The sequence below is a fragment of the Thermodesulfovibrio thiophilus DSM 17215 genome, assembly GCF_000423865.1.
In the GTDB taxonomy this organism is placed as follows: Bacteria; Nitrospirota; Thermodesulfovibrionia; order Thermodesulfovibrionales; family Thermodesulfovibrionaceae; genus Thermodesulfovibrio; species Thermodesulfovibrio thiophilus.
Genome location: NZ_AUIU01000011.1, coordinates 1 through 230686, shown reverse-complemented (window position 1 = coordinate 230686; position 230686 = coordinate 1). Strand labels below are relative to the sequence as shown.

Annotated in this window: 245 protein-coding genes and 2 tRNA genes (1 of these 247 cut by a window edge); 123 read left to right on the top strand and 124 right to left on the bottom strand. The window is 34.4% G+C overall.

The genetic code is table 11. The features are described 5' to 3' along the window. The 15 genes from dnaB to dksA form a co-directional block, all read left to right on the top strand. Positions 1–205, top strand: partial view of a replicative DNA helicase gene (gene dnaB, locus G581_RS0102355; protein ID WP_028844438.1) — the end only. It extends 1178 nt beyond the left edge of the window; 205 of the gene's 1383 nt are visible here — the last part of the coding sequence; its start codon lies off the left edge, out of view; it ends in the stop codon at positions 203–205. A gap of 1 nt (position 206) precedes the next feature. Then, on the top strand, positions 207–1016 hold the full coding sequence (gene amrB, locus G581_RS0102350; RefSeq protein WP_038064672.1) for an AmmeMemoRadiSam system protein B: 810 nt from the start codon (positions 207–209) through the stop codon (positions 1014–1016). Position 1017: 1 nt separating this feature from the next. After that, the gene (gene mobA, locus G581_RS0102345) at positions 1018–1608 is read left to right on the top strand and encodes a molybdenum cofactor guanylyltransferase (protein ID WP_169368354.1); all 591 of its coding nucleotides are present in this window, start codon (positions 1018–1020) and stop codon (positions 1606–1608) included. Beyond that, a complete protein-coding gene (locus G581_RS0102340) occupies positions 1596–1784 on the top strand; it encodes a twin-arginine translocase TatA/TatE family subunit (RefSeq protein ID WP_028844435.1) in 189 nt (62 codons plus the stop codon). The genes mobA and G581_RS0102340 overlap by 13 nt, the downstream gene beginning before the upstream one ends. A 2-nt stretch (positions 1785–1786) precedes the next feature. Further along, positions 1787–2899 carry an alanine racemase gene (gene alr / locus G581_RS0102335; protein ID WP_028844434.1) on the top strand — a complete coding sequence of 371 codons (1113 nt, stop codon included), beginning with the start codon at positions 1787–1789 and terminating at the stop codon, positions 2897–2899. Next, entirely contained in the window at positions 2896–4086 is a 1191-nt protein-coding gene (locus G581_RS0102330; RefSeq protein ID WP_028844433.1) for a pyridoxal phosphate-dependent aminotransferase, read from the top strand. Before alr ends, G581_RS0102330 begins: the two co-directional genes overlap by 4 nt. After that, a complete protein-coding gene (era, locus tag G581_RS0102325) occupies positions 4083–4952 on the top strand; it encodes a GTPase Era (RefSeq protein WP_028844432.1) in 870 nt (289 codons plus the stop codon). Before G581_RS0102330 ends, era begins: the two co-directional genes overlap by 4 nt. 1 nt (position 4953) lies before the next feature. Next, the gene (locus G581_RS0102320) at positions 4954–5406 is read left to right on the top strand and encodes a bifunctional nuclease family protein (RefSeq protein ID WP_028844431.1); all 453 of its coding nucleotides are present in this window, start codon (positions 4954–4956) and stop codon (positions 5404–5406) included. Between the two features lie 3 nt (positions 5407–5409). Continuing rightward, on the top strand, positions 5410–6108 hold the full coding sequence (gene recO / locus G581_RS11510; RefSeq protein ID WP_028844430.1) for a DNA repair protein RecO: 699 nt from the start codon (positions 5410–5412) through the stop codon (positions 6106–6108). A gap of 70 nt (positions 6109–6178) precedes the next feature. Beyond that, complete coding sequence (locus tag G581_RS12010; protein WP_156875165.1) at positions 6179–6343, top strand: hypothetical protein; 165 nt, start codon at positions 6179–6181, stop codon at positions 6341–6343. Continuing rightward, positions 6344–6934 (top strand): MarC family protein, encoded by a 591-nt coding sequence (locus G581_RS0102305; RefSeq protein ID WP_028844429.1) that lies wholly within the window; start codon positions 6344–6346, stop codon positions 6932–6934. Beyond that, positions 6935–7447 (top strand): cob(I)yrinic acid a,c-diamide adenosyltransferase, encoded by a 513-nt coding sequence (gene cobO / locus G581_RS0102300; protein WP_028844428.1) that lies wholly within the window; start codon positions 6935–6937, stop codon positions 7445–7447. Next, positions 7447–8085 (top strand): histidine phosphatase family protein, encoded by a 639-nt coding sequence (locus tag G581_RS0102295; protein ID WP_028844427.1) that lies wholly within the window; start codon positions 7447–7449, stop codon positions 8083–8085. Before cobO ends, G581_RS0102295 begins: the two co-directional genes overlap by 1 nt. After that, positions 8072–9067: a tetraacyldisaccharide 4'-kinase gene (lpxK, locus tag G581_RS11505; protein WP_051178722.1), complete on the top strand. Its 996-nt coding sequence runs from the start codon at positions 8072–8074 to the stop codon at positions 9065–9067. Before G581_RS0102295 ends, lpxK begins: the two co-directional genes overlap by 14 nt. Before the next feature lie 39 nt (positions 9068–9106). Further along, positions 9107–9481, top strand: coding sequence for an RNA polymerase-binding protein DksA (gene dksA, locus G581_RS0102285; RefSeq protein WP_051178720.1), 375 nt, complete (start codon positions 9107–9109; stop codon positions 9479–9481). Here dksA and G581_RS10315 read toward each other — a convergent pair. Further along, on the bottom strand, positions 9468–10295 hold the full coding sequence (locus tag G581_RS10315) for an N-acetylglucosamine-6-phosphate deacetylase (protein ID WP_051178718.1): 828 nt from the start codon (positions 10293–10295) through the stop codon (positions 9468–9470). The two genes, dksA and G581_RS10315, sit on opposite strands and share 14 nt — an antisense overlap. 15 nt (positions 10296–10310) lie before the next feature. Between G581_RS10315 and G581_RS10310 the strand changes: the two genes are divergently transcribed. Then, positions 10311–10997: an N-acetylmuramoyl-L-alanine amidase-like domain-containing protein gene (locus tag G581_RS10310; RefSeq protein WP_051178716.1), complete on the top strand. Its 687-nt coding sequence runs from the start codon at positions 10311–10313 to the stop codon at positions 10995–10997. An 8-nt stretch (positions 10998–11005) separates the two neighbouring features. Then, positions 11006–11884: a cation diffusion facilitator family transporter gene (locus G581_RS0102270; protein ID WP_028844425.1), complete on the top strand. Its 879-nt coding sequence runs from the start codon at positions 11006–11008 to the stop codon at positions 11882–11884. Here G581_RS0102270 and G581_RS0102265 read toward each other — a convergent pair. From G581_RS0102265 to G581_RS0102225, 9 genes are all read right to left on the bottom strand, one after another. Continuing rightward, the gene (locus G581_RS0102265) at positions 11881–12195 is read right to left on the bottom strand and encodes an HNH endonuclease (protein ID WP_028844424.1); all 315 of its coding nucleotides are present in this window, start codon (positions 12193–12195) and stop codon (positions 11881–11883) included. The two genes, G581_RS0102270 and G581_RS0102265, sit on opposite strands and share 4 nt — an antisense overlap. Continuing rightward, positions 12195–12473 carry a DUF507 family protein gene (locus G581_RS12305; RefSeq protein WP_028844423.1) on the bottom strand — a complete coding sequence of 93 codons (279 nt, stop codon included), beginning with the start codon at positions 12471–12473 and terminating at the stop codon, positions 12195–12197. Before G581_RS12305 ends, G581_RS0102265 begins: the two co-directional genes overlap by 1 nt. Continuing rightward, on the bottom strand, positions 12470–12751 hold the full coding sequence (locus G581_RS12300) for a DUF507 family protein (protein WP_028844422.1): 282 nt from the start codon (positions 12749–12751) through the stop codon (positions 12470–12472). Before G581_RS12300 ends, G581_RS12305 begins: the two co-directional genes overlap by 4 nt. Positions 12752–12757: 6 nt before the next feature. Then, positions 12758–12991 carry a 30S ribosomal protein S18 gene (gene rpsR / locus G581_RS0102250; protein WP_028844421.1) on the bottom strand — a complete coding sequence of 78 codons (234 nt, stop codon included), beginning with the start codon at positions 12989–12991 and terminating at the stop codon, positions 12758–12760. 13 nt (positions 12992–13004) lie between these two features. After that, a complete protein-coding gene (locus tag G581_RS0102245; protein WP_028844420.1) occupies positions 13005–13391 on the bottom strand; it encodes a single-stranded DNA-binding protein in 387 nt (128 codons plus the stop codon). Position 13392: 1 nt separating this feature from the next. Then, on the bottom strand, positions 13393–13755 hold the full coding sequence (rpsF, locus tag G581_RS10305) for a 30S ribosomal protein S6 (protein ID WP_051178713.1): 363 nt from the start codon (positions 13753–13755) through the stop codon (positions 13393–13395). A 98-nt stretch (positions 13756–13853) separates the two neighbouring features. Continuing rightward, positions 13854–14759, bottom strand: a complete 906-nt coding sequence (locus tag G581_RS0102235; RefSeq protein WP_028844419.1) for an AAA-type ATPase lid domain-containing protein — start codon at positions 14757–14759, stop codon at positions 13854–13856. A gap of 4 nt (positions 14760–14763) precedes the next feature. Continuing rightward, entirely contained in the window at positions 14764–15384 is a 621-nt protein-coding gene (nadD, locus tag G581_RS0102230; RefSeq protein ID WP_028844418.1) for a nicotinate-nucleotide adenylyltransferase, read from the bottom strand. Next, entirely contained in the window at positions 15381–16637 is a 1257-nt protein-coding gene (locus G581_RS0102225) for a glutamate-5-semialdehyde dehydrogenase (RefSeq protein WP_028844417.1), read from the bottom strand. Before G581_RS0102225 ends, nadD begins: the two co-directional genes overlap by 4 nt. Before the next feature lie 89 nt (positions 16638–16726). On the opposite strand from G581_RS0102225, the gene G581_RS0102220 reads away from it, so the two are divergent. Next, positions 16727–16909: a ferredoxin gene (locus G581_RS0102220; RefSeq protein ID WP_028844416.1), complete on the top strand. Its 183-nt coding sequence runs from the start codon at positions 16727–16729 to the stop codon at positions 16907–16909. A 40-nt stretch (positions 16910–16949) separates the two neighbouring features. Here G581_RS0102220 and G581_RS0102215 read toward each other — a convergent pair whose 3' ends face one another. From G581_RS0102215 to extKL, 6 genes are all read right to left on the bottom strand, one after another. Next, positions 16950–17510: an NUDIX hydrolase gene (locus G581_RS0102215; RefSeq protein WP_028844415.1), complete on the bottom strand. Its 561-nt coding sequence runs from the start codon at positions 17508–17510 to the stop codon at positions 16950–16952. A 12-nt stretch (positions 17511–17522) separates the two neighbouring features. Beyond that, positions 17523–17858, bottom strand: a complete 336-nt coding sequence (locus tag G581_RS0102210; protein ID WP_028844414.1) for a histidine triad nucleotide-binding protein — start codon at positions 17856–17858, stop codon at positions 17523–17525. Between the two features lies 1 nt (position 17859). Continuing rightward, a complete protein-coding gene (gene hisI, locus G581_RS0102205) occupies positions 17860–18192 on the bottom strand; it encodes a phosphoribosyl-AMP cyclohydrolase (protein WP_028844413.1) in 333 nt (110 codons plus the stop codon). Then, positions 18193–19776, bottom strand: a complete 1584-nt coding sequence (gene cimA / locus G581_RS0102200) for a citramalate synthase (protein WP_028844412.1) — start codon at positions 19774–19776, stop codon at positions 18193–18195. A gap of 509 nt (positions 19777–20285) precedes the next feature. After that, a complete protein-coding gene (locus G581_RS11500) occupies positions 20286–20672 on the bottom strand; it encodes a hypothetical protein (protein ID WP_051178711.1) in 387 nt (128 codons plus the stop codon). Between the two features lie 27 nt (positions 20673–20699). After that, a complete protein-coding gene (extKL, locus tag G581_RS10295) occupies positions 20700–21404 on the bottom strand; it encodes a multiheme c-type cytochrome (seleno)protein ExtKL (protein ID WP_273040250.1) in 705 nt (234 codons plus the stop codon). 274 nt (positions 21405–21678) lie between these two features. Here extKL and G581_RS0102180 point away from each other — a divergent pair, with 274 nt between their 5' ends. From G581_RS0102180 to G581_RS0102165, 4 genes are all read left to right on the top strand, one after another. Then, positions 21679–22152, top strand: coding sequence for an SH3 domain-containing protein (locus G581_RS0102180; RefSeq protein WP_028844411.1), 474 nt, complete (start codon positions 21679–21681; stop codon positions 22150–22152). Positions 22153–22272: 120 nt separating this feature from the next. Continuing rightward, positions 22273–22521: a hypothetical protein gene (locus G581_RS0102175; protein WP_028844410.1), complete on the top strand. Its 249-nt coding sequence runs from the start codon at positions 22273–22275 to the stop codon at positions 22519–22521. A gap of 24 nt (positions 22522–22545) precedes the next feature. Then, entirely contained in the window at positions 22546–22707 is a 162-nt protein-coding gene (locus tag G581_RS12190) for a hypothetical protein (RefSeq protein ID WP_204365487.1), read from the top strand. A gap of 288 nt (positions 22708–22995) precedes the next feature. Further along, positions 22996–24420 carry an SLC13 family permease gene (locus tag G581_RS0102165; protein WP_028844409.1) on the top strand — a complete coding sequence of 475 codons (1425 nt, stop codon included), beginning with the start codon at positions 22996–22998 and terminating at the stop codon, positions 24418–24420. Positions 24421–24491: 71 nt separating this feature from the next. Here G581_RS0102165 and G581_RS0102160 read toward each other — a convergent pair whose 3' ends face one another. After that, complete coding sequence (locus tag G581_RS0102160) at positions 24492–25739, bottom strand: tRNA nucleotidyltransferase/poly(A) polymerase-related protein (RefSeq protein ID WP_028844408.1); 1248 nt, start codon at positions 25737–25739, stop codon at positions 24492–24494. Positions 25740–25742: 3 nt separating this feature from the next. Further along, a complete protein-coding gene (gene dtd, locus G581_RS0102155; RefSeq protein ID WP_028844407.1) occupies positions 25743–26183 on the bottom strand; it encodes a D-aminoacyl-tRNA deacylase in 441 nt (146 codons plus the stop codon). 20 nt (positions 26184–26203) lie between these two features. On the opposite strand from dtd, the gene G581_RS0102150 reads away from it, so the two are divergent. Beyond that, positions 26204–27268, top strand: a complete 1065-nt coding sequence (locus G581_RS0102150) for an HD domain-containing phosphohydrolase (RefSeq protein WP_028844406.1) — start codon at positions 26204–26206, stop codon at positions 27266–27268. A gap of 3 nt (positions 27269–27271) precedes the next feature. On the opposite strand, the gene panC is transcribed toward G581_RS0102150, so the two are convergent. Next, entirely contained in the window at positions 27272–28114 is an 843-nt protein-coding gene (gene panC, locus G581_RS0102145) for a pantoate--beta-alanine ligase (RefSeq protein ID WP_028844405.1), read from the bottom strand. Between the two features lie 177 nt (positions 28115–28291). On the opposite strand from panC, the gene G581_RS0102140 reads away from it, so the two are divergent. Continuing rightward, the gene (locus G581_RS0102140; RefSeq protein WP_028844404.1) at positions 28292–28999 is read left to right on the top strand and encodes a YdcF family protein; all 708 of its coding nucleotides are present in this window, start codon (positions 28292–28294) and stop codon (positions 28997–28999) included. 17 nt (positions 29000–29016) lie between these two features. On the opposite strand, the gene G581_RS11495 is transcribed toward G581_RS0102140, so the two are convergent. Then, a complete protein-coding gene (locus G581_RS11495; RefSeq protein ID WP_051178706.1) occupies positions 29017–30630 on the bottom strand; it encodes a methyl-accepting chemotaxis protein in 1614 nt (537 codons plus the stop codon). A 306-nt stretch (positions 30631–30936) separates the two neighbouring features. On the opposite strand from G581_RS11495, the gene G581_RS0102130 reads away from it, so the two are divergent. Both G581_RS0102130 and G581_RS0102125 read left to right on the top strand, forming a co-directional pair. Continuing rightward, positions 30937–32550 (top strand): acyl--CoA ligase, encoded by a 1614-nt coding sequence (locus G581_RS0102130; RefSeq protein ID WP_028844403.1) that lies wholly within the window; start codon positions 30937–30939, stop codon positions 32548–32550. Position 32551: 1 nt separating this feature from the next. Beyond that, positions 32552–33544: an NAD(P)H-dependent glycerol-3-phosphate dehydrogenase gene (locus tag G581_RS0102125; RefSeq protein WP_028844402.1), complete on the top strand. Its 993-nt coding sequence runs from the start codon at positions 32552–32554 to the stop codon at positions 33542–33544. A gap of 47 nt (positions 33545–33591) precedes the next feature. On the opposite strand, the gene G581_RS0102120 is transcribed toward G581_RS0102125, so the two are convergent. The 3 genes from G581_RS0102120 to G581_RS0102110 form a co-directional block, all read right to left on the bottom strand. Beyond that, positions 33592–34431 (bottom strand): universal stress protein, encoded by an 840-nt coding sequence (locus G581_RS0102120; protein WP_028844401.1) that lies wholly within the window; start codon positions 34429–34431, stop codon positions 33592–33594. Continuing rightward, positions 34428–34733 (bottom strand): MTH1187 family thiamine-binding protein, encoded by a 306-nt coding sequence (locus G581_RS0102115; RefSeq protein WP_038064662.1) that lies wholly within the window; start codon positions 34731–34733, stop codon positions 34428–34430. Before G581_RS0102115 ends, G581_RS0102120 begins: the two co-directional genes overlap by 4 nt. Before the next feature lie 66 nt (positions 34734–34799). Continuing rightward, positions 34800–35558 carry a TIGR02757 family protein gene (locus G581_RS0102110; RefSeq protein WP_028844399.1) on the bottom strand — a complete coding sequence of 253 codons (759 nt, stop codon included), beginning with the start codon at positions 35556–35558 and terminating at the stop codon, positions 34800–34802. 77 nt (positions 35559–35635) lie between these two features. On the opposite strand from G581_RS0102110, the gene leuC reads away from it, so the two are divergent. Beyond that, positions 35636–36901 carry a 3-isopropylmalate dehydratase large subunit gene (gene leuC / locus G581_RS0102105; RefSeq protein ID WP_028844398.1) on the top strand — a complete coding sequence of 422 codons (1266 nt, stop codon included), beginning with the start codon at positions 35636–35638 and terminating at the stop codon, positions 36899–36901. Here leuC and ybeY read toward each other — a convergent pair. From ybeY to ileS, 18 genes are all read right to left on the bottom strand, one after another. Next, positions 36890–37375: an rRNA maturation RNase YbeY gene (ybeY, locus tag G581_RS10285; RefSeq protein ID WP_028844397.1), complete on the bottom strand. Its 486-nt coding sequence runs from the start codon at positions 37373–37375 to the stop codon at positions 36890–36892. The genes leuC and ybeY overlap by 12 nt on opposite strands. After that, the gene (locus G581_RS10280; RefSeq protein ID WP_051178704.1) at positions 37372–38886 is read right to left on the bottom strand and encodes an HD family phosphohydrolase; all 1515 of its coding nucleotides are present in this window, start codon (positions 38884–38886) and stop codon (positions 37372–37374) included. Before G581_RS10280 ends, ybeY begins: the two co-directional genes overlap by 4 nt. Then, on the bottom strand, positions 38855–39742 hold the full coding sequence (locus tag G581_RS0102090) for a PhoH family protein (protein ID WP_239639014.1): 888 nt from the start codon (positions 39740–39742) through the stop codon (positions 38855–38857). The genes G581_RS10280 and G581_RS0102090 overlap by 32 nt, the downstream gene beginning before the upstream one ends. Before the next feature lie 62 nt (positions 39743–39804). Then, complete coding sequence (locus G581_RS0102085) at positions 39805–40434, bottom strand: SPOR domain-containing protein (protein WP_028844395.1); 630 nt, start codon at positions 40432–40434, stop codon at positions 39805–39807. Beyond that, positions 40431–41468 carry a tRNA preQ1(34) S-adenosylmethionine ribosyltransferase-isomerase QueA gene (gene queA / locus G581_RS0102080; protein ID WP_028844394.1) on the bottom strand — a complete coding sequence of 346 codons (1038 nt, stop codon included), beginning with the start codon at positions 41466–41468 and terminating at the stop codon, positions 40431–40433. The genes G581_RS0102085 and queA overlap by 4 nt, the downstream gene beginning before the upstream one ends. Continuing rightward, on the bottom strand, positions 41455–42450 hold the full coding sequence (locus G581_RS0102075; RefSeq protein ID WP_028844393.1) for a SpoIID/LytB domain-containing protein: 996 nt from the start codon (positions 42448–42450) through the stop codon (positions 41455–41457). The genes queA and G581_RS0102075 overlap by 14 nt, the downstream gene beginning before the upstream one ends. After that, positions 42447–42662 (bottom strand): DUF2905 domain-containing protein, encoded by a 216-nt coding sequence (locus tag G581_RS0102070; protein ID WP_028844392.1) that lies wholly within the window; start codon positions 42660–42662, stop codon positions 42447–42449. Before G581_RS0102070 ends, G581_RS0102075 begins: the two co-directional genes overlap by 4 nt. After that, the gene (locus G581_RS0102065) at positions 42655–43200 is read right to left on the bottom strand and encodes an epoxyqueuosine reductase QueH (RefSeq protein WP_028844391.1); all 546 of its coding nucleotides are present in this window, start codon (positions 43198–43200) and stop codon (positions 42655–42657) included. The genes G581_RS0102070 and G581_RS0102065 overlap by 8 nt, the downstream gene beginning before the upstream one ends. 1 nt (position 43201) lies before the next feature. After that, complete coding sequence (gene ruvB, locus G581_RS0102060) at positions 43202–44179, bottom strand: Holliday junction branch migration DNA helicase RuvB (RefSeq protein WP_028844390.1); 978 nt, start codon at positions 44177–44179, stop codon at positions 43202–43204. Beyond that, positions 44169–44741, bottom strand: a complete 573-nt coding sequence (ruvA, locus tag G581_RS0102055; RefSeq protein WP_028844389.1) for a Holliday junction branch migration protein RuvA — start codon at positions 44739–44741, stop codon at positions 44169–44171. The genes ruvB and ruvA overlap by 11 nt, the downstream gene beginning before the upstream one ends. A gap of 26 nt (positions 44742–44767) precedes the next feature. After that, positions 44768–45265, bottom strand: a complete 498-nt coding sequence (ruvC, locus tag G581_RS10275) for a crossover junction endodeoxyribonuclease RuvC (RefSeq protein ID WP_038064655.1) — start codon at positions 45263–45265, stop codon at positions 44768–44770. Continuing rightward, positions 45262–45867, bottom strand: a complete 606-nt coding sequence (locus G581_RS0102045) for a D-sedoheptulose-7-phosphate isomerase (RefSeq protein ID WP_028844388.1) — start codon at positions 45865–45867, stop codon at positions 45262–45264. The genes ruvC and G581_RS0102045 overlap by 4 nt, the downstream gene beginning before the upstream one ends. Continuing rightward, positions 45867–46352 (bottom strand): HIT family protein, encoded by a 486-nt coding sequence (locus tag G581_RS0102040; protein WP_028844387.1) that lies wholly within the window; start codon positions 46350–46352, stop codon positions 45867–45869. Before G581_RS0102040 ends, G581_RS0102045 begins: the two co-directional genes overlap by 1 nt. Next, a complete protein-coding gene (locus G581_RS0102035) occupies positions 46349–47101 on the bottom strand; it encodes a uracil-DNA glycosylase (RefSeq protein WP_028844386.1) in 753 nt (250 codons plus the stop codon). Before G581_RS0102035 ends, G581_RS0102040 begins: the two co-directional genes overlap by 4 nt. Next, positions 47086–47937: an NAD(+)/NADH kinase gene (locus tag G581_RS0102030; RefSeq protein WP_028844385.1), complete on the bottom strand. Its 852-nt coding sequence runs from the start codon at positions 47935–47937 to the stop codon at positions 47086–47088. Before G581_RS0102030 ends, G581_RS0102035 begins: the two co-directional genes overlap by 16 nt. Beyond that, complete coding sequence (gene tsaE, locus G581_RS10270) at positions 47938–48345, bottom strand: tRNA (adenosine(37)-N6)-threonylcarbamoyltransferase complex ATPase subunit type 1 TsaE (protein WP_051178698.1); 408 nt, start codon at positions 48343–48345, stop codon at positions 47938–47940. Next, positions 48342–48785, bottom strand: a complete 444-nt coding sequence (gene lspA / locus G581_RS0102020) for a signal peptidase II (protein ID WP_038064650.1) — start codon at positions 48783–48785, stop codon at positions 48342–48344. The genes tsaE and lspA overlap by 4 nt, the downstream gene beginning before the upstream one ends. Next, positions 48769–51516, bottom strand: coding sequence for an isoleucine--tRNA ligase (ileS, locus tag G581_RS0102015; protein ID WP_028844383.1), 2748 nt, complete (start codon positions 51514–51516; stop codon positions 48769–48771). Before ileS ends, lspA begins: the two co-directional genes overlap by 17 nt. Positions 51517–51739: 223 nt before the next feature. Between ileS and G581_RS0102010 the strand changes: the two genes are divergently transcribed. The 4 genes from G581_RS0102010 to G581_RS0101990 all read left to right on the top strand — a co-directional run bounded on the left by G581_RS0102010 (position 51740) and on the right by G581_RS0101990 (position 56235). Continuing rightward, positions 51740–53032 (top strand): sigma-54-dependent transcriptional regulator, encoded by a 1293-nt coding sequence (locus G581_RS0102010; RefSeq protein ID WP_028844382.1) that lies wholly within the window; start codon positions 51740–51742, stop codon positions 53030–53032. Between the two features lie 363 nt (positions 53033–53395). Then, the gene (locus tag G581_RS0102000; RefSeq protein ID WP_028844381.1) at positions 53396–54655 is read left to right on the top strand and encodes a sulfite exporter TauE/SafE family protein; all 1260 of its coding nucleotides are present in this window, start codon (positions 53396–53398) and stop codon (positions 54653–54655) included. Position 54656: 1 nt separating this feature from the next. Then, positions 54657–55403, top strand: a complete 747-nt coding sequence (locus G581_RS0101995; protein WP_028844380.1) for a hypothetical protein — start codon at positions 54657–54659, stop codon at positions 55401–55403. 1 nt (position 55404) lies between these two features. Continuing rightward, positions 55405–56235 (top strand): universal stress protein, encoded by an 831-nt coding sequence (locus G581_RS0101990; RefSeq protein WP_028844379.1) that lies wholly within the window; start codon positions 55405–55407, stop codon positions 56233–56235. A 108-nt stretch (positions 56236–56343) separates the two neighbouring features. Here the strand turns inward: G581_RS0101990 and uvrB are convergent, their stop codons facing one another. The 3 genes from uvrB to G581_RS0101975 are packed head-to-tail and all read right to left on the bottom strand — an operon-like array spanning position 56344 to position 59659. Then, positions 56344–58353 carry an excinuclease ABC subunit UvrB gene (gene uvrB, locus G581_RS0101985; RefSeq protein ID WP_028844378.1) on the bottom strand — a complete coding sequence of 670 codons (2010 nt, stop codon included), beginning with the start codon at positions 58351–58353 and terminating at the stop codon, positions 56344–56346. A gap of 10 nt (positions 58354–58363) precedes the next feature. Next, the gene (hemB, locus tag G581_RS0101980) at positions 58364–59335 is read right to left on the bottom strand and encodes a porphobilinogen synthase (RefSeq protein WP_028844377.1); all 972 of its coding nucleotides are present in this window, start codon (positions 59333–59335) and stop codon (positions 58364–58366) included. A gap of 3 nt (positions 59336–59338) precedes the next feature. Then, on the bottom strand, positions 59339–59659 hold the full coding sequence (locus tag G581_RS0101975) for a HesB/IscA family protein (protein WP_028844376.1): 321 nt from the start codon (positions 59657–59659) through the stop codon (positions 59339–59341). A gap of 88 nt (positions 59660–59747) precedes the next feature. On the opposite strand from G581_RS0101975, the gene fdhD reads away from it, so the two are divergent. Together fdhD and G581_RS0101965 are read left to right on the top strand one after the other, a co-directional pair. Then, positions 59748–60509: a formate dehydrogenase accessory sulfurtransferase FdhD gene (gene fdhD / locus G581_RS0101970; RefSeq protein ID WP_028844375.1), complete on the top strand. Its 762-nt coding sequence runs from the start codon at positions 59748–59750 to the stop codon at positions 60507–60509. A 139-nt stretch (positions 60510–60648) separates the two neighbouring features. After that, complete coding sequence (locus G581_RS0101965; RefSeq protein WP_028844374.1) at positions 60649–61197, top strand: hypothetical protein; 549 nt, start codon at positions 60649–60651, stop codon at positions 61195–61197. On the opposite strand, the gene G581_RS0101960 is transcribed toward G581_RS0101965, so the two are convergent. From G581_RS0101960 to G581_RS0101935, 6 genes are all read right to left on the bottom strand, one after another. After that, on the bottom strand, positions 61168–62625 hold the full coding sequence (locus G581_RS0101960; RefSeq protein ID WP_028844373.1) for a DegQ family serine endoprotease: 1458 nt from the start codon (positions 62623–62625) through the stop codon (positions 61168–61170). The genes G581_RS0101965 and G581_RS0101960 overlap by 30 nt on opposite strands. Next, positions 62622–63281 carry a fructose-6-phosphate aldolase gene (gene fsa / locus G581_RS0101955; RefSeq protein ID WP_028844372.1) on the bottom strand — a complete coding sequence of 220 codons (660 nt, stop codon included), beginning with the start codon at positions 63279–63281 and terminating at the stop codon, positions 62622–62624. Before fsa ends, G581_RS0101960 begins: the two co-directional genes overlap by 4 nt. Further along, positions 63278–64099 (bottom strand): YkgJ family cysteine cluster protein, encoded by an 822-nt coding sequence (locus G581_RS0101950; protein WP_028844371.1) that lies wholly within the window; start codon positions 64097–64099, stop codon positions 63278–63280. Before G581_RS0101950 ends, fsa begins: the two co-directional genes overlap by 4 nt. Then, on the bottom strand, positions 64077–65246 hold the full coding sequence (locus tag G581_RS0101945; protein WP_028844370.1) for a (Fe-S)-binding protein: 1170 nt from the start codon (positions 65244–65246) through the stop codon (positions 64077–64079). The genes G581_RS0101950 and G581_RS0101945 overlap by 23 nt, the downstream gene beginning before the upstream one ends. A 102-nt stretch (positions 65247–65348) precedes the next feature. Then, the gene (locus tag G581_RS0101940; protein WP_028844369.1) at positions 65349–66851 is read right to left on the bottom strand and encodes an Rne/Rng family ribonuclease; all 1503 of its coding nucleotides are present in this window, start codon (positions 66849–66851) and stop codon (positions 65349–65351) included. After that, complete coding sequence (locus G581_RS0101935; RefSeq protein WP_038064646.1) at positions 66848–69277, bottom strand: TIGR03936 family radical SAM-associated protein; 2430 nt, start codon at positions 69275–69277, stop codon at positions 66848–66850. Before G581_RS0101935 ends, G581_RS0101940 begins: the two co-directional genes overlap by 4 nt. A gap of 126 nt (positions 69278–69403) precedes the next feature. Between G581_RS0101935 and G581_RS0101930 the strand changes: the two genes are divergently transcribed. Further along, positions 69404–70162, top strand: coding sequence for a phosphocholine cytidylyltransferase family protein (locus G581_RS0101930; RefSeq protein ID WP_028844367.1), 759 nt, complete (start codon positions 69404–69406; stop codon positions 70160–70162). A gap of 181 nt (positions 70163–70343) precedes the next feature. On the opposite strand, the gene G581_RS0101925 is transcribed toward G581_RS0101930, so the two are convergent. After that, a complete protein-coding gene (locus tag G581_RS0101925) occupies positions 70344–71723 on the bottom strand; it encodes an MFS transporter (RefSeq protein ID WP_028844366.1) in 1380 nt (459 codons plus the stop codon). 189 nt (positions 71724–71912) lie between these two features. Between G581_RS0101925 and G581_RS0101920 the strand changes: the two genes are divergently transcribed. Then, positions 71913–71986: transfer RNA gene (locus tag G581_RS0101920), tRNA-Met, on the top strand. Between the two features lie 76 nt (positions 71987–72062). On the opposite strand, the gene G581_RS0101915 is transcribed toward G581_RS0101920, so the two are convergent. Beyond that, positions 72063–72569: a hypothetical protein gene (locus tag G581_RS0101915; protein ID WP_028844365.1), complete on the bottom strand. Its 507-nt coding sequence runs from the start codon at positions 72567–72569 to the stop codon at positions 72063–72065. 193 nt (positions 72570–72762) lie between these two features. Next, on the bottom strand, positions 72763–73713 hold the full coding sequence (locus G581_RS0101905; protein WP_028844364.1) for a permease: 951 nt from the start codon (positions 73711–73713) through the stop codon (positions 72763–72765). A gap of 933 nt (positions 73714–74646) precedes the next feature. On the opposite strand from G581_RS0101905, the gene G581_RS0101900 reads away from it, so the two are divergent. After that, positions 74647–76521, top strand: coding sequence for a sensor histidine kinase (locus tag G581_RS0101900; protein WP_169368352.1), 1875 nt, complete (start codon positions 74647–74649; stop codon positions 76519–76521). On the opposite strand, the gene G581_RS0101895 is transcribed toward G581_RS0101900, so the two are convergent. Continuing rightward, positions 76513–76890, bottom strand: a complete 378-nt coding sequence (locus G581_RS0101895; RefSeq protein ID WP_028844362.1) for a response regulator — start codon at positions 76888–76890, stop codon at positions 76513–76515. The genes G581_RS0101900 and G581_RS0101895 overlap by 9 nt on opposite strands. Before the next feature lie 79 nt (positions 76891–76969). Here G581_RS0101895 and hemL point away from each other — a divergent pair, with 79 nt between their 5' ends. The 6 genes from hemL to G581_RS0101865 are packed head-to-tail and all read left to right on the top strand — an operon-like array spanning position 76970 to position 80873. After that, entirely contained in the window at positions 76970–78253 is a 1284-nt protein-coding gene (gene hemL / locus G581_RS0101890) for a glutamate-1-semialdehyde 2,1-aminomutase (RefSeq protein ID WP_028844361.1), read from the top strand. Then, positions 78250–78774: a TorD/DmsD family molecular chaperone gene (locus G581_RS0101885; RefSeq protein WP_028844360.1), complete on the top strand. Its 525-nt coding sequence runs from the start codon at positions 78250–78252 to the stop codon at positions 78772–78774. Before hemL ends, G581_RS0101885 begins: the two co-directional genes overlap by 4 nt. Continuing rightward, a complete protein-coding gene (locus G581_RS10265) occupies positions 78771–79025 on the top strand; it encodes an AtpZ/AtpI family protein (RefSeq protein ID WP_051178694.1) in 255 nt (84 codons plus the stop codon). The genes G581_RS0101885 and G581_RS10265 overlap by 4 nt, the downstream gene beginning before the upstream one ends. Beyond that, positions 78994–79368: an ATP synthase subunit I gene (locus G581_RS0101875; protein ID WP_028844359.1), complete on the top strand. Its 375-nt coding sequence runs from the start codon at positions 78994–78996 to the stop codon at positions 79366–79368. The genes G581_RS10265 and G581_RS0101875 overlap by 32 nt, the downstream gene beginning before the upstream one ends. A gap of 36 nt (positions 79369–79404) precedes the next feature. Further along, entirely contained in the window at positions 79405–79548 is a 144-nt protein-coding gene (locus G581_RS12000) for a hypothetical protein (RefSeq protein WP_156875162.1), read from the top strand. A gap of 2 nt (positions 79549–79550) precedes the next feature. Then, a complete protein-coding gene (locus tag G581_RS0101865) occupies positions 79551–80873 on the top strand; it encodes a glucose-6-phosphate isomerase (RefSeq protein ID WP_028844358.1) in 1323 nt (440 codons plus the stop codon). Between the two features lie 124 nt (positions 80874–80997). Here G581_RS0101865 and G581_RS0101860 read toward each other — a convergent pair whose 3' ends face one another. The 4 genes from G581_RS0101860 to infB are packed head-to-tail and all read right to left on the bottom strand — an operon-like array spanning position 80998 to position 85407. Then, positions 80998–81768 (bottom strand): ParA family protein, encoded by a 771-nt coding sequence (locus G581_RS0101860; RefSeq protein ID WP_028844357.1) that lies wholly within the window; start codon positions 81766–81768, stop codon positions 80998–81000. A gap of 13 nt (positions 81769–81781) precedes the next feature. After that, positions 81782–82768, bottom strand: a complete 987-nt coding sequence (locus G581_RS0101855; protein WP_028844356.1) for a DHH family phosphoesterase — start codon at positions 82766–82768, stop codon at positions 81782–81784. Continuing rightward, a complete protein-coding gene (rbfA, locus tag G581_RS0101850) occupies positions 82765–83121 on the bottom strand; it encodes a 30S ribosome-binding factor RbfA (RefSeq protein WP_028844355.1) in 357 nt (118 codons plus the stop codon). The genes G581_RS0101855 and rbfA overlap by 4 nt, the downstream gene beginning before the upstream one ends. Further along, on the bottom strand, positions 83122–85407 hold the full coding sequence (gene infB / locus G581_RS0101845; protein ID WP_028844354.1) for a translation initiation factor IF-2: 2286 nt from the start codon (positions 85405–85407) through the stop codon (positions 83122–83124). Positions 85408–85494: 87 nt separating this feature from the next. Between infB and rpmB the strand changes: the two genes are divergently transcribed. The 6 genes from rpmB to G581_RS0101815 are packed head-to-tail and all read left to right on the top strand — an operon-like array spanning position 85495 to position 87453. Next, a complete protein-coding gene (gene rpmB / locus G581_RS0101840; RefSeq protein WP_028844353.1) occupies positions 85495–85683 on the top strand; it encodes a 50S ribosomal protein L28 in 189 nt (62 codons plus the stop codon). 2 nt (positions 85684–85685) lie between these two features. Further along, entirely contained in the window at positions 85686–86162 is a 477-nt protein-coding gene (locus tag G581_RS10260; protein WP_038064641.1) for a DciA family protein, read from the top strand. Further along, complete coding sequence (locus G581_RS0101830; RefSeq protein WP_028844352.1) at positions 86155–86502, top strand: hypothetical protein; 348 nt, start codon at positions 86155–86157, stop codon at positions 86500–86502. The genes G581_RS10260 and G581_RS0101830 overlap by 8 nt, the downstream gene beginning before the upstream one ends. Next, positions 86495–86758, top strand: coding sequence for a glutaredoxin family protein (locus G581_RS0101825; protein WP_028844351.1), 264 nt, complete (start codon positions 86495–86497; stop codon positions 86756–86758). The genes G581_RS0101830 and G581_RS0101825 overlap by 8 nt, the downstream gene beginning before the upstream one ends. Then, positions 86748–87065, top strand: a complete 318-nt coding sequence (locus tag G581_RS0101820) for a ferredoxin-thioredoxin reductase catalytic domain-containing protein (protein ID WP_028844350.1) — start codon at positions 86748–86750, stop codon at positions 87063–87065. Before G581_RS0101825 ends, G581_RS0101820 begins: the two co-directional genes overlap by 11 nt. A gap of 16 nt (positions 87066–87081) precedes the next feature. Then, positions 87082–87453, top strand: coding sequence for a DVU0772 family protein (locus G581_RS0101815; RefSeq protein ID WP_028844349.1), 372 nt, complete (start codon positions 87082–87084; stop codon positions 87451–87453). Positions 87454–87457: 4 nt separating this feature from the next. Here the strand turns inward: G581_RS0101815 and G581_RS0101810 are convergent, their stop codons facing one another. Further along, positions 87458–88111, bottom strand: coding sequence for an HAD-IA family hydrolase (locus G581_RS0101810; protein ID WP_051178692.1), 654 nt, complete (start codon positions 88109–88111; stop codon positions 87458–87460). Continuing rightward, positions 88098–88676 (bottom strand): hypothetical protein, encoded by a 579-nt coding sequence (locus G581_RS0101805; protein WP_028844347.1) that lies wholly within the window; start codon positions 88674–88676, stop codon positions 88098–88100. The genes G581_RS0101810 and G581_RS0101805 overlap by 14 nt, the downstream gene beginning before the upstream one ends. A gap of 82 nt (positions 88677–88758) precedes the next feature. Between G581_RS0101805 and bioD the strand changes: the two genes are divergently transcribed. Continuing rightward, complete coding sequence (bioD, locus tag G581_RS0101800; protein WP_028844346.1) at positions 88759–89481, top strand: dethiobiotin synthase; 723 nt, start codon at positions 88759–88761, stop codon at positions 89479–89481. Positions 89482–89484: 3 nt separating this feature from the next. Here the strand turns inward: bioD and panD are convergent, their stop codons facing one another. The 11 genes from panD to G581_RS12135 are packed head-to-tail and all read right to left on the bottom strand — an operon-like array spanning position 89485 to position 99679. Continuing rightward, complete coding sequence (gene panD, locus G581_RS0101795; protein ID WP_028844345.1) at positions 89485–89868, bottom strand: aspartate 1-decarboxylase; 384 nt, start codon at positions 89866–89868, stop codon at positions 89485–89487. A gap of 2 nt (positions 89869–89870) precedes the next feature. After that, positions 89871–90164: an Asp-tRNA(Asn)/Glu-tRNA(Gln) amidotransferase subunit GatC gene (gene gatC / locus G581_RS0101790; RefSeq protein ID WP_028844344.1), complete on the bottom strand. Its 294-nt coding sequence runs from the start codon at positions 90162–90164 to the stop codon at positions 89871–89873. A gap of 3 nt (positions 90165–90167) precedes the next feature. Beyond that, positions 90168–92267, bottom strand: coding sequence for an ATP-dependent helicase (locus tag G581_RS0101785; RefSeq protein ID WP_028844343.1), 2100 nt, complete (start codon positions 92265–92267; stop codon positions 90168–90170). A gap of 35 nt (positions 92268–92302) precedes the next feature. Next, positions 92303–94123: a glutamine--fructose-6-phosphate transaminase (isomerizing) gene (gene glmS, locus G581_RS0101780; protein WP_028844342.1), complete on the bottom strand. Its 1821-nt coding sequence runs from the start codon at positions 94121–94123 to the stop codon at positions 92303–92305. Continuing rightward, positions 94123–95493: a bifunctional UDP-N-acetylglucosamine diphosphorylase/glucosamine-1-phosphate N-acetyltransferase GlmU gene (gene glmU / locus G581_RS0101775; protein WP_038064767.1), complete on the bottom strand. Its 1371-nt coding sequence runs from the start codon at positions 95491–95493 to the stop codon at positions 94123–94125. The genes glmS and glmU overlap by 1 nt, the downstream gene beginning before the upstream one ends. Positions 95494–95501: 8 nt before the next feature. Further along, positions 95502–96113, bottom strand: a complete 612-nt coding sequence (locus G581_RS0101770; RefSeq protein WP_028844340.1) for a DUF502 domain-containing protein — start codon at positions 96111–96113, stop codon at positions 95502–95504. A 2-nt stretch (positions 96114–96115) separates the two neighbouring features. Then, the gene (locus G581_RS0101765) at positions 96116–96871 is read right to left on the bottom strand and encodes a YebC/PmpR family DNA-binding transcriptional regulator (RefSeq protein WP_028844339.1); all 756 of its coding nucleotides are present in this window, start codon (positions 96869–96871) and stop codon (positions 96116–96118) included. A 57-nt stretch (positions 96872–96928) separates the two neighbouring features. Then, complete coding sequence (locus G581_RS0101760) at positions 96929–97681, bottom strand: YkgJ family cysteine cluster protein (protein ID WP_028844338.1); 753 nt, start codon at positions 97679–97681, stop codon at positions 96929–96931. Further along, positions 97678–98280, bottom strand: a complete 603-nt coding sequence (pyrE, locus tag G581_RS0101755) for an orotate phosphoribosyltransferase (RefSeq protein WP_239639010.1) — start codon at positions 98278–98280, stop codon at positions 97678–97680. The genes G581_RS0101760 and pyrE overlap by 4 nt, the downstream gene beginning before the upstream one ends. 37 nt (positions 98281–98317) lie before the next feature. After that, positions 98318–98749: a glycine zipper 2TM domain-containing protein gene (locus tag G581_RS0101750; protein WP_028844336.1), complete on the bottom strand. Its 432-nt coding sequence runs from the start codon at positions 98747–98749 to the stop codon at positions 98318–98320. 21 nt (positions 98750–98770) lie between these two features. Further along, a complete protein-coding gene (locus G581_RS12135; protein ID WP_083962543.1) occupies positions 98771–99679 on the bottom strand; it encodes a GGDEF domain-containing protein in 909 nt (302 codons plus the stop codon). A 161-nt stretch (positions 99680–99840) separates the two neighbouring features. On the opposite strand from G581_RS12135, the gene G581_RS0101740 reads away from it, so the two are divergent. The 13 genes from G581_RS0101740 (at position 99841) to ispD (ending at position 113941) form a co-directional block, all read left to right on the top strand. Continuing rightward, positions 99841–99912 (top strand) — tRNA-Gly (locus G581_RS0101740). A gap of 17 nt (positions 99913–99929) precedes the next feature. After that, on the top strand, positions 99930–100715 hold the full coding sequence (locus tag G581_RS10250) for a tRNA (adenine-N1)-methyltransferase (protein WP_038064637.1): 786 nt from the start codon (positions 99930–99932) through the stop codon (positions 100713–100715). Then, on the top strand, positions 100712–102016 hold the full coding sequence (locus G581_RS0101730) for a B12-binding domain-containing radical SAM protein (RefSeq protein WP_028844335.1): 1305 nt from the start codon (positions 100712–100714) through the stop codon (positions 102014–102016). The genes G581_RS10250 and G581_RS0101730 overlap by 4 nt, the downstream gene beginning before the upstream one ends. 121 nt (positions 102017–102137) lie before the next feature. Then, positions 102138–102728, top strand: coding sequence for a SurA N-terminal domain-containing protein (locus tag G581_RS0101725; RefSeq protein ID WP_028844334.1), 591 nt, complete (start codon positions 102138–102140; stop codon positions 102726–102728). A gap of 11 nt (positions 102729–102739) precedes the next feature. Next, complete coding sequence (gene cdaA / locus G581_RS0101720; protein ID WP_028844333.1) at positions 102740–103507, top strand: diadenylate cyclase CdaA; 768 nt, start codon at positions 102740–102742, stop codon at positions 103505–103507. Then, complete coding sequence (locus G581_RS0101715; RefSeq protein ID WP_028844332.1) at positions 103504–104157, top strand: CdaR family protein; 654 nt, start codon at positions 103504–103506, stop codon at positions 104155–104157. The genes cdaA and G581_RS0101715 overlap by 4 nt, the downstream gene beginning before the upstream one ends. Next, positions 104154–105515, top strand: coding sequence for a phosphoglucosamine mutase (glmM, locus tag G581_RS0101710; RefSeq protein WP_028844331.1), 1362 nt, complete (start codon positions 104154–104156; stop codon positions 105513–105515). Before G581_RS0101715 ends, glmM begins: the two co-directional genes overlap by 4 nt. 17 nt (positions 105516–105532) lie before the next feature. After that, positions 105533–107809, top strand: coding sequence for a DNA internalization-related competence protein ComEC/Rec2 (locus G581_RS0101705; protein ID WP_028844330.1), 2277 nt, complete (start codon positions 105533–105535; stop codon positions 107807–107809). Between the two features lie 9 nt (positions 107810–107818). Beyond that, positions 107819–108430 carry an imidazole glycerol phosphate synthase subunit HisH gene (hisH, locus tag G581_RS0101700; protein ID WP_028844329.1) on the top strand — a complete coding sequence of 204 codons (612 nt, stop codon included), beginning with the start codon at positions 107819–107821 and terminating at the stop codon, positions 108428–108430. Beyond that, a complete protein-coding gene (gene selB / locus G581_RS0101695) occupies positions 108427–110301 on the top strand; it encodes a selenocysteine-specific translation elongation factor (RefSeq protein ID WP_028844328.1) in 1875 nt (624 codons plus the stop codon). Before hisH ends, selB begins: the two co-directional genes overlap by 4 nt. Before the next feature lies 1 nt (position 110302). Further along, the gene (locus G581_RS10245; protein WP_051178685.1) at positions 110303–111733 is read left to right on the top strand and encodes a DegQ family serine endoprotease; all 1431 of its coding nucleotides are present in this window, start codon (positions 110303–110305) and stop codon (positions 111731–111733) included. Then, positions 111730–112734 (top strand): PIN/TRAM domain-containing protein, encoded by a 1005-nt coding sequence (locus G581_RS0101685; protein WP_051178682.1) that lies wholly within the window; start codon positions 111730–111732, stop codon positions 112732–112734. Before G581_RS10245 ends, G581_RS0101685 begins: the two co-directional genes overlap by 4 nt. Then, on the top strand, positions 112703–113941 hold the full coding sequence (gene ispD, locus G581_RS0101680; RefSeq protein ID WP_169368350.1) for a 2-C-methyl-D-erythritol 4-phosphate cytidylyltransferase: 1239 nt from the start codon (positions 112703–112705) through the stop codon (positions 113939–113941). Before G581_RS0101685 ends, ispD begins: the two co-directional genes overlap by 32 nt. Positions 113942–114029: 88 nt before the next feature. On the opposite strand, the gene nrfD is transcribed toward ispD, so the two are convergent. The 8 genes from nrfD to G581_RS0101630 all read right to left on the bottom strand — a co-directional run bounded on the left by nrfD (position 114030) and on the right by G581_RS0101630 (position 124285). Then, positions 114030–115205, bottom strand: coding sequence for an NrfD/PsrC family molybdoenzyme membrane anchor subunit (nrfD, locus tag G581_RS0101675; protein ID WP_028844325.1), 1176 nt, complete (start codon positions 115203–115205; stop codon positions 114030–114032). After that, a complete protein-coding gene (locus tag G581_RS0101670) occupies positions 115198–116169 on the bottom strand; it encodes a 4Fe-4S dicluster domain-containing protein (protein WP_028844324.1) in 972 nt (323 codons plus the stop codon). Before G581_RS0101670 ends, nrfD begins: the two co-directional genes overlap by 8 nt. 242 nt (positions 116170–116411) lie before the next feature. Further along, on the bottom strand, positions 116412–117992 hold the full coding sequence (gene hmcA / locus G581_RS0101655) for a sulfate respiration complex hexadecaheme cytochrome HmcA (protein WP_028844323.1): 1581 nt from the start codon (positions 117990–117992) through the stop codon (positions 116412–116414). Further along, complete coding sequence (locus G581_RS0101650; RefSeq protein WP_028844322.1) at positions 117989–119317, bottom strand: (Fe-S)-binding protein; 1329 nt, start codon at positions 119315–119317, stop codon at positions 117989–117991. The genes hmcA and G581_RS0101650 overlap by 4 nt, the downstream gene beginning before the upstream one ends. Positions 119318–119325: 8 nt before the next feature. Next, positions 119326–120003, bottom strand: a complete 678-nt coding sequence (gene tmcC / locus G581_RS0101645) for a TmcC family electron transfer complex membrane anchor subunit (RefSeq protein WP_038064634.1) — start codon at positions 120001–120003, stop codon at positions 119326–119328. Continuing rightward, positions 120003–121256, bottom strand: coding sequence for an electron transfer complex subunit TmcD (gene tmcD, locus G581_RS0101640; RefSeq protein ID WP_038064631.1), 1254 nt, complete (start codon positions 121254–121256; stop codon positions 120003–120005). The genes tmcC and tmcD overlap by 1 nt, the downstream gene beginning before the upstream one ends. A 139-nt stretch (positions 121257–121395) precedes the next feature. Beyond that, a complete protein-coding gene (locus tag G581_RS0101635; RefSeq protein WP_028844319.1) occupies positions 121396–123030 on the bottom strand; it encodes a class I adenylate-forming enzyme family protein in 1635 nt (544 codons plus the stop codon). A gap of 4 nt (positions 123031–123034) precedes the next feature. Then, the gene (locus G581_RS0101630; protein ID WP_028844318.1) at positions 123035–124285 is read right to left on the bottom strand and encodes a beta-ketoacyl-[acyl-carrier-protein] synthase family protein; all 1251 of its coding nucleotides are present in this window, start codon (positions 124283–124285) and stop codon (positions 123035–123037) included. A gap of 173 nt (positions 124286–124458) precedes the next feature. Between G581_RS0101630 and G581_RS0101625 the strand changes: the two genes are divergently transcribed. The 6 genes from G581_RS0101625 (at position 124459) to hslO (ending at position 128685) form a co-directional block, all read left to right on the top strand. Further along, entirely contained in the window at positions 124459–124791 is a 333-nt protein-coding gene (locus tag G581_RS0101625; protein ID WP_028844317.1) for a hypothetical protein, read from the top strand. A 157-nt stretch (positions 124792–124948) separates the two neighbouring features. Next, positions 124949–125422, top strand: a complete 474-nt coding sequence (gene greA, locus G581_RS0101620) for a transcription elongation factor GreA (RefSeq protein WP_028844316.1) — start codon at positions 124949–124951, stop codon at positions 125420–125422. Continuing rightward, positions 125415–126161: a dihydroorotate dehydrogenase electron transfer subunit gene (locus G581_RS0101615; protein WP_028844315.1), complete on the top strand. Its 747-nt coding sequence runs from the start codon at positions 125415–125417 to the stop codon at positions 126159–126161. Before greA ends, G581_RS0101615 begins: the two co-directional genes overlap by 8 nt. After that, positions 126158–127072 carry a dihydroorotate dehydrogenase gene (locus G581_RS0101610; protein ID WP_028844314.1) on the top strand — a complete coding sequence of 305 codons (915 nt, stop codon included), beginning with the start codon at positions 126158–126160 and terminating at the stop codon, positions 127070–127072. Before G581_RS0101615 ends, G581_RS0101610 begins: the two co-directional genes overlap by 4 nt. Then, the gene (locus tag G581_RS0101605; protein WP_156875173.1) at positions 127053–127829 is read left to right on the top strand and encodes an SAM hydrolase/SAM-dependent halogenase family protein; all 777 of its coding nucleotides are present in this window, start codon (positions 127053–127055) and stop codon (positions 127827–127829) included. The genes G581_RS0101610 and G581_RS0101605 overlap by 20 nt, the downstream gene beginning before the upstream one ends. Continuing rightward, positions 127822–128685, top strand: a complete 864-nt coding sequence (hslO, locus tag G581_RS0101600) for an Hsp33 family molecular chaperone HslO (protein ID WP_028844312.1) — start codon at positions 127822–127824, stop codon at positions 128683–128685. Before G581_RS0101605 ends, hslO begins: the two co-directional genes overlap by 8 nt. Here hslO and G581_RS10240 read toward each other — a convergent pair. After that, positions 128645–129088 (bottom strand): DNA polymerase ligase N-terminal domain-containing protein, encoded by a 444-nt coding sequence (locus G581_RS10240; protein WP_051178677.1) that lies wholly within the window; start codon positions 129086–129088, stop codon positions 128645–128647. The genes hslO and G581_RS10240 overlap by 41 nt on opposite strands. 402 nt (positions 129089–129490) lie before the next feature. Here G581_RS10240 and G581_RS0101590 point away from each other — a divergent pair, with 402 nt between their 5' ends. The 6 genes from G581_RS0101590 to G581_RS0101565 are packed head-to-tail and all read left to right on the top strand — an operon-like array spanning position 129491 to position 133995. Continuing rightward, complete coding sequence (locus tag G581_RS0101590; protein WP_028844311.1) at positions 129491–130618, top strand: carbohydrate porin; 1128 nt, start codon at positions 129491–129493, stop codon at positions 130616–130618. 16 nt (positions 130619–130634) lie between these two features. Then, the gene (locus G581_RS0101585) at positions 130635–131405 is read left to right on the top strand and encodes a DUF4198 domain-containing protein (protein ID WP_028844310.1); all 771 of its coding nucleotides are present in this window, start codon (positions 130635–130637) and stop codon (positions 131403–131405) included. After that, a complete protein-coding gene (cbiM, locus tag G581_RS0101580; RefSeq protein ID WP_028844309.1) occupies positions 131405–131998 on the top strand; it encodes a cobalt transporter CbiM in 594 nt (197 codons plus the stop codon). The genes G581_RS0101585 and cbiM overlap by 1 nt, the downstream gene beginning before the upstream one ends. Continuing rightward, positions 131995–132603 (top strand): hypothetical protein, encoded by a 609-nt coding sequence (locus G581_RS0101575; protein ID WP_028844308.1) that lies wholly within the window; start codon positions 131995–131997, stop codon positions 132601–132603. Before cbiM ends, G581_RS0101575 begins: the two co-directional genes overlap by 4 nt. After that, a complete protein-coding gene (gene cbiQ / locus G581_RS0101570; protein WP_028844307.1) occupies positions 132593–133336 on the top strand; it encodes a cobalt ECF transporter T component CbiQ in 744 nt (247 codons plus the stop codon). The genes G581_RS0101575 and cbiQ overlap by 11 nt, the downstream gene beginning before the upstream one ends. Then, a complete protein-coding gene (locus G581_RS0101565) occupies positions 133333–133995 on the top strand; it encodes an energy-coupling factor ABC transporter ATP-binding protein (RefSeq protein WP_038064627.1) in 663 nt (220 codons plus the stop codon). The genes cbiQ and G581_RS0101565 overlap by 4 nt, the downstream gene beginning before the upstream one ends. Positions 133996–134000: 5 nt before the next feature. Here the strand turns inward: G581_RS0101565 and ffh are convergent, their stop codons facing one another. The 4 genes from ffh to aroE form a co-directional block, all read right to left on the bottom strand. Continuing rightward, entirely contained in the window at positions 134001–135323 is a 1323-nt protein-coding gene (ffh, locus tag G581_RS0101560; RefSeq protein WP_028844305.1) for a signal recognition particle protein, read from the bottom strand. Between the two features lie 3 nt (positions 135324–135326). Then, the gene (locus G581_RS0101555; protein WP_028844304.1) at positions 135327–135827 is read right to left on the bottom strand and encodes a peroxiredoxin family protein; all 501 of its coding nucleotides are present in this window, start codon (positions 135825–135827) and stop codon (positions 135327–135329) included. 3 nt (positions 135828–135830) lie between these two features. Next, positions 135831–136163 carry a thioredoxin gene (trxA, locus tag G581_RS0101550; protein ID WP_028844303.1) on the bottom strand — a complete coding sequence of 111 codons (333 nt, stop codon included), beginning with the start codon at positions 136161–136163 and terminating at the stop codon, positions 135831–135833. 66 nt (positions 136164–136229) lie between these two features. Further along, positions 136230–137048, bottom strand: a complete 819-nt coding sequence (aroE, locus tag G581_RS0101545) for a shikimate dehydrogenase (RefSeq protein WP_028844302.1) — start codon at positions 137046–137048, stop codon at positions 136230–136232. Positions 137049–137576: 528 nt separating this feature from the next. On the opposite strand from aroE, the gene G581_RS0101535 reads away from it, so the two are divergent. The 4 genes from G581_RS0101535 (at position 137577) to G581_RS0101520 (ending at position 142379) form a co-directional block, all read left to right on the top strand. After that, the gene (locus tag G581_RS0101535; protein ID WP_028844300.1) at positions 137577–138614 is read left to right on the top strand and encodes a Gfo/Idh/MocA family protein; all 1038 of its coding nucleotides are present in this window, start codon (positions 137577–137579) and stop codon (positions 138612–138614) included. 65 nt (positions 138615–138679) lie between these two features. Next, the gene (locus G581_RS0101530) at positions 138680–139816 is read left to right on the top strand and encodes a DegT/DnrJ/EryC1/StrS family aminotransferase (RefSeq protein ID WP_051178674.1); all 1137 of its coding nucleotides are present in this window, start codon (positions 138680–138682) and stop codon (positions 139814–139816) included. A gap of 1 nt (position 139817) precedes the next feature. Then, a complete protein-coding gene (locus G581_RS0101525) occupies positions 139818–140735 on the top strand; it encodes a glycosyltransferase family 2 protein (RefSeq protein ID WP_028844298.1) in 918 nt (305 codons plus the stop codon). Between the two features lie 21 nt (positions 140736–140756). Then, complete coding sequence (locus G581_RS0101520; RefSeq protein ID WP_038064624.1) at positions 140757–142379, top strand: phosphohexomutase domain-containing protein; 1623 nt, start codon at positions 140757–140759, stop codon at positions 142377–142379. Here the strand turns inward: G581_RS0101520 and G581_RS10235 are convergent. From G581_RS10235 to mqnE, 7 genes are all read right to left on the bottom strand, one after another. Further along, positions 142368–143153 (bottom strand): menaquinone biosynthetic enzyme MqnA/MqnD family protein, encoded by a 786-nt coding sequence (locus G581_RS10235; RefSeq protein WP_051178671.1) that lies wholly within the window; start codon positions 143151–143153, stop codon positions 142368–142370. The genes G581_RS0101520 and G581_RS10235 overlap by 12 nt on opposite strands. Continuing rightward, positions 143150–144598, bottom strand: coding sequence for an RtcB family protein (locus tag G581_RS0101510; RefSeq protein ID WP_028844296.1), 1449 nt, complete (start codon positions 144596–144598; stop codon positions 143150–143152). The genes G581_RS10235 and G581_RS0101510 overlap by 4 nt, the downstream gene beginning before the upstream one ends. An 81-nt stretch (positions 144599–144679) precedes the next feature. Further along, on the bottom strand, positions 144680–145090 hold the full coding sequence (locus G581_RS0101505) for an archease (RefSeq protein ID WP_028844295.1): 411 nt from the start codon (positions 145088–145090) through the stop codon (positions 144680–144682). Beyond that, a complete protein-coding gene (locus G581_RS0101500) occupies positions 145087–145494 on the bottom strand; it encodes a HEAT repeat domain-containing protein (RefSeq protein WP_169368349.1) in 408 nt (135 codons plus the stop codon). Before G581_RS0101500 ends, G581_RS0101505 begins: the two co-directional genes overlap by 4 nt. A gap of 4 nt (positions 145495–145498) precedes the next feature. Beyond that, entirely contained in the window at positions 145499–146440 is a 942-nt protein-coding gene (locus G581_RS0101495; RefSeq protein ID WP_028844293.1) for an NAD(P)/FAD-dependent oxidoreductase, read from the bottom strand. A 45-nt stretch (positions 146441–146485) separates the two neighbouring features. Then, positions 146486–147529, bottom strand: a complete 1044-nt coding sequence (gene mqnC / locus G581_RS0101490; protein WP_051178669.1) for a cyclic dehypoxanthinyl futalosine synthase — start codon at positions 147527–147529, stop codon at positions 146486–146488. Further along, the gene (gene mqnE, locus G581_RS0101485) at positions 147517–148596 is read right to left on the bottom strand and encodes an aminofutalosine synthase MqnE (RefSeq protein WP_051178667.1); all 1080 of its coding nucleotides are present in this window, start codon (positions 148594–148596) and stop codon (positions 147517–147519) included. The genes mqnC and mqnE overlap by 13 nt, the downstream gene beginning before the upstream one ends. Before the next feature lie 121 nt (positions 148597–148717). On the opposite strand from mqnE, the gene accC reads away from it, so the two are divergent. The 15 genes from accC (at position 148718) to G581_RS0101410 (ending at position 164883) form a co-directional block, all read left to right on the top strand. After that, a complete protein-coding gene (gene accC / locus G581_RS0101480; protein WP_028844290.1) occupies positions 148718–150133 on the top strand; it encodes an acetyl-CoA carboxylase biotin carboxylase subunit in 1416 nt (471 codons plus the stop codon). Between the two features lie 116 nt (positions 150134–150249). Next, positions 150250–152049: a sodium-extruding oxaloacetate decarboxylase subunit alpha gene (gene oadA / locus G581_RS0101475; protein WP_038064744.1), complete on the top strand. Its 1800-nt coding sequence runs from the start codon at positions 150250–150252 to the stop codon at positions 152047–152049. After that, on the top strand, positions 152049–152705 hold the full coding sequence (locus G581_RS0101470; RefSeq protein WP_028844288.1) for a site-2 protease family protein: 657 nt from the start codon (positions 152049–152051) through the stop codon (positions 152703–152705). The genes oadA and G581_RS0101470 overlap by 1 nt, the downstream gene beginning before the upstream one ends. Before the next feature lie 11 nt (positions 152706–152716). After that, positions 152717–153703 carry a tryptophan--tRNA ligase gene (gene trpS, locus G581_RS0101465; RefSeq protein WP_028844287.1) on the top strand — a complete coding sequence of 329 codons (987 nt, stop codon included), beginning with the start codon at positions 152717–152719 and terminating at the stop codon, positions 153701–153703. Further along, positions 153691–154410, top strand: coding sequence for a HesA/MoeB/ThiF family protein (locus G581_RS0101460; RefSeq protein ID WP_028844286.1), 720 nt, complete (start codon positions 153691–153693; stop codon positions 154408–154410). The genes trpS and G581_RS0101460 overlap by 13 nt, the downstream gene beginning before the upstream one ends. Before the next feature lie 5 nt (positions 154411–154415). Then, the gene (locus G581_RS0101455) at positions 154416–154871 is read left to right on the top strand and encodes a hypothetical protein (protein ID WP_028844285.1); all 456 of its coding nucleotides are present in this window, start codon (positions 154416–154418) and stop codon (positions 154869–154871) included. Between the two features lie 9 nt (positions 154872–154880). Beyond that, positions 154881–156245, top strand: a complete 1365-nt coding sequence (bioA, locus tag G581_RS0101450; RefSeq protein WP_028844284.1) for an adenosylmethionine--8-amino-7-oxononanoate transaminase — start codon at positions 154881–154883, stop codon at positions 156243–156245. 43 nt (positions 156246–156288) lie between these two features. After that, positions 156289–157275 (top strand): NHL repeat-containing protein, encoded by a 987-nt coding sequence (locus G581_RS0101445; protein WP_028844283.1) that lies wholly within the window; start codon positions 156289–156291, stop codon positions 157273–157275. Positions 157276–157292: 17 nt separating this feature from the next. Continuing rightward, positions 157293–158102 carry a 3-deoxy-8-phosphooctulonate synthase gene (gene kdsA, locus G581_RS0101440; RefSeq protein WP_028844282.1) on the top strand — a complete coding sequence of 270 codons (810 nt, stop codon included), beginning with the start codon at positions 157293–157295 and terminating at the stop codon, positions 158100–158102. Between the two features lie 125 nt (positions 158103–158227). Beyond that, positions 158228–159286: a radical SAM/SPASM domain-containing protein gene (locus tag G581_RS0101435; protein WP_028844281.1), complete on the top strand. Its 1059-nt coding sequence runs from the start codon at positions 158228–158230 to the stop codon at positions 159284–159286. Next, entirely contained in the window at positions 159283–160302 is a 1020-nt protein-coding gene (gene hemE / locus G581_RS0101430) for a uroporphyrinogen decarboxylase (RefSeq protein WP_028844280.1), read from the top strand. The genes G581_RS0101435 and hemE overlap by 4 nt, the downstream gene beginning before the upstream one ends. 2 nt (positions 160303–160304) lie before the next feature. Further along, entirely contained in the window at positions 160305–160955 is a 651-nt protein-coding gene (gene purN, locus G581_RS0101425) for a phosphoribosylglycinamide formyltransferase (RefSeq protein WP_028844279.1), read from the top strand. Next, positions 160952–161467, top strand: a complete 516-nt coding sequence (gene rsmD / locus G581_RS10230; protein ID WP_051178664.1) for a 16S rRNA (guanine(966)-N(2))-methyltransferase RsmD — start codon at positions 160952–160954, stop codon at positions 161465–161467. Before purN ends, rsmD begins: the two co-directional genes overlap by 4 nt. Beyond that, the gene (gene coaD / locus G581_RS0101415) at positions 161464–161946 is read left to right on the top strand and encodes a pantetheine-phosphate adenylyltransferase (protein WP_028844278.1); all 483 of its coding nucleotides are present in this window, start codon (positions 161464–161466) and stop codon (positions 161944–161946) included. The genes rsmD and coaD overlap by 4 nt, the downstream gene beginning before the upstream one ends. Before the next feature lie 513 nt (positions 161947–162459). Further along, complete coding sequence (locus G581_RS0101410; RefSeq protein WP_028844277.1) at positions 162460–164883, top strand: Lon protease family protein; 2424 nt, start codon at positions 162460–162462, stop codon at positions 164881–164883. Here the strand turns inward: G581_RS0101410 and G581_RS0101405 are convergent. From G581_RS0101405 to G581_RS0101365, 9 genes are all read right to left on the bottom strand, one after another. After that, positions 164876–165679: a metal ABC transporter permease gene (locus G581_RS0101405; protein WP_028844276.1), complete on the bottom strand. Its 804-nt coding sequence runs from the start codon at positions 165677–165679 to the stop codon at positions 164876–164878. The genes G581_RS0101410 and G581_RS0101405 overlap by 8 nt on opposite strands. Further along, entirely contained in the window at positions 165672–166385 is a 714-nt protein-coding gene (locus tag G581_RS10225; protein WP_051178662.1) for a metal ABC transporter ATP-binding protein, read from the bottom strand. The genes G581_RS0101405 and G581_RS10225 overlap by 8 nt, the downstream gene beginning before the upstream one ends. A gap of 2 nt (positions 166386–166387) precedes the next feature. After that, on the bottom strand, positions 166388–167239 hold the full coding sequence (locus tag G581_RS0101395) for a metal ABC transporter solute-binding protein, Zn/Mn family (protein ID WP_038064614.1): 852 nt from the start codon (positions 167237–167239) through the stop codon (positions 166388–166390). 59 nt (positions 167240–167298) lie between these two features. Then, positions 167299–168393 (bottom strand): molecular chaperone DnaJ, encoded by a 1095-nt coding sequence (dnaJ, locus tag G581_RS0101390; protein WP_028844274.1) that lies wholly within the window; start codon positions 168391–168393, stop codon positions 167299–167301. Next, positions 168390–170288, bottom strand: a complete 1899-nt coding sequence (gene dnaK, locus G581_RS0101385; RefSeq protein ID WP_028844273.1) for a molecular chaperone DnaK — start codon at positions 170286–170288, stop codon at positions 168390–168392. The genes dnaJ and dnaK overlap by 4 nt, the downstream gene beginning before the upstream one ends. A gap of 14 nt (positions 170289–170302) precedes the next feature. Further along, positions 170303–170908, bottom strand: a complete 606-nt coding sequence (gene grpE, locus G581_RS10220) for a nucleotide exchange factor GrpE (protein WP_051178660.1) — start codon at positions 170906–170908, stop codon at positions 170303–170305. A gap of 12 nt (positions 170909–170920) precedes the next feature. After that, positions 170921–171967: a heat-inducible transcriptional repressor HrcA gene (hrcA, locus tag G581_RS0101375; RefSeq protein ID WP_028844272.1), complete on the bottom strand. Its 1047-nt coding sequence runs from the start codon at positions 171965–171967 to the stop codon at positions 170921–170923. A gap of 69 nt (positions 171968–172036) precedes the next feature. Further along, positions 172037–172873 carry a polyamine aminopropyltransferase gene (gene speE / locus G581_RS0101370; protein ID WP_028844271.1) on the bottom strand — a complete coding sequence of 279 codons (837 nt, stop codon included), beginning with the start codon at positions 172871–172873 and terminating at the stop codon, positions 172037–172039. A gap of 10 nt (positions 172874–172883) precedes the next feature. Continuing rightward, positions 172884–174002, bottom strand: a complete 1119-nt coding sequence (locus G581_RS0101365) for a type III PLP-dependent enzyme (protein ID WP_028844270.1) — start codon at positions 174000–174002, stop codon at positions 172884–172886. 39 nt (positions 174003–174041) lie between these two features. On the opposite strand from G581_RS0101365, the gene pheA reads away from it, so the two are divergent. From pheA to G581_RS0101310, 11 genes are read left to right on the top strand one after another with little or no spacing between them, the layout of a single operon-like run. Beyond that, on the top strand, positions 174042–175115 hold the full coding sequence (gene pheA, locus G581_RS0101360; RefSeq protein WP_028844269.1) for a prephenate dehydratase: 1074 nt from the start codon (positions 174042–174044) through the stop codon (positions 175113–175115). Positions 175116–175132: 17 nt separating this feature from the next. Next, positions 175133–176242: a histidinol-phosphate transaminase gene (hisC, locus tag G581_RS0101355; RefSeq protein ID WP_028844268.1), complete on the top strand. Its 1110-nt coding sequence runs from the start codon at positions 175133–175135 to the stop codon at positions 176240–176242. Between the two features lie 4 nt (positions 176243–176246). After that, positions 176247–177272, top strand: a complete 1026-nt coding sequence (aroF, locus tag G581_RS0101350) for a 3-deoxy-7-phosphoheptulonate synthase (RefSeq protein WP_028844267.1) — start codon at positions 176247–176249, stop codon at positions 177270–177272. A gap of 2 nt (positions 177273–177274) precedes the next feature. Then, the gene (locus G581_RS0101345; RefSeq protein WP_028844266.1) at positions 177275–178126 is read left to right on the top strand and encodes a prephenate dehydrogenase; all 852 of its coding nucleotides are present in this window, start codon (positions 177275–177277) and stop codon (positions 178124–178126) included. A gap of 4 nt (positions 178127–178130) precedes the next feature. After that, positions 178131–179462, top strand: coding sequence for a 3-phosphoshikimate 1-carboxyvinyltransferase (aroA, locus tag G581_RS0101340; RefSeq protein ID WP_028844265.1), 1332 nt, complete (start codon positions 178131–178133; stop codon positions 179460–179462). Continuing rightward, positions 179459–180124 (top strand): (d)CMP kinase, encoded by a 666-nt coding sequence (gene cmk / locus G581_RS0101335; protein WP_028844264.1) that lies wholly within the window; start codon positions 179459–179461, stop codon positions 180122–180124. The genes aroA and cmk overlap by 4 nt, the downstream gene beginning before the upstream one ends. 23 nt (positions 180125–180147) lie before the next feature. Beyond that, the gene (gene ispH / locus G581_RS0101330; protein WP_038064610.1) at positions 180148–180996 is read left to right on the top strand and encodes a 4-hydroxy-3-methylbut-2-enyl diphosphate reductase; all 849 of its coding nucleotides are present in this window, start codon (positions 180148–180150) and stop codon (positions 180994–180996) included. 14 nt (positions 180997–181010) lie between these two features. Beyond that, the gene (locus tag G581_RS10215) at positions 181011–182615 is read left to right on the top strand and encodes a 30S ribosomal protein S1 (RefSeq protein WP_038064728.1); all 1605 of its coding nucleotides are present in this window, start codon (positions 181011–181013) and stop codon (positions 182613–182615) included. Further along, complete coding sequence (gene sppA, locus G581_RS0101320; RefSeq protein ID WP_239639008.1) at positions 182599–183462, top strand: signal peptide peptidase SppA; 864 nt, start codon at positions 182599–182601, stop codon at positions 183460–183462. The genes G581_RS10215 and sppA overlap by 17 nt, the downstream gene beginning before the upstream one ends. Positions 183463–183477: 15 nt before the next feature. Further along, positions 183478–183756 carry an HU family DNA-binding protein gene (locus G581_RS0101315; RefSeq protein ID WP_028844261.1) on the top strand — a complete coding sequence of 93 codons (279 nt, stop codon included), beginning with the start codon at positions 183478–183480 and terminating at the stop codon, positions 183754–183756. Between the two features lie 4 nt (positions 183757–183760). Next, positions 183761–184681: an ABC transporter ATP-binding protein gene (locus tag G581_RS0101310; RefSeq protein ID WP_028844260.1), complete on the top strand. Its 921-nt coding sequence runs from the start codon at positions 183761–183763 to the stop codon at positions 184679–184681. On the opposite strand, the gene G581_RS0101305 is transcribed toward G581_RS0101310, so the two are convergent. From G581_RS0101305 to G581_RS10205, 8 genes are read right to left on the bottom strand one after another with little or no spacing between them, the layout of a single operon-like run. Next, complete coding sequence (locus G581_RS0101305; protein ID WP_028844259.1) at positions 184673–185923, bottom strand: SufB/SufD family protein; 1251 nt, start codon at positions 185921–185923, stop codon at positions 184673–184675. The genes G581_RS0101310 and G581_RS0101305 overlap by 9 nt on opposite strands. After that, positions 185914–186642 (bottom strand): ABC transporter ATP-binding protein, encoded by a 729-nt coding sequence (locus G581_RS0101300; protein ID WP_028844258.1) that lies wholly within the window; start codon positions 186640–186642, stop codon positions 185914–185916. Before G581_RS0101300 ends, G581_RS0101305 begins: the two co-directional genes overlap by 10 nt. 43 nt (positions 186643–186685) lie before the next feature. After that, positions 186686–187576 (bottom strand): radical SAM/SPASM domain-containing protein, encoded by an 891-nt coding sequence (locus G581_RS0101295; protein WP_028844257.1) that lies wholly within the window; start codon positions 187574–187576, stop codon positions 186686–186688. Beyond that, positions 187569–188144 (bottom strand): flavodoxin family protein, encoded by a 576-nt coding sequence (locus tag G581_RS10210; RefSeq protein ID WP_051178658.1) that lies wholly within the window; start codon positions 188142–188144, stop codon positions 187569–187571. The genes G581_RS0101295 and G581_RS10210 overlap by 8 nt, the downstream gene beginning before the upstream one ends. A 45-nt stretch (positions 188145–188189) precedes the next feature. Beyond that, positions 188190–188684 carry a rubrerythrin family protein gene (locus tag G581_RS0101285; protein WP_028844256.1) on the bottom strand — a complete coding sequence of 165 codons (495 nt, stop codon included), beginning with the start codon at positions 188682–188684 and terminating at the stop codon, positions 188190–188192. 14 nt (positions 188685–188698) lie between these two features. Further along, a complete protein-coding gene (locus G581_RS0101280; protein ID WP_028844255.1) occupies positions 188699–189913 on the bottom strand; it encodes an FprA family A-type flavoprotein in 1215 nt (404 codons plus the stop codon). A 3-nt stretch (positions 189914–189916) separates the two neighbouring features. Further along, positions 189917–190333 carry a ferritin-like domain-containing protein gene (locus tag G581_RS0101275; protein WP_028844254.1) on the bottom strand — a complete coding sequence of 139 codons (417 nt, stop codon included), beginning with the start codon at positions 190331–190333 and terminating at the stop codon, positions 189917–189919. A gap of 29 nt (positions 190334–190362) precedes the next feature. After that, positions 190363–190881, bottom strand: a complete 519-nt coding sequence (locus tag G581_RS10205) for a Fur family transcriptional regulator (protein WP_038064607.1) — start codon at positions 190879–190881, stop codon at positions 190363–190365. A 102-nt stretch (positions 190882–190983) separates the two neighbouring features. Between G581_RS10205 and G581_RS0101265 the strand changes: the two genes are divergently transcribed. The 4 genes from G581_RS0101265 to G581_RS0101250 are packed head-to-tail and all read left to right on the top strand — an operon-like array spanning position 190984 to position 194343. Continuing rightward, on the top strand, positions 190984–192327 hold the full coding sequence (locus tag G581_RS0101265; RefSeq protein ID WP_028844253.1) for a class II fructose-bisphosphate aldolase: 1344 nt from the start codon (positions 190984–190986) through the stop codon (positions 192325–192327). A gap of 9 nt (positions 192328–192336) precedes the next feature. Then, positions 192337–193572: a diphosphate--fructose-6-phosphate 1-phosphotransferase gene (gene pfp / locus G581_RS0101260; protein WP_028844252.1), complete on the top strand. Its 1236-nt coding sequence runs from the start codon at positions 192337–192339 to the stop codon at positions 193570–193572. Further along, positions 193559–194017: a toprim domain-containing protein gene (locus G581_RS11485; RefSeq protein ID WP_051178657.1), complete on the top strand. Its 459-nt coding sequence runs from the start codon at positions 193559–193561 to the stop codon at positions 194015–194017. The genes pfp and G581_RS11485 overlap by 14 nt, the downstream gene beginning before the upstream one ends. Beyond that, positions 194005–194343, top strand: coding sequence for a YraN family protein (locus tag G581_RS0101250; RefSeq protein WP_028844251.1), 339 nt, complete (start codon positions 194005–194007; stop codon positions 194341–194343). Before G581_RS11485 ends, G581_RS0101250 begins: the two co-directional genes overlap by 13 nt. Before the next feature lies 1 nt (position 194344). Here the strand turns inward: G581_RS0101250 and G581_RS0101245 are convergent, their stop codons facing one another. The 3 genes from G581_RS0101245 to G581_RS0101235 are packed head-to-tail and all read right to left on the bottom strand — an operon-like array spanning position 194345 to position 197486. Further along, a complete protein-coding gene (locus G581_RS0101245) occupies positions 194345–195454 on the bottom strand; it encodes an LptF/LptG family permease (RefSeq protein WP_028844250.1) in 1110 nt (369 codons plus the stop codon). A gap of 8 nt (positions 195455–195462) precedes the next feature. Beyond that, positions 195463–196518 (bottom strand): LptF/LptG family permease, encoded by a 1056-nt coding sequence (locus tag G581_RS0101240; RefSeq protein WP_028844249.1) that lies wholly within the window; start codon positions 196516–196518, stop codon positions 195463–195465. Further along, entirely contained in the window at positions 196518–197486 is a 969-nt protein-coding gene (locus G581_RS0101235) for a KpsF/GutQ family sugar-phosphate isomerase (RefSeq protein ID WP_028844248.1), read from the bottom strand. Before G581_RS0101235 ends, G581_RS0101240 begins: the two co-directional genes overlap by 1 nt. 134 nt (positions 197487–197620) lie before the next feature. Here G581_RS0101235 and G581_RS10195 point away from each other — a divergent pair, with 134 nt between their 5' ends. Beyond that, a complete protein-coding gene (locus G581_RS10195) occupies positions 197621–198427 on the top strand; it encodes a ribonuclease H-like domain-containing protein (protein ID WP_051178653.1) in 807 nt (268 codons plus the stop codon). Then, on the top strand, positions 198393–199277 hold the full coding sequence (gene xerD / locus G581_RS0101225) for a site-specific tyrosine recombinase XerD (RefSeq protein ID WP_028844247.1): 885 nt from the start codon (positions 198393–198395) through the stop codon (positions 199275–199277). Before G581_RS10195 ends, xerD begins: the two co-directional genes overlap by 35 nt. Before the next feature lie 82 nt (positions 199278–199359). Here xerD and vorB read toward each other — a convergent pair whose 3' ends face one another. Genes vorB through G581_RS10190 form a run of 4 tightly spaced genes read right to left on the bottom strand, consistent with a single transcriptional unit; the run spans position 199360 to position 204517 of the window. Then, complete coding sequence (gene vorB, locus G581_RS0101220; RefSeq protein WP_038064603.1) at positions 199360–200430, bottom strand: 3-methyl-2-oxobutanoate dehydrogenase subunit VorB; 1071 nt, start codon at positions 200428–200430, stop codon at positions 199360–199362. A 38-nt stretch (positions 200431–200468) separates the two neighbouring features. Beyond that, positions 200469–201218, bottom strand: a complete 750-nt coding sequence (rlmB, locus tag G581_RS0101215) for a 23S rRNA (guanosine(2251)-2'-O)-methyltransferase RlmB (RefSeq protein WP_028844521.1) — start codon at positions 201216–201218, stop codon at positions 200469–200471. Then, on the bottom strand, positions 201197–202642 hold the full coding sequence (gene cysS / locus G581_RS0101210; protein ID WP_028844245.1) for a cysteine--tRNA ligase: 1446 nt from the start codon (positions 202640–202642) through the stop codon (positions 201197–201199). The genes rlmB and cysS overlap by 22 nt, the downstream gene beginning before the upstream one ends. Before the next feature lie 21 nt (positions 202643–202663). Continuing rightward, on the bottom strand, positions 202664–204517 hold the full coding sequence (locus G581_RS10190) for an ASKHA domain-containing protein (RefSeq protein WP_083962533.1): 1854 nt from the start codon (positions 204515–204517) through the stop codon (positions 202664–202666). 16 nt (positions 204518–204533) lie between these two features. Here G581_RS10190 and G581_RS0101200 point away from each other — a divergent pair, with 16 nt between their 5' ends. Next, positions 204534–205340 (top strand): glycosyltransferase family 9 protein, encoded by an 807-nt coding sequence (locus G581_RS0101200; RefSeq protein ID WP_028844244.1) that lies wholly within the window; start codon positions 204534–204536, stop codon positions 205338–205340. Here the strand turns inward: G581_RS0101200 and G581_RS0101195 are convergent. Together G581_RS0101195 and G581_RS0101190 are read right to left on the bottom strand one after the other, a co-directional pair. Continuing rightward, positions 205335–206510 (bottom strand): sensor domain-containing diguanylate cyclase, encoded by a 1176-nt coding sequence (locus G581_RS0101195; RefSeq protein ID WP_028844243.1) that lies wholly within the window; start codon positions 206508–206510, stop codon positions 205335–205337. The genes G581_RS0101200 and G581_RS0101195 overlap by 6 nt on opposite strands. A 62-nt stretch (positions 206511–206572) precedes the next feature. Next, complete coding sequence (locus tag G581_RS0101190; protein ID WP_028844242.1) at positions 206573–207268, bottom strand: SapC family protein; 696 nt, start codon at positions 207266–207268, stop codon at positions 206573–206575. 170 nt (positions 207269–207438) lie between these two features. Between G581_RS0101190 and G581_RS0101185 the strand changes: the two genes are divergently transcribed. From G581_RS0101185 to G581_RS10185, 6 genes are all read left to right on the top strand, one after another. Next, positions 207439–209820 carry a heavy metal translocating P-type ATPase gene (locus G581_RS0101185; protein WP_028844241.1) on the top strand — a complete coding sequence of 794 codons (2382 nt, stop codon included), beginning with the start codon at positions 207439–207441 and terminating at the stop codon, positions 209818–209820. Between the two features lie 236 nt (positions 209821–210056). Next, positions 210057–210911, top strand: coding sequence for a hypothetical protein (locus G581_RS0101180; protein ID WP_169368346.1), 855 nt, complete (start codon positions 210057–210059; stop codon positions 210909–210911). Between the two features lie 13 nt (positions 210912–210924). Further along, the gene (locus G581_RS0101175; protein ID WP_083962529.1) at positions 210925–212217 is read left to right on the top strand and encodes an ammonium transporter; all 1293 of its coding nucleotides are present in this window, start codon (positions 210925–210927) and stop codon (positions 212215–212217) included. Between the two features lie 20 nt (positions 212218–212237). Next, the gene (locus G581_RS0101170) at positions 212238–212576 is read left to right on the top strand and encodes a P-II family nitrogen regulator (protein WP_028844238.1); all 339 of its coding nucleotides are present in this window, start codon (positions 212238–212240) and stop codon (positions 212574–212576) included. A 117-nt stretch (positions 212577–212693) separates the two neighbouring features. Then, positions 212694–214214 (top strand): sigma-54 interaction domain-containing protein, encoded by a 1521-nt coding sequence (locus G581_RS0101165; RefSeq protein WP_028844237.1) that lies wholly within the window; start codon positions 212694–212696, stop codon positions 214212–214214. A gap of 11 nt (positions 214215–214225) precedes the next feature. Further along, positions 214226–214915 (top strand): type 1 glutamine amidotransferase, encoded by a 690-nt coding sequence (locus tag G581_RS10185; RefSeq protein ID WP_051178648.1) that lies wholly within the window; start codon positions 214226–214228, stop codon positions 214913–214915. 110 nt (positions 214916–215025) lie between these two features. Here the strand turns inward: G581_RS10185 and G581_RS0101155 are convergent, their stop codons facing one another. The 5 genes from G581_RS0101155 to G581_RS0101135 all read right to left on the bottom strand — a co-directional run bounded on the left by G581_RS0101155 (position 215026) and on the right by G581_RS0101135 (position 222951). Continuing rightward, entirely contained in the window at positions 215026–216834 is a 1809-nt protein-coding gene (locus tag G581_RS0101155) for an aldehyde ferredoxin oxidoreductase family protein (protein WP_028844236.1), read from the bottom strand. Further along, on the bottom strand, positions 216831–217553 hold the full coding sequence (locus G581_RS0101150) for a 4Fe-4S dicluster domain-containing protein (protein ID WP_028844235.1): 723 nt from the start codon (positions 217551–217553) through the stop codon (positions 216831–216833). Before G581_RS0101150 ends, G581_RS0101155 begins: the two co-directional genes overlap by 4 nt. A gap of 232 nt (positions 217554–217785) precedes the next feature. Beyond that, on the bottom strand, positions 217786–220206 hold the full coding sequence (locus G581_RS0101145; RefSeq protein ID WP_051178646.1) for an FAD-dependent oxidoreductase: 2421 nt from the start codon (positions 220204–220206) through the stop codon (positions 217786–217788). Continuing rightward, positions 220196–221863 carry a glutamate synthase-related protein gene (locus G581_RS0101140; protein WP_028844233.1) on the bottom strand — a complete coding sequence of 556 codons (1668 nt, stop codon included), beginning with the start codon at positions 221861–221863 and terminating at the stop codon, positions 220196–220198. Before G581_RS0101140 ends, G581_RS0101145 begins: the two co-directional genes overlap by 11 nt. Continuing rightward, entirely contained in the window at positions 221842–222951 is a 1110-nt protein-coding gene (locus G581_RS0101135; protein ID WP_028844232.1) for a class II glutamine amidotransferase domain-containing protein, read from the bottom strand. Before G581_RS0101135 ends, G581_RS0101140 begins: the two co-directional genes overlap by 22 nt. 465 nt (positions 222952–223416) lie before the next feature. On the opposite strand from G581_RS0101135, the gene G581_RS0101130 reads away from it, so the two are divergent. The 6 genes from G581_RS0101130 to G581_RS0101105 all read left to right on the top strand — a co-directional run bounded on the left by G581_RS0101130 (position 223417) and on the right by G581_RS0101105 (position 229569). After that, positions 223417–223758: a cupin domain-containing protein gene (locus G581_RS0101130; protein ID WP_028844231.1), complete on the top strand. Its 342-nt coding sequence runs from the start codon at positions 223417–223419 to the stop codon at positions 223756–223758. A gap of 109 nt (positions 223759–223867) precedes the next feature. Then, positions 223868–225448 (top strand): FMN-binding glutamate synthase family protein, encoded by a 1581-nt coding sequence (locus G581_RS0101125; RefSeq protein ID WP_028844230.1) that lies wholly within the window; start codon positions 223868–223870, stop codon positions 225446–225448. A 176-nt stretch (positions 225449–225624) separates the two neighbouring features. Continuing rightward, on the top strand, positions 225625–226692 hold the full coding sequence (locus tag G581_RS0101120) for a 4Fe-4S dicluster domain-containing protein (protein WP_028844229.1): 1068 nt from the start codon (positions 225625–225627) through the stop codon (positions 226690–226692). Continuing rightward, the gene (locus tag G581_RS0101115) at positions 226674–227510 is read left to right on the top strand and encodes an FAD/NAD(P)-binding protein (RefSeq protein ID WP_028844228.1); all 837 of its coding nucleotides are present in this window, start codon (positions 226674–226676) and stop codon (positions 227508–227510) included. The genes G581_RS0101120 and G581_RS0101115 overlap by 19 nt, the downstream gene beginning before the upstream one ends. After that, a complete protein-coding gene (locus G581_RS0101110) occupies positions 227510–228256 on the top strand; it encodes an NADH-quinone oxidoreductase subunit B family protein (RefSeq protein WP_028844227.1) in 747 nt (248 codons plus the stop codon). The genes G581_RS0101115 and G581_RS0101110 overlap by 1 nt, the downstream gene beginning before the upstream one ends. Beyond that, positions 228253–229569, top strand: a complete 1317-nt coding sequence (locus G581_RS0101105; protein ID WP_028844226.1) for a Ni/Fe hydrogenase subunit alpha — start codon at positions 228253–228255, stop codon at positions 229567–229569. Before G581_RS0101110 ends, G581_RS0101105 begins: the two co-directional genes overlap by 4 nt. 77 nt (positions 229570–229646) lie before the next feature. Here G581_RS0101105 and G581_RS10180 read toward each other — a convergent pair whose 3' ends face one another. Next, positions 229647–230372, bottom strand: a complete 726-nt coding sequence (locus G581_RS10180; RefSeq protein WP_051178644.1) for an MBL fold metallo-hydrolase — start codon at positions 230370–230372, stop codon at positions 229647–229649. 8 nt (positions 230373–230380) lie between these two features. Further along, positions 230381–230686 (bottom strand): P-loop NTPase (locus tag G581_RS0101095; RefSeq protein WP_028844225.1); only part of this gene is annotated, 306 nt, incomplete at its 5' end.

The following is a 230686-nucleotide window of genomic DNA, read 5'->3' as shown; positions in this document are numbered from 1 at the left end:
AGATGCTGATGTAATAATTTTCCTTTACAGAGATGAAGTATACAACAAGAAAAATACAGCAAATAAGGGAAAAGCAGAGGTCATTGTAGCAAAGCAGAGAAATGGCCCAACTGATACAATATATCTTACATTTCTCAGTGACTATACGAGATTTCTTGATTATACTGATAAGTATATGGGAACTGAAATAGAAGAAGAAATATAAAATGATTAAAAGACGCGCGGTAGTTGCAGGATATTTTTATCCATCAAATTCAAAGGAACTACTTCAGGAATTAGAAGAGTATATGCCTGTAAGACCTGCAATAAATGCGTACGGAGCAATATGTCCTCATGCAGGCTATGTTTATTCTGGACATGTTGCTGGAGATGTATATTCAAAACTTAAACCAAAAGATGTATTCATTCTGATTGGTCCGAATCATACCGGTTATGGCTCTAATGTTTCTATGATGACAGAAGGAGAGTGGGAAATTCCTCCTGGCAATATTAGAATAAATGAAAAGCTTGCTCAAAAAATTATTGAAAAAGTTCCTTTTGTTTCAGATGATATTCAGGCTCATATTTATGAACATTCACTGGAAGTTCAACTTCCCTTTATTTATAAGCTCAATCCTCAGGCTACAATTGTACCTTTAACATTAAAAATACTTTCCCTTAAAGAATGTCTGATTCTGGCTCAAGGTATTGCCTCTGCTACAGAAGAACTTGAATTGTCAAACAATACAATCATAATTGCAAGCACTGATATGAGCCATTATTTACCTGATGATATGGCAAGGAGGGTTGATTCTCTTGCAATTGAAAAAATCAGAAAGTTTGATCCAGAAGGAGTATACAATACAGTTTTAGAAAATAAAATATCAATGTGCGGTTTTATTCCTACTGTTATAACGCTTTATGCAACAAAGTTTCTCGGAGCAAAAGAAGTTCAACTCATACAATACGCTACCTCAGCTGAAGTAAATAGAGACTATGATAAAGTAGTGGGATATCTTGGTGCCATTATCATCTAAATTGCCTATTTCAGCAGCCATACTTGCTGGTGGAAAATCTTCCAGAATGAAGATACCTAAATGTTTGATTGCACTCGAGAATAAAAGACTCATTGAGATTCTTATATCAAATGTTAAAAAGATATTTGACGAAATTTTTATTGTTACAAACTTTCCAGAGCTTTATTTTTATAATGGCATGCCTCTTATTGGAGATATATACCCTTTTAAGGGTCCAATGGCAGGCATCCATGCTGCTTTAAAAAATTCTGAATATGATGTATTTGCATTTGCCTGTGATATGCCCTGTGTAAAAAAAGAAATTATAAAAGTTCTAAATGAAAAACATATTACTGGCACCAGTGCTGCTACTGTCGCTTCATTGAACAACAAAATCTATCCTCTGCCTGGAATTTACTCAAAAAAACTCATAAATGAACTGCAAAGACTATTGATTGAGGATAAAGTGAGCATAAAGAGATTTCTTGATGATATAAATGCTCAAATTATTGATGTTGCAAATTTAGATAAAGAAGGATTATCTTTTATTAATATCAATACAGAAGAAGATTTAAAAATTTTTAAAAACGGAGGAAAAACATGTTTGGATTAGGAACACAGGAATTAATGATTATTCTTATAATAGTCGTTATCCTTTTTGGAGCAACAAGACTTCCCCAGATTGGGAAAGGCATTGGAGAAGCTATAAAAAATTTCAAAAAAGCAACAAGTGAAAAAGATGAAATTGATGTAACACCAAAAAAGGATAACACTGAAGAAAAGAAGTAGATGTGAGCAGATTTTTACAGGCAGAAATTAACTTAAATGCGCTAATTCATAATTTTTTAACTATTAAAGCTCTCCTGAACTTTAATAGTTTAAATCACAAGATAATTGCAATTATAAAAGCAGACGCATACGGACATGGAGCAGTAGAGGTTGCTCGTGTTCTTGAAATAAATAATGTTGAATATCTTGGTGTTGCATTTTTTGAAGAAGCTGCCATATTAAGGGAAGCAGGTGTAAAATCCAGAATTCTTGTTCTTTTTGATAGAGAAGTTGAAGGATTGTTTCGATATAATCTTACTCCTGTTGTGTTTGATTTTAAACAGGCTGAAGCCCTGTCCAATGAAGCCAGCAAAAGAGGAAAAACCCTTCCAGTTCATATAAAAGTTGAAACGGGTATGGGAAGACTCGGGATATATGAAAATTCATGTGAGACAATAAAAAAAATTGCAGGTCTACCAAACTTAAAAATCGAGGGAGTTATGAGCCATCTTTCTCAGGCTGAAGATTCTGAATGGACAAATGAGCAAATAAAAAGATTTATCGAGATTAAAAACTGCCTAAATAAGGAGGGATTTAACTGCGTGTTCCATATAGCAAGTTCGGCAGGACTTTTCTATCCGCAGGCTTTATTTGAAGCTGTTAGACCTGGACTCATGCTTTATGGATATAGCTGTCAAGAAAGTGAGAATCACTTAAAACCCTGCATGACTGTTAAGACAAAGCTTATTGATATAAGAAAGATACAAAAAGGAACACCTATCAGCTATGGGAGAACATTTATAACAAAAAAAGATAGTCTGATAGGAGTTATTCCTGTTGGATATGCTGATGGATATTTCAGAAAATTAAGTAATAAAGCATGGATAATTGTTAGAGGTAAAAAAGTCCCTGTGGTTGGAACAATCTGTATGGATCTGACCATGTTAGACCTTACAGATATTCCTGATGCAAAGATTGATGATGAAGTTATTCTGCTTGGAAGTTCAGGTAAAGAAAAAATTACAGCATGGGATATAGCAACATGGGCGGAAACAATACCTTATGAGATACTCACTTCATTTGGAAGTAGAGCAAGAAGAAAATACATTAACGACATAAAGGAGAACAAACAATGATAGCTGAAAGAGCAACAAAAGTTAAGCCATCACCAACACTTGCTGTGGACTCAAAAGCAAAACAACTCAAAGCAAAAGGTATGGATGTTGTGAACTTTGGAGTTGGAGAGCCAGATTTTGACACTCCTGAACATATTAAAGAGGCTGCGATAAAAGCAATCAAGGATGGATTTACAAAATATACACCAGTTGGAGGAATTGATGAACTAAAAGAAGCAATCATTGAAAAACTCGAAAAAGACAACAAGTTAACATACAACAAAGAAAACATTGTTGTATCATGCGGGGCAAAGCATTCTCTATATAATATTGCTCAAGCTTTATTCGGCCCAGGTGATGAGGTTATTATACCTTCTCCATACTGGGTTTCATATCCAGATCAGGTATTGCTCAACGACGCCATACCGATTATTGTAAATACTTATGAAGAAGATGAGTTCATGCTCCGTCCAGAGGTTTTAAAAGAAAAGATTACATCACGTTCAAAGGCACTTATTTTAAACTCCCCATCCAATCCAACAGGATTTATATATACTGAAAATGCTCTTAAAGAAATTGCAGAGATAGCACTCAAACACAATCTTTATATTATTTCTGATGAAATATATGAAAAACTTATTTATGATAATGAAAAACATATAAGTATTGCTTCTCTGAGTGAAGAAATAAAAGAAAAAACCATTGTTGTAAATGGATTAAGTAAAGCCTATGCAATGACAGGCTGGAGAATTGGTTATGCAGCAGGACATACTGAAATCATAAAAACAATGACAACAATACAGAGCCAGTCCACATCAAATCCAACATCTATAGCCCAGAAAGCAGCAGTAGCAGCTTTACGTGGTAATCAGAATTGTGTTTCTGAAATGCGAAAAGAGTTTGAAAAAAGAAGAAATTTTCTTGTACAAGAACTAAACAGGATTCCTGGAGTATCATGTAAGATGCCAAAAGGTGCTTTTTATGTCTTTCCAAATATAAGTAATATTTTCGGCAAAAAGATAGATAAAAACATTATAAATTCTTCAATGGATTTAAGCATTTACCTGCTTGAAAAAGCCCTTGTTGCACTTGTTCCTGGTTCTGCTTTTGGCGCAGAAGGTTATATAAGAATATCCTATGCAACAAGCATGGAGAATTTATCTAAAGGAATTGATAGAATTAGTAAAGCTCTGGAACAACTTATATGAAATGTGGATATGTTGCAATAATTGGTAAACCAAATGTGGGAAAATCAACACTTCTTAATACAATTCTTGGTGAAAAAGTTTCAATTGTAACGGAAAAACCGCAAACAACACGTAATAAAATAATAGGGATAAAAAATTTTCCTGATGCTCAGATTATTTTTATTGATACACCAGGAATTCACAGACCAAAACATAAACTTGGTCAATTTATGGTTAAACAATCGTACGAAGCAATGGATATTGTTGACATAATTGTTTTCATGGTAGAACCTGAACCTCTGAAAGAAGCTGAACTGTTGATTATTGAAAAACTTAAAAAATTCAATAAACCTGTTATTTTAGTAATCAATAAAATTGACACAATCGCAAAACAGAATCTTCTTCCATTAATTGATATCTATAAAGATTGGTACCCATTCAAAGAAATTATTCCCATTTCCGCGCTCAAGTCTGACGGAGTTCAGAATTTGCTTGAAATCATCATATCATATCTTCCAGAAGGTCAAAAACTTTATCCTGAAGATATGCTTACTGACCAGATGGAACGTTTTATGGTCAGTGAGTTCATCAGGGAAAAAATCATGAAATACACCATGGATGAAATTCCATACTCGGTTGCTGTTCAGATTGAAAGATGGGAAGAGACTAAAAAGTTGATTAAAATATCAGCAAATATTTATGTTGAAAGAGAAGGTCAAAAAATTATTATAATAGGTAAAAAAGGCGAACGTCTCAAAAAAATAGCCACTGAGGCAAGGCTTGAGCTTGAAAAATTTTTAGGAACAAAGGTCTTTCTTGAAGTGTGGGTAAAAGTGAGAAAAAAATGGAGACAAAAAGATATGTTATTAAAGGCATTAGGGTACTAAAATGTTAATTGAGATGAAAGTTGAAGGACTACTTTTCGATCCAAGAAGTGGAATGTATATTTTACTTCTTCAGCAAGTTGACGGAGATGAAACACTTCCTATATGGATTGGTAAACCAGAGGCAGATTCAATAGCTCTTGCACTTGGGAAAGTGCTTACTCCAAGACCTTTAACTCATGATCTGATAAAAAATATACTTGAAGAACTTGAAGTACATATAACAAAAGTTGTTATTACTGATTTAATTGACAATACTTACTATGCTTTAATTTACACTCACGATGGAATAAAAGAAAGAACAATTGATTCACGGCCTTCTGATGCAGTTGCCATTGCTTTAAGAGTTCAGGCACCAATATTTGTTGAAGAAGGAATTTTTGAACTAAGAAAAGCTGATGAACTTGAGGAATGGCTTAAAAATCTCAAACCTGAAGACTTTGGCAATATCATGTAATTAATGATTTACTCCACTGAAGCTGTTGTTCTCAAAAGCAACCCCTATGGTGAAGCAGACTTAATAGTCACATATTTTACTAAAGATTACGGTCTACTCAATCTTTTTGCAAAGAGTCCGAGAAAAATCAAAAGTAGATTCGGTAGTTCTTTTGAACCGTTGACTTATGCTAAAATAGCCTTCGTTGGAAACAATGAAAAGCTTCAGAAGATAATTCAGTCTGATATAATTCATTCTTTTCATCCCATAAGAGAAAACTATCATGTTTTTATGGCTGTAGGAGAAGTATTGCGATTTTTATTAATGATTATACCCAGAAAAGAACCACATGAAGAGTTATTTTCTCTTTTTATTAGTAGCCTTGAATTCATAGAAAAAGAGAAAAAAACAGAAAATGCTCTCCTTTCATTAAAAATAAAGAGTTTGAGAATTCTGGGATATCTTCCTGATTTTAAGCATTGCGGAAAATGTAAAGATAAACTAAATGGAGAATTTTTTTATTCTGATGGTTTTATTTTATGTAAAAAATGCATTTCATCTCATTCAAAACTTATTCTATCTCAGGGAGCTGCCAAGCTTCTTAATGATATAAATGGATGGCAGTTGAAATATCTATCAAGAGTCAAAATAGCACCTCAGCTTTTCAGAGAGCTGGAAGAATTTATAAAAAAACACATTCAAAGTATTTTAAGTTATAATTAAACGAGCAATAAGTATATTTGGATAATTATATGAGGTAGCAAAAATTTCATAAGCAATCAGGAGGATAAAAATGACAGGACAACAACCAATGTGCATTATCTGCGCATGGAGATCAACATGTCAGAAACAGTTTTCACTTAAAGCAGGACAAAAATGCCCTGATTTTGTAAAAGATGTCACAGTAAAAATTAAAAATAATGAAGAAAAACAACAAAATGATGAAAAAAAGAGTTGAATGGATATATTAAAAACATTTTTACTTACATTTATTCCTCTTTTTGTTGCAATTGATGCTCCGGGAATTTTACCTCTTTATATTTCCTTTATTGAAGGGATACCACATACCGAGAGAAAACATATTGCCAGGCAGTCAGTAATAACAGCATTCCTAGTTGCGATTTCGTTTCTTCTTCTAGGAAATGTTATATTTTATCTGCTTGGAATAAATCTTGAAGACTTTATGATTGCTGGAGGAATTCTTCTTTTGATTCTTTCAATATCAGATATTTTGAGAGTAAAAGAAAGAGAAATAGAAATGAGTGATACTCTTGGAGTTGTTCCAATTGGCACTCCTTTATTAGCAGGTCCTGCAACGCTTACAACTGTGATTATTCTTTCAGGGACACATGGATATCCTATTGTAATTTTTTCACTTTTTTTGAATCTCTTGATTGCCTGGATTATACTCGACAAAGCTAACTTTGTGATAAAAATAATGGGTATTTATGGAATAAAAGCCTTTGCTAAAGTCATGGCTCTTCTTTTAAGCGCAATTGCTATAAGCCTTATCAAAAGAGGACTGATAAAAATTTTAGGAGTAAGTTAAATGCCAGGATTTATTCATGTCTATACTGGTGAAGGGAAAGGTAAAACAACATCAGCAATTGGACTCACTGTAAGAGCAATCGGTAGTGGATTGAAAGTTTTATTTGTTCAATTTATAAAAAGTGCCTCTACTGGTGAACTAGAAATATTGAAAAAATTTCCAGAACTTGTTGAAATTTACAGATGCAGTACTGGTTTTATTCAAGAAAGTCCTGATGAAACTCAGATACAATTGGTGAAACTGGCTATTAAAGACATCGAGGAAAAGCTTAAAACAAAGCATTATGATATGATTATTTTTGATGAACTTTCAGTGGCAATAAAAAAAGGGCTCATTTCGCAACAATCAGTTGAAAGACTTATTAATCTTACACCAGAAAATACAGAACTGATTATTACAGGGAGAGATGCTCCTGACTGGCTTATTGATAAAGCAGATCTGGTTACAGAGATGAAAAATGTGAAACATTATTTTGATAGAGGTATCCATGCAAGAAAGGGAATTGAGTACTGATGATACCATCATTAGTAATTTATCTTCTCAGACACGGTGAAACAGAAGGACATAAAAAAGTTTATAAAGGACATATTGATGTTCCATTAAGTAAAGAAGGTGAAAGACAAGTTGAAAAAGTTGCCCGTTTTTTAAAAAAATATTCAGATAAATACAACTTTAAACGTGAAATTATTTATTCTTCACCCTTAAAAAGAGCCATTACAACAGCAGAGATACTGAACAAAGAGCTTTCTTTAAGAATTAAATCTACTGATGATCTCAAAGAACGGAGTTTTGGGAAATGGGAAGGGTTGAGTATTAATGAAATATTATCTCTTTATCCAGAAGATTTTGAAAAATGGAGAATGAATCCAGCTATATTTTCACCTCCTGAAGGTGAAAGCACAATTGATGTAAGTAAAAGAGCTAAAAAAACCATAAAAGAAATCTTAAAAAATCATGATAAAAATCAGGTATTCATAGTTGCCCATGGAGGTATAAACAGAGTTATTTTATGTAACATTCTTGGTATTCCTCTTGAAAACATATTTCGCATTGAACAGGATTTTGCATGTGTAAATATAGTTGAGTTTTATGAAGATGTTCCTGTTGTGAAACTAGTAAATGGAGTTTTCTGGGCAGATGAATCTTTTTGAAAAGATTTATTTATTTTGCTATTTGAGAAAAAAAGAAAAAGCTTTAAAAAATCAAAAAAAGCTTCCTTTTCCTGTAATAAGTGTTGGCAATCTAACAGTAGGAGGAACAGGTAAAACACCTTTCACAATATCCCTGACAAATGAATTAAAAAAAAAGGGCTACGAACCTGTAATTTTAACTCGTGGATATAGAGGGAAAATTAAAAAACCTGTGATTGTTACAAAACAGCATACTGCTAATGAAGTTGGTGATGAACCATTAATGATGGCTCTTGAAGGGTTCAGAGTGATAAAAAGCATTGATAGATATCATGGTGGATTATTCGCCATTAACGAATTCAGGTTTAATCAATCAGATAAAGTCATATTTATTATAGATGACGGATTTCAGCACTGGAAGTTATACAGAGATCTGAACATAGTTTTAGTTGATGGAATCAGAGGCTTTGGAAACGGTAGATTCATTCCTTTTGGTCCGCTCAGGTCTCCTATTGACGAAGTTATTGAGGCGGATATAGTTTTTATCACAAAAAGAAAAAATGAAGAACTCTATAAAAAACTTACTGACTCAGGAATTAAAAACATATATTTTGCTGACTTGAAAGTAAAATGCATTAAACATGGAGATGGAGAAGAAATAAAACCTTCAGGACAGAAAGTTTTTGCATTTGCAGGAATTGGAAATTTTCAGAGTTTTTTAGAGCTTCTTACCAGTCTTGATTTAAAAATTACAGGATATCAACAATTTATTGACCATAAACAATATAATAAATGTAGTATTAAAAAAATTCTAAAAGCATCAAAGTATGCAGAGCTACTGATAACAACAAAAAAAGATTTCATAAAACTAAAGCAAAGTTATTTCAATAAAAAATTATTTTATCTTGATATATCTATGCAAATAGAACATATTGAAGAACTACTTATGAATTTACACATAAATCTTGACACTCCTCATGATGCAAAAAATTTGACTGCTTAATGCATTTTCTGATATTCTATAGTGTTGAAATTTAACACTATGAAGAAAAATGAATCAAGACAAAAAAGAATTTTAGCGATTAAAAAGAAACTTTTACAACAAAAGCAACAGATTCTTATGGATGCCGGTGTAATGATTTCAAATCTTCCATCAGAAAATAATTTGTCTGAGATTGGAGATATAGCCTCTCAGGAAATTGATAGAAGCTTTCTTCTGAGACTTAGAGATCGAGAAAGGAAACTTCTTAAAAAAATTGATAAGGCAATAGAAAAAATAGACAATGATACTTATGGAATATGTTCATCCTGTGGAGCAGAAATCCCAATTGAAAGACTTGAGGCAAGGCCTGTTACAGATCTGTGTATTGATTGCAAAACTGAACAGGAAGAAACAGAAAAGCTCAAGGAAACCTGATTCCAAGTACTCTATGAGGATTTTGCTCTACTGCAAGTTTAAGTTTGTCTTCATCAATATTTAATTTTTTAAGTCTGTGTATTATAGCACTCAGGCTCATTGAACCACCTTGAAGTACATTAATCTCTTTCTTTTCCTTAACCATATCTGAAATCAGAATAATTCTTTCAGAATTTTTAATCTGAAATACCCATTTTAAAAGTTCATCACTCAGATGCCTGCCATCTGCAATTAGTTCAACATAAATCTCCTGATTAATCAGTCCAAAGCCTGCTATACCTGGTTCTCTATGATGAATTCCTCGCATTGCATTAAATAAATGGGTTATAAGTGATGCTCCTGCCCTGAATCCTTCAAAAGCTTCTTTATAGGTAGCATCTGAATGTCCCATGCTTACAACTATGCCAGATTCTCTACATTTTTCAATAAGTTTTAATGCTTCGGGCATTTCAGGTGCAACAGTTATTACTTTAACAATATCTTCTACTCCTTCAATCAAGTGATGTAATACATCAATCTGCGGATTAATAAAATATTGAGAATTCAGCGCACCTGCTTTTTTAGAATTCAAAAATGGCCCTTCAAGATGCACACCTAATATCTTAGCTCCATCAGTTTGAATGCTCATAGCTTTTTTGATATTCAAAAGAGTTTTTTTCATATAACTAATTTCAGAGGGATAGACAGTAAGTAAAAATCCATCAATACCACTTAAACCATACTCATGAGCAATTAAGAGAATATCTTCAGGATTATCTACTTCTCTACTATCTATTTTTTCTGTCCCGTGAAAGTGGATATCAATTAAAGACATGTTTTATCATAACATATGCTATTTAAACAAGGGAAAATCAAGATAGATAGCCTGCTAAGCAATATTCAACGTTTTTCTCCTGGAATACAAATTGCTGAGATATCAAAAAATTTTCTTGGAATTCCTTATAAAAAAAATTCGCTCATTGGCAATGCGTTAGAGAGAGAAAAACTGGTTATAGATTTTGAAGGAGTTGACTGCATGACTTTTCTTGAATATGTTGAAGCATTGAGGTTATCTAGAGATTTTCATTCTTTTATTGAAAATTTGAAATATGTTAGATATTTTGATGGAATTATAGATTTTAAAAAAAGAAGACATTTCTTCACAGACTGGAATGAGTTAAAAACATTGAACGATATCACAGTCACATTTGGTGATAGTTTTACCAAAACTGTTGTGAAAGAACTTAATAAAAATGGACAACATTTTTGGATAGAAGGGTTACAGGTTAAAAAAAGAATTATACATTATATTCCATCAGACTATATAAGAAAAATTAGTTCTGAACTCAAAACAGGGGATTATTGTGGATTTTATACATCTAAAGAAGGGTTAGATGTTATGCATGTTGGCATTATAATTATTGATAAATATGATATAAAACTCAGACATGCCTCTAGTATAAAAGGAATGATAACAGATGAAGATTTTTTTGAATATACAAAAAACAAAGAAGGTATTATGATTTTTAGAGCATAGGAAAGATAATGATAGAGCATGCTGATAGAAAAAGGTCAATACAAAAAGTTCTGCTTATTACACTCTTTCTTAATATTTCTGTTTCCATTGCAAAAATAATATATGGAGGGTTAACAAATTCTGTAGCAATTTATTCGGATGGATTTCATTCACTTTTTGATGGTATATCAAATATCGGCGGATTAATAGCCATTTGTATAGCAAGTCATCCACCAGATAAAGAACATCCTTACGGTCACAGGAAGTTTGAAACAGTCTTTACAATTTTCATAGGTGTTTCAATGTGTCTTGTGGCTTTAGAAGTAATCAGAAATGCTTACGAAGCTTTAATTAAACTAAAGCAGCCTGAGATAGATGAAAAAGCTTTCTTTATCCTCTTTATTACTCTTATGGTTAACATTTTTGTTGTTAGATATGAACGAAAAAAAGGTAAAGAATTAAAGAGTGAATTCCTCATTGCAGATTCTGCCCATACAAAGACAGATATTTACATCACAATAGGGGTAATAATAAGTGTAATAATAACAAAGCTTGGATATCCAGTTGTGGATCCAATAGGAGGCTTAATTGTAGCTATTTTTATTGCCAAAGAAGCAATTAAGATTATAAAAGAATCAGCAAATGTTCTTGCAGACAGAACTGTTATAGGCGAGGAGAAAATAGCCAGTATTCTTAAAACATGCAATGGTATCAAAGCCTACAAAGACATAAGAACAAGGGGAACAAATGGGCAGATCTTCGTCGATTTAAAAATTTTTGTAACTCCTTCAATTTCTGTATCTGAAGCTCATGATATTGCTGAAAAAGTTGAAAAAATTATCAAAGATGAATTTCCTGATGTAATAGATGTGATGGTTCATATTGAACCTTTTAAAAAGAAAAATTAAACAATGTTCTCAGAGTCAAAAGAATTTATGGATCGCAAATAATGCTCCCATTCAATTGGAAGCATATATTTCTTTTTGTTATTGCATTCTTTACATGCAGGCACTATATTGCTTTTTACTGATTTACCGCCTCTTATAAGAGGTATAACATGATCCATTGTTAACTCTTTTTCAGGAACTTCTTTACCACAGTAATAACATTTTCTTCTGGAAATTTTTCTGCGCCACCATGTAGTATTTCGAAGAATTCTAGCTTTCTGTTTTTGTATTTTAATTTCCTCGTCACTTACATAAGAAATAAATTTTTCCATTAAGAACCAAAACGCTTTTTTTCTTCTTCTTCAAAAAATTTCTTATATAGAATATTCCATTCAGAGCTGCCTTCAACCACTTTTTTCGAAAAAGATTGAAGCTTTCTTCTCACTACCTCATCAATTGACTCTCCAATCTTTAATGCCTGTATAAAACTTCTTTTTATTTCTCTTCTTACTTCCTGTTCTTCAGTTTTGAGTTTAATTAAACCTTTATTTATCAATCCATTGAATAAAATATGCGAGGTATGAGTGATTTTTTCATCTGAAAGCATCATAAGACCAAATTCCTCTGCTTAACAAGCTTCTGTTTTGTCATTTCAAAAAGTTTTCTATAATCAACCTTACTTTTTTCTATTTCACTTTCATATTTTTTAAGAAGGCCTCTTATTTCTTCATTGAGTTTATCTTCAACCATCAGTTCATCGAGTATTAATTTTTCAGCTTCTTCAAGAAGCTGTTCTTTAGATACCACAAGCTCAATCATGTCTTTTTTCAATAAATTTTCAATAATATTATTTGCAATATATGGTATCCAGTTTTTTGGTATCCTCATATTCTTTTAAAGCTCAATATAGGGCAGTAAAGCAACAGATCTTGCTCTTTTTATTGCTACAGTTAACTGTCTTTGATGCTTTGAACATGTTCCTGTTAGTTTTCTGGAAAGTATTTTCCCTCTCTCTGTCATAAATCCTCTTAGAAATTTAGAATTTTTGTAATCAATAAACTCAATTTTTTCAGCACAGAATTTACAATATTTTTTCCTAAAGAATCTTCTTTGTGTAGACTGTTGCATATTATATCCTCCTTTAAAATGGCTCTAAATCTGTATATTCTTCTGGAGGAACCTGCTTTGTATCATCTGATTGTACAGGTTCTCTCTTTGGAAAAAATCTTATATTATTAGCAATTACTTCGAATTTATTCTTTTTTTGTCCTTCATATTCCCACCTTCTTTCCCGTAATCGGCCTTCAATCAAGACAGTTCTTCCTTTATTAAGATATTGAGTGCAAGTTTCTGCCTGTTTACCAAAGACTACAGCATCGATAAATAAGGTCTCTTCTTTTAGTTCCTCGCCCTGCTTATATCTTGAATTAACTGCAATAGGAACTGTAGCGACTGCGACTCCTCCTGGAGTGTATCTTATTTCAGGGTCTCTAGTAAGGTTTCCTATGAGTATTATTTTATTAAACATCTTACACCTGAGATACTAACTCTGAAGGTTCTACGGGGATTCCTTTTATTTCAGGCGGTAAACTGGCAATTTGATGCTTCGTAAGTTTGATAACCATGAATTTAAAAATAGGGTCATAAACTTTATAAAACTCTTCTATTTTTTTTATTACAGAAGAAGGAGCTTTAAAAACAAACAACACATAATATCCCATAGTCTGTCTATTAAGCTTATAGGCAAGTTTTCTTTTACCCCAGTTATCAATTTTTAAGATTTCTCCTCCATTTTCAACAATGAAAGATGAAATCTTTTTAACTGCATCCTGTACTTCGTCTTCTGAGAGCGTTGGCAGAAGAAGCACCAATTGTTCATAAAAATTGTTCATAACATAAACCTCCACATGGATTTTACAGCCCTTACCCTCAAGGAAAGAGCATGGAGTAAACAAAAGTTACACCTATTTTTATAACACATTTATTATTTTTAAATCAAATTATAATGTTTTAATTTTTTATTTAAAGTATTCCTATTTATTCCCAGAATTTTTGCAGCTTTTACCTGATTGCCACCGGTTTCATTAATAGCAAGCATAAATAAGGCTTTTTCAACTTCCTGAATAACTGTTTCATATAAATTGGAATTTTCAATATTTCCAAAATCTTTTAAAAGATTACCGATTTTTAATTCAAGAAAATTTTTTATCGACAGCTGATCACTGTATTCACCGAATAAATCTTTTGCTGTAATTCTTTGATGTCTTGTCAAAATGTAAGCTTTCGTTAAACATCTTTTCAGCTGATAAGTATTCCCTGTCCAGGAAAAATCTAAAAGAGCATCCTGAGCATCTTTTGATAATTTTTTTTCAGACAGTTTTAAAAATTCTGAAATCTCCTGAAGGAAAAACATTGCAAGAGGAATAATATCCTGTTTTCTCTCTCTGAGTGGTGGAATATAAAACTTCCGCGACTTTAGTAAAATCTCGTATAATTCAAAACCTATCGCACCATTTCTGTAAAGTTCCTCATAATCAACATCAGATACAAATATAGCGCATTTAAAATATTCTTCAGAGTCAAAAAGGAATGAGGCATTAAAATCTTCAAGATAGTTCACAATATAAACTAAATTTTGTTTCTTTGATAAAATTATTTTTTTATTTAAATTTTTAGGCACCTCTACAATGGTTGGTTGATTTATATATCTAAGAATTATATCAATCAAATAATCTTTTTCTGTTCCATGTTCGCCATAGATAAAAAGCATTGAATTCTCAAAAGAACTATTTTTTATGTCTTCTAGAATTGTTCTCATTACATTACTCTTGTATACTTTGGCAAATGACGATGCTGTTACATTGCTATGTTTCATTTCTAAGATACCATGATTCATAACTCTACTCCCTGTAAAGTTTGTTTTCATCAATATATTTACGAATTTCTTCGGTCACCAGATAGCGAACACTTCTTCCCTCATGAATCATTTCTCTCAAAACCCTGGAGGATATCCAGTAAGGTGAAACTGCTAAATAAAATAGTTTTTTATCTGAATTTTTAAATTTAAAACAATTCTTCGATTCTCTGTATTCAATAAACTCAGAATTTTCTATACTGTTAAATCCAGGTCTCGACATAACAATAAAATCAACCATCCTTAATAAGTCTCTATATCTATACCATAATTTTAATTCCAAAAAAGCATCAATACCCATTATAAAAAAAAGCATATCTTTTTCGTAAACTTTCTTAAAATATGCAACAGTATTCACTGTATAAGAAGGTTTGTTTTGTTTAACCTCAAAGTCTGAAACTTCAAAATGGGGATTATCCTGTACTGCGAGTTTTGTCATATTTAATCTATGCGTAGCTTCTGTTAAATCGTATTTTTTTAAAGGTGGAACTCCCGCAGGGATAAAAACAATTTTATTAAGTAAAAAATATTCCCTCACTTCTTCGACTGCTCTTAGATGTCCAAGATGAACGGGATTAAAAGTACCCCCAAAAAGTCCTATTTTCATTGTCTGATCTGTCCATTACCTAAAACTATAAATTTAGTGCATGTAAGCTCTTCAAGACCCATAGGACCACGGGCATGTATTTTGTCTGTAGAAATTCCTATTTCAGCACCAAGACCAAATTGATAACCATCGTTAAGTCTTGTTGACGCATTAACAAAAACAGATGATGAATCCACTTCTCTTAAAAATCTCAAAGCCTTATTATAATTTTCTGTAATAATGGCATCTGAATGAGCAGAACCATATTTTGTTATGTGTCCTATTGCTTCATCGATATCTTTTACAACTCTAATATTAAGTATCAAATCAAGATATTCTCGATAATAATCCTCCTCAGTTACATCTTTAACATTAGGATATATTTTTTTAGTTTTAGAACAACCTCTAATTTCAACTCCTGTGTCTTCAAATCTTTTTAACATTTTTGGCAGAAACTTTTTTGCTATATACTCATCAACAAGCATTGTTTCCATAGCATTACAGGTTGCAGGTCTCTGAACCTTGGCATTAAAACAAACTTCTTCAGCCATTACTAAATCAGCTTCTCTATCAACAAAAATATGGCAAACACCTTTATAATGCTTTAATACCGGAATTCTCGAATTTTCAGTAACTGTTCTTATAAGCCCTTCGCCTCCTCGAGGAATAATTAAATCAATTAATCCCTCAAGCTTGATCATTTCAAGAACAGCTTGTCTTTGTGGAATATCGATATATGTTACAACGCCATCATGCATTTTTTCATCTTTCAAAGCCTTTTTTAAAATTTTTACCAATGCAATATTTGAATTTATAGCTTCAGAACCACCTCTTAAAACTACCGCGTTACCAGCTTTAAGACATAATCCTGTTACATCAACAGTAACATTTGGTCTTGCCTCATAAATTACTCCAATTACTCCAATAGGAACTCTCATCTTTCCAACTTGCATTCCATTCGGTCTCAACCACATTTTTGTTATTTCTCCAACAGGATCAGAAAGAGCCACAACTTCCTCAAGTCCTTTTATCATCTCAGCAATTCTTTTTTCTGTTAAAGTAAGTCGATCAATAAGAGCCTTTGAAATTCCCTTTTGCATCGCCTTTCTAACATCAACTTTATTTGCTTCAATTAGCTCATCTTTTTTCTGTTTCAGATAATCAGCCATTCTCATAATTATCTGATTTTTTAAATCTGTTGATGCTTTTGCAATAAATCTGGAAGCCTCTTTAGCTTCTCTGGCTTTGTTCAAAATTAATTGTTTTATTTCCATTTTTACCCCCTTTGAAAAATTTCTAATTGCATATTTTAACTTTTTTTGTTATATTCTATAAAAATAAAATTAAACAAGGAGGAGAGATTATGCCAACACCAGTAGTTGATTACGATCTTTGCGTAGGATGCGGAAGCTGCATTGAAGTATGCCCTGAAGTTTTTGAATTGAGAGATGACAAAGCATGGGTGATTGGTCCTGATAAGTGTTCTACCTGTGATTGCCAGCAGGCTGCAGATCTCTGCCCATCTCAGGCTATCAGATTCGAGTAAAAAAATTTGAGGGTGGAGTCTTATTCTCTACCCTCAAATTTTAATTTATAAATTTTCTTGCAAGCTCTAAAAAACCAAAGATTTTTAAATCTAAATAATTTCCCTGATTTTTTAGTTCATTAAGTTTATCCAAGGCTTTATTTATAGGAATCTTAAAAACTTCTATAGTTTCGCTTTCATCTGGTGGATAAAATTTTTTTAATTTTTCAGAAGCTTCTTGAACATTTTTTGCAACAAATACTGTTAAAACCTCTGTTGACAGTCCGGAGGACACAGGACCTTCAGCAAGAAAAATTATCTCCTCAGAAAACAATCCTGTTTCTTCAATCAATTCTCTTTTTGCAACATCTATTAACTGCTCCTGCCTATCATTCAGCCCAGCTGGAAATTCCACAACATACCCGCCTAGAACAGGTCTGAATTGCCTGATAAAGATAACTTCATTATTTTCTGTTATAGGAATTACAACAACAATGCCCTTGCAATTGACTCTTTCAACAGCTTCCCACTGCCGTATATTGCCATTGCTATCCTGATAATAAAGCAATATAACTCTTAAATATTTTCCCTGCCAGACTACTTCTTTTTTAAGAATTTTCATTTGAATTAGACATCATCCAGGAGGCCAGTGCATCTTCCTTCCTGCTAAAAGGTGAAAATGAGTATGATAGACTGTCTGCCCTGCTTCAGAATTACAGTTCATAACAACTCTGAAGCCTCTTTCATCTACACCTCTGTCTTTGGCAATTTTTTTTATCACCATAAAAATATGGCCTATAAGTTCTTTATCATCCATATCAACTAAATTAGAAAAGTGTTTTTTCGGTATAACAAGGATGTGAGTTGGTGCCTGTGGATTGATATCCTCAAAAGCCAGAACTTTGTCATCTTCATAAACAATTCTGGAAGGAATTTCTTTATTTATAATTTTACAGAATACACAATTCATTTTAGTTACCCTTTTTAATAGAAATTTTTCTATAAAAGCATGTTCTGTGTCCAGTATGACATGCTCCACTCCCATGCTGTTTGACCATGATTAAAAGCGTATCAGCATCACAATCATAGTAAATCTCTTTTACTTCCTGAACATTTCCTGATGTTTCTCCTTTTTTCCAGTAAGTTTTCCTTGAACGGGACCAGAAATGAGTATAGCCCGTTTCAACTGTTTTTTTTAAAGCCACCTCATCCATATAAGCAACCATTAAGACTTCTTTTGTATCTATCTCCTGCACTACAACAGGAATTAAGCCTTTGTCGTCAAATTTAAGATCTGGAAGCAATTATATTTCTCCTTTTTTTAATTTTTCTCTGCAAAGTTTATACTCAATGCTATCAACAATAGCCTGCCATGATGCTTCAATTATGTTTTCAGATACTCCCACAGTGCTCCATACACTTTTTTCATCACCTGACTCTATAAGAACTCTGACTTTTGAAGCAGTACCTTTACCTGAATTAACTACTCTTACTTTGTAATCTTTAAGTTTTACTTTTTTCAGTTCAGGATAAAATTTCTCAAGGGCTTTTCTTAACGCATTATCAAGTGCATTAACAGGACCATTTCCTGTAGCAGCAGTATGTTCAATTCTTCTACCAACCTTTACCATTATTGTTGCTTCACTTGGAGTAAAATAATTATTACTTCTTTTTTCATCTATGACTCTAAATCCTATCAAATCGAAAAATTTTCTTTTTAATCCAAGGGTTTTTCTGAACAATAGTTCAAGCGATGCTTCAGCACTTTCAAATTGATATCCTTCATTTTCCAATGTTTTCACAGCATTAACAATTGCCTGTACTTCAGGAGAAATTAGCTGTAAAGGAATACCGAGCTCTTCTGCTTTTTTAAGAATATTACTTTTTCCGGCAAGATCAGAAACCAGTATTCTCTGGCGATTTCCAACCAATTCTGGCTTAATATGTTCATAAGTCTCTGGTCTTTTGCTTACCGCACTTACATGAACACCACCTTTATGAGCAAAAGCACTTTCTCCAACAAATGGTTGTCTTTTAAATGGATTAAGGTTGGCTATTTCATAAACAAATCTTGAAACCTCTGTAAGCTTTTTTAAATTCTCTCCATCAATGCATTTATATCCAAGTTTAAACTGTAGATTCGGAAGCACAGAACAAAGATTTGCATTCCCACATCTTTCACCAAATCCATTTACAGTACCCTGTACATGAGCAGCTCCATTTAAAACTGCAACAATGCTATTAGCAACAGCACAGTCAGAATCATTGTGAGCATGAATACCTATGGAAACATTTAATGAACTTTTAACCTCTCTTATGATTTTTTCAACATCATTGGGAAGAGTTCCTCCGTTTGTGTCGCATAAAATAATACAGTCTGCCTTTGCATCTTCAGCACTTTTTAAACATCTCAGAGCATACTCGGGATTATTTTTATATCCATCAAAAAAATGTTCAGCATCAAAAAATACTTTCTCAGAATACTTTTTTAAAAAAGTAATTGTATTAAAAATCAACTCAAGATTTTCTTCAAGCGATACTTTAAGTGCCTCTGTTACATGAAAATCCCATGTTTTACCAAAAATAGTAAAAATTTTTGTTTCAGATGCTATTAGAGATTTAACATTCGGGTCATTTTCAACTTTTATTTTTGGTCTATGTGTGCTTCCAAAAGCAACTATAACTGCATTGTTGAGCTGAAGCTTTTTAACCTTTTTAAAATATTCAGCATCTTTTGGATTTGAACCAGGCCAACCACCCTCTATATAATGAATACCGAGTTCATCAAGTTTCTCAGTAATTTTCAGTTTATCATCTACTGAAAAGGATATATCTTCTGCCTGTGAACCATCTCTTAATGTTGTATCGTATATTTCGAGGTTATTCATATTAAAATAATATTATATTATGTACTTTAAAGGCAAGGCATCAACTTACCTTTAAAAATCAAGAATAATAAAAAATTTTAAAACAAATATAGCAGATGATTGCTATCAGCAGTTTCGTAATAATCACTGAATTCGGTAGAGTAAAATATTTTGTGTAAAATTGAAGAGATGAACAAAAAGGGTGTATCCTGTATTGTTCAAACAACAGTAAAGTAAAGAAAAAAGGAGGATACACCCAAGAAAGAGAAAACACTTGTAGAGTTACGGTTATCAGATTTATGGAAAGAATTCAAGCAAAATTTTTATGAATCATTCTGGGAAGAGATGAAATAGGAGATGAAGTTAATGAAGAAGAGTGTAGTAGTCCTTCTTCCAGCCAGATATGTCATCTCTTCTGGCAGTTGTCAATAAAAATCTGAATTAACGATAAATTAAATTGTCAATTTTCAATGAAACAATCACATTAAACCGTGGCAACAGATCATAGTCGCCACGGTATTCATTTTAATTTACTGTATATAAGAATCTCTTGGTTTTAGCTTTATATTTTTAGTTGTCTCATAAAACAAAAACTGAGTTTTTCCTGGTGTTCCAAGTTTTGGATCACCTCCAATCGGTAGATACCACAGCTGAATTGTCACATTCATTTCTTCATATTTAACTATTCTTTGCTTTTTACCATCCTTTTCTAAGACTTCAAGAGGAAATGGAATCTCAAAGGTTTCTATCCTGGTTTGTAAAGGCTGAAGTGAGGTGTCTCTAATAATTGCGCTTTTCCAACCCCGGTAAGCTCCATCAGACCACATGAAATTGCCCCGTCCATAACTTAAAGCCTGTGGCATATAAATTTTTGATTCACGGAATATCTCTTTCCCATCCTTTGTTTTTGCGGTCACATCCAGGACCAGCCGATTCGGAGTGGGTCAGCCATCTGGAATTCTGTGCCCGGCATTACAAGTCATGCGAACAGTTACAACCGCAAGTGGTGTCCACTCAAAAGCCTTTGGATGAAAATAATACGCAAGCGTTTCTACGTCCACTCTTACTGCCTTTTTAGCCATATCACTGTCACTATAAGCTGACATAAAGTGTCCCTTTTCCATGTGACAGTCCTGACAGGTTTTTGTTCCTCCGCTTGGAATATATGCATTAAGATAGCTTCCATACAACATGGCACAGTGGACAGGATTTGGATAATGAAAACCAGGCCCCAGACCATGACACTGCCCGCAGAAGATGGACTCCTGAAGAACCGGACTCTTTTTAATCATGCTGTAATATGAAACACCTTCATGCTTTCCTGATTTATTACCGTATATGACATTGTCCTCTGGAGGGCCATCAACCCATTGATGAATAATTGCCTTATCATGGTGGCATACAAGGCAGTTTATGGAAAGCTTGCTAAGGGTGTTTAAATCACCATTAACCGCAGCTTTTGCTATTTCCACCGCCACATCATCTGTTGCAAACTTAGTCTGAGGAAGGTGGCATTCAAGACAGGGCATAAGATGTTCTATTTTGATATCTTCAATTTTCTTTACCCCTGCATACTTCCATTGATCGCTGAGAAGATAGTTCTTAATCATTCTGCTGAATGCATCTAAAGTTCTTGGTGTTCCTATTATTGATCTTGCGTATAGTAGAACTTATGATCAGGATTAAGTTTTACCTGTAATATTTAAATTTCCTATTATTGTCATTAATTTAAAAAAGTGGTTGCTAAGACTACACTCTGGACTAATGCTGCCATAATCCAAGTTGATAAACTCAATTGAATTCTACTATTATACTTTTAAATTACATATAATCTGACCATTTTATCTTGAAATATTTTTCTACTAATATTAAACAATTATTTTCAAACTTTTGTTGAAAAATCTATTTGCAGTAGGAGGAGTGATGTTAACAAACTATTTTTCAACTTCAAAGCTTATAAACATAAAAACTTTATTGATAGTTATAACTATTTTTGTTTTTACAAACTTTTCTGAAGCTCTGTGTATAAAAACAGAGTCGGCAAATATAAGATTATGTCCTAGCACGAGCTACAAAAAAGCATGGACAGTTGGTAAATATATGCCTCTTGTTAAAGTTGGACTGAGTTTAGATAGAAATTGGTATGCTGTTAAAGATGTGGATGGAGATGTTAACTGGGTTCATAGAAGTCTTGTGTCAGATCAGATAAAATGCGGAGTTGTCAAAGCAAAAAAAGTCAACGTAAGAGGCGGACCTTCCACAAAGTACTCTAAATTAGGTTTTGTAGAAAAATATTATTCCTTTAAAGTAATAAAAATTCAAGGAAACTGGGTAAAATTTCAAGATCAGTGGGGTGACTCAGGGTGGATTCATAAAAGTTATTTATGGATACCATAATAAATTATTTGAGTTTTGATCATAATTGTATTGAATTTGTTAACTTCTTTTTTATCTGGCAAAAGATATTTTTTAAAAAACCGATTAAGGGATTGTATCTAAAAAAGCGTATTTTGGTTCATGAAGGGCAACTACCACATCAGCCATATTCTTTTTACATTAAGCACGATATCAAGGGATGGATATGAATCTCAGGAAAGATTTCTTTGGATATTATGTATATTGGGGATCAGAGAAGAAAGGGGACTGGCTAAAAATACTTTAAAAATACTTAATGACTTAATTGGAAGGGGATTAAAAAGGCTGCTACTCATAATCTCTACAAAGGAAAATGTCTCCAGATTTAACGAAGAAACAGGATCAAATTAATCAACAACTATGAGGAGGCAGTGAATGCATTTGAACCCTTATGCAGTCAATCATGGTGGATATTTTCAGTCAGTTAAAACAGCTGAGATTTCTATCTATGTTATTGTAAACAGAATAACCCTGGGTATATGGAGAAAACCCTTACTGTATCAAAAGAGGTGCTATATGAAATTAGACAGATCCTGAATTCCAGATTTAGAGAATAAATACAATTTTATTGACAACTGCCTTATAACAATAGTTCGACTCCCCTACCGTCCACCAAGTAAAATCATCATTTCCATAGCCATATGGCTCAATAGCTCCTGAGCAGTTCTCACGTTAAATTATTAATTGCCCTTAATATGCTCATCTAGAAATATTTTAAAATTTTAAATCTCTCAACTCTATACTACATTTGACATAGCAAAAATCAGAGAATTATATTACAAAATAAAAGGCGAATATTTATTATTCACATATAAAAAATTTGCAATGAATTTAAAATGCATTAATAAAATAAGTAATTACAAAAATCTGATAGGCTGGACAGTTTCAACAACAGTGCTGATTATTTTTTGCTTTATTCCTGTTGGATTACCTGAATTAGATGCTCGTATTTTCGGGATTATTTTATTTGTAGTTGTTATGTGGATTTTTGAGCCTATTCCACCTTTTGCCTCTACGTTGTTAATAATGCCTTTTATGTACTTTGCCGGAGTTCCTGTTACAGATATTCTCGGAGGATTCAGTAGTCCAACCTGGGTTGCTGTGATAGGGATTTTTATGTTTGGACTCGCAATTCAGGTATCCGGGATTGGGCACCGTCTTTCACTGTTATTGCTTTCACATATCTCTGCAACTTACAGCAGTCTTATCCTGGGATTTTTGCTTGTTGGTTTAGTCCTTACTTTTATAATTCCGTCTTCAGTAGCTAAATCAGTAATTTTATTACCAATAGCTTTAAGTATTGGAAAAGAGATGGAAAAACAGAAAAATGGACCAGCTAAAGCTGGCCTGACATTAAGTGCCATGTTTGGTGGATGGACAACAGCAGGTCTGCTTCCAACAGGTTCAGTTGCCAACATAATAATACTTGGTGTGCTAACCAGATCAATGCCTCAATACAACCACTATACCTCTTATGCTGGCTGGTTCATTCTAATAGGAGCAATATCAATCTTAGCAACATTGATTACATGGCAAATAATAATACATATGTTCAAACCCAGAAATAAGGTTATTTCAAAAGATGTTATTCTTAAAGAGCTTAAAGCTTTACCTCCAACTTTAACAGAAAAAGAAAAGCGTATTTTAATACTAGCAGTAATTGCAATTTTGCTCTGGGCCACATCAAGCTGGACTAAAATTCCCCTGTGGGTGAGTTGCATTTTTGTAGCATCTTTAATGGCTTCACCCGGGATTGGTATTTTAAGCTCAGCAGATATTAAAAAACTTGATTGGCCAACTATTATCTGGATGGGCGGTATTCTAACCATAGCCAGTTTGATGAGTAAATACGCAATTGCTAAATGGATAACTGATATGCTGATTCCGATAATATACCCAGTAACCGGAAACCTTTATCTCCTAAGCCTGGTTGTTACAGTGTTATTTTTTTTACTGGCAATAGTTATTGTAAATCCCTATATTTTAGCTGCTGTCTTATTACCATCCCTCGTGTCACTTTCCAATAATATCGGAGTTAATCCAACATTGTTTGTTGCTTTGTTTTTGTTATTGTTCCGATATTTTATATTCCCATATCAGTGTCAACCAGCTGTGATAGTTTATGGTATGACAAAGGGTGAGGGGTTTACGCTTAAACAACTTACAAAAGTAGCACTGGTACAAACTATAACTGCTATTCCAGTTGCCCTTTTTTCTGTGTTTTACTGGTCTATTATCGGAATATTATAAACTCTTTGAGATATTTAAATTAATTAGCTCTGTTTAAATTTTTTAAACAGTAACATATACAAAGTTAATAACTACTCTTGTCTGGTTAAAAGATATCTCTTTTTAATTTCCTGTATTGCCTGTTCTTTATTAAATATTTTTCCTGCAAGAACAAGGGTCTCTATTCTTTCAAGAATCTCTCCAACAATGGGAGAGGGCTCAAACCCTAGTTTCAGAATCTCATCTCCTTTAATAATAGGTAGTTTCTTCTTATTTTTTAAATAAACTTTTCTGTAAAAATCTTCAATCCTTCTGTAAAACCATGATCTTGCATATCCTAATGGGTCTTTGCTGATTCCATATATAAGAGCAGGATATAGTATTTTTTCAAAATCTCTTATAAATCTCACTTTATCAACCAAAGTCTCTATATTTCTTATTCTGATATGAGATTCAATCAGGCTTTCAACAAATCGCTGCTCTTTTTTTGAAGGTTTAAGTTGCTTGATCATTTCAGAAACTTGGAAATCAAAAATTGCTGCAAATTTCAGACAGATATAAATATATTGTTTCTGAATAATTTTATCCAATGAAACAGAAAACAACTTTTCAGGTTCTTTCAAAATCATCTCCATGAGTTCAAACGCTTTTATATCAGATATTATTTGAAGATGTTCCGATGGCTTAAAAATAGCTTTAAATATCTCATCTTCAACCATAAGCCTTACTGTTTTCAGGCTATCAATCACTGACAGTATTTTCCAGAGTTCATCCTTTAATCTTTCCCTTGCAGTAAGTTTCATCAAATAAGCATTTCTTTTCAACGCCTCATGGGTCATGTTTTCGATTATAAAATCTAAAGTTGCATGAAATCTGTATGCTCTTAAAACTCTCAAAGGGTCTGCTTTTAAATTTTCTTCATTTACCATTTTTATGAGCTTGTTATTCAAGTCTTTAATGCCTTCAAAGGGGTCTATAATTTTTTCTAAAGATAAAGGAACAGCCATTGAATTTATCGTAAAATCTCTCTCTCTTAAATCGGCTTCAATACTACCACCTCGTAATTCAGCAAAATCAATTGTAATATCATCTTTTACAACTCTACCAATTGAAAAAAATTCATCAAGAAGAACAAAGCTACCATTAGTTTGTCTTGCAAATTCTCTTGCAAGCTTTATTGTATCAGCCTTTATAGCAAAGTCAATATCCTTTAATGGTTTTTGTAAAAGCAGATCCCTTACGCTACCTCCAACAAGATATGATTTTTCATATAGGTTTTCCTGTTTTAAAAAACTTACAATCTCTCTGAAATATTTATTCTCCCTTAAACTATCAAACATTCCTCACCTCGTATTGAGTATAAATGTTACAGGACCTTCATTAATAAGAAAAACATGCATAAAACTTCTGAAAGCACCTTCTTTTATTGGAATTCCTGTTTTTTTCATCAATTCTACAAATTTACTATAAAGCTTCTCAGCCTCATCTGGTGGCATTGCTTTACCAAATGATGGTCTAAGTCCTTTTTTGCAATCACCTGTAAGTGTAAACTCTGAGACAATCATAATTTCGCCTTTTATATCCTTGACTGAAAGATTCATCTTTGAGTTATCATCTTCGAAAATTCTGAGGTTGACTATTTTATTTATCAAATATTCGATATCTTTTTCCGAATCCTCTTTTTCCACGCCAAGAAAAACAAGAAGGCCTCTCTTAATTTCTGAGATTTTTTCGCCATTAACGCTCACTCCTGCCTGGCTTACTTTCTGCAGTAGCGCAATCATTTATGTTAATATATCATACTATGTTTAAAGAAGTCTCTCAGCTTCTAGTAATTGATGATGAAACTTTAAATCTGGAATTAATATCATCTATTTTTTCAGAGTTTCCAAACATAATAGTTCTGACAGCTAATAATGGTTTTGAAGCAATTGAACTTTTAAAAAATCATGCGATTGACCTTATTGTCCTCGATATCAGAATGCCCGGAATTAATGGGATAGAAGTTTTAAATATCTTGAAATCCAATCCTTCAACAGCACATATTCCTGTTGTTGTTCTGTCAGGAGATGAACAGGAAAGGAAAAATGCATTAAAAATGGGAGCTAATGATTTCGTAGCAAAACCATTTGATACGGAAGAATTAAAACTCAGGGTTATAAATAATTTACAGCTTAAAAAATATAACGATTTAATAAAAAATATAAATGAAATTTTACAGAAAGAAGTATCCAAAAAAACAAAAGAATTGCGAGAAGCATTGGAGCTTTCAAAGGAAGCAGAGTATGAAATGATTATAAAACTGGGAATGATCTCTGAATTCAGAGATGAAGAAACAGGTCAGCATATCAGAAGAATCAGTCATTATGCCAGATTACTTGCCAGGCTATATGGTTTATCAGAGCAGGACCAGAACTATATTTTTTATGCAGCTCCACTCCATGATGTCGGGAAAATAGGCATTCCAGACAAAATTTTAAAAAAACCTGGCTCATTGACTCCAGAAGAATTCGAGATAATAAAACTTCATACAACAATTGGATCGAAAATATTAGAATCTGATCCAAGGTTCAAAACACTTAAAGCAGGAAAAATCATAGCAGAACAGCATCATGAAAAATGGGATGGTTCTGGATATCCTAAAGGACTTAAAGGAGAAGAAATTCACGTTTTTGCAAGAATTGTTGCCATCTGCGATGTCTTTGATGCTATGACTTCAGATAGAGTTTACAGACCTGCCTTTTTAGTAGAACAGGCAATCAATATTATGAAAAAAATCTCACACATTCATTTTGATCCTGAATTATTTGAAATTTTCATAAATAACCTTGAAGCATTTATAAATATCAAACAAACATTAAAAGACTGAAACTCACTCAATAATAATATTATCAATTAATCGAGTATCACCAATCTTTACTGCAATTGCAAGAAGATACTTGTCCTGTTTTTCTCGTAACTCATCAAGTCTGAATGGGTCAAAAACTCCTGTATATTGAATTTCACTAACAAGAGGTTCGTTTTCAAGAATTTCCTTCATTTTTAAGCTTACCTCTGATGGATTAACACCTTCCTTTAAAAGTTGTTCTCCCTTTTTTAAAGCTTGATAGATAATTATTGATGCTTTTCTTTCTTCATCACTAAGATATAAGTTTCTTGAACTTATTGCAAGTCCATCATTTTCTCTTATAGTGGGACAGATAATAATTTCAATGCCGAAATTTAAATCCTCAACCATTCTTTTAACAATCAATGCCTGTTGATAGTCTTTCTGTCCAAAATAAGCTCTAGTTGGTTTTATGATATTGAAAAATTTGCATAATATTGTAGCCACTCCACGAAAATGACCTGGTCTGAATTTTCCACATAGTTTATCACTTAAGCTTTCAACTGTGACATAAGTACTGTATCCATGAGGATATAAAGAAGTTACATCAGGCAAAAATATGTAATCAATTCCTATTTTTTCTATTTTTTCTTTATCGCCTTCAACATCTCGTGGATATCTGTCATAATCTTCTCCCTGTACAAATTGAGTGGGATTTACAAAAATACTAACCACTGTATAATCATTCTCATCCCTTGCTCTTTTAATTAAAGAAAGATGCCCTTCATGAAGTGCTCCCATGGTTGGAACAAAACCTATGGATTTCCCTTTAATTATTAAATCCTTTGCTATTTCTCGCATTATGCTAGGAATTCTTATTATTTCCATTTTGTCTCCTGTCCTCCATATATTTTATAACTCTTTGCAAACTCAAAATTATTATATAATTGTTACATTTTACATATTGTAAAACATTTATGTAATTCTATTGAAATAAAAAAACATATTGGTTATTGACAAAAATAGAATTTGCACAGACCAAATAACTCTGATATACTTAATTTCATGTTTCTTCTAAAAAAACTGCTTACATCCTTGATTTTGCCACCAGGTATTTTAATAATTATATTTCTTTTCATTGCATTGATAGAGAAAAAGAAAAAATTTATCTGCTTTTTATCTGTTTTTTCAGCTTTATTTGTCTATTTGATATCTATTGAACCAGTGAAAGATTTGATATTATATCCACTGGAAAAAAGTTATACTATTTCTGAAAAATTAAATGCTGATGCTATTGTCATACTTGGTGGCGGAGTTTACAGTTCAGGCTCTATGACAGAAGACACATCAAACAGGTTACTTACAGGTTATTTGGTTTATAAAAAAACAAAACTCCCTGTTATTGTTTCTGGTGGTGCTTTTGAAGGAAAAATTTCAGACAGTAAAGCAATGACAGAAATTCTAAATGAATTTGGCATTGAAGAATCCAATCTTATTGAAGAAAATAAAAGCAGAGATACCTCTGAAAATGCTCTCCATGTTTCTCATATATGCAAAGAAAGAGCTTTTAAAAAAGTAATACTTGTCACTTCAGCATATCATATGAAAAGAGCAGTTAAACTTTTTAAACAAACAGGGATAGAAATTATACCATATCCAACAGATTTTAAACGAAGTAATTATTACAATATATACAGCTTTTTGCCCAAATTTAGTAATTTCTCTCTTTCATCAAAAGCCATAAGAGAACATATCGCCTTAATAGTAAGCTAATTTTTATTAAAAATATCTTAAGCTTGAACTCCTTTAATAGATTCTGTAAGACTTTTAATTACTACATGAAGGCTTTCAACTTCCTTTGCAACTTCCTCTGATGTAACCTTTACATCCTGTGCAAGTGAACTTGAATGTTCTGCAGAACGGGCAACTTCATCACTGGCAGAAGACTGTTCCTCAGTTGCAGTTGCTATCTGTGTTATCTGGTCTTTTACTTTCAGAGAATGTTCAGCAATTCTGTTAAGTGCTTTTTTCACTTCATTCAGCGCTTTAAGTGCTTCAGCAACTTCACGGGCAGTTGCATCCATGTTTTTCAAAGACTCGCGGGATTCGTCCTGAACAGCTGATATTTTCTGTGCTATTTCATCAGTTGACTTAATGGTCTTTTCTGCAAGCTTTCTCACTTCATCTGCAACAACTGCAAAGCCTCTTCCCTGCTCTCCTGCCCTTGCTGCCTCTATTGCCGCATTTAAAGCAAGCAGATTTGTTTGATCAGCTATGTCTTTTATCACTGTTAAAATATCTCCAATTTCTTCAACCCGTTGATTTAATGCATCCATTGTTTTTTTCAATTCTACAGTTGAACGATTTGCAGATTGCACTATGTTTGTCGCTTTATCTGACAGTACTACCCCTTCCTGAGCAATATTCATGCTTTCTGTAGCTATTTCTGATGCACTTGCAGTATTTCTGGCAATATCCGTAATTGTCTGAGACATCTCCTCTGAAGCAGTTGCAATCTGGTGTGATTGTGAAGTTTGATCCCCCGCCTTAGTTTTAAGTGTTACAGTATTTCTCTCAAGAGAGTCAATTACAGATTGGATGGTTAACAGAGAATTTTTAACATTCTTAACAACGCTCTGCGTAAATTCTTCTACCTTCATTATACTTCTTGCAATAAGCCCTATTTCGTCTTGTCTGCTTTCATATTCTTTATAAAATTTTGCGATATCTAAATTACCTCGGGCTACACCTTTTGCAATTTCTTCAAGTTGACGTGCCATAGATGGAATAACCTTTATAGACTTATTCATAAAATATAGAAATACATTGATAACAATTGCTGAAATAATAAATATTCCAGCAAAAAAAGTGAAGTTTCTCTTCATTTCCTCTGACATATTCTCTTTTGCCTTTGAAAACTTGAGTTTTTGCGCATCAGTAAGATTGAAAGTTATTTCTCTTGCCTGTCTGAATCTACCTGTAAGTTCTCCTGATTTTTTTATTGCTTCTTCTTTTTTGCCCTGTTCAGTAAGCTTTATTATTTCAGTTATTAAAACATGGTTTTCTTGCCACATTTTTGTTAGCTTATTAAGATCACCCTGCATATTAGATGGAGCAATTTTCATTGCGTTATCAAGTGTTTTAATCAGTTCTTTATAGTACTTCTCAGCATTTTTCTTTGATTCATCGTCATTGGTTGCCAGAACATTTCTGATCGATGCCAATGTTTGCGAAGCATGGCCGTAAATATCTTTTAATCCAATAAGAAGTTGAAGGTCTTTATCAACAAGTTCTTGAACATGACTCTGGGAAGTTTTTCCAGTAAAATAAAAAACAATAAAAAGCAATACAAATGTGCACAGAGTAGTAATGCTGACCAGCCTGACAAGTTTCGAAATTGTCATATTTATCCCTCCTGTTTAAATAAAATTATGGACTCTTATATTTCAAAAACTTCTCATGATAATGAATGATCAATATGATTCTGTATAATTATGTTGTTCATTATATCATTTTTTTATAAATTATTAATTTTCATTTGTATAATAATTGTTCCAGAATTTTGAGTATAGTTGTTTTGATGGATAAATTCATTAAAAATTTCTGTGAGAGTCTAGTCAATATGTTTAAATTAATTCAATGGTTAAACCTTGATAAATATATATTTTTTATTTTATGATTTTAAATTATGCAATTGTTAGGAGGAATTAATGCAAGAAGCCATGAAAAGATATTATGAAGAAATTCAAAAATTCAAACTCAATGTTCCAGAAAAGTTTTCATTTCCTCTGGATGTTTTTGACAGATGGGGAAATTCTACAGCACTTATCTGGACAGATGGCATTGATTTAAAAAAATTCAGTTTCAATGAATTAACCATTCTTTCAAGTAAATTAGCAGGTGGGTTGAAAAGACTTGGAATAAATAAAGGAGACAGAGTTTTAATATTGCTTCCTAACATATATGAATGGTGGATAATTCTTCTTGCAATTATGAGAATCAATGCAGTGGCAATTCCTGGAACAACTCTCTTAACCGCAAAAGATATCGAATATAGACTGAAAGCTGCAGACATTAAAGCCGTCATATCTAATTCTGAAAACGCCCAGAAAATTGAAGATGCAGAGAATAGTTCAGGGAAAGATGTGCTTTTAATAAATTTAGATAAACGTGCAGGATGGAAAAGCTATGAAGACCTGCTTAACAGTGACGCATTTATAGGTGAAAGGACTTTTGCAGATGATCCTGCTTTCATATTCTTCACATCTGGAACAACAGGTCTTCCCAAAATGGTTCTTCACACTCAGGTGAGTTATCCAATTGGTCATATAATAACCGGCAAATTCTGGCTTGACCTAAAGCCAGGAGATATCCACTGGAACCTGTCTGACACTGGTTGGGCAAAGGCTGCATGGTCAAGTTTTTTGGGTCCGTGGAATATGGGAGCAACAATATTCAGTCTGTACAGAAAAGGTAAGTTTTCACCATCTTTAATTGTGGAAACTTTGAAAAAATACGAAATCACAACCATATGTGGTCCTCCAACTGCTTACAGGATGATTGTTAAAGAACTGCCCCTAAGTGAGCTAAAATTTAAAACAGTCAGACACTTCGTTGCAGCAGGAGAACCACTGAATCCTGAAATAATCAATATCTGGAAGGAAGTAACTGGAGAATATATTTACAATGGATATGGTCAAACAGAAACAGTGAATACAATTGCGATGTTAAGATTTTTCCCCATTAAAGCCGGCGCAGCAGGCTTACCAACACCTGGATATAATATAGATATAGTAGATGATGATGGAAATCCTCTTCCTCCAAATACAGAAGGAAACATAGCAATTAAAGTAAATCCTCAAAAACCTGTTGGACTTTTTAAAGAATACGTGGGAGATAAATTGGAGATGTCTGCTGTATTCAGGGGTGAATGGTATTATACCAGAGACCGTGGTTATAAAGATGAAGATGGATATTTCTGGTTTGTTGGTAGAGAAGATGATGTCATAATAAGTGCGGGATATCGAATTGGACCTTTTGAAGTTGAAAGTGCTCTTATTAAGCATCCTGCTGTTAAGGAAGCAGCTGTTGTTGCCAGCCCTGACGAAGTAAGAGGTGAAGTGGTTAAAGCATTAATTGTTTTGACTCAAGAATATGAACCTTCTGATTCACTTGTTAAAGAGATTCAAGAGTTTGTGAAAAAAGAGACCGCTCCTTATAAATATCCAAGAAAAATAGAGTTTGTTGATGAACTTCCAAAAACAATAAGTGGTAAAATAAAAAGAAAAGAACTTAAGTTTAAAGAGTTTGGGAAATTACAATAATATGCCATATATAGCTATTATAGGTGCAGGGAGCTGGGGAACAACTCTTGCCTGTCTTCTTTCAAAAAAGAGATTTGATGTAATAATCTGGGCAAGAGAAAAAGAAATTGTAGATGCTATAAATAATAAAAAAGAGAATCCCTTGTATTTACCGAATATTAAATTGCCTGATGATTTGATTGCTACGGATGATATATTTGAAGCGACAAAAAAAGCTAGATTTATTGTAAATGCAGTACCAACACAGCATATTAGAAGTGTTTTTATTTCTTTACAGGATAAACTAAATTATGAAACTATTATTGCAAGCGCATCAAAAGGAATAGAAAAAGGCACTCTTAAAACTCCTTCAATGATCCTTGAAGAACTATTGAATAAAGAAGCGTATGTTCTTTCAGGACCAACTTTTGCTCTTGAGGTTGCTCAGGAAAAACCTACTGCAGTAACTATTTCTGGCAAAGGAGAACAAGAAAGATTACTTTTACAGGAACTTTTCAGCACATCTTATTTTAGAATTTATGAACATGATGATCCAATCGGTGCTGAAATTGGAGGAGCTATAAAAAATGTCATTGCCATTGCTTCTGGAATCTGTGATGCCCTTGAACTCGGCAATAATGCAAGGGCTGCTTTAATTACACGAGGGCTTCATGAAATCATGAGACTCGGTAAAAAAATGGGGGCTAAGGAAATAACCTTTTCAGGATTAAGCGGGCTTGGAGATCTTTTTCTTACATGCACATCCACTCTCTCAAGAAATTACACTGTTGGATACAGGCTTGGCAGAGGAGAGAGCTTCTCTGAAATTTCAACAAGCATGCGGGCAATTGCAGAAGGAGTTGAAACCAGTGTTTCAGCTATGGAACTTTCAAAAAAACTTGATATAGAAATGCCAATTACATCAGAAGTATATCAGGTTATTTATGAAAATAAAAATCCCAAGCAAGCAGCACAGGATTTAATGAACAGAACTTTAAAGCCTGAGTTTTATTAAAATTATCAAAGATTCTCAAAAACACTATTTGTAGTATGTTAAGAAACTTAAGGAAAAAATAAAATCGGTTTATTGGAATTCTTTATAATTGCTTCACTAACACTGCCAATTATTAATGCCTCTGTGTAAGTTCTCCCTTGAGAACCAATTATAATAAGATCCATATCTTCAGCTTTTTTAAGAATCTCATCTGAAGGGATTCCTGAAAGCACCTGATAATGCATTTTTTTATCTATTTTCTGAAATTTTTCAACAGCTTCCTCTTTTAAATAATCAATATATTTATCTATTACTTCAGCGTCTTGAATAATATTCCTGATTTTTTGTTCAGGTACCACATACAGAATTGTAAGATTAGAATCGCATTTTTCTGAAATCTCCTTAGCCAAATCTAAAGCCCTTAACGAATTTTCTGAAAAATCAACAGGGCAGAGAATATTTTTTATCTTAATCCATTCAGGATTAATTTCTTGAAAACTCTCTCCTTTTACAATAAGTATCGGCACTTTTATCCCTTTAAGAATTCTTTCAGAAGTAGAAGGCCTTGTAATATGTGTTTTAAAGCCTATTACTGCAAAACTTCTCTCTTCATCTATAACTTCCCTGATGCCATCAATAAGCCTTCCAAATACAACCCTGGAATCAATATTGAGCTGGAATTCTGTCAGCTTTGTTGTCAGTTCTTTTAAATTCGTTTCAACTTTCTTCTTTTCTTTGATAATATAAGGCATTAAATAGGCCGGAGGAGTCATCGCATATTCCATAATATGAAAAAGAGTGATACTGCTACAATCAACAACCCGTGAAAGCCAGACTGCATAGGAAAGTACTGTATACGTAAATGGTTTAAAATCAACAGCAACGAAAATTTTTTCTGAAGTAATCATTTTTTTAAAGACCTGCCTAGTTTTTCTTCAACGGATTTAATTTTTTGCTCTATTCTTCCAGTTGTTCCTTTTCTATCATCAATTTTTATATCAATTATAACCCGTTCTACCTCATTCATTAATGTATCTCTACATTTTTTTATAAGATTCATTATCTGGTCCCACTCTCCCTCTACAATAGTACCCATTGCATGAAATCTGTAAGGAAGCCCACTTTCATCTACTATCTTGATAACTTTTGCCACATATGAACTTACACTGGCTCCCGCCCCTAAAGGAACAATACTAAATTGTGCAATCATTATATTTCTCCCAAAAGAACTTTTAAAATATTACCATAAATTGAAAATTTTTAAAAAGCCTGGATTTTAATTTTTCATATGTGAGTGACATAGAACAAAATCATATTTAAGAGGATCCTCTGAATTTATCTTTTTAAGAAACTCTGTTATTTCAATTGCTGTTTTTAAATTTTTATTGATTTTTTTAGTAAGCCCTAGCTCTTTTGAAACTTTCCATATATGAACATCGAGGGGAATAATTAAATCTGAGGGTTTTATATTTTTCCATAAACCAAAATCCACATCTTGGTCTCTCACCATCCATCTTAAAAAAAGATTAATTCTTTTGCACGGACTCAGCTTCGCGGGATGGGAGAAAAAATGTATTAAGCCTCTTGTTTTTATATCTCTTCCATAAATGGCAGTTAAATCAATTGCTAAAGCTCGACTTACAAAATTCGAAATTCCATTCACAATAGAATTTGAAATAAAGTAAGATTCAAAACTGCTTTGCTGTAAAAGAGACTTAATAATAAGCAGCAATGCTGCAATATCATGAACTGAGTTAAAACGATACTTTTTATCTAATTTTTCCATAAACCTTCCAGCATTGAAATTCATTAAAAAATCAAATGGAGACTGTCCCATTATCATAAAAAGTGTTTCAAGAAATCTACAAAAAACTTTGATACTACCGTAAGCAAATGAAGAAGCTACGAATGCAGAAACTTCTATGTCCTCTTTTTCTGTATATTTTTTAGGAAATTTAATCGGATCATTCTGGACAGCCTCTTCAAAATTAAAACCACTATAGAGATTTTCAAGCATTTCTTTGAGATTATTCATTCTATTATTTTTGATTAAATGCTTTTTTTTATGCAATAATAATTTCTTATAAAACTTACTTTCGGAGGAAGAAATTTATGGGAATGACAATTGCTGAAAAAATACTCGCAGCACATTCAAACAAAAAAGAAGTAACACCAGGTGAAATAATAAATGCCAACCTTGATATTGTTCTTGCAAATGATATTACAGCTCCCATTGCTATAAAAGAGTTTGAAAAGCTCGGCGTTAATGATGTCTTCGATAAAGAAAAAATAGCTTTAATTCCTGACCATTTCACTCCTCAAAAAGATATAAAAGCAGCTGAACAATGCAAATTACTAAGGGAATTTGCATTGAAATATAAAATCAAATACTACTACGAAGTTGGAAGAGTTGGAATTGAACATGCTCTTTTACCAGAGGAAGGCATAGTGTTACCAGGCGATCTTGTCATCGGAGCAGACAGCCACACATGCACTTATGGCGCTCTTGGTGCGTTTGCAACAGGTGTTGGCTCAACAGATGTTGCAATTGCTTTTGCCACAGGAGAATGCTGGTTTAAAGTTCCAGAATCAATAAAGTTCATCTATTATGGAAAGCTAAAAAAGTGGGTAAGCGGAAAAGACTTAATTCTTTATACCATTGGAGATATTGGAGTTGATGGAGCATCATATATGGCAATGGAATTTTCTGGAGAAACCATTGAAAGCCTTCCAATGAGTGGAAGAATGACAATGTGTAACATGGCAATTGAAGCAGGAGCAAAAACCGGCATTATAATTCCAGATAAAATTACAGAGGAATATGTCAAACCGCGTGCAAAGAGAGTGTATAAATTTTACACATCAGACCCAGACGCATATTATACAGAGATAAAAGAGTATGATTGTTCACAAATTTCACCAATGGTTGCCTGTCCACATCTACCTTCAAATGTAAAGCCTGCCAGAGAATTGAGTCATGTAAAAATTGATCAGGTTGTAATTGGTTCATGCACCAATGGAAGACTTGAAGACCTCAGAGAAGCCGCAATGATACTTAAAGGGAAAAAGGTTCATCCAGAGGTAAGAATGATAATAATTCCTGCAACTCAGAAAATTTATATGCAAGCCTTGAAAGAAGGCTTAATAGAAATATTTATTGAGGCTCAAGCTGCTGTATCAACTCCTACATGTGGCCCATGTCTTGGCGGACATATGGGAATTCTTGCCAGGGGTGAAAAAGCAATAGCAACAACAAACAGAAATTTTGTTGGGAGAATGGGACATCCAGAAAGTGAAGTTTATCTAAGCAGTCCTGCAGTTGCTGCAGCAAGTGGAATTCTTGGAAGAATTGGTACACCTGAAGAATTAGGATTGTAAATAGTTTAAAATTTTCTCCTCAACATCTTGCATCTTCTTGGTTTGATAGCGATTTCTTTCATGGTCATATCCTATTATATGAAGGAAACCATGAATCAAGACTCTTGTAATCTCATGCCAAAATGATATATTGTATTGTTTAGCCTGATAGTTAACTCTTTCAGGATTAATAAAAATTTCTCCAAGGAATAAATTACCTGAAAAATCATTTTCAAAATAAACAAAAGACAGAACATCAGTTGTCGCGTTTTTACCTCTGTATTTGCAGTTTAGTTCTTTCATTTTTTTATTTCCAATAAATATTACAGAAATAGATAGAGATAAACAGTATTTTTTTTTATTTAAAATTTTAATGAGGTTTTTATCCTGTAAATTATATAAAAAATTAAAAATCTTATTAACCGTTACAGACACTCTTTTTAATGAAATTTTAATCTTTCTCTGTCGGTTAATGACTTCTATATAGAGTTTCATGCCATCTTTTCTTTTTTCTGAATTTCTGGGTATGAAATTCTACGATGAAATATTCCTGTAAGGGTATATTCAAATTTATTCTTTATTTCACTTAAATCTTTTAAAGTAATTTCACATTCATCAAGTTGACCATCAAGAAAAATATTTTTAATTATCTTATCTATTAAGCCAGAAATTCTTGCTGGTGTTGGATCATCCAGTGTTCTTGATGAGGCTTCAACAGCATCAGCAAGCATTATCAAAGCTGCAAGCTTTGTCTGAGGTTTTGGTCCCGGGTATCTGTAATCCTGTTCTGAAGGAGGATTTTCTGATTCTTTTAAAGCCTTCTGATAAAAGTATGTAACAAGAGATGTTCCGTGATGCTGCTGAATCACATCTCTAATTATTTCGGGCAAATGAAACTCTTCTGCAAGTTCAACCCCATCTTTAACATGAGCTATTATAATCATGCTACTTAAATGAGGACTCAACTTTTCATGTTTACTTATATAATCTTTCTGATTTTCAACAAAATAATCTGGCATTCTTACTTTACCTATGTCGTGGTAATAGGAAGCTACTTTTGCGAATAACGGGTTAACACCGACAACCTCTGCAGCTCCCTCTGCAAGACTTCCCACTATCATACTGTGATGATACGTACCTGGTGCTTCCATTGATAGTTGTTTCATCAATGGATGGTCAATATCTAGCAGTTCAATAAGACTTACTGACGTAGTGATATTAAATAATCTTTCCAGAGATGGAAGAATCAGAAAACAAAGAGCTGAAATAGTGAATCCATTAATAATTGAAAAAATCACTGAAAAATAAACTGAGTTAAAACTGAACTTATCTATTATTAAAAGAATAGCAATTGAACAAACTATATTTGCTATGGCTACTGATATTCCAGCATTAATTACATCACTTCTTTTTTTAAATTTAAGAAGACTGAAAGCACCAATAAGACATCCTATAAAAACATAGATAGGTAGCAGAGAAATTTTTAACCATATACCAGTCATCAAACTGAGGATTAAAGAAAATATTATGGCAGTATGAAAATCAAATAGAATAGCAACCATTAAAGGACCGATGGCAAACGGTATTCCAAATGTATGTATAATTGCACTTTCCAGCCCCAATCCTCTAGAAAATACAAAAAATATATGTTCAAACAGCCTTGCTGTAATAAGGGTAAAAATCATCAGACTGCAGAGTAAAACCATCATTTTTTTCTTTTTAAGATAAGAAGGCTTGTATCTTTTAATATCTCTATAAAAAAAGAGATGAAATAGAAAAATAATAACAAAACTTCCTATAAGGGATTGAATCCCTGATTTAAAATCATAAAGCAAACAAGAGTTCAATAACGATAAAATACCAACAGGAAGTAATATCTCTTTTTCAATAAATGCCCTTCTTTCTCTTCCATTTTGAGGAGTTTTAAAGTTTTCGATAAATTTTCTTAAATAAGATCTATCTGGAGTGATAGGCTTAAGCTGTGGATTGTCTTTCATGTTTTTCATAAGCCTTTATAATTTTCTGAACAAGTCTATGTCTTACAACATCCCTGTCAGTGAAATAGATAGTTTTTATTCCTTCTATATCTTTAAGAATTTTTAATGCTTCTACCAATCCAGAAACTTTTTGAGATGGAAGATCTATCTGAGTAATGTCTCCGGTTATTACTGTTTTTGAGCCAAATCCAAGTCTGGTAAGATACATCTTCATCTGTTCAGTGGTGGTATTCTGTGCTTCATCAAGAATTATAAAGGCATCATTCAATGTTCTGCCTCTCATGAAAGCAAGAGGAGCTATTTCAATTGCTCCTTTTTCAATGAGTTTAGATGCCCTATCAAAGTCTAACATATCATAAAGTGCATCATACAAAGGTCGCAAATACGGGCTTACCTTTTCTTCAATAGCTCCTGGAAGAAACCCCAGTCTTTCTCCTGCTTCAACAGCAGGCCTTACAAGAACAATTCTTGAAACCTGCCTTGTAAGCAAAAAATGAATTGCCATTGCCATTGCAAGATATGTTTTGCCTGTTCCAGCAGGACCTATTCCAAACACTATGTCATACTTGAACATTGCTTCCATATATTCCTTTTGAGTTTCTGTTTTGGGAATAATAACTCTTTTTTTGGAAGGAAGAGGAATGCCTCCTTGAAAAAGCCCGAGTACTGATACAGGTTTGCCTTCCTTAATCCCTTGAATAGAATGCATGATATCTTCGGGTTTTACTATATATCCTTCCCTATTAACTGCTCTTATTTCTTCAATTATTTGTTCTGTTCTTTCTATGTCTATGTCATCCTCTCCGTGAATGATAAGTTTATTGCCTCTAATAGTTAGAGTAACATTAAGAGTATCTTCAATCAATTGAAATATCTTATCAAGCCCTCCATGTATAAAAGGATATTCTCTTTCTTCGTCAAGTTCAATTATGCGTGCGATGGAGATCCTCCTTTTAACTTTTGAGTTGTTTTTGTTATAAAATTGTCAAAACCCTTTGCCCTTAGAAATTCTGATGCTTTTTTTGCATCTTTAAATCTTTTATAATAACCTGCTTTGACCTTGTATAACTTCTCTTTAACCAGAGTAGCATTAAATCCAGCATCTCTAAGTTTTGTAACTAAAGCCTCTGCATTACTTAAATCTGAAAAAGCTCCCAATTGAATAGTGTATACAGCTTTTTTAGAAGTTGCTTTCTTTGAAGTATACACCTTCGTCTCAGCTTTTTTCTTATCCTCTATTTTCTTCTCACTCTGAGTTTTTTCTATTGTTTCAACTTCTTGAACTACCTTAACATCCTCTTTCTTCTCTGGCGTATTTATATGTGGTTGGTTTGCCTGAGCAACATTTTCCGGTTTTTTAGCAATTACAGATTCTGATGTGGAAGGTAAAACTGTTTTTTCAGTCTCGCTGGTTTTTTGAACATAAACTTCCTTTACAGGTGTTGTAATATAACAAAGTGTATAGCCTGCTAAAATACCTAAAATAGATATCGCTGCTACTATTAAAAAAAATGTTTTCTTATGCAATACTAAAAGTTCCTCACTGTTCTTTTTCATATGATTAACATAGCATCACCATAAGAAAAAAATCTATATTGTTTCTCTATGGCTTCTGTATAAGCTTTTTTTACTTTATCAATATCGCAGAAAGCATAAACCATAGCAAGAGGAGTTGATTTTGGCAAGTGAAAATTTGTAATGAATGCATTTATCATTTTAAATTCATATCCAGGATAAATGAAAATATTAGTTGTTCCTTTAATTTTATTTTCATCAGAACCATTGTCTTCATACTGTCCTGAAGCATATCCTTCAAGTGCTCTTGTTGTGGTTGTTCCAACAGAAAAAACTTTTTTACCTTTTTTTCTGGTTTCGTAAGTTTCGTTGAGAACTTTTTTATCTATTTCAAAATACTCAAAATCCATTTCATGTTCCTGTAAATTTTTAACTTTAATTGGTTTGAAAGTTCCAACTCCAACATGAAGAGTAATTTCTCTTAATATAACTCCTTTGTCTTTAATCCTTTCAAGAAGCTCTTCTGTAAAATGAAGCCCTGCAGTAGGAGCTGCAATAGAACCATTGAATCTTGCATAAACTGTCTGATAATTTTCTTTATCACTCTGTTCAGGTTGCCTTTTAATATATGGAGGCAATGGCATAGATCCTTTTGCTTTAATGAAATTCCTAACGTCTTCATAAGACATATTTTTGAAAACAAGTTCTCGTCCATTACAATTTTTTCTAAGTTCAATAATATATTCATCAATTAAAATATCACCTTCATAACTTCCCTTTGTCATTACTTCCCAGACTACCTCTTTTGGGGAAGATTTTTTTTCTCGAATTAATAAAACTTCGATTTTACCACCAGAAGCTTTTTTGCAAAAAAGCTTCGCTGGAATGACTTTTGTATTGTTAATCACAAGCATATCGCCTTTATTGAAATATTCAACAATTTCAAAAAAAAGTCTATGCTCTATCTGTCCTGTATCTCTGTGTAAAACAAGCAAGCGAGCCCTGTCTCTTTTAGACAAAGGACGCTGGGCAATTAAATCGCATGGTAATGAATAATCAAGCTTAGTTATTTCCATTGAGAGTTGTTATTTCTGTTCCCGGATAAAAATACTGCAAAATTTCTTTATAACTCTTACCCTCCTGTGCCATCTGAAAAGCACACCACTGACACATCCCAACTCCATGACCATAGCCACTTCCTTCAAAAATCACTCCATCCTTCTCAATTTTGATAGATTTTATCATTGTACTTGGCAAAACTGACCAGTTCAAAAGCCTCCTTAACTCAGTTGCTTTCACTATTTTTTCATTCTTACCATCACTGAATCCAAGTTCCTTTACTCTATTTGTTTTTGTATTGCTTATTATTCTGATGTCTTCTATTTTCTTCATTGATAAAGCCTTCCCAAGCATTTCAAAGCTGATTTTCTTTTCCCAAAGTGTATATGGAGAAGGCGTAGATGGGACATTAACAGGTTTTAAATAGGGAACTTCTCTTCCAAAAACCTCTTCGGGATCTTCTGTACTACCAACACTGCAAGCATGATAGAAAGCAATTACAGGTTCTCCATTATAACTCAGTATCTGTCCTTTTGTTTCTTTAACAGCTTTCTCAGTTTCCTCTGTTGACTCATCTCCTCTGTAAACCTGATGAAATACAGAAGATGTAACATCATAAAAATTTCTGGTTCTATTTCGAATAATATGAGTAATAGCATAGGTTCGTGCTAAAACAGCCTGAGCTTTTAAGGCTTCTTCTGGCCAGTGAATTCCAACCTCTGATGCAACTACTCCCTTTACATAATCTTCCAGTTCAACCACATCTATTAAAAAATATCCATCTTTTCCTTTCCAAATCTCAATTTCGCCCTGATAAATTGACCCATTGACAATTGCCTTTGCTGATATTTTTTTTATTTTTTCAAGCTCATTTGAAGTAGGTCTTCTATCTCCTATGAGAACTCTTATATAAGAGTTCTCATTATTATCCATAGGATAAACTTGTGTGAAAAAAAATAAACTGACAATTATTACAAATATAAATCTTATTAGTTTCATCTTTTACTCAAGAAATAAAATACAAAACTAAGTATAATACTTAACAGTATTGATGTTGCAAGTGGGAAATAAAAAACAAAGTTCTTTTTTTTAATTACAATATCCCCAGGAAGTTTACCAATAAAAGAAAGTTTATCAGCAGCTATCATCAATAATCCCATAATAATTATAATTATTCCAATAACAATTAAGACTTTTCCAATTTCATTCATAATTTATTGTTTTTAAATATCTTTCAGCTTCTGAATATATACATCCGCAGTATTTCTGTCTGTAAAGGTTAAGTTGTTTTGCTGAGAACATCGATTTTCTAAAGCCTTCTCTGAAGTCCTCAACAATGAAATTAATCCCGAAATATTTACCAGTCTCACTACCTATTTCTACTATTTTATCAAAATTCTGATAAGGACTTACCAGTAAAGTGGTCGTAAAACTCTCAATACTGAGCTGTTTTGCCTGTTCAGCAGTCTTTTCAAGTCTCATTTTATAACATACCAGGCATCTTTCTTTTTCCCTTCCGACAATTATTCGTAGAAATTTATAAAATTCTCTGTAATCTTCGTCATATATAGCATTGATATTTGCTAATTGCTGAAACTTTTTCAGAGACTCAAGTCTCAATTTATATTCACTAAATGGATGAATATTGGGATTATACCAGAAAAGAATTATCTCAAACCCTTTATTTTTAAGAACTTCAACTGGATAGATTGCACAGTTACTGCAACAGGCATGAAGCAGTATTTGCATTCTAAAACAACCTCTCAGGGCTTTTCTTTTTTAAAACCTCATAAGCAAGTCGTGTTGCCACCCTGCCTCTTGCTGTTCTTTCAATAAAGCCCTCCTGCATAAGATATGGCTCATAGACATCTTCAATTGTATCTTTATCTTCCCTTAATGATGCTGCTATTGAGTCAATACCTGCAGGACCACCATTGAATTTTTCAATAATTGTGAGAAGAATTTTTCTGTCCATTTCATCAAGACCATAATCATCAACATCCATAGCAAATAAGGCTCCCCTGGCTGTATTCAGGTCTATTGTATCTTTATCCTTTACCTGAGCAAAATCTCTAATTCTTTTAAGCAATCTGTTTGCAATTCTTGGTGTACCACGAGACTTTCTCGCAATCTCCATAGCTGCATCGTCGTTTATAGAAATCCCGAGTATTTTTGATGATCTTGATACTATTTCTTTGAGTTCATCTGGATTGTAAAACTCCAGTCTGAACACAACTCCAAATCTATCTCTAAGAGGCGATGTAATCAAACCTGTTCTTGTTGTAGCACCAATAAGAGTAAATCTTGGCAGATTAATCTTGATAGATCGGGCGGAAGGTCCCTGCCCAACTATTATATCAAGTGTAAAATCCTCCATTGCAGGATATAAAATCTCTTCAACCACTCTTGGAAGTCTGTGAATTTCATCAATAAAAAGAATATCTCTATCTGAGAGATTTGTTAAAATTGCTGCAACGTCACCTGCTCTTTCTAAAACAGGGCCTGATGTACTCTTTATATTAACGCCTAATTCATTGGCTATAACTGTTGCAAGAGTTGTTTTTCCAAGCCCTGGTGGCCCACAGAAAAGAACATGGTCAAGAGGTTCCTGTCTGATAAGTGCTGCTTTTATAAAAACTTCAATATTCTCTTTAATTTTTTTCTGCCCTATAAATTCTCTTAAACTTCTAGGCCTTAGGGTTATATCTAAAATTTCATTATTTTCCATCTTTACCCGAAAGAATGCTCAAGGCCTCTCTGATTATTGTTTCCTCAGTTTTATCTTTTTGATAAATTTTTTCTAAAACTTCCTTTGCATCCGTTCTTTTGTAACCAAGATTAATAAGGGCAGAGAGGATATCTTCATATTTTAGGTCTTTCTCATAATCTAAAGAAGGCAAAACACCTTTTAGTTCAAGAAAAATCCTTTGAGCCGTCTTCTTCCCAATTCCTGGAATTTTACTGAGTGATTTTATATCTTCCTCTTCAACTATCTTATAAAGAGTTCCCCTGTCATAGGCTGAAAGAATATTCATTGCTGTTGTAGGACCAATTCCAGAAATTTTTATTAATTCCTCAAAAAGATGTCTTTCTGATGTCTCTAAAAAACCATAAATATTTATGGATTCTTCTTTTAAAACCAGCGAAGTATAAAGCAGAATTTCATCATCTGTATTAATATCTCTGGAAACTCTAAGCGGTATTTTTATTGAATAACCAAATCCGCCTGTTTGAACAATAACCCTGTCTAATTTAACAGCAATAATCTTACCTTTTATAAAATCAAGCATCTATATATTTTAACACTTTTAAAATATTAGTTTCTTTTGATGTTGTTTTGAAAAAAATACTCAACATTCTTTGAGTTTATGTGACATATTGCAACAGCAAGTGCATCAGAACAGTCATAGGAAATACGATTATTTATATTTAAAAAGTTATGTACCATGCTTTTAACCTGAATCTTATGAGCCCTTCCATATCCTGTCAGCGCTTTTTTTATCTCTGTTGAACTATACTCATAAACAGGTATTTCCATTTGAGCCGCAACTAAAAAAGCTATTGCTCTTGCATATCCAAGAATAAATGAAGAAGGAATCTTTTTACCTGCAAATATTTTTTCAACAGCCATTTCATCAGGCATATACGTTTTAACTATATCTGTAAGAATTTCATAAATAGATTTCAATCGTTCAGGAAGGTTCAAACTATGGGAAATATTAATAGTGCCTCCATAAATCAACTTCATTGATTTTGACTCAATCAATCCATATCCAAAATGTCTGCTTCCAGGATCAATGCCTATAACTGTCATTGTTTCAGTTTCTTTTTGGTTGTCGGTATTTCAAATAATATATCCTCAACAAGTTCGCATAAAATATGAGCAAGTGTGATATGTGTCTCCTGAATTCTGGGAGTCTCTTCTGATGGAACTGAAAATGCATGGTCTACCTTTGATATCAGTTTTTCGCCTTTTGTGCTTGTAAATGCTATTGTTTTAAGCCCTCTTTTTCTGGCCGCTTCAACCGCCTTTATAACATTTCTTGATGCCCCTGAGGTACTGATTCCAATAGCAATATCACCGGACTGTCCAAGTGCCTTAATCTGCTTTGCAAATACTTCAGAGTAATCATAATCATTTGCTATTGCAGTAAGTACAGCCATATCTGTGTTCAATGAAATAGCAGGAAGACCCGGTCTTTCCCTTTTAAATCGATTTACAAACTCTGCAGCAATATGTGATGCATCTGTAGCACTTCCACCATTTCCAAATATAAAAATTTTGCCTCCCTCATTAAGTGTTTTCGCTATCAATTCAGCCACTTCTTTAATGAGAGGTATATTTTCTCTGAAAAACTGCTCCTTTACTCTTATTGAGTCCTCAAACGCTTTTCTAATCTTGTTGTCTATCTCCATTATTCTTCCTCCTTAAAACACGGATACAGTTTGTCATAAGTTGCAAGGATATGCTCGGGAACTACACGAATATCCTCAAGAATTGTCATAAAGCCAACATCTCCTGCCCATCTCGGAACAATATGCCAGTGAAGATGCTCATCAATGCTTGCTGATGCCACAACACCGATGTTTAACCCCACATTGAATCCGTCTGGATGGAGCCTTTTTTTAAGACACTTCAAACACTTAACTGTAAGAATCATACATTCTGTAAGTTCATCTGTATTGAGTTCTTCTAGACTCTGCACATGTCTATAAGGAACAACCATGAGATGACCTGATGTATATGGATATTTATTCATAATGATAAAAGCAAGTTTGCCCCTGTACAGAATCAAATTATCCCTGTCCTTGCTGTCATTTGGCTTTTCACAGAATATGCATCCTTTTTCCTTCTCTCCAGAAATATATTCAATTCTCCATGGTGCCCATAGTACTTTCATTTAAGCCTCCTTAGAGCCTGCTGTGCATCCTCCCATGTAAGCCATTTATCTTTTCTGTTTCTGAGCAAATAAGCAGGATGAAAGGTAGGAATAACAGGAATATTATTGTAATAAAACATCTGTCCTCTTATTTTAGAAATATGAATATCCCTGATTTTTCCTTTCGCTCCCATCAATGCAAATGTAGCAACCTTACCAAGAGTCATTATAACCTTGGGTTTAACTATTTCTATCTCTTTTTTCAAATAGTCGAAACAGGTTGATATCTCACTTTCAAATGGCTCTCTGTTCTTTGGAGGATGACATTTCACAGTATTTGTTATATATATATCTTTCCTTGTAAATCCTATTTTCTCTATCAGACTAGTTAAAAGCTTCCCTGCTTCACCAACAAAAGGTTTTCCCTGCAAATCCTCTTCAACTCCTGGTGCTTCACCAACAAACATTATATCTGAATTTAAATCACCTTCACCGCATACTGGATGTGTCCGTGAATTGCTTAATGTACACTTTATACAATGTTTAATCTGCTTATTAAGTTCATCCATTACATCAGTCAAAGAATCCTTATCAGTAAATCTATTTTTCTCTTTCAGAATTTCGCTTCCGCTTTGATTTGAAATGATATTAGTTGAACTATATTGAATTGAAGGAATAAGAGACTGAAAGAAATTAATAGGTAACTCCCTGAATCCAAGAGCTTGATAAAAATTTAGAATCTCGACAATATTAGTTATCTCTCTCCCCATCTAAGCTTTTCTCTTAAAACTCTAAAATAGTCTCTTCCAACAGGTGCAATTAAATAAGTCTTTTCATCAGCAACCCTGCATCTTACTCTATCATTTATCTTAAGAGGAAATCCAATCTGTCCGTCTATGGTTAAAAATATATCCTTAACATTTGAAGATATAACCAGATCAATTATAAAATTGTCAGGAAGAACCACAGGCCTTACACTTAAAGTATGAGGACATATTGGTGTAAATACAAGACCTTTAAGGGTTGGGAAAAGAATCGGACCTCCAGCTGAGAGATTATAGGCTGTTGAACCTGTAGGAGTGGATATTATTATACCATCTGCCTTTATTGTTGATACATACATATTGTTGATGATTAATTCAAAATCTGAAATTTTAGCCATAATACCCTTACCGATTACAAGGTCATTAAGTCCAAGATACTCATTAATTGTCTCTTCATCCCTGAATACCTGAGCATTTAGCATGCTTCTTTCTTCAATATCATAACTACCAGAAAATATCAACTCTAAGCTCTTCCATAAATCAGTTCTCTGAATCTCGGTTATGAATCCAAGAGTTCCCATATTTATTCCAATTATTGGAATTTTTCTTCCATTAATAATTCTTGATGCTGATAGCATTGTACCATCTCCACCAAGAACTATCACCGCATCAGAACTCTGAATTGCCATTATTTCTGAATGATTAAATGATGAAAATGCTCCCACAGAATGAAAAAGCACACATTCAACATTTTTATTTTTCAGCCATTCCTGAACCTTCATAGCTGTTTCAATAGCTAAATTATCATTTTCCTTATAGAGAATTGAAACTTTCCTGAACATTTAAAGCTCCATTTCCATAACTCTTATTTTTTCATCAACTAAATTTATTGTAATCTTTAATGTTTTTTCAGGCAAATCATTTAACCTTTCTGCCCATTCTACCACACATGTACCGTGTTCAAAATATTCCCACAAATCAAGTTCTTCTTCTTTAATATTATCAACTCTGTAAAGATCAATATGATAGAAATCGACTTCTGGATATTGAGATACTATCACAAAACTAGAGCTTGCAATATCTTTCTCCTCAATACCAAAAGCAGATGCAATACCCTTTGTCAAAACAGTTTTGCCTGCTCCCATTTCTCCATAAAGAGCTATAACATTAATCCCTGAATTTTTAATGTATGTTCCTATCATCTTACCAAAAGTTTTGGTTTCCTGTTCTGAATATGTAAAAACTTTCATTTTTTAAAATTTTTGTAGAGAAACAAAACAATCCCTATACTTATTGCAGTATCCGCAATGTTGAATGCTGGCCAATGAACTGTGCCTATATGAAGATCAACAAAATCTATAACATATCCATAAATTAATCTATCTATAATATTTCCAAGTGCTCCAGCTATTATTAAAGAATAAACAAACCAGTTTTTAGAATCTTTTAAATACAAATAAACAAGAAATAATGTTGCAAGTACAGCAACAAAAATAAAAAATCCAGAACCCAGGAATTTAAACATTCCAAAAGCAGTTCCTGTATTTTCAACATAAACCAGATTAAAAAATGGAAGTATTCTAACTATTCCATACGGAGATAAAAATTTAAGAGCAGCATATTTTGCAATCTGGTCAACTAAAAGAATAATGAAAATTAAAGACAGAGATTTTTTAAGTCTTGAGGACATGATAGCATCTTGGGCATACGTCTTGAATTTCAAGTTTTCCCACCATTGGCGAGTAATTCCAACATCGCTGACATTTTTGTCCCTCAGCTCTTTCAACATTAATTATAAACTCTTCATCCAATTGATCGGATAAGTCTTTAATTTCTACCTGAGAAACTATAAAAAGAAATGGAAGAAAATCAACATATTGGCTTAAAAATTTCTTTAATTTTTTATTTACCTGAAGAACAATTTTTGATTCAAGAGAGTTTCCTATAAACTTTTCCTGTCTTTTTAACTCAATAGATCTGTTAACCTTATCTCTCAGTTCAATCAATTTCTCCCACTTTGCTTCAAGCTCATCATTTATAAAACTCTCATCAAGTTCTGGAAGCCTGTCCAGAAATACACTTTCAGTTTTTTTGAATGGCAGATATTGCCATGCCTCTTCTGCAGTGAATGAAAGAATCGGCGCAATTAGTTTAATAAGGGAATCCGCTATGTTATATAGAACCCACTGGGCTGCTCTTCTGTCTAAAGAATCCGCCTTAAATGTATAAAGTCTATCTTTAAGAATATCAAGATAAAATGCACTCATATCTGTTACACAGAAATTATGAATTGCATGAAAAACCTGATGGAATTCAAAATTTTCATAAGCTGTTTTTACTTTTTTTATCAACTTCTGAAGCTTCATCATTGCCCATCTATCTATTTCTAACAGATGAGCTTGGTAGTCTTTGCCATCATAGTCATATACGTTTCCAAGAAGATAACGAAGGGTATTTCTGATTTTCCTGTAAGCCTCTGTAAGCCTTGAAAGAATCTCCTGTGAAAGCTTTATATCATCTCTATAATCTTCAGCTGATACCCAGAGTCTGACAATATCCGCACCATTTGACTTAATAATCTCCTGAGGAGCAATTACATTGCCAAGAGACTTCGACATCTTTCTTCCCTGTCCATCAACTGTAAATCCATGTGTAAGAACAATTTTATACGGAGCCCTTCCTTTATTACCAAGTGATGTTATAAGTGAACTCTGAAACCATCCCCTGTGCTGGTCACTTCCTTCAAGATACATATCAGCAGGCCAGCCAATCATAGGATTTCTTTCAAGAACTGCCGCATGACTAACACCTGAGTCAAACCATACATCCAGAATATCCTTTTCTTTATTAAAATCTTTTGAACCGCATTCTGGACATGAATAATCAGGAAGAAAATCATCAAGATTAAGCCTGAACCATACATCTGAGCCCTTTTTCTCAATAAGCTCCCCGATTTTACTAAAAAGCTGTTCATCTTTTATTATGTATCCACACTTTTTACACACAAATAACGTAATGGGGACTCCCCACGCTCTCTGTCTTGACAAACACCAGTCAGGCCTTTTCTCAACCATTGAATATATTCTCTCCCTACCCCATGAAGGAATCCATCTAACTTTATCTATCTCTTGCAGTGCACGATGACGTAGATCTTGATGATTCATTGAGATAAACCATTGAGTAGTTGCCCTAAAAATAACAGGTTTTTTGCATCTCCAGCAGTGAGGATATGAATGAGTTATATTTCCTTCCCAGATAAGCGAGCCATTTTCTCTCATATGCTCTATTATTAGTTTATTTGCTTTAAAAACATTTTCACCGCTAAAATAAGGAACTTCTTCAATAAATCTGCCTTTAGCATCTACTGGAGCATAAATGTCAAGCCCGTATTTTAATCCAACCTCGTAGTCTTCCTCACCGTGTCCGGGTGCAATGTGAACAATACCTGTACCTTCTCCAATTTCAATAAAGTCAGCCAAAACAACTCTTGATACCCTATCTATAAAAGGATGCCTTGCAACCATACCTTCAAGCTCTGAACCTTTTATCTCAAATAAAGGAGTTTCATCAATATCAATCTTATCCTTCAAATTTTTAATAGCTTCTTTAACCAGTATGAGTACACCCTTTGAAGTTTTCACTCCAACATAATTAAAATCAGGATGAACAGCCAGAGCAAGATTTGCAGGTAGTGTCCATGGAGTTGTTGTCCAAATCACAATATAAACTGGTAGACCTTTAATTGATAGCTTTTCTTGCTCTATTACCTCAAATGCCACAAAGATTGATGGAGATTCCTTATCAGCATACTCCACTTCAGCGTCAGCCAGAGCTGTGACACAGGAAGGACACCAGTAAACAGGCTTTTTACCTCTGTATACATATCCATTTTTTACAAAACTGAAGAATTCTTTTACAATAGTGGCTTCATAATCATTTGACATTGTGATGTATGGATTATCCCAGTATCCAAAAATACCAAGCCGGATAAACTCATCTCGTTGAATATTTATAAATTTCTCAGCATACGCTCGACAGAGCTGTCTTTTTTTAAATATATCAACATGTTCTTTTTCTTTGCCCAACGATTTATCCACCTGAAGTTCAATTGGAAGTCCATGACAATCCCATCCTGGAATAAAAGGGCAATAATGACCAAGCATTGAGCGATATTTAACAATTATGTCTTTAAGAATCTTATTAAGTGCATGCCCTATATGAATATGGCCATTTGCATAGGGAGGACCGTCATGAAGAATAAAACGTTCTCCACCAAGAGCTCTATTGTTATCTACAAGATTTTCATATACTCTGTGTTCTTTCCAGAACTCAAGCATAGCAGGTTCTCGTTCGGCAAGGTTCGCCTTCATTGAGAAATCAGTTTTGGGTAAATTAAGTGTCTCTCTGTAATCACCAGGCATAAATAACAAAATAACACAATATTTTGTTAAAAATCAAATTTGAAGCCTTTTTTTATTAACTTAACCCTACTAATGAATCTAATCTTCTATAGAAAATACTAAAATTAATATAAAATAAAATTTTTAATCATAAAAAGTATATTCCTATATCAATACAAAAATATGGGCTTTTAATTTAAGTACTTCTTGACATCTAATAGATAAATATTCTATGTTAACTACAATGGTTTTTTTACGATCCTTCAGTGTTCTTGTTATCTCTGATGAAGCAGACAGGATTTATAAAATTTTTAATTCTGTTGGTATCTCAATTAGAAAGTCTCGCAAAGCAAATCCTGGATCTATTCATGACTTCTCTAATTATGACATAGCATTTCTTGATATTGACTCTGAGGGATGGCAGAAGAGACTTAATGAACTCAAACAGTATATGCCTGTTATTTCATTTGGTAAACCAGATATTAAAAAAGCAGTTGAATCAATGAAACTCGGCGCCACAGATTTTCTGCCAAAGCCTTTACGTGACGATTTAGTGGCATCAGTATTTGAAAGATTTAAAGACCAACCGAAAGTTGATATTCCTGATTTAATAGGGGTTAGCCGAATCATGGAGGATGTTTATTGCGGTATTCGCAAAGCTGCACTTACCGATAGTAATGTCTTGATTACTGGAGAGTCAGGTACAGGTAAAGAACTTGTTGCAAGGGCAATTCATAACCTGAGTGAAAGAAAAGATAAACCATTTATTGTTATAAACTGCACAGCGATTCCAGATAGTTTACTTGAGTCAGAACTTTTTGGTTTTGAAAAGGGAGCTTTTACAGGTGCAAATTATACAAAAAAGGGACTTATTGAATGGGCTCATGAAGGTACAGCTTTTTTTGATGAAATTGGCGATGTATCACCTCTTTTTCAAACAAAAATTTTAAGGGTTATACAGGAAGGAGAATTTACAAGAATTGGAGGTAATTATCCAATAAAAATAGATGTTAGATTTATCGCTGCTACAAATAAAGATCTGGTGAAAGCCTGTAAAGAAGGCACATTCAGAGAAGACCTCTTTTACAGACTAAATGTAATTAATATAGAACTTCCTCCATTAAGAACCCGCAAAGAAGACATTCCTGTCCTCACTGATTTCTTTATAAAAAAGCACGGTAATAAAAGAAAAGATCTTGTCGTGAAAGGTATAACTGACAAGGCTCTGGATATTTTAATGAACTATTCATTTCCGGGCAATGTTCGTGAACTTGAAAACATTATTGAAAGAGCAATTGCATTTACCAATTCTACAGAGATAACTGTAAAAGATCTGCCAGCCTATTTATTAAAAAATTCAAATTCAAAAAAGATTCATCAGGGAAGCCTCAGACAAGCAGTCAGTACCTTCGAAAAGGAGCTCATATGGTCAGCCTTACAAAAAAGCAAAGGCAACATTTCAAAGGCAGCAGACCTTCTTGGTATTCATAGACAACAACTTCAGAGAAAACTGAAACAATTCAAAATTGCAACATAATTATTTGATGCAGTAAAAAGTTTCATTCAAATTTAAAAATTTCAAGAAAAAATTTTACAATTAAATTAAAACGCAATTATATGTTGCAGCGTTGTATTGCTTAATCCATTTTTGCTTTATTTTTACTGTTTCTATTTTCTGGCATCTCCATTGCATATATCATTCAATAATGAAAAAGGTCTGGAAAAAAATGAAGAATCTACTGGTTTCCATAACATTTTCCAAACCAAAAGAGTTTGATAGGCTCAGCAAAAAAACAGAAAAAAACAAAAAGAAGGGAGGTGAAAAAAACAAGCCTTTGAAAAAAGTTTTATAAGAGTTTTAACCAGCAAAACAACAACCTTTAAAGGAGGAGGATGTGGGATGAGTAAACTTAGAAAAGTTTATGATTTGATGATGGCAGGGGCTGTAGCCCAGGCACGATGGGAAAAGCAGATGTCAGATAATATTCTGAAGAACAAAAAACGACTGATTATTCTGCTTGCATTAATTACTCCAATATTTCTGATTTCGATTCTTGGTGCTGCTGATATTCTTGGTGGGAAAAGTGCTTATGCACCATCCCATTACACAACAACTGTATTTGTTGCTTCAATTGCTGTTGGACTTGCTGCAGGGCTTATTACAGGATGTATAGGTGCTGGCGGTGGTTTTATCATTGCACCGGCATTGATGGCAGCAGGTGTTAAGGGAATTCTAGCAGTTGGAACAGACCAGTTTCATATTTTTGCAAAAGCCATAATGGGAACAGTACTCCACAAGAAACTCGGTAATATCTCTGTAGGGATTGCTGTTGCTTTTGTTATCGGTTCTGTTTTGGGTGCTACTACAGGTGGTTATATTCAGAGAGCCATATACAGTGCTGATCCTGTATTAAGTGAAGCTTTTATCAGCATAATTTATGCTATTATACTTGCAATACTTGGATTTTATGGATTGGCTGATTATATAAAATTAAGCAGAGCCAGGAAAAAAGGTGTGACACAGACAGATGCTCATGGTGGTGGAGCACCATTAACAACAACAAAACTTGCACTAAGTATTCAAAAAGTCAAAATCCCTCCAGTAATAAAGTTCGATCAGGATTTCGGTGGAAAAACAATATCCTGGATATTCGTTACAAGTATAGGATTTATTGTTGGAATCCTTGCATCTGTTATGGGAGTTGGTGGTGGATTTGTTACATTTCCTCTTTTTGTCTATGTTTTAGGAGTTTCCACTCCTACGACAGTTGGAACTGATATATTACAGATAATATTTACAGCAGGCTACTCATCAATTACTCAGTACGCAATTTATGGTTATGTATTTTATACTCTAGCAATGGGTCTTCTTCTTGGTTCTCTTATAGGAATTCAAATTGGAGCCCTCACTACAAAGGTTGTGCCAGGAATGCTTATAAGAGGCTTCTGGGTTATGACAATTCTCGCAGGCTTTGCAAACAGAGCTAGCGTTGTCCCTGATAAATTAAGAAGTCTTAATCTATGGAAAATTTCACAGGGAGCATGTGATATCTTTATTCTTGTTGGAAACATTGTTTTCTGGGGAGCGATCGGCATGTTTGCTATATGGGTATTAGGAACGTTCTTTAAGAATCTCAAAGCATTTAAAGAGGAGGGATAAAATGGCTGTTGACAAAAAACATTTATCAATGGGCTTAACTCTGCTTATTAGCTTTATTGGTGTTTTGATTCTAATATTTGCACCAATATATGGAGAGGGGTTGAATGGTCTTGAATATTCTGATGAGCTGTTTAATAAATTAGCAAAGGGTTCTGCCTATTTTATACCAAAAGTTACAAAAGATATTGAAAAATTTAAGGGTAAACCCTTTGATGTGACTATTGATGTAAAAAAGGCAACAGATAAACCAGGTGAAGGCGAAAAAAGGGCGGAAAATGTAAAGAAACTTTATACTACAAATGGTGCACAGGTTGAGGTTAATGGCACAAAGGTTCATATAACAGGTGATTTTGCAGCAATACTTCTTGCAGCTCTTGAGGATTCGCAGCAGATGTATAATAACAATGGTGACTATATTAAAAATAAATACGGAGTTACAGATGATGACAAAATGAAACAGATGTTTAGGCAGTGGCATAATTCATTATCAGCAATTAGCAAAAAATTTACTCTTGAGAAGAAAGTTAATGAATCAAATATTATTAAAACTGTTTTAACAAAGGCAATAGAGCCAGCTTATAATTTCTATGGTATTGAGGCTGAAAAAGTAAGTGAAAAAGCTGGTGTGTTGACTGGTTTATTAGCATTTTATGTTTTATATACTGTCTGGTATGGATTTGGTATGCTTTATCTTTTTGAAGGATTAGGATTTTCTACCAAGAAAGCAAAAGTAAAGAAGGAGGTATAATATGGCAATTGGAGCTTGTCCGTTAACAAAAGTTGATAAAATACTCGTAGCTACCGATGGTTCAGAGGCAGGTAAATTTGCTGCACAAGCTGCAATTGAACTTGCAAAACCCTGTGAAAGCACAGTTTATGCTATCTGTGTTGCAGAAGTGCCAGTTTTTGCTGCAGAATTTGTGGAGACTCTGCCTCAACTCATAGACAGCCTTGAAAAAAGGGCAAAAGCAGCCCTTGATGAAGTTAAGACTCTTTCTGAAAAAAATGGCGTAAAATGTGAAACAATCAGTTATACAGGACCTGATCCATTCAAATACATAATTGACGAAGCAATAAAAAACAGAGTTGATTTGATAATTCTCGGTAAAAAGGGTGTAATGCTTGGTGCAGTGGGTACAAAAGTTATAGCCAATGCACCATGCAAAGTCCTTGTGGTTCCTGTTGGTGCCACTTTGAATTTTGACAGAATAGTTATAGCAACAGATGGATCTGTTTACAGTCAATTAGCGACATCTGAAGCAATCGGCATGGCAAAAAGATTTGGCAGCGAACTCATTATTGTATCTGTTGCAAAAAAAGACGAAAATATCTCTTATGCTGAAGAAGCAGTAAAAATGGTAAAAGAAGTTGCTGAGCGTGAAGGGGTTAAAGTTCAAAGCGTTATTGCAAAAGGAGAAGCATTTGAACAAATTGTTGATACTGCAAATAAGAATGCAGCTGGATTAATCGTTATGGGAACATACGGAAGAACAGGCATTGAAAAATTCTTTATGGGGAGTATAGCTGAAAAAGTTATCAGTACATCAGCTCGACCTGTACTTGTTGTAAAAAAGAAGTAAAATTTTTAAATTAAAAGGAGGAGGTCAACCCCTCCTCCTTTTAATTTTTTAATATCTATCATTTGTTGTTGTTATTATTTAATGAAAAATGAAAAAATGAGACTGTCTTCAAACTGAAATACCCAGTTGTATCATCTTATCCTTTATCTTAACTATCTTATCTCTTATCTGAGCTGCTTTTTCAAACTCAAGATTTGCCGCAGCATGCTTCATTTCTGCTTCAAGTTTTTTCAAAGTTTCTCCATTAATCTCATATTTCTCGTCTTTTTCTTCAAGAACATCTACAGTGAAGTAATCCCTTTCATAAATTGATGCGAGTATATCTTTTATTTTACTTTTTACTGTCTCTGGAACAATTCCCATTTTTTTATTATACTTTTCCTGAATTCGTCTACGTCTTTCTGTTTCCTCAATTGCCTTTTTCATTGAATCAGTGATTGTATCAGCATAAAAAATTACAATACCATTTACATTTCTTGATGTTCTCCCAGCTGTCTGAATTAAAGACCGTTCTGAACGCAAAAATCCCTCTTTGTCCGCATCAAATATTGCAACAAGAGACACCTCTGGAAGGTCAAGTCCTTCCCTTAAGAGATTTACTCCAATAAGCACATCAAAATTTCCAAGCCTCAGGCCTCGCAAAATTTCAACTCTCTCAAGGGTATCAATATCTGAATGAAGATACTTTGCTTTTATCCCAAGAGTTGTATAGTAATCAGTTAAGTCTTCTGCCATCTTTTTTGTCAGGGTTGTAACAAGAACTCTTTCGCTATTTACTACCCTTTTTTGAATTTCCTCAAGTAAATCCTCAACCTGAGAAGTTGCCGGACGAACCTCAATCTTTGGATCAACAAGTCCTGTTGGTCGTATAATCTGTTCAATAATTCTCCCCTGAGATTTTTCAATTTCATAATCTCCAGGAGTTGCTGAAACATATATCACATAATTAACTCTGTGCTCAAACTCTTCAAACTTTAAAGGACGATTATCAAGAGCAGAAGGAAGCCTAAACCCATAATTAACAAGAGTCTGCTTTCTTGAACGATCTCCTTCATACATTCCTCCAATTTGCGGTACAGTAACATGGCTTTCATCAATAACCGTTAAAAAATCACCCTTTGAAGGACCGGCATATATATAATCTATCAACGTAAATGGAGGTTCTCCTGGAAGTCTACCACTTAAATGTCTTGAATAGTTTTCAATTCCATGACAATGTCCGAATTGGCTCAGCATCTCCATATCAAAACGTGTTCTTCTTTCAATTTTTTCTGCAAACAGATCTTCTCCTCGTTCCTTAAAGTAGAGTATTCTTTCCTCGAGTTCTTCTTCAATGGTCTTTAAGGACTGCTGAAGTCTTATCTCAGGAGTAACCCAGTGACTGCTTGGTGGTATAAAGATTCTCTCAAGTCTTCTTAATCTTTTGCCAGTCATGGGGTCTATTTCATATATAGCATCAATTTCATCGTCAAAAAATTCGACTCTGTAAGCTCTTTCAAGACAATGTGATGCATAAATATCAACAACATCTCCCCTGACTCTGAAAGATCCTCTTCTGAATTCATTTTCTTCTCTTATATAGAGAATTTCAACAAGTTTCTTCAAAAGTGCATCTCTGTCAGTGCGCATTCCTTCTTCAAGATTTATATGCATTGATAGATAGTCATCTGGAGAACCAATACCATAAATACATGATACAGATGCTACAACTATAACATCTTTTCGTGTAAGAACAGATAACGTTGCAGAATGTCTCAGTCTGTCAATATCATCATTAATTAAAGAGTCCTTTTCAATGTAAGTATCTGTTTCCGGGATATAGGCTTCAGGTTGATAGTAATCGTAGTAGCTTACATAATATTCAACTGCATTGTATGGAAATAACTCTTTCAGTTCTCCATAAAGCTGCGCTGCAAGTGTTTTATTATGAGCAATAACAAGGGTTGCTTTGTTAACTCGAGCAATCACATTGGCAATTGTGAATGTTTTACCAGAACCTGTAACCCCAAGTAAAACCTGATGCCTGTGTCCCTTTTTTATACCATCAGTTAGCTGTTTAATTGCTTTTGGTTGATCTCCCTTTGGCTTAAAGGAGGTATGAAGTATGAATCTGTCCATCGGGATTATTTTAACGTTGAAGTAGCCTAGCTGCCTCTCTGGCAAAGTAAGAGAGAATTATATCTGCTCCTGCGCGTTTTATTGATGTAAGTATTTCCATCATTACTGTTTCTTCATTAAGCCATCCAAACTGAGCCGCAGCTTTTATCATTGAGTATTCTCCACTTACATTGTATGCAGCAACCGGAACATTAAAAGATTGTTTAACATCGGATATAATGTCTAAATATGATAAAGCAGGCTTTATTATAACCATATCAGCTCCTTCTTCAATATCAAGAGCAACTTCTCTTATTGCTTCCCTTCGATTTGCTGGATCCATCTGATATGAACGTCTGTCTCCAAATGCAGGAACAGATTGAGCTGCTTCTCTGAAAGGTCCATAAAAAGCTGATGCATACTTTGCAGCATAGGAAAGGATTACCACATCTGTAAAACCTTCTTCATCGAGAGATTTACGGATTTTCCCTACCCTTCCATCCATCATATCTGAAGGAGCTACAATATCAGCACCTGCACGTGCATGAGAAACAGCTTCAAGCGCTAATACCTCAAGCGTAGCATCGTTATCGATTGTTCCATTTTTTATAATTCCACAGTGTCCATGAGATGTATATTCACATAAACAAACATCGGTTATAATAATCAGCTCAGGAATGAAATCTTTTATTGCTTTTATTGCCTGCTGAACAACACCATTGTCTTTATAGGCATCAGAGGCTTTTTCATCCTTATTTTCAGGAATCCCAAAAAGTATTATAGCTGGAATATTCAGTGAATATACTTCCTTAGCTGTTTTTACTGCTTCATCAATACTTTCCTGGAAACACCCTGGCATTGATGAAATAGAATTTTTAACTCCTTTTCCCGGAACAACAAACATTGGATAAATAAAATCCTGAGGAGCGAGGGTTGTTTCCCTCACCATTTTCCTCAGGATATCTGTTTTTCTTAATCGTCTTAAGCGTTGAACTGGAAACATCGCTTATACGCCGCAGGACCCTCCGCAACCAGAACCGCAAGAAGGCATTGGTCCTTTAAGCACAAATCCTTCCTGTTCCTCATCTTCATAGTAGTCAAGTTCAACATCATTTAACATGTCAAAGGTTTGTTTAGTCATATAAACCTTTAATCCATCTTTCTCGATTACCTCATCACCTTCTTGAAGCGTTTCATCAATATCAAGACCAAATGATGGACTGCAGGATCCTTCTGTTGAGAATATCCTCAATCCCCAGCCTTCTTTACCCTCGTTTTTAAGAATCACTTTTGCCTTTTCGGCTGCTTTTGCACTAATACTAAACACATCTACCTCCCAAAATTTTTTCTAATTTCAGAATAGCAGTTTTTGAAGAGAATTTGCAAGAAAAAAATTTATAGGCTAAAATACTGATATGCAACCACTTGAGAATAAAAAAATTACAAAAATTGAGCGCAAAGAGATTTTAAAAATTGATGATATTGTAGCTGTTGAACAGAAAATAAAAATTTATGTAAATAATGAAGAAATAGTTTCTTTAGCAGCATCTCCTTTTCAGGTAAAAGAACTCGTAGTTGGCTTTCTTATGACAGAGGGAATTCTTAAAGGTGATTGGTGTCCGGAAAAGATATATATTGAAGAAACACGAGATAACACTGAAGTCAAAGTTGAACTTGAGGGATTTGTATCTTTAGACGGTAAAACAATAACCTCTGGATGTATGGCTGCAGTTAGCTTTCTTAATGATGTGAAAGGTTATACTGATGATAGCTTGCGGATTGAACCTGATAGACTTCTCAACCTTTTTAAACAGTTTCAAGCTAAATCAACTCTTTACAGAACAACAGGCTGTATCCATGCAGTGGCAATTGCGGATTTGGATAATATTTTATTTATTGCTGAGGATGTTGGCAGACATAACGCTGTCGACAAAGCCATTGGCTGGGCTTTACTTAATAAGGTGCCATTTAAAGGCAAGATAATGCTTGTAAGCGGAAGAATTTCTTCTGAGATGATATTAAAAACTGCAAAATGGAAAATTCCTATAATTGTAAGTAGAACTGCACCAACATCTCTTGCTGTTGAGCTTGCTGATAAATCTGGGCTGACAGTGGTTGGATTTTTAAGAGGTCAAAGATTCAACATTTATACCCATCCTGAAAGAATTATTATTTAGGTTCTACTGCCTGATGTCAGTTTAAAACTGACATTGTACTTAAAATAAAAATTTTAATCTGTGCACTTTTTTCTTACTTCACGCATCTGATATAATTGCTCATAGGTTATTTAATAGCTTCTAATCAGGGGATATTTTAATGAACAATTTTTGCTTTATAAAGAGGGGAGAAATAGATTTATGGAATAACATTAATGAGCTTCAAAAACTTATAAATCAAATTGATTCTTTTTTTACAAATTTTCCTGAAATTTTTAAAGAAACAATGATTCTATCAATAGAGATTAAAAATATTCTATTAAAGATTGACCCATTTATCGACCATAATGCAAGAAAAATTTGCTCGCATTGTACCAATATCTGCTGTCAGCATAAAAACAGCAGATATGAATATGATGACACTATTTATATTCTTGCATTGCGAGAAAAATTTCCTCTTCCAGACCGAAATCTTAAAGAAAAAGAACCCTGTTACCTGCTTACAGAAAAAGGATGTAAAACACCACGATATCTCAGACCGTTAAGATGCAACTGGTATCTTTGTGAAAATCTTCTAAAAGAAATGGAGTCAGCACCTGCCAGAGTATTCAGAGAATTTTCAAATAATTTTAAAAATATGCTTTATATCAGAGAGCAGATGCTGAACTCATTTTTTAAATCACTGTCCTACCTTAAGGGTAATATATGATACTCTTCCATCTCTAAAAAACCAGATTATAGCATCATTTTTAACTTTCTTTGATACTCTGACAAAATCTTTAACACTGTTAATTTTTTCATTATTAATTTCCATAATCACATCACCTCTCATCAATAATCCATCAGCAGGTGAGTCTGGATCAATGGATGATATAATGACTCCGTTAATTTTTTTAGGAATATGTAACTGACTTCTTATCTTAGAAGTAAGATCTTCAACATAAATACCTGCCAGAACAGACTCTGATTCAGAAACCATTTGTTCTGCACCCAGTTCACCTATGGTCGCAGTTATAGTATAGCGTTTACCTCCTCTTATAATCTCCATGTTTACTGTTTTGCCTGGCGGAGTACTTACCACAAGATTTCTCAGATGAGCAGCGTCTTCAACTTCTTTACCATTAAAACTAATTATGATATCCTTTCTCATGAGACCTGCTTTTTCAGCAGGGCTTCCATCTTGAATATCAGTAACAACAGCGCCTTTTATCTCCTTAAGTCCGGATGCCTTTGCCATCTCTGTATCCAAATCCTGCACTGTAACACCAAGCCATCCCCTGATTACCTTCTTATTCTTTATAAGACTATCCATAACTACCTTTGCCATATTGCTCGGAATGGCAAAACCAATACCCTGATATCCTCCTGTTGTACTGAATATTGCTGTATTTATACCAACAAGCTCACCACTAACATTAACCAGAGGACCTCCAGAATTACCTGGATTAATGGCTGCATCTGTTTGAATGAAGTCTTCATAGTCCGCTATCCCAACATTTGCCCTGCCTGTAGCACTCACTATTCCTCTTGTGACAGTTAGATTTAGTCCATACGGATTTCCAATAGCGATAACTGTTTCACCAACCTTGAGTTTATCAGAATCTCCCCATTTAATTGCACGGAGCCCATTTGACTTAATCTTTATCACAGCAATATCTGTCTTAGCATCATAACCAACCAGTGTACCGTCAAAAACTTTTTTATCATAAAGCTTTACCTTGATTTCATCAGCACCTTTAATTACATGATAGTTTGTAAGTATATACCCCGAAGGGTCAACAATAACTCCTGAACCAAGTGCTGTCTGAGTAAATTCTTTCGGTCTGTTAAATAGTCCACCAAACTCATCATCAAAAAATCTTCTGAAAAATGGGTCGTTAAAAGGAAAAGGAATCCCCTGTCTTTTAATCTTTTTTGTTGTGTAAATGTTTACAACAGAGGGTCTAACAGCTTGAATAACTTCTGCCATTGCGTTACCAATTTTTGATAACAACTCTTGAGATTCTTTTGAAATCTGATAATCCTCAGAAAATCCTTTGGTCTGAAAATCAAACTTTGAAGAAATAACCAGACCTATGGTAACTCCTATCAAAAGCAGAAGAATTCCGGATATGATGAACTTTTTGTTTTTTTTCATTTCCTCTCCTCCTTATTGTGAAGTTTTTCCCAATCTTTGAGAAATTTTTCAATACCAATGTCTGTTAAAGGATGTTTAATTATCTGCTTAATTACTGAATATGGAATTGTAGCAATATCAGCCCCGATCTTTGCTGCGTCAAGAACATGAAGAGGGTTACGAATGCTGGCAACAATTATTTCAGTTCTAAATGAGTAGTTCTCAAAAATTATCTGAATATCCTCTACCAGATTCATACCTGAATGACTTATATCATCAAGTCTGCCAACAAAAGGACTGACATATGTAGCACCAGCTTTTGCAGCTAAAAGAGCCTGGGTTGGAGAAAAAATAAGCGTTACATTTGTTTTTATTCCATCCTGAGCAAGTTTTCTCACAGCTAGAAGTCCATCTTCAGTCATGGGAATCTTGATTACAATATTCGATGCAATTTTACTCAGTTCAATTGCTTCTGCAACCATACCATCAAAATTCAGAGATACAGCCTCCGCACTTACAGGACCATCCACAATTTTACATATTTCTTCAAGTAATGATATCGGATCTCTGCCTTCCTTAGACAGAAGCGAAGGATTTGTTGTAACACCATCAATTAATCCCAGTTCCCATGCTTTTTTAATCTCTTCCAAATTAGCTGTGTCAATAAAAATTTTCATCCCTTATCCTCCATAACTTTAATTATAAAGTTTTCCCCATCTCTTTCTATTAGTAGTCCATAAAGCGGAGCTATTTCAAACAAAGTTTTACCAAAAATCAAAGAAAAAACATTACTATCAATCTCCAGCTTATCTCTTGCCCAGTCTCTTATAGCAGTATCATATAAAATCATATTAACAATTGCTTCAAAGTTTTCCTCTTTACCAGAGATAAATTCCTCAACTATTTTATTAAATTTTTCAAGCGAACATCTTTCATCATGCTTATTTATAGCTTCTTTTAAAACATCAACACTACCGAATAAATCTTCTCTTGTAAGCCTCCTTTTTTCAAGTCCTGTTATAGTTATGTTCTGACTCCAGCACTCATATTCTCTGCATACAGTTGGCCTGTTTTCATAGATTGTGCAACCAATCTCTGGATCATAAAAAAGACATGTAGAGCTACCAAAAATAGGACGCAATTTTATCAATTCCATTGATGAATAATATGTATCTCCATCTATTGAAGAACGAATTTTTTCACCTTCTCGTATTGCATAAATATCGTTCTCTGAAATAATTCCATTTGTCAGCAAAGAAATATCTTCTTTGAGAATCACTGGAGTATCTCTCATACAGCATTCTCCACATCTATCACAGTCTTTTTTCAAACTGAACTTCATTTTTTTAGGCTTCCCATCTGGATCGTAGCCCTTAACTGTATGGTCATTTCTGTCAGGGCTATAAACAGTTCCATCAGGGAAAACTATTTCAAAATTAGAACTACTCTCATTAAGATTCTTATCCGAAGGATTAGAATTTGATTGTTCTTCCATCCTTTTCTCCTTTTAATAAAATTTTATTGATTACTTCTACATAATGAAATATTTTTTTGTCTTTCATGGCAAATTTAAATTGAATCAAACAGTTTGGGCAAGAACTGATTATCATATCCGCTGTTTCGTATTCTAAAACTTTTTTTCTGAGAATATCCATAGATTGTTTTTCAAATAAAAAGGAAAAAAGTCCTGCAAATCCACAGCATCCCTCTTTCTTCTTAATATCAGCAACACCAAGTTTTTTAAGCACGTTTATTGTTTTATCAGCATCTTTAACATAGTTCAAGGAATGGCATGAAACATGAAAAAATGCAGATGATTCCACAATAGCCTTATCCTGAGAGTTAATTGAAAAATTAAAATCTTCAAAAAGGTCTGCAATGTTTAATACAGAAATCCCCTCTCCAGTAAGTTCTTTATAAACATTTTCGATAAAATGTGCACAGGTAGGGCAGGTAGTTATAACTCCCTCAATGTTAAATGATTTATATGTTTTCAGATTTTTTTTGGCAAGTTTTATTGCATCTTTCTTAAAACCTGCAGCTAGTAGAGGAGCACCGCAACAGTACTGTTTGGGCACAATAACTTCAAAGTTTAGTCGGTTAAGAATATAAATTAACGATCCTGTTATTGATGGAAGTAAATAATTTACCGAGCAGCCTGAAAAAATTGCAATCCGCCCTGCAGGTTTCAATTTTGTGTAAACCTGTAAGAAATCCTGTTGTTTTTGTTTAACAGACACAGTTAAAAATCTATGTAAAAATGTTAAGCGTGGATAGTTTAAAAGAGATTTCAAATGTTTTGAACTATTTAAAAGTTGCAAAACTGAAAAAAATAATCCAGGATAAAATGAAAAATATTTGAATAGATACAGTAAAAACCCCTTTTTCATTTTTGCTCTTGTTTTATATATGAAGTTGCAAACATCTATATTAAGAGGGCAGTTATTTTCACATGCTCCGCAGAGAAAACAACTAAATATCCTCTGTTTCAATGCATTACCTGGCATTACTTCATTTTCTGCCAACGCTCTGACAAGCCTCAGTCTGCCTCTTGGAGAAAATGATTCATTAAGAAAGAGTTCATAACTCGGGCATATTTCTTTACATTTTCCACATTTTGTGCATTCTGTAAGAAAATCCATTTATATATCCTCTACAAAAATTGCAATATTAAATTTAACAATGCCATCTATTTATAATTTTCCTACTGACAATCAAGATTCTATTGTAAAAATATAAGCAGATTATGGAGTATTTTCATAAATGTGATAGATTTCCTGATGAAGTAAAACATCCTTTTTAATTATGATTCGTATTTTTTTAGCATCTTCAAATTCTTCTATGGAATCTCTCTCCTCATCAGTTAATAAATCAGCCACATATGGATTTGTTATAACGGTAAGTTCTGTACCTTGAGGAACAGCTATCGATTTAAGCTTTCTTAAAATTTCATAGGCAACAGTTCTTATACTTTTTACTCTTCCCTTCCCTTCACAATATGGACAATTATCACAAAGAATCTGTTCAAGGCTTTCTCTTGTTCTCTTCCTCGTCATCTGAACTATTCCAAGCTCTGTAATATTATAAATAGTTGTTTTAGCTCTGTCTTTTTTCATTGCCTCTGTCATGGCATTTATAATTTTTTGTTTGTTTTCTTCTTTTTCCATGTCTATAAAATCAATCAATATAATTCCTCCAAGATTTCTGAGCCTTATCTGATAGGCAATCTCTTTAACAGCTTCAAGATTTGTTCTGAGAATAGTGTCTTCAAGATTTTCCTTGCCGACAAACTTTCCTGTGTTCACGTCAATAACAGTCATTGCCTCTGTCTGGTCAATTACAATGTATCCGCCTGATTTAAGCCATACTTTACGTTCAAGAGCTCTATCAAGGTCAACTTCTATACCAAAAGCATCAAATATAGGTTCTTCACCTTCATAGAACTCTATTTTATCAGCAATTCTAGGAAAATAAATCTGGGCGAATTCTTTGAGCCTCTGCCATTCAATATGGTTATCAATGATCATACGGTCTACATTTTGTGTCATAAAATCTCTTAAACTTCTCAATACAAGGTCAAATTCGCTGTGAATAAGAGAAGGTGCATGAACCTTGTCTTTCTTTTTCTGAATGTTATCCCATAGAAGAAACAGAAAGTCTATATCCTTTTGAATTTCCTCTTCTGTTGCATCCTCGCTCACAGTTCTCATAATAAGCCCAAATCCAGCAGGCTTAATTCTTGTTGCAAGATCTTTAAGCTCTTTTCTTTTGTCTTCATCTTCTATTTTTCGCGAAATGCCAATATGTTCCATCACCGGCATAAGTACAACATATCTGCCGGGCAGTGTTATTCTTGATGTAACTCTGGCACCTTTTGTTCCAATGGGATCCTTGGCAACCTGCACAAGTATTTCCTGACCTTCCTGGACAAAGTCTTCTATAGAAACATCCTTAAAGTCAGGCTTCGGTATAATATCTGTTTCTTCTTCGCCTTCCAGAAAAGGATAAACCTCTTTAATCCCACCTTTAATGTCATCAACATAAAGAAAAGCAGCCTTATCAAGTCCTATATCCACAAAACATGCCTGCATTCCTTTTAAAACTTTAACAACCCTGCCTTTATAAATATTGCCAACAAAACTTGCATCTCCTTTCCTCTCAATATAAAACTCAACAACCTGTCCCCCTTCAAGCAGGGCAACACGGCATTCCTGTCTTGTAACATTTATTAAAAGTTCATTGCTCAAGGTTCTATCCAGCCTCCTTCATATCCATACATTGCAACTCTTTTTATTTTTAAGTCTTTCAACGACTTACAGAAAACCGCTTCAACAATTTCAGAAACTCTTGCATTTTGAGTTCCATCTCTCACTATTATACATGCTTGCCTGTCATTAATTTGAATTTCTTCCAGAAAATCTTTAAGAAAAACTGTTTTTTCATTCCTTTTTATAGTGAGACTTTCTATAAAATTTTTATCAAGTTGAAATTTATCTTCAAGATCAACAATGTATTTATATCGTTTGACAAATGAGTTAAGAGATGGAATTTCTGAAGAAATTTCTCTTGCTATAATTATTTTTAATCCGTCAGGTAAAATGCTATTCAATCTTTCAATATATTCATTTTTTAGAGCACCATAAATTTTTAAATCAAAATATTCTTTCTCACTTTCAATACCCACTGAGAGAGAAGGACCAAATGAAATCTCAGGCTTTGGATGGAATCCATGAGAAAGCACAAAAGGAATTTCAGCCATTCTCAAAGCTCTTGTAATGAGACCGCTCAATTCAAGCTGGGACAGATATTTCATCAAGCCTGTTTTTGCATGACAAAATCTTACTGTTGTGATTGTATGTTCTTCTTGTTTCGAAGAATAATTGTTTGCAACAGGGGTTTTAAATGTCTCCGATGCAATACTATCTGAGTTATTCGATTGCAAAAAGTGACACTGTAGAACGCCGCAACCAGAACATTTCATAGTACAATCAGATGTCTGTTCAAGATTTAGAGCTTTATAAAACTCTTTTTTCAGGAACTCATTATTTATGCCTATATCAATAAAACTCCATGGAAGCTTATCATCAAGGCTGTACTGCTTTTGAGCATATTCAAAACAGTCAATGCCTGTTTCCTCCATTGCCATAAGCCATCTGTTAAAATCAAAAAAATCAGACCATGCAGACAACCTTTCTCCATTGAGCCAGGCTTTCTCAATAAGATTGCCAATTTTTTCATCACCTCTTGAAAGAACAGCTTCAAGAAGACTCATCTCTGGATTATGTCCTTTATAATGTATTCTGCTTTTTTGAAAAGAGCCTTTTAGAAAACCGAGTTTCCCTATCATATCCTCAAAGCAAATCTGACCGCTCCACTGAAAAGGAGTATGTGGTTTTGGAATAAATGGAGATACTGTAACATTTATCTCAACGAATTTTTTTGTATATAATTTTGCAATTTTTATTATTTTTTTTGCCAGGTTAACAATTTCTTCAATGTCTTCATCTGTTTCAGTAGGTAGTCCAATCATGAAATAAAGTTTAATATTTTGCCATCCCTCTTCAAAAAGAAAGCCACATGCTCTTTCAATATCTTCATTGGAAATCTTTTTATTAATAACTCTGCGAAGTCTCTCCGTAGCGGCTTCTGGAGCCATGGTGAATCCTGTCTTCCTCACTGATTTAATATCCTGTAACAACTCTCTAGTTACTTTATCAGCTCTGATTGACGGAAGTGATATCGCAACTGCCTTGCCTTGAAAATATTGATTAAGTATTTTAATCAGTTCTGTTAGATAAGGATACTGTCCTATGCTGAATGACATAAGAGAGAGTTCTTCATAGCCTGTGTTTTTTATTGACTCTTTTGCTATTTCAAAGATTTTCTGAGGACTGCGTAATCTTAAAGGTCTGTAAATAAAACCTGCCTGACAGAATCTGCATCCTGAAGGACATCCTCTTGATACTTCAATAGCACATCTGTCGTGAACAATTTTTGCATATGGAACTACTGGTGCTACAGGGAAGGTGGTAGAGTCAAGGTCTTTTATAAATCTCCTTTTGACTGATTTTTTGTCAGCATAAGGGACATAAAAGCCTTCTATATCAGATATTGCTTTTAATAAATCTTCTCTATTAGGGGCAGAGGCTTTCCATTGTTTGTAAAGGTCTATAAACTCTAACACCGCTTCTTCTGCCTCACCAACTAAAAAAGCATCAACAAAAGGAGACATCGGTAGAGGATTTACCGTGCATGGTCCTCCAGCAATGATAAGAGGATGTTTCTTGTTCATTCTATCCTGCCATCTAAGAGGAATTCTTCCAAGCTCAAGCATATTAAGAACAGTTGTATAAGAAAGCTCATACTGAAGGCTAAAGCCAATAATATCAAACTCATTTAAAGGAGTTTTCGTTTCAAGTGAACTAAGTACTATGTCATGTTCTCTCATGTAGTCCTGCATATCAATCCATGGAGAAAATACTCTTTCAGCATAAACATCTGGATGGTTATTGAGAATTTTATAAATAATCTTTAAACCGAGATTGGACATTCCAATTTCATAAATATCTGGAAAGCATAGCGCAAACTTTATAAGATTTTTGTTTTTTTTATGAATTGCATTAATTTCCTTATTTATGTATCTTGTTGGCTTTTCAAAATAAAGAAGATTCATAATTCATTATGATACTAAAACAAAAATTCCGGCAAGTAAGAATCAAGAATTTGACAAAAATAACAATTTTTTTTTATTTTTTTATACAATTAAAGAAGAAGTTATTTTTTAAAACAAGGAGTAATTATGAAAGCTATCATCTTAAGTGCAGGCCAGGGCAAGAGATTGTTACCTATAACAGAAGACACTCCAAAGTGCTTATTACGTATTGATGATCAAACAATAATTGAATACCAGATCAATACTCTCTCCACAATAGGGATTGAACATATTGTCGTTGTTACAGGTTTCAAATCTCTTAAGGTTGAAAATTACTTAAAGGGAATATATAAAAATACCAGTTTAGATATGAAATACTACTACAATCCTTTTTATGCTGTATCGGATAACTTAGCCACATGCTGGATTGTAAGAGAAGAATTTGATAGAGACTTTTTTATAATAAATGGCGATGATTTATTCGAAGGTGCTCTAGTTAAAAAATTATTAGAAACAGACCCATACCCTGTAACTGTAGCAATGAATATAAAATCAACATACGATACGGATGATATGAAAGTGGTTTATAATGAAAAAACAGGGAAACTTCAGGAAGTAAGCAAACTTATTGATTGCAATAAAGCAAAGGCTGAAGCCATAGGAATCCATCTATTTAGAGATGAAGGAGTAAATCTATTTAAAAATACTGTGGAAGAACTTATGAGAGAGCCTTCTGGATTAAAAAAATGGTACCTATCAGCTATAAATGCCCTGGCAAAAAAAGATGCTGTAAATGTATGCAATATAACCGGTTTTAAATGGATTGAAGTTGATTACCCCGATGATTTAGTTAAAGCAAAAGAATTAATAAAAGATATTATAGTCCCTACCTGCAATGTTGTGTAAAATGTTAAATTGTGAAATAGCGATTTAACTTAATTTTTTATTATATATCTAAGCATCATCATTTAAAATATTTTCAATTCGTTCAGATAGTCTCTGTTATACAACTCCCCAATTATATGAAATAACATAATACAAACAGTTTTATTTAGAACAAAAAATTTTCTGTCCTAAAAGTTTTAAATTATCTATGCTCTATTACTTCTTTGCTTTTATGAATTTTGCCTCTTTTTAATGAAAAGAAGATGCCGGCAAAAGAAAGCAAAGAAAAAATTACAAAAGCAGTTTTGATGGATTTCAAAATTAATTCTGGATTTTCATTTAGTGTTTTATCAGCCATATAGATTGAAATAATCAACGTTGAAATTCCCATTGAAAGAGACTGTCCTATAACCCTTGATGTTGCAAGTATAGCTGATGCCCGGGAATAATCCCTTTTTGATACAGAGCTCATAACAGCATTAGTATTTGGCGAAGAAAACAGACCAAATCCAATGCCTGCTACTATAAGTATCAGAACTATATAGGAAATTTGAATATCTGAATTGATAAAAACAATCATTAATAAAGATACAGTTGTCAGTAACATCCCAATTGAAGCTATTATATGCGGTTCTGTATTATCAGATGATTTTCCTGCAAATGGTGAAATAATACTCATTATAATCGGCTGAGTTAAAAGTATCAAACCCGCATCCTTTGGAGTTAAATTGAATGAAGTTTGCAGATATATGCTTAAGAAAAACGTTACAGCATTTGTTGCAGTGTAGTTTATAAGGGCTGCAATATTTGAAAATATAAAAACATTATTTGTAAAAAATTTTTTTATATTTATCAGAGGATATCTAAAACTTTTTTCCATATTTATCAAATAAAAGAGCAAAATTATGGATAAAACAAAAATCATTACTCCAGATAATTGATTTAATATTGAAAGCCCGTAAATGAAAGATACGATAAAAAAGATGTACACTACTGTTTCACCAAGATTGAGCTTAGTTTTCTTTTTTATATCATCAAATTTCATTTTGTAATATGCAAAAATAATTATCAGTATATCTATTGCTGCAGTTATCAGAAAAATTTTATTCCATCCATACCTTGTTGTTATAAATCCACCTATTAAAGGACCCAGTGAAAGGCCCATATATACGCAACTTACATTTATGCCTAAAACCTTTCCCCTTTTCTCTTTTGGGAAGACAAGTGTCAGAATTGCAGTTCCAGTGGCTAAAAACATTCCACCACCTATTCCCTGAAGAATTCTTGATATTAAAATAAGCGTAAAATTTTCTGATATACCACATAAAAAAGATGATATACCAAATATAAACACTCCAATAATAAATATTCTCCTTTTTCCAAATATATCTGCTAATTTGCCCGATGGTAAGAGGCTTATAACAGTTGAAAGCATGTAAGACGTTATAATCCAGCTTGTGAGTGTTGATGTTATCCCGAGTGTTTTTTCTATCTCTACTATAGCTATATTTACAGAGGATATCATGAAAGGGTTAATGAATGCTGTCAATGCTATTAAAAAAAGTATAATTCTCTGGTTCATGGTTGTAATAATAAATATTATACAAAGATAGACATGTTATTCATATAAAACTATTGTTTCAAAAATCACGTCAGAGATTTACCTAGAATTTTTAAGATTTAAAGAACACATGTTATACAACATCCAATTAATTGAAATAACGCATAATTTGCCATAAAAGAATAAATTTTGATATAGTAAAATTACGCTGGCGGCGTAGCTCAGTTGGTCAGAGCAGACGGCTCATATCCGTCATGTCAGGGGTTCGAATCCCTTCGCCGCCATTGATTACCTAACGAGGGCAAATCACTGGTTATGAATAAATTCAGCCTGTCAACTATAATTTGGAAATAAGAACTCTTATCGCCATCTCATTGGATGAGAATCGTCATCATATACCTGTCTTCTTACTCGTGGATGTAAATGTATGTAAATTGAAATTGTGTTTCCTTCTTTTCTATACACTGTTTGTAGTGGCTCCATTATGCCTCTGAACACCCAAGGATGATAAATTGGTTTAATCTCATAACCAAATATTGTTCCTTCATCTCTTATGGGGGAGCATCTTAAGAAGTTTACAAAAGCTTTATCCAGTAAAACTTCATTGGCAATTTTTAAAGCCTCATTCCCATTTACGTTTTCAATTGTTCTGTAATTGAAAGAAGGTGCATATGGACTGATGGTAACATTGTCGTTAACTTTATCAAGCACTATAAAAGTTTCAGGATCATTGATAAAGGAGTTTGAATAAATGATAACATTGTATGAATCTTCACCGTCTGTTATACCACAGTTCTCCACTGTAGCAGCGAATAAGTTTAATGGGATAAAAACAAGCGAGACTAAAATAAAAATTAGTTTACTCATTGACTTATTATATCGTAAATATTAGAATTCAACAACTTAACATATAAGTTCGGTTTTATAAATCCAAAATCATAAACATTTATATCAGTTTTTAATCTTTAAATTAAAGATTGTTTTTTTTGATATTCTGTTTTTGTGAATTCTAAAATTTCTCAGGTATTTGAGCATCTGATAATTAGGAGAAACAATCCTCTTATAAAAAAGCATTAAACAGATAACCCACAGCTATAATTGTTACAGTCATTATTCCTATAAATACAGCCAGAAGCTGAATTTTCAGAACCTTTCTTAAAATTATCATCTCGGGAAGTGAGAGCGCTGTCACAGCCATCATAAATGCAAGCACAGTCCCTATACTCAACCCTTTTTCCATTAGGGCATATACAATTGGTAAAATACCTGCTGCATTCGAATAAAGCGGAACTCCTAATGCTACCGCAATCGGAACAGCGAACGGATTCCCTTTTCCTGCATAATTTACAAGAAGATCCTGAGGCACATAACCGTGTATAAAACCACCTATAGCTATAGCTATTATTATAAATAACCATACTCTCTTCAGTATATCTACTGTATTCAATTTTGCATACAAAAGTCTCTCTTTTAATGTTTGCTTTATCAGTTCCTTCTTCTGCCCAAAGTTGAACTTATAAACATACTCTTCGACCCATTTTTCAAGTTTGAGTTTGCCTATAATAAATCCTCCAACAATAGCAACTAAAAGCCCTGTAACCATATATATCGCTGCAATCTTCCATCCAAAAAGTCCCCAGAGCAAAACAACAGCAACTTCGTTTATCATTGGAGAAGAGATTAGAAATGAAAATGTTACACCAAGAGGTACACCTGCTTCTATAAAACCTATGAAAAGAGGGACTGCCGAGCATGAACAAAAAGGCGTAAAAATACCAAGCAATGCAGCAAGAATATTACCTATAAACTCTTTTTTATTCGAAAGAATTTTTTTTGTCTTCTCAGGCGAAAAAAAACTTCTGATAAACGACACTACAAAAATAATAATTGCAAGAAGCAAAAATATTTTGATTGTATCATATATAAAAAATTCTATGGCATCTCCAAGTTGTGAACCTCGTTCAAGATGCATAAGACCATAAGTTATATAGCTTGCAAAATCTTTTAACATTCTCCCCTCCTTAATGGTTTATGCAGATAAATAAACAAATTTTGATATGTTTTGTCAAGATTTATTGTGTGTAATCATTTATGGAGTAAAGCAGTAAGTGTTTGAATATTTCGATAATCTTGATTCTTTTGATATAACAGAAAAATCACAACAATTTAAAATTTCTATCCGACAAATTGGATGAATTGTGTACAATATTAAATGATGAATTTTTTAAAAATTTCTCCTGATTTGTTTGACTAAAATGATTAAATGACCAGCCAATTTTTAGATAGTTTATTTAATTTCTTAAGAACATCTTTTCTTTTATTTCATTTAGTAATTTTTTATTACTTAATTTTCTGGAATTCAAAAATAAATTTACAAATACAAAAAAAAACTGCTTACTACTTTTTTATAATTATTTTTCTCAATGTTATCTTGAATTTTATAATCTTTTTTAAAGGTTCTAGTGGAGAAGTTTATATATTTTTAATTGCAGTCAATACCGCTTTAATTGGAGCAGTACTTTTTTATGGATACAAAAGTACTCTTAATTTTAAAATATATTATCTTTTATTCCCAATTATTTTAGTTGCTGTTCTGATATTTAAAAAAGATACTCTTTTTATATTTTTAGGACTTTTTTTCATAAGTATCTCATATTTTCATATTTATTCTAAAGAAAAGTTTTCAAAGTTCAAACCATCCAGAGTTACACCGTTATTTATAAAGAAAGGTATGTTTTTACCTTTTATTTTTTTTGGCTTATACACTTTAGCTCTTTCATGTTATATATTAAAACAATCAATATTCTGCAATATTTTTTCAACAGTTTTTGTTTTTTTAAGTTTGACATTCAGAGTAAATGCAATATATAAAGGACGATTCAAGACTTATATTTTTTACATTTTGCTATCTACTATTATTTTCTCAGTTTTATCTTATTTTTTTATGAAATATATTGAAGATATTAAGAATATAGCGATTTCTAATAAAAAAACAACTCTTGAAAGGCTTGCCCTTGAAATTGAAGATAAAATAAATTCTTATAGTGATTTTATTAAACTTCTAACTTCTTCTGAAGATATTAAACGTAAAATTAAAAATGGTAACAATGAATTAAATAACTATCTCTCATATCTTAATCATTCGCTTGATACAGTACTCATATTTTTCGCTGATAAAAACGGAAAAATACAGGCATGTTCTGCTGAATATAGCAGTATAATGCTTCATCAAGACATAAGTTTCAGACAATATTTTAAAGAATCAATGGATGGAAAGCTTGCAATTTCTATGGCAAGGGGAATTTATACATCAAGAGATAATCTAAAAATTTCTTATCCTGTATATGACAAAAATCGTATTATAGGGGTGCTAGTTTTTCAAATTGATATAATCAATGATTTAAAAAAATATATCAATATTGAAAATGCTTTTATTATGCACTCTTCTGGAGCAGTTTTAGCAGAAAAGCCTGATTTACGCAATAAATTAATTTTAAATCCAGCACAGAACGATCTTAATAAAATTTATAAAGAATGCATATTTGCTAAGGACAGAATTACAAAATCGGATTTTAGACAGATTGGTAACGATATCTTTGAGGATTCCGCACACAAACAATGGCTTTTACTGAGGGAAGAATTTATGCCAGATTGGTTTATTGCAAGTTTCCTTGATTCCTCAATGTATAACAGATATCAGGATCTTTTCTATATTACTGTATTTCTTTTTGTTTTTATTTCACATTCATTTGCAATAAAGTATCTTGAGAAATTAAGAGATATATTCATAAATCTTGCTAAGGAATCCGAAGAAAAAAAACTTGCATTAGATGCAATGAACGTAGGTGTAATTTATACTGATTTTCTGGGGAAAATCAAATATCTTAACAAAGAAGCAAAAAGACTTACAGGAGCCTCAGATCAAGAAGCTATTAGTAGAAGTTTAAATGAACTTTTCACTCTTAAAGAACATGTGAACTCTGCCTATAAAATTCTTCAAAGCAAATCTGGAAATGTATCTATAGTTTATAACGAAAAGCCGATAGTAATTGATAACATAAAATTTGGAGATTTAATAATTATTCAAGATGCCAGTGAGATAATTCAAAGGAACGAGCTTACCAAAAAATTAGAAACAATGGATACAATTGCACAGATATCAGCAGGAATTACCCATGATTTTAATAACTATCTTACTGTTCTTACTGGTAATCTTTCTTTGCTTAAGGGGAAGGATCTTACAAAATCCATGAATAATACAGAAATGATTGAAAAAATGCTTGAAACAACAAAAATTATGAAACAAATAGTTGAACAGCTAAGTGACCTAAGCCCTGACTTAGGATTAAAAAGAGAAAAAATAAGTATAGATGAAATTGTAAAAAATTCAGCCATATTTGTTTTAAATAATACGAAGATAAAACTTACTATTGAATCAGAGCCTTCTTTATTTCCTGTTTATGCCAACAGTGCACAGCTTTATAGATTATTTCAAAATCTTATAATAAATTCAAAACAGGCAATGGATAATGAAGGCAATATTACTATAAAGCTTCAAAATTATATCAATAACGGGAAATTAAAAGATTTGCCCGCCGCGAAATATGTTTACATAGAAATCACAGACAATGGACCCGGTATTCCTGAAGAATATATTGATAAAATATTCAACCCTTTCTTTACAATGAAAAAAGGAGGTAGAGGACTTGGGCTGAGTATTGTAAAAAGTATTATAGAAAAACTTGACGGTAAAATAGAGCTTGAGAGCAAATCAGGTTTTGGAACAACATTTAAAATTTATATCCCCGCATCAGATTAAACTCAATTGCTTTAAAACATCTTCGAGTTCTTGAAGTGTATAAGGTTTATTAAGCATACCTTTAAATCCTGCATTTTCATACATTGCAATTGAAGGGTCATTAGAATATCCACTTGATACTATAGCTTTTATTTCAGGATTAATTTCTTTGAGTTTTTGCATAACTTCTTTTCCTGACATTCCTGGTAGCACAAGATCAACAAATACAATATCAAACGAGGTATTTAATTTCATTTGAGAGATAAATTCTTCAATTGCTCTTATTCCATTGTCAAAAACAACTACTTCAAAATTAAAAAATTCAAGCATTGTTTTAAGCGTTTCTGCAACCAGCTCATTATCCTCAATAACAATAGCTCTTTTAGGCATAAATGTAATTATATCATAATTTGCTATTTTAGCATTTTTTCTGATATTTTTATTGAAATAAACAATTCTGGAGGCAGATATGAAAATTAAAAAATCCCAGAAACTTTATAAAAAAGCCGTTACCCTTATGCCTGGAGGTGTCAATAGCCCTGTAAGGGCATTTAAAGCAGTCGGTGGAACTCCATTATTCATATCAAAGGCAAAAGATTCAAAAATCTATGATGTTGATGGAAATGAATATATAGACTATGTTCTTTCATGGGGTCCGCTCATTCTCGGACATGCGCACTCAAAAGTTGTTAAGGCTCTGAGAAAGGCTGTACTTTCTGGAACAAGTTATGGAGCACCAACTCCAATGGAGATAGAGCTTGCGGTTCTGATAAAAAAAGCAATGCCTTCCATTGAAAAAATTCGCATGGTTAACTCTGGAACAGAAGCTACAATGTCAGCAATAAGATTATCAAGAGGCTTTACAAAAAGAAACAAAGTGATAAAATTTGAAGGATGTTATCACGGCCATGTTGATGCATTGCTTGTAAGTGCTGGTTCAGGAGGTGCAACTTTTGGTATTCCGGACAGTCTGGGTGTGCCCGCCTCATATGTTGCAGAAACAATTATTCTTCCCTTTAATGATAAAGAAACATTCAAAAATGTGATAAATGAGCACTGGAAAGACATCGCCTGTGTAATAGTTGAGCCTGTTGTTGGAAATATGGGATGTATCCTGCCAAAAGAGGATTTTTTAAAAACACTGAGAGATGAAACAGAAAAATATGGAATTATCCTTATATTTGATGAGGTTATGACAGGATTCAGAGTTTCATCTGGTGGCGCACAGGAATACTACAGAATAAAACCTGATTTAACATGTCTTGGAAAGGTTATTGGAGGCGGACTTCCTGTTGGTGCATACGGAGGAAAAAAAGAGATAATGTCACTTGTTGCACCAGAAGGAGGAGTATATCAGGCTGGAACACTTTCAGGTAATCCACTTGCAATGACAGCAGGGATTGAAACATTAAAAATTCTTTTAAAATCAAATACATATAAAAAACTTGAAAAAAAGATGCTTCAACTTGAGGAAGGGTTAAAAGACGCAGCAAAAAAACAGAAGATATCCGCAAAATTCTATAGAGCCGGGACAATGTTTTGCACATATTTTACTGAACAGGAAGTTGTTAATGCCCAAACAGCAAAAACATCAGATATTGAAAAGTTTAAAAAATTTTTATGGGGAATGCTGAATAGAGGCATTTATATCGCACCATCACAATTTGAAGCAGGTTTTATATCAATTGCTCACAGTGAAAAGGACATAGAAAAAACAATTAATGCTGCCTATGAAACATTTAAAGAGCTATGAATTCTTTTGATCCGACTGAGCAGGAAGAAAGGGCTGAAATCTACAGACTTTTTGCATATCTTTTAATGAATATTCCAGATGTTGAACATATTGAAGAATTTGAGGACTATGCTCAGGTTGAAGTTCGGGACACTTATGAAGAAATAAGCAATGATTTCATCGCTTTATTTATAGATAATAATCTGCCAAACTATGAAGCCTACTATAAGGGAGATCTCTACAAAGACATTCCAATTAATCTTCACCTCAATGATGTTCAGCATTTTTACTGGGCAGCAGGAGTTGCCATTGATGAAGAGTTCGACCTTCCACCTGACCATATCTCAATGGAGTTACTGTTTATGAGCTATTTAATTAATCAGAACTTGAGAGAATTGCAGATTGATTTTTTAAGAAGGATCTATGAATGGATTCCTTTATTTTGTGATGCACTATATGCAAAAGCAGAAACTGATTTTTATAAAGAGGTTGCATATTCGCTTAAAGAGTTTGTATTATCAGAGTGTGAGGGCAAAGTATGACTGAAGAAGATACAAAACAATCTATCTTCAGGGTAATTCTGAATGCTTCAGCGTTAGGAATTAATTTTGTTCTGTGTGTAGTAATCGGAGCCATAATTGGATACTTTATTGATAAAGTTTTACATAGTTTTCCATGGTTTTCAATAATTTTTTTAATTGCTGGATTTGCCGCAGGAATAAAAGAGATTTTCAGATATATAAGGAAGGTAAATAAAACTGATGGACAGGGAAGTAATAAAGAAGATCAATAAGCAAACCTCAATTTTAGTGCCAGTTTTAGCAGCATTAAGCTATATAATATGGCAAAATGAGATAGTTGTTTTTAATATAGCTCTCGGCGGGTTTATTAGCTGGTTAAATTTAAGAGAACTTGCATGGGCTATAAAAAAATTTTTTGGGAAACCCATGTTCCAGCTTACAGTAATAGGATTGAGTTATCTTAAGCTCGGTCTAATTTTTCTATTTCTCTGGTTTATTGCAGCCAGAGGATGGTTTAATGTTAAAGGACTATTAATAGGCTTCATAGTCATTCTTATTGTGTCTATAAAAGAAGCATATATTTATGTAAAAAGACAAAAATTAGAGGAGTTTTAAGCTCAGTATAGCAAATCGCATATTAAGGAGAGATATATGAGCTGGCAGTTTTATCTTCTTTTAGCACTGGCACTTCTTGTAATTATGGCATTTAAACTTACAAAGGTTCTTGCAACGATTGTTATTCTATCAGTAGTTATAATATTTGTTGTTGCCTATTTTTCCAAAAAAAGGAGATAAATATGATAATGCTTGATTTTTCAAATATTCTTACAAAAGAAATAGGTAATAATGGAGTTTTAATCGATGAAATTGAAAAAAATGCACAAAAAGCTATCAAGCTCATATCAGAAAAACCATATAAAGAACTAAATTTTCTGGAATTACCAGAACAGGATTTAAAAGAACTTAAAGAGATTGGCAAAAGAGCACGAGATTATGAATATTTTATCATTCTGGGAATCGGTGGAAGTGCGCTTGGTCCGAAAGTTATTCTTGAAGCATTAAGTCCTTTGCACAACTTGAGGAAAAAACCAAAAGTTTTTATTTATGACAATGTTGATCCCACGACATTCAAACATATTATCGAAACTATTGATTTAAAAAGAACGCTTATTAATGTAATATCTAAATCTGGTAGCACAACTGAAACACTCGCTGCATTTTTAATTTTCTGGAGAATGATACGGGAGAGAAAACTTGAGGTTAAAGAGCATTTTGTTTTTACCACAGACCCTGAAAAAGGTAATTTAAGAATATTAGCAGAAGAATATGAGATTCCAACACTTGTTATTCCAAGAGATATTGGAGGAAGGTATTCTGTATTAACTCCTGTGGGACTTTTTCTTGCAGAGGCATTAGGAATAAAAAGCGAAGAATTGCTTGAAGGCGCCAGGGAAATCTCATACAGAGCATTTTCTGAAAAATTAAATCAAAATCCAATGGCAATTCTCGCATCTTCTCTTTATCTCACGGATATACAAAAAAATAGAAAAATTGTTGTTTTTCTACCGTACTCTGATAGGCTTAAAACTTTCTCAGAATGGTTCTGTCAGCTATGGGCAGAAAGTCTTGGTAAAGAAGGCAAAGGCACAACACCATATCCATCCTTGGGCACAACTGATCAACATTCCCAACTTCAACTGTGGATGGAGGGACCAGAAGATAAATTAGTTTTATTTGTCTCAGTTGATAAGCACGAATTTCAGGAAGAGATTCCAGAAGAGTTTCACGATATTGAAGGATTGAGATTCATTGGAGGACATACCCTTGAAGAACTTATTAATACAGAACAGCTTGCCACTGAAATGGCTTTAACAATGAGTAAAAAACCAAATATGAAACTAGTTCTGCCAAAGATTGATGCTTATTACCTTGGACAGAGTTTCCAATTTCTGCAGGTGGTAACTTCTATGGCTGGGTTGCTTTATGGAATAAATCCATTTAATCAGCCAGGAGTTGAGCTTGGCAAAAGACTTACTTTTGGTGCATTGGGAAAGAGAGGATTTGAAACCGAAGGTGAAAAAGTAAAAAACTACTTAAAAAAACAGAGATTTATCATCTAGTCTTTTTTAATTTATCCATTATATTATTGGAGACTGTTTCTATCGGAATTAATAAGATAAAATAACAATTATACCAACTTAATTAATATGATTTTCTATAATTCCTATATGATGAATTTAATTTTTAATATTGTTCTGTCAGAAGAATTATTTCCTGAGCAAGCTCTTTGTAGGCAACACTTCCCGCAGCCTCAGGAGCATAAAATATAGCAGGTATTCCATTCATAGATGCTTCAGCTAACGATATGTTTCTCGGTATTACTGTTTCAAAAGTTTTTGAGCGAAAAACTCTTTTTATATCCTCAGCAATCATTCTGCTTAGAGTGAGATGTTTACTGAACATTGTAAGAAGGATGCCTTCAAGTTCAAGGGTTTCATTAAAATTTCCTTTGATTCTCCATAAAAGTTTTATAAATATTCTTAAAGCTTCCAGTGCAAACTGTTCACACTGAACAGGAATTATTACAGATTCAGAAGCTACAAGAGCACAAAGAGTAAGAAAGGAAAATGAAGGAGGGCAATCTATCAATATATAATCAAACTCTTTTTTATATCTTTCAATTAAACTTTTAAGGGTTTGTTCTCTTTCTTGTGTTGTAAATATTTCAAGTTCTGCCATAAATAAATCTATTCTTGCAGGTATTAGATGAAGATTTTCTAGAGGTTGAACTAGTACGTCCTCCAGTGTTGTCCTCCCAGTATACAGTTCATATAGTCCTTTTATTTTTTCTCCATTTTTTCTTATACCCAGACCAAAGGTAAGGCTTGCCTGAGGATCTGAATCTATTACAAGAGTTTTTTTACCACAGACTGCTAAAGCTGTGGCAAGATTGATAGCTGTCGTTGTTTTACCTACACCACCTTTTTGGCTGGCTATTGCAATTATTTTACCCATCAAAATACTGTATTCAGTATAGCATATTATGAGCTTTTAATTTTTCAATAAGCTTTTGTTGTGCTTCTTTAAGAGATCCATTAGTTCTATAACCTGAAGCATTTTTATGTCCACCGCCTCCAAATTCTGCTGCAATCTTGCTTACATCAAAATCTCCTTTAGAGCGAAGGCTTACTTTTAGAAATCCTGCATGGATTTCTCTAAAAAGTGCAGAAATATAAATATCTTTTAAAACTTTCAAAAACTCTACAAATCTTTCAGTATCAGATTCCTGAGTTTGTGTTTCATCAAAATCTTTCTTTGTAATATAAGCTATAGCAAGTGGCGGTATTACACTTACAGTATTTAGCATCCTTTTAAAAAGTGCAAATCTGTTGTCACTCCATGATTCAAAGGCTTCCTGATAAATATAAGATGGTCTAGCTCCTGATTGAACAAGTTCTGAGGCAATCCTTAAGACTTCATGAGTAGTATTGTCAAACTGGAAATTTCCTGTATCAATAATGATTGCAGTATAGAGATTTGTTGCAATTTGAGGAGTTATATCTCCTCTTAAAGCTTTTATAAGGTAATAAATCATAATACCTGTTGCAGCTTTTTCAGGGTCAATCCATTTTACACATTTAACATCATTTGAAATATTGACCTCGATATGATGGTCAATAATAAGCTTATTACCTGAAAAAGTTTTAATCTTATCAAGAATTTCTTTTTCATAACTAACTCTTGAAATCTTGTTACAGTCAACTAAGACTAAAATATCAAACTCATTCAACTTTATAAAATTGATATTCTTTATAGAATTGATTCCTGGCAGAAACTGATATTGTAAGGGTATAGGATATTCTGTATAAATTTCAGCTTTTTTACTGAATTGTTCAATTAAGAATTTTAAAGCCAGACAGGAACCAAAAGCATCTCCATCAGGAGTTGTGTGGGTCAGTATTAAAAATGAATTTTCTTTTCGAAAAACATCGATTAAAGCCTTCGGTGGTTTCAACCCTCCTCCGAAGTTCTCTTTATTTCCTTTAAAAGTTGATCAATTCTAAATCCACGCTCAATAGATTCGTCATAAACAAACTCAAACGTGGGTATTATTTTTATTCTTAATCTCTTTGCAATCTCTGTTCTTATAAAACCCTTTGAATTATTTAAAATCTGAAGTGTTATCTCCCTGTCTTCTGTTTTAAGAACAGATACAAAAACCCTGGCAATTCGCAAATCATCTGAAAGTTCAACATCAGTTACAGTAATAAACCCCAATCCTGGATTTTTGATTTTATGAAAAATTATATCCGCTACTTCTTCTTTTAAGAGCACTCCAAGTCTTTGAGATCTTTTGTATGGATGCATTTATAAACCTTTAACAGGAACTTTCTCAATGATATAGTTTTCGATTATATCACCTTCTTTTATATCATTAAAGTTGTCTATAGTTATACCACACTCATATCCTGCCTGCACTTCTCTTACATCTTCTTTAAATCTCTTAAGAGAGCTAATTTTACCTTCATAGACAACAATATTATCTCTGATTACTCTTATTCCATCACTTGCTCTTGATATTGTTCCATTTAAAACATAACAACCAGCTACTGTACCAATCTTGGAAATTTTAAATACTGCTCTTACTTCTGCTCTGCCAAGTACTTTCTCCTTGACCTCTGGCTCAAGCATTCCTGTTAGCGCTTTTTTTACATCTTCAATTACTTCATAAATAATGCCGTAAAGCTTCATGTCAACACCAAGCTGTTCGGCAAGTTCCTGAGCCTTTGTTTCAGGACGAACATTGAATCCTATTATTATGGCATTTGCAGTAGATGCAAGATTTACATCGGACTCTGTGATACCTCCAACAGCTGTATGTATAACCTTAACTTTAATCTCTGGATGAGTGATATCTTCTACAGCTTTTTTCAATGCCTCAACTGAGCCCTGAACATCGCCTTTTATGATTAAATTAAGCTCTTTTACTTCTCCTTCCTTAATTTTTTCATATAAATCCTGAAGTGTAAGTTTTTGAGCTTTCTGTATCTCAGCAAGTCTTTTCTTCTGAGCTCTTGCATTAGCTATCTGACGGGCTACTCTATCATTTTCAACAACTATAAAACTATCTCCTGCCTGAGGAACCTGTTCAAACCCTACAACTTCAACAGGAGTTGATGGCAAAGCTTTATTGATTCTTTTTCCCGTATCATCAATAATTGCCCTTACTTTACCATATGTTACTCCAGCAACAAAAGCATCTCCGACCTTCAGCGTTCCATTCTGTACAATTACAGTTGCAACAGGACCACGACCCTTATCAAGGCGTGATTCAATGATTGTCCCTCTTGCAGGTTTATTGGGATTGGCTTTAAGTTCCATTATCTCTGCCTGAAGAGCTATCATTTCAAGTAAATTTTCTATACCAATTCTTTTTTTTGCAGAAATTTCAACGAATATATTCTGTCCTCCCCAGTCTTCAGGAATAACTCCGTAATCACTGAGTTGTGTTTTTACCCTTTGGGGATTTGCCTCTGGTTTATCTATTTTATTGACTGCTACAACTATTGGAACACCTGCTGCTTTAGCATGATTAATAGCTTCAATTGTCTGAGGCATTACGCCATCATCAGCGGCAACAACCAGAACTACAATATCTGTAACTTTAGCACCTCTTGCTCTTAGAGCTGTAAATGCTTCATGTCCCGGAGTATCAAGAAATGTTATATCCTTACCCTGCACTGTTACTTTATATGCACCTATATGCTGAGTTATTCCTCCTGCTTCCTGTTCTGTAACCTTCGTTTTTCTAATTGCATCAAGCAATGAAGTTTTTCCATGATCTACATGCCCCATAACAGTTACAATAGGAGGTCTTGGCTGAAGTGATTCAGGAGAATCTTCAACCTCCTCTATCACATCAACCTCCTGTGCTTGGGCAATTTCCACTTTGACTCCAAAGCCTTCCGCCACAAGTTGAGCAGCATCCGTATCAACAGGCTGATTAATTGTTGGCATATAGCCAAGTTCCATAAATTTTTTTATTACATCTGGAACTTTCTGGCTGATAAGTTCAGCAAATTCTTTAACTGTTGTACCTTCTTCTATCCTGATGGATTTTTTTCTCGGTGCTGTTGAAGGGGTTGTAGAAGGTTCTTCTTTTTTTACTTTATCTTTAATCTTTTTTTGTTCTTTTATATCCAGCCATTTCTGAGGTTCAAATTTTTTAGGTGCGATTTTTGTGGATACAGGCTTAGGTTTTATTTTCTCAATCTTTTCAAATGATATTTCTCGTCTGAATTTCCCTAGAATGGTAATCTCTTCTTCTTTTATCTCTTCGTCACTAATCGTTGGTGATGATATTTCTTGTTTATCAGTTACTGTTTGTTCTTCAGTTTTCTTTAGTTCTGAAGGTTTGGTTTTTTTCTCTTCTTCCTTTTTTTCTATCTTTTTTTCTTTTTTTTGCTCAGGCTGACTTGTTTTTTGAAACTTTTTTATTATTTCTTCAACTTCTTCAGGCTCTATTTTAATGTTTGTGGTTCTTTTTTTAAATTGAATGTTTCTTATTTCCCCAACACATTCCACAATTTCTGAAGGTTTTACACCAAGCTCTCTGGCTAATTCTATACTGGTTCTGCCTACTTTATCTGACATAGATCAACCAACTCCTCCCTTGTCTCTAAATCAATAAAATGTTATCATAAATAAATCAGTATATGCAAATTAAAGGAGGATAATAAAATGGCAAGCTGCTATGTCTGTGGCAAGAAAAAAATGGTGGGTAATAATGTAAGTCATGCAAACAACAGAACAAAAAGATATTTTTTCCCAAATCTTCAGAAAATGAAGATCATTACTGAAAAAGGCCCGAAAAAAGTTCATGTTTGTACGAGATGCCTCCGTTCTGGTTTAATAAAAAAAGCAGTCTAGGTATGCAAAGAATTGGACAAATTTTACCCTGTCTATTAAGCGATTGCGGCATAGAAAATGCTGTAACGTTAAAATTTTTAAGGAAAAACTGGAATAGCATATTCGGTTTTCCTATAGCAGAACATGCCTTTCCTAAGGAGTTTAAAAATGGTATTCTTTTTGTAACAGTTAATTCACATTCCTGGCTTACTCAGTTAAATCTGTTAAAGGATGAGTTTATAGCAAAACTTCATGCCTACAAAGTAAAAGATATTGAATTCCGTTTTGGACGAATTTATATAAATCAAAAAGAAAAAATATATAAGCAACATAATCTAACCCTGTCATCAGAACAGGAACTATGGTTACGAGATATTACAAAAAATATAAAAAATAATGATATAAAACAAACAATGGAAAGTTTGATACAAAAGTATCTTTTGTTTGTAAACCAGATTAATGAAAATATCATAAAAAATCAAGGAGAACACCATGTCTGATTTCAATTTTGTTTTCAAAGAGTATTCTGACGAGGACAATAAAATTTATGAAGATGTAATGAAAAAAATAATGCAGAATATAAAAAATGGGATGTCTTTCAGAGAGGCTGTTGATAGTATTGACATAAAAGATAATGAATTAAAAGGTTTTATAGAAGATGATGCTTTGAAAATACTTATTGCTGAGCTATGTTATGTATCAAAAATACCTTTTGAAGAATTGGCAGATATGTTAAAGCTTCCGCTGGACACAATAAGAACAGCAAATCTTGAAATGCTTGAAGATATAGCATTGACTCTCAACAACAGTTTCAATAAAGAAAGGAGTGGAAATGCTTAGAAGAGTCAGATTATACTCCTTAAGCACATGTCCTACATGTAAAAAAGTTAAAGAGTTTCTTAAAACTCATGCTATTGACTATGAGATAATTGAAGTTGACACTTTAGATGGCGGTGAACAATGGCTTGCTATGAAGGAGTTAAAAAAAATCAATCCTGCTGCAACTTTTCCAACACTGATAGTTGAAAATGCTGTTGTTGGCTTTGATGAATCAAATCTTAAAAAATTACTCGGAATAGGTCAGAGTGACTCCTGATAAACTTTATGAAATTTTAAATAAATATGCCATATCAAAAGGGTTAGAGTTAAATAAGGATACAAACTTTGTTTTTGAACTTATTAATGGATTATTAAAAAATGAACAACGTTATGGATATAGATCATGTCCCTGTAGATTGGCTTCTGGTAATAAGGAAAAAGATTTAGATATCATATGTCCATGCATCTATAGTTTAGATGATATAAAGAAGTACGGTAGATGTTACTGTGGACTTTATGTATCAAAAGAATATAATGAAGGGAAAATCCCTGAAAAAGTAGTTCCTGAAAGAAGAAAAAAATAACCGGGAGGCGTAGAATATGATTTTCAGTGAATTAATAACGCTTAAAGAATTAAAGGAAGACCCATATTTTGTAGAACATATGTTATGGAATACTCAACCACAGGAGATTATGGCACCACGATGCTCAAAATCTGGAGACAAGGTGGTTTACAAAAGTTCAATTAAAGGTTACATCCCTTATATTGATACAACTGACGAAAAGCCTGTGCTTTTTATAATGAGGCATACTGAAATGGATTATGGAGAAACAATAGCGAGAATAGACGAAATTCCAGCAGAGATGCTAAATGAAGCAGTGAACGAAAATAAGGATAAAATATACTTTGGTATGTGCCCTATTAATGAAAAGATAAAACAATGGCTTAAAAAAGAGCTCGGAATTTTATAAACAACTAAAACTTAATAAGTTCCCGAAAATTCATTATTGTTAAAAATGTTTTTGATTTTTTGGGAAGGGATTGAGAGCTTGAAGTTGCTCTCAAAATAGGAAGTTTTATACCTGAAAGTTTAGCAGTATAAAGAATATCTTCTGTATCATCTATAAAAATTGCTGATTCAGATTCAAAGGGAATAGTTTCTTTCAGTCTATCCCAAAATTCTATTTTTTCTTTTGGATATCCAAGATCAAAAGATGTGAAAATATCATTGAAATATTGATTAAACCCAGTTTTATTAAGTTTAAGATCTACTACTTTATTATGAGCATTCGTTAAAAGATAAACCTTTTTGCCATTTGAAGTTATAACTTTTAGAAACTCTTCAGCGTCTGGATGAGGACTTATGAAATGAGCCAGTTCTTTTTTCAGTTTAAATATATCAAGCCCTGTCCTCAATGACCAGAAATCAATATCAGTCCAGTTAAGTTTGCCTTCTTCTGCTTTATACATTGAAAAAAGTCTTTTCTGAGCCTCTTTAAAACTTAATCCTTCTTTTTCAGAATATTTTTGAGGAACATAAACCTCCCAGAAGTAATCATCATAGTACTTGTCAAGTATTGTTCCATCCATATCCAAAAAGACGGTTTGAATCTCATCAAAAGCTATCATCTTCATCTGCTCTATACCATGAAATATCAATATAAAACTTCATTCTGTCATAAATTTTTTGCAAAATATTACTCAGTTCAAAAAACATTTCCTCATAAAACTGCAGATCTTTCAGTTCTTCTCCTCCAACCATATAGGAATAAACAATTTCATATTCCCCACCCTGCACTAAATCTTTTCTGAAGAATTCTTTTTTTATTAAAATAGGGTCTAAATCAGGATATTCGTTAACTATTTCTTCAAAAAGCTCTCCTAACTGATTATATTCTTCAATAAAAGGGAGATTAATCACCACTTCAACTTCTACCATATTGTCGAAATGTTCTTCTTCATCTTCAACATCATCTTCATCCAGAAGAATTGAAAAACTTGTTTGATGAGCATTATAGGAAAATGAAACCGTTGCACTTATGGGGTATGGAGGTTTAATTTCTGGCAAAGTCATAGAAAGTTTGCTTTCTTTATTTAAAGAGTACTGTTCAATCAACGTAGCCATATCAAATACATCAAGATAATTTTTGGCTGCATCCATTATTTTCATCTGTAATTCTTCAAACCTGATCACATTGCCTCCTTAACGAGTTGCCTTTAATCTATACAACATTATACCATATAACGATAAGATTCTTTTAAAAGGAGGATTCGCTATGAAGACTGGATATTTTATCACGGGAACAGACACAGGAGTTGGCAAAACCATTGTTGCCGCTGCAATATTGAGAAGTTTTATAAAAAAGGGGTTAAAGGTTGGAGCTATGAAGGTTATTGAAACAGGCTGTCTTAATAAAGATGGGATACTTCTTCCAGGTGATGGAATGCTTTTAAGAGATATGGCTGAAATGAATGATTCACTGGATTTGATTACTCCTGTTAAGCTTGAAAACCCTGTAAGCCCCCTTGTTGCCTCCAAACTTGAAAATATAGAAGTTGATATTGAAAAAATTTTTAGATGCTTCGATACTCTTAAGAAAAAATATGACTATGTTTTAGTTGAAGGAATCGGTGGGTTAATGGTACCAATTACTAAAGAAGAAAAGAAAAAATCAACATTTTACTTTGTCAGAGATTTAATAAAAGATCTGGGCTTATCAGTCATAATTGTAACTAGACCAACTCTTGGAACAATTAATCACACGCTCCTTACGCTGGAAGCATTAAAAAGCAAAAAAATTCCTGTTAAAGGTTTTATTATTAATTTTTCAGAACCTGCTAAAAAAGATATTGCTGAAAAAACAAATTCTCAGGTTTTAAAAGAATTGGTTGACGCCCCATGTCTGGGTGTGCTGCCATATTTAACAGAATTAAGCAAAGATAAAATAGGAGAAACAGCGCTAAAAAATTTTAATATTGAAGCGTTAATTTCTCAATAAAAACTATAAAGAATCCGAATATATTGAAGCGGAATAAACTTTTACAGGATTATTATTCTCATCTAATATTACAATTCTTGGCTTATGTGAGGAAATTTCATTTTCCGTTAGATAGCCGTAAGAAAAAATAACAATTCTATCTCCTGGAGAAGCTTTTTTGGCTGCAGGTCCATTAAGACCTATTGTTTTTGTACCTTTTTTAGCAGGTATAACATAGGTATCAAATCTTTCTCCATTGCTCATATTGCTAATCCAGACCCTTTCATAAGGTAAAATTCCAGAAAGCTCGAGAAGATTCGTGTCAATACTTACAGAGCCCTCATAAAATAAATTGGTCTCTGTCACCTTCGCCAGATGTAATTTTGCTCTTAAAAAACTTCTCAACATAATTACTCTGTTTCTATGATTTTAGGAACTCTAAAAAATTTATCTGTTGATTGTGGTGCATTTTTTAAGGCTTCTTCTCTTGATAGAGATTTCGTTACCTCATCTTCTCTGAATACATTACTTAATTCAATCACATGTGAAGTGGGTTCTATTGCTCTGGTATCTATTTCACTCAGTTTTTCAACATACTCAAGAATTCTACTTAACTGGTCCTGATAAATGGACAGTTCTTTGTCATCAAGCTCAAGTCTACTGAGCATTGCTATGTGCCTTACCTCATTTGTTGAAATTTTCATTTTTTATACCCTCTCTAAGTTTACAATTTTTGGTGCTAATTTTTTAACTCCTATGCCTGGAAAGTTAACAACCACTTTTAAATCATCTCCTTCACCATAACATTCTCTAACAATCCCAATACCCCATGTTGGATGTTTGACTTTACAACCTATCACAAAAGGTGGTTTTATTTTGGCTCGTTCAGGTTCTTTTTTTACAGGTGCAAATGTGGAGTAATCTTTTCTCATACAAGTGCAATACTCCGGAGGAATATCTTTAATAAAGCTAGATGGTTCCTGTTTCTGAACTTTTGAATAAAGCTTTCTCTGCCTTGCTGATGTAATGAACAGAAGATTCTTTGCTCTTGTCATTCCTACATAGAATAATCTTCTCTCCTCCTGTAATTCTGATGGATTATCAAGAGCCTTAAAGTATGGCAGGATTCCTTCCTCACAACCCACTATAAAAACAACAGGGAACTCAAGTCCTTTTGCAGCATGCAAGGTAAGAAGCGAAACATAGTTTTTATTGCTCTCCCATGTATCTACATTTGAAAACAGTGCAATTTTATCAAGAAAATCTCTAACAGGCATTTTTTCAGCAGAACTGAGGAACTCTAAAACATTTTGAATTCTGTCTTCCTCAATTTCTTCAAGATAGCCTGTTGCATTTAATATATCTTTAATCATTGATGCGGAATCTTTATAATCTTTTACGGAAAGCTCATCAATCAATGTAGTAAAAGATAAAAGCTTTTCCTTAAAACCTGCCGATACTGTATCATCTTTTATCATTCTTTTTATGGCTTCGTAGTTTGATATCTTCTGTTTTTGTGCTTCATTTTCAATTTTTGTTATTGCTGATGCTCCAAGCCCTCGTGGCGGTGTATTTATTATTCTCATAAGGCTCACATTGTCTTCTTTGTTCAAAATAAAACGCATATAAGCAAGCACATCTTTTATTTCTTTACGATGATAAAAACTAACTCCACTGACAACCTGATATGGAATTTCTTCTATACGCAAAGCCTCCTCTATTGCTCTTGCCTGAAGAACTAATCTGTAAAGAATAGCAAAATCTTTATACTCATATTTACCTTTAAGATAAAGTTCTCTTATATTTTTTGCTATATATTTGGCTTCATCTTCTTCATTATTTAATTGACAATAGAAAACTTTGTCTCCCCAATCTCTATCTGTCCATAGGCTTTTTGGTTTCCTATCTGAATTCTTTGAAATCATAGCAGTAGAAGCAAGAATAATATGTTTTGTGGAACGATAATTCTGTTCAAGTTTAACTACCTTAGTCTGAGGAAAGTCTTTTTCAAACTCCAGAATATTATAGACATTTGCGCCTCTAAACTTGTAAATACTCTGGTCGTCATCGCCAACAGCACAGATATTTTTATGATATTTACAGAGTTGATGCAGTAGCATATACTGAGATTTATTTGTGTCCTGAAATTCATCAACAAGAATATATCGGAATTGTTCAGAATATCTTTTAAGTAGGTCTTCATTTGCATTGAATAACGCTATGACACACAGTATTAGATCATCAAAATCCAGAGCATTATATTTCTTAAGCTCATTCTGATAGCGCATATATATTCTGCCAAGTCTTTCTTCAAACTCATAACCCTCAGTATTTGCAATATAATGTTCAGGAGTTATTAAATTTGATTTCAAATTACTTATTTTTGTTACAACACACTTACATAAAGCTTCGTGCATGTTCATATCTTTCAAAATTCTCTTTACAAACCCTGCCTGATCATCTTCATCGTAGATTATAAAGTCTCTTTTATAGCCAAGACTGTCAATATGAGCTCTTAAAATTCTTACACATAGAGAATGAAAAGTTCCTATCCAGGTATTTTTCCAATTGCCATTACACATCTTGAAAATTCTTTCCTTCATCTCGTTAGCTGCCTTATTGGTAAAGGTTACAGCAAAGATTGAGGCTGGATGAAAACCCACTTCTTTAGTGAGATAGGCATACTTATAAGTTATTACTCTTGTTTTTCCACTTCCCGCACCTGCAAGCACAAGAAGTGGTCCTTCACAATAAACTACTGCTTCCTGTTGAGCCGGATTTAATTCCGACAGGGGGAAATCTTTCATGGCCACACCCCTTTATATTTTTATTTTAAATCAAACTATTCAACAGTAACACTCTTCGCAAGATTCCGGGGTTGATCCACATCACATCCCCTTAAAACAGCAATGTAATAAGCAAACAACTGAAGCGGAACTGTAAAAATAACAGGGTTTAAATAAGGATTTGATCCCTCAATATATAACAATTTATCTGATAGACGATTTAAAAGCCCTTTATTAGTATCTGTAATGGTTATTACAAAACCATCCCTCGCCTTTATTTCCTGAATATTTGAAATGGTCTTCTCCAGTAGACTACCATGTGATGTAATAAAAACAACAGGAAAATTTTCTTCAATTAAAGCGATAGGACCATGTTTCATCTCACCTGCTGCATACCCTTCTGCATGAATATAAGATATTTCTTTGAGTTTTAAAGCTCCTTCTAAAGCAACAGGATAGTTTATTCCTCTGCCTAGATACAAAAAATTCGGTTTTCTATAGACTTCCTTAACAATAGTCTGTATATCCGCATCAAGTTTCAACGTATCTTCTATCTTTCTTGGTAGAGCCATTAAATCTATAACCAAATCCTGAGCCATTTCTTTGCTAATTTTGCCTCTTGATAATGCAAGTGCAAGACTGAGTATATAAAAAGCTACTACTTGGGATGTGAAAGCTTTTGTTGAAGCAACACCTATTTCAGGACCTGAACGTGTATAAAAAATATAATCAGACTCACGTGAAACCGTGCTTCCAATGACATTACATATACTTAACGTCTTGATTCCGCTTTTTTTTGCATACCGCAAAGCTGCCAGAGTATCTGCTGTTTCTCCTGATTGAGTGACAGCAACAAAAAGAGAATTTTTACCAAAAGGTACTTTTCTATATCTAAACTCTGATGCAATATCAACTTCTACAGGAATTTCGCACATTTCTTCAATCATATACTTACCAATAAGACATGCATGATATGAAGTTCCACAGGCTACAAGATAAAGTCTTTCAAACTCTTTCATATCCTGAGGCATTAATCCCCATTCTTCATAAACAACCTCTCCATCTGACAAAACTCTTCCTCTTATTGTATCCGCAATTGCTCTTGGCTGTTCATATATCTCCTTGAGCATATAATGTTTAAAGCCATCTTTTTCTGCCATTGATGGTGTCCATGCTATAGTGTGTACTTTTTTTTCTTTCTCTTCTCCATTAAGATTGTAAATCTTAAAACCTTCTTTACTCAAAAGAACCATCTCTCCATCTTCAAGGAAAACTACATTCCTACAATAATTCAAAAAAGCTGGAATATCAGATGCTATAAATCTTTCTTCATCCGATACTCCAATTACAAGAGGGCTTTCCATTCTGACACCTATAAGCATATCAGGTTCATTTCTATCTATTAAAACTATTGCATAAGAGCCTCTGAGCCTCAGACACGCTTTTCTTACAGCATCTACAAGAGAGAGTTCCTTCCTGTATTTCCCAATTAAATGTGCAATGACTTCTGTGTCTGTTTCAGAATTAAACTTATATCCTTCTGCTTCCAGTTCTTTCTTAAGCTCGATATAGTTCTCAATGATTCCATTATGAACCAGAGCAATTGAACGTGATGTATGAGGATGGGCATTTTCATTTGAAGGCTTTCCATGGGTTGCCCATCTTGTATGCCCAATTGCAGATGTGCTGAAAGTAGCTGGTTTTATTAAACTTTCAAGATTACTAATTTTCCCTTTGCACTTTACAATCTCAATCTGAGAATCGTTTACAAATGCAAGACCTGCAGAATCATAGCCTCTATATTCAAGTTTTTTCAAACCTTCAAGTATGATATTTATTGCATTTTTATTTCCTATGTAACCTATAATCCCGCACATTACTTTTGCTTTCTCCTTTTCTTTGCCCAACCTTCTATGTTTTTTTGCGGAGTTCTGCTTATTGCAAGAGCATCAGAAGGAACATCATCAACTACTGTCGAACCAGCAGCAATGTATGCTCCTTTGCCAACTTTTACAGGAGCCACAAACTGAGAATCACTCCCAACAAATACATCATCCTCTATTATTGTTTTATTTTTTTTCTTGCCATCATAGTTGCATGTAATTGTTCCAGCTCCAATATTTACATTACTACCTATTTCAGCATCACCAATATAACTGAGATGGGCGGCTTTTGTACTATCTCCGATAGTTGATTTCTTAAGTTCAACAAAATTGCCAATTCTACATCCTTTACCAATAACAGTTTCAGGCCTTATATGAGCGAAAGGACCAACTGTTGAACCTGAATTAATATGAGCTTTTTCCACTACTGTGCAGTCTTTTATCTGAACATTATCTTCAATAATGCTGTTTTTAACTCTAACGCTTTGATAAATAATACAATTCTGCCCAATTATTGTATCTCCTTCAAGAAAAACATTTGGATATATTACAGTATCTTTGTCAATCTTAACTGAAGGAGACACCCAGACTGTTTCAATATCATAAAATGTAACTCCGCTTTCCATCAACTGTTTGACAACTTTATCTCTTAAATGCTTTGTTGCCAAAAAAAGCTCATATCTTGTGTTTATACCAATAAGTTCATCTTCTTTAGCTATTGGATATGCCTGAGCTGCACATCCTTTTTCTACTGAAATCTCAACAATATCAGTCAGATAGAATTCCCCTTTTTTGAGATTTTTCTTTATATTTTTAACAAGTTCCAGAATTTTTGCATTCATTATATAAATTCCACTGTTTGCTTCTTTTATTGATTGTGAATCCGATGTCATATCTGTATTCTCTATAATTTTTTTTATATTTCCCTTATTATCTCTAAGAATTCTTCCATAAGAATGATCTCTTTCAGGATAAAAAGAAAGAATCGCCAAATCGACTTCATTGTTTTGAAAAATATCGATGAATTTTAGAAGTGTTTCTGGTGTTATCAGTGGTGTATCTCCATTAACAACAAGTACATTATCACTCATTAAATAAGGCATAGAGCATAAAATAGCATGAGCTGTTCCCTTTGGCTCATCTTGAAAAACTATTTTCACATTATAATTTTTTAAATGCTCAACAACTCTATTCATTGAAGGATTTATAACTACAAAAATATTTTCTGGATTTAATTTTCCTGCACATTCAATTACATAATCTATTATTGGTTTATCAAAAATTTTATGGAGCACCTTTGGTTCAGATGACTTCATTCTTGTTCCAAGTCCTGCAGCAAGTATTACAACATCCAGCTTTAACATATCCTCAATCACTTCCTACAAGTTATTGTTTGTGGTGCTGTTATGCCAGCAGAAAGTATTATTTTTATCCCTTCCTGAACAGATATATCTGTATGAAATACACTATCCTCTTCAAACAGAACAACTTCACCGAGATATAAATTATTTGTGGGGATATAAACCGTTACAAGTTTTTTCCCCATATCATTGTCCTTTAAAATACACTCTTTTGTCTGAAATCCGAAAACAAAACTTCCTTTTCTCGGATACTCAACAATCACAACCCTTTGAAATGATGCTTTATTTTCTGGTGAAAATGCATCAAATAGTTGTTTCAATGAAGAATAAAGGCTTTTAAAAAGCGGGATTTTAAGAAAAAGTAACTTTTCAATACTATCCAGCAATTTTTTCCCGAATACATTTGTGGATATAAAACCAACAACAAAGACTACAATTAGAGCGGTAATAAAACCTAATCCTGAGATATGTCTACCAAAAATGAAATCATATACAGGACTTAAAAGACCATCAACAATTTTGAAAAGCTGAAATACTATGAAAATGCTTATAGCTATAGGAATTGTTACTATTAGACCTGCAATAAAATTTCTTTTAAAAGTTAGTCTAATAGATGGTTCCATTCCTAAGCTACAGCCTTGTTCATTGCCTCATCTGGAATATCAAAATTTGCATATACATTCTGCACATCATCATGCTCCTCCAGAGCATCTATGAGTTTTAACATCTGATCAGCAACATCTCCCTCTACAGAAACATAATTTTTAGGTAACATCGTAACCTCTGCCAGTGAAACCGGAATACCAGAAGCCTCAATATGTGATTTTACTGTGTTTAAATCTTCAGGAGACATTATAATTTCATAGTTATCCTCTGTAGGGTCATTTTTCACATCTTCAGCACCTGCCTCAAGTGCAAGTGAAATTAAGGTATCCTCATCAACTGCTTTTTTATCAATAAGAATATATCCTTTTTTGTCAAAAATCCACGATACACATCCAGATTCCCCTATACTTCCGCCATGTTTTGTAAGAATATGTCTTATGTCAGACACGGTTCGATTTTTATTATCAGTCATGGCTTCTATTAAAAGCGCTACACCCCCAGGACCGTATCCTTCATAAACTATTTCTTCGTAGGAAGTTCCTGCAAGCTCTCCAGTTCCCTTCATTATTGCTCTTTTTATATTATCCATTGGCATATTGACTTCCCTTGCCTTGTCAATTGCGACTCTTAAACGAGGATTTTTTTCAGGATCTCCACCTCCAAGACGTGCTGCTACAGATATTTCTTTTACAAGTTTCGTAAAAATCTTACCTTTTTTTGCATCTACATGAGCTTTTTTATGTTTGATCTGTGCCCATTTGGAATGTCCAGCCACGCTAACCTCCTAAAAAGGTGGAATATTCTTAATAATAATAAGATATTTAATATTCTGTCAAATTCTCAGTTGCTCTATAGTATTTAATGCATCAATGAATAAAGAGTTTTTCATGCCCCTGAATGTTAATTCTTTTACAAATAAGGATTTTTGAGCTCTTAAAAACTCAACTCTATCCAAAATCCCTGTAATACTGCATATTTCATCAACAAACTCTGGCAGAATAGGAACTTCAAAGAAGCCATCACCGGTCTGTATGAATTTTTTTAGAAAAAAATTACCTTCCAAACTTATAAAAATTTTTTCTACTATATCCCGTTGAAACATTAAATGTTTCTTTAAAATGTCAAAATTCTCTTTTAAAGATTTATCAATAAATTGTCCATCCCATATTAATGGAGCATCAGCATAAAAGCCTTTACAGTTCTTAAAAGATCCCCTTTTTTTGTCTACTATTACCAGATCTTGCAGAACTTCAGGAAATGTTACAGAAAATGGAATAACTCGACATTGAAGCGGTTTTAACTGATTATGGATTGTACACAGAGAATTTTTAAGTAATCTGCATCTTTTTTTAAATCTGTTACCACCAATAAAATCTCCAGCTATGTAAAATCCTCTATATTTGATACTAATATCATCCAGATAAACTTTGTGTTCTGCGTTAAATGGTTGTATTTTTCGAAATCCTAAAGTAATAGGGAAAAATTTAAAAAGTTTTACTATTTCTTTCAGAGTTAGAATTGTTGCTCCTCCGCAACATATGGAGGAGCAATCTGTAACACATTGAAATTTTATTGGCTTATTCACATTCTATAAAGCTTCATCACTTCATCTCTTGAAATTATGGCCTCTAAATCAGGAGGAAATCCACAATCTGATAAAAAATTAAAAATATTTTCCTTCCCTCCTTCCTGTCTGTCAACAAGAACAATAACCTTTTTAACAAAAATGCCCGCATCCTTAAACCTTGTGATCGCCTGAATTGTTGAGCTTCCTGTTGTAATTACATCATCAATTACAACAACACTATCACCAGCTTGAATATTTCCTTCAATCCACTGCATTGTTCCATGCTCTTTAGGCTTCTTACGAACAACAAGGGCTTCAACAGGCTTACCTTTAAGATATGAAGTGTATGCAACTGCCATAGCTATTGGATCTGCACCCAGAGTAAGTCCTCCTATTCCTTTTATATCTGAATCTGCAATCATATCATAAATAATATTCCCGATCAAATAAAGTCCCTCTGGTGATAGAGTTACTGCTTTACAATTAAAATAATAATTACTCAATTTACCAGATACTAGCTTAAAACATGGTACTTCACTGTATCTAAAAGCTTTCTCGTAAATAAGCTTTATCAGCCTCTCTTTCATCTGCTGTCGTTCTGTATAGCTGTATTTCACAATATTTACCAATGCCTTAATACAAACAGCAACATTATTAGTAAATTCTTTCCTGTTTTTCAGACTCGCATATCTCTTTTACAGTATCTTTTACAAGCTTCCCATCTTCCCAAACCTTTTCGCTAACCTTTCTGCATTTTGTTGATGGATCTTTATAGTAATAGTCACTTGCAGGCTCAGCTTTGTAATACCCTCTTCCATCTTCTGTTTTATATTCAACAGGTCCCCCACTTTGATAGGCTTCACGAGAACCTCTTACTGAGATATCAGCTAAGGTTGCACCGAAGAGAGCTCCAAGTCCTGCTCCGATAACTCCACCACGCCATCTATTGTGTTTATCAAGAAGTACTCCTGCTGCACCACCAACAACTGCTCCAGTTCCAGCTCCTTCGTAATGATACTGACTGAGTTGTCCGCAGGCTACACTAAAAACCATCAACAAAGCTAACATTAAAGCTAAAACCTTCATGACTCCCTCCTGCTTTTTCTTTTATTTTAACCCAGAAGGCTCAAAAAATACTCTATTTCTTCCAGACTGTTTTGCTTTATATAATGCCTTATCCGCATTCTGAATTATTTTATCCACAGATAATCTTGCTTCATCAGCGTAGGTTGTATATCCAATGCTTACAGTTAATTTTATTTCCTGACGGTTAACAGTCTGAAATACCGCATTTTCAACAGTCTGACACAACTTTTCACAGAGATGCTCTGCCTCATTTTGGTCTGTTGAAGGCATTAGCAAGCAAAACTCCTCTCCTCCATATCGTCCTACTGTAACTTTATGTGGAAGAGTTGCCAGACATAAGCCAACAAGTTCCATCAACACCCTATCTCCAGTCAGATGTCCAAAAGTATCATTGATTTTTTTAAAAAAATCAATATCAAGGAGAGCTACACTTAAAGGTTCTTTATATATATTACACCAGTTCAATTCTTCATTGATTCGTTCAATTAAGAAACCTCTATTGTATGCACCTGTTAAAGGGTCTTTTGTTAAGAGTTTATCAAAATCTCTTTTAATTTCAACAATTTGCTGTGCCTTTTGAATTTTCATCATAAGTTCACATTTCATAAATGAATCTGCAATATAGTCAAAAACTTCAAACTCATAAAGCTGATGAAGAATAGAAGGTGTTCGTTTTTTTATTATTGTAATTAAAGGAATTTCTCTAATAGATGGTGCGGTTGTAATTGTCTCAATTAAAGATCGATGTAACTTTGAAAACTTGTAAAGGTCAAAAAGAATAATCTCTGGTTTTAATTTATAAACATGATCAATAAATGCAGTGTCTATAGGAAATATATTACATTCTGAAGCTTCATCTGTTAAAAAATCTTTAACTTTTTTTGCCAGTTCTGATCTATTTGTTCCAAAGATCACTCGCATAGACAGCATTATTCCAGAGTATATTCCATTTTAAATTTCCATGTAAAGAGAATTATTTTACTTACTGAAAATATGCTCCATCATTTATTTTAAATACTTCAATGCTACTTTAAATTTTTATATCAAATTTGACATCTTTTTAATCTCAATGATATAAAAATATATAGTTTGCGGGCGTAACTCAGCGGGAGAGTGTCAGCTTCCCAAGCTGAAGGTCGCGGGTTCGAATCCCGTCGCCCGCTTTTTTATTGGAGGGAAGTTGTCAGCATTCAAAGAAGGAAATTTAGCTCTCTTAATTGATTCAAAGGGAAGAAAATATCTTATCACGTTGAAAAAAGATGCATCTTTTTCTTTTCATAAAGGTAATGTAGCATTAAATGATATAATAGGTAAGCCTGATGCTATTAAAGTACTGTCAACGCATGGAGAACCTCTTTTGGTTTTTAAACCCTCTCTTGAAGATTACGTTCTTAAAATGAAAAGAGGTGCCCAGATAATCTATCCAAAGGATATATCAAGACTTCTAACACTTATTGATATATTCCCTGGTGCAAAGGTATTTGAAGCGGGAACTGGATCTGGAGCTTTAACTCTTCATCTTTTAAGAGCTGTAGGACAGACTGGCAGAGTTGTTTCATGTGAAAAAAGAAAAGAATTTTATGAAACTGCAAAGACAAATATCGAAAAATTCATAGTCAATGAACCATCTGGAGAATTAACTCTCTTAAATAAAGACATTTCAGAAAAAATAGATGAAAAGGATTTTGATCGACTGATTTTTGATCTTACTGAACCATGGCTTTTTCTTGATAAAGCCGTTGAAATGTTAAAACCCGGAGGACTTATTGGCTGTTATCTTACAACGGTTCTTCAAATTTACAGTCTAATGGAAGAATTTGAAAAGAATTTTTCTAAGAGTCTTTACAAAATCGGAATTTTTGAACTTCTTGAAAGAAAATGGGAAAAGGAGGGCTTAAGTCTCAGACCAGCATTAAGAATGGTCGCCCATACTGGATTTATTGCTGTTTTTAGAAAGCTTTCATGAAATTCAAATGTCTTCTTATAAATCCTTGGATTTATGACTTTGCTGCCTATAATTTCTGGGCAAAGCCTCTTGGATTATTAAAGGTTGCTGAATTCCTAAGCCAGTTTAACGTAGAGCTCTTTTTAATCGATTGTTGTAATTCATTCAAAATTAAAAAATACGGAACAGGAAAATACAGAGCAGAAGTTGTGGAAAAACCCGAGATTCTAAAAAAGATTCCAAGAAAATATAAAAAATATGGAATTTCAACTGAAGAATTCATTGCAAATTTAAAGAATCTGGGCTCTGTTGATTTCATATTTGTAACCTCAATAATGTCTTACTGGTGGTATGGAGTGAAAGAAGTTATCGAAATTTTAAGAAACTATTTTATTAATACACCAATAATTCTCGGTGGAATTTATGCCACACTGTATAAAGAACATGCAGAAAAACAGATAAATGCTGATTTTATTTATAAAGGACATATTAATATAGGAATAATAAATGAACTCGAACGAATTGGGTTAAAGCTTGAACGGATTACTGATAAACCGAAATATTGGTGGCAGATGGGATTTTACAGAGAACTGCCTTACGCTCCGATTTTAACATCAACTGGATGTCCTTTCAAGTGCTCATATTGTGCATCCTCCATTTTATATGAGTCATTTGGACAGAGATTGTTAAATGAAATTATGGAAGAAATTGAAGAATTACATTTAAAAGGAGTTAGAGATTTTGCCTTCTATGACGATGCTCTTCTTTATAAATCTGACATACACATAAAACCATTGCTTAAAAAAATCATTGCAAAAAATCTGGATCTCAGATTTCATACTCCCAATGGAGTTCACGCTCGTTTTATAGATAAAGAACTTGCTCAACTTATGAAATACTCAGGATTTAAAACACTAAGACTAAGCCTTGAAACTGTTGATATAAAAAGACAGTTAGAAACTGGAGGAAAGGTAACAAATGATGAACTTGAAAAAGCAGTTTATTCTTTAAAAGAAGCAGGTTTCGCATCTCAGGACATTGGAGTCTATATAATGTATGGACTTCCAGGACAGAGTTTTGATGAGTTAAGGGCAGGAGTTGATTTTCTTAAAAATTTAAAGGTTCGTATTCACTTGAACGAATTTTCACCAATCAAAGGAACTTATTACTGGCAGGAGTTTGTAACAAAAAATATTATTACTGATGAATTAGACCCCCTTTTAACAAATAACTCAATTTTTGCAGAAATTTTTGCTGGATATAACAGAGAAGATATTAAAAAACTGAAAATTGAAGTTAACAACTTTAATTTGATATTATAAGTCTCAGTATTTTTACAAAAGCTAAGATGCAGCTACTCTGTCCTTGCAGGTGTAATTATATGAGCAAGATCCGTGTATATTGTATAATTTATAACAAATTTTTCATTGCAGGAGGCTTAATGTGATAAAAACACTCAGAAAAAATGCGAAATATTTTTATTTTTTGTTTTTTCTTGTTATTATTACCTTTGTTTTCTGGGGGGTTGGAACAGTAGATAAAAAACATACGGACGTTATAGCAGAAGTGGCCGGACAGAAAATTACAGCAGAGAGATTCTGGAGAAACTACGAAGAAACAAGAAGAGTTTATAGAGAAGTTTTTAAAGAAAAGGCTACTGAGATGGAACAGGGACTGAAAGAAAGAATTCTTGAAAATTTAATAAATGAAGAAGTTATGCTTTATTTTGCAAAGAAATATGACATAGAAGCAACAGACAGAGAAGTTCAAGATGCTATCCTGAATGATCCTCGGTTTAAAAGAAATGGAGTGTTTCAGCGAGATGTGTACTTTCAAATTTTAAAACTAAACAGAATAACTCCTGCACAATACGAGTCTTCTTTAAAACGAGATATAACTGTTGGGAAAGCTCTGCAGGTTATTGCATTAGCAAACGACAGCAGTGATATATCTGACGAAGCTTTTATTAAATCCTTTTTAAATGCATTTAAATCAAATATTCCTGTAAAAATTAATAAAGAAGCTTTATCATGATTTAAGAGGCTATGGAAAAATTTTTTGATCAGATAAGATGGCAGGATTTAGTTGATATAGCTATTGTTTCTTTTATTATCTACAAAATTTTTATCCTCGTTAAAGGAACCCGCGCAGCAAGAATGCTTGTTGGAGTTGGTTTATTGCTGGCAATCTCTTTAATTTCAAGATTTTTTGAGCTATATACTCTTGACTGGCTTATTCAGAACTTCTGGGCTCAGATAGTAATAGTATTGATAATTCTTTTCCAGCCTGAGATAAGAAAAGCTCTTGCTCAGATGGGAGAGACTCCTTTATTTCACAGGTTTAGTTCAGCAGAAGAGATGAAAACGATAGAAGAAATAGTTAAGGCATCCCAATCACTTGCTAATAAAAAAATAGGTGCATTAATTGTTTTTGAAAGAGATGTCACTCTATCCGAATATATAGAAATCGGAATACCCCTTGATGCAAAGGTTACTAAGGAATTATTAATAAGTATTTTTCATCCAACAAGTCCTATTCATGATGGTGCTGTTATTATAAAGGGAAACAGGGTAGTTGCTGCTGGATGCTTTCTTCCTATAAAGCTCGGTGCAGATTTAAGCAAAGCCTATGGAACAAGGCATCGAGCTGCTCTAGGCATTACAGAAGAAACCGATGCTGTGGCAATTATAGTTTCAGAGGAGACAGGTTCAATTTCACTTGCAGTAAATGGACGACTTGAAGGCAATCTTGATATGGAAAAATTAAGACAGAAGTTAACAAATCTATTCACAAAAGATAGAGAAAGAAAATGAATAAAATTTTGAAAAATTTTTTAACAGAAAATCTGACATTTAAGTTAATATCCATTGCTTTAGCCTTATTTTTATGGTTTTTTGTTACATTTAGAGGTCAGACAGATACAGTCATTGATGTTCCTTTAGAATTCAAAAATACCCCATCAGAAATGGAAATTTTAAAACAGAGCGCGAAAAAGATAACACTTGCAATTTCAGCAAGAGAAAGAATTTTAAAAGAATTAGCACGAAATAATATAAGGGTAGTAGTTGATCTGTCAAATGTCAAAATTGGAGAAAATTCAATTGCTATAACAAAATCTTCTGTAAAGATTCCAAGAGGTATTGAGATATTAAGAATAGATCCCTCTCAAATTAAGATATATATGGATCAGAAATCTCATAAAGTAGTTCCTGTAAGAGTTGTACTGCTAGGAAATCCAGCGAAAGGTTTTAGTATCGTATCAGTAACGTCAAATCCTGCTAATTTAAAAATAGAAGGAGCTAAAAAAGAACTTGACAGAATTCGTGCTATTAAAACAGAACCGGTTGATATAGAAGGTCTTAATGAAGACTTAAGAGTTCAAGTCAAAATAGACCCTGAAGGAAGAATTTTCAGAACAGAGAAGGACATAGTAGAAGTAAATGTTAAAGTAAAGAGAAAGTGATGGAACTATTTGGAACAGATGGCATCAGAGGAACAATAAACATTTATCCAATGATACCTGAATTATGCATGAAAGTAGGAATGGCTTTATGTTTTATTTTGAAAGAAAGGATCCCCCATAAACCAAAAGTACTAATAGGCAAGGATACAAGAATATCAGGATATGTAATAGAATCAGCTTTAACAGCAGGGATTACATCAATGGGAGGAGATGTTTATCTGGCAGGACCTATTCCAACTCCAGCAATTGCTTTTCTGGTTAAAAGCATGCGTCAGGATGCAGGAGTGGTAATTTCAGCATCGCATAATCCATTTCATGACAATGGAATTAAAATATTCTCACATGATGGATTCAAATTTTCAGAAGAACTTGAGAATAACATTGAAAGACTTTTGCAGGATTCAGAATTTCCAATGAATAGACCTTTGGCTCAGGATCTTGGTAAGGCTTTCAGAGTTGATGATGCTGTGGGAAGATATATAGAATTTGTTAAGTCAACCCTGCCTAAAAACTTCAGTTTTGAAGGACTCAAAGTGGTTATAGATCCTGCAAATGGAGCAGCTTACAAAATCACACCAATACTTTTCAGAGAACTTGGTGCTCAGGTTATAACAATCAATGATAAACCTGATGGATTGAATATAAACAGAGGATGTGGGGCTCTCTATCCTGAAGGATTAATAAAAAAAGTTAGAGAAACAGCTTCTCAGCTTGGAATTGCCCATGATGGAGATGCAGACAGGACAATTCTTGTGGATGAAAAAGGTAACGTTGTTGATGGTGATTTGATTTTAACTGTCTGGGCAGATGAATTAAAAAAAGAAGGAAAACTTAAGAAAAATACTATTGTTGGAACTGTTATGACAAATTTGGGAATTGAAAACTATCTTAAAGAAAAAGGAATAAAAATGATAAGAACAAATATTGGTGATAAATATGTTGTTGATGAGATGCTTAAATGCGGATATAATCTTGGAGGAGAACAGTCAGGACATATAATATGTCTTGATTATTCCTGTACTGGCGATGGTGCTATTACATCTGTTCAGATGGCATATATAATGATGAAAAATAATAAAGCTTTAAGCGAGTTAATACAAAATATCCATAAATATCCACAGGCTTTAAAAAATATAAAAATTCCTGAAACTTTTTCAAAATATGAAGTTTTGAAAAGACTGGAGGCCTTGAGTTCAGAAATCGGGAAACTTCAAAAACAAATAAAAGGAAGAATACTTATAAGACCTTCAGGCACAGAACCAAAAATCAGAATTATGGTGGAAGATGAAGACAATGAAAAAGTGCAAAACATGATAAACAAAATTGAAGAACTGATAAAACAGAAACTTACAAGTTAATAACCTCTTCTAGTTAAATGCCTGTTATTTTAAGTCTACTGTTTGGAATAGTTCTTGGACAGATTTTCATCTATTTCCCTTTAACAGTAACATTAGTTTCATTGGTCATTTTTCTATCTTTCCTGAAACGAAATAAATTTTTAGCAATTCTGATAGTTTTATCCTTAGTTTCAGGAATTAGTTACAGCAACCATATCAATTCAAATAAACAACAGAAGTTCAGAGATATAACTGCAATAGGATATATAAAAAATGCAAACCAAAACATCTATAATTTTCGGATTGTTGAATCTAATAAAACAGAGTTAAAAAATACAAACCTGAAAGTTTATTCCAGAGAAACTCTTCAGGAAGGAAAAAGCTATTTGATTGAGTGTGTCTATGGTAAAACATATAAAAATCCATATCAATCTGAAAATCCAATATGTTATGTTAAAAACACACAATTACTAAGCAAGTCCTATAAAACACGCTTTGATGAACTTAGAGGCAGAATAAACACAAAAATAGAAGAAACAATCAGCGAAAATCTATCCGGAAGTCTTATTGCCATGACAACCGGTGAAAGGGTATCAATTCCTGATGAGATTAAAGACGATTTTCGAAAAACAGGACTGATTCATATTTTAAGTATTTCAGGAGCACACTTCAGTCTTTTATTTACAATATTTTTTATTGTATTCAAATTTATTTTCAAACGACTTCCTTATACATTGCTTGTAAGACTTACAATTTATATTAAACCTTCTCAATTGAGCATTCTTTTTTGTTTTCCTGTAATTTTGGGTTATTATCTGATTGTTGAACCCAACTATCCATCAACAAGATCATTTATTATGGCAACTCTTTTTATGACAGGTGTTCTTTCAGAAAGAAAATCTATATGGATTTTTACAGTAAGTTTTGCATGTCTTATAATTTTGATTTTCCAGCCAGATGCAATAAAGGATGTTTCTTTTCAGCTAAGCTTCCTTGCAACAGCTGGCATTGGTTTTATTTCTGATATCTACAAGCATTTCAAAGACAAAATACATAATAAAGTTTTAGCATATATTTTATTAAGTTTTCTTGTAAGCGTTTCCGCAACATTGATAACAGCACCTGTTATAATTTATAAGTTTCATTATCTCTCCCTGATAGGATCTGTAGCAAACCTTACAGCAGGATTATTGATAGGAATGGTTCTTTTCCCTTTGCATATCTGCTTTGTAGCATTTTTTTTAATTACAGGTACCTATCCTTTACCTGAATTAATCGATTTTATCGGCACTGTATCATTCAAACTGATGCATGTTCTTGCATCTTTCAACTATTCTTCAATATTAATCCCTCCAGTTTCTCAGGGAGTAGTGGTTATATTTTATCTCTCAATATTTATTGTTTTATTGAGTTACTACTGCTTCAAAGGAAAATTAATGAAACTTTGCTATGGACTGTCAATTCTTTTGTTTCTCAGCTCAATTCTGATACCAATAGCAACGTTTATAAAAGAAAAGGAAAATTTAAAAATGACATTTCTTGATGTTGGACAAGCAGAGTCAACTGTTTTGGAAACACCATCAGGAGTTTTTTTAGTAGATACAGGGAAAACAGGATGGGAAATAACTCAGTTTCTTAGAGCAAAGGGAATTAATGAGATTAATGCTTTAATTATTACACATGAGCAAAAAGACCATGCAGGTGGATTTGAAAGAGTTATTAAAAATTTCAAACTGAATGAAATCTGGGACAATGGATATATAGAGTATAATAAACAAATTCTTCCAGATAAAATAGTAATCAGACATCTTGCAAGAGGTGATATCTTGCAGATTGATAACTGCAGTTTCACAGTGCTTCATCCATACAGCGAGTTCTGGAAATCTTCTTTGTCAAGATATAGTAATGAACTAAGCCTTATATTCAAGTTTAAATGCTTTAACAAAAACTATCTCTTTACATCAGATGCAGGGAAGCAATCCATTAAGACTTTGCCAGTTCAGTATCTAAAAACAGATATTGTTAAAATTCCCCATCACGGAAGTAAATATTCACTTTTAAGAGAATTTTACGATAATGCAAAGCCTGAGTTCTGTATAATTTCTACAGGCAAAGATAATCCCTACGGACATCCTCACAGCGTTGTAATTACAGCGTTAGAAAAACATTGCAACATATTCAGAACTGACAACGATGGAGCAATCCAGATAAAAGAAAAGAAAGATGGGACCCTTACGATTCAAACAATGAAAAGCCTTGAATTCAAACCTTACAGAGACTGGGAAAATTTAAAAAAACTGTTTATTTTATGGTAGAATTAACGCATGATAGCTCTTATTGACTATGGCATGGGAAATATAAAAAGTGTTTCAAAAGCTCTTGAAACAACAGGAACAGATGTAAAAATCACTCAATCTCCTGAAGATATCAGGAATGCGAAAGCCATTGTTCTTCCAGGAGTGGGAGCTTTTAGAGATTGCATGAAAAATCTCTCAAAGCTTGAACTTATTTCAGTTATTAAAGAACAAATACTGAAAGGTAAGCCCTATCTTGGCATATGTCTTGGAATGCAAATACTCTTTACAGAGTCTGAAGAATTCGGACTCTGTAAAGGTCTTGATATATTTAAAGGCAAGGTTGTCAGATTCCAACTTTCTCAGGGATATAAAATTCCGCACATGGGATGGAATACTGTTAAATTTCATAAAAAAAGCAGATTATTAGAAGAAATTAAAGATAATTCTTACTTTTACTTTGTCCATTCCTACTATGTGTCCCCAGAGGATTCAAAAGTTGTTGCAGGTGTAACTGATTATGGTGTAGAGTTTACATCTATGATAATTCACGAAAACATTTTTGCAACACAGTTTCATCCTGAAAAATCCCAGAAAACAGGCCTTACTCTTTTAAGAAATTTCATCAAGATTATCCAATGAAAAAAGTCATTCTGGGCACAGCAGGTCATATTGACCATGGTAAAAGTTCTGTTGTAAAAGCTCTTACAGGAGATGATCCAGACAGATTGAAAGAAGAAAAGGAAAGGGGAATCACAATTGACCTTGGCTTTGCCAGTATCGCTTATCCTGATTTAGTTGTTGGAATTGTTGATGTTCCAGGACATGAAAGACTTATTAAAAACATGCTTGCAGGAGTTGGTGGAATTGATATGGTCATGCTTGTTGTTGCAGCTGATGAAGGAGTTATGCCTCAGACAAAGGAACATCTTGCAATATGTGATTTGCTGAAGATAAAGTCCGGATTGATTGCTTTAAACAAAGCTGACCTTGTTGATGAAGAAACATTAGAACTTGCAAAAGAAGATATAACAGATTCAGTTAAAGGAACATTCCTGGAAAATGCTGAAATAATCCCTGTTTCAGCCAGAACAGGCTACAATATAAACGTTCTTAAAGAAAAAATTAGAGAACTTGCTTTAAAAGTTGAAGAAAAATCAACAGGTGGTATATTCAGAATGCCTGTTGACAGAGTTTTTACTCTTAAAGGATTCGGAACAGTTGTGACAGGAACAGTCCTTTCTGGAAAAATTTCAGTTGACTCATCTGTTGAAATTCTTCCAACACGTATTAGCTCAAGGATAAGAGGGCTGCAGAGTCATGGACAACAACTCAAAGAAGTTGTTGCAGGACAAAGGGTTGGGATAAATCTTCAAGGAGTTTCGAAAGAAGATTTAAGACGAGGAGATATTGTTACAATTCCAGGCAAACTCAAACCAACATATATGATAGAAGCAAAAATAAAACTATTAAAAGATGTTAAACCCTTAAGAAATAGTTCGCCTATTCATTTCTACCTTACAACATCTGAAACTACAGGGAAAATAAAACTTTTTGGCAAAACTGAAATTCTTCCTGATGAAGATGCTTTTGCTCATATTAAATTGAATGAACCTGTAGTTGCAATGGCAGGAGACAGATTTGTTATCAGAAGATTTTCTCCACTTGAAACTCTTGGTGGAGGCATTATTCTTGATCCTGATCCGCCTAAAAAAAATAGGGAATTAGACCACGCACATCTTGATATTCTCTACAGTGGAGAACTATCAGACAGAATAGAGATTAAAATTAAAAGAAAAGGATTTAAAGGCATATCAATCTCTGAACTTGAAGGCTGGATAAATACTGACATAAAGTTTATAAAGACTGCTGTCCAACAGCTTATAGAAAAGAAAAAAATTATAAAAGCTGAAAATCATCTTTTTCATATGGATATTTTTAATGATTTCAGAATCTCTCTTTCTAACCTGCTCAAACAATTTCATGAAAATAATCCACTTAAGGAAGGTTTGCCTAAAGAAGAGCTAAAAGCCAGACTTTCTCTGGGAAGGTCTCCTGAACTTTTAATGCTGTTAAATCATGTTGAAGAGATTTCAGTTGAAGGTAACCTTGTAAAGTTAAAAACAGCAACAAAAGAAAAAGTTGATGAAAAATTAGAAAATAAAATAATTAAAGACCTTAAAAACAATGAATTTCAACCACCTCTGAAGGATGAACTTGCTCGTAATCTCTCAATTGCTGAATCAAAACTAAGTGATATATTAAAATTAATTGCTAAATCAGGTAAAATAATTCGAATAAATGACTCACTATATCTTACCGCTGAAAGTTATACAAAAATGATAGAACTTCTTAAAGAATTTTTTACCAAAAAAGATGTGATGGCAGTTTCTGAGTTTAGAACACTGCTTAATACAACAAGAAAGTATGCAATTGCATATCTTGAACATCTTGATTCACAGAAAATAACTCTTCGTGTTGGAGAGTTCAGGAAACTGGTAAAAAGAGGATAAGATGACTAAAAGAAAACTCAGTCTCATTATTTTAACTTTCCTTATTGGATGTCTGGCCGGAATAACTATTTTTTACCTTATAACAACTCCCAGACAGTCAATTCCTATCTATAAAGATATTATTGAACCAGTAAAAAGCTTTTCTGAAATTGTCAAAGCTGTTTCTCCCTCTGTTGTAAATATATCAACAACAAGGACAGTGCAATCTCCACCCACTCTTGAAGACCTCTTTGAATTTCTCCCTCCATACGGCAATTCCCAGGGTAAAAAATGGAAAGAGATGAGTATGGGTTCAGGGGTAATCGTTTCAAATGATGGATACGTATTGACCAATTATCATGTAGTTGAACAGGCAGATGATATAAGAGTGACCCTTTATAACAGAAGAACATTTAAAGCTTCAATAATAGGCGCTGACTCCAAAACAGACCTTGCTGTCATTAAAATAGACGTAAAGGATTTACCAGTTGCTCCATGGGGTGACTCTGACCAGCTTCAGGTTGGAGATTTTGTTCTGGCAATCGGGAATCCCTATGGGCTTACTCATACAGTTACTATGGGAATTATAAGCGCTGTTGGACGAGCAGATGTTGGCATAGCTGATTATGAAGATTTTATTCAGACAGATGCGGCAATAAATCCGGGTAATTCAGGAGGACCACTTGTAAACATAAAAGGTGAAATCATAGGAATAAATACTGCCATTTTCTCAAGAACAGGAGGATATCAGGGAATAGGTTTTGCTGTTCCCAGTAATATGGCGCGTATTATCAAAGATAGTCTGATAAAGGAAGGAAAGGTTGTAAGAGGATGGATAGGGATCATGGTTCAGGATTTAACAGCTGAGCTGGCTGAAAGATTTAACTTAAAAGAGCCATATGGAGTTATCATTACCGATGTAACCAAACAATCACCTGCTTACAGCGGTGGACTTAAAAGAGGCGATATCATTCTTGAATATGACGGGAAACAGGTAACAGAGAGTGCTATTTTAAAAAATCTCGTAGCACAGAGTAAAGTTGGTTCAGTTGTGAATCTGAAAATTTTTAGAGATGGGCAGGTTTATACAATTTCAGTTACTATTGCTCAACTTCCTTCAGAACAGTTTCAAGAGATAAAAACATTAAAGAAAACAGCAGATAAAACTGAAAATCCCCTCAAGGGACTATCAGTAATTGATTTTGAACCATCTATGGCAAAACAGATTGGTGCTGACCCGGATGACAGAGGCGTTGTTGTGTATAAAATTGAGCCCGGTTCGCCTGCTGAGAACACAGGTTTAAAAAAAGGAGATTTAATAATGGAGATTGAAAGACAGAAAATACAATCAGCATCTGATTTTCAAAAAGCCATACAGAAAATTTCAAGGTCAGATATACTTGTTCTCATAAACAGAGGTGGTAAGAAATTTTATATGATTCTGTCATCATGAATCTGTTAATTTTAATTTTTGCTATAACATTATTTACTGTCACTTTTATCCAATTACAGATTGAAGATTTTGCACTACAACATTCTCTTAAAGGAATTATAGTTTTCGCAGGCACCATTTTTCTAACTCTTTTTGCTTATTTAAAATTAAAGAGAATGAACATTTCTCAGATTATATTTGGAATTGCAGGGCTTTTTTCAGGAATCTTTACAGGTATACTGTTAAGTTTACCTTTATTGATATTTTCTTTAAATCTTAAGCCTGTTGCATTTATTTTCATAACTGGTTTTGGATATGCAGGAGCTGTATTTGGTTTAAAAAAAGCTGAAACCATCAAAATTATAGAGATATTGAACTTCATGAAAAAAGAAGCTATATGGGAAGAACCAAAAATCCTTGATACCAATGTTCTTATAGATGGCAGAATTGCTGATCTTATTGAACTTGGATTTATAAAAGGTACTATTTTAATTCCTGGATTCGTTCTGAGAGAGATTCAATATATTGCCGATTCTCCAGACCCATTAAGAAGAGCAAAAGGGAGAAGGGCACTGGATATATTGCAGAAAATTCAGAGAACAGAAAAAGTAAAACTTGAAATTATTGAAAAGGATATTCCTGAGATAAAAGAAGTTGACATAAAACTTCTGGAACTAACAAGAACCCTAAGAGGAACACTTATTACAAATGATTTAAATCTTATAAAAATTGCTCAACTAAGAGATGTGCCTGTTTTAAATCTCAATGAACTCGCTCAGGCAATGAGACCTCCTGTACTTCCAGGAGAAGTTTTAAAACTTTTTGTAGTAAAAGAAGGGAAAGAACCTGATCAGGGCGTTGCCTACCTGGATGACGGAACAATGGTTGTTGTTGAAGAAGGAAGACAGTATATTGGCAGAACAATCGACATTGTGATTCATAGTGTGCTTCAAACATCAACTGGAAGAATGATTTTTGGAAGACCAAAAAGTGAAGATTTTTCAATACAAAAAGAAGAATGATATGAAATGCATTGCTGTAATAGTTTCTGCAGGCATTGGTAAGAGATTCGGTTCATCAGACAAAGTATTCGCTGAAATTTTCGATAAACCTCTTCTGATATGGGCAGTTCAGGCATTTGAAGATATTAATTTGATTGATGAAATATGGATTGTAACCAGAAAAGAGCTTTTTCAAAGAGCAAGAGAGAATCTTGAGAAGTTTAATATTAAAAAAGTTAAAAAAATCATTGAAGGAGGAGGTCAAAGACAAGATTCAGTTTACAATGCTCTTAAGGAATTATATGAAAATACAGATATTGTTTTAATTCATGATGCAGCAAGACCAATGGTAAGTAAAACATTAATAAAAAAAATTCTTAATGCAATGAATTCTGAGATTGATGGAGTTATCCCTGTAGTTCCTTTAAACGATACAATCAAATGGATAAAAAAGGAAAATATAGTTGGTGGAACCCTTAATAGAGACATCCTTAGAGCAGTCCAAACACCACAGGCATTCTGGTTTAAAAAACTACTGCAGGCATATAAAAAAGCATATGAAGAAGATTTTTACGGCACTGATGATGCTTCACTTATAGAAAGATACGGAGGCAAGGTCTTAACAATAGATGGAGAAGAGAAAAATATCAAGATAACTACAAAACAAGATTTGCAAAAACTTTCAGTTCTTGCAGGGATGAATAATTTTTCTAACCATGAGTCATATAGAGAGCAAAAAAATAACATCAGTTTAAAATCAATAAGAATTGGTATGGGATATGATAGTCACAGATTTATGGAAGGCAGAAAACTAATCATTGGAGGAGTTGAGATTCCATACAGTCATGGCCTTTATGGACATTCAGATGCTGATGTCCTTATTCATGCAATAATTGATGCAATACTTGGATCAGCAGGAGTTGGAGATATAGGAACACATTTCCCAGATACAGATCCATTATATAAAGATATTTCAAGCATGGAGTTACTGAAGAAAACACTCAATCTTGTAAAAAATTACGGAGTAGATCCAGTATGGATTGACTGTACAATTTTTGCAGAAAAACCAAAGATGTTAACTTATATTCCAGATATGAATAAAAACTTACAGAAACTTGGATTAAATGTAAATATTAAAGCAAAAACCAACGAAGGCATGGGATTTATAGGAAGATGTGAAGGAATATCTGCTCAGGCAGTATGTCTTAGCATCAAGTTTAACCTCTGAATATATTGCTGAGCATGCTTTAACAAACAATCAAAATTCAATTTAACTATTTGATTTATTATGTTTTTTATATATCTATCCATGCATTCTAAGAGAGAATAGACATTCTTCTTACAATAAATCTGTAAAACAATACTATCAATGTTACAACACCAAGAGACAAAGCAATTTCCATCCATGTTGGATAGTATTTCTCTTGCAATGGAATATACCAGTTGTAAGCAATAAGACTTACATTGAAACGATTAAGAATTACTCCAGTAACAACCCAGAATGTCGTAAACCGAACAAGTTTTACCTTTTTATTTTTTACTGAATTTATTAAAACCAAAGCCGGAGCTAAAACAAAGCCAACAACTTCCAATAGATACCAGTATCCATACTCACTTTTCAAATAATGCCAGTTATTATAATGTGTAAGATCAAGAACTTTTAAAATCAGATAAACAAAAAGTATAATAACCAGAGCTTTTGCAAGTCCCAATGTTTTATTATCAAAATCTGCCCGATCAAAAGTCTTCAATTGATCCCTGAAAACTTTATGAGAGATTGTACTTTCAATTATTACCATTGAAATTCCGGCAAAAAGCGCTGAGACGAGAAAAAAAAGCGGTAACAAAGCTGAATACCAGAGAGGATGAATTTTTGTTGGAGCTACAAGGAATAATCCTCCGAGAGCTGACTGATGTCCACCTGCGATTATTACACCAAAAACAGTTGCCCAGATACCAAGTTTTGAAAAGAAATTTTTTGCCTTTTCAATCCCAAGCCATTCAAAAAATGCCGGAAACCATTCAATAAGACAGATAATGATATATAAAAAGAAATGCCAAGCAATTAAAAATAGTATAGAGTTTAATCCCCATGACCATCCAATAACATAAAAAACTCTATAATACCTACCAAGGTCAAACATAAGCGCAAAAACAGCAAATATATATCCAAGAAGACTTGAAAGAATAGCAGGACGGGCAAAGTGTTTATAATCCTTTGCCCCAAATAGATAGACCACTGTTCCTACTGTGAGTCCTGGTGCTGCAAGAGCTATACCCGCCAGTATATCAAAGCTTATCCAGAACCCCCACGGATAGGTATCTGAGAGATTTGTTGCTGGTCCAAGTCCGTAAATTAACCTGTAAGCCATTGCATAAAAGGAAAAACACAGGATAATCAAAGCCATAAAATTCAATAAAGTGGCATGCTTTGAAATATATTCTCTACAATTCATACCAAGAAGGATTTTTTCATTAAACCAGTTACTCATCTTTCTTGCCTTCTTTTTTGCTTCTATTTTTTGAAATCATATAGTATGCGCCCCATACAAGAGGTGCAGCAGCAACCACTTCAAGTACTTTAACTGTGAAAAGAAAACTTTTACTGTGAGCAGGTATCGGGGTTTTATCAAGTTCTGGAAATCCGAGCTTCTCAAACGGAATCTGCGAAATATAAAGCCAATTAGTTCCTCCTGCTTCATGCTCTCCATATACATGGTTGATATATCTCTCCGGATTTTTATTTATTGTGTTATAAGCAAGTTTGAGCATTTCACTCCTTTTTCCAAAAATTAAAGCATCTGAAGTACATGATTCCACACACGCAGGTACTTTCCCATCTGTGACTCTGTCAAAGCACATTGTGCACTTTGTTATCTGGGGTGTGAGTGCATTATAGTATTCATAGGCAGGAATGTCAAAAGGACAGGCAATCATGCAGTAACGACATCCAACACATAAAGAAGGATTATAAAGAACCGCACCCTGCGGAGTTTTCTTAAAAGCATCCACAAAACATGCATTCAAGCACGCTGCTTCAGCACAATGCATACACTGTTTTTTTACATAAACAGGCTTGTTTTTACTATGAAATCTGTTTACAACAGTAAACTCACCTGCATGAGTTCTGCGAACTCTGTCAAAAACCGATGGTTTTTCATCCTTTGATGCTTCAAACTCTTTAACTGGCCTGTTTGGATTTTTATTCCATTCATTACATGCCCACTCACAGCGTCTACAACCAATACACTTTGTAATGTCAACAAGTACTGCATATGACTCATCAATTTGTGAATTTGTTTTCTTTAGCTCTTCAAATTTTTCCCAGTTTTTTTTATTTGCCTTATTTTGAGTTGAATAAACAGATAAAGGTTGATCAGAAGCATTTGAATTTCTGGCTATCAATAGACTGCCAGCAATTGTTAAACTTCTTTTAAAAAACTCTCTTCTATTCATTTACAACCTCTAATATTTTTTCTTCTCTCCAAGCATTGAAAAAATCACTATAAAAGCGAAGACTGATAACGCAGCAATCACATATTCATATCCATGATTAGAAAAAAGTTGTTCAAATATATACATTTTAAACCTCTTCAATTGATTTTGAAACACTGTATGTCAAAACAACACAATTTCTAGCTTCTGAAAAGAATATGAATGTTGTGCCAGCACAGGGAAAAAACCAGTATCCTAACGATTTAATTTTTCTTTCTTTCATGACACTCAGTACATTTTTTGGGTTTCTCAAGTTTCATATTTTCATGACATTTAATACACATCGTATGATATGCTGATTCAAGTCGTGGTCTTCCAAGTGCGTTTGAGTCAAATGAAACACTGTGACAGCTTACACAAATTGGAGGATTGTCTTTTTTTGCTTCAGCATCCTGCTTGCTTTTATGATGACAGCCTCTGCATATTGTCGTGATATCTCTATGAAAATAAGTAGCGAGTTTGCTCTGATTCGATACATCAGTAAGCTTTTGAATCATTTTGTAATGAGGCATTTTGGTTGCTTCAAATTCTTTTTCAATATGTTTTATTACCACCGCTTTTTTCACTCTCTCAGATGGAATAGTTAATAAAGACACTTTCTCTATTTCCTTTTTACCTGTGTGACAGCGTTTACAGACTTCTTTATTTGCTATCTCTGTTGTAACAGGACTGATAAAATAATGGCAACCATAACAATCATTTTTATTCATTGCAGTTCTATGACATCCCTGACAGCTATTCTTAGAATTCAGGGAATGGTAGGCAGTCAGAAGATTAACAAAACCACCTTTTTCATCACCTTTAACTGTGTGACAATCTTTACATGCTCTAAGTGTTTCATGATGGCATTCTCTGCATGTTTTATTGTTTTTTTCATGAAAAGAATGGTCAAAAGCAACACCTTTCATCTTTGCATCTTCAATATTTATAAAAGCTTTCTGTGGTTGCTCTCTTTCCGGTCTTGGTATATCTTTAAGATCTTCTACTGTTTTATACTTCTCTGTGTGACATTTTGAGCAAACCACAGGTCCTGCTTGTTTTCCCTGCTCTTTATTGGACAGATGACAGTTTAAGCAAAGAGTATGGCATGCTCTTTCCATGTTTAAATCTCGTTCCTTTGCTATTTTTACTATTTTCGATAGTTCAGGACCTCTCTTCTGATTTAAATCATGACAGTAATGGCATGACTGTTCAGTTCCCTTTTCATAGAAAAGAGCGAGTTCCTTGTTTTTCTCCTCAACATCATAAATATGATGACAGAGGCTACAGTCTTTGTTATGTTTTTTTACATGTTTATCATGCAGTGCAAAATCAAACTCAAATACAGAATACTTGATTTCTGTTTTTTCATAATCTTTTTTATGACAGTCTCTGCAGGAAAGGATTGTAGGCCCAGATTTCTGTTTTTGAATGTTTAATTTTTGATGACATTTTAAACACTCTTTATGATAGGCATTTTTGAGTGATTCAGGATTTTTCCTGTCCACATCTTTTGGAAAATCAAAGATAAAATCGCCATATTTATTCTGAGAATGGCATTCACTACATATGGAACTGTCAGATTTTTTAAGGACTTTACTTAATGAATCTATATGTTTTTGATGTTCAAAAATAACTCTGCCATACTCAAGACTACCAAATACTTCCTTATGGGCAATGCTGATTTTATTTGCCGGACTCTTGATGGTTTGAGGTTTTTCTTTAACAGAATATATGTTTCTTGCCTGAACCAGAATTAAGCCAGATAGGACAAATACAATTATTATGAAAATTGAACGTTTCATGCTCTAAGCTCTTCAGGTATCTCCATTGTTTCTGCAATTACATCAGTTAAAAACTTAACATGCACGCCGAGTTTGTAGTAATCATTCAGATCCTCAATACCTTTATGACATGTATGACATGGAGCTATAACAATCTTTGCTCCTGTATCCCTTATCTGGTCTGCTTTAACCTTGCCTCCTTCAATTCTTGCCATTTTCCATGGTGGTCCAGCATCAACCATACCTCCACCTGCAGAACAGCAGTAGTTGTATTCATATCCCGGATTAATGTCAATAAAGTTCTCGCAGGTCTGTCTGATTATATATCTGATCATATCTCCCATTCCCCTGTATCTAACTATATTGCAGGGATCTTGAACAGTTACAGGTTCTTCAATTTTTTTTGCTATTTTTATCCTGCCTTCCATGAAAAGTTCATAAAAAAACTGAACTCCATGAATATATGGAATTGGTGATTCTTTCCATCCTAAAAATCTCACACCTTCATAAATGCCGGTTCTGAAAGCATGACCGCATTCACCCATTACAATTCTTTTTACTCCCAGATTAAAAGCATTTTCATAATGTCTTCGTACAACCATACTCATTGTTTCATGGTCCTGCGCGTAGAATGCCTTGTTTGTGTAGTCCCATCCATCTGTATCAGGCATTGTCCAGTCAATTTTAGCAACATTCATTATTTTTGCCATATTTGTCAGAAGTCCTGTCATGTATTTCGCTTCAAGTCCATGAGCGAGATATAAAACATCAGCGTCTTTTTTACCAAGTGGAATTCTTGCATTTTTAATTTCAGCTCTTAGTTCATCCTCAAGCCATTGAACTGTATCAAGCCATTCATCCTGTCTGAACCATAACATATTCGTTGTCTGCATATGGCTTAAAGCCTGATCCTGAATATACTGGGGTACAGTCCCTATAAGACAGCATATTCTCCTTACAAGAGAGATTAGATAAGCAATATCTATTCCAAATGGACAAAACTGAACGCATCTTCGGCATAAGTTACACTCTGTAAAAGCAATTCTTGCATACTTTTTAATATCTTCTTTACTTACATTTCCATCCTTATCCAGCATATCCCATACTGTTTGCTTCACTTTTGCAGCAGGAGCATAAGTTGGATCATTATCATGGCTAATGTAGTGATGACATGAATCTGAGCACATTCCGCATCTGACACATGTCTGAACAAATGTCTTAAGACGTGCTGACGCTTCAGCTTTTAAAACCCAGTCAATTGCTTTTTTTATTTTTACTTCATCGACATGTTTAAGTGTTTCGTCAATCCCTATATCTGTAACAGATTTTCTTTCAAATGTTGCCATATTTCACCTCAATAGTCCTTTGAATGTCTTACTGCACCAAATTCACTTCCTGTATGAGCTCTTGTAAGCCAGAAGAAAAACATATGGCTCAGCCTTGTAAAAGGAATGGACATAAGCATAATTTCACCTGTGATAAAATGGATTGTGAGCATAACTCTAGACTCAAGCAATAATTCATTATGGGCAAGAAATCCTGTTAGAAAAGTCATAAAAACAACTGTAAGAGCAATGTAATCTCCAGAAGAACTTAAAAATCTAACATCTGACTGGAATATTCTACGAACTATAAGAATAATTATACAGCTAATTACCACCATGGTCATTGAATCCGCAACTGAAACAGGCAATTCGCACCAGCTTACTCCCCATGATTCATGCCAGAGTTCAATATGTCCTGCTAAAAATATGGGTGTGACAATGGCACATATATGAAAAATAAAAGTTATGGATGTAAACCACGGATGTTTTCTCATGCTTATACTTCCATATGGAGTAAGCCAGTGAATTAGTGAACGAAGAGTATACTTCAAACTTAGATATGGATATATAACTCTTTCACTCTTTGCCATTTTTAACATGGATGTGATTTTGTAAAGCATTCCAGTAAAAAACACAATAAATGCAAGCCACACAAGTGGTCCTCTTGCAAGGGTATAAATTGAAGGGTCTTTTAAAAACTGTTCCATTATCCTAAAATTTCTCCAGCAGTGCAAACTTTTCTAATGTATTTACCATTGCTTACTGCCCTTATTAAAATCTTCTCTCCATCAGGGCTAAAAACAGGGTCCCATAACATATCAAAAATTTCTTTCCCTGCTCTACCATCAAGGACAATAAAAAATTTACCTTCTTTTTCTGCTTTTACTGCAATGTGATTCCCCTGAGGACTGAATTGAGGCATCCATACTCTATCAAACCATTCCTGCCATGGCTTACCATCAACAGCTACAGTCCATTTATTGTTCTCTCTCACCAATGCTGCAACTTTTGCCCCGTCAGGGCTAAACACCGGAGGCAGGACTGCCTGAGAGAATGTTTGTCTCCAGATTATTCCATCAACAACTATACTCCATCGTCCAAATTCCGGAGCAGCCACTGCTGCAACCTTCTTTCCATCAGGACTTATTCTTTGATTCCAGAGCTGTACAAAATATTTATTCCAGATTGGTTTTCCATTTAAAGCCATTGTCCATCCTTTTGACAATTTAACAGGTACCATAACATCTGATTTATTGATAAATATAGGTTCCCATACATAAGAAAATATCTCATCCCAAAGATTGCCATCCACTGAAACAGTAAAATCCTGCTGATCAAGTCTTACTGAAGCAGCAACTTTATTGCTGGCCCGGTTAAAAGTTAATCCAAAAACAGAAAGAAAGTTTTTATCCCACGCCTGTCCATCAATACCTGCTGTCCATACTCCTTCTTTAAAACTGAAAATATCAAGAAGTGGAGGATTCTTTGTTCTTACATAGCAGGCTGTTCTGTTACCATCTGGAGATATGAATAAATCTCTTGCATCAAAAAATAGATTTTCCCATATTTTTCCGTTTACGCAGACTCCATATAAATCACCCTTTTTTATATTAAAAGCAATCGTATGTCCATCATCACTGAATTGAAGATTCCATGCGTAATCAAAGGTTTCTTCAAGAACTGTTTCTTCAACAGAAAGAGTCCATTCATAATTTTTAAGGATAAGACAGACAATTCTACTGTCAGGAAGAAATCTCATAAAACAAACCCTTTCAAATGTATCCTGCCATGTTTTACCATTTATGCAAACAGTAACCTTTTTATCTTCAAGCTCAACGGGTGCTGATATTTTTTCTCCATCAGGACTGACAATAAATTCATGAATAAGAGAAAACTTTTTTCTCCATTCATTTAAATCGCTTACGAGCTTATCTTCTATTTCCCAATTCCAGTCGAACATGTCAATCGCTATCTATTAAAAAACAGACGTTTAAAAAAGTCAAGCTATTTGCTTGACCTACATGAGCAGTATTAATGTTCTTATACTGAATTTCAATTCAGTAAGCTTCAATTCTGCACATTTTGAAAATCAGAAAAGATTAGCGTAAAAGTAAGCCCTTTTTTAAATCATCAATTGCCTGCTCACGAAGCTTATAGTGCTGTGTTTTGCCTGTAGCTGTTATGGGAAGAGAATCTACAAATCTCCAGTATCTAGGTCTTTTATAAGCAGGAAGCATTGGATGTTTTGAAATAAATTTTTTAAGTTCCTCAACACCAAGAGAATCATCTTTTCTAACTACATAAGCCACAGGAACCTGCCCTCTTTCTTCATCAGGAACTGCAACAACAGCACAATACCTAACCTTTGGATGGTCCTGAACAACCTCTTCAATCTGAATTGGATAGATGTTCTCTCCTGCTTCAATAATCATATCATCTTTTCTTGAAACAATTGTTATATATCCCTGTTCATTCCATGTGGCAAGGTCACCTGAATAAAACCAGTCTTTGTTAAATTTTTTCTCTGTTTCCTCAGGCCTGTTATAGTAGTCATATGCACATGTAAGCGTCCTTATAATTACCTCGCCAACTTCTTGATTGTTTTTCTCTACCAGTTCATCTGGTTCGGCAAGTTTATCTTCATAAACTTTAACAACCCTTACATCATCAGAAAAGACTGCTCTGCCAGCAGTTCCAGCCATTTGAGGAAGATCCTCAGGGATTAAAAGCGTATTCTGGAATGTTTCAGATGTACCGTATCCATTGAAAATATTTGGCGTAAAAATCTGCTGCATTTCAATACATAAAGAACGATCAAGTGGAGACCCCATACTTACAACTCCACGTAAGGAACTTAAATTGTAATGATATTTTTTTTGATCTTCAATCATTACTTTATACATGGTTGGAACGCCAATGATGAATGTAATTCTGTATTTTTCTATTGCCTCCAGAGCAGGCTTTGGATAAAACCTTCTGATTAATGCAATGGTTGCACCAATATAAAGTCCTGGATTCGGACCTCCAAAATGTAGCCCTCCCCGGTGAAACAATGGAGAAAGATTCATTAAAATATCATTTTTATTAAGCCCGAGATTGATGATTATATTAAGAGCAGTTAAAACTTCGTTGATATTGTTTAACGGAATTCCCTTTGGTCGTCCAGTAGTTCCAGAAGTATATAAACGCGTCACTTCTGCAAAAGCATCTTGAGGAGGATTCATTGGTTCATCCACCGATTGGCCTTTAATATAAGAATCGTAGGAAATCGCAAAATCGCACTGTCCCTGACCAACTGAGATAATTCTTCCTGGTTTATGTCTACTGAGTTTCAATGCATATCTTACATTTTCCTCAAGAGATATATCAAAAAGGAAGACAGCAGGTTTAGAGTCATCTATTGTATAGGCAATCTCTCCAGCAGACAGTCTAAAGTTAATGGGGCTGTTAATAACACCAATTTTCTGACATCCCAGATATATAAATGCAAACTCAGGAACATTCATCAACTGATACATGACAACATCGGATTTGTGAACTTTGTCTTTTAATAACGCATGCGCAAAAAGATTTGCCTCTTCATTTAGTTCTTTATAGCTCCATGTTCTTGTATGGGAAGTATCAATAAGTGCGGGTTTATCAGGAAACTTTTCAACATTCCTTAAAAAACCCCTTATGTAGGTAAAATTCTTACCAAAAATATCCTGAAATCTCTGGATATTATAATTACTCATGGATTTATCTCCTTATGGATTTGATTATTAAAGATGCATTAATTCCCCCAAAGCCAAATGAATTTTTTAAAACCACATCAACATGTTTTTTTCGCGCTAGATCAGGCACATAATCAAGATCGCATTCTGGATCAGGATTTTCACGATTTATTGTTGGTGGAATAACTCCTTCAAGAATAGTTTTCACCGAAAATATTGTTTCAACCACTCCGGCAGCACCCCACATATGTCCGATCATTGATTTGTTTGAAGATACCGGAATTTTATATGCAGCATCTTTAAAAACTGTTTTAATTGCCTTAGTTTCTGTTAAATCATTTAAAACTGTTGATGTTCCATGAGCATTTATGTAGTCAACATCTTCTGGCAAGACCCGAGCATCTTTTAAGGCAGATTCTATGCATCCAACAATACTTAAAGCTTCTGGCTCGGGAGCAACCGGATGATAGGCATCGCAGGTTGCCCCAAATCCAGCAATCTCTGCAAAGATATCCGCACCTCTTTTTAATGCATGTTCATATGATTCAATGATTATGCATCCTGCTCCTTCTGAAGCAACAAAGCCACATCTAAGTTTATCAAAAGGTCTTGACGCTTTCTCAGGTTGATTGTTATATATTCCTGTGACAACTGCTCCAAGATTTTCAAGCCCTGCGATGACCATTGGTGTGATTCCAGCATCTGCTCCAATAACCATAGCAATATCAATCATATTCAGCTCAATAAGTTTTGCAGCTAGTCCAATTGCTTTTGTGCCTGCTGAACAAGCTTCCTGAAGAAAGTATTGAGGACCTCTTGCATTGAAAATTTTTGCAACCATTCCAGCAACCGGGTTTGAAGCAATATTTATTATATAAAAAGGAGAAACCTTTCTAGGACCACCTGACTGAATCGCACTTAAGTTAGATTCAAAACTAGCTGGTGAGCCAATAGCACTTGCTCCAATTATTGAAAATCTAAATGGCTCTTTCACATGTTCTGGCTTAAATCTGAAGTTATGAGCAGTAAGAAGAGCAACTGAAATAAAAAGATGAAACATTCTGTCATATCTTGAGATTGTTTTTTTATCCAGAAAATCCTCAGAACTAAAATCTCTGCACTCGCCAGCAATTTTACATTTGTGAAATTCTGGATTGAACAGGGTTATTTTATTAATCCCTGATTCTCCATTGATTAATCTCTTCCAGCATTTATCAAGACCAATGCCCAAAGGAGTGATAATTTCCATGGCAGTTATTACTGCTTTAGGGTTCATCTGGGATTACATCATAAAAAAAGAATACCTTTTTTGTCAATTGTGACATTATTTCACAAAAAATACATACATAATTTAAAAGTGCAGGAAACGATTTATACACAATAAAAATATTTTTATTGTAAAATACAAAAATATATCAAAATTTCATAACTATCTTCTAGAAAATACAAATGCAAGCTTTAATCATTGAAAACAAATGGCTTATATTATTTATACTTGAGTTTCTCGCATGGGCAATGACATTTTTTATGCTTTATACGAGATATAAAATTCAGTCTGCATTCTGGTTTAAAATTGCATTAATACTTTTTACACTTACAGGTGTTATTCCACAACTTTTATTGGGAATTGTCAATTTTATAAAATTTAAAAAAATCGACTTATTTACACTTGTAATAATATTATTAATCATCTATAGTTGCACTATAGGTAAAAAATATCTCCAAAAACTGGACTCCTGGGCAAAGGAAAAATTTTCCAGCAATAAAAAAAATATCCGATAAATGCTGTTCTTAGAATAAGCTCAAACCCTAATCTCATTTATATTGGTCTGATATTATGAGTTTTAAAATTTGTTATGACTGCTTTAGCAAACTTTACTGATTCTGTTTAATTTTGCTAAATTAAAGAATAACGTAATTTACAGAGGAGGCGAAGCTGATGGATAGAATTCCCATAACTCCTGCGGGTTATGAAAAGCTTCAAGAAGAACTTGACAGACTTATTAAAATAGAGCGTCCAGCAATTATAAAAGCAATTGCAGAAGCAAGGGCTCATGGAGATCTATCTGAAAATGCTGAATATCATGCGGCAAGAGAGAAACAATCATTTATTGAAGGAAGAATACAGGAACTTCAGGCAAAGCTTGCACGTCTTGATGTCATTGATCCATCCAAAATTAATCAAAACAGAGTTGCTTTTGGTGCAAAGGTAAGAATTATAGACCTTGAAACAGATGAAGAAAAGGAGTTTCATCTTGTTGGACCTGATGAAGCGGATGTAAAAAATGGAAAAATTTCAATAACATCTCCTGTTGGTAAAGCACTGGTTGGAAAAGAGGTTGGAGATCAGGTTACTATAAAAGCTCCTGCAAGAACTTTTAACTACGAAATCATTTCAATTAGCTTTGAATAAAGTTACTCAGGCAAAAATAGTAGATAATGAATCCCTAACAGATGATATTTTTCTAATTTCTCTTGAGATTCCTGAGCCAATAGAGTCAAAGCCTGGACAGTTCTGTATTTTAAGAATGAATGAAAGGCTGGATCCTCTTCTTGGTCGACCTTTCAGTATTTTTGATTACGAGGGCAATATAATCAATTTTTTATACAGAGTAAAGGGTAAGGGAACAGAAATTTTAAGCAAAATGGACAAAGATCAGAATGTATTGCTAACTGGTCCGCTTGGAAGATGGTATCCTTATCCTGAAAAAGATTTTGTGGTCATAGCAGGAGGCATTGGACTTGCATCGGTTTATTATTTAATGAAAAAGTTTAGAAACAGAGCTTACTTTTTCTGTGGTGGAAGGTCAGAACAAGAAATACTTTTTTACAATGAAGTTAAAACATTTGCAAAAGAAGTTTATATATCAACAGAATCCGGCACAACTGGCTACAAAGGCGTTGTAACTGATTTATTTAAAGAAAAAGGATTGATGCTGAACCTTCCAGTTTATGCTTGCGGACCCATGGTTATGTTGAAAGAGCTTAAAAGAATTGTTCAGGGAAGTTCTATCCCGTGTTATGTTGCAGTTGAAGAGAGAATGGCCTGCGGAATTGGTGCCTGTCTTGGTTGTGCTATTGAGACCAGGGAGGGATTAAAAAGAGTATGCACGGATGGACCTATTTTTGAACTCAAGGAGCTTATGCTGTGACACATTCTCTTGAGGTTCAAATCAGTAGCCTGAAGCTCAAAAATCCTGTTATTACCGCTTCAGGGACTTTTGGTTATGGACTTGAATATTCTCAGTTTATTGATCTCAATTTAGCTGGCGCCATAACAGTAAAAGGACTCTCTCTTAACCCAAAACAGGGAAACCCTCCGCCACGTATATATGAAACACCCTGCGGTATGATTAATTCCATAGGGCTTCAGAACATAGGGATTGATGCTTTTGTTGTCGAAAAATTGCCATTTTTGAGAAAGTTCGATACAAAAATTATAGTTAACTTTTTCGGTGAAAACCTCGATGAGTATGTGGAAATGGCTTCAAAGCTTGATGCTACTGATGGAATTCATGCTCTTGAGATGAATGTTTCCTGCCCAAACAAAAGTAGCGAATGGAGGAAAATGGGGCTTGAAGCAGAACTTTTAAGAAAGGCAGTTAAAGAAGTAAGGGCTGCTACATTGAAACCTTTGATAGTAAAGCTTTCACCTCAGGTAACTGATATAACAGTTATGGCAAAAATCTGCGAAGATGAGGGAGCAGATGCAGTTTCATTAATTAATACAATTCCAGCAATGGTTATTGATATAAAAAGCCGTAAAAGTATTATTGGAACTACTACAGGAGGACTTTCAGGACCCGCTATAAGGCCTGTTGCGGTTAGAATGGTTTTTGAAGTTTCAAGAGCTGTGAAAATTCCTGTAATAGGAATGGGAGGCATAGTAACAGCTGATGATGCTTTGCAGTTTTTGATTGCAGGAGCTAGGGCTATAGCTATAGGAACCGCAAATTTTATCAATCCACATGCTACATTGCAGGTAGTTGAAGGAATTAAAAAGTTTTTGTTTGAAGAAAACATTAAAGATATAAATGATCTCATTGGAAGCTTCAGAGACTAAAATAATAACACTCATCACTGACTTTGGATATAAAGATCCATTTGTGGGACAGATGAAGGGAGTGATTTTATCAATAAATCCTGATGTCCGAATTGTTGACATCACTCATAACATTGCTTCTCATGATATCGAGGAAGCAGCATTTGTTTTACTTGAAAGCTTTCAATACTTTCCAGAAGGCAGTATTCATATGGTTATTGTTGATCCAGGAGTTGGCTCAAAAAGAAGGGCATTGATAGTTTCTGCAGATGGACACTATTTTATCGCACCTGACAATGGGTTACTGAGTTATATAATAAAAGATAGAACATTCAAGGCCTTTTGTCTTGAAAATGAAAGGTATATTTTGAAAAAGGAAAGTCCAACTTTTCAGGGAAGAGATGTTTTTGCTCCTGCATCTGCATGGCTTTCTAAAGGAGTCCCTGTACATGACTTTGGAAATAAGGTCATTGATCCTGTTGTTCTTGATACGTTAACTACCAGCCTTGATAAAAGCAGGATTATCGGGAAAATTGTTTACATTGATAAGTTTGGCAATGCAATAACGAATATTAAAGTAAAAGCAGAGAAGATTAAAGAAGTAAAAGTTAAGCAATTAATTTTACCGGTTGTAAGTTGTTATGCTCACTCTGAGAATAGGCTAGCAGCATTGGTAAATAGCAATGGTTTTGTTGAGATATTTATTTATAAAAATAACGCTGCTCAGCTTTTAAACCTTAAAAGGGATGACACTGTCGAGGTATTACTTAATGGATGAGGTTATAAAAGCTCTTATAAAAGATGAGCATGTCCTGGCAGTTGCCACTATTTGTACTCAAACAGTTGATTATGCCCGCAGGATTCATGATACATGGCCAACTGCAACTGCAGCTCTGGGAAGAGTCATGGCAGGTTCCATTCTTCTTGCCTCCACATTGAAGGACAATCAGAAAATAATGATGCAGGTAAAAGGAGATGGTCCTTTGAAAGAAATATTCGCTGAAGCAGACTGGAAATATAGAGTGCGTGGTTATGTTAAACGACCTCACATCTATATGGGTCTTAAAGGAGAGAAAATCGATGTTGGAAGAGCTGTTGGAAAAGGTTTTTTAAACATTATCAGAGATCTTGGTTTGAGAGAGTACTATCAAAGCAGTGTAAGTCTGCAAACAGGAGAGATTGCTACCGACCTTGCCTATTATTTGAATGTTTCCGAACAGATTCCCTCTGCTGTATCTCTTGGAGTTTTTGTTGATCCTGACAATTCCGTTAAGGCTGCTGGTGGATTTATGATTCAGACAATGCCTGAGACAAATATAGAGATAATTGAGTTTCTGGAAAGAAAGCTTTCTCATGTCAAAGCAGTTTCATCAATGATTCTTCAAGGCATGAATCCCCTTCAAATTCTCGAAGAAGCTGTTGGTTTACCAGTTGAAGTGCTTGACCGTAAAGAAGTAACATATTTCTGTCCGTGCACAAAGGAAAGAGTTCTAAATGCCATCGTTACACTCGGAAGGGACGAAATTCAAAAAATGATTGAAGAAGAGGAAATAATTAAAGTTGAATGCTACTTTTGTAACAAAAAATATGAAGTTACTGTGGGAGAGTTGAAGAACCTGAATTCCCTCCTTTAAGTTTCAGTTTAAAGCCGTAGTCAGCAAAATTATCCTTCTTTTTTATGAAAAACCACTGTTCCGGTCTGCCTTTGATTTTTAAAAAAACAAAATTTCCTTTGAGAATCTCACCTTCCATGAAAATCTCCCACTGTCCCTCTTCAAGGGAGCCTTTTACAGTGCGATACTGTCCTTTATCCCAGATGTAAACTGTGCCAGCTCCATAATGACCTTCCGGGATTACTCCTTCGAAATTGCCATATTCAAGGTCATGGTCTTCAACCATTATTGCAAGCCTTTTGTCCTTTGGATTCATTGAAGGTCCTTTCGGAATTGCCCATGATTTAAGAACTCCGTCCTTTTCAAGTCTTAAATCAAAATGAAGATGTTTTGCATGATGCTCATGCACAACAAAATAAGGCATCACGACCTCCTTATTCCTTTTTTATAAAATAAATCTTACTTATTTTACGATAATTGCTTATGAAAATATAATTTTTTCACTATTCTTTTCTGCCTTTTTCCGTGAGCGCACCATTCTCCTTCAAAGACATTAAAATCACGGGACAGATAGTTATACTGGATTTTCACGTATCTAATATTATTTGAAACACCTTACAAAAAAATGATAGATCACATATTAAACTTGCATTAGGTGATGCTTTAAGTGAGTTTGCAGGCTGTATTTGATTACAATTCACTTTTTTCTTAAGTTGACATAAAAGTATTCTGTCTGTTAGAATTTCTTCCAAGCCACGAAGGCTGAGTAGGTTCAGAAGAGCCAAAGCTTTCGTGGCTTTTTTTATTTTTAAAAAGGAGGCTATGCATGAACAAATATCTTATTGTTTACTTAATTTTATTTTTACCCATATCAGGATTTGCAGCAGACATTACAGAGAAGTTATCGATTTCAGGGACAGAGACAACAGTTTACCAATGGCTTGATAAGTCTCAGGGAGATGTTCCTAACAAAGACCGTGGTTCAACTGTCATTGATTTCAACGTATCATTTAGACCTACTGACAATGACGAATTTTTCATAAGGGCAACTTTTGCAAAGGGCAGTGGATTTCACTCTGAAAGCTCACTTTATCCCTTCACACTAAATCCCAATGCAGATGACCTCTTTGTTGACTTGCACAACATTAACGGACACAGCAGAGACCATCTGCAGGAACTCTGGTATGCCCATAAATTCAACATAAAAGAGGATATATCTCTGAAACTCACTGCTGGAATAATAGACTCAACAGCATTCATTGATGACAATGCCTATGCAGCTGATGAAGTTAGTCAATTCATGAATGAAACATTTGTTCACAATCCTCTTGCAAACCTTCCAAGCTATGATGCAGGAGTGGCTGCTGAGTTTGAAACAGGAGATTTTCATATAAGAGCAGTTGGTATGAACTCAAAGAACGACTATGATAGAGATTACAACTACTTTGCTTTACAGTTAGGATATAAGCTTGACACAGAAATTGGTGAAGGTAATTACCGTATTTATGGATTTACAACAAACAAAAAATTTGATAAATGGCAGAAAAGCGAAGATGAAAGGCTAAACAAAGGTAGTTTAAAAGGAATCGGATCATCATTTGACCAACAACTAATAAAAGATGTTCTTGGAGCGTTCTTTCGTGCAGGCTGGCAGGATGACTCTGCCCAGATTGACTACAACAAAATGGTTTCATTTGGATTGAATCTGAATGGTTCTGTATGGGGGAGAAAGGATGATGAAGTAGGGATTGGTTATGCTTATTTAAAAAGTCCCTCAAAAGCACAGTTAAAAAGAACCAATGTGTTTGAGTCCTATGTGAAGTTTAAACTCTTCAGTTATAACGTATTAAACTCTGACATAACTCTTGATTATCAGTACATTCAGGATAAATATCCTCAAGAAGAAACAAAAGCAGGTCATATATACGGACTGAGATTTAATGTCAGTTTCTAAAAAAGGAGGTTAAGCTATGAAAATGTTTTCAAATGTTTTGACTGGTTTAATTTTAGTAATACTTATAACAGGTACAGCTTTCGCTCATTTTGGTGTGATTATGCCATCTGAGGACATAGTTGAGCAAAAAGATTCCAAAAAGATAACACTTAAAATCTACTTTATGCATCCCTTTGAACAGCAATGGTTAAATATGGAAAAACCAAAAATCTTTGGGGTAATGTTCAATGAAGAAAAAACTGACCTTTTGAATACCCTTATTAATAAAAAAGTAAAAAGTAAAAATACATGGGAGACTCAATTTACAATAAAACGTCCTGGAGATTACATATTTTATCTTGAGCCTCAACCATACTGGGAACCAGCTGAGGATAAATTCATAGCTCACTATCCAAAAGTTGTAGTTCAGGCATTAGGAAAAGAGGAAGGATGGGATAAAGAAGTAGGTCTTCCAGTAGAAATTGTTCCTCTTACAAGGCCTTATGGAATCTGGGCTGGAAATGTATTTCAGGGAGTTGTCAAACTAAATGGAAAGCCTCTTGCTTTTGCAGATGTTGAGGTCGAATACTTTAATGAGGGTGGGAAAGTTAAAGTACCTAAAGAGCCATATATAACACAGATTATAAAAACAGATGCTAATGGAGTTTTCACCTATGCCATTCCACGTGCAGGATGGTGGGGATTTGCAGCACTTCAAGAAGCTTCATATAAAATTAGAAAAGATGGTAAAGAATATCCTGTTGAAATCGGAGGAATTATCTGGATTAAAGCAAGGGAGATGAAATAATGCATATATCTGAAGGAGTTCTTTCTACGTCAGTATTGTTTACAGGAGCGATTTTATCTATTGCAGGACTTGCTCTTGGACTTCGTAGAATAAGAAATGCTGATATACCAAAAGTTGCGGTGCTTTCAAGTGCTTTTTTTGTTGCATCATTGATTCACATTCCTATTGGTCCGAGTTCTGCTCATTTAGTTTTAAATGGACTTGTTGGAGTGCTTCTTGGCTGGGCAGCTTTTCCTTCCATATTTGTTGGTTTGATACTTCAAGCGCTTGTTTTTCAATTTGGAGGATTAACAACACTTGGGGTGAATACATTTGCCATGGCAATGCCAGGAGTTGTAGTATATTTTGCTTTTAAAAAATTTATTAAGAAAGGCAGAAATACCGCATTTATTGGTGGAGTACTTGCTGGAGCATCTGCGATAATTCTCAGTGCAGTATTAATAAGTATTGCCCTTCTTGAAACAGAAAAAAGCTTTATTGGAATTGCAGGAACATTTCTTGCAGTGCATCTTCCAATTGCCTTAATTGAGGGAATAATCACTGGATTTGTTGTAGTTTATCTTAAAAAAGTTAAGCCGGAGGCGCTGGGATGAAAAAAACTCTTTTTATTATTTTATTTGTCTTTATTTTTCAGAGTTTAATTGTCTTATTTTATTCAGTATCAACAGAAGCTCATAAAGTAAGTGCTTATGTTTATAGAGAAGGAGATAAAGTTATCGGTGAGTGCTACTTTGTTGATGGCGCACCATGTAAAAACAGTAAAGTTGAAGTATATGATAAAGAAGGCAGAAAAATTGTTGAAACTGTAACTGATGAAAAAGGGAATTTTAGTTTTAAAACTTCAAATAAAGATGAACTAAAAATAGTTATTCCAGCAGGAGAAGGACACAGAGCAGAATACACTCTTGCAGCATTAGAACAGGTAACAGCAAAAAATGAAATAAAAAAAACAGGTACTCAACAATCCAGGCAAGCACAGGAATTAAAACTACCGGAGAGTTTAATAAATAAAGATGAACTAAGACAGATTATTAATGAAGCAATGGATTCAAAGTTACAGGGATTGCAAAATGAAGTTAGAAATATTAGAAAACAACTTGATACCATTAACTACAGAGACATAATCGGAGGAATCGGATATATCTTTGGAGTATGGGGATTAATAATGATGCTTAAAGGGAAGAAAAATGCATCTTGAAGAGTTTGCAGAGGGTAGTTCTTTTTTACATAAAGCTGATCCAAGAGTAAAGATTATAATTTTTTCTTTGTTCAGCATTTTATGTGCTACTGCAACAGACCTTAAAATACCATTGTACTATCTCATTTATTCTGTATTTTTGCTTTTTATTGCTGATTTAAAAATAAAGCCTTTTCTTTCAAGAATTTTTGTTGCAAATTTTTTCATTCTCTTTATATGGATTTTTATTCCTCTTAGCTATCATAGCAATCCTTATACAACAGTAGGTATGTTTAAAATAAGCCACGAAGGATTAAGATATGCCTTATTAATCACAGTTAAGTGCAATGCCATCATTATAGCAACAATAACACTTCTTTCAACATCTTCGGTTTTTTCTCTTGCCCATGCTATGCTTCATTTGAAAGTTCCCCAAAAGCTTGTAACAATATTTTTTCTTTTTTATAGGTACATTACTGTAATTCATGAGGAATATCTGAAAATAAGACAAGCTGTTATGGTTCGAGGATTTACTCCAAGAACAGATATTCATACCTATAAAACATATGCATATATGATTGGCGGAATGCTTATTAAAAGCTATGAAAGAGCAGAAGAAATTTATAGAGCAATGCTCTGTAGAGGTTTTCACGGGTTTTTCCCTTTGTTTGAGCATTTTCACACAAGAAAAAATGATATAATATTCGGTATTATTTCATTGTCATCTTTTATTTTATTCTGGACTATAAAGTGAAAAAGCCAATTATAAAACTCAGAAATATTTCATTTCACTATGACAGCATAGAAGTTCTCAAAAATCTTAATCTTGAAGTTTATGAAGGTGACAGAATAGGTCTTATCGGTCCAAATGGTTCAGGTAAAACCACACTTCTATATATTATAATGGGACTTTTAAAACCAACTTCAGGAACAGTTGAAATATTCGGTAAACCAAGACATACGGAAAAGGATTTTATCGAAATAAGACAGAAAATAGGTCTTCTCTTTCAGGATTCAGACAGCCAATTATTCTGCCCCACAGTAAAGGAAGATATAGCATTCGGCCCTCTAAATCTTGGCAAAACAAGGGAAGAGGCATTTAAGATTGTAAATGAAACCTGCGAATTGCTCGGACTGAAAGGATTTGAAGACAGAATTACATATAAGCTTTCTGGAGGAGAAAAAAAGCTTGTTGCTTTTGCAACTGTAATGGCAATGAACCCGATATGTTATTTGCTGGATGAACCTTCTTCAGGACTTGATGAAGAAACAACAGAGAGACTCCTGAATTATTTAAGAAATAATGCACAAACTTATCTCCTGGTTTCGCATGACAAAGATTTTATTAACAAGGCAACTGATAAAATTTTTGTGCTTGAACCTAACAAAATATCTATACTTGAAAAATTATAAAAGACTTAAAAAGGAAATATTTTCGGAAGCTTCAATCCTTTCCCATGTTTCATCTGCTTCATAAGCTTTCTCATCTCATTAAACTGTTTAATAAGCCTGTTTACTTCTGTAACAGTTGTTCCACTTCCTTTAGCAATGCGTATTCTTCTGCTTGCATTCAAAATTTTAGGATTTGTTCTTTCTTCAAGAGTCATTGAGTTAATTATTGCCTCCACTCTTATGAACTCCTTTTCATCTATCTTAATGTTTTTAAGCATTTTATTAGCGCCTGGAATCATGGAAAGAATGTTTTCAAGAGGACCCATCTTTCTCATTTTTCTTATCTGTTCTTTCAGGTCATCAAAACTAAACTCATTTTTTTCAATCTTTGTTTTTAGTTTCTCAGCCTCTTTCTGATCATAGGCCTGTTGCGCCTGCTCAATAAGAGTTAAAACATCTCCCATTCCAAGAATTCTCTTTGCCATTCTATCAGGATAAAACTCTTCAAGAGCATCAATCTTTTCACCGGTTCCAATAAACTTTATTGGTTTGCCAGTTACCTCTTTTATTGATAATGCTGCGCCACCACGAGCATCACCATCCATTTTCGTAAGAATGACACCATCTATGCCAATTTTTTCATTGAAACTCTTTGCAATATTAACAGCATCCTGTCCTGTCATCGCATCAGCTACAAAAAGAACTTCTTTAGGTTGAAGAATTTCTCTCACATCCTGAAGCTCCTTCATGAGATCCTCGTCCACATGCATTCTTCCAGCAGTATCAACAATCACTGGATCCATTCTGTCAATTACTGATTTCTTTAAAGCTTCCCTGCACAGTTCTCTCGGATCCTTAATCTCATATGAATGAAAAACAGGAATATCTATCTGTTTACCAAGAGTTACAAGCTGGTCAATGGCTGCTGGTCTCTGAAGATCTGCTGCAACAAGCATTGGGCGGCGTCCCTGCTTTTTAAAAATCCTCGCTAATTTTGCTGAAGTGGTAGTTTTGCCAGAACCATGAAGTCCTACCATCATAATTACAGTTGGAGGGTTAGCATTTAGCTGAATTTTTGAACTACTTCCTCCAAGAAGTTCACAAAGTTCATCGTAAACAATCTTTATTACCTGTTGTGCTGGTGAGAGACTTTCAAGAATTTCTTTTCCTATCGCCTTCTGTCTTACTCTTTCAATAAATGATTTAACAACCTTAAAATTGACATCTGCTTCAAGTAAGGCAATCCTTATTTCTTTTAAAGCAACATCTACATCGTCTTCTTTAAGAATTCCTTTTCCTTTAAGCTTTTTAAATATTATTTCAAATTTATCTGTCAATGCTTCAAACATTGTTTACCTCCTCAAAAGCTTTTCAGTTTCTTTATTGAGCAATCCAAACATATCATTCGTTATACCTCTGTATATCTGAACAATCTTTTTTTTATCATTCAGAATAAAAAAGTTTGGAAAACCAAAAATATTGTAGAGTTTCTTTGTTTTGCTATCACTTATAAAAACAGGATATTTAATTCCTCTGTGTTTTTTAAATTCTCTTAACTTTTCAGGATTTTCTATTTCATTGTTGAACAAAACTCCAATTATTTGAACAGCTTCACCGTTAAATTTCTCATAAAGCCGGTTGATATCAGGAATTATATAGTCACAGGCAAAACATTTTGTTGATAAAAATTCGATAATTATAACTTTACCATTAAATTGATAAAGATTTACGATTTTATCATCTATTGTAATAAGGGAAAAGTCAGGAGCAGAGTCCTCTTTTTTGATTGTACTCTGCCCTATCTGAGGAATTAAAAAAAAAGTAAAAAAAATTAAAATTAAAACCTTTTTCACAAATTAACTGCTAAGAAGGGTATCCAGTTTGCTTTTTAAAATAGATTTCGGAACAACACCAACAATCTGATCAACTCTCTGGCCATCTTTAAAAAACATTATTGTTGGAATTCCCATAATGCCATAGCGCGTTGCAATATCAGGATTTTCATCTGTATTAAGCTTCCCTACTTTGATTTTCCCTTCATACTCCTTGGCAAGCTCTTCTATTGTAGGAGCAATTATTCTACACGGACCACACCATGGAGCCCAGAAATCTACCATTACTAAACCTTTAGCATTTAAAACTTCAGTTTCCCATTTAGAGCTAGTAAGCTCTAGAATACCTTCAGCCATTTTTACCTCCGGGAAATTTTGTGGATAACTTCTTTAAAATAAATCTTCCTCCACTGTTTTGTCAATCTACCTAATTTTTAAAGTTTTTTTCATAATCTCAATCGGCGCCTGCATCCCTGTCCATATTTCAAAGGCAAATGCAGCCTGCCACACAAGCATCCCATATCCTCCAATTACCTTACATCCAATTTTTTTTGCCTTTTTCATCAATGTAGTTTCAGGATAAACAAGATCACAATAAGTATGCTCTGATGTTAATAAATTAGGATTTAAGGGTGGTGGGTCATCTTTTTTTAATCCAAGTGATGTTGCATTTACTATAATATTGATCTTTTCAGCAACAAATTTGTTAATGTTTTCAATAATTTCAATAAAACCAAGATTGCTGAACTTTTCTTTTATTGCTTGAGCTTTAGTAGAGGTTCTATTAAAAATATAAACCCTTCCACCTTCTATTAAAATTCCATAAACCACTGCTCTGGCAGCACCTCCTCCTCCAATGATTAAAACATTTTTGCCTTTAATGAAAAATCCCTCTTCCTTAAGCGATGAAATAAAACCTCTAACATCAGTATTGTATCCTTTTAAAACTCCTTCCATGTTTACAATTGTATTGACCGCTCCAATTTCTTTAGCCTCATCAGAAACTATATCAAGATACTTAATGACTTCTTCTTTATGAGGAACTGTTATATTTACACCTTTTATATCCAAAGCTCTGATTCCTTCAACAGCTTCTTTCAATTTTTCTCTCTTTACATGGAATGGAACATAACAGTAATCAAGCCCAAGATATTTAAAAGCCTCATTATGAATCAAAGGAGAAAGCGTATGTTCTATAGGATCTCCAAATATACCAATGATTTTTGTTTTTCCTGTAATCATAGCTTATATCTTAACAGAGATTTCAACATTTATTAAAAATTCTTCACATTAGAACATAACTGATATCCATTAAATTTTACATTCAATAATTAATTTATGCTATATTTAATGAATTAACTAATTATGGCGAGGATGCATAAAACTCTGTGGCCGTAGTTTATGTGGAATGTAATTTGGGCTGATATGAAAAATACAGATGCAGAATAAATGGTTTAATAATATTAAAAGAAATTACATAGATATTCAAAATACAAACATTCAATTAATATGTAAAAGTCTTATTAGCTGGTATTTTTTGAAATTTTATTCAAAAAAATATTTTAAAAAAAATCTTTTGAATGAAATTCTATTTTGCTTTATACAAGATAAAAAACAAAATAGTAATTTATATAAAACAATTAACATTGTCATAACAATCTCTCATTTTTTAGTTGAAAAACCCGATTTTTTAGGAAAAAGTTGTCGGGTTGTTGTTAAGAAAAATATAAAGACTCTTAATCGCAGTCAATAATTAATCAGGAGGAATATATGAATAAATTGAAAATTGCTGTATTTGGTGGAGGATACTGGGGTAAGAATTTAATCAAAAACTTCTCCAACTCCGCTATGGGAGAGGTAAAAATAGTATGCGATTTAAATCAGGATGTGTTATCAGAAATTGCCTCTCAGTTTCCTTTTGTTGAAGTCACTTCAGATTTTCAGAGAATTATAAAAGATACTCAGATTGATTGTGTGGCGATTGCAACTCCTCCCAGTCTTCATTATCCTGTAGCCAGGGAGACTTTACTGGCTAAAAAGCACACATGGGTAGAAAAGCCTCTGGCAATGCATATTGAGGAAGGAGAGGAATTGGTTCAAATCGCTAAAAATAATAAGTTGGTTCTTTTTGTCGATGAAACTTTTCTTTATGATCCGGCATTGAGGATGGTTAAGGATATTATTGATTCAGGAAGAATAGGCAACATTTATCATCTTCTTTTTCAAAGGCTTGGTATGGGCAGGGTTCGTTGTGACTCAAATGTATGGTGGAATTCTGCTCCTCATGACATTTCCATTCTCAAGTATCTTATTCCCAATACAGTTAAAGAGATAACCTCGAAAAACTTCTGTTACCTTCAAAAAGATATTGCAGATGTGGCATGGTCTTCTCTGGAGTTTGTCGATGGAATTTCCGCATGTATCAACTTAAGCTGGTTTTATCCTATAAGCACCGCAAGCGTTACTGTTATAGGCAGTAATGGAGCCATACACTATGAAGGCAGATTTAAAGCGCGCAAAGTAAGTGTTTATAAATTCAATATTGGTTCACCACCTGAAAAGAAAGTAAACGGAGTTCCATCACCGAATTTTATTCCAATTAATGCACAGTTAGAAGAGGAAATCACTGATTTTGGAACTCTCACGCCACTTGAAATTGCATGTCAGCATTTCCTTAGTTGTATAATAGAAAACAAAGAACCATTAAGTAGCGGAGCAAAATCTTTAAAAGTTGTAAGGCTCATGAATGCAGGAGAGCTTTCAAATCAAAAAGGTGGTATTCCAATTAAAATGCCAGAGGAATTATAGCATTAAAGATATGTTTATAATAAATCATTATTCAGAATACTAATTAAGTAACTAGGGAGGTTTTAATGAATTCAGTATCAACAAATACTGTGGAGAAAAAGATTCCATTGCTGGATTTACACCGTGGGTTTGAACCTTTAGAAAAAGAAATTAAAGAAGAGTGGGATAACATTTTAAAAAGTATGAAACTTCTTAATGGTAATAACTTGAAAAAATTTGAAGAAAGTTTTTCTAATTACCTGGGAGTTCGTTATGCATATGGAGTTTCATCAGGAACTGCCTCTCTAATGTTAGGAGTGATTGCCAGCAATATTGGTAGTGGTGATGAAGTTATATTGCATCCTAACTGTTTTATGGCTGCTGTAGAGGCCATTAAAATAGCGGGAGCAAAACCAGTACTGGTTGATACTGAAAAAGAAGGTTTTGGTCCTGATCCTGACCAGATTGAGAAAACAATTTCAGAAAAAACTAAAGCGATACTTATTGTTCACATGTATGGACATCCAATAAATGTAACCCCAATTCTGGATATCTGTAATAAACATGGACTAAAGCTTATCGAAGACTGTTCCCACGCGCATGGGGCTGAATATAAAGGCCGTAAAGTAGGAAGCTTCGGACATGTTGGATGCTTTAGCTGTGGAATAGTAAAAAACCTTAATGCTTATGGTGATGCAGGGGTTGTTGTTACAAATGATGAGAATACAGCATTTCGTTTGAATTACTTACGCGTTCACGGTCAGGTGAAAAAGAACAATCATGTTTTCTATGGATTTAATAGCCGACTGGATGAACTTCAGGCTGCTGTACTGAGAATAAAGCTTAAATATCTTGATGAAAAAAATGCAAGACGAAAAGAAATAGCCCGGCGATATTGTGAAGCTTTGGCAGATATTAAAGATATTACATTACCTCAGAAAGATGAGATTAATTGCCGAAGTGTCTATCATCAATTTGTAATTAGAACATCACAGCGTGACTCATTGGCAGCACATTTAAAGTCTCACGGAATTGATACAGGTGTTCATTATCCAATTCCATTACATCTACAAACTCCATGGAAAGATAACAACTTTGGTACATATAATCTGCCAAGAGCTGAACGTCTTGCACAGGAAATTCTTTCCATTCCTGTTTTCCCTGAACTAAGGGATGATGAAATTGATTATATTATTGAGTCAATAAAGGAGTTTTTTAAATAAAATGGCAAATGATTTTCCTGCTCTGTCTTTGATAATTCCTCTACACAATGAAGCAGGTACTCTTGTATCCCTATATCAGGAAATTAAAGAAGTGCTTGACGGACTGGGAATAACCTATGAGATTATTTTTGTCAATGATGCAAGCACAGATGACACTCCAGAGATTCTAAGACAACTAAAAACTATAGATTCGCATATAAGAGTGATTGAACATAAAAAAAATTATGGAGAAGCTGCAGCTCTTTCCGCAGGATTTAAAGTTTTTCGTGGTGATATTGTTATTACTATGGATGGTGATGGACAGAATGATCCACACGACATCCCGCAAATGGTGCAAAAGATAAAAGAAGGTTATAAAGCAGTGACAGGCTGGCGAAAAAAAAGACAGGAAAAATATTTAACCCGTATTTTACCCTCCATTATTGCAAACAGAATAATTTCATTTGTTACAGGAATTCCTTCTCATGACAATGGTTGTGGACTAAAAGCATATCGGGCAGAACTGGTCAGGAATTTTATTGTTCCTCATGGTTTTCACAGATTTCTTCCAGCGGTACTCGGTGTCAAGAGTGAAGAAGTAGCTGAAGTGAAAGTTAATGATCGAAGAAGAACATACGGAAAATCTCACTACGGCCTCTCCCGTACCAAGGAAGTAATCAGAGAATTGCTTACCATACAGTTCATGATTCATAATCCCAAAATATGGCTTCCACGTTTTCGGCTTTTATATATCACTTTTTCAGGGATAACACTAGTATTATTAGTTGTCTCCATATCTAATTCAAAAACTTCAGTACTGCTGATAACCTGTTTATCTCTTATCCTAACCATTGTTTTTAGGATAATTTTTAAAAACTTAGATCGTGTTATTAATATCAGAGAAAAAATGGAGTTCCAGAGGGAAGAATTGTTAATATAATAAAAAATCAAGGAGTTCTTTATGAACGCATCTGAGTTATGGAAGGAAATTTTAGATAATCCAGCGACTAAAAAAAACCTTCTCAAAGATATTGAAAAGCTCGCCAAAGAAAATAATAATCCAGCAGAGATTCACTTTGGAACATCAGGCTGGCGCGGAGAAATAGGCTCTGATTTTACAATGCATAATGTAAGGATTCTTGCTCATGCAATAATTGAAGCTGTTAAAAGTGAAGATAAAAGCATTTTAAAAGCAATAGGAGTGAATTCTTTTAATGAGTTTAAAAAAAGAGGAGTTATTGTTGGACATGACACTAGGATTCTAGGCAGAGAGTTTGCATATGAAATAATTGGAGTTATTCAGTCAGAAGGAGTAAAGTGCTACTATGCTGGAGAGGCAACCACTCCTGAGTTTTCTGCTGGAATTGTTGAACTTGGTGTGGCAGCTTCCATAAATCTAACACCAAGTCATAATCCGCCAAATTATGGTGGATTCAAACTAAATCCATCTGATGGAGGTCCGGCTCCTGAAGAACTTACAAAACCAATTGAAACCATTGCAAATGAACTTATGAAAAAAGAAACAAAAATCAAGATTGCTCATACAGAAATTGTTGAACATATTAATCTCACAGACCTCTATACTGCATTTCTCAAAAAAAGAAATGTGATTGATTTAGAAAAAATTACAAAGTTCATTGAACGTTATAAACCATCAATAGCAATTGACCATATGTATGGTACAAGTCGAGGAAAACTTGCAAAAATACTTTCGTTAAAACCAGGAACATTCATATGTCTTAGAAAGGATGATGATCCTCTTTTTGAAGGACTTTCACCTGAACCAAGTCAAGCAAATCTCAATCTCGCTCTATCAAAACTAAGAGAGCAAAGCTCCTCAAAAGATATTTTAGGTTTTGCTGCAATAATCGATCCCGACGGAGATAGAGTTCGTTTTGCTGATTTAAAAAGACAGATACCCATGAATTATTTTGGTGCAATGGCATTTCATTTTCTTTACACACATAAAAATATGCGGGGAGTTGTTGCAAAAAGTGTAGGTACAAGTAATTTTGTAAACGCAATAGCTTCAGAACTTGGAGTTGATATTGTTGAAACAAAGGTTGGATTCAAACATTTTAGACCATATCTTCTACCCAATGCCAGAACTAAAACAATAGTTGCCTTTGAGGAATCCGATGGAATATCAGCTCAAAGGCATGTTTTAGAAAAAGATGCAATTTTTGGAGTTCTTCTTGCTATTGAGATGCTGGCCACTTTGAATAAAAATCTGAGTGATTATCTTGAAGAAATCGAATCCCTGTATGGAACATATTTCCCTGACAGAACCGGGATAGAACTTCCAAGAGAGAAATTCGGTCCACATATAAAGAAAAAGGTACAGGAATTCGCAAAAAAATTTAAAACAGGAGATAATTTTGAAATAGGAACTCTGAAAAAAAGCATCTCTGACATTATAACCATTGACGGATTGAAAATAGTTTTTAAAGATAACTCATGGATAATGATTCGTCCATCAGGAACAGAACCAAAAATAAGAATTTATGTTGAAGGCAAATCCGAAGAAGAAAAAAATATTTTAATAAAAGAAACCAAACAACTGGTAATACAATTATGCCAGTGAATTAATATATTTTTCAAAAAGTTTTAAACTTTCTTTGTGTTTATCTGTTAAATTGTAATCCATGTTTTCTGTCCAGTAATAAACTATTTCATCTTTTGTCATAAACTCTGTTAAATAGTAATCTTTTACCATCTCATTGAAATATTTGCTATAACTGTTTTTTGCATGGAGAAGTTTTTCTCGGAATTTCAGATATTCTCTATAAACTTCGCAATCTGGTCTGGTTACTTCTTTCCTTACAATCCAAAGAGCAAATACAAATGGCAATCCTGTATATTGATACCACAAATTTGCAAGGTCATAGACCTTTTTAGTTTTATTTAACTTACTGTATTTAAGAGCATCGTCTCCTATTAATAAAAAAGACTCTCCAGTATATGGAGCTGCTGAGATATCGTATTCTGGCTTTACCTGAACAAATTGTTCCAGAATTACTTTTAAAAGTAAATGAGAAGTGGCAGACTGATCTGTAAGCAAAATCTTCCTGCCATCAAGAGCTTTTATGTCATAATTACTAAAAAAAAGCACACTCGCAACATACTCTTTCGCACTTATGCAAATTTCATCAACATAATCATAAATTTCTTGATTTAGTAAATACTCCACTGAAGAAGAAGGGCTCACATCTATTAGACTGTTTCTTAATGCCCAGTTAAGTTGAGATGGCACACCTTTTACAAGGTGAATATCATCAGTCAATAATTTTTCCCTTTCAAGAACGTAAAATATTGGATAAACATTGGCATATTGAATCCAGCCAACTTTTAACTTCATCCCTTTATTACCCCCAGTGGTTTTAATTTGACTACTTTTTTTGCAATTCCAGCATTGTGAACAACATCAACAACATTTGAGATATCCTTATATGCATCTGGCATCTCCTCTGCAAGAGTCTCTTTCCCTGCTGCTCTAACAATTATACCTCTTTCAGCCATTTCTTGCTTTATTGACCTTCCCTTTGCCTGTTTGATTGCCTGATTTCTACTGAGAACTCTTCCTGCACCATGGCAGGTTGAACCAAATGTCTCCTGCATTGCCTTCTCTAATCCAACCAGAACAAAGGAAGCTCTTCCCATATCTCCAGGAATGATTACTGGTTGACCAATATCTTGATAGCAATCCGGCAACTCAGGGTGATTTTTCGGAAAAGCTCTTGTTGCACCTTTTCTATGAACAATTAAACGCATTTTTTTGTTATTTACTGTATGCAGCTCTTCCTTTGCAATGTTATGAGCAACATCAAAAACAACTTTCATTCCAAGTTCTCTTGGAGAGAGTTTAAAAAGCTTTAAAAATACTTCTCTTGTCCAGTGCATAAGGCACTGTCTATTTGCCCATGCATAATTTGCAGCTCCCTTCATCGCAGAGAAATATCTCTGTCCTTCTGGACTTTTAAATGGAGCACATGCAAGCTCTCTGTCAGGAAGTTCTATCCTGTATTTTTTAGATGACTGCAACATAAATCTTACATAATCATCACATATCTGATGCCCGAATCCTCTTGAACCACTATGAATCATCACTGTGATTTGACCCTTGAAAAGTCCCATTGCTGTTGCAACTTCTGGTTCATATACATCAGCAACATATTGAACTTCAAGAAAATGGTTGCCTGAACCAAGAGTACCCTGCTGAGCCTTTCCTCTTTCATACGCTTTTTGGCTGATAACATCCGGATCAGCACCTTCAAGGCATCCGTTTGATTCAATTCTCTGAAGATCATCTGCCTCACCATATCCCTGCTCAACAGCCCATATTGCACCCTTACGCACAACATCCTCTGCATCCTTTGGTGCTAGCTTTATCTTTCCTGTTGAACCAACTCCGGAAGGTATATGGGTATAAAGAAGATTGGCCAAATCCTCAAGTTTTGACTCAACATCTTTACGCGTTAAATTACTCCTGAGAAGTCTTACTCCGCAGTTTATATCATAGCCAACACCACCTGGAGAGATAATTCCTTCATCTACATTGAAAGCAGCAACTCCGCCAATAGGGAATCCGTATCCTGTATGAATATCAGGCATTGCCAGCGAATTACCAACAATTCCTGGCAAGGTTGCAACATTGGCCACCTGACGCACTGAGTCAACTTCCAGTTCTTCTTCCAGAATTTCATCAACGTATACTATGCCGTCTGTTCTCATACCTGAAACAAATCCTTTTGGAATTTGAATTCTGTATGAATCTATTCTTACTGTTCCATCTATTTTCGGCATATATACCTCCTATCCTGCCATATCAACAAATCTTCTTTTAATTCAATCCATTCATTACAAATCTCTAAAATTATTATATCTTTAAATATCAAAAATTATCTCTGCTATCCAGTGATTGTTTTCCTGTTTGACAACGAGGTTATGGTATGTTGCTGCTTTTACCAGAAGTCTTCTTTCATGTTTTTTAGGATCAAAGACCTCTCCATGGATTTTGACTTTAATGATGTTATTTTCGATATCAACTTCAATTGAATTTCCAATAAATCCGGAAGTATCAAAAATAAAAATCAGTTCATTAAGAAAACTTACAAGCAGGTCTTCAAGTGTTTCTGCTGATAGTTCAAACTCTTTTGTTTCTTTTTGTTCTATAAGATTTAAGTCAGTTATAAGACTGTACAATCCCAATCCAGCATTTATAAAACATTCTTCACAACTTCTTCCTTCTGCCCTGAGTCCAACATCTCCCAAAACATCTATTACCTGATAACTCATGTTATGCTTTTAAGAGCATCTTCGATAAATTCTCTAACCTGAGTATCTTGTTCTTTGTTGAGTGCTTCTAAAAGAGCATCTCTTGAGTCAGGATCAGCTATTATCTCAAGAGCATAAGCAGCATCACCACGAATATTTTTTTCTGATGATTCAAGCAAATCAATTAATGAAGGAACAATTTTTTTCAAAACTTCAGGATTTTTCTCTTTTATCTCTTCAATTATCGCAATTGCTCCCACTTTAATTCTAATTCTTTCATCTTTTATCATCTTTGGAATTAAATAAATTTGCTCTGGATCATGCTCAAAAAATGTAATGATGTTTTCAAGGTAGCCATTGTCAAGATAATCAAAAAGCATCTCTTCAAAAGCCTGCCCTCTCCAGTTATCGCCATTTCCTTTCATGCTATCAACCATGCCAGTCTGATTTTATATTTTTTCTTCCTCTTATATGCTTTTCAGCACTGAGTGCAGCTATGGCTCCCTGAGCACAGGCAACCACAACCTGCCTCACATGAGGACTTGCCACATCGCCTGCAGCGAAAACTCCCTGGATAGATGTCTGCATGAATTCATCCGCCACAATGAATCCTCTTTCATCAACTTTTAATGCCTCTGCAAGAAAGTCTATTACAGGCTGAGATCCCGCTATATAGACAAAAACTCCTGATAAATCAATAATTTTTTCATTACCATCTCGATCTTTCAAAACAATTCCTGTAACAGAATCAGTTCCTGAAATCTCCTTGATAGAGTGACCTTTGAGTATCTGTATTTTTTCATTGGAGTAAATGGGATGGCCTGAGTCAACCTTTAAAGAAGTTGAAGGAGTGATTAAATAACAGATATCTACAAATTCTGTTAAATACAGCGCTTCTTTTACAGCTTCTTCACTGTCTCCAAGAACAGCAACCTTTTTACCTCTAAAAAAGGGCGCATCACATACAGCACAGTAACTTACACCTCTTCCAAGAAACTCTCCTTCTCCTTTTATGGATGGTTTTCGTCCCATAGCACCTGTTGCTATTATTACAGCTTTTCCCGAATAAGAACTCTGCATGGTTATTATTTCCTTTGTTTCTGAAATCAGATTTACACCTATAACCTGTTCTTCTCTGTATTGAACGCCAAAAGATAAAGTCTGAGTGTGCATTCTCTGAAGAAGTTCCATTCCTGAAAGAGGTTTTTCAAGTCCTGGATAGTTTTCAATTAAGGATGCATGGGCGAGTGCTCCTGTAGTTTTTGATTTATCAATAATTAATGTTTTCAAATTCGCTCTTGCAGAGTAAATGCCTGCTGTAAGCCCTGCTGGTCCTCCTCCGATAATAATTACATCAAAAAGCTCACTCATAAAATCCTCCTAATCCAAAACATTATTAAAACTTCATTTATTTAATTATAAAAACTTTAAAATATTGTAAAATGTATCCCTCTGGCATGGCTTGAATCCTGCTGAACGTATTGCCTGAATCAATTCGTCCATGCTAACTCTATAGCAAACACCTGCTGCTTTGACAACATTTTCCTCAAGCATGGTTGAACCGAAATCATTTGCTCCAAAACGAAGTCCAACCTGAGCAATCTTGACTCCCTGAGTGACCCAAGAAACCTGAATATTTTTGACGTTATCAAGATAAATTCTACTTAATGCAAGAACCTTTAGATATTTTATAGCACCTGCTGGCATAAGCTCTGAGTTTTCTTTTTTAAGATCTGTATTCCATGGTTGAAAGCTCCATGGAATAAATGCTGTAAATCCGCCTGTCTCATCCTGAAGACTTCTCACGGCTTCAAGGTGTTCAACTACATCTTCATCTTCATCCAAACTGCCAAACATCATTGTTGCCGAGCTTTTCATGCCCAGCACGTGAGCCTCTCGCATCACATCAAGCCACTGTTTGGAATTAATTTTATTTGGTGATTGTCTCATTCTTACTCTATCACTTAAAATCTCAGCTCCACCTCCTGGAATTGAGTCAAGTCCTGCATCCTTTAATCTTTTAAGGATTTCTCTTATTGATAAACCTTCCTTCTGAGAAAGGAAATAAATCTCAGGAGGAGAGAAACCGTGAACATGAATTTTAAAATTTTCTTTTATAAACCTGAGCATCTCAATATAAAAATCCAATCCTAAATCAGGATTAACACCGCCCTGAAGTAGTATCTGAGTGCCTCCTTGATCAATTGTTTCTTCAATTTTCCGGGCAAGCTCCTGTTTTGATATTACATAGGCTTCTGGATGGTCTTTAGTCCTCCAGAAAGCACAAAAAAGACAGTGATTAATGCAGATATTTGTATAATTAATGTTTCTATCAACAATAAATGTAACAATACCCTGAGGATGCAGTGTTTTTCTCACAGTATCAGCTGTTTTACCGAATTCAAAAATTGATGCTTCTTTAAGCATCTGTATTGCTTCAGACTTATTTAATCTTGCCATATTCGCAAAATATTGTAAAATGTATCCCTTTCTGCAGGTATTCTACCTGCTTCTTTGATTGTATGAACAAGTTCATAAACTGAAACTCCATGCTTTGACCGGGCGCCTGCAAAATGAGCAACTTTCTCATCTATAACAGTTCCTTCAAGACAGTCTGCGCCAAAGAGCAAAGCAACCTGGGCAAGCTTTTCTCCAAGCATTATCCAGTAAGCCTTTACATGCGGAATGTTATCAAGAACAAGCCTTGATACAGCAATTGTTTTAAGGTCATCTATTCCAGATGGATATGGAACTTTTATATCATTATTTTCAGGTTGGTAACTCAATGGAATAAACGCAAGAAACCCCTCTGTCTCATCCTGAAGACTTCTGAGCCTGAAAAGATGTTCAACTCTGTGTTCGTAAGACTCGAGATGTCCGTAAAGCATCGTTGCATTGGTTTTTATTCCAAGAGCATGCGCAGTTTTTATAACTTCAAGCCATCTTTCGCCCGATATTTTTTCAGGACATATCCTGTTTCTTACATCTTGATTAAAAATCTCAGCTCCGCCTCCTGGCATTATATCAACACCTGCTTCTTTGAGCCTTAAAAGAGTTTGTTCAAGAGTTAATCCAGAGAGCCTTGCAAAATAATCAACTTCAACTGCTGTGAATGCCTTTATTCCAATAGATGGAAACTCCTTTTTAATTGCCGAAATTATATTAAGATAATCTTCGAAACTCCATTCAGGATGTAACCCAGAGACAATATGAACCTCTGAAATATGTTGAGAACTCTGTTCAGCCTCTTTAAGGCGTTGTATAATATCTTCAATGCTCATCTCATATGCTCCAGGCTCACCTTTAGAACGAGAAAACGCACAGAAACGACAGCGATTAATGCAGATATTGGTTGGATTTATATGCCTGTTTATAATGAAGTAAACTCTATTATGGTTAATTCTTTTTGAAACTTCGTCAGCAAGCTGACCTATTATGTGAATTTCATCAGAGTTGAAAAGAAATATGGCCTCTTCTTCGTTAATTCTTTCTCCATTCACTATTTTTCGCTCAATTTGTGCCAGCATCAGTTTTATTATACATTGTCATTGATTTATTTTAAAAATTCATTTAAAATTTTAATAATTTACCTTTGAACCCGGCTTCTTTGTTTTCAGGTTCAGGGTAAAATTAAAAATAGGTGAAAATATGTTTAATAAAGTGTTAATTGCAAACAGAGGTGAGATTGCATTAAGAATTATCAGAGCCTGCAAAGAGCTCGGAATAAGGACAGTTGCAATATACTGCGAACCTGATGCAACTGCAAGATATGTTAAAAAAGCTGATGAAGCCTATCTTGTAACTCCAGGACCTCTCAGGGGTTATTTAAATATTTACGGTATTGTCGAGCTTGCAAAAAATGCTGGTTGTGATGCAATTCATCCTGGATATGGATTTTTATCTGAAAATCCGCAGTTTGCAGAAGCATGCCTTGATGCTGGAATTGCATTCATAGGTCCAAATCCTGAATCAATTAAAAAAATGGGGTTAAAAGTTGAAGCAAGAGCGCTTGCAAAATCAATCGGCATTCCTATTTTACCAGGTACACAGCCAATAAAAAACATTGAGGATGCAATAAAACTTGGTAAAGAAATAGGCTTTCCTCTGATGATTAAAGCTACTGCAGGAGGTGGAGGCAGAGGATTAAGAATCTGTTATGATGAAGAATCCTTAAAAAGGCAGATTCCGGTTGCCATGTCAGAAGCTAAAAAAGCATTTGGGGATGAACGTATTTTTCTTGAAAAATTTCTTGAAAGACCTCACCACGTAGAAATCCAGATTGTTGCTGATAAGTATGGAAATGTTATATATCTTGGTGAAAGAGACTGCTCAATTCAGAGAAGGCATCAAAAGTTAATAGAGATTGCACCATCGCTTTTACTAAAAAAAGAAGTAAGGCAACTAATGGGAGATGCAGCTAAAAAACTTGCCAAAACAGTTAATTACGATAATGTTGGAACAGTTGAGTTTCTTGTAGATGAATCACTAAACTTCTACTTTCTTGAGATGAATACAAGAATACAGGTTGAACATACAATAACAGAGGAAATAACAGGAATTGACCTCGTTCAGACAATGATTAAAATTGCAGCAGGTCAGCCTCTTACAATAAAGCAGGAAGATGTGTGTCTTGATGGCTACTCAATACAATGCAGAATTAATGCTGAAGATCCATTAAATGATTTTTTGCCATCTACAGGAGTCGTTACCTCATACTATTCGCCAGGAGGTTTTGGCATAAGAATTGATGGACATGTGACAGAAGGATATAATGTCCAGCCATATTATGATTCTCTTTTAGCAAAACTTGTTGCATGGGGAAAAACCTGGGACGAAGTTGTAAGAAGAATGCACCGAGCGTTAAGTGAGTATGTTATAAGAGGCGTTAAAACAACTATTCCGTTATATATAAAAATAATGGAGGACGAAGACTTCAAAAAGGGTAACTTCAGTACAAAATATATTGAAGAAAAATTAAACAGTCTACTTTATACAGAAGAAAAAGACCCCTTTGATTTATCTGTAATTTTATCTGCTGCAATTGTTGCTCACAGCAGAGTTTAAGGAGGAGACTCTTTAGATCTTCAATAATTTTTTTGTTCTGAATTTTTAAATCTGAAAGCAGGCTTGATATAAAGGGAGGTATTTAAAAAGTGTTACAAAGATCAGCAGTTAAAATAATGGATACAACTTTCAGGGATGCCCATCAGAGCCTTCATGCCACAAGACTTAAACTTGAAGATATTGCTCCTATTGCTGAAAAAATGGACCAGGTAGGCTTTCATGCCCTTGAGGTATGGGGAGGTGCTACTTTTGATAGTTGTTTGAGATTCCTCAGAGAAGACCCATGGGAAAGATTGAGAACAATCAGAAAACTTGTTAAAAAAACAAAGCTTCAGATGCTTCTCAGAGGCCAGAATCTTGTAGGGTACAGACATTATCCTGACGATGTTGCTGAAAAATTTGTAGAAAAAACTATTGAAAATGGAATTGATATTTTAAGAATTTTTGATGCTCTAAATGACCTAAGAAACATGGAAAAAACTATCGAAGCCACCTTAAAATATGGAGGTACTGTCGAAGCATCCTTATGTTATACAATTGGTCCAATCTATACAATTGACTACTTTGTTGACATTGCTAAAAAACTAAGAGACATGGGAGCTCATATAATATGCATAAAAGACATGGCAGGTCTTCTTACTCCATATACCGCTTATGAACTCGTGAAAAGGCTCAAAGCAGAAATAGATTTGCCAATTCATCTGCACACTCATGATACTGCTGGAATGGCTGTAGCAACAACAATTAAAGCAATTGAAGCAGGTGTAGATATTGTTGATACTGCAATTTCAACAATGGCTGGAGGAACATCTCAGCCACCGCTTGAAACAATATCTCATATTCTTAAAGAAACAGGCAGGGATCCGGGGTTTAATATGCAACTTCTTGATGAGATTGCTGATTATTTTTACGAAGTCAGGAAAAAATACAGACATCTTGAAAGCGAATACACAGGCCCAGATCCTAAAGTAATTGTATACCAGGTTCCCGGTGGAATGTTGAGTAATCTTGTTAATCAACTAAGAGAACAAAATGCTCTGCATAGAATAAAGGAAGTTATGGAAGAGATTCCAAGAGTAAGGGAAGACTTCGGTTATCCCCCTCTTGTCACTCCATCAAGCCAGATTGTTGGCACTCAGGCAACCCTGAATGTTCTCACAGGTGAAAGATACAAAATGGTAACAACAGAAACCAAAAATTATTTCAAAGGCCTTTATGGAAAACCTCCTGCACCTGTTAATGAAGAAATACGCAAAAAGATTCTTGGAGATGAAGAATTCATCACAGTAAGACCCGCAGATTTGCTGGAACCAGAGTTTGAAAAAGCAAAGGCTGAGCTTAAAGACAAAGCCCGTTCAGATGAAGATGTTTTAAGTTATTGCCTATTTCCAAAAATATTCCTTGAGTTTCTTGAAGCAAAGGAAAAAGGAATTAAAGAGGAAGTAGTTGAACCAGTGAAGGAAGAGGTTAAAACTACGACAAGTCTTGCTCCAACTGAATTTATAATTAATCTTTATGGTGAATCATATCATGTAAAAGTTGGAGGCAAAGGACATAAGGTAGATGGTAAAAGACCATATTTTCTTTATGTGAACAATCAACTTGTAGAAGTCATTGTTGAACCTCTTCAAGAGGTTGTTCCAAGCGAGGAAGGCAAGGTTGAACTCAAACCAAAAGAATCAGTAAGGCCAAGACCTTCTCAGCCAGGAGATATAACATCACCAATGCCCGGTACTATTATCAAAATAACAGTCAAAAAAGGTGATACAGTAAAAGCAGGTGATACAGTTGTCATTGTTGAAGCTATGAAAATGGAAAATGAGATTCACTCACCAGTTGATGGCATGGTTGAAGAGATTTATGTAAAAGAAGGTGATATGGTCAACCCTGATGAAGTAATTATAAGGATAAGATAATGGATTTTGGCGTGATTTTACGAGAAATATTAATTTCAGCACCAGCAATACTAATTGCTATTGTGTTCCATGAACTTGCACATGGTTGGGTTGCTTATAAACTCGGGGATAACACAGCAAAGTTTTCAGGAAGACTTACTCTTAATCCCATCTCCCATATTGATCTTTTTGGAACAATCATCATGCCTTTTCTTCTTCTTGTTCTCACAAGTGGACAATGGGTTTTTGGGTATGCCAAGCCTGTGCCTGTTAACCCATATAACTTTAAAAATCCAAAAATTGGTATGGCTATAACAGCCGCGGGAGGACCACTTGCCAATCTATTGCTTGCAATTGCATGTACAATTATTTTGAAATGGGTTCTTTTGCCTTTTATGGGAGCAATTCCTAATTTTATTTTTGAACCTTTAATCTTAATTTTTAAAGCCACTATTATGATAAATATTGTTCTGGCCGCATTCAATTTAATTCCAATACCACCTCTTGATGGCGGTAGAATCATAATAGGAGTTCTACCTGTAAGATATTCAGAGATGATGGAAAGAATCGAACCGTTTGGTTCTTTAATTGTTATACTTATGATTGTTACAGGCTTAACCAGCGTATTTGTATGGCCGCTGGTTAAGCTTTTTTTCAGTATTATTTCATTTTTCTAGGAGGCATTTGAATGGATAGAGTTTTAAGCGGAATACAACCAAGTGGACCGCTTCATCTTGGCAATCTAATAGGTGCACTGTCAAACTGGATAAGACTTCAGGATAAATATGAATGCTACTTTTTTGTGGCAGACTTGCATGCCCTCACAACAGGATATGGAAATCCTTATCAGATAAAAGAATATACAGTTGACCTCCTTATGAATTTCATTGCAGCAGGTCTTAACCCTGAAAAATCAACAATTTTTATACAATCTCAGATTCCTGAGCATTCAGAGCTCCATGTATTTTTGAGTATGATAACACCTCTGGGATGGCTTGAAAGAGTACCAACTTATAAAGAGAAAAAAGAACAGATAAAAGATAAAGATCTTGATACATATGGATTTCTGGGATATCCTGTACTTCAAACTGCTGATATTATAATTTACAGAGCTAAATATGTTCCTGTTGGAGTTGATCAGATTCCGCATCTTGAATTATCAAGAGAGATAGCGAGAAGATTTAACTATCTTTATGAAAACGAGTTTTTTCCTGAACCTGAAGCACTTCTTACAGATTTCCCTAAAGTTCCCGGCACAGATGGACGAAAAATGTCAAAAAGCTATGGTAACGCCATATATTTAAGCGATAATCAAACAATTGTAACAGAAAAAATCTCAACAATGGTAACTGATCCTGCCAGAAAAAGAAGAACAGACAAAGGAGATCCGGCAAAATGTCCTGTATTTGACCTCCATAAAATATTTTCAACTGAGGATGAAAAAAAAGAAATTACCATAGGGTGTACAACTGCCTCAATTGGTTGTATTGATTGTAAAAAGATATTAATAAAACATGTTATTGAAACTTTACGGCCTATCTGGGAAAAACGGCAGGAACTGATAAATAATCCATCACTTCTCATTGATATTGCCCATGAAGGCTCAAAAAAAGCAAAAAAAGTTGCAGGTGAAACGCTTAAGGAAATGAAGGAGGTAATCGGGTGGATTTTTTAAGATATAGCCGTCAAATGCTTATAGATGGCTGGGGAGAGGAAGGACAGAGAAAACTTAACAACTCAACTATTTTCATAGCTGGTGCCGGTGGACTTGGAAGCCCTGTCTCAATCTATCTTGCGGTTGCAGGCGTGGGTAAAATAATTATCTGTGACTTTGACAGTGTTGAAATAACAAATTTAAACAGGCAGATACTACACAGCCATACAAGAATCGGGATAAACAAAGCATTATCAGCCAAAATAACTCTGACTGCAATAAATCCTGATGTAGAAGTTATTGCGATTACAGAGAAAATAACCGATGAAAATGCTTCAAAACTTATAGGAAATGCAGTAATAATAATGGACTGCATGGATAATCTTGAAACAAGATATATTTTAAATAAGGTTGCAATAAAAAACAGAATCCCTCTGGTTTTTGGAGCAATTTATGGAATGCAGGGAATGTTAAGTTTCATTCAACCACCTGAAACTCCATGCCTTAAATGTCTTTTCCCCGAAGCACCACCCAAGGAGACTTTCCCTGTGTTAGGAGTAACTCCTGGAGTGATTGGTGCACTTCAGGCACTGGAAGCAATAAAATACATTGTTGGAATCGGAAAAAATTTAAAAAATAAATTACTTGTGTGGGATGGAATAAGCTGCGATTTCAAGAGTTTCACTGCTCGTAAAGATCCTCATTGCATTATCTGTAAGGATATATAGTATTTATGGAATTCATTAATGAATTTGTTTATTTTGTTATAAAGCCATTTGATGGTGATAAACATCTTTACTGCTCTGGAGTTAATATAAACAGGTTTTCGGCAATTACAAAAGGAAGACACAGGCTCGGACAGAATCCCGCGGTGAAAGGGTTACAGACACTCAATAACGATATAAGAGCACTAATTATATCAAATAATGCTACTCCGGAAACTCTTAAAAATTTATCATGTCAACATGTTAATCCTCTCAAGGATGAACTATGGTACTCAGAGTCCTTTATAATTTATAAGTATATAGAAACTTTAGGTGAACAGATAAAAAAATTTGCTCCGTCAGAGCTTTTAAAAAAGATTTTCAGAGCAATGCTTTTAAATGAAACAGTCCCTGAAAATCTTTCCTCTGGAGAATTTGTAAGATATTTATATGAAGTTTCCAAAAAACTATCAACCAGTTTGTGAGGAGTATAAATGGACAAAAAAACATTGATTGAATGGGATAAAAATTATATCTGGCATCCATTCACACAGATGAAATACTGGCTTGAAGAAGAACCAGTGATAATCACCGAAGGAAGAGACTGTTTCATAAAAGATATTGATGGGAAATGGTATCTTGACGGAGTATCATCACTGTGGGTTAACATTCATGGACATCGCAAATCAGAGATTGACGAAGCAATAAAATCACAGCTTGATAAAATCGCGCACTCAACACTGCTTGGACTGTGCAATGAACCAAGCATTATTCTTGCAAAAAAACTTGCTGACCTGCTTGTTAGACATCTTTCATCGGGTGATCCACTCATAAAAATATTTTACTCTGACAACGGTTCTACAGCTGTGGATATTGCTCTCAAAATTGCCTACCAATACTGGACAAATCTCGGTATAAAAGGAAAGGATACCTTTGTAAGCTTAAAAGAAGGCTATCATGGAGATACAATTGGTGCAGTTAGTGTTGGTGGAGTTGAGCTTTTTCATAAAGTTTATAAACCACTTCTGAATAGATCAATTCAGGCATCTGCTCCATACTGCTATCGTTGTGAGTTTAAGCTGAGCTTTCCATCCTGTAACTTTGCCTGTCTAAATGAAATGGAACAAATTCTCAAAGAAAATAGAGAAAAAATAGCTGCGGTTATTATTGAACCTCTTGTGCAATGTGCTGGTGGAATAATTGTGTGGCCTGAAGGTTACCTAAAAGGATTAAAACAGCTCTGCACTAAATATGAAGTCCTACTGATTGCTGATGAAGTTGCAACAGGTTTTGGCAGAACAGGAAAAATGTTTGCCTGCGAGCATGAGGAAGTAACACCTGATATTATATGTCTGAGCAAGGGAATAACAAACGGTTATATGCCACTTGCCGTGACAGTTGTGAGAAAAAAAATATTTAATGCGTTTTTAGGTGATATTGAAGAGAGAAAAACATTTTATCACGGTCATTCCTATACTGGAAATCCTCTGGCCTGTGCAGCTGCTATAGCAAATCTTGATATATTTGAAAAAGAAAGAACCATTGAAAATCTATCAGCAAAAATTGAACTTTTAAGAGAAAGACTTAATGAAATAGCACAGCTTGAAAATGTTGGAGATGTAAGACAGAAAGGATTGATAGCTGGAATTGAACTTGTAAAAGATAAGAAGACAAAAGAACCTTTTTCGTATAAAGAGAAGGCTGGATTGAAAGTGGTCAGACTGGCAAGAAAATACGGAGTATGGCTCAGACCTCTTGGAGATGTGATTGTTATTATGCCACCTCTTGTAATTTCTGTTGACAATCTTGACAGGTTGCTTAATGTAATAAAAAATTGTATAATTGAAACAATTTCATAATTAATGTATAATTAAAAAAATTTTTTCTAAATCAGGAGCTAAGATGTTTAGGTATCTAATTTTAATAATGATTTTATCAATAACTTTAGCTGGTTGCACAGAACAGGTAAAAGTGGATATGCAAGGTGCTGGAGAAACAATCCCAACCGGATCTACAGGTATTGCCTTTGATGGGAAAGACCTTTTAGTTGCCAAAGAAGGGTTAATTGCATTTATAGATAACATTGATACCGCCACTGCTGGCTCAATTTATGGCTACGAAGGTCATTTCTATTTTGACAGATATCCTATAACAATCACTTCCAAAGAAAACAAACCTTACATAACGGGACTTGCATGGCAAAATACAGCAGGTAATACCGGATTTATCTGGGCTTCAGATGAAGCAAATAGAAGAATTCTTAAAATTAGCCCTCAGGGAGATGTCATTACCAGAATTCCATTAACTAAAATATATCCAGAAGATATAACTTTTGATGGTGAGTATCTCTGGGTTGTTGATTCTAAAAGGAAAAAAATATTTAAACTCTCAACAGAAGATGGTTCAATTGTTTCAGAGTATCTTTCTCCAGTTCCGGTACCCACAGCTCTTGCATGGGATGGAAAAAATTTAATTGTTGGAGGATTAAAAAATTTGAATAATCCTGCGCCATCTCCTGATAATGTGCAAATTATAAAACTCGACCCTGTAAGTGGAAACGTCATGGAAAATGTGGAAACATCACGATATCTTACCAGTCCTGCAGGAATGGTCTGGATTAATGGAAAACTCTGGATATCTGATAGAAACTCAGGTAAAATTGTTATAATCAGTGACAAGGGAGAGCCTTCAACAGACATAAGAAGTTATAAACTTCCAGCAGTTGCTCCTGTATTGAAAAAAGTAGAAGCAAAGGAAGACAAAAACAAGACCGCGCAAGATGTAGATGAGGCTAAAAGAGCTGCTGAGGAAGCCAGAAAGGCTGCTGAAGAGGCAAAGAAGGCAGCAGAAGCTGCTAAAAAGGCTTTTGAACTGCAACAGAAAAAATAGTGTTTTCTGTTGCCAATATGAAGATACAGAAAAATCAGCTTTTTCTTATAGCAGGGCCATGTGTTATAGAAACTAAAAATATAGTTTTTGAGACTGCTTCAGTTTTAAAAGAAATTGCTGAAAATCTCAGAATTCCATTTATTTTTAAAGCTTCTTATGATAAAGCAAATCGTTCATCAATTAAATCATATAGAGGACCGGGCATAGAGAAGGGAGTTGAAATTCTCTCCGAAGTCAAAGAAACATTCAATATTCCAATTATAAGCGATGTTCACTCTGTTATAGAAATAAAAATTGCAAGGGATATACTTGATGTTATTCAAATTCCTGCATTTTTATGCAGGCAGACTGATTTACTTATAGAAGCTGGAAAAACAGGAAAACCTGTAAATGTAAAAAAAGGTCAGTTTATTGCTCCATGGGATGTATCAAACATTATTGAAAAACTTAAATCAACTGGTAATAAACAAATAATGATTACAGAACGCGGAACATGTTTTGGTTATAACAACCTTGTTGTTGATTTTCGTAGTTTTCCAATAATTCGCTCAATGGGAGTTCCAGTTATTTTTGATGCAACGCATTCTGTTCAGCTTCCTGGAGGTGCTGGAACTTGTTCATCAGGGCAGAAAGAGTTCATCCCTTATCTTAGTAGAGCCGCAGTTGCCTGTGGTATTGATGGACTATTTTTTGAAGTCCATCCACAGCCTGATAAAGCACTCTGTGACGGACCAAATATGATTCCTCTTAAGGAGTTTAAAAATCTTATTGAGTCTTTAGTTGAAATTCATAAAACAGTAAACAAATTTATCGATATTCCTCCTTAAATTAAATTTTTTATACATAACATTTTCTTTATTTCAGAGACTATCCTTTCACGACAGTTTGTAACCACCTTTCGAGTAGAGTTCAGTGGCAGAAGTTATATAGCTTAAATAAGTTATAATAAAAAATGCAGTTTGAGCCTAAATGGATAGCATGGGAAATAACTCGAAGGTGTAATCTTCACTGCATTCATTGCAGGTCATCATCAGAAGAAGTTGCTCATAACCATCCTGACCCATCCACAGAGGAATGCAAGGGAATCATTGATAATATAACATCCTATGCCAGACCTGTTATCGTTCTTACAGGTGGAGAACCACTTTTAAGAGACGATTTTTTTGAGATTGCTGAATACGCAGCCAAAAAGGACTTGAGAGTTTGCCTTGCCACAAATGGCACTCTTGTTAATGATGAAATATGTAAAAAATTAAAAGATGTGGATATAAAAATGGTTTCGCTCAGCCTTGATGGACATAATGAAAAAGTTCATGATAATTTTCGTCAGCAAAAAGGTGCTTTTCTGGGAACAATTAATGCAGCAAGGCTTTTTAAAAAATACGATTTACCTTTTTTGATAAATTCATCCTTTACAAGGAGAAATCAGGATACAATCCCACAAGTTTATAAACTTGCAAAAGAACTTGGCGCAACAGCATGGTATATGTTCATGATTGTTCCAACAGGAAGAGCTGAAGAATTACTTGAAGAACTTATAAACGAAGAAGACTATGAAAAGATACTCAACTGGCATTATGAGATGGAAAAAAATGAAAAGGACATGCTTGTAAGACCAACCTGTGCACCTCAGTATTATAGAGTTATATTTGAAAATGCAAAGAAGGAAGGCAAAAAATTTGAAAGAAGATCACTAAAGTTTTCAACAGGAGGCGCAAAAGGATGTGTAGCAGGCCAACTAATCTGCCTTATAAATGTTGATGGAGATGTAATGCCATGCAGCTACTTTCCAGTGTCAGCTGGTAATATAAAAAAACAGTCACTTAAAGAAATATGGGAGAATTCAGAACTTTTTCAATCTTTAAGAGATTTCGCATCATACAAAGGTCGCTGCGGAGTCTGTGAATATGTAAAAGTCTGTGGAGGATGTAGAGCGAGAGCATATTGTCTTAAAAATAATTATCTTGAAGAAGATCCGTATTGTAGATATACACCGAGGAGATTTCAATGAAAGATGTATTCATTCAGGCATGTCGAGGAATAAAACCTCAGTATACTCCTGTATGGTTTATGAGACAGGCAGGACGATACATGCCCCAGTATCAAAAAATAAGGCAAAAATATGATTTTCTTACAATGTGCAAAACTCCAGAGATTGCTGCAGAGGTTACAATGCAGCCAGTTAAAGTTTTAAATGTTGATGCAGCAATTCTTTTTTCCGATATTCTGATTCCTCTTGAAGCAATGGGTCTTAAAATAGAGTTTATCGATGAAAAAGGACCAGTGGTTTCTCCTGCTATCCGAACAATAGATAACTTAAAAAAATTGAAAAATATAGAGCTTAACGCTGTAGATTTTGTCTTTAAAGCAATTAAAATTTTAATAAAAGAACTTGATGTTCCTCTCATAGGATTTTCAGCATCGCCTTTTACTCTTGCAACCTATGTTATTGAGGGAAGCTCTTCGAAAGATTTTTTTCATACCAAAAAATTCATGTTCTCAGATTCCTCAGGTTTTCATCAGCTCTTGAGTAGTCTTACTGAATCTACCATAGTCTATCTGAACGGACAAATAAAAGCAGGAGTTAATGCAGTCCAGATATTTGATACATGGGCTGGAATTCTCTCTCCATATGATTATGAAATATTCTGCAAGCCCTATGTAAAAAGAATTCTTGAAAGTTTAAAACAGACTGTGCCTGTTATATATTTCAGTTCTAACACATCAGGTCTTGCAAAACATATTAATGATTCAGGAGCAGATGTTGTCAGCCTTGACTGGAGAATTGATATGAAAGATGCCTGTCATCTGTTTGAATATAAACCACTTCAAGGCAATCTTGACCCTTTAGCACTTTTAGGTCAGGAAATGGAAATCTTTAAAAGAGTAGAGAAGATTTTAAATGCCGGTAAGTCAGCAAAAGCTCATATCTTTAATCTCGGTCATGGTGTAAACATCAACACCCAGGTTGATACATTGAAGAAAGTGGTAGATTTTGTCCATGCATTTAAATCTGTGGAGGATTGAGAATGCTTAAAATCGGAGTTTTAGCATCAGGAAGAGGTTCAAACTTTCAGGCAATAATTGATGAAATCGAGACTGAAATACTTCCTGCCAGCATAGAGATTTTGATAGTTGACAACCCTGAGGCTTATGCAATCGAGAGAGCTAAAAAACATGGCATAGCCTATCTTTATATTAACCCAAAGAATTTTCCAACAAAAGAAGCTTTTTATGAAAAAATCAGAGATGAACTACTTTTAAGAGAGGTTGAACTTGTTATCCTGGCAGGATTTATGAGAATAGTTAAAAAACCCCTGCTTGATGCTTTTCCAAATAGAATTATGAATATACATCCAGCCCTTCTTCCTTCTTTCCCGGGATTACATGGACAGAAGCAGGCAGTTGACTACGGCGTAAGAATAAGTGGATGTACTGTTCATTTTGTTGATGAAAGTGTTGATTCAGGTCCTGTCATAATTCAGGCAGCTGTGCCTGTTCATCCAGATGATACAGAAGAAACCCTCTCTGAAAGGATTCTTAAACTTGAGCATAGGATATTTCCAGAAGCAATAAGGCTTTACGCAGAGGGAAGACTTAAAGTTGAAGGAAGGAAGGTAAAAATTTTAAACTATAAACTTCCAGACACATATTTTACCAATCCAGAGATAAGGCAATGAAAGCAAATTCCAACATTAAAAAACAAACAGTAAGACCAACCTCGGCAGTGGTTAGAAAGGCTATTTTTGATATTCTGCAAAATATTGAGAGCAAAACCTTCATTGACTTATACGCTGGTAAAGGCTTTGTTGGCATGGAGGCATTAAAAAAGGGAGCAGATGAAGTCATATTTGTAGAACAGGATCCTGTTTTATGCGTTTTTATAAAAAACTCAGCACAAAAAAAGAAACTCTCCGATAAAGCAAAAATTCACAACACAGATGCAGTGAAATTCCTTCAAAACTGTTCAGCACAATTTGATATAATTTTTGCAGATCCGCCTTATGAATCAGGAGAAATTGAACGAATTTTTAAAGTGCTTGAGAAAAAAGACTTACTAACTGAAGATGGAGTTTTAATCTTACAGCATCATAAAAATGAGTCATTAAGGGAAAACCTTAAAGGAGTGAAAATATACAAATGCTATAGATATGGCGATACTCTTTTAACTGTTTACAGGAGGCAAGAGTGAAAAAAATAGGAGTTTATCCAGGAACATTTGATCCGATAACAAATGGACATCTCGATGTTATAAAAAGAGCTCTTAAAATTTTTGATGAATTGATAGTAGCGGTGGCTGTTTCAAGTTATAAAAAATCACCAATCTTTAAAATTGAAGAAAGACTGCATTTTATTCATGAAACAACAAAGTACGTTCAAAATTTGAAAGTCGAATCTTTTGATGGTTTACTGGTGGACTTCATCAAACAAAAGGAAGCTGTAGCCATCATAAGAGGGTTAAGAGCTGTATCAGACTATGAATTCGAACTTCAACTTGCACATGCAAATAGAAGGCTCTTCAGAGACATTGAGACTGTTTTCCTAATGCCAAGTGAGGAATACTCTTTCCTCTCATCAAGCCTTGTTAAAGAGATTGCCTATTTTAAAGGCTCTGTAACAAATCTTGTTCCTCCAATTGTAGAAAAGGCTTTAAAGGAAAAGTTTAAATAGCGGATAATTTTTTACTTTTTTTATCCTTTGTTTTCAACAACTCTTATTTCATCATCCGTTAAGTTGTAAAGTTTATATATTAGCCTGTCTGTGCAACACTCTTAATTTATGCCCATCAGGCAAAGATTCTACCCTATCTCAAAAAATTAAACAGCTTCTTTCAACAGAATATTTTGTTTATTTCATAACTATACGCCGTTTCATGAATTAATACTTATTTATCCTGTTTCAAAAACAGAGCGCAGACTAATTAAGATACTTAAAATTTTTATAAACCAAAAACTTCTTTAATGCGGAAAATATTACATAATATTTAAATTTTGTTGACAAATAGTTTTTGATAACAAAACTTATCAAAAAAAAGTATCTGCAAAAAAATTTTGTAATCCAATGTGTTACATAAAAGGAAGAATAATAAAATACTTGATTTAATTACAGCAACTCCTCAAGATTCAATTTAAATTTTAAATGGTATAATATTAAGATTAACAATCCAAAAGGAGGGGAAAGTAAATGGCAAAAAAGCTTCAGGCAGATGAGGTATATAAAAAGTGTGACGAAAATGTATTTGAATTTGAAACCATTATGGAACTTCCACCCCTTACAGGAACAATCGGACAGGACAGAGCAATAGCATCTCTGGAGTTTGGCTTAAATTTATCTGCAAAGGGATTTAATATATATGCTCTTGGCGCACAGGGCACGGGTAAAATGCGTGCCATAAGGGCTTTGCTTTCTGAAAAAATAAGAACAGAGCCTGTACCACCCGACTGGTGTTATCTTTATAATTTTAAAAATCCTGATGCTCCAATAGCTGTTAGTCTGCCTCCAGGAAAAGCTACTGAGTTTCAGAAGGATATGGAAAATCTTATTAGTACATTAAAAGTTGAAATTCCAAAAGCTTTTGAATCAAAAGAGTATGATAAACAAAAAAATAAGATTCTGGAGGATTTCCAACAAAAACAGAAAGAATGGTTCTCAGCTGTAGAAGAAGAAGCAAAGGAAAAAGGTTTCGCAATTCGAAAAGCTCTTGCAGGTCTCATAATAGTGCCGATAAAAAGAGATGGAGAACCTCTTACAGAAGAAGAATTTCTGGCCCTTGATGCTGAGACACGAAAAAGAATTGATGAAATGGGGAAAATACTTCAGGAAAAACTTGATGATGTTGTCAGAGCGGTAAAAGAAGCAGAAAAGATTGTGAAAGATATGCTTACCAGGCTGGAACGCCAGATTACCCTCGATGTAATAGAAGAACCAATAGAAAAACTTAAACGAAAATACTCTTTTAATGAAAAGCTTGTTGATTATCTTGCTACTTTGAGAGATGATATTCTTAACAATCTCCAAGACTTTAAAATATCAGAAGAAGCTGTTCCACCAGTACCTCCTTTTATGAGAGTTCAGAGAGAGGTTTCTTTTGCTAAATACAGTGTCAATGTTCTTGTTGATAATTCAGGCAGTCAGGGTGCTCCTGTAATATACGAACCCAACCCAACATATCTTAATCTTTTTGGAAGAATTGAATATAAAATTCAATATGGTATGGCAATGACAGATTTTACTATGATTAAAGCTGGCTCACTTCACAGAGCAAATGGTGGATACCTTGTAATAGATGCACTTGCATTAATGAAAAATCTTTTTTCTTATGATTCATTAAAAAGAGCTCTTAAGGGCAAAGAAATACGCATTGAAGATGTATGGGAACAATACAGACTCATAACCACAACTACATTGAGACCCGAGCCAATTCCTTTAAATGTCAAAGTTATTCTTACTGGCACTCATTTCCTTTATTACATTCTTTACAACTATGATGATGAATACAGAGAACTTTTTAAGGTCAAGGCAGACTTTGATACAAGAATGCCAAGAAATGAAGAAAACATAAAAAAATATGCTCAGTTTATTCGTCTCTGTCAGGCAGAAGAAGAGCTTCTTCCTTTTCATAAATCAGCTGTTGCAAGAATTGTTGAATATGGCTCAAGACTTGCTGAGCATCAGGAAAAGCTTTCTACACAGTTCAGCAGTATTGCAGACCTTATAAGGGAGGCAAACTTCTGGGCAAAAAAAGATGAAGGAAAGATTGTCTATGCCCAGCATGTTAAAAAAGCTCTCGAACAGAGGTTTTACAGGTCTGCAAGCATAGAGGAAAAACTGAGGGAGCTGATTCTTGAGGATGTTTTGATTGTTGACACATATTACAAAAAAATCGGACAGATTAATGGATTGGCTGTTATTGATCTTGGAGATTACAGTTTTGGCAAGCCATCTCGTATTACTGCAAGGACATATCTTGGGAAAGCTGGAATTGTCAATATCGAGCGTGAAATTAAGATGTCCGGACGGATTCATGAGAAAGCTGTAATGATTCTTTCAAGCTATCTATGGAGTAAATATGCAATAAAAAAACCAATAAGTCTCAGTGCTTCCCTGACTTTTGAACAGCTATATGAAATGATAGAAGGAGATAGTGCAACCTGTGCTGAACTTTATGCAATTTTAAGCAGTATTGCTGATGTTCCACTAAAGCAGAGCTTCGCAGTAACAGGCTCTATGGATCAGAGAGGAGAGGTTCAACCTGTTGGTGGAATCAATGAAAAAATTGAGGGATTCTTTGAATTATGCAGAATTCGAGGACTTGATGGCTCTCATGGAGTAATCATTCCAAGAAGGAATGTTAAACATCTTATGCTAAAGGAAGACATACGAAAAGCGATTGAAGATAGGGCATTTCATATTTATGCCATTGATTATGTGGATGAAGGGCTGGAAATTCTTACAGATATGAAATCAGGTGAATTACAACCTGATGGAACATATCCAGAAGGAACAATAAACTATTTTGTAATGAAAAAGCTTGAAGAAATGTCAGAAGCACTTCAAAAGAAGGAAAAAGAGGAAGAGATCAAAAAGAAGGAAGAAAACTCTATTTAGAGGATAAAGATTGTATGATAAATGAAACTGTAAATAAAACAATCAGTATTGTTGATATTGCCGCGCCAAGAGGAATTCCGGAGTAAAAGGATAGAAAAATCCCTGCATAGGCTGAAACAAAAGCAAATACAACTGAGACAATCGCTGTGGTTTTAAGAGTTCTGCAAATCTGCATCGCACTCAGAGGAGGAATTATCATGAGAGAGCCAATTAAGAAAGCTCCCATTGTCTTAATTGATATTGAGATGGAAAGCGCCACTGTAACTGCAAAAAATATCTTAATCAATGATGTGTTTATTCCTCCTGCACGGGCAAGCTCTTCGTCAATGCAGAGATTAAGCAATTTTTTATGGTACTTTATTAAAAAAACTCCGCAAAACAATGCTCCTAAAATGATTAAAAATGTATCTTCTTTTGTTACAGTTGAGAGACTTCCAAATAGGATACTCATTATAGAGCCAGTGTTACCTGAAAACGTTATAAAAAGCACTGAAAGTGCCACCCCTGCATAAAGAAAAAATGAAAGCGAACCCTCTGCAGGAAGCTTTTCTTTAGAACGCAGTTGTTCAACAGAAAGGGATACAGCTATGCTCAGTAAAATAAGCACTAAAAGAGAATTAATCTTGAAAAAAAGACTCAGTGCAAATGCAAGAAAACCAACATGTGCAAGAGTATCTGCAAAAAAGGAATATCTGCGTAGGAGTAAAAAAATGCCAAATACAGGAGCTATGGGTGCTATAAGACTTACAACGAAAAAAGCTCTTCTTATTATGTTTAGTTCAAAGATATCAAGCATGATTGTGTGGAAAAACAGTGTGTTCTGGATATAACATACCCATATATTCATCTTTGAGAATTTTCTGCGGATCGCCAAAACAAACAACTTTTCTGTTCAAGCAGAGGATACATCGTGCTTCATGTGCAAAAGTGCCTATATCATGAGTAACTGTAAGAATTGTAATACAAAAATCTCTGTTAAGAATTTCAAGTATTTGAAGTAATTCATCTCTTGAGTTAGGGTCTATACCTGTTGTCGGTTCATCAAGAAGAAGAATTCTTGGTTTTGAGGCAATAGCTCTTGCAAGAAATGCTTTTTGACGTTCTCCACCAGAAAGTTCTCTCATTGTTTTTTTTCTTAATTGAGAAATCCTGAAAACATTCAGTGCCCATTCAAAATTATCTTTGCTTATTTTGTCATATCCGCTTCTAACAAGCTCCTCAACTGTGATTGGAAATTCATAGATTGTTTGAGATATTCTCTGTGGAAGATATCCCACTGATTCTTTTTTTAAATAATCTGCAGGGTTTTGACCGTAGAGTAAGACCTGTCCTCTGTTAGGTTTTATTATACCTAAAATTAACCTGAGCAGTGTTGTTTTCCCTGCTCCATTTGGTCCAATAATTCCAAGATAGCATCCTTCATTTATTTCAAGATTGATGTCTTCAAGTATGAAACTGTGATTGATGAAATAATCAACATTTGATAGTGTAATAGCATTCATGATTATTTACAATTTAAAGCAGTTTTTAATACTCTCAGATTTTCCCGCATTGCATGGAAATAATCCTGAGAGGTTTTAATGTGAAATGTATTGAAGTTTAAAATCAACGCGTTTGTTTCTTCTGCTAAAGCTCTGGCAGTTTTTTGTCCTTCCACCTCTGAAATAACATATTTAATTGAGTTTTGTTTCATTAAGTCTTTAAGTTGTTTAATTTTTTTTATAGAGAGTTCTTCTTCAGGTTCATGAACAATAAAACGAGTATTTAATCCATATCTTACACTAAAATAGTTTAAGAATTCATGTGTAACAATTACATCTCTCAGCGAACAATTAGACAGAGCTTGTTTAAAATCATTATCAAGTTCTCTGAGCTTTGCCTCATATTTTAAAAAATTCTGTTCATATATATCTTTTTTATCCGGGAAAGAGTGTACTGCCACATTTTTTATTGTTTTTATTATCTCTAATGTCAACAAAGGGTCTAACCATACGTGTGGATCTATCTCATTGGCTGATAAATAGTTTTTCATTGGAATATAATCCTGAAGCCTGATAACTATAACACCCTTTTTCATCAGTTCATTTTTTATTCTGTCAAGCCATCTATCAACATCAGTATCTCCAAGATAGATAACCATATTTGAGTTATAAAGCTCCTGAATGTCTTTCAGAGAAGGTTCGAAATTGTGAGGATCACTCTGGGCAGGAATTAAACTGTGAATTTCTGCATTAGAGATTATCCATTTGGCAAAATGCTCAAGGGGATAAAGACTTGTCCAGAGTTTAATAATATTACAACTTTGTTGTTCTTTTTTAATTTGGCTGTTATCAGATTCGTTAGAACAGCCATTCATTATAAAAGTCAAACAGATGAGAAAAAGGAAGATAGTTTTATTTTTTTGCATATTCAGTTTTACATTGAGAATATATCTTTTAACTTATCTTTTAAACCTCTGGAACTTTTTTTTATTTCTTCTCCTGATACTTGAGCGAATTCTTCAAGCAACTCTCTCTGACGTTCTGTAAGTTTTTTAGGAACTTCAATATAAACTGTTACAATTTGATCTCCTCTATGACTGCTACCAACTCTTGGAAGCCCCTTGCCTTTAATTTTAAAAACTCTACCAGATGGAGTACCTGCTGGGATTTCTATTTTTTCTTTTCCATCAAGAGTGGGAACTTCAATTTCTCCACCAAAAACTGCTTTAACAAAAGATACTGGAGCAGAACAATAAAGATTTTGTCCCTCTCTTTTGAAAATATCATGTTCTTTCACATTTATGAAAATATAAAGATCTCCATGAGGTCCTCCGAATTCTCCAATTTCACCTTCACCACTTATTTTAAGCTTGCTACCTGTATCAACCCCCGGAGGAATTTTAATTGATAACTCCCTGTCTACTCTTATTTTGCCTGCGCCAGAACAATCCGTGCAGGGATCTTTAATAATTTTTCCCTTCCCACCACATTTTAAACAGGTTTTTGAAACAGAGAAAAAGCCCTGATTATATCTTATATGCCCACTACCACCACAGGATGGACATACAATTGGCTCTGTTCCAGGTTTTATCCCAGAACCATTGCATGTTTGACATTGTTCCCATCGAGGAAATTTAATTGTCTTTTCCACACCAAAGGCAGCTTCCTCTAGAGTAATTGTAAGGTCATATCTTAAATCAGCACCCTTTGAGGGTCTATTTTTCTTAAATCCAAAGCTTCCAAAAAAGCCTTCAAAAATGTCTTCGAAGATATCTGTGAATGTTGTTTCAAAACCATAGCCATTCCCGGCAGGTCCTTCTGCTGTACCATATCTGTCATAGTTTGCCCGTCGCTCAGGATCACTAAGGCATGAGTATGCTTCATTTAGTTCCTTGAATTTTTCTTCTGATTCCTTATTGCCATGATTTAAATCAGGATGATATTTTCTTGCAAGGCGCCGGAACGCCCTTTTGATTTCTTCCGGTGAGGCATCCCGGCTTACTCCAAGAATGCTATAGTAGTCTTTCATTTATTATCCTTATCCTCGACCTCAGCTTCTATTACATCTTCCTCTTTTTTGGCTTCTGAAGAAGGACCAGCCCCTGGCTGTGAAGCACCTGCTTTTTTATAAAGCTCCTCTGCAATTCTGTGTGAAGCCTTCGCAAGTTCTTCTGTGGCAGATTTTATTTCATTTATATCACTGCTTGTATCTTTAATCTGACGACATTTTTCCAGTGCTTCTTGGATTCTCTTTTTCTCATCATCAGAAATTTTATCACCCATCTCGCTTAGAGTTTTCTCAACTGTATAAATCATGTTATCAGCCTCGTTTTTAGCCTCTGCAAGCTGTTTCTTGCGCCTGTCTTCCTCTGCATGAGCCTCAGCTTCTCTAACCATTTTTTTAATCTCTTCCTCTGAAAGACCGCTTGAAGCGGTGATTCTGATTGACTGCTCTTTACCTGTTGCAAGATCTTTTGCAGAAACATGAATAATTCCATTTGCATCTATATCGAATGTAACCTCAATCTGGGGAACACCTCTGGGAGCAGGAGGAATTCCAACAAGTTCAAATACTCCAAGAAGTTTATTGTCTGCAGCCATTTCTCTTTCACCCTGATAAACCTTTATTGTCACAGCTGTCTGATTATCAGCTGCAGTTGTAAATATCTGGGACTTCTTGGTAGGTATGGTTGTGTTACGCTCAATAATCTTTGTGAAAACACCACCTAATGTTTCAATTCCAAGTGAAAGAGGTGTAACATCAAGAAGCAGAACTTCCTTTACCTCTCCTTTTAGAATTGCTCCCTGAATTGCAGCTCCAACAGCCACCACCTCGTCTGGATTAACTCCTTTATGAGGTTCTTTCCCAAAGAACTCCTCAACAACTTTCTGAACTTTTGGTGTTCTTGTTTGACCACCAACAAGAATAACCTCATTTATCTGATTTTGAGATAATCCTGCATCAGAGAGAGCCTTTTTACACGGTTCAAGAGTTCTTTGAATTAAATCATCAACAAGCTGTTCTAATTTAGCACGACTTAGTTTCATTAGAAGATGCTTTGGTCCTGATGCATCTGCAGTAATAAATGGAAGATTTATCTCTGTTTCCATTGCAGAGCTGAGCTCTATCTTGGCTCTTTCTGCAGCCTCTTTAAGCCTCTGAAGAGCCATCCTGTCTTTTCTCAGGTCAATACCTTCCTGTTTTTTAAACTCATCGATAATCCAGTCCATAATTTTTATATCAAAATCATCACCACCAAGAAAGGTATCTCCATTGGTAGATTTCACTTCAATGACACCTTCTGCAATCTCAAGAATAGAGATATCAAAAGTTCCACCACCTAAATCATATACCGCTATTTTTTCCTCTTTCTTTTTTTCAAGACCGTAAGCTAAAGCTGCAGCAGTAGGTTCATTTATTATTCTGAGCACATTAAGACCAGCAATTCTTCCCGCATCCTTTGTTGCCTGACGCTGACTGTCATCAAAATATGCCGGAACAGTAATAACTGCCTCTGTTACTGTCTCTCCGAGATAGTCTTCTGCAGCCTGTTTTAGTTTTTGAAGTATCATTGCAGAGATTTCAGGTGGAGAGTACATTTTGCCCATTATCTCAACATGAGCATCTCCATTTGATGCTTCAACAATCTTATAAGGCAGTCTCTTTTTTGCTTCCTGAACTTCCCTGGAATTATATTTTCTTCCCATTAATCTCTTTATTGAAAAAATAGTGTTTTCAGGATTTGTTATTGACTGCCTTTTTGCAACCTGTCCAACAAGCCTTTCACCTTTATCAGTAAAGGCAACTACAGATGGTGTTGTTCTCTGTCCTTCCTGATTTGGTATAACAACCGGTTCTCCACCAACAACAACTGCTACAACTGAATTCGTTGTTCCGAGGTCTATTCCGATAACTTTACCCATGGTTAATCCTCCTTTTAATTTTTTTCATCCTCAGCACCCGACGGGTGCGAAGTTTCAGACTCTGAAGACGGTTTCGGTTTTTTAGAAACAGTGACAAGCGGTTCTCTTAACAGTTTATCTTTGTATAAATATCCTTTACGCAACTCTTCAACGATTATATTATCATCCATATCTTCTGTTTCAAATGTAGAGACAGCATGATGAACTTCAGGATTAAAAAGCTGTCCTACTGTTTCAATTGGTTTAACTCCATACTTTTCTAATATACGCAAAAATTCTTTCAATGTATTTTCAATGCCTTGTTTCATGCTTTCAAGCCAACTAGAATTCAATTCACCAACTGAGTGTTTGATAGCTAACTCAAAATTATCTATAACAGGAAGAAGATCTTTGATCAATTTTTCATTTGCATAATTTATCAATTCCTCTCTTTCTTTTTGGACCATTCTTTTGTAATTTTCAAATTCAGCATACAATCTAAGATATTTCTCTTTTTGCTGATTTAACTCATTCTGAAGATTTTCCACAACATCTCTCGGTTTATCTTCAAGAGCTGAACCCTCATAGGAGAGTTCCTCTTTTTCTTGTTCATTGGATATATCTTTTTTTATTTCTTCCATATCAAATACCTCCTAATCTGATAATGTTCTGGTTAATGACCTTGCAAATGCATCAATTAACATAATTGCTCGTTGATAGTTCATTCTCTTTGGTCCTACAAGTGCAATAATACCTGCTGATTTATCTTTTTCCCTGTATGGAGAAGCAATTATACTGAAGTTTCTGAATTCCTCCACAGGATTCTCCTGCCCTATTATTACCTTAACTTCATTGTCCTGTGAGATATTTTCAAAAAGTTTTACTAAAAGATGTTGATCCTGTAATGTCTTCGTTACTTCCCTGAGTTTTTCAATATCAGAAAAATCCGGAAGATGCATTATATGGTAAAGACCCGATACATACACGTCTTCCTGAGAAAAATATAATGCTTCCTGACACATCTTGAAAATTTTTGATATCAATTTATCCCAGAAAATCTTTTCTCTTTTTATTCTTTTAATTAAGTCTTCTCTTATTTCGTCAATAGCTTTCCCATGATAGTTGCTGTTAACAAAGTCTGCGAGACTGTTGAGCTCATGCTGGGTTATTTCTGGATAGGTTTTTATAATTTTATTTTTCACAATACCTTTATCATTTACAACAACAGCTATTACAAGGTCATCTTTAAATTTTATAAAATCAACTCGATGCAGAGCTGTCTTGTCTGGTGATGGTAAAAAAGCCAAACCGAGATATTTACTAATCTGAGACAAACTCTGAGTAGTTTCCACAAAAAGTAAATTCATATTGTTTTTCAATCTTTTCAACTTCTTTGTCAAATTTTCTATAAATTTTTTAATCTCATTTGATTGATAAGACAGAACTTCTTCAAATATATAGTCAACATATAATCTATAAGCTGTATCGGTTGGAATCCTGCCTGCTGAAGCATGAGGCTGAAACAGTAATCCCGCATCTTCCAAATCAGACATTATATTTCTTATTGTAGCCGGGCACACATCAAAACCATATTTCTTCATTATATAACGAGAACCCACAGGTTCAGGCTTTTCAATATAGCTTTCCACTACTGCATATAATACTCGTTTTGTTCTTTCATCCATTATTATATTTTTCATTTTAGCACTCCTCATACTTAAGTGCTAATATTCTAAAATTATCATTCAAGTCTAAAAAAAGTCAACAGGTTACCAGATAAGTTCTTTATTTAAGAGTTTTTTATATATGTCAGCTGGTAAAAAACATGATCTGTGCAAGTCAGAGGTATAAAGTTTTGTATTAACTGTTACATTTTTTCTGATCTGTCTCGGATCTAATGATTTTGAGCCAACAGAAAAGCTCCACCAGTTTCCTGCATATGTAGCTATGCTTGCAGTATAAAGGTCTACTATCGGGAATATAAGCTTCATCGCATTCTGTACTTCATAAACAAGGTCTTTATGGAAAATAAGAGATTCAGAAAGTGTAACAAACATTCCGGTTTCAGTAAGAGCATCCCTCACTGACTTAAAAAACTCCACTGTAAACAGACTTTTTGCAAAACCTATAATATCAGTTGAATCGACAATTATAACATCAAGAGCATTCTTCATCTCTTTTATAAATTCTGCTCCATCCATACACCTTAACTCTACTCTCAGATCATCTACTGAAGATGACACAGTTGGGAAAAATTTTTTTGAAACATTTACAACCTCTTCGTCAATTTCGATAAAATATAATTTTTTAACACTGTCATGCTTTAGAACCTCTCTAACAGCTCCACCATCGCCACCTCCTATAACAGCAACAGTCCTGGCATCTGGATGAGCATGCATTAAAACATGAGTTAACATCTCATGATAAATGAACTCATCTCTTTCAGTAAGCTGGACAACTCCGTCAAGAACAAGAATTTTCCCAAAATAAGAATTTTCTAAAACCATTATATCCTGAAACTTGCTTTTAGCTTTGTATAGGATATTGTCCACATTGTATACATACTTTATCGGTGCATAAGGGTCCTGTTCAAAAAATTTAATCATAGCAATCCTCCTAAATTAAAAAAGTTTTTGGAATTGAAAAACCATTAAATTCAGATGCATAGGATATTGTATAGGCTCCAGCAGAAAGTATAAGAATTAGACTACCAACATCTGGCTCAGATAATAGCACGGATTTATCAAGAACATCCATGCTATCACAGCTTGGTCCAGCTACAGTCCATTCTTTTTCTTCCAATCGGCTTCCGACAATATACTGATATCTTATACCTCCAATGCTCTCCATCAATCCATTAAAAACCCCCACATCAATATAAAGCCAGTTCTCATTGCCTCGCTTTGCTTTTCCAATTATTTTTGACACAAAAACCCCTGCATCTCCTATCACAGCCCTTCCAGGTTCAATAAAAATTTCCGTCTCAGGGAAATACTCCTGAAGAAGACTATTAATTTTTAACTCTATTGTTTCTATGTCTGGAACTTTCTTTAGATATTGAATCGGATAACCACCGCCTATATTGAGCATTTTAATTTCTATACCTTCCTTAAATGCCTGTTCTTTTACCTGATGCGCCTTATCTATTGCAATATGCCAGTTATAAACATTACTGCATTGAGAACCTACATGAAAAGTAATTCCTACAGGATCAAGTCCTTTTTTTCTTGCATAAATAAGTAGCTTTACAGCTTCTTCTATCTCAACTCCGAATTTTTTACTTAATGGCCATTCACTACCCTCGTTTGGAACAGATAACCTCACATAAACCTTTTTACCGGGTAGATACTTTGCAAGCTTATCAACTTCAGCTACTGAATCAAAAGCAAAATAATCAATTCCATATTCAGCAGCTTCTCTAAGAAATTTGAATGTTTTTATTGGATTGCTGGTTATAATACGTTCAGCCTCAATATTCAACTGTTTCAGAATTGCAAGTTCGCCCTCTGATGCTATCTCAAAACCTATTTGAAAACTACTCAGGTATTTAATAACCTCTATATCTGGATTAGCCTTGACCGCATAGAATACTCGTGAGTTTTTAATTCCTCTGCCGATTAAAGAAATTTTCTCTTTTAAAATCTCTCTATCAACAAGAAGAAATGGAGGTTCGTCATCATGACAGGCTATCCAGTTTAATATTCTGTCCATAAGGCTGTTTTTCATATTTCCCATAATTTTAGAATTTTATCATATTCTATGATAGAATAAAAAATGGAAAATGAAAGATTAGCTAAATTAAGAAAAAACATTGACAACATTGATAAAAAAATACTCAAACTTCTAAATCAAAGAGCAGAACTTGCTATACAGATAGCAGAAATAAAAAAAGCAGAAGGGCTTTCTTTTTATGATTCTGTACGAGAGAGAGAAGTTTTAAAAAATCTCGCTCAACTGAATGAAGGACCTTTTTCAGATAAAACAATAAAAACTCTTTTCAGAGAAATTCTTTCAGCCACTCTTTCTTTACAGGAATCACAGAAGATTGCTTATCTTGGCCCTGAAGGCACATTCACGCATCTTGCAGCGATAAAGTATTTCGGTAGCTTTGCGCAATTTGAACCTAAAGATAACATTAAAAATATCTTCGAATCCGTGGAAAAAGGAGTAACAAAATTTGGAGTTGTACCCATTGAAAACTCAAATGAAGGAACTGTTACCTATACCCTTGATATGTTCATGCAATATAATGCAAAAATCTCTGGTGAGATAACAATTCCAATTTCACATCACTTACTTTCTCTTACAGGAGAGAAGAGAAAAATAAAGAAGATTTATTCTCATCCTCATGCAAAAGCTCAATGTAAAGAATGGTTACAGAAAAATATGCCCGGAATTCCTGTTTATGATGTTGCTTCAACTGCAGAAGCAGCAAGACAGGCTTCACATGATGAAGAAATTGCTGCTATAGCAAGTGAGTTTGCATCTACTCTTTATGGCCTTAAATTCGCGGCAAAGCATATTGAAGATTATTCTAATAACTATACAAGATTTTTCATTCTATCGAAGAATTTTTCTGCCAAAACAGGTTCTGATAAGACCTCAATAATGTTTTCACTTCAAGACAAGCCAGGAGCACTTTACAATGCATTGAAACCATTTAAAGATTCTAATATAAACCTCACAAAAATAGAGTCCCGTCCTGCGAAGATGCGTAAGTGGGAATATATATTTTTTGTTGATTTTATCGGACATATTACAGATGAAATAGTTCAAAAAACCTTAGAATCGGTAAAACAATACTGCACAGAAGTTGTTCATCTTGGGTCATATCCAATATTTGAATAAAGGAGGATTTTGCATTTATGATTAAACCGCTGTCCTATGTTGAAAAAATCCAGCCCTATATTCCAGGAAAGCCAATTAAAGAAGTTGAACGAGAGATAGGGATAAAAGAGTGCATTAAACTTGCCTCAAATGAAAACCCTGTAGGTCCCTCTCCAGAAGTTATTAATGCAATCAAAGACTTTCTATCAAAGCCTGTAGAACTTGGAAGATATCCTGAGGGAAGTGGGTACGAACTTAAAAACGCTCTTTGTGAGCTATTTTTAAAGAAGGGAATACAATTAAGCCATGATGAAATAATTCTCGGTAATGGATCAAATGAACTTTTAGATATCGCTGTAAGAACATACATTGGTCCTGGTGATGAAGCAATTATGGCCCAACCATCCTTTGTTGTTTATTCTATGAGTGTAATAGCCCAGGGTGGTATAGCATGTGAAGTTCCTCTTAAAGATTACAGACACAACCTTGAAGAGATGTTAAAAAAAGTCACAGATAAAACAAAAATTATTTTTATTGCCAATCCAAACAATCCTACAGGCACTATTAATTACAAAAAAGAGTTTGGTGAATTCATGAAAGCAATACCAGATAACATTCTTGTTATCATAGATGAAGCCTACTATGAGTATGTAAGAGAGCCTGATTATCCTGACAGTTTAGAACACTTTAAAGATGACAGGGATATATTAATTTTACGCACATTTTCAAAGGCTTATGGACTTGCCAGTCTCAGGATTGGTTATGGAATTGCTAAAAAGGAAATAATCACAGAAATAAATAAAATAAGACAGCCTTTTAACACAAATACAATAGCCCAGATTGCGGCCGAAATAGCAGTTAAAGACGACGAACACTTAAAGAAAGTAATTGAAATCAATGAAAATGGCAAAAAATATCTTTACAGTGAACTTGATAAAATCTCAGAGATTAAATATATTCCAACACAGACTAACTTCATCTATATAATATTGCCTGATAAAATGAGTTCAAAAGAAGTTTTTGATACTTTGCTAATACAGGGTGTGATAGTAAGACCTGTTGGCCCAGCAGAAATCAGAGTGACAATAGGCTTACCTGATGAAAATAAAGCATTTATCAGTGCGTTTAAAAAAATTTTTGGAGGTTAATTATATGGATATTATTGTATTAAAACCTGATGTAAGCGATGAACAAATTGAAAAAATCGTTAAAAAGCTTGAAGTAAAAGGTCTTAAACCGCATATCTCAAAAGGTACTGAAAGAACAATAATTGGAGTTATAGGAGATACATCTAAAATAACCGAAGATGAGGAAAATGCAATAAAAGCAATCCCAGGAGTTGAGGATGTTGTAAGAATTCTCAAACCGTACAAACTTGCAAGTAGGGACTTTAAAAAGACAGATACAACCATTCAGATTGATAATCTGGTTATTGGTGGCAAACAAATACATATTGCTGCAGGTCCCTGTGCAGTTGAAAACAGAGTTACTCTATTTGAAATTGCTGAAAAAATAAAGTTGGCTGGTGCTACTTTTTTAAGAGGTGGAGCATTTAAACCCAGAACTTCTCCATATTCTTTCCAGGGACTTGGAGTGGAAGGACTTCAATATTTAAAAGAAGCAAAGGAAAGAACAGGACTTCCTGTTATCAGTGAGATAATGGATCCACGAGACATAGATATTATGATAGAGTATGTTGATATTCTTCAGATTGGAACGAGAAATATGCAGAATTTTAAACTTTTAATGGAAGTCGGGTCTGTTAATAAACCTGTTTTACTTAAAAGGGGAATGTCTGCCACAATAAAAGAACTTCTCATGGCTGCAGAATACATACTTTCAAGAGGAAATGAAAAGGTTATACTCTGTGAAAGAGGAATAAGAACATTTGAAACAGCTACAAGAAATACGCTGGATTTGAGCGCTGTTCCGCTCTTAAAGTCATTGAGTCATTTACCTGTTGCTGTTGACCCAAGTCATGGAGTTGGCAAAAGGGAACTTGTTGTGCCAATGTCAGTTGCTTCAGTTGCAGCTGGTGCTGATATGCTATTGATTGAGGTTCATATAAATCCTGAGGAAGCTCTATCAGATGGCGAACAATCTCTAACTCCATCACAGTTTCAAGAAATGATGCAAAAGATATCAGCAGTTGCAAAGGCTATTGGTAGGGAAGTTTAATAATGGAGGATGGATTCACCACTGTTTCAATTATTGGTGTTGGTTTAGTTGGTGGTTCCTTAGCATTAGCCTTAAAGGAAAAGGGATTAGCAAAAAAAATTATAGGTTATGGAAGAAATCATCAGAGACTTAAAGAAGCTTTAAAGCTAGGAATTATAGATCATTACACAACTTCTCTTGAAGAAAGTGCAAAAGCAGACCTCATTGTTCTGGCAACTCCTGTTGGAGTTTTTGAAGAACTGACAACCCAGCTGGTTAGTTATTTAAAAAAAGGAACAGTTGTTATTGATGTGGGAAGCGTAAAAGAACATGTTGTCAATACACTTGAAAAAATTTTTCCTGATGGAATTCAATTTGTCGGTACACATCCAATTGCAGGTTCAGATAAAACAGGGTTTGAATATGCAAGAGCAGACCTATTTAAAGAAGCAAAAGTTATCATCACACCTACTGACCATACAGACATTAAAACAGTTGAAAGGATTATGAGATTATGGCAGTCAACAGGTGCTGTTGTGGAGTTTATGGATGCTGCAGAGCACGACAAAATCTATGCTTTGATGAGCCATCTGCCTCATCTAATTTCATTTTGCCTTGTGAATACAGTAGCAGAGATTGATACGAATTTTATAAAATATGCAGGTTCCGGATTTAAAAGCTCCACAAGAATTGCCAAAAGCTCTCCAGAGTTATGGAAAGATATTTTCATGATGAACAGGGAAAATATCTTGCATTGTCTTGATGTTTTTATCAGGAAACTTGATGAGATAAAAACTTTAATGTCCAGTGAACCAACTGAAGAACTAAAAAAATTCATGGAAAAAGCAAAAAAATTAAGAGAGAGTATTGACTGAATCTATGGAAAGAATGATTAAGAAAATCAGACATCTCAGAGGTGAGATAACACCTCCTGCTGACAAATCTATCTCTCACAGATCAGTGATGTTTGCATCTTTAGCAAAAGGGCAATCGAGAATAAAAAACTTTCTCTGGGCACAGGATCCAATTAACAGCCTTAATGCAATGAAATCTCTCGGAGTTGAGATAGAAATAATGGATTCAAAGGAAATCATCATTAATGGAAAGGGACTGCAATCTTTAAAAGAGCCGGATAATGTTATTGACTGTGGTAATTCCGGGACCACAATAAGGCTTTTGAGTGGAATAGTTGCAGGACAGCCATTTTTAACAGTACTTACCGGAGATGACTCTTTAAGGCAGAGGCCCATGAGACGAGTTATTGAACCATTAAGACTTATGGGATCAAATATTTTTGGAAGACTGAACGATAGATTTCCTCCTCTTGTAGTAAAAGGAAACTATCTTAAAGGAATAAAATATATTATGCCTGTGGCAAGTGCTCAAGTAAAAAGTGCTATTTTACTTGCTGGAATTTATGCAAATGGTGAAACCGAGGTTATAGAACCTCACAAAAGCAGAGACCATACAGAGAGAATGCTCAAAAATATGGGAGCAGAAATACAGCTGAATGCGATTACAAAAAAAGCCTCTAAGGAACATAATAACGAGGCTTATTCAATAAAAATTAAACCACCACAGGATGAGTTAAGCTCAATTGATATGACAATACCAAATGATTTTTCATCAGCTGCTTTTTTTATTGCTGGAGCCTGTTTGGTTCCAGGGTCTGAAATATTAATCAAAAATGTGGGACTTAATCCAACAAGAACAGGCTTTCTTGATGTTCTGATGCAGATGGGTGCAAATATAGAAATTTTAAATGTGAAACAACAAGGAGGCGAACCTGTTGGAGATATTGTATGTAAAACCTCAAATAAATTGAAAGCCGTTACAGTCCAGGGCAGTTTAATTCCAAGACTCATTGATGAATTTCCAGTTTTGTGTGTTATGGCAACTCAGACAGATGGCAAAACCATTATAAAGGATGCCAAGGAGCTAAGGGTAAAAGAATCTGACAGAATAAAAGCTATGGTAACAGAATTAAAGAAAATGGGAACTCCAATAGAAGAGTTTGAGGATGGAGTTATAATAAATGGACCATGTAAACTCAGAGGCGCTGAAGTTTACTCCTATAAAGACCACAGAATCGCAATGGCTTTAACCATTGCTGGATTAATTGCTGAAAGGCCGACTCTCATTAAAGAAGCTCAATGCGTTGATATATCATTTCCTCAATTTTATGAGCTACTTGAGATGCTTCAGAAATGAAGAAAGTTATAGCCATTGATGGACCATCTGGTGCAGGAAAAAGCACAATAGCTCGAGAAGTTGCAAAAACTCTTGGATTTCTTTATCTTGATACAGGAGCTCTATACAGGGCTATTGGATACTATTTTTTTAAAAAGTATAGCAACTGTAATGTTTCAGCCATAACAGATCAAGAGATAGAAGAACAACTAAAACAAATCAATATTGAATATGAAGATGGTAGAGTGTTTCTCTCAAGAAAAGATATTTCTACTGAGATAAGAGCACCTGAAATTGGTTATATTACTTCAGTGCTTTCTGCTAAAAAAGTTGTAAGAGACTTTTTGTTGCCTGTTCAGAGAAGATTCGCTGAAAAATATGATATTGTTGCTGAAGGCAGAGACATGACAACAGTTGTTTTTCCTGATGCATGGAAAAAGTTTTATCTTGATGCATCTGCAAAAATAAGAGCAATCAGGAGATTTGAACAACTAAAAATTTCTAACATTAACACCACTTTCGAGGAAGCCCTGCAGGATGTTATGAACAGAGATATACGGGATTCATCCAGAGAAAATGCGCCGTTAACAAGAACTAAAGATGCATTTTATATTGATACATCAAACCGTTCCAAAGAAGAAGTTATATCGATAATTTTAAAAAAAGTTGCAGAGGATGATTGATATCTTGTATTATCAAAAACAGTATGCAAAAAAATATTGTTCTGGTAGAAGGTGCAGGTTTTTGTTTTGGAGTAAAAAGAGCAATTGATATAGCATTTGATGTTGCCAGGAATTATAAAGAAAGAGTTTTTACTTTAGGTCCTATAATTCATAATCCTCATGTTGTTGAAAAACTTAAGGAATTAGGAGTTTATCCTTTAGAAGAACTTTCTAAGGAAAAATCAATAAAAACATTGATAATCAGAGCACATGGAATTCCAAAAGAAAAATTTAATGAGATCAAACAAAAAGATATGGAAATTATAGATGCCACATGTCCCTTTGTAAAAAGGGCTCAGAGTCTTGCTGAAAAATTAGCTACTGAGGGATATCAGGTTGTAATCATAGGCGATAGAGAACATCCAGAGGTTCAAGGAATTTTCAGCTATGCTGGTCCTGATGCTATTGTTATTAATTCTTCTGAAATTCCCATATTAAATAAAAAAATTGGTATAATTCAACAGACAACGCAACCATTAACGAAAGTTAAAGAGATAATGAATGAATTAATAAACTCTCGTAATGAATTCGAAGAAATAAGAATCTTTAACACGCTATGCAATTTTACCTCTAAAAGACTGCAGGCAACTGAAAAAGTTGCAAGAAATGTTGACTTAATGATTGTTGTAGGAGGTAAAAATAGTGCAAACACCACCCAGCTTGCCAGACTCTGTAAAAATATGGGGGTTAAAACCTATCATATAGAAAATGCACAGGAAATTAACAAAGAATGGATTGAGTGCACTACCACAATAGGCATAACAGCTGGAGCATCAACTCCTCAGTGGATAATTGATGAAGTTATTGATAAAATTAAAGAGTTTATAAATTAAGGAGGAACAGGAACATGCAGAATCAGTTGAGCGAAAAGCAAGAATTAGAAAGCTTGTATGAAGGTTCGCTTTCTCATCTGGAAAGAGGAGAAATAATAAAAGGTAAAATAATGACAATAAGAAATGATGGTGTCGTAGTGGATGTTGGATATAAATTTGAAGGAATTATTCCACTTAAAGAGTTTTCCGAGAAAGAATTGGAAAACATAAAGGAATCAGATGAAATAGAAGTTTTTATTGAAAAAATAGATGATGCTCAGGGTGTAATATCTCTATCAAAAGACAGAGCATTGAAAATCAAGGGATGGGAAACTCTTATTGATGCCTATGAAAAAGGCACTCCCGTTGAAGTTCAAGTTACTGGTAAAACAAAGGGAGGCGTTTTAACATCTTTTTATGGAATCAATGGTTTTATACCCGCTTCACTGCTTGAACTCAGAAAACCCAGAAATCTGGACGAATACGTAGGTAAAACTTTAAAAGTAAAAATAGAAAAAATCGAGCCACCAAAAAATCTTTACGGACAGTGGAAAAATCTAAAAACTTCTCTAATTTTTTCAAGAAAAGCCTATCTGGATGAAGAGAGAGAAAACCTCAAAAAAGAACTTTCTGAAAAAATTCAAGAAGGGCTAAAAATAAAAGGTACTGTAAAAAATATAACCAATTATGGTGTTTTTGTGGATTTAGGAGGATTGGACGGCTTTCTTCATATTTCTGATATATCATGGGGAAAAATCAAACATCCCTCACAGGTTTTTGAAATTGGAAAGGAATATGAATTTATAATATTAAAAGTTGACCCGGAAAACGAAAGAATAACGCTTGGATATAAACAGAAAAAGAGCGATCCATGGGAGAGTATTGATAAAAAATATCACCCTGGAATGAAAGTTAGGGGAAAGGTGACAAGGATTGAAGATTTCGGTCTTTTTGTTGAGCTTGAAGAAGGAGTAGAAGGCCTTGTTCATATAAGCGAACTAGACTGGACAGTTTCAAAACACCCATCATATTATGCAGAAATTGATGACTGGATAAATGTAAAAATTCTTGATATCGACAAGGAACATAAGAAAATTTCTTTAAGTCTTAAACAACTGAAGCCTAAGCCATGGGAATTTGTAGCTAAAAAATACAAAGTTGGTGACAGAATTACTGGTAAAGTTAAAACAATAACAGATTTTGGAGTATTCGTCCGATTACCGGAAGGAGTTGATGGACTTATTCATATATCCGACATATCATGGACAAAACATATTGAACATCCATCGCAACTTTTTAAGAAAGGGCAAAAGGTCGATGCAGTCATTTTAAATCTTGAACCTGAAAAAGAAAAACTTTCTCTTGGAATAAAACAGCTAAGTGAAGACCCCTGGCTCAAAGAAATTCCTGAGAAGTTCAAAGTCGGAGAAGTCTACAATGCCAGAGTAATTAGAAAAACAGAGCATGGATTATTTGTTGACCTTGAAGGAATTGCAGAAGGACTTGTTTATAATTCTGAAATTGAGAAGAATGTACCTGTAAAAGAAGGAGATGAAATAAAAGTGATTGTTGTCAAGGTAGATCCGGAAAAAAGAAAAATTGGACTTAGCATGAAAAAAATAGATGAAAATGAAGAATAAAAAACTTAAAATTTTCCTGATCATTATAGGTGTGATAGCTTTAATAAGTTTTTTTATGACAATTATGGAAAGCAGTATGTCTGCTGGTAAAATAGCCATTGTCAATGTGAAAGGTATTATTGTTGATGGAACTGCAATTATTGATGAAATGAAACAATACAGAAAGGATAATGCAATAAAAGCGATCATTTTAAGAGTGGATAGCCCTGGAGGTGCGGTTGTTCCTTCACAGGAAATATATGAAGAAATTAAACGAACGGTTAAATTTAAACCTGTTATCGTTTCAATGGGATCAGTTGCAGCGTCAGGAGGCTACTACATTTCCTGCCCCGCCACAAAAATTATTGCAAATCCAGGGACACTTACAGGTTCCATAGGAGTAATAATAGAAATCCCAAATGTAAAAGGACTGCTTGATAAAATAGGAGTAAAAGCAGAAGTTATAAAAAGCGGTAAATATAAGGATATTACATCTCCTTTCAAATCGTTACAAAGTGAAGAGAAAGAAATCTTGCAGAAATTAACAAATGATGTTCATGATCAATTCGTTAAGGCTGTTGCTGAAGGACGAAAAATTCCTTTAGAAAATGTTAAAAAAATAGCAGATGGAAGAGTATTCACAGGATTAAAGGCAAAAGATCTTGGGCTTGTTGATGAAGTTGGCGACCTTGACTATGCTATTAAAATAGCTGCACAGCTTGGTAACATAAAAGGTGAACCAGAGATAGTAATAAAAAAATCACCATTATTGATTAATTTTTTAAAAGGAGATGCTGAGTCATTGCTGAAAAAGATTTTACCTTATATGCAAGTATATTACTTATATTTACCAACACCACAAAATTAAAATTGAGGAGGAACCATGAAAAAGTCAGAATTAGTTGAACGAGTTGCTCAAAAAGTAAATATTTTAACAAAAAAACAAATTGAAATAATCATAGATATGATTTTTGATTGCATGAAAGATAGTTTATCAAAAGGTGAAAAGATTGAAATCAGAGGCTTTGCCAATTTTAAACTTAAACAAAGGCAGGAAAGAATTGCAAGAAATCCCAAAACAGGTGAGCAGATTAATGTTCCACCTCAAAAAGCAATAAATTTTAAAATGAGCAAAGCTCTGAAAGAAGCTTTAAACAAGTAGTAACGTGCTGTTACAGGTTCAAAACCTCAGTATTCAATATAAAAATTCAACCTATATAGATAATGTTAATTTTCATATTAATACAGGTGAGATTTTCTCTATTGTTGGAGAAAGTGGTAGTGGAAAAACACTCACAGGATTATCAATAATTAATCTATTGCCGGATTATTTCTTAATTAATGGCAAATTAATATTTAAAAATCAAAATATTTTAACTCTTTCTTATAATGAGATTATAAACATTCGAGGAAGACAGATTGCCTGTATATTTCAGGATCCAATGGCTTCATTAAATCCTGTTCTTAAGATAGGATATCAAGTTGCAGAAATGTTCATTTATCATAATAAATTATCAAAAAAAGAAGCATTGGAGCAAACAAAACAGTTATTGCAGAAGTTTAAAATAGCTCATACAATCAATAGCTATCCACACGAACTATCTGGTGGAATGAGGCAGAGAGTAATGATAGCAATGGCTGTAGCATGTGAACCAGACCTTATCATTGCTGATGAGCCTACAACCGCGCTTGATGTGACTGTACAGGAAGAAATCCTCGATCTTCTGTACTTGCTTGTAAAAAAAGAAAATAGAGCTTTAATTTTGATAACACACGATATAAATATCCTCGGTGAGTATGCAGACAGAGTTATGGTTATGTATGCAGGAAGAATTATGGAAATGGCTTCAGTGGAAGAAATTTTCAAAAATCCTTTGCATCCATATACCAGGGCTCTATTAGATTGTGTACCTGGGGAAAAAAAGAAGATAGAAGGTATCCCTGGAAATGTTCCTGATTTTAAACAGTTACCACAGGGATGTGTATTTCATCCAAGATGTAAATATACAGGGAAGGATTGCATAAATAAGTCTCCCTCCCTGTATGAAGTTGCACCTGGACACATGGTCAGCTGTTTTTTACATTGATTCCTTTGATGTAATCTGTACTACTTCTTTAATATGTTTATCTATAATTTCTGGCAGAAACGGGATATCAAGATTTAAAAAACCACTAGTAATAAGACTGGTGGCTTCATCTTTTGTCATTCCTCTTGCCATAAGATACTCAACCTGTTCCTCCGAGATAGGACCAATCGAAGCTTCATGGGATAGGTCTGCTCTGTCTGCTCCGTAGGAGATTAACTGAGGTATAGCATATATTGAAGCTTCTTGAGAAAAAATAATGCCTCTACAGTCAAGCCTGCCCATGCAGTAGTTATTAGTTTTTGCAATTAAATCACCTCGTGAATAGATCACGCTTGTATGGTCAGCAATTGTTCGTGCTATAGACTCGCCTTTTGTATCTTTACCTTCAAATATTATTTTTGAACCAAGGTCAATGTATGATTCTTCCAATCCATATATTACTGTATTAAACCTCGCAGAAGATCTATCTCCTTTTAAGTAAACAACTGGAAAGGATTGTATTGATTTTACAGGTTTAAGCAAAGCATAGTTATTTACATAAACACCATCTTCTTCAACTAAAACCGCTGTTCTGGGTCTAACGTAAAAGTTTTCTGCCCAGTTATGTATCATTGTGAAAAATAGTTTGCCTCCCTTTTTAACGTAGAATTCTGAAATACCAAGGTGAATTCCAGTAGCATCAGACCGAGAAAGTGTGCATCCAGTTATTACATTAAGTTCTGCTCCTTCTTCAACAATTATTATATTATGAACATTCTGACTTATGTATCCCTCTGCAATCATAAGACAGGTCTGTACAGGATATTCAAGCTTCTGTCCAGGCAGAATTCTAATAAAATAGCCATGCGTTGGATTTAATGCAACCTGAGCTGTGTATTTATCAGTGTCTGGCTGAACAATTCTCCAGAAATAGTCTTCAAGCCAGTCATAAGTCTCTACCGCCTCATCTGTGCTCATTATTTCAACTTTACCTTCATAAAGTTTGTTGAGTCTTTTGTATACAACAGAATGATCCATCTGAACATAAGAGCCTGAACGCTCTTTTTCCTCAACATCCACACCAGCCATCACTGCTGCTTCTTTTACAAGTTCAGGAAGAAGTTCTAGACTTTCAATTTTACCTCTTTCAATATATTTTTGAAATTTTGTTAAATCTATGTCATCTCCATAAATAGCAGGCTTATTTATAGCTTTTTCTGCTTTTAAATTAATCTCTTCTATATATTTTTTGCTTACTGGCATGTTGCACACCTCCTGTAACCATTTTTCTTTATTTCAGTAAGTATATCTCTTGGATTTCCCTTACACATAAGCTTTCCATTAAAAAGTATATAACCTCTATCAGCATTAATGTACTCAAGAATATACCCTGTATGCGTTATCACTATTGCGCTTTTTTTGGGATCTTTTATTCTCTGCCCTCTTCCAAGAAGATGATTTGTCATTTCACCAATTAACACAATATTTTCAAGGTCTACCCCTGATTCTGGTTCATCAATAAAGACAAGATCAGGATTTTGCATGAGTAATTGTAAAAGCTCAGCTCTCTTTACCTCTCCTCCTGAAAATCCATCATTTACATCTCTATTTAAATGCCCTAAAAGGTTAAGCTTTCCGGCAAGTTCCATTAGTTGTGAATCACTTTTACCGTTGGAAATAATGGTTAATAATTTTTTCAGGGTTACACCTCTTACAACTGGAGGGCGCTGGAAAGAAATTCCCATTCCAAGCTTTGATCTCTCAGAAACATCCATGTGCGTTATATCAATACCGTTAAAATAAATTCTTCCCTGTTCTACCTTATACTTTGGAAAACCCATTAATGTCATGATAAAAGTTGTTTTCCCTGCTCCATTTGGCCCAAAAAGAACTGCTATTTCTCCATAATCTATAGAAAAATTAATATCTTCAAGAACCTTCCTTCCTTCTACAGATACATGGAGATTTTCAACTCTTAACATCTCTCCCATTTTTATTCCTCCTATTTTTAAATATTGTATCATTTTAAATGACTCCCTTACATCTTGGATCCGGTTTATCATATGTTTTATAGTGAATAATGCTATGAGCCACGCATCCTCCATTACAATCATTTTTTAAATGACATGATGAATTAGTGCATACTGCATTATAAGTTTTAAATATCTTGAGTTTGTCGGAATTTAAAATTTCATTAATACAATCTTCAAAGATATTACCGAGACAAAACTCTTCAAATCCTGCCAGAAGATAACAGGGATATACTGATCCATCAGGCATTACAGTTATTTTTTCTGTTCCTGCAGGACAACGATATTTAGCATAGCTTCCTGTAAATCCTCTACAGAAAACAGGCTGAATGTTTGGATACAGAAATCTTAATTCTTCTATAAATGTAATAAATTCATAAAAAGGCATTGATTGTTCCAGATCTTTCACTGTTACTGCATCCATGTAAAGAAGATAATAAGGAATTCCAAATTTTTTTGCAAATTTAAGAAGTTCTTCTGAGATACCTCTATTAAATATACTTTTAATCCAGAGTCTATATTTTTTTATGAGATTGAAAATTTCAGGGTCAGCGTCATAATTAATTGAAACACCGATTTTGATTTTTTCATTTCTAAAAATATTAACAAAACTTTCTATTTTTTCAATGAAACTTCCATTTGTGCTAATAGTAACTTCTATATCACTTTCGATAGCAAAATGGACTAATTTTGTTAGAGAATCATAAAGAAAAGGTTCACCACCAAGAATATCAAGTTTATAAACTTCGTTTCTCTTTAAGATATCAACGAATGCTTCAAGCATTTCTTCAGGAAAATCTGTATTGCTCGTAATTAATTTATTAAAACAGAAATCGCAACTTTTATCACATCTTAATGTGGGGAAAAATTGCACATACTCAATCATGGCTTAAAAGTTGCCTGGTAGCTCTAATTACATCATTCATTGCTGAAGGATGTTTTAAAATAGATCCTGCTTCATCAAATCCCAAATATGAAAGCATATCATGTTCCTTAACATTGATTGTTCTTAAGAATGCTTTTATAGTTGCTTCTGAGCATTCAACCCCGATTTGTCCTTTTTTCATTCCTCCAACAAGTATAAGCAGGGCTTTTCTTTTAAATCCTTTATCAGGAATAGGTTTTTTAAGCATATATTTAGCATACCAGAAACATTGACATCTATCTATCAAGAGTTTTAACTGTCCGGAAATACCAAAAAAGAAAATAGGAGATGCTATTATAATCCTGTGAGTCTGTTTTATAAGAGTATAAACTTCATCCATATCATCCCTGATAATGCACTCTCCTGTACATCTACATCCATCACATTCTGTACAGCCTGAAATATTCAAATCTGAGGCTTTGATAAAGGATATTTGATGATTATATTGCTGACATAATTCTAAAGCTTTTGTAAGAAGTATCTCTGAGTTTCCTTTTCTTGGTGATCCTGATATCGCAAGAATTCTCATTTTTTATTAATGCTCCTCCTTGTTTCGGAGGAGCATTTATTAGTTTTAATCGATCTTTTTATACATTTTTTTAAGAGAACCACAAACAGGACATTTTTCAGGAGGCTCACCTTCTACTGTATGCCCGCATACCTGGCATACATAGTAGTCAGCATTCAATTTTTTGTCAAGACTTTCAAGTGCTCTTTTGAAAAGCTCTGCATGAACCTTTTCGACCTCAAAAGCATAAGAAAAGCTTCTTTTAGCCTGTATAGCGTTTTCCGCTTCTGCATCTTTAATCATAGGGGGATACATGCTTTCAAATTCATATGTTTCACCACTGATTGCTGCTTCAAGATTTTCCTTTGTATTTTTTATTCCACCTGCAGCTTTAAGATGATTAAGTGCATGAACTGTTTCAGCTTCAGCAGCAGCTTTAAAAAGTTTTGCCACTCCCGGATATCCCTCTTCCTCTGCTTTTCTTGCAAAAGCAAGATATTTCCTGTTTGCCTGAGATTCACCAGCAAATGCTTCCATCAGATTTTTAAGTGTCTTTTCCATATTCATCCCTCCTTCTAAATTTTTGCATGATACTCTTTTAATGCCTTCCCAAAGGCTTTTCCAAACTCATAGCATTTAGCAAGATCCTCCTCAGATGGTTTATATAAAACTTTTATGCCTGGTTCAAACGTTTCAAGTTTCATTGCCTTAGCAACATCATACATCTCCTTGACTGCCTCACCAGACCAGCCATAGCTTCCAAATGCTCCAAAAAGTCTGTTCTTAAGCCTAAGTCCTTTTAAATATGTGAGGAGTTCTGCAACAGAAGGAAACAATCCATTATTAAGAGTTGGAGAACCAATAATCACTCCCCTTGCTTTCCATATTTCTTTTATAACAACACTTTTGGGGGTTGATCTCAGTTTGATGATTTTTACAGGAACTCCTTCATCTTCAAGACCTTTTGCAATCGGAAAAACCATCTGCTCTGTGCTATGCCACATTGTATCATAAACAATAACATTGCTGAGTTGCGCTTTTGCATCAACCATGCTTGAATATAAATTTAATACTTTATCAATATGAGAACGCCATATTACACCATGGTCAGGTGCTATCATATTAATCTTAATTCCAAGCTTCTTAATCTCCTCAACTTTCCCCTTAATAACACTGCCATATGGCATAAGAATGTTTGCATAGTAATCAATAACAGCATCCTCTAAATCTTCCATTGAATTATTCTTAGCAAACTCATCATCAAATCTTTCAATAGAAGCAATGTGCTGGCCAAAGGCATCCTGGCTTATAAGAACTTTTTCCTCTTGAATATAAGTAAACATTGAATCTGGCCAGTGCATCATTGGGGTTTCAATGAAAAGAAGAGTTCTTTGGCCTATTTTAAGTTTATCTCCTGATTTAACAATATTGACTTTATATTTTGAAAGGTCAATGAATCTGTTTAATCCTTTCTTGCCTCGTTCTGTAATATAAATATTCGCTTCAGGAACAATCTCTAAAATTTTCTCGACCCCTGAGGCATGATCATTTTCAATATGATTTATAATGATGTGTTTAATTTTTTCAGGGCTTATAATTCTGGATATATTATCTATAGATATGTGAACGAAGTCATGATGAACAGCATCAAGAAGTGTTGGTTCTTTATCATCAATCAGGTAGTTATTATAGCTTGTACCCCGAGGAGTTTCATATCCATGAAAATCCCTTATTGCCCAATCTATTGCACCAACCCAGTAAATTCCACTTTTTAATTCCTCAGACTTCATTTCCTATTCCTCAAGAAGAGAACTGAATTTATCAAGATGCCCCTCTTCTTCTTCAAGAATCTGTTCAAAAAGCTTTCTTGTTACAAAATCTTCTTCCTTTTCAGCAAGTCTTATTATTTGCTTATAAAGTGACACAGCTTCTTCTTCTGCTTTTTTATCTATTTCAATCATTTCTTTTAAATTTTTACCCAAAGTAATAGGGTCTGGTTGAGTTGTAGGGATTCCTCCATAAAAAGAGATTCTCTCAGCAATTTTTTCGGCATGTAACATCTCATTAATTGCAAACTGTCTGAATAATACACCGACAGGCTCAGCTTTAATCCCCTTTGCTAAAACATGCTGCCACATATACTGAATACTAACCTGAAGCTCTCTTGCAATCGCTTTCTGAAGCTTTTCCATTAATTCATTGCTAATCATAATCAACCTCCTCATTTTTTAATTATTTTTTAATTATTGTTTGTAAGATTGATCTCCTGCATAGAACCCTTGCTACCACAGGAAAAACATTTATGAGGCTTGTGCTTAGCTGTTCTTATTGAACCACATATGGTGCACTGATACTCTTTTTCATCCAATTTAATATCTGTCTTGCTCTTACATGCAGGACAAAGAACATGTAGTTGAATGTGAGTATCGATAATTTTAAAATCTGGAAGGTATTGATTTAAAGTTGGAATTTCAATATCTTGATAAATATCATACACTCTTTTACAATTTATACATATGGCATGATGATGTGTTGTTGTATCAGGATCAAATCTTCTCTTCTGGGGATCAACATAAATTTCTTTTATTCTTCCGGTATTTTTTAAAAACTCTAAAACATTATAAACAGTCGCTACAGACATTGTAGGAAAATCTTTTGATAAAGCTTCATAAATATCTTCTACTGATGGATGGTCTTTATTACCATCAAGAAATTTTAAAATTGCAAGTCTCTGTGGTGTCCATTTTATTCTCTTCATATTAGAATAATTCTAAATAAAAAATAATTCATTTGTCAACTCAAGTGGATTTTATATAGTTTAAATTGGGTATAATATAGAAAATTTTTACGGAGGTGTATTATGACATTAAAAAAATTATCAGAGATTTTAAGTATTGAGAATGGCAAAATTGCTATTAAAAATAAAGATCTGACACGAAAATCAATGGATGAAATTATATTCAACGCAGTTTTTGAAGAAAATGAAGAAGAAAAAATAAAACAATTGTTATTAATTAAAGAAATGGCGAAAGAAATGGGTGTTATTCCTGCTTCAATTCATGGACTGTACGAAGAGATGGGCAGGAATTTTCCTGGTTTCACAGTGCCTGCAATTAATATTCGTGGTTTAACCTATGATGTTGCAAGAGCAATTTTCAGAAAAGCTACGACTCAAAATGTCGGAGCTTTAATTTTTGAGATCGCCCGTTCTGAAATTGGTTATACAAAACAAAGACCACTTGAATATTCTGCATGTGTTTTAGCTGCTGCAATAAGAGAAGGATTCGAAGGATCGGTTTTCATACAGGGAGACCACTTCCAGGTCGTAAGAAGATATTTTGAAAAGGACCCGGATGCAGAAATAAACTATCTTAAAAGCTTGATAAAAGAAGCAATTGAAGCTGAGTTTTACAACATTGACATTGACACCTCTACACTTGTTGACCTAAGCAAAGACACAGTATATGAACAGCAGAGGCCTAACTTTGAAAACACTGCTATTCTTGCTGAATATGTAAGAAAAATCGAGCCACATGGAGTTACAATCTCAATCGGAGGCGAAATTGGAGAGATAGGAGGAAAAAACTCCACCCCAGATGAAGCAAGGGCATATCTTAATGGATTTAGAGATATATTTAAAGGAGGAAAAGGCTTAAGTAAACTCAGTGTTCAGACAGGAACAAAACATGGTGGAGTAGTCCTTCCTGATGGCCGTATTGCACAGGTTAAGATAGATTTTGAAACTCTCAGAATTCTTTCTGACCTTGTTCGTAAAGAATATGGACTTTCTGGATGTGTTCAGCACGGAGCAAGCACCCTTCCTGAAGAAGCGTTTGACAAATTTCCTGAAATAGGAGCATCAGAGATCCATCTCGCAACTGGATTCCAGAATATCATTTATGATAGTAAACATCTTCCAGAAGAATTCAGAACAATGATTTATGAAGCTTTAAAAAAACAGTTTGCCTCAGAGCAGAAAGAAGGGCAGACTGAAGAGCAATTCATATATAGCACTCGAAAAAAAGGATTCGGTCTATTTAAAAAAGAGTGGTGGAGTCTTCCCAGAGAAGTTAAAGAGCCATTAATGACAGAGCTTGAGCAAAAGTTTGAGCTTCTATTTAATAAACTGAAAGTGTTTAATACAAAAGACATAATTAAAAAAACAGTCAGTCTTGTCAAAGTTCCAGTAAAGATTGAGCTTTAGGAGGAAGACATGGAAACAGTAGGAATAATCGTAGGAGGAGGACCTGCTCCTGGAATAAACGGAACAATAAGCGCTGCAACAATTGAGGCAATCAATCAGGGTAAAAGAGTTATTGGAATAAAGGGCGGATTCAAGCCCCTTTTTGATGGGGATCTTAAATGTGCAGAGCCTCTTACAGTTGATGATGTATCAAGAATACATACAAAAGGTGGTTCAATTTTAAGAACTTCGCGCGAGCATGCTGAAAGGGTAAAAGAAAGATTTTCCGTCCTGATGCAAACGCTTAAAAATCTTGACATTAAATATCTTATTACTATTGGGGGAGATGGAACTCTTTTTATGGCAAACTGGATAGAAAGAGAGGCAAGAGGAGATATGAATGTTGTTCATGTTCCAAAAACCATTGATAATGATATCCCCCTTCCTGGAGGTGCATCAACCTTTGGATACGAGACAGCAAGACACTGGGGTGTTGAAATAGCAAAAAACATAATGGAAGATGCAAGAGTTGCTGGAAGATGGTATTTTCTTACTATTATGGGACGTTATACAGGACATTTAGCTCTTGGGGTTGGGAAAGCTGCTGGTGTTACACTTACAATTATACCTGAGGAGTTTCCGGAAGAAAAAATCTCATTCAAAAAAGTTGCTGATATTCTCACAGGAGCCATTATAAAAAGGTTGAGCATGGGAAGAGATCATGGAGTTGCCATTTTAGCAGAGGGACTGGCAGAAAAGTTTGATCCTGATGAACTCATTGAATACGAACAGCTTAAAAAGGACGAAACAGGTAGAGTAAGACTAAGTGAGATTCAACTTGGAAGAATAGTAAAAAATTTTGTTAAAAAATCCCTTGAAGAAATGGGAATTAACCCTACAATTGTTGATAAAAATATTGGCTATGAACTCAGATCTGCAGACCCAATTCCCTATGATATTGAATACACAAGAAATCTTGGATACGGAGCAGTTCGTTATCTTTTAAGAGGTGGAACAGGTGCGATGATTACATTTGAAGAGGGTCATTTACGTCCTATTCCATTTGTTGAATTGTTAGATTATAAAACCGGAAAGGTAAAAATAAGAAAAGTTGATATCACTTCAGAAAACTACGAAGTTGGAAGAAAATATATGATAAGGCTTGAGAAAGAAGATTTTGATGAAGGACGTTCAAGAGCTCTAGCAGAAGTGGTAAAAATGAGTGAAGAACAATTCAGAGAACGATTTTTCTATGTCACTACATGATAAAAAACGAAATAGCATAAAAGAATTCGTTCCTTTAGATTCTGAAAGAGCAGAGAAAATAAAAGAAGTCCTCCACTATTTATATGAGATTAATAAATTTGCTCCAATAATTGTAGAGGGCAAAAGAGATAAAAATGCATTGAAGCAAATAGGTTTTGATGGAGAAATAATAACACTTCACAGTGGAAAATCAATATATGATTTTTCAGAAAGCATCGCCAGCAGATTTGAGAAAGTTATTTTGCTGATTGACTGGGATGAAAAGGGAGAAGAACTTTACATGAAAGTTGGGAATAATCTTCAGGGAATGTGGGAGGATTTTGCTCCAATACGAGAACTCTTAAAAATTTTATGTCAGAAAGAAATCTCAGAAATAGAAGAAATTCCTGTACTATTTTACAGAATAGCGGGTGAATCGCTTGATATTAGAGAATGGGAAGAATAGAGTCAGGCAAAGAAGGAGAAAAATTAGCAGTTGATTATCTTGTCAGCAACGGATATGAAATTCTAGAGAAAAATTTTCGTACTCCTTTTGGCGAGATTGACATAATTGCAAGGGATAAAGATTTTATCGTGATCATAGAAGTAAAGAGAAGAATGTCTGACAGATTTGGTGAACCTCAGTTGGCCGTGAATTTTAAAAAGCAGGAAAAGCTTAAGAAACTGGCTTTATACTATATCCATAAGTTAAAAAAAGAATATCCAATACGATTCGATGTTATTGCTATTAAAAATAATAGCATTGAACACATCGAAAACGCTTTTTTCTAAATCACTCTCTGATTGAATAATAAAGTTTCATAGCAACTACTCCAAAAATTAATGGAGTAATCCATGGAGCAACAAAAGGCGGTAAAATTTTTGAATAACCTAGAAACATGAAAAATGAATATACAAGCCAGTATATTATTGTTATCATAATTCCTATACCAACAGTAATCATACCACCAGTTCCCGCACCACCCTTTGTTTTTGAAAAAAGAAAACTGAATTTTTCATGAGCACCAAGAGGTAACGATATTCCGAGCACCATCATAAAAAATGTGACAAAGTTATATGCGAGTCTTCCGCTTATATCAGTATCAATTTTGGGATTGCTGAGCCCCACCCTTTTTAATTCCTTCCTCTGTTTAAGTAGTTCAGATATACCAAATTCTTCAATTTTTTTGATATCTTTAAATGCAGCAATTGAGATTTTTAAGTTAAGTGGATAGTTCATTAACTGAGCATTCTCAACCTTTCCTGAAACAAAATCATAAATAACAACATTTTTCAGTGTCCATTCGTTATCTTTGACTTCTATTTCCTGACAATCTAATCTTTTAATCAAATTATTATTTTTTATAAGAAATATTTTTGCATCTTTTCCTCTGTTATCCTCCTGTGAAAATGTGCCTATCTTTATAAAAGTGCCATCTCTGGTTGTAAGAAAAAGATCCTTCTGAATGGAACTCTTGCCTTCTGCTGTTAATTCTTCAATAATGATAGTTATCTTTTTTGTAAAAGCTGGCTGTATAAACTCTCCAAATATAAATCCAGAAATAGCAATTAAAATACCTAACACTAAAAAAGGCTTTAAAATTATCCGTAATCTCCCTCCAGAAGCAGAAAGAACCAGGAACTCTCTGGTTCTAACACCTATTGAAAATATAAATAGAGAGGTTATAAGTGTAACAAAAGGAATAAGATAAAAAATATATCTTGGGATAGTGTATAACGAATAGTTAATAAAAAAAACAGCATGAGGTTTATAAGGTATAAAATCATCAATTTTTTCTATAAGTCCTACAATTGAAAGAAGAATAGACATTGAACAAATCAGGATGGAAAAAGTTTTTAAAAAATCGTTGATATATTGTTTGCATACAATATTTATGCTCATAATTCATCCTATATTTTAATTTTTCTGTAAAGAGTAAAAGCCGCCACAGCCATAATAATAACAGGCACAAGAGAACCTACCTCAGCTGAAACTTTTCCAGACTTTGCAAGATTTGCTCCATATATCATGAAAATATAGTAAATGGCAAAAATAGCCAGTCCAATTGTTACCCCCCCAAGTCTGCCACTTCTGCCAATCAAGATACATAACGAAGGGGATAAAAAAACACTTATTATACAAAGCATTGGAAAAGACAGTCTTTTATAAAGCTCCAGTTTGTAATCAATCTGTTTTAGTTTGTCAGTATTAATTTTTGTAATGAGCTCAAATAAAGACAGTTCACCGATTTTTTTTGCAAGAGGTTCTATATCTGGAGAAAGTCGAAATATATATTCTTTAAAGCTTACCTCATTTAAAAACAATTTTTTGTTAAAATAGGCTTTCCCATCAAGCAAACTCAGATTTATATTATCTTTTTCCTTCTTAATCACCCCTTCTTTTGCAATTACTATTTTTGTATCATTTTTTCTTTCATCAAAAATTACTACATCTTTTAAATGTACGCTATCAGGTTTTTGTTTAACAAAAATTGTTATATCTTTAAAGCCCTGATTAAAAACTCCTTCCTCTAATCCCATAGGTGCTCTCTCTGCAAGAATAGTTAGAACTTTTTCTCTCATAAGACTTACCCCTGCAGGTGCAAGATAAGAACTCATCAGAATTGCTAAAAAAAATGCAATATATCCAATATAAATAGCTGGTCTAAATGCTTTTTTATATGGCATACCACTTACCATAAAGATTGTCATCTCGTTGTCTGTCTGAATTCTTCCATATGTAAGCAAGATACTTAAAAGCAATGCCATGGGAATTGTAAATATAAGTAAACCAGGCTGTAAAAAAATTATAAGCAATATAAGATCGAACAAATCAATTCCAACAGAAGCGAATATTTTACTTAATTTTAATAATTTCTCAATTATTAAAACTGCATTTAAAAAAATAACTGAAAGAATAATATTTTGAAGTAACTCAAAAGTTAAGGCTTTATGAATTAATGTCATTAAAAGATGCCTTTTTTAAGAATATCATGTATATGAATTAAGCCCTTCAGTGTTCCATTGCTTGCAGGAACAACAAGAGTTGTTATTGAATATTTTTGCATTATTGAAAGAGCTGCTGCTGCAAGTTCTTCCTCACTGATTGTCTTTGGATTTACAGTCATCACATCTGAAGCCTTTAATTCAAAAAGTTCCTTACCCCAGCGCTGAACTCCTCTTCTTACATCACCATCAGTAATAATTCCAAGAATTCTTTTATTTTCATCAACAATCACAACAACTCCAAGTCTTTTTGATGAAATCTCTAAAATTGCATCCAGCATCAGTGTTTGCGGATAAACAACAGGCAATTCATCTCCAACATGCATTAAATCTTTAACCTTTGTAAGCATTTTTTTACCCAGAGAACCTCCGGGATGAAAAAATGCAAAATCTTCTTTTTTAAATCCATTACGCATTATTAAAGCAGCTGCAAGAGCATCACCCATTGCAAGTGTGGCGGTTGTTGAAGCTGTTGGAATAAATCCAAAAGGACACGCTTCTTCTTTAACTGAGACATCAAGAAAAGTATCCGCCTGTCTGGCAAGAGTGGATTGAGGATTTCCTGTAATTGCTATAACTTTCATATTAAAATACTTCATAAATGGAAGAAGCCTGAGTACTTCCTCTGTTTCTCCGCTGTTACTTATAGCAATCACAACATCATCCTCGGTAACCATTCCAAGATCTCCATGACTTGCCTCAGCAGGATGCATGAAAAACGAAGGAGTACCTGTTGATGCCAGTGTTGCAGCAATTTTCCTTCCAATAAGCCCTGATTTACCAATCCCTGTGATAACAACCCTTCCCTTTGCATTGTGGATTATTTCCACTGCTTTAAGAAAATTTTCATTAATTCTTGTCTTAAGATCTTCTATTGATTGAGCTTCAATGGAAAGAACTTTCTGAGCTATATCTACCAAACTATCCATAAATTTTATTTTAAGGTAGACAAAAAGATAAATTCAAATAAATACTTTGCTTTTATGAAAAATTTAAATCTTAAATTTAATAAATTCTTGAAACACTGCTTGTCTAAAATTCAGAAAGCCTAATATAATACAGTATGATAAAAAATAGCTTTATATTTCTTGATGGAATTGGAGAAAAACGTGAAAGAAAGCTATGGAAAGAGGGAATTCTTACATGGGAAGATTTTTTCCAGTATCAAAAAATATTAGATATAGATTATGAAAGAAAAAAGTTATATGATGAATTCCTCTATAAGGCACTTGAAGCTTTGCAAAACAGAGATTGTTGCTTCTTTACAAAAAATTTACGAAAAAGGGAACACTGGAGGCTTTTTGAAGATCTTTTAAATAATGCAGTATGTCTTGATATAGAGACAAATGGATATACTGTAGAAAAAGGTGGGTATGTAACGGTTGTTGGCTTATATTCACCAACTGGATATCAGGCTTTAGTTAAAGGAGAAAATTTAACTGGAGAAAGCCTGCAGCAGGCTCTGGATGAATATAAGTATTTAATCACCTTTTATGGAAGTATTTTTGATATTCCTTTCCTTAAAACAGAGTTCCCTAATTTAAAGATTGATCACCTTCCTCATTTTGATCTATTTTTTGCTGCTAAAAGGCTTGGAATTCAGGGCGGACTTAAAAAACTTGAAACCTTATTTCTAATTGAAAGAGAGGATGAACTTAAAGGACTTAATGGATATGATGCAATAAAACTATGGCAGTCTTATTTAAAGGGAAGCATTGATAGTCTTGAACTTTTAATTTCTTACAATAGAGCAGATACGGAAAATTTATTTTATATCGGTAAAATCTTCTATGATATGTTACGTTCTCAGATAGGCATTGAAGAGTTTATAGGCAATGGAAGAAATAGAACTCCACAAAAAATTTCTTAACTACCTTCTTACTGAAAAAGCTCTTTCCATTAACACAGTAAAATCATATGAAAATGATTTAAAAGGATTTTTTACATATCTTAAACAACAGGACATTTCTGCTCTGAATTGCGCAAAAGAAACCATTATAAACTATCTTTTAGGTTTAAAAGAAAAAGGTTACAATTCTTCATCGATTGCAAGAAATCTTTCTACTTTAAAGCAATTTTTCAGGTTCATGATTCTTGAAAATATTATACATCACGATCCAACAGAAGGTTTAAAATCGCCAAAACTCTGGATTAGACTTCCGAAAGCATTGGATGTAGATGAAATAAAAAAATTACTATCTGTTATGCTTTCCAGCAGATATTTTCTGCGAGACATTGCAATGCTTGAACTTATGTATGCTTCAGGATTAAGGGTTAGTGAACTTGTAAAACTCAGACTCCAGGATATTAATTTCGAAGCTGGATTTATAAGAGTCAGAGGGAAGGGGGATAAAGAAAGAGTAGTACCAATAGCTCCACGAACAATTGAAACAATCAAAGAATATTTAATGGAACTCAGACCTTCTCTTCTTAAAAAAAAGGCTTCAGCTTATGTTTTTTTGAACAATAGAGGACAACCCATGACACGACAGAGATTCTGGCAGAACCTGAAAAAAATGGGCAAAATGACAGGAATAAATGTCACTCCACATATGATAAGGCATTCATTTGCAACCCATTTACTGGAAGGAGGAGCTGATTTAAGATCTCTTCAGAAAATGCTTGGACATAGTGATATATCCACAACTCAGATTTATACAAAAGTATCAATGGACAGACTTAAAAAAGAATATCTCAAACATCATCCACGAGCAAAGTAGATTGATTCTAATTTTTTAACCAAACAAAACAAGACTATAAAGCAGTGTTTCTCCCTGAGTTAATGCTAATATTCATCTTATGCTATATAACTTGTGCTTTTGCAAATTTTGTAATCTTAATGATGGCATCATAAACATCTTCTGCTGTTACAATACTTCCCCCTGGCCTGCCATATAGTTTAACCTCAGCCACACCATTTACTGCAAGACGAACATCCTCTATCATCTGCCCTGCATTAAACTCAACAACAATGAATGTCTCAATGTCTTGAGCAAGCTGCCTTATTGCTTCTTCAGGAAACGGAAACAGAGTAATAGGTCTTATAAGTCCTATTTTTAATCCCTCCTGCCTGAGTTTTCTTATTGCAGAAAGAGATATTCTGGCAGCTGAGCCAAAAGCAACAACTGCTATATCTGAATCATCAATAAAATAAGTTTTGTATTGAATCTCCTGTTCGTTCCATTTTTTATATTTTTCCTGAAGTTTGTAATTATGTTTTTCAAGTTCTCCTTCTTCCATCAAAAGAGTTCTTATAAATCTTGAAGGCCTTCCCTTTGCTCCTGTAAGTGCCCACTGAGATTTATCAATTTTTCTTAGCTCAGGTACTTTTTGTATAACAGGTTCCATCATCTGAGCAATTACACCATCTCCAAGAATCATAACAGGAGTTCTCCATTCATCTGCTTTTTCAAATGCAAAGATTGTATAGTCCCATAACTCCTGAACACTAAAAGGTGCATAGACAAGCATACGATAATCACCATGGCCACCACCTTTTACTGCCTGAAAGTAGTCTGCTTGACTACCTGAAATGTTTCCAAGCCCTGGGCCTCCACGCATCATGTTAATTATTACGGCTGGAAGTTCTGCTGCTGCAAGATAAGAGATAGCCTCCTGTTTAAGACTGATACCCGGTGAACTCGATGATGTCATAGCTCTAAATCCACATGCTGATGCACCGTAAACCATATTTATCGCAGCAATCTCACTTTCTGCCTGAATAAATACCCCCCCTACCTCTGGCAGTCTTTTTGAAAAATATTCAGGTATCTCGTTCTGAGGGGTGATAGGGTATCCTGCATAAAACTTCAAACCTGCTTTTATTGCAGCTTCTGCTGCAGCCTCAGTTCCTTTCATTAAAACCTTATTCATAATCTCTCCTTTCTGTGAACCAAAACTTATTTATACTGTCAGATGCGATAGTGTCTCTGCTTTAAAACTTCAAAGGCAAGAACGCCCGCCGCAACTGATACATTTAATGAGTTTAACATACCCTTCATTGGAATTTTTACAACTTCATCGCACATGGATAAAACTGTTTGTCTGATTCCCTTCCCTTCAGAGCCAACAACAAACGCTAATGGTTGAGTAAAATTACATTCCCATAATATCCTTTCTCCAGAAGCCTCTAAAGCATATACACTAATACCGACATTCTTCAACTCCTTGATGGCATATTTAATATTGTTTATCTCAACAAGATTAACATGCCATACAGCTCCTGCTGATGCTTTCCAAACAGATGGAACAATGCCTGCTGAGCGTCTCTCTTGATATATTACAGCGTGAACACCCGCAGCATCAGCAACCCTGAGAATCGCTCCAAAGTTCTGAGGATCTTCAATCAAATCAAGTATCAAAAAAAATGCTGGCTCTTTGCTTTCTTCTGAAATCCTGATAGCATCGTAAACCGTAATTGTTTTTTTCTGTTTGATTTTTGCCAGCACTCCCTGATGATTCCCTTCCACTCGTTTATTTATAAAATCTTCATCTACAACTTTGACTGAAACCGAGTGTTTCTCTGCAAGTTTAATAAGCTCTTTGATTTTCGGCAGTCTATTTTTTGCTATATATAGTTCCTGAAGTGCTTCCTTAAACTTAAAGGCTTCAATAACAGGATTTACTCCATAGATATACATCAACCTATCTTTACCTTCCATAGAGTTTTATCTGTTTTGTCCTCAAGAATAATGCCTTTTGACAGAAGCTCTGCACGAATTTTATCAGCTTTTTGCCAGTCTTTATTTTTTCTTGCCTGAGCTCTTTCTTCAATAAGCTCGTTGAGTTCAGCTTCTGTCATTTCAATTTTTTTAAGCATGAGTAACTTTCTATACCAGTCAACAGGGTCTTTTTGGAAAAGATTTAAAACTTTTCCAAGCTCTCTTATTATTTTTTTAGCATCTTGCAGTAGGACTGTCTCTTCCTGCGAAGGTTTTTTATCCATTATACGATTTAACTCTTTCACAAACTCAAATATTACTCCCAATGCTCTGGCTGTATTGAAATCATCATCCATAGCTTTTATAAACTCTGATTTAGTGTTTTCAATAATTGGATGAGTTTTTGATGCTGATGAATCAGGATATTTGATGAAATCTTCAATTCTCATAATACTGCTGTATATTCTGTCAACAGATACTTCTGCTTCCTTTATGTATTCATCGCTAAACTCAATGGGACTGCGATAATGACTTGAAAGAAGAAACAGTCTTAATGCCTCTGGCTCATATTTATCAAGCAAATCCCGAATATTAAGAACATTTCCTATGGATTTAGACATCTTTTCTTTGTTTATTGTCACAAATCCATTGTGAATCCAGTATCTTGCAAATGGTTTGCCTGTGTATGCCTCAGATTGAGCAAGCTCATTTTCATGATGAGGAAAGATCAAATCCGCTCCACCACCGTGAATATCAAGGGTTTCTCCGAGATATTTGATTGACATTGCAGAACACTCAATATGCCACCCAGGCCTCCCCTTTCCCCATGGGGATTCCCACCATGGTTCTCCTGGCTTTGATGCCTTCCATAAAGCAAAATCAAGTGGGGTTTTCTTTCTTTCATCAACCTCAACTCTTGCTCCATGCATTAACTCATCAATCTTTTTCTTTGAAAGTTTCCCATAATCCGAAAATTTAGAAACCTCAAAATAGACACTCTTTGAATGTCCTTCATCAACCTCATAAGCATAACCTTTATTAATCAAACTTTGAATGATCTCTATCATTTCCTGTATGTGCTCAGTCGCTTTTGGTTCTATATCTGCTCTGGTTATTCCAAGCTGATCCATATCCCTGTAATATTCTTCTGTGTATTTATGAGCAATCTCCTTCCATGAGACTCCTTCTCTGTTCGCTCTATTTATAATTTTGTCATCAATATCTGTAAAATTTCGCACAAATGTAACATTATAATCCCTGTATCGCAGATATCTTACAATAACATCAAAAACCACAGCACTCCTTGCATGACCGATGTGGCAGAGATCATAAACAGTAACTCCACAGGCATAAATTCCAACTTTTTTATCATTTATCGGCTTAAAATCTTCAAGCTTTCCTGCAAGTGTATTGAATACTCTCATCGATGCCTCCAGATGTTCTAATTATTTTATCATATCGGGAAATCTCTTAAAGTCAGTGTGAGGAATAAACAGTGCTGAAACATACTCATCCATAAATCGTTTTGAACTTGACAGATCAATATAAGTCATATATTCTGCAAGTTCCTCTACCTTTTGTCTTAATGGATTGCTTAAAAGACATAAAATTGCACCTGCCAGAGATGTATTTCCAAGAAATATAAATCTTTCCTCTGGCAAAGCTGGTAACATCCCTATTTTAATAGCCTTTCTTATATCAAGAAACTCTCCAAATCCGCCAGCAATGTAAATCTTTGCAATATCTTTTTCTGTAATGCCAACTTCTCCAACTAAAGTGGAAACACCAGCATAAAGAGCGGCTTTTGCCCGAATTATATTATCTATATCTGACTGTGTAATATAACAATCTTCAGAGATTAAAAACCTCGGTTCATCAAAAAGCTTAATCCATTTTGAACTTCCTAAAATCAGCTTCCCTCTTCTGTCAATAATGCCTTTTGAAAAAAGCTCTGCCACGATATCAATCATTCCAGAGCCACATATTCCAGATGGTTTTACATTGCCGATTATTTTCACTTCAAAAGAGTCAGTTTCTTTATGATAGTTAAATGCTTCAACTGCTCCTTCAGTTGCTCTGATTCCACAGCTTATTCCACTTCCTTCAAAACATGGACCAGCAGAGGTTGATGCCGTGACAAGCCATTCTCTATTTCCTATAACTATCTCTCCATTGGTCCCTATATCAATGAAAAGCGAGACTTTTTCATCTTTATAGATTCCTGATGCCAGAACTCCGGCCACAACATCTCCTCCAACATATCCGGCAACACAAGGCAATGTATAAACAGGAACCTGACTTTCCAGTAAAAGTTCTGCATCAGAAGATTTCCATACAGGATAGTGATTCAATGCAGGTGTGTATGGTTCATGTCTTATATATTCAGGGTTAATGCCCCAGAAAATATGTGACATTGTTGTATTGCCAGCAACTGTAACAAAAAGAATTTTACCATTTCCATGTCTGATAGATACTGTATTGATAAGAGCATTTATATCATCAACAATACATTTTCTTAAAATAGCAAGCCCTTGAGGATTTTCCTCTGTATAAATAATTCTCGTAATGACATCATCTCCGTAAGAAACCTGCGAGTTATAGCAGCTCGTTATATCAATTACCCGCTTATTTTCAATATCAATCAGAGCAAGAGCAACTGTTGTGGTTCCAATGTCAACTGAAACTCCATACAGTTTTGTAGAAGGTTCTATCAAATCAATAATTTCATTCTGTTCTGCTGAAAATTTATCTTCAGAAAATGCTTTTGAATTTTCGGAGATAACAATAGATATCTGCCAGTTTTTCTCTCTGAAAAAATCAGAAATTTTTGAAGCCAGTTGTCTTGAGATTGATAATCTCCTGCCCAATGCATGCTGTAATCTTTCAAAATCTGCCTGTGAGTCTTCGATGGTTGGGGGAGAAAGATTTAAGTTAACCTTTTTAAACAGAGGATCAAGAAGCGATGGAGCCTCTTTAAACAACTGTTCAATAAGTTCAATGCGGGCTATAGAGATTCTCTCTGAAACTGTAATTAATTTCTGCGGAAGTTCTATTAAAACATCGCTTTCAGGATAGCTTTTACAAGCAAGAACATAACCTCGTTTTCTTTCTTCTTCTGATATTCCCAAAAAAGAACGAGATTTTACCTTTCCATCAATAATTCTGATTTTACATCTTCCACATATTCCTTTACCTCCACAGGATGCGGGAAGATATATTTCAGAAGACTGCAGAACCTGAAGAATGTTTTTACCATCAGAATTAAAAACTTCACCTCTATTTGTCATGATCTTGAACATGATTTAAAATTATATCATGAAAGCTCTTGTTTATCGCATGGGAGGACTTGGAGACAGTCTGCTTGTTTATCCAGTCCTTGAGATACTAACCAGAAAAGGTTATGAGGTAACTGTATGGGGTAATCCTGAGTATTTTCAGCTGGCTGAGAAGTCTGGCTTCTGCAAAAAATCGATTTTTTATGAACCAGCAGACCAGTTTGACAGAATAATAGTATTTTCAAAAAACAGAGAGCTTTTACATAATCATAAAACAATTTATGTTGAGCCTCTACCAGATAAAAGAATCTGGATAGTTAAATACTATCTTAAAAAGCTTAACTTTGAAAGAGAATCATTTTCAGAAAAACTCAAACTTCCTTTTTCAATAGAAAAATCAGACAAACTCTGCATTATTCATCCATCAAGTGGTTCACAGAAGAAAAATCCCGAACCAAATTTCTTTTTGCAGTTGGAGAAATTTATTGAAAATTGCGGTTATAAGGTTCTCTATATTTCAGGACCCGCTGAAAAATATTTTAATAAAGCACTATTTAAAAACTCTATTTATCTAGAAGATATTACGGAGCTTACAAAAACTCTTCTTCAGGCATCCCTGTACATAGGAGTTGATAGCGGAGTCAGTCACCTGAGCAGTTATCTTGGAATTTCATCGATTGTTATTTTTGGTCCAACAGACCCTGTGGTCTGGCATCCGATTGGTAAAAATGTTACCGTAATCAGAGATGAAAATTGCCAACCATGTTTTCCGAATATATGCACAGATAGACAATGTTTACGCAGAGAAAAACTAATTGAAAAGATTAAAGATTTATTTCGATCATGATAAACACTTAATTTTCCCCTTGCCATCTTTTTTAGCTTCATAAGTTAATGTATCTGCAAGTTTGATGAGTTCTTCAATTGTTTTATTGCCATCAATTTCTACAATTCCTATGCTTACAGAAGCATAAATTGGTTTATTTGTAAAAACAAATTTTGTTCCCTTAATTAATTTTAATATTCTCTCCGTTATTGCAATTGCTTCTTTCAAAGAACATCTCAAAACTGCCACAAACTCATCTCCACCCCATCTGGCTACTATATCCTCATCTCTTATATTTTTTTGTAACACATTCCCTATTCCTTTTATAACCTGATCTCCTGCAAGATGCCCCAATTCATCATTAATTTTTTTTAAGTCATCCATATCAATAAATAAAAGCGTTGATTTTTGTCCTCTTTTAGCGGAAGACCATATCTTGTTTAATACATCCTCCAGATATCTTCGATTATACAAGCCCGTAAGCGGATCTCTTGTTGCAGCTTCGAATAGTTTAATTTCCTGAGCTTTAAAAAGTGTAATATCACGTCCTATAAAAAGAAAATCATTGTCTCCTACAGGAATAATCCACGAACCAATCCACGTCTGATATGGAAGTTTTATTTCTCTGTAAAAGGTTCGTTCTTCATCACTTAAACTTAAAAGATTCTTAACAAAGTCCTGCAAATTTTTTGTTGATGTTTTAAGCTCCTGTATTTCTAAATACTCTCTTGCTTTTGGGTTTGCATATACTATCTGAGCTTTTTTATTGAAAATTATGATTAAATCTTCTATATTTTCTGCAATTATTTTATAAAGCTTTTCCTTTTCTTCAATTACTTTTTGTTGTTTCTTTAATATTTCTACAAAACTATTTATTTGTTGCACAAGGAAACTAAACTCCTTCTGTTTTTCTAATCTCAGACTGTCAATTTGTCCTTCTTTAAGTTTTACAACGCCTTCAATAATGTTGTGAATAAACTTAATAAATGGATTGAATACAAAAAAATACAGTAAAATAAATACCAGAACATTCCATAAAATATACACTATAAATATTTCTTCTTTTAAGGCTTGATGTATTTCAGACGAATAACCTTTCAATATAAAGACATTAACTGTAAAATAAAAACCAGGAAGAGTTATTAACAGTATGCTGATTAAAATTAATATAGTTTTCTGTCTTAGCGACATGAAAATCAACTAAATTATTTAGCATCCACTACGCTTAAGTCAATGTTAAAAAAATATTTATTTCAAACAGTTACAAAAATATCAAAAAGCTTGAAATTCCTTAAACTCAAATAATGAGCATAAAGAATTAACAAATAGCCCTTAGAGTTAAGAGCATATAATTTTTCTGGTTGAATTCTTGTAAATTGTTCTACATTTACCATTAGCATATTGCGAAATTTCATCTTTCCAAGCTTCGTATCAACATCAATATTCAATGGCATGAAATATCCTTCCTGAAAAAGTTCATTTGCGCAGTCTTCAGCATCTCTAAAATCCCTTGCGAGTTCTGTAAGTCCTGCTTTTATCTTTGAGAAAAACTCAGTATCTGCTCCTTCTTCATCGAAAAGTCTCTGCCCATCATCTGAAGCAAAAATTTCATCAAAAATAATTGTATATTCATCTGCTTCTTTTAAAACTCCGAAGGGATAGTATTTGCAGACATTTGGTATTACATCAACCTTCCATGTGCCATCTTCTCTTAAAAATATATTCTCATTATTAATTCCAACCACAGCAAAAGGAAAAACTATCTTATCCTGAACACCAAACATAACAGGATAATACATTGTCGCGGATAAAATCTCAGAGTATGTAAGAGGAACAATTTCAACATCCTTCATAAAAGAGTAATTATCTGGCATTTTAACCTTTAAATATCTATGAATTGTGCTATCAAGAGCTATTGCTTTTTTAAATGCCTTCATCAATGATTTCATTGCTGCCCCCTTATTGTTTTGTAGTTTTCCCATTATATCACACAGCACTTCTTTGTGATAAAATACAACAAATGAATGAGCAAATTACAAAGATAGCTTTCAATATGAAAAGCCTATTGTATTCCATACTGTTTAATTATTATTCAAAAATTATTTAACACGATAAACTCATGACAAGAACAATTGAAATACCAATCAAGGGAATGACTTGTGCTGCATGTGCAGCTGCTGTGCAGAGAGCTTTAAGTAAAGTAAAAGGTGTTGAAAATGCCCAAGTAAATCTCCTTACTGAAAAAGCAACAATTACCATTACAGAAGATGTGAAAGTTAGACAATTAATCAGCATAGTCAGGGCAACAGGCTATGACATTGGTAAAACAAGCCTTTATTTACAGGTTCATGAGATTGACCAGGATAGCGCAAGACTTATTGAAGAAAAAATTTCTCAGATTGAAGGAGTAATTGAGGTTAAACCTGATATTGTCAATAAAAATCTTTTTATTTCTTATATCCCAACAGTTATTGCTGAAAACAAAATTTTATCTGATATTAAAACTCTTGGCATAAAAGTAAAAAAATATGTTGATGCAATATCAGACTATGAAGAAAAAAAGAAAGAGTTTGCAAAACTTAAAAGGGATTTAATAATAAGTCTCCTGTTTGCAATCCCTGTTTTCTCAGGCAGTATGTTTCATATCCCTTTTTTAAGAGATGGCTGGGTGCAACTCATATTCACAACTCCAGTCCAATTCATAACAGGATGGCGATTTCACAGACTTGCATTTATAGCTTTAAAGCATGGTAGCACAAACATGAACAGTCTTGTAAGTATTGGCACAAATGCAGCTTATTTTTATAGTCTTATAATTCTCATAACCTCACCTGCCATGCCACATCTTTACTTTGAAACATCTGCGGTAATAATAACACTGATACTATTTGGAAGAACCCTTGAAGAGAGGGCAAAGGCTAAAACTTCAGAGGCAATACAGAGACTAATTCAAATGCAACCCAAAACAGCAATTGTAATACGAGAGAGCAAAGAGCTTGAGATTGCAATAGATGATGTAAAAATCGGAGATATTGTTATTGTAAGACAGTCAGAAAAAATCCCTGTTGATGGAACAATTAATGAAGGCTCTGCATCGATAGATGAATCAATGATAACAGGAGAAAGCATCCCTGTTGACAAGGGAGTCGAAGACAAGGTAATCGGTGGAACGATTGTTCTTTCTGGTTTGATAAAAATAAAGGCCGAAGCTATCGGTAAAGAATCCATGCTCAGCCAGATAATAAAACTTATACAGGATGCACAGACTCACAAACCACCTGTACAAAGACTTGCAGATAAAATATCAGCGGTATTTGTTCCAACTGTTCTGGCTATTGCTGTGCTGTGTTTTGCCCTGTGGTTTTTTTTCGGAAACGACCTTTCAATGGCTCTTTCAAATTGCATTGCAGTGCTCATTATTGCCTGTCCCTGTGCATTAGGACTTGCAACCCCAACAGCAGTCATGGTCGCAACAGGAAGAGCTGCTTCAAATGGAATTCTTCTTAGAAATGTTGAAAAACTTGAAGAAGTGAATAAAATTGAGATTATCTTTTCCGATAAAACAGGTACACTAACAATTGGAAAACCTGAGGTAAAGGAAGTTCAATTCTTTGATATGAAGCCTGAAAAAGTATTACACATCTGTGGTACAGCAGAGAAATACTCAGAACATCCTCTTGCAAGAGCTATTTTGAGACACTGCATGAGACAGGGAATTATTATAAATGAACCTCTGAATTTTGAGGTTATTACAGGTGGCGGCTTATCAGCAAAAGTCAAAGATTTTGATAGCATTGAAAGAGAGGTTTTAATAGGAAGCGAAAAGTTGATAGAAAAGCATAGAATAACTCTACCACAACTATTTCTTGACAAAGAACTTGAAACAGCCACCAGAGTTTATGCTGCAATCGATAAAAAAGTAGAAGCTATTTTCTACATTATTGACCCTTTAAGAGATGAAACACCAGAAATCATAAATGAAATAAAAAAAATGGGCATAGAGATGATTATTCTAACAGGAGATAATGAAAAAACTGCTAGAGCAGTTGCATTACAGCTTGGAATTGAAAGATATTTTGCCAGTGTATTACCACATGAAAAAGCCAGAATAGTCAGAAGATTCAGGATTGAAGAGCAAAAAGTAGTTGGAATGATAGGAGATGGAATAAATGATGCACCTGCTTTAGCTGAAGCAAATGTTGGCATTGCAATGGGAGGAGGTACTGACATAGCAATTCACACAGCAGATATAACACTCATAAGAGGCGGGCTTAAAGGCATTCCTGTTTTAATAAAACTGAGCAAGCTTACTCTTAAAACCATTAAAGAAAACCTGTTCTGGGCATTCATATATAACATAATAGGAATTCCTATTGCAGCAGGTGTCCTTTATGTTTTTGGTGGCCCTCTATTAAATCCAATGATTGCATCACTGGCAATGTCTCTTAGCTCGGTCTCTGTTGTTAGTAATTCATTGAGATTGAAAACAAGAAAATTATAATATAATGGGCTTATTCTTCACAAGCAAGCAATCTTTATCAGACGATTATTAAATTAGTCAATCATTTTTCTTAACGTCTTAAAAATCCACCATCAATATCAAACATTTCGATATTCATCTGCTTCAATTTTTAAAACACAATTGTATAGTTATACAAAATTGTAGATTTAAACAATATAAAAATCCCTTAATTTTCAAAAAGTTACATAGTGGTATGGTTTTTGGTATTAATCTCTATGAAAAGAACTAAAGGAGGTGGCATGATAAAACGTTTCAGGTATCTGATGACTATGATTGTATTTTTGTTTGCTATTGCTGTTGGAGTTATACATGCAGATGATATCGGACAGAATTCAGACAAAGTTACCGGCAGTGTTTCTGCTGGAGTGTATAACAGGTATATTTTTAGAGGTTATGAGCTGAGTTCAAAAAGCATAGTAATTCAACCTTCTATTACAGTCTCCTACAAAGGTTTTTCAGCAATATACTGGGGAAACATTGACAGTGACGAACATCCAACACAGTCATTTATTCCAGACAGAGAGGGTAAAAAAAGTTTTAATGAATCTGATTTAACGATTAGTTACACTTATTCAATTGATAAACTTTCTCTTACAGTTGGTTATATATACTACGGAACAAAATATGCAGATGAGACAGAGGAAGTTTTTTTAAGTAGCAGTTACGATATCCTCACAAAACCAACTCTAACAATTTACAGGGATATATCAAGCTATCCTAGTACTTATATCAATCTCAGTTTCTCTCATTCACTGCCTGTTTACAGAGATATTATTCTTGATCTCGCAGCTTCCTTTGGATATTTTAAAGGTGATAACGCGTACTGGAAAACTTATAAAGATAGCACAGGAGACTACACAGGTAAAAAATATAATGCTCTGCATGATGGAAAGCTTCAGGCAGGGCTAAGTATTCCAATTGCTAAAACTGTTTTAGTTCAACCAGTTGTTCAATACTGGTTTCCCCTGTCAGGCAAGGCTAAAAGAACTGTTGATGGTCACTCTTATAATCCAAACGGACATCTTGATAATACCTGGGTAACAGGAGTTGGAATAACTTTTAACTTTTAAAGGAGGAAAGACAATGATTAAAAAAGCAGTTTTCAGTCTAACATTATTAAGCTTGCTTTTTTCTGGTAGTTTAAATGCATTTGCTGAACAGTCTCAATCTCAGATTGATAAAGGAGATACTGCTTGGATGATTGTTTCAACAGCTTTGGTTATGTTGATGACTGTTCCAGGACTTGCTCTGTTTTATGGAGGTCTTGTAAAGAAAAAGGATGTTCTCAATACCATTGCCATGAGCTTTGTCTCTTATTGCATAGTGAGTTTTCTATGGATAGTTTATGGTTATAGCCTCAGCTTTTCAGGTGATATTGGAGGTATTATAGGATATCTTGATAAAGCTTTTCTTAAAGGTGTAAAAATTGAATCTCTTCAGGGAACAATCCCAGAAGTCTTATTTTCAATGTTTCAGCTTACTTTTGCCGCCATAACTGTTGCACTGGTAAGTGGTGCATATATAGAAAGAATAAGGTTTTCAGCATGGATATTATTTTCAATTCTATGGATGAGCTTCGTTTATGTTCCGGTTGCCCATTGGGTATGGGGCGGAGGTTTCCTTGCAAAAATGGGAGCACTTGATTTTGCCGGTGGAACAGTAGTTCACGTGAATGCAGGAATTGCAGCACTGGTAGGTGTTCTAATGCTCGGAAAAAGAAAAAATACCATGCTAATTCCCAATAATCTTACTCTTGTAAGTATTGGTACAGCACTTCTGTGGTTTGGATGGTTTGGATTCAATGCTGGTTCAGCTGCATCTTCAAATGCTGTTGCAGCTCAGGCATTCATAAATACAAACACCGCTGCTGCTGTTGCAGCCTTAGCCTGGATGCTTACAGAATGGATAATCACTAAAAAACCTACTGTGCTTGGTATAGCATCAGGAATTATAGCAGGACTGGTTGCCATTACTCCTGCAGCAGGATTTGTAAATATAACAGGCTCTGTTATTATAGGTGCTATAGCTGGTGTTATATGCTACTTTTCTGTTACAGCTATGAAACCAAAACTTGGATATGATGATGCTCTCGATGTATTCGGCATTCACGGATTAGCAGGAATCATGGGAGCAATCCTTACAGGAGTTTTTGCTGACCCTTCAGTAAATGAAGCAGGTAAAGGATTACTATATGGTAATGCCAAACAGATTCTAATTCAGTTAGCAGCTGTTGGAGTAACAATGCTTTACACTGCCATAATGACTTGTGTGATCTTTCTTATTATCAGACTCTTTATGAAAATCAGGGTGCATGAAGAGGATGAAATTATAGGACTTGATTCCTCAGCACATGGCGAGAAAGCTTATAATTTATAAACCAGTTTAAGGAGGATAGAATGAAAAAGATTGAAGCAATAATCAAACCTTTTAAATTCGAAGAAGTAAAAGAAGCCCTTGTTCATGCTGGCATTCAGGGAATGACAGTGACAGATGTAAAGGGGTTCGGAAGACAGAAAGGGCATGTTGAAATATACAGAGGTTCTGAAGTTAAAGTGTTATTTGTTCCAAAAATAAAAATTGAAGTTGTAGTACCTGACAGTCTGCTCGACAAAGCAGTAGAGGTTATTCTGAATAAAGCCTATACAGGTTCTGTTGGTGATGGAAAAATCTTTATCATTCCAGTTGAAGATGCGATAAGAATAAGAACAAAGGAAAAAAGCGAACAGGCTATATAAGTCAATTACTGTAAGGAGCTCATATGTGAGCTCCTTACAAACTTTCAATATTTATGTTGACCCGAAAAGACACATCAATGATATAATATTTAAACGGCAATCATTTGCCATATAAAAATGCATAAAAGAAATAACAGAGAACTTATAGCCCTTTTTGAAACAAGCAGAGTTTTAACCGCTTCATTTGAACTTGAAAAAAATCTCTATTCAGTTATGGAAATTCTTTCAAAAAAGCTTGATATGCGACGAGGATGTGTCTTCCTTCTGGATAAAAAAACAGGTGAAATAAAAATTGTAGTAGCCTACGGTCTTACCAGAGAAGAGATTCAGAGGGGTAAATACAGAATTGGTGAGGGTATAGTAGGAAAAGTTATTGACAGTGGACTTCCAATGGTTATTCCTGATATTGAAAAGGAACCCAAGTTCCTTAATAAAACAGGCAGCCGACCAAACAAAAAAGGTATTTCATTCTTATGTGTTCCGATAAAAATTGAAGATGAAATTCTTGGAGTTATATCTGCTGATAGAATTTATACTTCTCAGGAAGGCGATGTTGATGATGATTTAAGAGTTCTTTCAATAGTTGCATCTCTCATAGCCCAATTTCTGAAACTATGGAAAAATTATAAAAATATGGAAGATGAAAATATTTTTTTGAGACATCAGCTGCAGGATAGATATAATTTCCCAAATCTTGTTGGACAATCATCTTCCTTTCAGGCAGTTCTTAAAACAGTTATAAAGATTGCAAGCACAGATGCAACAGTACTGCTTTTTGGAGAATCAGGTACTGGTAAAGAGTTAATTGCAAAAACAATTCATTTTCAAAGCAAAAGGTCAAAAGGACCATTCGTTGCTATAAATTGTGCAGCTATTCCAGAAACTCTGTTAGAAGCAGAATTGTTTGGTTCTGAAAAAGGAGCATTTACCGGTGCAGTTAAAAGAATAGGAAAGTTTGAACAGGCTGATGGAGGAACTATCTTTCTTGATGAAATTGGTGAGCTACCTGTTGTACTTCAGCCAAAGTTATTGAGAGTATTACAGGAAAGAGCAATAGAGCCTCTTGGCTCGTCAACGTCTGTTGAAATCAATGTAAGAATTATATCTGCAACAAATAAAAATCTTACTGAAGAGATAAAAAGGGGAAACTTCAGGGAAGACCTGTTCTGGAGGCTGAATGTTATCCCGATATATATCCCGCCTTTAAGAGAAAGAAAAGAAGATATTCCTTTACTCATAGAATATTATCTGAAAAAGTTCTCTACTATTTATAAAAAATCTGTATCAATCGATCAAGAAGCTTTAAAAATGCTTGTTTCATATAATTGGCCGGGAAATGTCAGAGAAGTTGCTAATACTGTAGAGCGGCTTGTTGTAATGTCTGAAAGCAATATTATTAAAGTTAATGATTTACCTGATACTGTCAGATGTGGATACAAAATACATAAAATAACACCAGCTTCAAAAATCAATCTGCCAGCTGAAGTTGAAGCAATTGAAAAAACAAACATTATTGATACACTACCAAAATTTAATTTCAATTTAAGAAAAACAGCTCAGGAACTGGGTTTGACTGAACGACAGTTAAACTATAAAATAAAAAAATACGGTATATCAATAAAAAAAGGGGTTGAATAGGAGATTTCTACATGATAGCAATAGTTAAAAATGTAAAATCAGAAGGTCCAGGAAGTATTGAAAATTTTCTTAAAAAAAACAAATTGCTTTATAAAGTATTCGAAGCTGAAGATGGTATAATTCCATCCACTCTTGAAGACTACACCGGGTTAATCATTATGGGTGGACCGATGGGTGTTTATGAGATGGACATTTATCCACATCTTAAAATAGTTTCAAGGCTTATAAGAGAGGCTATAAACAGAGATTTAAAGGTTCTCGGAATATGCCTTGGATCTCAGTTAATAGCCCACACACTAGGAGCAAAGGTATATCAGGGGCATGTGGAAGAAATTGGATGGCAAGATATTGAGCTTACAGGAGATGGATTACGAGACCCATTAATGATAGCTTTAGCAAAACATCCATCCGTTGGAGATGTATGGAAAAAATTCAGAGTATTTCATTGGCATTGGGATACTTTTGATCTACCATATGGCTGCACACATTTAGCCAAATCTGAACTTTATGAAAATCAGGCTTTTAAATATGGAGAAAAAGTTTATGCCTTGCAGTTTCATATTGAAGTAACAAGGGCTTTACTCATAAATTGGTTTAATTCACATTCTCTCAGATCACAAATTCTCAACGAAGCAGAAAAAATAATCCCTGAATATTCACAGCGCGCAGAGAACTTTTACAGTGCCTTTCTGGAAAACTGACATATTGTAATAAAATACACTATGTCGCTATCTTATAAAAATCTTTTAATTACCCATAACTATTTATTGTTAAATCTCTTTCTATTTTATAAATTTTTTCAACCTGATTGTTAGGTCACTATTTCAGTCAGTCCAAGCTCTTTTAACTTCGATTCACCCGGTTTTGATGTTTCAGTATTCCATCCTCTGCCTGTATAGTATTGTGTAATCATTTCACGGAACTTATCTCTGTCAAGTACAGATCCCTTTTTCGGTCCTATAGTGAATGCATCCTCAAAGAAGCGGTCTGGTAGCCAGTCATCCTCTCTACGAAAACCTTCACGATAATTGAACATTTTTTCAAGATTAAACCCTCTTTCTCCTGTTTTTGCAAAAGTTGCTTTATCATATTCCAGACCGGTGATTGAGCTGAGCAGAGTGAGCATGTGGTCTTCTAATGAAGGATCAAATGCGGCAAAAAGGCAAATGCCAGTTGAATCAATCATTGCTCTCATGTTCTGCATTTCAATGCTGTCACCGTTTAAATGACACCCACCTCTATTTGCAGTAGCATAACACAAAGCTCTCGGCGGATTAGCCTGAATATTATGCGCAGCTAATTCAAGCCCTTTCACATGTATGGCAAACTTTTCACTACCATGACCGATCTTCTGAGAAAGAGCCTTTACACCCTTAGATGCAAGATCTCCTACTCCATCTCGGTAGGCTATCTTGTCTATCATTGCAAGAGTCGCATCAACACTCCCCCATTTGAGGTCTATTCCATCAAGCAATTTTGAATCTATCATCCCTTTCTCATAAGCTTCCATGAGAAATCCTATAACATTTCCTGTTGAAATTGCATCTAAGCCAAGATCATCAACATTGTAAACTGCCTTTAACATACCAGCCATATCTGATATCAAAAGGTTTGAACCAAACATTGTACCAGTTTCATACTCTGGTCCATCGTGAACTATCCCTCCGTATTTACCCTGCGTACGGCCACTTTTTTTGCATGCTAATGGGCAGCAATAACAAGCAATGTTTCTAACCCATACCTCACGTCTTGCAGTATCAGCACTGATCTTATAAACCTCTGGAAATGTTCCTTCCCGGAAATTACGCACAGTCTCTGTTCCAGCATTGCTGCTTTCCAGAATGAAAGAGGCAGTTCCTAGTTCCATCCACGACTTTGTTCTTGGTGAGTTTTTGAGGGCCAATCTGGCTCTTTCAAGAGCTGTAAGGAATCGCTTATGATTAGCAACAAATGGCTGTTTAGTCCCTTTAACTGCTATAGCTTTTAAATTTTTAGAACCCATTATGCATCCAACACCGCCTCGACCCGCTGCACGTGCAGCTGTATGAAGTATGCTGGCATAACGGACAAGATTTTCTCCAGCAGGTCCGATATATACAGTTTTGAATCTTCTGTCTCTGAGTTCTTCCAGAATTGTTCTGTCAAAGGCATCTGTTCGCATACCTCTGAATTTTCTAGCATCACGAATTTCGACCTTATCATCATCAATTACAATGTAACAAAGCTCATTAGCTTTTCCTGTAATAACGATGCCGTCGTAACCTGCAAATTTAAGTTCTGGTCCAAAGAACCCTCCCACATTGGAATAGGTTACAGTGGATGCAGATGAATAAGAAGAATGAATTGGAGATGTTATTGGAGATTTGGTAATAACACATGTTCTTGATGAGGATGGAACCGGAAATCCTGAAAAAGGACCTGTCATAAATATAAGTGGATTTTCATTAGAAAATGGATCAACTCCTGGTTTCTTTAAATGATCCCAGAGTATTTTCATTCCAAGCCCTCGTCCACCAACAAATTTAATAAGATCATCCTGAGCAACAGGTAGTTTTTCAATTTTACCTGTTGTAAGGTCTATATTTAGTATTCTGCCATTATATCCATATGGGGTACTCATTTTAAACCTCCTACATCTTTTATTCCATACCATTTTTGAGCTAATTCAGCTGCTATTTTTTCAGGTGAAAGTCCATAAAATTTTCGTTCAGGTCGCACTTCAACATAAGAGAGTGCATTAACAGGACACCATTTTACACATTGTGGATCACCATTACAAAGATTGCATATACCACCTGGTTTGCCTGTTTGAGGATCGAGCATTATAACCCCTCTTCTTTGTTCAAGGCATACTTTAGCACAATTTCCACAACCTATACATCGGTGTGGATCATTCTGAATTGTCAAAGTTGTCTCATTTCTGTATAGAGCTCTTCTTCCTGTTTTAGGATCAGGTTCTACAGGACATACATTCACACAAGGAGCATCAGGACACATTGCACACACAGTAGGAACATCCACATCAGGATTAAAGCTTACAACACGAATCTTTGAGTAAACAGGATTTCCAAGTCCTGGGAGTGTCTCTCCATTCACTGTTACTGGATTGTTGTATGAGGAGCAGACAGTTTCACATGTTCTACATCCAGTACATTCCTCATAATCTACAAGAATCATTTTAAGGATTTTTTTCTCTGAAGAAGCCCATACTATTGAATGAATTCCAAATCTTTCAAGCAAGATGACACTCGCAGTAATTCCGATGTTTTTTATAAATGCTCTTCTGGTAGGATCGTGTAATTCATTAACATTTAGCTTTTTACCTTTCATCTCATTCATATTTACCTCCAGCTTATTACTAATTTTTTCATTTATATCGCAGAGTATGATTCATAAATCTACGATATAAAGGTATTCTTTATTATATAAAATTATATAAAATAATAGGGCAATCTGATAGCAGCTGTTCATTTTGGTTATGAAAGAATTTTCGATTAGTCGGGAGTATAGCTGATTATTCAACAACCCATCTCTGAGAAATTTAAAAAAATTAAATTTTCCATAATAACTGTTAAATATTCTCAACCATCTCCCACACTCCACACGGGCAGACTCCAGCGCAGAATCCACAGGCAATGCATTTATTTTCATCAACAACATACTCATACCGACCATCAGACTTTTCCACTCTGCTTATTGCTCCCCAATAGCAGGTCATCTCACACATATGACAGTCTCTACATGATCCGCAGGAAAGGCATCTTTCAGCTTCCTGTTCAAGAGATGAAGTGGCTCTGCACCTTTCATAATAATCAAGTTTAATTCTTTCATAAGGTATTCTTGCTCTTAAATCTCTTGTAACAGGAGAATGCATGAGCTCTCCATGTAAGTACTCAGCAAGCAGTCTTCCATGACCAATTGCATGGGTTACCAGACCAAGCCCTGTAACATCTCCAATTGCAAAAACCTTGGGATCTGATGTCTGAAAAAATTCATTTACAACCATCCATCCCCTCTCAGTATGAATCTGCGGAGGGATAAAATCTAAATCAGGTATATCACCAATTGACATAATAACAAAATCAGCATCAATGTTTGTTCCATCTTTAAAATAGATTTTTCTTTCACCAGGAACATATTTCTCAGTAATTTTAGGCCAGAGAATCTCAACACCCTTTTGTTTTGCCTGTTCAAATTCTGTTCCAAAGGCTGCTGCTGGTTTCTGAATATCAACAGCAGTCACAGAGGCTGCTCCACAGAGGAAAGCCTCAACAGATGCATCCATTCCAACATTACCAGCACCAATTACAACGACATTTTTATCTTTAAGATCAAAGGTTTTACCTTCATTTATGGCTCTTAAAAATTCATATGCTGAAATAATATGCTCTGAACCGGGGAAAGGAATCTTTCTTGGTTGATGCGCTCCGACAGCTATCACTACAAACTCATTTTCTCTATATATTTCTTCAAAAAGTTCTTTTGTAACTTTTGTATTTAAACGAATATCTGGAACAACCTCCTTAAATCTTTCAATCTCTTTATGAAGTATGTCTTTATTAAATCTGTGTTCAGGTATGCAAAGTTCAATTTTTCCACCAATCTTATCTGTAGCTTCATACATAGTTACATTGTGTCCTTTTAATGAAATCTGCCATGCAACTGACATACCTGCAGGTCCTGCACCGATTACAGCCACACTGTGACCTGTTGATTTAGCTTTTTTGGGTGCTGGTAGATCCGGAGATGCTTTGCCGAGTTCTTTTACAGATATCGGTATATCAATTCTTCCGCGAGTGCATGCCTGCATGCAGAGATTCGGACATATCATTCCGCAGACTGTAGCTGGAAGCGGACTATAATTCAGCACAAGCTCCAACGCTTCTTTTATTTTACCAAGCCTTATCAACGCAGTTCTTTTATGAGTTGGAATATTAGTTGGACAGCTATATGCACATGGTGGCGCATACTTCTCATTTGCCCACACAGGCTTATATCTGCGATACTGTCCAGTTACTATATAGGGAATAATTGTTGGTTCATGGTCAATGTATTCTGCAAAAATTCCTCCCTTTCCAACCTCTTTCTCCCAGTAGTTTTTCCTGAAATCTTCCATTTCAACCTTGAACCATCTTTTACGTCTTCTTTCCTGTGGTGTGTATGGTACGAGTTTACGCCATTCATCAGGACTTTTTGTAAGTTCATGATAATAATCCATTCTTTCTATTGCTGTGAGATATGGCTTTAGATTGTCACATAGCCACTGCCAGTCCTGCTCACTTATTTCAAGCAGTTTAACATCCCTTTCTGAATAACCATCTATTGAACCGCGAAAATAAATAACACCGCCAACCATGCCAACACAAGGTCTGTATCCAAGAACTGATTTCTGATTTCTTGGATTAATTCCGCAGACTACGGCAATTCCACCAGCTTTGAATTCTGCAAATGAATCTCCAACATCCCTCAGATACCACGACTGAGGGGGATCAAATCTTGGATTATGTTTTGTCATTGTATCACAACGAGCACCACCGCTTCCCTGAACATATAGAATTCCCTGCGCAGCCGCATTCCATGCTCCATTTGTTGCATCTCCAAGAACAGTAATTTTTGCTCCGCAGTTGATCCATCCTACATCGTCAGATACACCTCCCCTAACAGTAATCTCTGTGCCAAACATTCCCATTGAGCCACATCTCTGTCCAACAGGTCCTTCAATAGTAATTTTTACAGGTTCACCCTGAGAGAAGATTCTACCACCAATTCCGTGTTGTCCATCAGCATATACATGAATATTTCTTGCTCCATTCTTTACAGCTTCCTGAATGAATTCTTCCAGTATCCTTGAAGGAATTCTATTTCCTTTTATATTTCCATATATAATTACAGATTTGTCATTAACCCATTTGACAACTTCTGCATATGGAATTACAGTTTCATGCAATCCAACCTTCGGCATTTCTCTTTGTATTATTTTTTTAACAGGCATAGCTTATCTCCAATCTTTCTGCTATTGCTTTATCATCTATACTCAATCCATCTGACATACCAATTGGAAGTTCAACGCTTCTTCCCATTGGAGCGAATATTTTACGAAGTTCAACATCTGCAGACTTGAAAATCTCCACAACTCTTTCTGCTACTTTATCAGGATCAAGGCGCCTGTAAAGCTTCGGATCCTGCGTAGTAATGCCTCTTGGACATTTTCCAGTATTACATATATTACAGCGATTATACTCATTACCGAGACATTCAGCAGTTGCCTGCATTATATATTTCCCAACAGAAACCGCGGATACACCAAGCATTATAAGAGCTGCTGCATTTGCTGCAAGATTTCCTTTTTTACCAACTCCTCCTGCTGCAATAAGCGGAAGCTCATTCTGTTTACCCTGTTTTACAAGATCAAGATAACACTCTCTTATGTTCGAAGCAATTGGATGTCCCATTTTATCAAGTGATATATTATAAGCAGCTCCAGTGCCACCATCTTCTCCATCAATAGAAAGAGCTGCTGCATACGGGTTTCTGGCAAGATTATTTAAAACAGCCTTGGCGGTTTTTGTTCCTGATATTTTTGGATAAACAGGAACTCTGAAACCAAATGCCATTGACATTGACTGAATCATCTTCATAACAGACTCTTCAATTGAGTATTGCGTCTGATGAGTTGGAGGAGATGGAAGATCCACATATTGAGGCACTCCTCTAATTTCAGAAATCAACTTTATAACCTTTGGAGCCATAAGAAGACCACCATCACCTGGCTTTGCACCCTGCCCGTATTTTATCTCTATTGCTGCAGGATCCTCTGTCATATAAGGTAATGTATGAATTATGCTATCCCATCCAAAATATCCAGATGCAATCTGTAAGATAAAATATTTAACATATCTCGATTTGAGAAGTCTTGGAGGAAAACCTCCTTCTCCAGAACACATCACCACAGGAATACCTTCAACCTCATTTAAATAAGCAACTCCCATTGCAAGCCCTTCCCACATCGTAGGAGAAAGAGCGCCAATCGACATACTTCCAATCATAATCGGAAATATTTCTCTTACAGGAGGTATAAACTTTCCTGATGATTTATCCAAAACAAGCCTTCCGTCTTCAACTTTAAGTGGAAGATCTTCTGGTGGAAGAATTCTTCCAATATAGGAACGAACTCTAAACTCATGCCTTCCTGCATCAAGAGCAGGGTCTGTTAGCATTGATATTCTTGTGAATTTAAGCCGATCAAGTGTAGAGACTCCTGGATCGTTTCTTCTGCCACCTCTCTTGTATCCTTCACCACCGCGGTTTTTATAAAAGAGAAACTTATTTTGGGGGTTATACTCTGGCTCTATTGCATTATTTGGACACACAAGAGTACAAACCGCACAGCCTGTACAGTAATTATCTATATTGTTTACCTGCTCAATAACATGAATTATTCTTCTTACAGGTCTTGGTTTGGGAGTATCCCCTCCAGACTCAATAACTCTTGTATACTTAACAGCTGGTCTAATAGCACCCTGAGGGCATACAGATGTACACTGTCCGCATCTTTTGCAACGGTCATCTCTCCATCTAATAATATAAGGAAATTCCTCTAACGTTAATTTATTATTAAAATCAAGCTTTAAGCCTGTAGCTGGTTCCATAGTTTTACCTCCCTTGCCTCTGGTGATACAATCACCATATCATACTTCATTGGATATATATCTTTTGATTTATCCCTGTTTGGAATAACCTTATCAAGTCCGCATAACTCTGACATTAAAGAATACTTACCTTTAACACCTCCAACAACACCAGGTCTTAATTTTTTAGAATCATGTACCATGAAGCATGTTCCATCTGGAACAAAACCTATGACCATATTTGGACCATCAATACATAGAGGTCTCAAAGACTGTTTAATTAATGATAAAGCTTCTCTATCAGACCTTTTTTCTACCTCTTCCCATTTAAGTGGCGTTATTATGTCTTTATAGTAAGTAAGCGGAAATCCGAGTTGTCTTACTGAATAATGAAGAATATGATCAAACACTTCACTGTCTGAGTTATAACCAACGTATCCTGGAAATCTTCTACTCATCAAAAATTCTCTTATTGGAACAAAAGCAGTATTTTCACCATTTGTCATTGTGCAGTATCCCTGAAGGAAAAATGGATGACATGCATAAAGATAAATCTGATAGTTTGTGTTCTGTCTTCCCTGGGCAAATATAACTTTTGCCTCTAAATTATCTTTATCAAGCCCGAAAAATTCTCCAAGTTCCAGAGGATCTCCCACTTCTTTAAGAGTTATTACATCTGGATAAAAAGAGAAGACAAAGATAGATTCATCCGCTTCACCCATTCTTCTGAGTGTTAACCTTGTATTCATTAGCAGGTCTTCTTTATCTTTAAAAGATTTCTCCTGCCACTCTTCTGGATAATCATAAACTCTGGCAAAATAGTGATCTCGCCTGATTATACCTCTTACAGGTCTAATCTTTGGCGTCCATTCATAAATAAGCTTAAAACCCAGTCCTATCATGTATTCATCAAGATTTTTTTTGCCCTTCCTTGAACATATACCCGATAAAATTGGATAATTTTTTAGTTCTTTGAACTTTCCTCCAAGGTCTTTAAGCGTCAGGCCAAGACCAGAACCATCATGCCCTTCTTTCATCGTTTCAAGAGCAAGGATGTTCTCCATTGGCGAAAAATATTTTGCTGAAGTAATTGCTGCTAATCTGCACATTTTATTTCTCCATCGGCAAAAGGTTACCTATTAGATTTAGAATAATTATCGTAATACATTTTTGTCAATATTGTAACTTATTCTTCCATACTGCCACATGAGTTTATATATTATGATCTTGAATTTTAAATATAGTATAATATCAATCTTCTGACAGATTTATTTAAAGTTTGTATTTTTATCTCTATCGGCATTCAAATATCAAAAAACAACATAAAGTATAAGGCAATTTAACCTGAATGCAAAGTTAAAATATACTTGAACATATTACGTATCTTGAGCTTTTTCTTTAAAGTCTGCCTATATGTAAATTGAAGCACATAGAAGACTTGACAAAGACAAAGATTAAAATAATATAATTTGGAGTGTATAAAGGAGGTAACCGTTTACCGTATATAAGATTTCAACAGGTATAAATTACCTTAATTTACTTATCGATTTTATCTATTTAGGAGATACCTTAGTATGAGAACAGGAATTAAAATAGGGGAAATAATAGAAGAAAAAAATGTTTTATCACAACTTCTTGAAAATTTTAAGAAGGTAAAAATATATAAAGTTATTTCTGATAAAAATTTTGATATATATTTGATCAGTGTTCAATCAAATTACGCACTCGAAAAATATTTTTTACCTGAAGAAAAGTCTGCTTTTATTTATATTCTTAAAGGCACAGTCTCGCTTTTCATTGATAACGATTCATATAATTTAAAGGAGGGAGGCAGTCTTTACCTTAATAAAGCAGTACCTGCAAACTGGGTAAATGAAGGAGGTGAAAAACTAGAAATTCTTTCTGTAACTATGTAATAAATCAATCGGATTTATTACAAATTTTAAAGGCAAAATATTATTTATTTTTTGTCTGAATGATTTACTATTTCTAAACTAAATTTAGTATTAATTAAGGAGGCTAATTATGAGTATTATTTCAGGTCAACCAAATGCGAGTTCTGCTACAGGAACTCGAAACAGAGTTTCAGATCCAGCACCGTACTCAGGAATCTGTTCAGTATGTCTTGATGGATGTCCAGGTTTTTGTGAAGTTGGTAAGTCTTCGTTTAGAGGAAGAGAGGTTGTCTATCCAGTTCCTTTTGGTAAAGTCACTGCTGGTGCTACAAAAAAATATCCTGTTGATTATTCCCATCTTAATATTCAGGGAACCTGTACAGGAGCAGTAGGAATAGATCCACATCCTGATAAGGCTACATTTCCAGCTGTTAATACGGAAAGAGAAATCGGTAAAGACTATAAAATAAAACTCCGTTTACCTATATTCACAGGTGCCCTCGGATCAACCGATATTGCAAAAGATAATTGGGAAGGGCTAGCCATAGGAGCTGCTATATCGGGCATTATGGTAGTAATCGGAGAAAATGTGGTAGGAATGGATCCAAAAGCAGAATTCAAAAATGGTAAAGTAGTCAAATCTCCTGAGTTGACAAGAAGAGTTGAAGCATTTAAAGAATGGTTTGATGGATATGGTGAGATTATACTCCAGCAGAATGTTGAAGATACACGCCTTGCTTCTGCAGAGTATGCAATAGAAAAACTTGGTGTTTCATGTATTGAACTTAAATGGGGACAGGGTGCAAAGGACATCGGAGGAGAAGTAAAGCTAAAAAGTCTCGAAAGAGCTCTTGAATTAAAGAAAAGAGGATATATTGTACTGCCAGATCCTGAAGATCCCGTGGTTCAAAAATCCTATAAAGGTGGCGAATTTAAAGAGTTTGAAAGACACTCAAGGCTTGGTATGGTAGATTATAAAGAATTTTTAAAATCAGTTAAGCATTACAGAAAAGCAGGAGCTAAATTTGTATCTTTGAAGACAGGTGCATATAGAATTACAGATCTCGCAAAAGCATTAAGATTCGCATCTGATGCTGGCATTGATCTAGTAACAATTGATGGCGCAGGTGGTGGTACAGGAATGAGCCCATGGAGAATGATGAACGAGTGGGGAATTCCTACAATTTATCTTCAGTCAATTGCCTATAATTTTGCAAAACAGCTTGCACAAAAAGGGAAATATGTACCTGATCTTGCTATTGCCGGTGGATTTTCTCTGGAAGATCATATTTTTAAAGCTTTAGCACTTGGCGCTCCTTATTTTAAAGCTGTTTGTATGGGAAGAGCTCTTATGATTCCTGCTTTTGTAGGGAAAAATATACAAAAATGGTACGAGGACGGAAAGCTTCCTGCAGACATTCAGAAGTATGGTAACTCAGTGGAGGAAATATTTATAACAACCGAAACTCTAAAAAATAAATATGGTAAGGACTTCAAAAAGATTCCGTGGGCAGCCATTGCAATATACACATTTGTTGATAGGCTTACTCTTGGAATCAAACAACTCATGGCTGGAGCAAGAAAATTCTCACTTGAATATCTCGATAGAGGAGACATTGTGGCTCTAACAAAAGAAGCTTCAGAAATAACAGGTATTCCTTATATAATGGAATCAGACATGCAAGAGGCTCAAAAAATTCTTTTAGATTAATTCGTAAAGGAGAGGCTTAGCCTCTCCTTTCAACCACGCTTTATAAATAATTGCGATAATTTTAAATTTAAGTCAGTTATTATATCTTTAAAAATTGATTTGTAAAAGTAAAAATTTTAGATTGACAAAATAGTTTTAAAAAAACTACAATTTGATATTTTTCAGGAACCTTTGAAATGAAGACAGAGCAATATAGGATAATTGAGAAGTCATCATTTAATGATTTTATAAACAGTCTTATCGCATCACAAAAAGTGATAGGGCCTGTTTACAAAGGATTTAATAATTATACCTTTGAGGAAATAAAATCAGCTCAGGAAATGAGTCTCAATTATATTCCAACAATTATTCCTCCAAAGAAATACTTTATGCCGCAGAAAGAAACTATCTTAGAGTTTGATACAAAAGAAACATTACATGTTGAACCTGTTAGCGAATATGAAGAGCTAATATTATTTGGTGTTCATACATGTGACATAGCTGGGTTGAGATGTCTTAATGTAGTTTTATCTGACGAACCAAAAGACATATCATATCTGATAAGGAAAAGATATATAACCATCATTGGATTAGAATGTAATGCCTACTGTGATGAATATGCGAGCTGTTCCTTTGTTGGAGCGCATGTTCCCACAACAGGATATGATTTAATGTTTACTGACCTTGGAGATTACTTTATTGTACACATACATTCATCTAAAGGCATGGATATAGTAAAACAAGCAAATATCTTTAAGCCTGCGGATAATTATGATTTTGAAGCACTAAAAGCATTAAGAGAAAAAAAAGACAGAATATTCAACAACGAAGTACCAACTGAAAGAAGGTATCTACCAGACCTTATTGATCGATCATGGAATGCATCCGTATGGAAAGAACTTGAGCAGAAGTGTCTTGGTTGTGGAAATTGTACATCTGTCTGTCCCACCTGTTACTGCTTTGATATTAAAGAAGATGTTGACTTTACACTGAAAGCAGGACAAAGATATAGAGTCTGGTTTTCCTGTCAGCTTGATCCATTTGCAAAGGTTGCAGGAGGAATAGACTTCAGAAGAGAGCGTTCAGCAAGACAGAGGCATCGTTTTTACAGAAAATTCAGATATCATATAGACAGATACGGAATGTTTTTCTGCACAGGCTGTGGAAGATGCTCAAGAACATGCATGGCAAAAATTAATTTAAAAGAAGTTCTCACAGCACTAATAAAGGAGTCAGAGACAAAGATATGGAGAAAGTGGTTATAAAAAAATCTCCTTATAATGTAAAAAAAGCAAGAATTATAGATATAAAGCAATTGACTGAAAAAGAAAAACTCTTCAGAGTTATTTTAGAGGACAATTCGTGGCTTGATTATGAACCAGGGCAGTTCATAATGGTTTCTTTAATGGGGATTGGAGAAATTCCCATTTCCATATGCTCATCTCCACTTAATAGAGATTATTTTGAGATATGTGTGAGAGCTGTTGGCAAAGTAACAGAATCAATGCACAGATTAAATGTAGGAGAAATAATAGGTATAAGAGGTCCATATGGTAAGGGATTCCCTATAAGGATGATTGAAGCTCATGATCTTTTAATAATTGCTGGCGGACTTGGACTTGCGCCACTGAGATCCCTGATACTTTATGCAATTGACAACCGCAGAGATTTTGGAGAGATACATATACTTTTTGGATGCAAAACTCCGGAGGAATTACTTTTTTCAGATGAGATAGAGGAATGGGGGAGGAGACTTGACCTTCATTTTGCCTGCACAGTTGACAGAGCAGATCCTGACTGGAAAGGAAATATTGGCTTGATAACCTCTCTTATACCAGGTGTTGATATAGATCCCATAAGAACATATGCGGCAGTGGTGGGACCCCCAATAATGTACAAATTTGTGATAAAGGAGCTTCTTGCAAAGGGATTGCCAGTTGACCAGATTCTTCTGTCATTTGAAAGACACATGAAATGCGGAATGGGCAAATGTGGAAGATGTCAGATACAGAATCTTTACTGCTGTAAAGACGGTCCTGTTTTCACATTTAAAGAAATTATGGATATGGCTGAGGCACTGTGATGAGCAAACCAAAAGTTGCATTTTTTGATTTTGCCTGCTGTGAGGGCTGCCAGCTTCAGGTAGCAAACATTGGAGAATCCCTGCTTGATATTCTTGACATTATAGAGATTGTTGAGTTTAGAGAAGTCATGTCTGAAAAGTGGGATAAAGAGATTGATGTTTCCTTTGTTGAGGGAAGCATCACAGATGAACATGCTAAGGAGAGAGTTAAAAAAATCAGAGATAGAAGCAAAATACTTGTTGCACTTGGTTCATGTGCAACCATTGGTGGAGTAAACGGGATGAAAAACTCCTTTGAGCTTGCTGAAGCAATGAGATACGTTTATGGAGACTCCTCTAAATTCTTTCCAACAATACAAACAAGAGCAGTCCATCAGGTAGTAAAAGTTGATTACTTTATAAATGGCTGTCCAATTTACATCCCGGAGTTTGTTACAGTTCTTAAATGCATTCTACAGGGGATACCATTCTATGTTCCTGAATATCCTGTATGCGTTGAATGCAAACTCAATGAGAATGTATGCATGTATGATAGAGGACTCACATGCATGGGACCTGTTACAAAGGCAGGATGTAACTCGTGGTGCATAAACAATGGAAATATATGCTATGGATGTAGGGGATTAACAATAAATCCAAACACAGAGGGTTTTAAAGAAGTCCTTAAAAAATACCGGATACCTGAGGACTTTTTAATGAAAAAAATACAGATGTATAACAAATCAAGGGAGCTTGATCAGTCGTGAGTCAGAACATTAACATCAATGTTAACTACCTAACCAGAGTTGAAGGACATGGAAACATAGTAGTTGAACTAAGAGATGGAAAGCTTGAAATCTGCAGACTTGAGATAGTTGAGTCTCCAAGACTTTTTGAAGCTTTCCTGAGAGGTCGTTCAATCTATGAAGCACCACATATAACATGCAGAATATGTGGAATCTGTTCCTGCGGACATACACTGGCCTCAATTCAGGCTGCAGAGGATCTACTACAAATAAAACCAACTGAACAGACCACACTTTTAAGAAAACTATTACTTCACTATGAAGAGCTTGACAGTCACATTCTACATATATATCTACTGGTGGCACCTGATCTTGTTGGTGTACCAAGCTTTGTTCCTTTAACAAAGTCTAATCCTGATATCATAAGACGTGCATTAAAAATGAAAAGACTCTGTAATGAACTCTGCGAGATACTGGTTGGAAGACATGTTCATCCAATAGGAGCAGTTGTTGGAGGATTTACAAAACTTCCATCAAATTCTGAACTTGAAGAAATGCACAAGAGACTTATACAGTTACAGACAGATATGCAGGACACTGTTGAACTATTCAGCAAACTGACTTTTCCTGAGTTTGAAAGGGACACAGAGTATGTTGCTTTAGTTAATGACGAAAATGAATATCCTCTACTTTATGGAGACATTGGCTCAACTGATGGATACAGAGTGAGCAAGTATGAATATAAAAATGTGACAAATGAATTTGTTGTTGCTTATGCCACAGCAAAAAGAACAAAATGGCACAGAGACTCCTATGCTGTCGGAGCTCTTGCGAGATTTAACATTAACTCAGCCAAGCTTCATACTAAAGCAAAACAGGCAGCAGATATGTTGAACTTAAAACCAAAATGCATAAATCCATATCTTAACACAGTAGCCCAGATTGTCGAGTGTGTTCACTGTGTAGAAGATGCTATAAGAATTATCGAGATTCTTTTAAACAAAGGCATAAACCAAGATGAAATTGTTATACCTGATATTAATCAACATGGAGCTTTACCACAAAGGGCTGGACAGGGAGTTGGAGTGGTGGAAGTTCCTCGAGGCTTACTTATTCATCATTATGAATGTGATGAAAGAGGTATATTTAAAGAAGCAAACTGTGTTATCCCAACAAATCAAAATACTGCAAATATAGAGCTTGATATGTTAAAACTTGTTCCAGAAATTATGAAGCAGTCTCAGGAAGAAATAACACTTGCTCTTGAAATGCTTGTAAGAGCATATGATCCCTGTATCTCCTGCTCAGTTCATATGGTTGAGCTCAAACTGTAAAATTAACTTAACTCTTGACTGCTCTCCAGGTTCACTCTGATTAACTTATATAAAAACGCACGCAAATGGACCACTGTTTAAATATATTCACAAGAACCTCCAACATAGATATGTGTGCCCGCACCGGCTTCAATAAATCCAGGAATACTGTCTTTAAAAATGCTCCTTGCAAAATCTCCAGTGCAATGAGAAGGTGCGATATATTTAATTCCCTCTGATTTTAAATATACAACTAACTGCCTGAGTTGTTCTTCACTGTAGTCTTTCAGATGAAGTCCTCCAACCAGAGCAAAAACATTTTGATTTAATATTTCCTTTACTCTTTCTAAAATTTTGATTAATCCAGGATGTGCGCATCCTGTCACAACTACCACACCTCCACCTGTGTCTATCGCAAGGGAGAGTTCTTTTATTTTCTCTCCAAGTTCACCTGTTAGATATACTCCATTCATTATCTCTACAGGCTCTGTGCTTACTTTATGAATGTTTATATCATCTATACTTTCTTTCACTTGATCATAAAAAGAGCTACCAGCATAAATCTGTACATTTTTACTCCTGCTTGCTATGTCTTTTAATCCTTCATAGTGATCTTTATGAGGGTGGGAAATTACTATCCTTGAAATCATACCTGGTTTAATTTCAGCTCTCTGCATGTTTTTGATTAATTTTTGCCCATCAGCACCTGTATCAAACAGTATTCCAGCATATCCTCTCTTTATAAAGCAGCTGTATCCCCATCCTGTTTCAAATCCTTCTTCTGCTGGATAGTTATCAAAAAGCACTCTTATATCAATGATCATATAAATACCTAAACTTTTAGCATTTCAGTAAGTCTGTCAACTATTGTTGTGAAAGCTGCTGCAGGCTTACTTTCTGGATAGTAAATTATAAATGGTTTACCATCATCTCCAGCCTGAACTATCTGTGGATCAATGGGAACTTTACCAAGAAACGCAACTTCATACTCCTGAGCAAGCTTTTCTGCTCCACCGGTTTTAAATATCTCTATTGTGCTACCACAATGTGGACAAACAAATCCACTCATATTTTCAATAATGCCAACTATTGGAATTGAACCTTCTTTGCAGAACTTTATTGATCTTCGCACATCTGC

Excerpts from the sequence above, each read along its gene's own strand:
- vorB (WP_038064603.1), bottom strand. The coding sequence starts at position 200,430 with ATGAATAAGGTTTTAATGAAAGGAACTGAGGCTGCAGCAGAAGCTGCA.
- G581_RS0101145 (WP_051178646.1), bottom strand. The coding sequence starts at position 220,206 with ATGCCTGTTAAAAAAATAATACAAAGAGAAATGCCGAAGGTTGGATTG.
- G581_RS0101585 (WP_028844310.1), top strand. The coding sequence starts at position 130,635 with ATGAAAATGTTTTCAAATGTTTTGACTGGTTTAATTTTAGTAATACTT.
- G581_RS0101685 (WP_051178682.1), top strand. The coding sequence starts at position 111,730 with ATGAATCTGTTAATTTTAATTTTTGCTATAACATTATTTACTGTCACT.
- G581_RS0101825 (WP_028844351.1), top strand. The coding sequence starts at position 86,495 with ATGCTTAGAAGAGTCAGATTATACTCCTTAAGCACATGTCCTACATGT.
- G581_RS0102215 (WP_028844415.1), bottom strand. The coding sequence starts at position 17,510 with ATGAAAATTCTTAAAAAAGAAGTAGTCTGGCAGGGAAAATATTTAAGA.
- G581_RS0102270 (WP_028844425.1), top strand. The coding sequence starts at position 11,006 with ATGATAGAGCATGCTGATAGAAAAAGGTCAATACAAAAAGTTCTGCTT.
- G581_RS12010 (WP_156875165.1), top strand. The coding sequence starts at position 6,179 with ATGACAGGACAACAACCAATGTGCATTATCTGCGCATGGAGATCAACA.
- rbfA (WP_028844355.1), bottom strand. The coding sequence starts at position 83,121 with ATGCATCCATACAAAAGATCTCAAAGACTTGGAGTGCTCTTAAAAGAA.
- G581_RS11485 (WP_051178657.1), top strand. The coding sequence starts at position 193,559 with ATGTCACTACATGATAAAAAACGAAATAGCATAAAAGAATTCGTTCCT.
- G581_RS10240 (WP_051178677.1), bottom strand. The coding sequence starts at position 129,088 with ATGCCTTATTTTGTTGTGCATGAGCATCATGCAAAACATCTTCATTTT.
- G581_RS10245 (WP_051178685.1), top strand. The coding sequence starts at position 110,303 with ATGACTAAAAGAAAACTCAGTCTCATTATTTTAACTTTCCTTATTGGA.
- ybeY (WP_028844397.1), bottom strand. The coding sequence starts at position 37,375 with ATGAAACTCTATATAGAAGTCATTAACCGACAGAGAAAGATTAAAATT.
- G581_RS10310 (WP_051178716.1), top strand. The coding sequence starts at position 10,311 with ATGCTATTTAAACAAGGGAAAATCAAGATAGATAGCCTGCTAAGCAAT.
- speE (WP_028844271.1), bottom strand. The coding sequence starts at position 172,873 with ATGATTAAATTTTTTGAACAGGACCCTTATGCACCGATAAAGTATGTA.
- G581_RS0101915 (WP_028844365.1), bottom strand. The coding sequence starts at position 72,569 with ATGAGTAAACTAATTTTTATTTTAGTCTCGCTTGTTTTTATCCCATTA.
- cysS (WP_028844245.1), bottom strand. The coding sequence starts at position 202,642 with ATGAGAGTATTCAATACACTTGCAGGAAAGCTTGAAGATTTTAAGCCG.
- G581_RS0101770 (WP_028844340.1), bottom strand. The coding sequence starts at position 96,113 with ATGGAACCATCTATTAGACTAACTTTTAAAAGAAATTTTATTGCAGGT.
- G581_RS0101865 (WP_028844358.1), top strand. The coding sequence starts at position 79,551 with ATGATAATGCTTGATTTTTCAAATATTCTTACAAAAGAAATAGGTAAT.
- G581_RS0101715 (WP_028844332.1), top strand. The coding sequence starts at position 103,504 with ATGAATAAAATTTTGAAAAATTTTTTAACAGAAAATCTGACATTTAAG.
- G581_RS0102265 (WP_028844424.1), bottom strand. The coding sequence starts at position 12,195 with ATGGAAAAATTTATTTCTTATGTAAGTGACGAGGAAATTAAAATACAA.
- G581_RS11495 (WP_051178706.1), bottom strand. The coding sequence starts at position 30,630 with ATGACAATTTCGAAACTTGTCAGGCTGGTCAGCATTACTACTCTGTGC.
- G581_RS0101785 (WP_028844343.1), bottom strand. The coding sequence starts at position 92,267 with ATGAAAGATTTCCCCCTGTCGGAATTAAATCCGGCTCAACAGGAAGCA.
- G581_RS0102035 (WP_028844386.1), bottom strand. The coding sequence starts at position 47,101 with ATGGGGAGAGAGATAACTAATATTGTCGAGATTCTAAATTTTTATCAA.
- G581_RS0102120 (WP_028844401.1), bottom strand. The coding sequence starts at position 34,431 with ATGATTACTTCAGAAAAAATTTTCGTTGCTGTTGATTTTAAACCATTT.
- G581_RS0101885 (WP_028844360.1), top strand. The coding sequence starts at position 78,250 with ATGAATTCTTTTGATCCGACTGAGCAGGAAGAAAGGGCTGAAATCTAC.
- G581_RS0101455 (WP_028844285.1), top strand. The coding sequence starts at position 154,416 with ATGGAATTCATTAATGAATTTGTTTATTTTGTTATAAAGCCATTTGAT.
- trpS (WP_028844287.1), top strand. The coding sequence starts at position 152,717 with ATGGATAGAGTTTTAAGCGGAATACAACCAAGTGGACCGCTTCATCTT.
- cimA (WP_028844412.1), bottom strand. The coding sequence starts at position 19,776 with ATGAATAACCTCGAAATATACGATACAACATTAAGAGATGGTTCACAG.
- G581_RS0101905 (WP_028844364.1), bottom strand. The coding sequence starts at position 73,713 with ATGTTAAAAGATTTTGCAAGCTATATAACTTATGGTCTTATGCATCTT.
- G581_RS0101635 (WP_028844319.1), bottom strand. The coding sequence starts at position 123,030 with ATGAGTAATTATAATATCCAGAGATTTCAGGATATTTTTGGTAAGAAT.
- hisC (WP_028844268.1), top strand. The coding sequence starts at position 175,133 with ATGATTAAACCGCTGTCCTATGTTGAAAAAATCCAGCCCTATATTCCA.
- G581_RS0101405 (WP_028844276.1), bottom strand. The coding sequence starts at position 165,679 with ATGCTTGATATCTTTGAACTAAACATAATAAGAAGAGCTTTTTTCGTT.
- G581_RS0101395 (WP_038064614.1), bottom strand. The coding sequence starts at position 167,239 with ATGAATGGCTGTTCTAACGAATCTGATAACAGCCAAATTAAAAAAGAA.
- G581_RS0102220 (WP_028844416.1), top strand. The coding sequence starts at position 16,727 with ATGCCAACACCAGTAGTTGATTACGATCTTTGCGTAGGATGCGGAAGC.
- leuC (WP_028844398.1), top strand. The coding sequence starts at position 35,636 with ATGGGAATGACAATTGCTGAAAAAATACTCGCAGCACATTCAAACAAA.
- G581_RS0101235 (WP_028844248.1), bottom strand. The coding sequence starts at position 197,486 with ATGGATAGTTTGGTAGATATAGCTCAGAAAGTTCTTTCCATTGAAGCT.
- panC (WP_028844405.1), bottom strand. The coding sequence starts at position 28,114 with ATGGAAATAATAAGAATTCCTAGCATAATGCGAGAAATAGCAAAGGAT.
- rpsR (WP_028844421.1), bottom strand. The coding sequence starts at position 12,991 with ATGCAACAGTCTACACAAAGAAGATTCTTTAGGAAAAAATATTGTAAA.
- G581_RS0102160 (WP_028844408.1), bottom strand. The coding sequence starts at position 25,739 with ATGTTTGATAGTTTAAGGGAGAATAAATATTTCAGAGAGATTGTAAGT.
- trxA (WP_028844303.1), bottom strand. The coding sequence starts at position 136,163 with ATGGCTGAAGGTATTCTAGAGCTTACTAGCTCTAAATGGGAAACTGAA.
- G581_RS0101240 (WP_028844249.1), bottom strand. The coding sequence starts at position 196,518 with ATGACATTAATTCATAAAGCCTTAACTTTTGAGTTACTTCAAAATATT.
- ruvB (WP_028844390.1), bottom strand. The coding sequence starts at position 44,179 with ATGGAAAATAATGAAATTTTAGATATAACCCTAAGGCCTAGAAGTTTA.
- G581_RS0101650 (WP_028844322.1), bottom strand. The coding sequence starts at position 119,317 with ATGGCAACATTTGAAAGAAAATCTGTTACAGATATAGGGATTGACGAA.
- ispH (WP_038064610.1), top strand. The coding sequence starts at position 180,148 with ATGCAAAAAAATATTGTTCTGGTAGAAGGTGCAGGTTTTTGTTTTGGA.
- ffh (WP_028844305.1), bottom strand. The coding sequence starts at position 135,323 with ATGTTTGAAGCATTGACAGATAAATTTGAAATAATATTTAAAAAGCTT.
- G581_RS0101950 (WP_028844371.1), bottom strand. The coding sequence starts at position 64,099 with ATGGAAGAACAATCAAATTCTAATCCTTCGGATAAGAATCTTAATGAG.
- cobO (WP_028844428.1), top strand. The coding sequence starts at position 6,935 with ATGCCAGGATTTATTCATGTCTATACTGGTGAAGGGAAAGGTAAAACA.
- G581_RS0101810 (WP_051178692.1), bottom strand. The coding sequence starts at position 88,111 with ATGATAGCTTTTGATGAGATTCAAACCGTCTTTTTGGATATGGATGGA.
- G581_RS0102175 (WP_028844410.1), top strand. The coding sequence starts at position 22,273 with ATGAAGGGCAACTACCACATCAGCCATATTCTTTTTACATTAAGCACG.
- glmS (WP_028844342.1), bottom strand. The coding sequence starts at position 94,123 with ATGTGCGGGATTATAGGTTACATAGGAAATAAAAATGCAATAAATATC.
- G581_RS0102180 (WP_028844411.1), top strand. The coding sequence starts at position 21,679 with ATGTTAACAAACTATTTTTCAACTTCAAAGCTTATAAACATAAAAACT.
- G581_RS0101165 (WP_028844237.1), top strand. The coding sequence starts at position 212,694 with ATGCATAAAAGAAATAACAGAGAACTTATAGCCCTTTTTGAAACAAGC.
- G581_RS0101895 (WP_028844362.1), bottom strand. The coding sequence starts at position 76,890 with ATGCCTAAAAGAGCTATTGTTATTGAGGATAATGAGCTGGTTGCAGAA.
- G581_RS0101345 (WP_028844266.1), top strand. The coding sequence starts at position 177,275 with ATGGAGGATGGATTCACCACTGTTTCAATTATTGGTGTTGGTTTAGTT.
- hmcA (WP_028844323.1), bottom strand. The coding sequence starts at position 117,992 with ATGAAACGTTCAATTTTCATAATAATTGTATTTGTCCTATCTGGCTTA.
- G581_RS0102305 (WP_028844429.1), top strand. The coding sequence starts at position 6,344 with ATGGATATATTAAAAACATTTTTACTTACATTTATTCCTCTTTTTGTT.
- G581_RS0101140 (WP_028844233.1), bottom strand. The coding sequence starts at position 221,863 with ATGGAACCAGCTACAGGCTTAAAGCTTGATTTTAATAATAAATTAACG.
- G581_RS10260 (WP_038064641.1), top strand. The coding sequence starts at position 85,686 with ATGCAAAGAATTGGACAAATTTTACCCTGTCTATTAAGCGATTGCGGC.
- uvrB (WP_028844378.1), bottom strand. The coding sequence starts at position 58,353 with ATGGACAGATTCATACTTCATACCTCCTTTAAGCCAAAGGGAGATCAA.
- glmU (WP_038064767.1), bottom strand. The coding sequence starts at position 95,493 with ATGTTAAAGCTGGATGTTGTAATACTTGCTGCAGGACTTGGAACAAGA.
- G581_RS0101900 (WP_169368352.1), top strand. The coding sequence starts at position 74,647 with ATGAAATATATTGAAGATATTAAGAATATAGCGATTTCTAATAAAAAA.
- bioD (WP_028844346.1), top strand. The coding sequence starts at position 88,759 with ATGAAGACTGGATATTTTATCACGGGAACAGACACAGGAGTTGGCAAA.
- sppA (WP_239639008.1), top strand. The coding sequence starts at position 182,599 with ATGAAAATGAAGAATAAAAAACTTAAAATTTTCCTGATCATTATAGGT.
- hemB (WP_028844377.1), bottom strand. The coding sequence starts at position 59,335 with ATGTTTCCAGTTCAACGCTTAAGACGATTAAGAAAAACAGATATCCTG.
- G581_RS0102150 (WP_028844406.1), top strand. The coding sequence starts at position 26,204 with ATGTTTAAAGAAGTCTCTCAGCTTCTAGTAATTGATGATGAAACTTTA.
- G581_RS0101315 (WP_028844261.1), top strand. The coding sequence starts at position 183,478 with ATGAAAAAGTCAGAATTAGTTGAACGAGTTGCTCAAAAAGTAAATATT.
- G581_RS0102330 (WP_028844433.1), top strand. The coding sequence starts at position 2,896 with ATGATAGCTGAAAGAGCAACAAAAGTTAAGCCATCACCAACACTTGCT.
- queA (WP_028844394.1), bottom strand. The coding sequence starts at position 41,468 with ATGGAAATAACTAAGCTTGATTATTCATTACCATGCGATTTAATTGCC.
- infB (WP_028844354.1), bottom strand. The coding sequence starts at position 85,407 with ATGTCAGATAAAGTAGGCAGAACCAGTATAGAATTAGCCAGAGAGCTT.
- G581_RS12000 (WP_156875162.1), top strand. The coding sequence starts at position 79,405 with ATGAGCTGGCAGTTTTATCTTCTTTTAGCACTGGCACTTCTTGTAATT.
- G581_RS0101180 (WP_169368346.1), top strand. The coding sequence starts at position 210,057 with ATGAAAAGAACTAAAGGAGGTGGCATGATAAAACGTTTCAGGTATCTG.
- G581_RS10205 (WP_038064607.1), bottom strand. The coding sequence starts at position 190,881 with ATGAAGAGAATAAAATGGACACCACAGAGACTTGCAATTTTAAAATTT.
- cdaA (WP_028844333.1), top strand. The coding sequence starts at position 102,740 with ATGGAAAAATTTTTTGATCAGATAAGATGGCAGGATTTAGTTGATATA.
- G581_RS0102140 (WP_028844404.1), top strand. The coding sequence starts at position 28,292 with ATGTTTCTTCTAAAAAAACTGCTTACATCCTTGATTTTGCCACCAGGT.
- xerD (WP_028844247.1), top strand. The coding sequence starts at position 198,393 with ATGGAAGAAATAGAACTCCACAAAAAATTTCTTAACTACCTTCTTACT.
- G581_RS0101495 (WP_028844293.1), bottom strand. The coding sequence starts at position 146,440 with ATGAGTGAGCTTTTTGATGTAATTATTATCGGAGGAGGACCAGCAGGG.
- G581_RS0101520 (WP_038064624.1), top strand. The coding sequence starts at position 140,757 with ATGAACGCATCTGAGTTATGGAAGGAAATTTTAGATAATCCAGCGACT.
- rpmB (WP_028844353.1), top strand. The coding sequence starts at position 85,495 with ATGGCAAGCTGCTATGTCTGTGGCAAGAAAAAAATGGTGGGTAATAAT.
- aroA (WP_028844265.1), top strand. The coding sequence starts at position 178,131 with ATGGAAAGAATGATTAAGAAAATCAGACATCTCAGAGGTGAGATAACA.
- G581_RS0101245 (WP_028844250.1), bottom strand. The coding sequence starts at position 195,454 with ATGAGCATAAATATTGTATGCAAACAATATATCAACGATTTTTTAAAA.
- G581_RS0101965 (WP_028844374.1), top strand. The coding sequence starts at position 60,649 with ATGAACAATTTTTGCTTTATAAAGAGGGGAGAAATAGATTTATGGAAT.
- G581_RS0102045 (WP_028844388.1), bottom strand. The coding sequence starts at position 45,867 with ATGGAGATAGACAACAAGATTAGAAAAGCGTTTGAGGACTCAATAAGA.
- ruvC (WP_038064655.1), bottom strand. The coding sequence starts at position 45,265 with ATGACAGTTATAGGCATTGATCCTGGAAGCAGACATTTTGGATATGGA.
- G581_RS0101110 (WP_028844227.1), top strand. The coding sequence starts at position 227,510 with ATGAGCAAACCAAAAGTTGCATTTTTTGATTTTGCCTGCTGTGAGGGC.
- G581_RS0102125 (WP_028844402.1), top strand. The coding sequence starts at position 32,552 with ATGCCATATATAGCTATTATAGGTGCAGGGAGCTGGGGAACAACTCTT.
- nrfD (WP_028844325.1), bottom strand. The coding sequence starts at position 115,205 with ATGAGTAACTGGTTTAATGAAAAAATCCTTCTTGGTATGAATTGTAGA.
- G581_RS0101250 (WP_028844251.1), top strand. The coding sequence starts at position 194,005 with ATGGGAAGAATAGAGTCAGGCAAAGAAGGAGAAAAATTAGCAGTTGAT.
- G581_RS0101285 (WP_028844256.1), bottom strand. The coding sequence starts at position 188,684 with ATGGAAAAGACACTTAAAAATCTGATGGAAGCATTTGCTGGTGAATCT.
- G581_RS0102000 (WP_028844381.1), top strand. The coding sequence starts at position 53,396 with ATGAGTAAACTTAGAAAAGTTTATGATTTGATGATGGCAGGGGCTGTA.
- G581_RS12135 (WP_083962543.1), bottom strand. The coding sequence starts at position 99,679 with ATGCTGTCTATGCGAGTGATCTTTGGAACAAATAGATCAGAACTGGCA.
- fsa (WP_028844372.1), bottom strand. The coding sequence starts at position 63,281 with ATGAAAATTTTTATTGACACAGCTAATTTGGAAGAGATTAAAAAAGCA.
- G581_RS0101670 (WP_028844324.1), bottom strand. The coding sequence starts at position 116,169 with ATGAATAGAAGAGAGTTTTTTAAAAGAAGTTTAACAATTGCTGGCAGT.
- G581_RS0102225 (WP_028844417.1), bottom strand. The coding sequence starts at position 16,637 with ATGGAAATAAAACAATTAATTTTGAACAAAGCCAGAGAAGCTAAAGAG.
- G581_RS0102110 (WP_028844399.1), bottom strand. The coding sequence starts at position 35,558 with ATGAATAATCTCAAAGAAATGCTTGAAAATCTCTATAGTGGTTTTAAT.
- G581_RS0102030 (WP_028844385.1), bottom strand. The coding sequence starts at position 47,937 with ATGTTCAGGAAAGTTTCAATTCTCTATAAGGAAAATGATAATTTAGCT.
- rlmB (WP_028844521.1), bottom strand. The coding sequence starts at position 201,218 with ATGGAAGGTAAAGATAGGTTGATGTATATCTATGGAGTAAATCCTGTT.
- G581_RS0101625 (WP_028844317.1), top strand. The coding sequence starts at position 124,459 with ATGCAAGCTTTAATCATTGAAAACAAATGGCTTATATTATTTATACTT.
- G581_RS0101200 (WP_028844244.1), top strand. The coding sequence starts at position 204,534 with ATGAAAGCTCTTGTTTATCGCATGGGAGGACTTGGAGACAGTCTGCTT.
- selB (WP_028844328.1), top strand. The coding sequence starts at position 108,427 with ATGAAAAAAGTCATTCTGGGCACAGCAGGTCATATTGACCATGGTAAA.
- G581_RS0101125 (WP_028844230.1), top strand. The coding sequence starts at position 223,868 with ATGAGTATTATTTCAGGTCAACCAAATGCGAGTTCTGCTACAGGAACT.
- G581_RS0102165 (WP_028844409.1), top strand. The coding sequence starts at position 22,996 with ATGAATTTAAAATGCATTAATAAAATAAGTAATTACAAAAATCTGATA.
- G581_RS0101860 (WP_028844357.1), bottom strand. The coding sequence starts at position 81,768 with ATGGGTAAAATAATTGCAATAGCCAGCCAAAAAGGTGGTGTAGGTAAA.
- G581_RS0101590 (WP_028844311.1), top strand. The coding sequence starts at position 129,491 with ATGAACAAATATCTTATTGTTTACTTAATTTTATTTTTACCCATATCA.
- G581_RS0101410 (WP_028844277.1), top strand. The coding sequence starts at position 162,460 with ATGGCAAAAAAGCTTCAGGCAGATGAGGTATATAAAAAGTGTGACGAA.
- G581_RS0101750 (WP_028844336.1), bottom strand. The coding sequence starts at position 98,749 with ATGAAGGTTTTAGCTTTAATGTTAGCTTTGTTGATGGTTTTTAGTGTA.
- G581_RS0102130 (WP_028844403.1), top strand. The coding sequence starts at position 30,937 with ATGCAAGAAGCCATGAAAAGATATTATGAAGAAATTCAAAAATTCAAA.
- G581_RS0101120 (WP_028844229.1), top strand. The coding sequence starts at position 225,625 with ATGAAGACAGAGCAATATAGGATAATTGAGAAGTCATCATTTAATGAT.
- G581_RS0101995 (WP_028844380.1), top strand. The coding sequence starts at position 54,657 with ATGGCTGTTGACAAAAAACATTTATCAATGGGCTTAACTCTGCTTATT.
- G581_RS0102295 (WP_028844427.1), top strand. The coding sequence starts at position 7,447 with ATGATACCATCATTAGTAATTTATCTTCTCAGACACGGTGAAACAGAA.
- G581_RS0101195 (WP_028844243.1), bottom strand. The coding sequence starts at position 206,510 with ATGTCGCTAAGACAGAAAACTATATTAATTTTAATCAGCATACTGTTA.
- purN (WP_028844279.1), top strand. The coding sequence starts at position 160,305 with ATGCTTAAAATCGGAGTTTTAGCATCAGGAAGAGGTTCAAACTTTCAG.
- G581_RS12305 (WP_028844423.1), bottom strand. The coding sequence starts at position 12,473 with ATGATGCTTTCAGATGAAAAAATCACTCATACCTCGCATATTTTATTC.
- G581_RS0101130 (WP_028844231.1), top strand. The coding sequence starts at position 223,417 with ATGAGAACAGGAATTAAAATAGGGGAAATAATAGAAGAAAAAAATGTT.
- G581_RS0101275 (WP_028844254.1), bottom strand. The coding sequence starts at position 190,333 with ATGATTAGCAATGAATTAATGGAAAAGCTTCAGAAAGCGATTGCAAGA.
- G581_RS0101535 (WP_028844300.1), top strand. The coding sequence starts at position 137,577 with ATGAATAAATTGAAAATTGCTGTATTTGGTGGAGGATACTGGGGTAAG.
- era (WP_028844432.1), top strand. The coding sequence starts at position 4,083 with ATGAAATGTGGATATGTTGCAATAATTGGTAAACCAAATGTGGGAAAA.
- dksA (WP_051178720.1), top strand. The coding sequence starts at position 9,107 with ATGAAGAAAAATGAATCAAGACAAAAAAGAATTTTAGCGATTAAAAAG.
- cmk (WP_028844264.1), top strand. The coding sequence starts at position 179,459 with ATGAAGAAAGTTATAGCCATTGATGGACCATCTGGTGCAGGAAAAAGC.
- panD (WP_028844345.1), bottom strand. The coding sequence starts at position 89,868 with ATGTTGAGAAGTTTTTTAAGAGCAAAATTACATCTGGCGAAGGTGACA.
- lspA (WP_038064650.1), bottom strand. The coding sequence starts at position 48,785 with ATGTCCTCAAGACTTAAAAAATCTCTGTCTTTAATTTTCATTATTCTT.
- cbiQ (WP_028844307.1), top strand. The coding sequence starts at position 132,593 with ATGCATCTTGAAGAGTTTGCAGAGGGTAGTTCTTTTTTACATAAAGCT.
- G581_RS10185 (WP_051178648.1), top strand. The coding sequence starts at position 214,226 with ATGATAGCAATAGTTAAAAATGTAAAATCAGAAGGTCCAGGAAGTATT.
- G581_RS0101280 (WP_028844255.1), bottom strand. The coding sequence starts at position 189,913 with ATGAAGTCTGAGGAATTAAAAAGTGGAATTTACTGGGTTGGTGCAATA.
- G581_RS0101990 (WP_028844379.1), top strand. The coding sequence starts at position 55,405 with ATGGCAATTGGAGCTTGTCCGTTAACAAAAGTTGATAAAATACTCGTA.
- G581_RS0101365 (WP_028844270.1), bottom strand. The coding sequence starts at position 174,002 with ATGGGAAATATGAAAAACAGCCTTATGGACAGAATATTAAACTGGATA.
- mqnE (WP_051178667.1), bottom strand. The coding sequence starts at position 148,596 with ATGCTGGCACAAATTGAGCGAAAAATAGTGAATGGAGAAAGAATTAAC.
- grpE (WP_051178660.1), bottom strand. The coding sequence starts at position 170,908 with ATGGAAGAAATAAAAAAAGATATATCCAATGAACAAGAAAAAGAGGAA.
- G581_RS0101150 (WP_028844235.1), bottom strand. The coding sequence starts at position 217,553 with ATGAATGAGATGAAAGGTAAAAAGCTAAATGTTAATGAATTACACGAT.
- G581_RS0101185 (WP_028844241.1), top strand. The coding sequence starts at position 207,439 with ATGACAAGAACAATTGAAATACCAATCAAGGGAATGACTTGTGCTGCA.
- G581_RS10235 (WP_051178671.1), bottom strand. The coding sequence starts at position 143,153 with ATGAAGTTAAAAGTTGGCTGGATTCAATATGCCAATGTTTATCCAATA.
- G581_RS0102010 (WP_028844382.1), top strand. The coding sequence starts at position 51,740 with ATGGTTTTTTTACGATCCTTCAGTGTTCTTGTTATCTCTGATGAAGCA.
- pheA (WP_028844269.1), top strand. The coding sequence starts at position 174,042 with ATGGAAAATGAAAGATTAGCTAAATTAAGAAAAAACATTGACAACATT.
- hslO (WP_028844312.1), top strand. The coding sequence starts at position 127,822 with ATGGATGAGGTTATAAAAGCTCTTATAAAAGATGAGCATGTCCTGGCA.
- G581_RS0101445 (WP_028844283.1), top strand. The coding sequence starts at position 156,289 with ATGTTTAGGTATCTAATTTTAATAATGATTTTATCAATAACTTTAGCT.
- G581_RS0102085 (WP_028844395.1), bottom strand. The coding sequence starts at position 40,434 with ATGAAAAAGAACAGTGAGGAACTTTTAGTATTGCATAAGAAAACATTT.
- amrB (WP_038064672.1), top strand. The coding sequence starts at position 207 with ATGATTAAAAGACGCGCGGTAGTTGCAGGATATTTTTATCCATCAAAT.
- dnaK (WP_028844273.1), bottom strand. The coding sequence starts at position 170,288 with ATGGGTAAAGTTATCGGAATAGACCTCGGAACAACGAATTCAGTTGTA.
- tmcD (WP_038064631.1), bottom strand. The coding sequence starts at position 121,256 with ATGTTCGACTGGAATTGGGAAATAGAAGATAAGCTCGTAAGCGATTTA.
- G581_RS0102210 (WP_028844414.1), bottom strand. The coding sequence starts at position 17,858 with ATGAATTGTGTATTCTGTAAAATTATAAATAAAGAAATTCCTTCCAGA.
- G581_RS0102115 (WP_038064662.1), bottom strand. The coding sequence starts at position 34,733 with ATGATTGCACAATTTAGTATTGTTCCTTTAGGGGCGGGAGCCAGTGTA.
- G581_RS0101630 (WP_028844318.1), bottom strand. The coding sequence starts at position 124,285 with ATGAACCCTAAAGCAGTAATAACTGCCATGGAAATTATCACTCCTTTG.
- G581_RS0102075 (WP_028844393.1), bottom strand. The coding sequence starts at position 42,450 with ATGAAACTAATAAGATTTATATTTGTAATAATTGTCAGTTTATTTTTT.
- G581_RS0102245 (WP_028844420.1), bottom strand. The coding sequence starts at position 13,391 with ATGTTTAATAAAATAATACTCATAGGAAACCTTACTAGAGACCCTGAA.
- rpsF (WP_051178713.1), bottom strand. The coding sequence starts at position 13,755 with ATGAACAATTTTTATGAACAATTGGTGCTTCTTCTGCCAACGCTCTCA.
- ileS (WP_028844383.1), bottom strand. The coding sequence starts at position 51,516 with ATGCCTGGTGATTACAGAGAGACACTTAATTTACCCAAAACTGATTTC.
- G581_RS0101705 (WP_028844330.1), top strand. The coding sequence starts at position 105,533 with ATGCCTGTTATTTTAAGTCTACTGTTTGGAATAGTTCTTGGACAGATT.
- G581_RS10195 (WP_051178653.1), top strand. The coding sequence starts at position 197,621 with ATGATAAAAAATAGCTTTATATTTCTTGATGGAATTGGAGAAAAACGT.
- greA (WP_028844316.1), top strand. The coding sequence starts at position 124,949 with ATGGATAGAATTCCCATAACTCCTGCGGGTTATGAAAAGCTTCAAGAA.
- G581_RS0101945 (WP_028844370.1), bottom strand. The coding sequence starts at position 65,246 with ATGGATTTTCTTACAGAATGCACAAAATGTGGAAAATGTAAAGAAATA.
- lpxK (WP_051178722.1), top strand. The coding sequence starts at position 8,072 with ATGAATCTTTTTGAAAAGATTTATTTATTTTGCTATTTGAGAAAAAAA.
- G581_RS0101435 (WP_028844281.1), top strand. The coding sequence starts at position 158,228 with ATGCAGTTTGAGCCTAAATGGATAGCATGGGAAATAACTCGAAGGTGT.
- G581_RS10190 (WP_083962533.1), bottom strand. The coding sequence starts at position 204,517 with ATGTTCAAGATCATGACAAATAGAGGTGAAGTTTTTAATTCTGATGGT.
- G581_RS0101875 (WP_028844359.1), top strand. The coding sequence starts at position 78,994 with ATGGACAGGGAAGTAATAAAGAAGATCAATAAGCAAACCTCAATTTTA.
- G581_RS0101575 (WP_028844308.1), top strand. The coding sequence starts at position 131,995 with ATGAAAAAAACTCTTTTTATTATTTTATTTGTCTTTATTTTTCAGAGT.
- G581_RS0101925 (WP_028844366.1), bottom strand. The coding sequence starts at position 71,723 with ATGAACCAGAGAATTATACTTTTTTTAATAGCATTGACAGCATTCATT.
- G581_RS0101470 (WP_028844288.1), top strand. The coding sequence starts at position 152,049 with ATGGATTTTGGCGTGATTTTACGAGAAATATTAATTTCAGCACCAGCA.
- accC (WP_028844290.1), top strand. The coding sequence starts at position 148,718 with ATGTTTAATAAAGTGTTAATTGCAAACAGAGGTGAGATTGCATTAAGA.
- G581_RS10225 (WP_051178662.1), bottom strand. The coding sequence starts at position 166,385 with ATGAATGCTATTACACTATCAAATGTTGATTATTTCATCAATCACAGT.
- G581_RS0101170 (WP_028844238.1), top strand. The coding sequence starts at position 212,238 with ATGAAAAAGATTGAAGCAATAATCAAACCTTTTAAATTCGAAGAAGTA.
- bioA (WP_028844284.1), top strand. The coding sequence starts at position 154,881 with ATGGACAAAAAAACATTGATTGAATGGGATAAAAATTATATCTGGCAT.
- G581_RS0101530 (WP_051178674.1), top strand. The coding sequence starts at position 138,680 with ATGAATTCAGTATCAACAAATACTGTGGAGAAAAAGATTCCATTGCTG.
- G581_RS0102340 (WP_028844435.1), top strand. The coding sequence starts at position 1,596 with ATGTTTGGATTAGGAACACAGGAATTAATGATTATTCTTATAATAGTC.
- nadD (WP_028844418.1), bottom strand. The coding sequence starts at position 15,384 with ATGAAAATAGGACTTTTTGGGGGTACTTTTAATCCCGTTCATCTTGGA.
- G581_RS12190 (WP_204365487.1), top strand. The coding sequence starts at position 22,546 with ATGCATTTGAACCCTTATGCAGTCAATCATGGTGGATATTTTCAGTCA.
- G581_RS0101935 (WP_038064646.1), bottom strand. The coding sequence starts at position 69,277 with ATGAATCTTCTTTATTTTGAAAAGCCAACAAGATACATAAATAAGGAA.
- G581_RS12300 (WP_028844422.1), bottom strand. The coding sequence starts at position 12,751 with ATGAGGATACCAAAAAACTGGATACCATATATTGCAAATAATATTATT.
- G581_RS10280 (WP_051178704.1), bottom strand. The coding sequence starts at position 38,886 with ATGAAAAACATGAAAGACAATCCACAGCTTAAGCCTATCACTCCAGAT.
- G581_RS0101815 (WP_028844349.1), top strand. The coding sequence starts at position 87,082 with ATGATTTTCAGTGAATTAATAACGCTTAAAGAATTAAAGGAAGACCCA.
- hemE (WP_028844280.1), top strand. The coding sequence starts at position 159,283 with ATGAAAGATGTATTCATTCAGGCATGTCGAGGAATAAAACCTCAGTAT.
- dtd (WP_028844407.1), bottom strand. The coding sequence starts at position 26,183 with ATGATTGCGCTACTGCAGAAAGTAAGCCAGGCAGGAGTGAGCGTTAAT.
- recO (WP_028844430.1), top strand. The coding sequence starts at position 5,410 with ATGATTTACTCCACTGAAGCTGTTGTTCTCAAAAGCAACCCCTATGGT.
- G581_RS0101190 (WP_028844242.1), bottom strand. The coding sequence starts at position 207,268 with ATGAAATCATTGATGAAGGCATTTAAAAAAGCAATAGCTCTTGATAGC.
- G581_RS0102040 (WP_028844387.1), bottom strand. The coding sequence starts at position 46,352 with ATGAAAGTACTATGGGCACCATGGAGAATTGAATATATTTCTGGAGAG.
- fdhD (WP_028844375.1), top strand. The coding sequence starts at position 59,748 with ATGCAACCACTTGAGAATAAAAAAATTACAAAAATTGAGCGCAAAGAG.
- G581_RS0101500 (WP_169368349.1), bottom strand. The coding sequence starts at position 145,494 with ATGAAAGGAAATGGCGATAACTGGAGAGGGCAGGCTTTTGAAGAGATG.
- G581_RS10215 (WP_038064728.1), top strand. The coding sequence starts at position 181,011 with ATGCAGAATCAGTTGAGCGAAAAGCAAGAATTAGAAAGCTTGTATGAA.
- G581_RS0101305 (WP_028844259.1), bottom strand. The coding sequence starts at position 185,923 with ATGCCAGTAAGCAAAAAATATATAGAAGAGATTAATTTAAAAGCAGAA.
- G581_RS0101155 (WP_028844236.1), bottom strand. The coding sequence starts at position 216,834 with ATGAGTACCCCATATGGATATAATGGCAGAATACTAAATATAGACCTT.
- aroF (WP_028844267.1), top strand. The coding sequence starts at position 176,247 with ATGGATATTATTGTATTAAAACCTGATGTAAGCGATGAACAAATTGAA.
- aroE (WP_028844302.1), bottom strand. The coding sequence starts at position 137,048 with ATGATTACAGGAAAAACAAAAATCATTGGTATATTTGGAGATCCTATA.
- G581_RS10265 (WP_051178694.1), top strand. The coding sequence starts at position 78,771 with ATGACTGAAGAAGATACAAAACAATCTATCTTCAGGGTAATTCTGAAT.
- oadA (WP_038064744.1), top strand. The coding sequence starts at position 150,250 with ATGGATACAACTTTCAGGGATGCCCATCAGAGCCTTCATGCCACAAGA.
- G581_RS0102070 (WP_028844392.1), bottom strand. The coding sequence starts at position 42,662 with ATGAATGAAATTGGAAAAGTCTTAATTGTTATTGGAATAATTATAATT.
- pfp (WP_028844252.1), top strand. The coding sequence starts at position 192,337 with ATGGAAACAGTAGGAATAATCGTAGGAGGAGGACCTGCTCCTGGAATA.
- G581_RS0102235 (WP_028844419.1), bottom strand. The coding sequence starts at position 14,759 with ATGAATCATGGTATCTTAGAAATGAAACATAGCAATGTAACAGCATCG.
- ruvA (WP_028844389.1), bottom strand. The coding sequence starts at position 44,741 with ATGCTTGATTTTATAAAAGGTAAGATTATTGCTGTTAAATTAGACAGG.
- G581_RS0101730 (WP_028844335.1), top strand. The coding sequence starts at position 100,712 with ATGAAATTCAAATGTCTTCTTATAAATCCTTGGATTTATGACTTTGCT.
- G581_RS0101295 (WP_028844257.1), bottom strand. The coding sequence starts at position 187,576 with ATGATTGAGTATGTGCAATTTTTCCCCACATTAAGATGTGATAAAAGT.
- G581_RS0102065 (WP_028844391.1), bottom strand. The coding sequence starts at position 43,200 with ATGCAAATACTGCTTCATGCCTGTTGCAGTAACTGTGCAATCTATCCA.
- G581_RS0101525 (WP_028844298.1), top strand. The coding sequence starts at position 139,818 with ATGGCAAATGATTTTCCTGCTCTGTCTTTGATAATTCCTCTACACAAT.
- G581_RS0101960 (WP_028844373.1), bottom strand. The coding sequence starts at position 62,625 with ATGAAAAAAAACAAAAAGTTCATCATATCCGGAATTCTTCTGCTTTTG.
- mqnC (WP_051178669.1), bottom strand. The coding sequence starts at position 147,529 with ATGGCAAGATTAAATAAGTCTGAAGCAATACAGATGCTTAAAGAAGCA.
- tsaE (WP_051178698.1), bottom strand. The coding sequence starts at position 48,345 with ATGAAAGTTTTTACATATTCAGAACAGGAAACCAAAACTTTTGGTAAG.
- gatC (WP_028844344.1), bottom strand. The coding sequence starts at position 90,164 with ATGAAAATTTCAACAAATGAGGTAAGGCACATAGCAATGCTCAGTAGA.
- G581_RS0101175 (WP_083962529.1), top strand. The coding sequence starts at position 210,925 with ATGATTAAAAAAGCAGTTTTCAGTCTAACATTATTAAGCTTGCTTTTT.
- G581_RS0101830 (WP_028844352.1), top strand. The coding sequence starts at position 86,155 with ATGTCTGATTTCAATTTTGTTTTCAAAGAGTATTCTGACGAGGACAAT.
- G581_RS0101930 (WP_028844367.1), top strand. The coding sequence starts at position 69,404 with ATGAAAGCTATCATCTTAAGTGCAGGCCAGGGCAAGAGATTGTTACCT.
- G581_RS0101505 (WP_028844295.1), bottom strand. The coding sequence starts at position 145,090 with ATGAGTTATCAGGTAATAGATGTTTTGGGAGATGTTGGACTCAGGGCA.
- hrcA (WP_028844272.1), bottom strand. The coding sequence starts at position 171,967 with ATGAAAAATATAATAATGGATGAAAGAACAAAACGAGTATTATATGCA.
- cbiM (WP_028844309.1), top strand. The coding sequence starts at position 131,405 with ATGCATATATCTGAAGGAGTTCTTTCTACGTCAGTATTGTTTACAGGA.
- kdsA (WP_028844282.1), top strand. The coding sequence starts at position 157,293 with ATGAAGATACAGAAAAATCAGCTTTTTCTTATAGCAGGGCCATGTGTT.
- G581_RS10180 (WP_051178644.1), bottom strand. The coding sequence starts at position 230,372 with ATGATCATTGATATAAGAGTGCTTTTTGATAACTATCCAGCAGAAGAA.
- dnaJ (WP_028844274.1), bottom strand. The coding sequence starts at position 168,393 with ATGAAAGACTACTATAGCATTCTTGGAGTAAGCCGGGATGCCTCACCG.
- G581_RS10210 (WP_051178658.1), bottom strand. The coding sequence starts at position 188,144 with ATGAGAATTCTTGCGATATCAGGATCACCAAGAAAAGGAAACTCAGAG.
- tmcC (WP_038064634.1), bottom strand. The coding sequence starts at position 120,003 with ATGGAACAGTTTTTAAAAGACCCTTCAATTTATACCCTTGCAAGAGGA.
- G581_RS0101115 (WP_028844228.1), top strand. The coding sequence starts at position 226,674 with ATGGAGAAAGTGGTTATAAAAAAATCTCCTTATAATGTAAAAAAAGCA.
- G581_RS0101265 (WP_028844253.1), top strand. The coding sequence starts at position 190,984 with ATGACATTAAAAAAATTATCAGAGATTTTAAGTATTGAGAATGGCAAA.
- hisH (WP_028844329.1), top strand. The coding sequence starts at position 107,819 with ATGATAGCTCTTATTGACTATGGCATGGGAAATATAAAAAGTGTTTCA.
- G581_RS0101510 (WP_028844296.1), bottom strand. The coding sequence starts at position 144,598 with ATGCCGAAAATAGATGGAACAGTAAGAATAGATTCATACAGAATTCAA.
- G581_RS10315 (WP_051178718.1), bottom strand. The coding sequence starts at position 10,295 with ATGTCTTTAATTGATATCCACTTTCACGGGACAGAAAAAATAGATAGT.
- G581_RS0101300 (WP_028844258.1), bottom strand. The coding sequence starts at position 186,642 with ATGTTAAGAGTTGAAAATCTCCATGTATCTGTAGAAGGAAGGAAGGTT.
- rsmD (WP_051178664.1), top strand. The coding sequence starts at position 160,952 with ATGAAAGCAAATTCCAACATTAAAAAACAAACAGTAAGACCAACCTCG.
- G581_RS0102320 (WP_028844431.1), top strand. The coding sequence starts at position 4,954 with ATGTTAATTGAGATGAAAGTTGAAGGACTACTTTTCGATCCAAGAAGT.
- G581_RS0101135 (WP_028844232.1), bottom strand. The coding sequence starts at position 222,951 with ATGTGCAGATTAGCAGCAATTACTTCAGCAAAATATTTTTCGCCAATG.
- hemL (WP_028844361.1), top strand. The coding sequence starts at position 76,970 with ATGAAAATTAAAAAATCCCAGAAACTTTATAAAAAAGCCGTTACCCTT.